Source organism: Cupriavidus sp. FW216-B1, from assembly GCF_058789195.1.
In genome coordinates this window covers 96,292-304,557 of the sequence record NZ_JBYTEL010000005.1, presented here as the reverse complement: position 1 = coordinate 304,557, position 208,266 = coordinate 96,292, and the positions used below count along the sequence as shown (strand labels likewise).

Sequence of the window (208,266 nt, the reverse complement as noted above, 5' to 3'; positions counted from 1 at the left end):
ATGGCCTACCCGATCCGCTACCAGATGCGCACCGAAGTCGGCCAGGGACCGCTGGAGATGCTGGCACTGCGGGGCTTCGTGCTGCCGTCGCGCATCTTCGTGGGCCGGGAGCCGCAGGTGGTGCCGCGTGCCACCTCGGCCCCGCGCATGTAGGGCAAACGGGGCAGGCAACGATGACCCACCAGGAATCACACCGTGTCAATCTATCAGTTCGCCCCGCATGGCTCCACAGGAGCGAGCATCGTCGCGTTATGATGCGCGCCGGTCCAGTCCAGCACCACCTTGCCGCTGTTGCCCGACAGCATGGCCGCGAAGCCGGCCTGGAAGTCGTCCACGCCGAAGCGGTGCGTGATCATGGGCGTCAGGTCGAGCCCGCTTTGCAGCATGGCGACCATCTTGTACCAGGTCTCGAACATCTCGCGGCCGTAGATGCCCTTGATCTCCAGGCCCTTGAAGATGATCTGGTTCCAGTCGATCGCCATCTGCGACGGCGGGATGCCCAGCATGGCGATCTTGCCGCCGTGGTTCATGTGCTCGAGCATGGTGGCGAACGCGCTCGGCACGCCCGACATCTCCATGCCGACGTCGAAACCCTCGGTCATGTGCAGCTCGGCGGCCACGTCCCCGAGGTTTTCATGCTGCACGTTGACCGCGCGCGTGGCGCCCATCCTGCGGGCCAGCGCGAGGCGGTAGTCGTTGACGTCGGTGATGACCACGTTGCGCGCGCCCACGTGGCGGGCGATGGCCGCGGCCATGATGCCGATCGGGCCGGCGCCGGTGATGAGCACGTCCTCGCCCACGAGGTTGAACGACAGCGCGGTGTGGGTGGCGTTGCCGAACGGGTCGAAGATGGCGGCGATCTCGTCCGGGATGTCGTCGGGGATGCGGAAGGCGTTGAAGGCGGGGATCACCAGGTATTCGGCGAAGGCGCCGGGCCGGTTGACGCCGACGCCGACCGAGTTGCGGCACAGGTGGCGGCGCCCGGCGCGGCAATTGCGGCAGAAGCCGCAGGTGATGTGCCCCTCGCCGGAGACGCGGTCGCCGATGGCCAGCCCGCGCACTTCCTGCCCGAGCGCGACGATCTCGCCCACGTATTCGTGCCCGACCTGCATCGGCACCGGGATGGTGTGCTGCGCCCACTCGTCCCATTTCCAGATGTGGATGTCGGTGCCGCAGATGGCGGTCTGGCGGATGCGGATCATCACGTCGTTGTGGCCGACCTCCGGCACCGGCACGTCGGTCATGGCCAGGCCGGGCGCGCGTTCGGTCTTGGCGAGGGCTTTCATGGCTGGGCTCCTTGCTGTGCTGTCCTGTACCGATGCGGCGCGCGGGCTCAGGCGATGGCGCCGAAGCGCCGGCCGACCCTGGCGAACGCGGCGACCGCGCGCTCGATGTGCTCCGCGCTGTGCGCGGCGCTCATCTGCGTGCGGATGCGCGCGCGGCCCTTGGGCACCACCGGGAAGGAGAAGCCGACCACGTACACGTGCTCGGCCAGCAGCGCGTCGGCCATGCCGGTGGCCAGCGCGGCGTCGCCCAGCATGACCGGGATGATCGGGTGCTGGCCCGGCACCAGCGTGAAGCCCAGCGCGCTCATCTCGCGGCGGAAGTGCTCGCCGTTCTCGCGCACGCGCCGGCGCAGCGCGGCGCCTTCGTCGCTGGCCAGCAGCGCCAGCACCTTGAGCGTGGCCGCGGCGATGCTCGGCGCCAGCGAGTTGGAGAACAGGTAGGGGCGCGAGCGCTGCCGCAGCAGGTCCACGATCTCGCGGTGCGCCGCCACGTAGCCGCCGGACGCGCCGCCCAGCGCCTTGCCCAGCGTGCCGGTGATGATGTCCACGCGTCCCTCCACGCCGCACAGCTCGGGCGTGCCGCGCCCGTGCGCGCCGACGAAGCCGACCGCGTGCGAGTCGTCCACCATCACCAGCGCGCCGTACTGGTCCGCCAGGTCGCAGATCGCGCGCAGGTCGGCGACGATGCCGTCCATCGAGAACACGCCGTCGGTGGCGATCAGCTTGAAGCGCGCGCCGGCGGCGTCGGCCTCCCGCAGGCGCGCCTCCAGGTCGGCCATGTCGTTGTTGCGGTAACGGTAGCGCCTGGCCTTGCACAGGCGCACGCCGTCGATGATGCTGGCGTGGTTGAGCTCGTCGCTGATGACCGCGTCCTGGTCGTCGAGCAGCGTCTCGAACAGGCCGCCGTTGGCGTCGAAGCAGCTCGAGTAGAGGATGCTGTCGCCGGTGCCGAGGAAGCGCGCGAGCGCGGCCTCCAGCGTCTTGTGCACCGACTGCGTGCCGCAGATGAAGCGCACCGACGCCATGCCGAAGCCGTCCTCCTCCAGCCCGCGCCGCGCCGCCTCGATCAGGCGCGCGTCGTCGGCCAGGCCGAGGTAGTTGTTGGCGCAGAAATTCAGCACCCGCTCGCCGCCGGCCAGCCGGATGTCGGCCGCCTGCGGGCTGGCGATCACGCGCTCGGCCTTGTGGAAGCCGTCGGCGCGGATGGTGTCGAGGGTGTCGCGGAGATGGGAAAGATAGCGGTCGCGCATGGGATCCCCTGGCGTGGTGGTTTCGTGCAATGCCCAGAATGCCAGTGCCTATGGTATGCCCGATGCCACGTGCGCGCAGGAAAATGTCGTGCCGCCCTCGCCACCCGCGCCGACCTCAGGGCTGCGGCGCTTCCGCCCCGGCCACGCTGGCCGCGACTTGCGGGCAGCCCGGCGCGCCGGCGCGCGCCTCGCCGAAATTGCACAGGTAGCTCATCACCATGTCCGGCACGTGGCGCAGCCGCGAGGCCACGCGCTCGGGCGCGCCGAGGTCCACGCCGAGCACGAAGGACAAGGTGTAGCGGTTCGAGATGAAGTACGAGCCCAGGCCGGAGATCGACACATACAGATCCACCCAGTCCGCGTCGGGGCGGAACACGCCCTGCGCCTTGCCGCGCTCGAGGATTTCCGCCAGCGCGCTCTTGAGCGGGTTGAACATGGCGGGAATGACCTTGGACTGGCGGATGTGCTCGGCCTTGTGCAGGTTCTCGGTGCCCAGCAGCAGGATGAATTCGGGCTGCTCGACGAAATGCTGGATGGTGTGCATCACCAGCGCGCGCATGTCGTCGACCGGGTTGTCGCCGGTCAGGCCGAGCTCGTTCTGGCGCTCGCGCATGGCGGCATAGGCGCGCTCCATGACTTCGATGAACAGCGCTTCCTTGCTGTCGAAGTAGTGGTAGACGAGGTTCTTGCTGATCTTGCTGCGCGCGACGATGCTGTCGACGCGCGCGCCGTCGAAGCCCTTGGCGGCGAATTCCTTCGACGCCATCTGCAGGATTTTTTCGCGCGTGGCCTGGGCATCGCGAGGCTTGGGCTTGCGCGCGGTCTTGGCGGTGGCTGGCATGGCGAGGGGTTCCTTGAAGTTGTGCGGGGCGCTGCGCCGCGATGGTGCGTGCGCTAACCAGATGGTTAGTGTACACCGCCCGCCGTGCACAAAAACCATGCGCAAAGCCTTGCCAGGCAACATTCTTGTGCTCCGTGAAAACCCGGTTGACAAGCAAAAACCGGTCTTCTATTGTACTGACTAGTTAGTTAGCTGATGAATCGGTGCGCGGTCCCGGGCAAGGGCTCGCGCGGCACGGGCAAGTCGCCCGCGCCTCACAAACCTGGAATCTGGAGAGGACATGGTTCAAGCAGGAAGCAAGGCGGGCGTGCGCGTCGGCTGCGACATCGGCGGTACTTTCACGGACATCGTCCTGGCCATGCCGGACGGCCGCCTGTTCGTCAACAAGACCTCGACCACGCCGCACGACCTCGGCGAGGCCATCGTGACCGGCCTGGGGGCGCTGATCGCGCAGGCCGGCATCGCGCCGGGCGACATCACCGAGATCGTGCACGGCACCACCACGGCCTCCAACACCATCCTGCAGAAGGTCGGCGCGCGCACCGGCGTGCTGACCACGGCGGGTTTCCGCGACGTGCTGGAGATCGGCCGCATCCGCACGCCCACCATGTTCGACCTGGGCTGGCAGAAGCCGCTGCCGCTGGCGCCGCGGCGCTACCGCCGCGGCCTCAACGAGCGCATCGACGCGCGCGGCAACATCGTGGTGCCGCTCGACGCCGACGAGGTGCTGCGCGTGGCGCGCGGGCTGGTGGAAGAGGGCGTGGAGGCGCTGGCGATCTGCTTCATCAACAGCTATATCAATCCGGCGCACGAACTCGCGGCCAAGGCGAGCCTGGAGCGGGAGTTCCCGCGCCTGCTGGTGACCGCATCGTGCGACGTGCTGCCGGAGATCAAGGAGTACGAGCGCACCAGCACGACCGTGGTGAACGCCTACATCCTGCCGGCCATGCGCACCTACCTGCGCCGCCTCAAGGACGACCTCGGCCGCATGGGCGTGACCGCGTCGCTGCAGGTGATGGCCTCCAACGGCGGCATGATGGGCGTGGGCAGCGCCAGCGACAAGCCGGTGTTCGCGGTGGCCTCCGGCCCGGCCGGCGGCGTGGCCGGCGCGGCGCGGATCGGCGCGCTCGGCGGCGGCCGCGACCTGATCGTGTTCGACATGGGCGGCACCACCGCCAAGGCTTCCATCATCACCGACGGCGTGCCGTCGCTGACCACCGAATACGAGTTCCGCGACGGCATCAGCGCGCCGAGCCGCTTCGTCAAGGGCGGCGGCTATGTGCTCAAGGTGCCCGCCATCGACATCGCCGAGGTGGGCGCGGGCGGCGGCTCGCTGGCCTGGATCGATGCCGGCGGCCTGCTGTGCGTGGGGCCGGAATCGGCCGGCGCCAACCCGGGTCCGGCCTGCTACGGCCGCGGCAACGACCGCCCCACCGTGACCGACGCCAACATGGTGCTCGGTTATCTCAATCCCGCAGCGCTCGCCGGCGGCAGCCTCAAGGTGGACCCGGCGCAGTCGGCGCGCGCCATCGACACGCACATCGGCGCGCCGCTCGGCCTCGACACGCTCGCCGCCGCGCACGGCATCCGCCACGTGGCCAACGTCAGCATGGCGCGCGCGCTGCGCGCCGTGACGGTGGAGCGCGGGCGCGATCCGCGCGACATGACCATGATCGCCTTCGGCGGCGGCGGCCCGCTGCACGCGGTGGACGTGGCCATGCTGCTGGGCATCCGGCGCGTGATCGCGCCGGTCATGGCGGGCGTGTTCTGCTCGGCCGGCATGCTGTGCGCCGACGCCGAGCACAACTTCGTCAAGGCCATCCTGCGCCCGCTGGCCGAGTGCGACGCGGCCGGCATCGGCGCGGTGATCGCGGAGCTGCGCCAGCAAGGCCAGGAGGTGCTCGCGCTGGAAGGCTACGGACGGGAGGCGGTGGAGATCGCCGTGGGCATCGACCTGCGCTACCTGGGCCAGAGCTCGGAGCTGACCATTCCGCTGGCGGGCGGACGGGACGGCAGCGTGCCCGACGCCGCCGCCATCGCGCAACTGGTGGAAGACTTCGGCGCGCTCTACCAGCAGACCTTCGGCTACCGCAACGACGAGCCGCTCGAGCTGGTCAACATCCGCTTGAGCGCCTACGGCCGCAGCGACCAGCGGCTGGACTTCGACGCCATCCAGGTGGACGCCAGCGCGCTGCACGGCGTGGCCGGCACGCGCCCGGTGAGCTTCGGGCGCGGCCAGGCACCGCGCGAAACGCTGCTGGTGCCGCGCTCGGCCATCACCGCGGCGCCGCGCCAGGGCCCGCTCGTCATCGAGTCCTACGACACCACCATCGTGGTGCCGCCCGGCGCCTCGGCGCGCGCCGACAAGATCGGCAACATCATCATCGACATCGACAGCCCCCAGGAGGCAGCATGAGCACGCAGTTCGACCCGGTGACCTTCGCGGTCGTCAAGAACGCGATGGATTCCATCGTCGACGAAGTGGCCTACACGGTCATCCGCACCGCGCGCTCCGAGATCGTCAAGGACGTGATGGACTACTCCGCCGCCATCTGCGACCGCCACGGCCGCATGGTGGCGCAGGCCAAGACCATCGCGCTGCACCTGGGCGCCATTCCCGAGGCGATGGAAGCGGTGCGGGCGCGCTACGGCGACGCGCTGCGGCCCGGCGACGCGGTCATCGTCAACGACCCGTACCAGGGCGGCATGCACCTGCCGGACATCTTCATGTTCGTGCCGTTCTTCTACCGCGGCGAGCTGGAAGGCTGGTGCGTGGTGATCTGCCACCACACCGACGTGGGCGGCCGCGTGCCGGGCTCCAACGCCAGCGATTCCACCGAGATCTACCAGGAGGGCCTGCGCATCCCGGTGCTCAAGCTGTACGAGGCCGGGCAGGTCAACGACACGCTCGAGCGCATCATCGCGCAGAACGTGCGCGTGCCGGACCGCGTGCTGGGCGACCTCAAGGCGCAGTACGCCGCCACCCAGGTCGGCGTGCGCGAGCTGACCGCGCTGTTCGACCGCTACGGCCGCGCGGACACGCGCGCCTACCTGAACGAGCTGCTGGACTACGCCGAGCGCCTCACGCGCGAGGAAATCCGCAGATGGCCCAAGGGCACCTTCCACTTCACCGACTACATCGACGACGACGGCCTCTCGCCCGAGCCGATCCCGATCCGGGTGGCGCTGACCGTGCACGACGACCACGTCAGCGCGGACTACACCGGCTCGTCGCCGCAGGTGCGCGCGGCCATCAACTCCACGCTGTCGTACACCAGGTCGTGCACCTATCTGAGCGTGCGCTGCGCGCTCAAGGGCGACGTGCCCAACAACGCGGGCGTGTTCCGCTGCATCGAGGTGCGCGTGCCCGAAGGCTCGGTGCTCAACCCGCTGCCGCCCAGCGCGGTGGCGGCGCGCGCGCTGACCGGCTACCGCGTGTTCGACGCCATGCTCGGCGCGCTGGCGCAGATCGTGCCGGACCGCATCCCCGCCGCCGGCGAAGGCGGCAACACCGTGGTGTGCCTGTCCGGCAAGGGCGACAACGGCAAGCCGTACATCATCGTCGACATGATCTGCGGCGCCTGGGGCGGGCGTCCGGCCAGCGACGGCATCGAGGCCATCACCAACGCCTCGCAGAACCTCTCCAACACGCCGGTGGAAACGCTCGAGGCGCAGCATCCGGTGCGCGTGGAAGCCTACGAGCTGGTCGAGGATTCCTGCGGCGCGGGCCAGTTCCGCGGCGGCCTCGGCATCCGCCGCAGCTACCGCGTGCTGGCGCCGGACGCGCTGCTGCAGCTGCGCGCGGACCGCATGAAGTTCTCGCCATACGGCCTGGCCGGCGGCGCGGCGGCGAGCCCGGCACGCAACCTGCTTGAGCACGACGGGGCCACCACCGAGCTGCCGAGCAAGGTCGGCATGACGATCGCGCGCGGCGACCTGGTCACGCACATCCAGCCCGGCGGCGGCGGTTTCGGCGATCCGCTCGCGCGCGACTTCGCGCGCATCCGCGAGGACGTGTGGAACCACAAGCTCAGCGCGGCCTTCGTGCGCGAGCACTACCAGGCGGTGGCGGACCCGGCCACCGGCGAGGTCGACGCCGCGGCCACCGCCGCGCTGCGCGCGCGGCGGCTGGTGAAGGCGGCGTAGGCCGGCGCAGGCCGTCGATACGGCAGCGCTCGCGCAGCAGGATTCACGCTTTCACGGATTCACGGTCACACCGGAGGCGGGTACACATCGAGACCCGCCCACGCCCACAAGGAAACTACGATGCGTTCTTCTGTCATGAAACTGGCCTGGCGCGTCTGCGCGGCCGCCGCGACATCGATGCTGCTGACCGCCGCCTGCGCGGCGCAGGCTGCCGACCAGAAGCTGCTGGTGCGGATGGATTACTCGCCGTGGGGCATGCATGCGGCCATGCACCTCGCCAGGCAAAAAGGCTGGTTCCAGGAGGCCGGGCTCGATGTGGAGGTGCAGGACGGCACCGGCACCATCAACACGCTGCAGCTGCTGGCCGCCGGCCAGGCCGACGTGGGCCAGGTGCAGCTCGGCACGATGGCGGTGGCCAGGGAAAACGGGCTGGAGCTGATGTCCATCGCCGGCTTCGCGCGCAAGGGCGACCTCGCCGTGATGGTGGACGAGAAGCTCGGCGTGAAGTCGGTGCAGGACCTGATCGGCAAGAAGCTGGTGTGCTTCACCACCAGCCCGTGGGCGCCGTTCATCGATCCCTACTTCAAGGCCAACGGCATCGCCAAGGGCAAGGCCAGCATCGTGATGGTGTCGCCGGCGGCGATGATCTCCACCTACGCCTCGGGCAACAGCGACGGCTTCCTCTCGCAAGCGCCGTTCGGCCAGCCGATGGTGTCCAAGGTGCGACCGGCCAAGGCGCTGCTGCTGTCCGACAGCGGCATCAACTTTCCCAGCTACGGCCTGGTGGCGACGCCGCAGCGGCTGGCCGAGAAGGGCGCGGCGATCAGGAAGTTCACCCAGATCCAGGTGCGTGCGTGGGAATACATCTACAACGGCCACATCGACGAAGGCGTGGCGGCGATCCAGGCGCAGCGCCCCAACGTCAAGCTCGACCCGCAGATCCTGCAGGCGCAGATCCAGGCCTACCGCCCGTTCTTCGACAGCCCCACGCAGAAGAGCCTGCCGTTCGGCCGCCAGGACGACGCCGACTGGACCGCCGCGATCCGCTCGATGGAGCAGGCCGGCATGATCAAGCCCGGGCACAAGCCCGCCGACTACTACACCAACGCCATGCTGGCGAACTAGGCGCGGGAGACGGAAAGATGTCGGCATTCCTGCAGATCGGCCAGCTCAACAAGATCTATCACTCGCAGCGCGAGCCGCTCTACGCGCTCAAGGACGTCAGCCTCGACATCGAGGAAGGCGAGTTCGTCAGCATCGTCGGGCCCAGCGGCTGCGGCAAGAGCACGCTGCTCAAGTGCGTGGCCGGGCTGGAGCCCATCTCCAGCGGCCACCTCGCGCTGCAGGGCGACCCCATCGTGGGGCCGCCCGCCAACATGGGCGTGGTGTTCCAGCGCGACCTGCTGCTGGACTGGCGCACCATCCTAGACAACGTGCTGATCGCCGCCGAGTTCCACGACCTCGACCGGCGCGATTTCGAGGAACGCGCGCGCGCCGTGCTCAACCTGTTCGGCCTCGGCGCGTTCGCCAGCCGCTACCCGTGGGAACTCTCCGGCGGCATGCGCCAGCGCGCCTCGATCTGCCGCGCGTTGCTGGTGGACCCGCAACTGCTGCTGATGGACGAGCCGTTCGGCGCGCTCGACCCGTTCACGCGCGACGACCTCAACGAAGAGCTGCAGCGCACCTGGCTGGCCACCGGCAAGACCGTGCTGTTCATCACGCACTCGATCTCCGAGGCCGTCTACCTGAGCGACCGGGTGGTGGTGATGTCGCGCAATCCCGGCGGCGTCGCCGCGGTGATTCCGATCGAGCTGGAGCGCCCGCGCGGGCTGGCGGTGCGGGAAACCGAAGCGTTCGCGGGCTATGTCGCGCAGATCCGCCAGATCTTCCGCGAGCTTGGCATCTACAGGGGATGAGGGGGATGAAGCAATGAAGCGGATCTGGAAACGTTCCGAGAACAGCCGGCTGGCCGTTCTCACCATCGTGGTGCTGCTGCTGGCGTGGGAAGGCGCGGTGCGCGCGTTCGGCGTGCGCGAGTTCCTGCTGCCGCCGCCGAGCAAGATCTTCGCGCAGTTCCTGTCGCAGCCGGGCTTCCTGCTGATGCAGAGCCTGGACACCTTGCTGACCACGCTGGCGGGCTTTGCCATCGCCGTGCTGCTGGGCGTGGGCGCGGCCATCGGCATCGTCTACTCGCGCTTCCTGGAGCGCACGCTGTACTCGCTGATGGTGGCGCTCAACGCCGTGCCCAAGGTCGCGCTGGCGCCGCTGTTCGTGATCTGGCTCGGCACCGGCTCCGCGCCCAAGATCGCCATCGCCATGCTGATCGCGATCTTCCCGATCCTGATCGACACCGTGCTCGGCCTCAAGTCCATCGACCCCGAGATGCTCAACATGGCGCGCGCCAACCAGGCCTCGCGCGGCAAGGTGCTGTGGAAGATCCGCTTTCCCAACGCGCTGCCGGGGATCTTTGCCGGCATGAAGGTGGGCGTGTCGTTCGCGCTGGTGGGCACCATCGTCGGCGAGTTCGTGGCTGGCGAGACCGGCCTCGGCCACGTGATCCTGGTGGCGCAGGGCAGCTTCGACACGCCGACCGTGTTCGTCGCGCTGGCGCTGCTGTGCGCGCTCGGCGTGATCCTGTTCAAGGCGCTCGAGTGGGCGGAGGAAAAGCTGCTGCCGTGGCATGCCTCGCAGCGCGGCAGGCCGGTGGAAGGCAATGCACCGGCCGCCGGCGCGGAGCGCGTGCCGCAACTGGCGCAAGCCAGGCGCTAGCGCCGGGAACGGGGCCGCCCGCGCTCACTGCGCCGCGGGCGCGCCGGCGGTGCCGGCCGCGATCAGCGCCGGCACCACGTCGTGCAGCCGCGCGAGCACGTAGCGCGACGCGCGCGACAGCGGGTGGTGCCGCGTGATGCCGATCGAGATCGTGCGTGGTATTTCCGGCTTGCGGATCTCCAGCGCGCCGAGCTGCCCCGCGCGGATCTCGTCGTCCACGCCGAGCAGCGGCAGGATGGTCATGGCGTGCCCGCCCATGACCACCTGTTTCATGGTCGCCAGCGACTCGACCTCCAGCACCACGTTCAGCGCGATGCCCTGCTGGCGCGCGTGCTGGTCGAGGATCGAGCGCAGGCCGTTGGGCGCGGGCGGCAGCACCAGCGGCAGCCCCGCCAGCTCGCGCAGCGCGATCTCGCGCCGCCGCGCCAGCGCATGCGTGCCGGCGCAGACCAGGTAGGTGGCGACCTGCCCGACGATGTCCTCGTCCTGGCGCGGGCCGTGCCCGTAGCGGTTGACCACCGCCATGTCGAGCCGCCCCGAGGCGAGCTGCTCGTCGAGCTGGCCGCTGAATCCCTCCGAGATGTGAAGCAGCACGCCGGGCGCCTTCGCCTGCGTGTCCTCGAACAGCCGCGTCACCACGCGGCGCGCCATCGACGGCAGCACGCCCACGCGCACCACGCCCGAGGGCACCCCCGCCGCGTCCTTCACCTCGTCCTGCAGCCGCGCCGACTGCGCCAGCAGCAACTGCACCTGCGGAAAGATGCGCCGGCCGAATTCCGACAGCACCACGCCCCGGCCCGTGCGCTCGAACAGCCGGTCGCCCCACTGCGCTTCCAGCTGGCCGATGCTGCGGCTGACCAGCGACTGGGCCACGCCGGTGGCCCGGGCGGCGCGCGACAGCGAGCCGAGCTCGGCCACCAGCACCAGCGTTTCGAGTTGCTTGATGTTCATGTCGTCGCGGGCGGGGACCGTCCTCACCCATGCAAATAGTGGATAACAGGTATATCCGATTCTACGCTTATGCATTTCCTCGGCGGTCTCTACACTGCCGTCATGCCTGGCCATGCAGCACACCGAGCCGGCGCCAAGACAACGATGGAGACAATTCGTGAGACCTTCCGCTTCCTTCCTGCGCTGGATCGCGCCCGCCGTTCTGGCGCTCGCCGGCCTCGCCAGCCCCGGCCTTGCCGCGGCCTATCCCGACAAGCCGCTGCGGCTCGTGGTGCCCTTCCCGGCGGGCGGGCCGACCGACGCGATGGCCCGCCTGATCGGCCAGCACCTGTCGCGGCAGTTGGGCCAGCCGGTGGTGATCGACAACCGCGGCGGCGCCGGCGGCACCATTGCCACCGAAGCCGTCGCCGCGGCCGCGCCGGACGGCTATACGCTGTTCTTCTCGACCACCGGGACGATGGCGATCAACCCCTCGCTGTACAGGACGCTCAAGATCGACCCGGTCAAGGCCTTCGACGCGGTCGGCTCGGTGGCCTCCACGGTCAACGTGCTGGTGGTGCCGCCCGCGTCCGCCGTGGCCAGCGTCAAGGACCTGATCGCGCTGGCGCGCCGGAAACCGGGCACGCTCACGTTCGGCTCGGCCGGCAACGGCAGCTCCAACCACCTGTCCGGCGAGCTGTTCAAGTCGATGGCCGCCATCGACATCGTGCACGTGCCCTACAAGGGATCCGCCGCCGCCTTCACTGATCTGCTGGGCGGGCGCATCTCGATGATGTTCGACACCGTCTCCAGCCAGGCGCAGTACATCGGCGCCGGCAAGGTCCGCGCGCTGGCCGTGACCGGCCCGGCACGCTCGGAGGCGCTGCCCAAGGTGCCCACGGTGGCCGAGTCGGGCCTGCCCGGCTTCGACGTGACGATCTGGTTCGGGCTGTCCGCGCCGAAGGGCACGCCGGGCGCCGTGGTCGCGCGCCTGAACGGCGAGCTGCAGAAGGTGCTGGGCATGCCGGACGTCAAGGCGCAACTGGCCACGCTCGGCGCCAGGCCGATGCCCGGCACCCCGCAGGACTTCGCGCAGATGATCCAGCACGACGCGGGCAAGTGGTCGGCCGTGGTCAAGGCCTCCGGCGCCAGCCTCGACTGAAGGCGCATGGCCATGCATTCCCCTGCCGATCCCCCGCACAGCACGCACGCAAGCACACCGATGAGCCCGCATTTCGACGCCCTGTTCAGCCCCCGCTCCGTCGCCGTCATCGGCGCCTCCGACAACCCCAACAAGGTCGGCGGCAGGCCGATCCACTACCTGAACCGCTTCGGTTTCGCCGGCAAGGTCTACCCGGTCAATCCCGGCCGCGCCGAGATCCAGGGCCACCGCGCCTATGCCAGCGTCGCCGAGATCGGCGCGGTGCCGGACGCGGTGGTGATCGCGGTGGCGGGCGACGCCACGCTGGCGCAGGTGCGCCAGTGCAGCGCGCTCGGCGTCAAGGCCGCCGTGGTGATGGCCTCGGGCTTCGGCGAGACCGGCGCGGCCGGCCGCGAGCGGCAGGCCGCGCTGGTGGCCGCGGCCAACGCCGGCGGCATGCGCCTGGTCGGGCCCAATGCGCAGGGCACCGCCAACTTCGCCAGCGGCGCGGTGCTCAACTTCAGCACCATGTTCATGGAAGTGGCGCCCGCCGACGGCCCCATCGCCATCATCAGCCAGAGCGGCGCGGCCAGCGTGATGCCGTATGCGCTGCTGCGCCAGGCCGGGTTCGGCGTGCGCTACCTGGTGGCCACCGGCAACGACGCCGACCTCGATGCCTGCGCGATGGCCGAGGCGGTGGCGGCCGATCCGGCCATCCGCGTGATCCTGGTCTACCTGGAGACGCTGTCCGACCCCGAGCGTCTCGCCGCCGCGGCGGCCGTGGCGCGCGCGCGCGGCGCGCACGTGGTGGCGCTCAAGAGCGGCAGCAGCCGGCGCGGCGCGGTGGCCGCGGCGTCGCACACGGGCGCGCTGGTCGGCAACGACGCCGCCATCGATGCGTTCCTCGCGCGCCACGGCATCTGGCGCGCGCGCGACATGAACGAGTTCATCCGCGCCACGCCGCTGTACCTGCAAGGCCACGATCCCGCCACCGGCCGCACGGTGGTGATGAGCCACAGCGGCGCGGTGGGCGTGATGGCCGCCGACCTGGCCGAGCGCGCAGCGCTGCCGCTGGCGGAGCTGGCCCCGGCCACCCGGGCCGGGCTGGCCGCGATCCTGCCGGAGTTCGGCAGCGTCAACAACCCGCTCGACATGACCGCCGCGCTGCTCGGCAAGGGCGACATGTTCCCGCGCGTGCTGGACGTGCTGGGCGGCGACCCGCAGGCCGACATGGTCATGATCGGCATCCCGGTGGCCGGGCCGGGCTACGACGTGCCGGCGCTGGCGCGCGACGCCGCCGCTTTTCTCGCGGAGCACGCCAAGCCGCTCGTCGTCAGCGCGCCGCAGCAGGACGTGCGCGCGGCCTTCGCCGCGCACGGCATTCCCGCCTTCACCACCGAGGCCGACGCCATCGGCGCGCTCGCCCAGTACGCCGCGCACCGCCAACTCGGCGGCGCCGGCGAGCGCCTGCTGCCCGCCGCGCGGACGTGGGACGGCAGCGGCCTGCTCGACGAGCACGCCAGCCTCGCCCTGCTGGCCGGCCACGGCGTGCCGGTGGTCGCGCACCGGCAATGCGCCAGCGCCGGCGAGGCGGTGGCGGCGTTCGCGGCGCTGGGCGGCGGCACGGTGGCGGTCAAGGGCTGCGCGGCCGGCGTGCCGCACAAGAGCGAGCACGGCCTGGTGCGGCTGCGCCTGGCCGATGCCGCGGGCGTGCGCGCGGCGGCCGGGGCCTGCCTTGGCAAGCTGGCCGAACTCGGCGAGGCCGCGCCGCGCGTGGTGGTGGCGCGGATGGTCAAGGGCACGCACGAATTCGCGCTCGGCGTGACCGTGGACGCCGCGCTCGGCCCGCTGGTCATGATCGGCGAGGGCGGCACGCTGCTGGAGCTGCGCCAGGACATCGTCACGCTGCTGGCGCCGTTCAGCGCGGACGAGGCGCGCGCGGCCTGCCGGCGCCTGCGTGTCGCGCCGCTGTTCGACGGCTATCGCGACGTGCCGGCCCTCGATCTAGACGCGCTCGCCGCGGCGGCCGTGGCGCTCGGCGATTTCGCGCTGGCCTATCGCACCTCGCTCAAGGCGGTGGACATCAACCCGCTGATGGTGATGCCGGCCGGGCAGGGCGTGGTGGCGGTCGACGCGGTGGTGGAAATGCGCTGAGGCGCGGCGGCAATCCACGCAGACAAACAACGGAGCAAAGACATGCCTGTACAGGAAAACGAAGTCGCGGTCGCGCTGGACGGCGGCGTCGCCGTGGTCACGCTGAACCGCCCCGGCCGCATGAACGCGGTCAACGATGCGCTGCGCGCGCAACTGATCGCCAGCCTCGACGAGCTCAACCGCGCGCCGGCGGTGCGCGCCGTGGTGCTGGCCGGCGCCGGCGCCCGCGCGTTCTGCTCGGGACAGGACCTCGACGAGGCGGCGGCGGTCACGTGGCAGCAGATCGTGCCGTGGCTCAACCGGCAGCGCGCCATGTACCAGGCCGTGCGCGACCTCGACAAGCCGTGCGTGGCCGCCGTGCACGGCGTGGCCGCCGGCGCCGGCTTCCAGGTGGCGCTGTGCGCCGACTGGCGCATCGCCACGCCGGACAGCCGCTGGGGCCAGCCCGAAGTCAAGGCCGGCCTGGCCAGCATCGTGGGGTCTTACCTGATGACGCTGCACGTGGGCCACACCCACAACGCGCAGATGTCGCTGTCGGGCGACCTCGTGAGCGGGCAGCGCGCTTATGAGATCGGGCTGGTGACGGAACTCGCCGCGGCGGACGCGCTGATGGATGCCGCGCTGGCGCGTGCGCGCGTTTTGGCCGCGCTGCCGCCGACGGCGGTGCGGCTGTCCAAGCAGCGCCTGCGCGCGCTGAGCCAGCCCGGCTTCGACGAGGCCTGCGTGGCGGGGATCCGCGCGCAGCTCGAATGCTATGCCGACGGCGAGCCCCAGCGCGTGATGGCGGCCTTCCTGGAAAAACGCAAGAGCAAGGAGCAAGGACAGTGACAGATGCAACGACCACGGTAACGCTCGCGGCCACGGCCGGGATGCGGATCGACCACCACTACATCGGCGGCGCGCGCGTGCCCGCCACGCCGGCCGGCGAGGTCCATGTCGGCGACGCCGCCACCGGCGCGCCGCTGGCCACCGTGACGCTCGGCGGCGCGGCCGACGCGGACGCCGCCGTGCGCGCCGCGCGGCTGGCGCTGCCGGCGTGGCGCGCGCTCGGTGCGCGCGGCCGGGCGCCGTTCCTGCTGGCCATCGCCGATGCGCTGGAGGCCGTGTCCGGCGAACTGGCGCGCGAGATCTCGCGCGAAGTCGGCATGCCGCTCAAGCTGGCCCGGCGCATCCAGGTCGATGCGCCGGTGGCCGCGTGGCGCGCCACCGCGGCGCTGGCGGACAGCTTCGGCTTCGAGCGCACCGTCGGCAATTCGCGCATCGTGCTCGAGCCGGCCGGCGTGGTGGCGGCCATCACGCCGTGGAACTATCCGCTGCACCAGATCACGGCCAAGCTCGCGCCGGCCCTGCTGGCCGGCTGCACGGTGGTGCTCAAGCCTTCGGAGCTGGCCCCGGCCACCACCGCGCGCCTGATCGCGGCCGCCGAGCGCGCGGGCCTGCCGGACGGCGTGCTCAACGTGGTGCTCGGCGCCGCCGCCGTGGGCGAGGCGCTGGTGGCGCATGCCGGCGTCGCCATGCTGTCCTTTACCGGCTCCACCGCGGTCGGCCGCCGGATCGCCGCCATCGCCGCCGGCGACATGAAGCGGCTGTCGATGGAGCTCGGCGGCAAGTCGGCCGCCGTGGTGCTGCCCGGCGCGGATCTCGCGCGCGCGGTCAAGGCCACGCTGGCCTCGTGCATGCTCAACAGCGGCCAGACCTGCAGCGCCACCACGCGCCTGCTGGTGCCGCGCGCCGACTACGCCCAATGCCGCGCGCTGCTGCGCGAGGGCGCGGCGGCGCTGACGCTGGGCGACCCCGAAGACCCCGCCACGCGCGTGGGGCCGCTGCTCTCGGCCGCGCAGAAGGCGCGCGTGCTGGACTTCATCCGCGAGGCCGAGCAGGCCGGCTGCGACCTGGTGGCCGGCGGCAGCGCGGCCGCGGTGCCGGGCAGCGGGCATTTCGTCGCGCCCACGGTGTTCGGCGAGGTGCCGCCCGACAGCCGCCTGGCCAACGAGGAAGTGTTCGGGCCGGTGCTGGCGGTGCTCTGCCACGACTCGCAGGACGACGCCATCGCGCTGGCCAACGCCACGCCCTACGGCCTCGCCGCCACGGTGTGGGCCGCCACGCCGGAGCAGGGCGAGGCGGTCGCGCGCGAGCTGCGCGCCGGGCAGGTCGACGTCAACGGCGGCCGCTTCAACGCGCTGGCGCCGTTCGGCGGCTTCGGCATGTCGGGCGTCGGCCGCGAAGGCGGCGCCTTCGGGCTGGAGGAATTTCTCGAGCCCAGATCCATCCAGCTACCCACTTGAACCGGGACCGACCCATGTACAACGAAATCCAGCTTTCCCGCGCCGGCACCGACGGCCGCATCGCCGTCGTCACCCTCAACCGGCCCGACAAGCTCAACGCGCTGACCAGGGTCATGGAAGCCGAGCTGCGCGAGGTCATGGAGCAAGCCGACCGCGACGCCGCCGTGCGCGTGGTGGTGCTCACCGGCGCCGGCCGCGGCTTCTGCGCCGGCATGGACATCGACGAGCTCGAGATCCTGCCGCCGGGCGACATCCGCGCCGCGCAGTGGATGCGCCCGTTCGACATGAACCGGCGCCCCGACTACCAGACCCGCTACGGCTACTTCCCCGCCATGCGCAAGCCCGTCATCGCCGCCGTCAACGGCGCGGCGGCCGGGCTCGGGCTGGTGTTCGCGCTGTACAGCGACATCCGCTTCGCCAGCGACAAGGCCGCCTTCAGCACCGCGTTCGCCAAGCGTGGCCTGATCGCCGAGCACGGCATCGCCTGGATGCTGCCGCGCGTGGTCGGACCCGGCCACGCGGCCGACCTGCTCTATTCGGCGCGCAAGGTCTCGGCCCAGGAAGCGCTGCGGATGGGGCTGGTGAACCGGCTCTACGAGGCCGACAGCCTGCTGCCCGAGACGCTGCGCTACGCCGAGGATCTCGCGCAGAACGTCTCGCCGCGCTCGCTCGGCGTGATGAAGCGGCAACTGGGCGAGGTGCCGTTCCAAAGCCTGGCCGAAGCCACGCGCGACGCCAACGAGGCGATGTTCGCCAGCATCCAGAGCGCCGACTTCAAGGAGGGCGTGGCGCACTTCATCGAGCGCCGCCCGGCGCGCTTCACCGGCGAGTGAGCGAGAGCGCGGCGGCCCGTCACGCCTGCCCCTCGCGCCCGAGCAGCTCCCGCTTGCGCTCCACGCCCCAGCGGTAGCCCGAGAGCTGGCCGTCGCTGCGCACCACGCGATGGCAGGGAATGGCCACGGCGATGTGGTTGGCGCCGCAGGCCTGCGCCACCGCGCGCACCGCCTTCGGCGCGCCGATGCGCGCGGCGATCTCGGCGTAGCTGGCGGTGGTGCCGGGCGGGATCTCGCGCAGCGCCTGCCACACGCGCTCCTGGAATGCGGTGCCGCGCACGTCGAGCGGCAGGTCCAGGCCCAGCGACGGCGCTTCGATCAGGCCGACCACGCGTGCGACCAGCTGCTCGAAGCCGGCGTCGCCGCCGATCAGGTTGGCGCGCGGGAACTGGTCCTGCAGCTCGCGTGCGAGCGCGTCGGGGTCGTCGCCGAGCAGGATCGCGCAGACGCCGCGCTCGCTCTGGGCGACCAGGATGGCGCCGAGCGAGCATTCGCCCACGGCGAAGCGGATGTCGGTGTCGGCGCCGCCGGCGCGGTAGCGGCTGGCGGTCATGCCGAGCATCTGGCTGGCGGCTTCGTAGAAGCGGCTGTTGGAGTTGAAGCCGGCTTCGTAGATGGCTTCGGTGACGGAGCCGGCGCGGCCCAGGCCGTCGCGCAGGCGGCGCGCGCGGTGCGCGCCGGCGTAGGCCCTGGGCGTGAGGCCGGTAACGGCCTTGAACACGCGGTGGAAATGGAAGGGGCTCAGGCCGGCCTCGCGCGCGAGCGTGTCGAGCGCGGGCGGCTCGGCGGCGTGCTCGATGCGGCGGCAGGCTTCGGCGACCAGCGCGGCGTGCTGCGCCGCGGTGGCGGACTGGTCGGCGGCGGCGCGTTTGCTGGGGCGGTAGCCGGCGGCCTCGGCGGCCTGCGGCGTGTCGAAGAACTCCACGTTCTCCGGGCGCGGCAGGCGCGAGGGGCTGCTCGGGCGGCAATAGACGCCGGTGGTCTTGACGGCATAGACAAAATCGCCGTCCGCCGCCGGGTCGCGCGCCAGCACGCGGGCCCAGCGGGGGTCGTGTTCGGTCGGGGAGGTGGCCGCAGTACGGGCCGAGGTACGGGCCGGGGCGTGGGTCGGTTTGGTCATGTGCTCACTGTATGCCGCCGCCGCGCGCCGCGCACTCCGGCGCTTGCGGTCGAATTCCCGGAGGCCGTCAGGCGGCGTCGTGGAAGATGATGCCCAGCACGTGCCGCCGGCCCGTGCGCAGCCGGCTTACGCCGTGGCGCAGCTTGACGCGGTAGCTGCCGCGCGTGCCCTGCAGCGGGCGCTGGTTCACCGCGAACACCACCGCGTCGCCCTTGCGCAGCGGCACCACCTCGGCGCGCGACTGCATGCGCGGACGCTGCTCGGTCAGCACGAACTCGCCGCCGGTGAAATCCTCGCCCGGCTCGGACAGCAGGACCGCCACCTGGAGCGGGAACACGTGCTCGCCGTACAGGTCCTGGTGCAGGCAATTGTAGTCGCCGGGGCCGTATTGCAGCAGCAGCGGGGTCGGGCGCGCCTGGCCGGCCTCGTGGCAGCGGCGCAGGAAGTCCGCGTGCCGCGCGGGATAGCGCGCGTCGATGCCCATCGCGGCATGCCAGCGGTTGGCCACCGGCGCGAGGTGCGGATAGAGCGCATCGCGCAGGTCCCGGACCGGGCCGGGCAGCGGGTAGCCGAAGTACTTGTACTCGCCGCGGCCGAAGCCGTGTCGGCTCATGACCACGCGCGAGCGGAAGAGGTCGTCGCGCGGATAGAGCGCGGCCAGCGCGTCGCAGGCCGGCGGCGCGAGCAGGCCCGCGATGACGGCGCAGCCGTGCTGGTCGAGTTCCTGCCCGATGGCCTCCCAGGGCAGCCTGTCGACCGCCGCCGCGCCTGCCTGCATGACTGTCACGATGGACTCCCGGCGGTGAACGATGATGGGCAAGGCTACGCCGGCGGCGGCGGCGCGTCACTCCGCATCTTGCCGCCGAATTCGGCCGAATTCCGCGCGCGGCTAGTCCGCCCGCAGCCCGATGCGCGCGGCCAGCTTCTGCCAGCGCGCCATGTCCGCGTCGACCACGCCCTGGAACTCGGCCGGCGTGCTGTAGGTGGCGGCAAAGCCCAGTTGCGCGAGGTTGGCGCGGATCTCCGGCCGGGCGACCGCGCGCGCGATCTCCACGTTGAGCTTGCGCACCACCTCGGGCGGCGTGCGTGCCGGCGCCAGGATGCCGAACCACTGGTCGACGTCGTAGCCGGGCAGGCCCAGCTCGGCCACGGTCGGCACGTCCGGCAGGAAGGGCGAGCGCTGGCGCGAGGTCACGGCCAGCGCGCGCAGCCTGCCGCTCTTGAGGTAGGGCAGGGTGTTGGTGAGCGTGTTGATGCTGACGTCGGCCTGGCCGCCCAGCACGTCGGTGAGCGCGGGCGCGCAGCCCTTGTAGGGAATGTGCAGCAGGTCGATGCGCGCCGAGATCTTGAGCAGCTCGCCGGCCAGGTGCTGCGGCGTGCCGTTGCCGCACGAGGCATAGCTGGGCGGACGCGGCGCGCGGCCCGCGGCCAGCAGGTCGGCGAAGCCGTGGATGGGCGAATGCGCCGGCACCGCGATCACCGACGGCACCGAGGCAAAGGCGACGACCGCGCCGAAGTCCTTGCGCGGCGAGAACGGCAGCTTGCCGAACACGGCCGGGTTGATGGCGAAGCTGCTGTTGACCATCAGCAGCGTATAGCCGTCCGCCCGGCTGTGCGCCACCAGCTCGGCGCCGATGTTGCCGCTGGCGCCGGGCCGGTTGTCCACCACCACGGCCTGGCCCAGGCTGCGGCTGAGCTCGGTGCCGACGATGCGCGCCAGCGTGTCGGTGCCGCCGCCCGGCGGGAACGTCACCACCAGCCGGATCGGCCGCTGCGGGAAGGCGCCGGCGCGGGCGGCGGCCGGGCTGGCGCCGGCGCGCGCGGGCGCCGCCGCCAGCGTTGCGCCCAGCAGCGAGATGGCCGCCAGGCGGGGTACCACGGATAGGAATCTCATGTGATGCGGTCTTCGGATGACCGACATGATAGTGCAGCGAGCCGGCGGCGGCAGGCGGCGTCAGCGCCCGGCCGGGTCCGCGGCCTCGATGCCGGCGCCGCGCACGTCCCACCAGGCTGGCAGCAGCGCCCGCACCTCGGGGCGCGCGAAGCGGTCGTCGATCAGGTGGACCACGCCGCGGTCGGCCTCGGTGCGGATCACGCGGCCGGCGGCCTGCACCACCTTCTGCAGGCCGGGGTAGAGGTAGCCGTACTCGTAGCCGCTGCCGAACTCGGCTTCCATGCGCTGCCGCGTGAGTTCGTTGACCTCGTTGAACTGCGGCAGGCCGAGCGTGGCGATGAAGGCGCCGACCAGGCGGTCGCCGGGCAGGTCGACGCCCTCGGCGAAGGCGCCGCCGAGCACGGCGAAGCCGATGGCGCGGCCGCCCGGCTCGAACGCGGCGAGGAAGCCGGCCTGCTCGGCCTCGCGCATGGCGCGCGCCTGCCGTCGCACCGGAATCTCGGGCCAGCCGAGCTCGAACGCGTCCGCCACCTGGCGCAGGTAGTCGTGGCTGCTGAAGAACGCCAGGTAGTTGCCCGGGCGCTCGCGGTACTGCGCGGCCAGCAGCTCGGCGATCGGGCGCACCGAGCGCGCGCGGTCCCGGTAGCGCGTGGAGATGCCGCCGGCGATGCGCACGGCGAGCTGGCCGGCGTGGAACGGCGACGGCACGTCGAGCCAGGCGGCGTCCGGCGGCAGGCCGAGCGTGTCGCGCACGAAGCGCGCGGGATGGAGCGTGGCCGAGAACAGGATGGCGCTGCGCGCCGCGCCGAAGCGCGGCGCGAGGAACGGCGCGGGAATCAGGTTGCGCACGGCGAGGCGGCCCTTGCCGGGGCGCGCCGGCGCGGCCGCGCCGTCGCGGCGGATGTCGAACACCGAATGCGGACCGAACGATTCGGCCAGGCGGCAGAAGTGCAGCGCGTCGAAGTAGAAGCGCTGCAGCGCGGGGCTCACGCTGGCGGGCGCCTCGGCGAGCTGGTCGAGGATGGCCGCGGCGGCGCGCTCGAGCGCGGCGAGGAACGCGGGCGGAATGTCCGCATGGGCCGCATGGGCCGCGTGGGGCGCATGGGCCGCGCCCGCGGCTTCCCGTGGGCGGGACAGCGCGCCCCATTGCGTGCCGAGGCGGCGCAGCGCGCCGGCCAGCGGCTTCGGCGCGGCGCGGCGCAGCTCGGGCAGCACGGCCGGGTCCAGCTCCGCCGAGTACATCTTGCGCGCGCGCTCGAGCAGGTTGTGGGCTTCGTCCACCAGCACCGCCACGCGCCAGTCGCCGGCGGCGGCCATGCCGTGCAGCATGGCGCCGCGGTCGAAGTAGTAGTTGTAGTCGCCCACCACGAGGTCGGCCCAGCGCGCCATTTCCTGGCCGAGGTAGTAGGGGCACACGCCGTGGGCCAGCGCCGCCTGCCGCAGCGCGGCGCGGTCGAGCACGGGCTGCGCGGCGGCTTCCAGGCGCGCGGCGGGCAGGCGGTCGTAGAAGCCGCGCGCGAGCGGGCAGGCTTCGCCGTGGCAGGCCTGGCCGGGATGCTCGCAGGACTTCTCGCGCGCGGCCAGCTCCAGCACGCGCAGCGGCAGGCCGGGGTTGGCCGCGCGCAGGCCCCGCGCGGCATCGAGCGCCATCTGGCGGCCGGTGGTCTTGGCGGTCAGGTAGAACACCTTGTCGAGCCCGCCCGCCGGCGCGGCCTTGAGCGTGGAGAACAGCGCGGCGCCGGTCTTGCCGATGCCGGTGGGCGCCTGCGCCAGCAGGCAGCGCCCGCCGCGCGCGGCGCGGTAGGCCGCCTCGGCCAGTTCGCGCTGGCCGCGCCGGAACGCCGCGTGCGGAAAGGCCATCGCCGCCAGCGCGGCGTCGCGCGCGGCGCGGTGGGCGGTCTCCTGCTCGGCCCACGCGACGAAGCGCGCGCACTTGTCCTCGAAGAACGCCCGCAGCCAGCCGGCGTCGCGCGCCTCGATGCAGGCCGACTCGCGCTGGCTCGCCATGTCGAAGTACACCACCGCGATGCGCATGGCGGGCAGGCCGAGCTTGCGGCACATCAGCCACGCATAGATCCTGGCCTGGGCCAGGTGCAGTTGCCGGTGGTTCTCCGGCAGCGCGGCCCAGTCGCCGCGCACGGTCTTGATTTCCTCGAGCAGGTTGGCGCCGGCGTCGTAGCCGTCGGCGCGGCCGCGCACCAGCAGGTGCCGGTATTCGCCCTGCAGCGCGATCTCGGCCTGGTAGCCGGCGCCGCGGCGGCCCTGCACCAGCGCGTGCGCGGCCTGCCCCTCGGCGGCGCTCGGCGAGGGCGTGAAGCGGATGTCGAGGTCGCCCTGCTTGGCGGTGAACTCGCACAGCGCGCGCACGGCGACGGTGCAGGTCATCGGGGCGGCGTGCGCTGCGGCGCGCACTGGTCGGCGGAGAACACGGCTGGCGGGGAAGGGCGGATCTGGACTGTATGAATATACAGTATCCGGGCCGCCGCGCGGCAGCCGCGCCGCGCCGCCGCGCGATGGCGGCGCCGGCGCGGGCAGACCGTGCCGCGATTTTTTTGCGTATGCTGCGTATCACGGCGGGCCGCTGCTTCGGGCCGCCGCTTTCCCGAGTCCATGTTCCCCCGAGCTCATGCCGCCCGAGCCCATGCCGCCGCCATGAAAGCGCCTCGCCGCCCGCCCGACTCCGCCGCGCCGCCGCCCGCCGGCGAGGCGTCCGCGCCGTCGCCCGCCGCCCAGCATGGCCAGCCCGACCAGCCCGACCAGCCCGACCAGCCCGACCAGCCCGGAGAGACCGATTACCGCGCGCTGGTCGACGCCATCCAGGACTACGCCATCTACACGCTCGACCGCGGCGGCCATGTCTCGAGCTGGAGCCCCGGCGCGCAGCGCATGAAGGGGTATGCGGCGGCGGAAGTCATCGGCCGGCATTTCTCGTCGTTCTACACGCCGGAGGCCATCGCCCGGGGCTGGCCGGAACACGAGCTGCGGCGCGCGGTCAGCGAAGGCCGTTTCGAGGACGAAGGCTGGCGCGTGCGCAAGGACGGCTCGCAGTTCTGGGCCAACGTGACCATCACGCCCATCTATGGCGAAGACCGCTCGGTGCGCGGCTTCGCCAAGGTCGTGCGCGACATGAGCGAGCGCAAGCGGCTGGAGGAGATCGAGGCCTCGAGCCGCCGCATGAACGAGTTCCTGGCCACGCTGTCGCACGAGCTGCGCAACCCGCTGGCGCCGGTGCGCAACGCCGTCAACCTGCTGCGGCTGGACACCAGCCTGGGCCCCGGCGCGGCGCGCTGCCGCGACATGATCGACCGCCAGATCAGCCACCTCACGCGGCTGGTGGACGACCTGCTCGATGTGGGGCGCATCACCTCGGGCAAGGTCGGGCTGCGCATGCGCAACGTGGAGCTGGGCGACCTGGTGGCGCGCGCCATCGAGTCCGCGCGGCCGGCGCTGGACCTGCGCGGCCAGCAGGTGGACGTGAGCCTGCCGGCGCAGCCGGTGGTGTTCCGCGGCGACCTCACGCGCCTGGTCCAGGTGCTGCAGAACCTGCTGCACAACGCTTCCAAGTTCTCTCCGGCCGGCAGCCGGATCGCGCTCGGCGCCGCGGTCAGCGGCCGGCTGCTGGAGCTGCGCGTGTCGGACCCCGGCTGCGGCATCCCGGCCGCCGCGCTGGACGACATCTTCCGCCTGTTCGTGCAGCGCATGCCCGCCGGGCAGACGCGCAACGGCGGGCTCGGCATCGGCCTGTCGCTGTGCCGCTCGCTGGTGGAGCTGCACGGCGGCACCATCGGCGCGGCCAGCGCGGGCGAGGGCCGCGGCAGCACCTTCACCGTGCGGCTGCCCTGCACGCCGCCGCAAGCGCCGCCGGCGCAGCCCGGGGCGGCGGCGCGCCCGCGCCCGCTGCGCGTGCTGGTGGTGGACGACAACCGCGATTCCGCCGACAGCCTCGGCATGCTGCTGGAGATGCTGGGGCACGAGGTGTGGGTGGCCTACGAGGGCGAGACCGCGCAGGCGCTGGCGGCGCGCTTCCTGCCGCATCTGGCCCTGATCGACATCGCCATGCCGGTGATGGACGGGTACGAACTGCTCAAGCTGCTGCGCGCGCAAGCGGGCTTGTCCGGCACCACGTTCGTGGCGATGACCGGCTTCGGGCAGCCGGCCGACCAGGCGGGCACGCACGGCGCGGGTTTCCACGCGCACATGGTCAAGCCGCTGGAGCTGGCGCAGCTGGAGACGCTGCTGGCCGGCGTCGGGCGGCAGGCCGCGCGCGGCGGATAGCATCCGCCCGCGGCGCGGCCCCGCGCGGCGCGCATCCGGCGCGCATCGTAGAATTGCATCATTGCCACGCTGGCGGCGCGTCCGCGCCGCCGCGCCTTTGCCGGCGCCGGGCCGCCCGCCGCGGCCGGCGCAAGGACGAACGAGATGACCGACAAATTCCTCAATATCTATTCCCACGGCTTCGCCCGCGTGGCGGTGGGCGTGCCCGTCTGCCGCGTCGCCGACCCGGCCTTCAACGCGGCCGGCACGATCGCGCTGGCGCGCCAGGCGGCCAGCCAGGGCGCGGCGCTGGTGGCGTTCCCGGAGCTGGGGCTGTCCGCCTACACCTGCGACGACCTGTTCCACCAGCGCGCGCTGCTCGATGCCTGCGAGGCGGCGCTGGGCGAGATCGTCGAGGCGTCGCGCACGCTCGCCACCACGCTGGTGATCGGGCTGCCGCTGCGGGTGGAGCACCTGCTGTTCAACTGCGCGGCGGTGGTGGCCGGCGGGCGCATCCTGGGCGTGGTGCCCAAGACCTACCTGCCGAACTACTGGGAGTTCTACGAGGCGCGGCAATTCAGTTCGGCCGACAACGCCTCGGTCGACGAGATCCGGCTGCTGGGCCAGAAGGTGCCGTTCGGCGCGGGCCTGCTGTTCGAGGCCGGCGACATCGCCACGTTCCGCTTCCACGTGGAGATCTGCGAGGACCTGTGGGTGCCGGTGCCGCCGTCGTCGTTCGCGGCGCTGGCCGGCGCCACCGTGCTGGTGAACCTGTCGGCGTCCAACATCGTGGTGGGCAAGGCCGGCTACCGCCACCAGCTGGTCGGCCAGCAATCGGCGCGCTGCCTGGCGGCCTATGTGTACAGCTCGGCCGGCAAGGGCGAGTCGTCCACCGACCTGGCCTGGGACGGGCAGGCGCTGATCTACGAGAACGGCGAGCTGCTCGCCGAGTCCGAGCGCTTCGCCGACGACGCGCACCTGACCTTCGCCGACGTCGACCTGGGGCGCCTGTCGCGCGAGCGCATGCACCAGACCACGTTCGGCCACTCGGTGCGGCGCCATGCCGCCGAGGTGGCGAAGTTCCGCGTGATCGGCTATGAAGCCGGCGTGGGCATGCGGGACGCGCTGCCGCTGCGGCGCAAGCTCGAGCGCTTTCCCTACGTGCCGTCCGACGCGCGCCGCCGCGACGAGCGCTGCCACGAGGTCTACAACATCCAGGTGCAGGCGCTGGCGCAGCGCCTGTCGGCCAGCGGCATCCGCAAGGTGGTGATCGGCGTGTCCGGCGGGCTGGACTCCACGCACGCGCTGCTGGTGTGCGCCAAGGCGATGGACCGGCTCGGCCTGCCGCGCACCAACATCATCGGCATCACCATGCCGGGCTTCGCCACCAGCGACCGCACGCTGGTGCAGGCCAGGAAGCTGATGGACGTGGTGGGCTGCGCGGCGAGGGAGATCGACATCCGCCCGAGCTGCCTCGAGATGCTCAAGGACCTGGGCCATCCGTACGCGGCGGGCGAGCCGGTCTACGACGTGACCTTCGAGAACGTGCAGGCCGGCGAGCGCACCAACCACCTGTTCCGCTTCGCCAACCACAACCAGGCCATCGTGATCGGCACCGGCGACCTGAGCGAACTCGCGCTGGGCTGGTGCACCTACGGCGTGGGCGACCACATGTCGCACTACAACGTCAACGCCAGCGTGCCCAAGACGCTGATCTCGCATCTGGTGCGCTGGGTGGCGGAGACCGGCCAGATCGGCGCGGCCGGCTCCGACGTGCTGATCGACGTGCTCGAGACCGAGATCAGCCCGGAACTGGTGCCGGGCGACTCGGCCAGCGCGCCGCAGCAGAAGACCGAGCATTTCATCGGGCCCTACGAGCTGCAGGATTTCAACCTGTACTACACGCTGCGCTTCGGCTTCACGCCGAGCAAGATCGCTTTCCTGGCGCTGAGCGCGTGGGGCGACCGCGAGCAGGGCAACTGGCCGGAGGGCCAGCACGTGGCGCGCAACCAGTACGAGGTGGCCGACATCAAGCGCAACCTGCGCATCTTCCTCGACCGCTTCTTCCGCACCAGCCAGTTCAAGCGCTCGTGCGTGCCGAACGGGCCCAAGGTGGGCTCGGGCGGCTCGCTGTCGCCGCGCGGCGACTGGCGCGCGCCGAGCGATTCGGAATCGGTGGTGTGGCTGGCGGACCTGGAGAAGGTGCCGGATTCGCTCTGAGGCCGGCGGCGGATTTGCCGGTGGCCGGCGCTATCCCCGCGTGGCCCGCGCGGCCCGCGTGGCCGGCCGCCGGGCGATGCGGGTGCCGAACCGGTTGTCGAGCACGGCCTGCTCGTGGCGCCGCCGGCCGCTGTCCGGGTAAGCGATTCGCGGACAGCATGACTTCCTATTCTTCCTGCCCTGCGGCGGCCCCGCCGGTGGCCGCCATCGCGCGCGGCACCGCCTCGCGCATGGTTTCCACGAAGCGCCGCAGCTTGGCCGGATAGAAGCGCGCATACGGATAGATCAGTTGCAGCGGCAGCGGCGACGCCTGCCATTGCGGCACCAGGTGCACCAGGCGGCCCTGCGCGATGTCGTCGGCCACCATCCACGCCGAGGCCACGGCCACGCCGAGCCCCAGGATGGCCGCGCTGCGCAGTGCGTAGAGGCTGTCGGTGCTCACGCGCGGGCGGAACGCCAGTTGCCGGGTCTCGCCGCTGGCCGCGTGCGTGAGCGTGACCTCGGTGCGGTAGAAGGTGCGGATCGACAGCCAGGGCAGCGCGGCCAGCGCATCGGGTTGCATGTCGGGTTGGATATCGGGCTGCGCCAGCAGCGACGGCGCCGCCACCACGATGCGCGGCACCTGCGCCAGGCGGATCGCCACCACGGCCGGGTCGCTGATCTCGCCCACGTGGATGGCGCAGTCGATGCCGTCGGCGATGAAATCGGGGGTGCGGTCGTGCAGCAGCCATTCCACGTTCACGCGCGGGTGGCGCCCCAGGTACGCCGCCAGCGGGCCCACCAGCCGCTGCTGGCCGAACGCGTGCGGCACCACCACGCGCAGCGTGCCTTCGGGCTCGTCGCGGGCGCCGCGCAGGTCGGCCTCGAACGCCTCCCAGCTGCCGACCAGCTCCTTGGCGCGGCCGTAGCAGCGCTCGCCGTCCTCGGTCAGCTTCATCGCGTGCGTGGAGCGCTGCAGCAGGCGCAGGCCCAGCGAGCGCTCCAGCATCTGCAGGCGGCGGCTCACGGTGGGCTGGGTGGTGCCCATCTGCGCGGCGGCGGCGGACAGGCTGCCGGCCTCGACGATGCGCACGAAGGTCTGCATCAGCTCGACGCGGTCGGTGGACGCGGAGGCAGGCTGGGCGGGGGAGCGGGGCGCTTTCATACGCGAAGCGTATATCAGTTGTGCGAAGCGCGGTACTACCGCGCGCGCCGGCGTGCACCCACACTCGGGGCTCTGTCAAAAGCCAAGGGTAGACACCATGACATCCGTCCAAGCCGTGCCAGCCGGCACCGATCCGCATCCGGCCGCCCGGCACCATGAAAGCGAGGCGCCGCGCCTGCCGGCGAGCCTGATCCTGCTGCTGGCCGCGGGCGCCGGCCTGTCGGTGGCGGCGCTTTATTACAGCCAACCGATGCTGGGCGTGCTGGGCGCCGACATCGGCGCCTCCGACGCCACCGTCGGGCTGGTGCCGACCTTCACGCAGCTGGGCTACGCGCTGGGCATCCTGCTGCTGGCGCCGCTGGGCGACCGCTACGACCGCCGCCGCATCATCCTGGTCAAGGCCGCGGCGCTGAGCGTCGCGCTGCTGGTGGGCGGCTCGGCCTCGGGCATCGGCCTGCTGCTGGCCGCCAGCCTGGCCACGGGCCTGGCCGCGACGATGGCGCAGGACATCGTGCCGGCCGCCGCCACGCTGGCGCCCGAGGCGCACCGCGGCAAGGTGGTCGGCACCGTGATGACCGGGCTGCTGCTGGGCATCCTGCTGTCGCGCGTGGCCAGCGGCTTCGTGGCGGAGCACTTCGGCTGGCGCGCCATGTACGTGATCGCGGCGGCCAGCATCGCGCTGATCGGCGCGGCGGCCTGGCGCGGGCTGCCGCGCTTCCGGCCCACCACGCACCTGCCGTACCGCGCGCTGCTGGGCTCGCTCGGCAAGCTGTGGGTGAAGCACGGCGCGCTGCGCCGCGCGGCGCTGGCGCAGGGGCTGCTGTCGGTGGGCTTCAGCGCGTTCTGGTCGACGCTGGCGGTCATGCTGCACGGCGCGCCGTTCCATCTGGGCAGCGCCGCCGCCGGCGCGTTCGGCCTGGCCGGCGCGGCCGGGGCGCTGGCCGCGCCGCTGGCCGGGCGCCTGGCCGACCGGCGCGGGCCGGAACTGGTCACGCGGCTGGGCACCGCGCTGACGGCGCTGTCGTTCGCGGGCATGCTGCTCGCGCCGCTGCTGGCGCCGCATGCGCGCCTGTGGCTGATCGCCGCCAGCGCGCTGGGCTTCGACCTGGGCGTGCAGGTGACGCTGGTGGCGCACCAGACCATCGTCTACGGCATCGAGCCGGGCGCGCGCAGCCGCCTCAACGCGGTGCTGTTCGGCGGCATGTTCATCGGCATGGCCACTGGCGCCGCGCTGGGCAGCGTGCTGCTGGCGCACTGGGGCTGGGTGGCGGTCACGGCGCTGTCCACCGCCACCGCGGGCGCGGCGCTGGCCGTGCGGCTGTGGCCGGGCGCGGCCAGCGCGAGGTAAGCGCGAGGTAAGTGCGGGATTGGCGTGCAGTAGGCGCAGGATGGGCGCAGAATGGCGCCCGAAGCCGAGGGGGAAGGCGGATTCAGGCCAGCGCGAAGGTGTCCTGCTCGAACGCGCACTGGTTGCAGATCCGGCCGTCGGCCTCGTGGATCAGCAGCGCCACCCCGTCGCGGCGCGCGTCGCGCGTGCCGGCGCGGATGGCGGCTGCCTGCGTGGCATGGTGCGAGTTGGCGTAGCGGGCACCGTCCTGGATCACATCCCATCCGTCGCCGTAGGGCCTGACGTGAAGATATTGCGCTGGCATGGCGTTTCCTGTGGCCGTCTGAGGCTCCATTGTGCGCGGACGGCACGGATTTGCCATCGGTGGCTGTCTGACACGCCCGCGCGGCCTAGGCGTCGGCCAGCCGATCGGCGAAGTCGCGCGTGACGAGCTGGACGTCGAGGTCGCGCAGCGCCTGTTCGTCGGTGTCGTCGGCGATCTGCGCCACGCTGACCAGGCGGAACGCCACCGCCGTCATCGAGTATTTCTGCTTGTAGACGTCGCTGTAGCGCTTGAGCAGGCGCAGCGCGTCGCCGAGTTCGAGCCGGGTCGCGTAGGCCGCCAGGCGCGTGCGCGAACTGACGAAGGTGTCGATGTGCGGCTCGGTCCTGGTGGCCAGCCATTCTTCAACGGTCAAGAGCAGCATGGAAATCTCCTGCGGATGCGTGGGTCAGGCGTCCGGCGGGAGCGGCTTTGCCTCCTCGTGCCCGGGGCTTGCGGTGCCGCCGCGCCGGCGCGATGGCCGGCGCGGAATGCGGCGGACCCCGATGATAGCCTCAGCCGGCGCGGCGGCGCACGATTTCCTCTTCCACGTCGCGCAGCCGGTCCTTGCCGAAATAGATCTCGCCGTCCACGAAGAACGTGGGCGAGCCGAACGCGCCGCGCTCGAATGCGTCCTGCGTATTGGCGAGCAGTTGCGCCTTGACCTCGGCGTCGGCGATGCGCGCGAGCATCTGCGCGCCATCGAGCCCCGCGGCGTCCAGCGCGGCCCGGATGACCTCGGGATCGTCCATCTTCCTTTCGCGCTCCCACATGTCGGCGAAGACCGTGTCCACGTATGTCTCGAAGGTGCCGTCGCGCTGCGCCGCCACCGCGCCGCGCATGATCTGCAGCGTGTTGACCGGGAAGTGCGGGTTGCGCCGGTAGCCGGCGATGCGGTGGCGCTGGATGAAGCGCCGCATTTCGAGCATGTCGTATTCGGGTTTGTTCTTGATGCCGCCGAACGCCTCGGCCGGCGAGCGGTTGCCGGTCAGGCGGAACAGCCCGCCCAGCAGCACCGGCACGTATTCGAAGCGCGCGCCGGTGCGTTCTTCGATGGCGGGGATGACCTTGTGGCTGAGATAGGCGTTGGGGCTGCCGAAATCGAAAAGGAACTGTACTTTCACGTCGGGCATTTGTCGGTCTCTGTCTTCGGTTTTCGTTCTGGCCGCGGGAGGCGGGTTGGCGCGGGAAACGGCGGGCCGGGCGCTGGGGGGGCTTGCGGCCCGCGGCGCGATCACCAGCTCTCGATCCAGGGGCGCAGGTCGAGCTCGTGGGTCCAGGCGTCGCGCGGCTGCTGGTGCAGCATCCAGTAGGCGTCGGCGATGTGCTCGGGGTTGAGGATGCCGTCCTGCTCCTTGAGCTTGTAGCGCTCGGGGAAGTTCTCGCGGATGAATTCGGTGTCGATGGCGCCGTCGATGATCGGGTGCGCCACGTGCAGCCCCTTGGGCGCCAGCTCGCGCGCCATCGACTGGGCCAGCGCGCGCAGGCCGTGCTTGGCGCCGGCGAACGCGGAGAAGCCGGCGCGGCCGCGCAGGCTGGCGGTGGCGCCGGTGAAGAAGATCGAGCCGCGCTGGCGCGGCAGCATGACCCTGGCCGCTTCCCGGCCCATCAGGAAGCCGGCGAAGCAGGCCATCTCCCAGACCTTGAAATAGACGCGCGCGGTGGTGTCCACCACGTCGAAGCGCACGTTGGCGCCGATGTTGAACACGGCGACCTCGACCGGCGCGATGTTGGCCTCGATCTCGCGGAACAGCGCGGCCATCTCCTCTTCCTTGCGCGCGTCGGAGCCGAAGGCGTGCGCGCTGCCGCCCTCGGCCTCGATCTGCGCCACCAGCGGCGCCAGCTTGTCGGCGTTCCTGCGCGTGACGCAGGCGATGTAGCCCTCGCGGGCGAAGCGGCGGGCGATCGCGCCGCCGGTGGCGTCGCCGGCGCCGATCACGAGCACGGCCTTTTTCTGGGTCATCTGTCTTCCTCCGGTTCGTCCTGGGCGGACGATTTTTGCGGAATCAAAAACTGCACAGCGGTCCAAAGTATGGGTAGGGGATCGCACCAAGTCAAGCGGGCGCCGCTGCGGGTGCCGGTTGCCGGCGATGCGCGCGGCGCGGGCCGGGTGACGGAGCCGGCATGCAGGACTGCATTGCAGTCCACCGGTCGTTCGTGTTACCTTGCCCGCGCGAGATTGCCGAGGCAGGCACCGCATCATCGAACCGGACAGAGGCAATGGCAAGACACCAGGAAGGCGCGCCGGCGCGGCAGGACATGGAGGACATGGCGGACATGGAAGACGCCGCGGACGCGCAGGCGCCCGCCGAGGCCGGCGCGGACCGCCATTTCGTGACCGCGCTCGCGCGCGGGCTGGAAGTGCTGCGCTGCTTTCCCGGCGGCGACAGCTTCCTCGCCAACCACGAGATCGCCGAGCGCTGCGGCCTGCCCAAGTCGACCGTCACGCGCCTGACCTACACGCTCACGCGGCTGGGCTACCTGCATCTGGTGCCGGAGAGCGGCAAGTACCGGCTCGGCACCGCCACCGCGGCGCTCGGCAGCACCATGCTGGCCGACCTCGACGTGCGGCAGGTGGCGCGGCCGCTGATGCAGCGGCTGGCCACCGAGACCGATGCCGTGGTCGCGCTCGCCACCCGCGACCGGCTCTCCATGCTGTACCTGGAATGCGCGCGCGGCGGCTCGATCGTCACGCTTAGCCTCGGCGTGGGCTCGCGCATCCCGCTGGCCACCACGGCCGCCGGGCGCGCGCACCTCGCGGGCCTGCCGCCGGCCGGGCGCGCCGAGCTGATGGAGCGCGTGCGCGCGCTCGACGAGGCCGCGTGGCCGGCGCTCGAGCGCGGCATCGATCTCGCCGTGGAGGAGTGCCAGGCCACCGGATGCGCGTCGTCGCTGGGCGACTGGATGCAGGAGGTGCACGCGGTCGCCATGCCGTTCAGCCCGGGCCACGGCCTGCCGATGATGGCGCTCAGCGTGGCCGGCGCGGCGCAGTATTTCCCGGCCGCGCGGCTGCTCGGCGAGGTCCGCGCGAAGCTGGTCGAGACCGTGCGCGAGATCGGCCGCGGGCTGGGCCAGCGCGTTTCCGCCTAGCCGCGCGTTTCCGCCTGGCCGGCGGCGCGCGTTCAGGCGGACGGCTGGTCCGCGCCGGGGGCCGCGCGCAGGCGGTACTCGGCCACCAGCCCGGCGGGCCGGTAGATCAGCGCCACGATCAGCCCCAGCCCGATCAGCATCAGCCGCAGCGAGGCGAGCTGGCTGGCGCTGAGCCACGCCACGTAGTCGTTGACGAAGCGCGTGCCTTCGAGCAGCGCCACCACGGTGAACGCCGACAGCAGCACGCCGCGGTTGCTGCCGCGCCCGCCGATGATCACGCCCATGAAGGCATAGGCGGTGAGGATCGGGCCGAACTGGGTCGGGTCGATGTACTGGTAGTAGAACGCATGCATGCCGCCGGCCAGCCCGATGGCGCCGCCGCCCAGCGCGAACAGCCGCAGGCGCAGCCACAGCACCGGCTTGCCCAGCGTGGCGGCCACTAGCGGGTCGTCGCGCAACGCGCGCGCGGTGCGGCCCAGCGGCGCGCGCGCCACCACCTCGAACAGCGCGAAGACCGCCGCCAGCAGCGCCAGCGCGACGGCCAGCAGCGCGCCGTCGCCGGCCACCGGGCGCGGAATGTTGGCGATGCCGAGGCTGCCGCGCGTGAGCCATTCCTCGTGGATCGCGACCAGCTTCAGGCATTCGGCGAACCCCAGCGTGACGATGGCGAGGTAGTCCTCGGACAGCCGCGCGGAGATCAGGCTGGTCAGCGCGCTGGCGAGCATGGCCAGCGCGGCGGCGGCGGCCAGCGCCAGCCACGGGTTCCAGCCCAGGTGCGCGAGCTGCGCGCAGGCGTAGGCGGCCAGCATGTAGAAGCCGAACAGGCCGAAGTTGACCAGTCCGGTCAGGCCCCATTGCAGGTTCAGTCCGAGCGCGGCGATGCCGGTGATGGAGACCAGCATCAGCAGGGAGATCAGGTAGCTGCTCATGGTCCGCTTCCTTATTTCTGCACCGGCGCGCGGCCGAACACGCCCCACGGCCGTACCAGCAGCAGCGCGGCGAGCACGGCGAAGGCCACCAGCGTGCGGTAGTGCGACGGCAGCGCCAGCGTGGAGGCCTCGGCGGCCACGCCCATCACCAGCGCGCCGAACACCGCCGCCATCGGGTTGGCGATGCCGCCGAGGATGGCGGCGGCGAACACCGGCAGCACGTAGTTCCAGCCCATCTGCGGATCGAGCGTGGCGTCCAGCCCGACCAGCAGGCCGGCGGCGCTGGCCAGCGCGCCCGACAGGAACCACGTCAGCGCCACCACGCGCGCGCGCGAGATGCCGCGCACCGCCGCCAGCGCGGGATTGTCCGCCACCGCGCGCATGGCGCGGCCCAGCGGCGTGCAGCGGAACACGAGCCACACCAGCGCCAGGCTGGCCGCGCCGACCAGCACGATCAGCCATTGCTCGTAGTTCACGCGCAGGCCGCCCAGCGGCTCCAGCGCGGCCACGCGGAACGGGCGCGCCGGCTCGGTGTCGTAGCCCAGCGGCGTGCCGCCGGCGACGAAGCGCACCGCGTTCTCCAGCACGAAGGCCACGCCCATGCTGGCCACCAGCAGCGTCACGCCGGAGCGCTCGCGCAGGCGGCGGTAGACCAGCCAGTCCACCGCCACCGCCACCACGCCGCCCAGCGCCACGCCGGCCGCGGCAGCCCACGGCAGCGGCCAGCCCAGCACCGCGTTGAACAGGTAGATCAGGTAGGCGCCCAGCGTCAGCATGGCGCCGATGGCGAAATTGGCGAAGCGCAGCACGCTGAAGCTCAGCGCCAGCGCCAGCGCCGGCAGCGCCACCAGCAGGCCGGAGACCAGGCCGTTGAAGATGAGTTGAAGCATCGGTGTGGCCTTTTATGAAGCGCCGCCGGCGAGGCGGGTGTCGTGCGCGCGCGTGCCCAGGTAGAGCTGGCGCACCGCGTCGTCGTCGGCCAGGCCCGCGGCCGGCGCCACCAGCCGCACCTGGCCGGCGGCCAGCACCAGCCCGGTGTCGGCCGCGGCCAGCCCGAGGCGCACGTTCTGCTCGATCATCAGCAGCGTGATGCCGGTGGCGCGGATGCGCGCGATGACCTCGAACAGCAGCGCCGCGTTGCGCGGCGACAGGCCCGCCGAGGGCTCGTCCAGCACCAGCAGCGACGGCGTCTGCATCAGCGCCGAGGCCATCGCCACCATCTGGCGCTGGCCGCCGCTGAGCAGCCCCGCGCTGCCCGGCAGGCGCGCGCGGACCTCGGGGAACAGGTCCAGCACGTACTCCTGCCGCCGGCGCCGCGCCGCGCTGCCCGCGCCCCGGCCGGCGTGCAGGAATTCCCAGCCCAGCCGCAGGTTGTCGGCCACGCTGAGGTTGGCGAACACGTTGCCTTCCTGCGGCACGTAGGCCAGCCCCAGGCGCGCGCGCGCCGGGGCGTCGAGCGGGCCGAGCTCGCGCCCGCCCAGGCGCACGCTGCCGGCCGACAGCGGCAGCAGGCCGGCCACCGCCTTGAGCAGCGTGGACTTGCCCGAGCCGTTGGGGCCGATCACGGTCAGCGCGCCGCCCGGCGGCACCGTGAAGCTCACGCCGTGCAGGATGTCCTTGCCCCGGTAGCCGGCCGACACGCCCGCCAGCACCAGTTCTTGCGGCGCGTCCATCATGGCTCTCCCAGGTAGGCCTGGCGCACGCGCGTGTCGGCGGTCACGGCGTCGAAGCTGCCCTGCGTGAGCACCCGGCCTTCGGCCAGCACGTAGACGTGGTCGCACAGCGCGGCCACCATGTCCATGTTGTGCTCGACGATGGCGAAGGTCTTGCCCTCGCCGCGCAGCGCCAGGATGAACTGGCACAGTTCCTCGATCAGCGCCGGGTTGACGCCGGCGGCGGGCTCGTCGAGCAGCACGATGTCCGGCTCCAGCATCAGCGCGCGGCACAGCTCCAGCAGCTTCTTCTGGCCGCCGGAGAGCGCGCCGGCGGGCTGGTCGGCCAGCCGCGTCAGGCGCACGCGGGCGAGCAGCGCCAGCGCGCGCTCGATGGCCGCGGCCTCGGCGCGGCGCACGGTGCCGCGGCGCAACAGCAGGTTGCCCAGGCGCTCGCCGGGCTGGCGCGGCGCGGCCAGCAGCAGGTTCTCCAGCACGCTCAGGCTGTCCAGCTCGCGCGCGAGCTGGAAGGTGCGGGCGATGCCGGCGTGCGCGCGCCGGTGCACCGGCATGCGCGTGATGTCGGCGCCGGCCAGCCGCACCGTGCCGCGCCGCGGCCGCTGCGTGCCGGCCAGCACGTTGAACAGGGTCGACTTGCCGGCGCCGTTGGGCCCGACCAGGCCGGTGATGCGGCCCGGCGCCAGGCTGACCGAGGCGCCGTCGAGCGCGCGCACGCCGCCGAAGGACACGCTGACCGCCTCGGCCGCCAGCACGCGCTGCGCGCGCTGGCCGGGCGCGGCGCGGGCCGGCGCGGCGGCGGGGGCGCTGTCCAGGGCTGCCTGCGTCATCACTTGAGCGTGTCGACGAGCTGGTTGGCGCCGTTGCGGATCACGAAGTGGCCATACTCGCGGTTCAGCTGGTCGCCGGTCGGCGTGAACTGGAAGTGCGAGCCGGCGCCGCTGTAGGCGATCGCCTGCCTGGCGCGCAGCGCCTTGAGGCCGTCGACGGGATTCTCCACGGTCTTGCCGGGGCCGTTGACCACCGGCAGGATGGACCTGGCGAACACCTGCGGGTCGGCGCTGCCGGCGCGCTCGATGGCCAGCGCCAGCACCGAGATCTCGTCCCACACGTTGGACGGGAAGATGGCCAGCGTGCCGGCCGGGATGCCGGCGACGCGGGCAAAGGTCTTGTACGCGGTGGAGTCCGCCGGCGGGATCGACTGGATGTGGTGGATGCCCTCGGCCACCGCCTTGCCCACGTTCTTGATGAAGGCGCCCTCGGCATCGGCCGACGACGAGTTGGCGTAGATGCGCGTGTCGCTGAAGCCGCTGCGGTAGACCTCGCGCGCGATGGCCGACAGGTCGGGCAGGTAGCTGGGCAGGAACACCGCGTCCGGCTTCTTGCCGAACACCTTCTCCACCTCGGCGCGATAGGAGGGCTGGTTGGGGTTGTAGAACACCGTGTCGAGCACCTGGCCGCCGCCCTTCCTGAACTCGGCCGCGAACGGCTCGACCATGCTCAGCGTGAACGGCGTCTGCAGCACCAGCAGCGAGGCCTTGCGCGCGCCGTCCTTGAGTGCGGCGCGCGCGAATACCGCGCCCCAGTCGCTGCCGCGCGCCTGGAAGCGCCACACCAGCCCCTTGTTGTCGCCCTGCGTGACCTCGTCGCCGGAGCCGCTGACCAGCAGCGGGATGCCTTTCTCGATGGTCAGCGGCTTGATCGCCATCGCCACCGCGCTGCTCCACAGGCCGACGATGGCCGACACCTTGCCCACGTCCAGCAGCTTGCGCGCCGCGGCCACGCCGGCCGTGGGGTTGCTCTCGCTGTCCTCCACCAGGATTTCCAGCTTGCGCCCGCCGAGCACGCCGCCGGCCTCGGCGTTGATGTAGTCGGCGGCCTTGCGCGCGGCATTGGCCATGCCCTGGCCGTAGGCGCCACCGCCGCCGGACAGCGGCACCAGCACGCCGATGCGGATGGGGCCGCTGCCCTGGGCCAGCGCCAGTTGCGGCGCGGCCAGCGCGGCCAGCGATGCGCCCGCGGCGCGCAGGAAGGCGCGGCGCTCGAACGAGGAAGAATCAGTCATGGCAGGTCGGGATCAGGAGAGGGCGGAAGAGAGCGGAAGAGAAGATGCGGGCGGGCGCCATCAGCGCGGATGGACGGCGGTGGCGTCCTCGCCGATCTGCAGCGCCTGGTTGAAGCGGTTGAAGAAGCCGCACAGCGAGATGCGCAGCGTCAGCTCGACCACCTGCGCCTCGCTGAAATGCGCGCGCAGCCGCGTGAAGACCTGGTCGCGGATGCGCTGCGGCGCCTGCGTGACGGCGACCGCGTATTCCACCACCAGCTTGTCCACCTCGTCGAGCTCGGGATGGCCGGCATAGTCGAGCAGGCGGCGCGCGCCGTCCTCGCTGATGCCTTCCACGGCCAGGCGCGGCGCGTGGCTGCGCACGCAGTAGTCGCAGTCGTTGAGCAGCGACACCACCACGATGGCCAGCTCGATGTAGCGGTACGGCACGCCGTTGCGCGCCTTGAGCTCGAGCAGCATGCGCGGCAGGTGCTCCACGGCCGGCGCCACGTGCGCGAGCACCGAGAACTGGTCGGCGAAATGGGCGCCGTTGCCGGTGAACTGGTCGAACAGCTCGCGGCGGGCCGGGTCGAAGGTGGCGGGGTCGAGTTCGCTGATGCGGGGCATGTGTGGTCCTGCTGGTGAAAGGGGAGGGCGTGCGGAAGGACCGCGCGGGCGGATCAGTCGTCCCCGGCCGGCGCGCGGAAGCCGGCGCCGGGGTGCGGCGCCTGCAGGCGCGGGCCGTGGCCGAGCAGCTTGTCGCGCAGCGTGCCCGGCGCGTAGGCGGTCTTGTAGGCGCCGCGGCGCTGCAGCTCCGGCACCAGGTAGTCGACCACGTCGTGGAAGGTGCGCGGCGATTCCACCCAGGCCAGGTTGAAGCCGTCGATGCCGGTGTCCTCCATCCACGCCTGCAGTTCGTCCGCCACCTGCACCGGATCGCCCACCACTACCGGACCGCGGCCGCCGATGGCGACGAATTCCACGGCGTCGCGCACGGTCCAGGTGCGCTGCGGGTCGAGCTTGCTGAACGAGGCCAGCGCCGACTGGCCGGCCTTGGTGTCGACGTATTCGAGCGTGTCGTCGGGCGCGTAGCGCGACAGGTCGATGCCGGTCCAGCCCGACAGCAGCGCCAGCGCGCCGTCGTAGCTGGCGCGCGCGCGGTAGGCGGCGTAGCGCGCCTGCGCCTTCTCCGCGGTCTCGTCGACGATGACCGTGAACATGGCGAACAGCAGCGCGCTGTCCGGCGCGCGGCCGGCCTCGGCCAGCGCCGCGCGCAGCGATGCCACCGAGCGGCGCAGGCCGTTGCGCGTGGGCGCGCCGACGAAGATGCACTCGGCATGGCGCGCGGCGAAGCGCGTGCCGCGCGCCGAGCCGCCGGCCTGGAACAGCAGCGGCGTGCGCTGCGCGGACGGCTCGCACTGGAAGATGCCGTCGAGGTCGAAGTAGCGGCCTTCGTGCCGCACCGCGTGCACGCGCGCGGGGTCGGCGTAGACGCCGCGCGCCTTGTCGCGCCGCACGGCGCCGTCCTCCCAGCTGCCTTCCCACAGCTTGTAGCAGACTTCCAGGAATTCGTCGGCGCGGTCGTAGCGCTCGTCGTGGGCGCGCAGCTCGCGCTGGCCCAGGCTGCGCGCGCCGCTTTCCAGGTAGGACGTGACCACGTTCCACGCCACGCGGCCGCCGCTCAGATGGTCCAGCGTGGTCAGGCGGCGCGCCAGCAGGTAGGGCGGCTCGTAGGCCACCGAGACCGTGACGCCGAAGCCGAGGTGCCGGGTGGCGTGCGCCATCAGCGGGATCAGCGGCACCGGATCGTTCATCGGCACCTGCGCGGCGGTGCGCAGCGCGGCGTCGGCCGCGCCGCCGAACACGTCGTAGACGCCGGTGATGTCGCCGAGGAACAGGCTGTCGAACAGGCCTTCCTCCAGCTTCCTGGCCAGCGCGACCCAGTAGCCCGGATCGAGGTAGTCGGCCGCGTGGTCGTCCGGCGCGGTCCATTGCCCGGGTGCAAGGTGCACCACGCAATTCATCATGAAGGCGTTGAAACGGATCTGGCGGATCGGGCGAGGCATGGCACGGCGGGCCGCGCGGCCGGCACGGGCGCGCGAGCGGAAACATCGGAACCGGCGATTGTTGCGTGCCGGCGCCGCCGCGCCAAGCGCCCATTTCGCATACGGATATGTGTTTCCTGGTGCGTGCGCGCAGCGGCTATGGATATGCCAAATCGGTCGTTCGGTCTGGCCGCGCCAGCGTCTACGATGAGCGGCGGTTTTTTCATGCCCTCCTCGCCGCCGCCACCGGGCGGCGCACAGGCGGGCCGCCGCCGCTGCCGCGCGCGCGGCGCCCGCGGGATCCCGCCAACGGATTTCCCGCCACGCGCGCGCTCCCCGCTTTCCATTTCCTCCCCCATCGTTCATGTCATCGCTACTGTCCTCCCTCCGGCGCCATGCCCTGGCCTCGCTGCTGCTCGCCTGCGCCGCCGTTCCGGCCCTGGCCGACGCCGCCTATCCGGCCAAGCCGATCACCTACGTGGTGCCCTACACGCCGGGCGGCACCAACGACAACGTCGCGCGCATCCTCACCCGGCGCCTGGCCGAGAAGAGCGGGCAGCCGGTCGTGCTCGACTACAAGCCCGGCGCCGGCGGCACGCTCGGCGCGGGTTTCGTGGCCGGCGCGCCGGCCGACGGCTACACGCTGCTGAACACCTCGATCGGCAACCTCGCCATCGCGCCGCAACTGATGAAGGTGCGGTTCGACCCGTTCTCCGACCTGGTGCCGGTGGCCTACGTCGGCAACTCGCTGGCCACCGTGGCGGTCAATCCCGCGGTGCCGGCGCAGACGCTGCAGCAGCTGATCGCCTACGCGCGCGCCCATCCCGGCCAGCTGACCTATGCCAGCTCCGGCAATGGCACGCCGGGCCATCTGGCCGGCGAGCTGCTCAAGCGCATCGCCGGCATCGACATCCGCCACGTGCCCTACAAGGGCAGCGCGCCGGCGGTGGCCGACGTGGTGGCGGGCCACGTGGACATCGTGTTCGATCCGCTCAGCGCCTCGTTCATCAAGGCCGGCAAGCTGCGCGCGCTGGCCTACTTCGGCGGCAGCCGCGCGCCCGAGCTGCCCGGCGTGCCGTCGATCCAGCAGGCCGGCATCCATGACTGGGAGGACGCGCTGGCTGGCTCGTTCTTCATCACCGCGCCCAAGGGCACGCCGCCCGAGGTGCTGGCGCGGCTGCGCCGGTGGATCGCGGAGATCCTGCACGAGCGCGACACCGTCGAGGCGCTCGCGCGCGTGCAGGTCGAGGTGCAGGCGCTGACGCCCGAGCAGACCGCGCAGAAGATCCGCTCCGTGCACGACCTCGCCCAGCGCGTGGTGCAGGCCGGCGGCGTGCAAAGCAACTGACGACATCATTCAACCCACGTTTTTCCCGGAGATTCCCCCCATGAAGCTGGGACTGTTCCTGCTGGCCGCCGGCCACCATGCCGCCGGCTGGCGCTACCCCGGCGCCGAAGCCGGCACCGAGAACGTCGACCTGGTGGTGCGCATGACGCAGGCCGCCGAGCGCGCCAAGTTCGACATGGTGTTCTTCGGCGACCGCCTGCTGACGACCGCCGACTCGCATCCGTCGATGATCACCCGGCCCGACCCGCTCGCCATGCTGGCCGCGCTGTCGATGGTGACGAGCCACATCGGCCTGGCCGGCACCGCCTCCACCACCTACAGCGAGCCGTTCAACCTGGCGCGCACGCTGGCCACCGTGGACAAGCTCTCGCGCGGCCGGGCGGCGTGGAACATCGTCACCACGTTTGCCGACGGCTCGATCAACTTCAGCCGCGAGCGCCACCCCGACCACGAGCAGCGCTACGAGATCGCCGAGGAGTTCGTCAGCGTGGTCAAGGGCCTGTGGCAGTCGTGGGACCCCGATCCCTACGTGCTCGACAAGCAGGCCGGCGTCTACGTGGACGTGGCCAAGATGCACGCGCTGAACCATCGCGGCCGGCATTTCTCGGTGGCCGGCCCGCTCAACGTCACCAACAGCCCGCAGGGGCATCCGGTGCTGATCCAGGCCGGCTCGTCCGGCCCCGGCCAGGCGCTGGCCGCGCGCCACGCGGAGGTGGTCTTCACCGCGCAGCAGGACCTGGGCGCCGCGCGCGCGTTCGCGCAGGGGCTCAAGGCCCAGGTGGCGGCGCAGGGGCGCGACCCGGCGCACTGCCTGATCATGCCGGGGCTGATGCCGATCATCGGCCGCACCGAGGCCGAGGCGCACGACAAGCTGGCGCTGCTGCAGTCGTTTACCGACCAGTCCAACGCGCTCGCCATCCTGACCGAGCAACTGATGATCGACGTCTCGGGCTATCCGCTCGACGGCCCGCTGCCCGATCTCGCGCTGGAGGCGGGCGTCCACAGCCGCAGCGTGCTGCTGCTCCAGCTCGCGCGCGAGCGCGGCCTGACCCTGCGCCAGCTGTATCACCTGGTGGCCAGCGCGCGCGGCCACCAGATCGTGGTCGGCACCGCGGCGCAGGTGGCGCAGCACATGATCGACTGGGTGGACGGCGGCGGCGCGGACGGCTTCAACATCATGCCGGCCTACTTCCCCGGCGGCCTCGACGACTTCACCGCCGAGGTGGTGCCGATCCTGCAGGAGCGCGGCGTGTTCCGCCGCGAATACGAGGCCGACACGCTGCGCGGGAACCTCGGGCTGCCGCTGCCGGCGCGGGCCTGACATGCCGGCCCGCTACACGGCGCCGTCGGCGCGCAGCGCCTCCACCTGCGCGCCGCTGAAGCCCAGCGCGGCGAGGATCGGCGCGGTGTGCTCGCCGACGTCCGGCACGCCGCCCATGCGCGCCGGCACGCCGCCCAGCGTGGCGGGCGGCAGCAGCGCCCGCACCGGGCCGGCCGGCGTGGCCACTTCGCGCCAGCGGCCGCGCGCGGCGAACTGCGGGTGCGCCCACACTTCATGCATGTCGTTGAGCGGCGCGTTGGCGATGCCGCCGCGGTCGAGCCGCGCGACCAGCTCCGCGCGCGTCATGCGCCGCAGGTGGCGGCCGATCTCCGCGTCCAGCGCGGCCCGGTTGGCCACGCGCTGGTGGTTGGTCGAGAAGCGCGCGTCCGCCGCCAGCGCGGCGTCTTCCAGCACTTCGGCGCAGAAGCGCTGCCATTCGCGGTCGTTCTGCAGGCCGAAGATCACGCGGTTGCCGTCGCCGGTGCCGTACTGCCCGTAGGGCGCGATGGCCGGGTGCGACAGGCCGTTGCGCAGCGGCGGCTCGCCGCCGTAGTGGGCGAAATACAGCGGATAGGACATCCATTCGGCCAGCGCCTCGAGCATCGTCACCTCGACCCGCACGCCGGCGCCGGTGCGCCCGCGATGCAGCAGCGCCGAGAGGATGCCGGTGTAGGCGTACATGCCCGCGGCGATGTCGGCGATCGAGATGCCCGCGCGCGAGGGTTCGTCCGGCGTGCCGGTCACGGAGATCAGGCCGGCCGCGGCCTGGATCAGCAGGTCGTAGGCTTTCTTGTCGCGGTAGGGGCCGTGGTCGCCGTAGCCCGAGATGTCGCACACGATCAGCTTCGGGAAGGCCGCGTGCAGCGTGTCGAAATCGAGCCCCATGCGGCTGGCCGCGCCCGGCGCCAGGTTCTGGATGAAGACGTCGGCCTCGCCGAGCAGCTGCCGGAGGATGCCGGCCGCGCGCGCATCCTTGAGGTCGAGCGTCAGGCTCTCCTTGCCGCGGTTGGCCCAGACGAAGAACGACGACATGCCGTTGACCGTCTGGTCGTAGCCGCGCGCGAAATCGCCGCTGCCGGGCCGCTCGATCTTGACGACGCGCGCGCCCAGGTCGGCCAGCTGGCGGCTGGCGAAGGGCGCGGCCACCGCGTGTTCCAGGGCGAGGACGGTGATCCCGTCCAGTGGGGGAACTGAGAAAGGCAAGGGGGTCTCCAGGCATCGGTGCGGGCGCACGGTCCCGCGGACGACCGAGTATAGGAATGGAGACCGAGGCCGGCCAGTCGAGATTTCCTAACGCCGCTTCAAGGATGTCTAACGGACGGCGCCTGGTCCTCGCCGGTGACGAAGCGGATGAACGCGCGCGCGTAGCCGGGCAGGTCGCCGAGCTGCTGCGCGACGATGCGGTGCTCGCGCCGCGCCCACGGTTCGTGCAGCACGACGCCCTCGACCAGGCCCTGCGCGATCGCGGGCGCGGCCACCGTGCGCGGCACCAGCGAGATGCCCGCGCCTTCCTGCACGCAGCGGATGACGGCCGGGAAGTTCGGCGCGTGCACGCGCACGCGCGGCTCCATGCCGGCTCTCGCCGCCATGTCCTTGAGGAACAGGAAGTTGCTGCTCTTGGCGCCGATCGACACCAGTTCGTACTGCAGCGCGTCGGTCAGCGTGACGCCCTCGCGCAGGCCGAGCGGATGGCGCGGCGGCACGGCGAACATCAGCTCGTCCTCGCCGTAGCGGATCGACTCCAGGCCGAGCAGGTCGATCTCGCCGGCCACCAGGCCGATGTCGGCGCGCTGCTCCAGCACCGCGTGCGCGGTGTCCTGGCTGAGGTGCTCCTCCAGCTCGACGTTGACGTTGGGATACGCCGCGAGAAAGCGGCTGAGCGCCGCCGGCAGGTTGTTCATGGTGCTGCTGTTGGCATGCACGCGGATGTGGCCCTCGGTGCCGTCGGTGTGCCGGCGCATCTCGTGCTGCAGCCGCTCGACGTTGCCCATGATGGTCCTGGCGTGGCGCAGCATGGTCTCGCCGGCGGCGGTCAGCGCCATGCCTTTCTGCGTGCGCCTGAACAGCGGCACGCCGACGGCCTGCTCCAGGTTCTTCAGCCGGTAGCTGGCCGACGGCGCGGTCAGGTGCACGTCGGACGCGCCCGCGGTCAGGCTCTTGGCCTGCGCGATGGCGAGGAACACGCGCAGGTCGGTCAGTTCGAATCGCAATGGTGTCTCCCGCATGGCCGCCTCGGGCGCATGCGGCGCCGGGCCCGTATTAGAAGTTTTCGAAGGACCCCTCGTAGCTTTCGACTGGCCTCCGTGCCGGCCCCGATTCTATATTGTCGGCTCACGCCGGGGCTGCCGATGCCGCGCATGCCGCCCGGATACCGCAAGCACAAGACGGAGACACCAGCATGATTTCCCCGATGGCCAGACTCGCCGCGGCGCTTTGCCTCGGCGCCGCACTCACGGGGCCCGCCGCGGCGCAGCCCGGGTATCCCGCGCGGCCGGTGCGCCTGGTGGTGCCGTATGCCGCCGGCGGCCCCACCGACACGTTCGCGCGCGCGCTGGCGCAGGGCTGGAGCCGGCAACTGAAGACCCAGGTGGTGGTCGAGAACCGCTCCGGCGCGGGCACCATCGTCGGCACGGAGAACGTCGCCAAGGCCGCGCCCGACGGCTACACGCTGCTGCTCACCACGGTCGCGCACGCGGTCAACCCGGCCATCCACGCCACGCTGCCGTACCGCACGCTCGAAGACTTCGCGCCGGTGGGGCTGGCGGCGCGCGCGCCGCTGGTGCTGGTGGTCAACAAGGCGGTGCCGGCGCAGACGCTCGGCGAATTCATCGCCTACCTCAAGGCGCATCCGGGCAAGGTCAACTACGGTTCCGCGGGCGTCGGCAGCGCCCCGCATCTCGGCGGCGAGCTGCTGAACCACATGGCCCACACCGGGGCCGTGCACGTGCCCTATCGCGGCAGCGCGCCGGCGATGGCGGACCTGATCGGCGGCCACGTCGCGTTCATGATCGACAGCGCGCCCACGGGCCTGGCGCAGGTGCGCGCCGGCACCGTGCGCCTGCTGGCCACGTCGATGGCGCGGCGCCTGCCGCAGACGCCCGACACGCCCGCCATCGCGGAAGCGGTGCCCGGCTACGAGGCCTATACGTGGAACGCCGTGTTCGCGCCGGCCAAGACGCCCGCGGAGATCGTGCGCAAGCTCGCCGCCACGCTGGGCAGCACGCTGCAGGAGCCCGCGCTGCAGGCCAAGGCCAGCGAGCTCGGGCTGATCCTCGAGCCGAAGCCGGCGCCGGACGCGCTGGACCAGTTCGTGCGCGCGGAGATCGCCAAGTGGCAGCCGGTGGCGGTGGCCGCCAACATGAAGGCCGACTGAGCGCGGCAGCACGACAAACGCGGCACCAGCCCGCACAGGAGACCGAGCCGATGCAACACGACTACCAGCTATGCCCGCAGCGCTTCTTCGAGGACTTCGCCGTCGGCGAGCGCATGAACCTGCCGTCGCGCACCATGACGGACGCGCTGTTCGCCGCGTTCCAGCTCGCCAGCGGCGACAACCATCCGGTCCACTACGACGTCGAGTATTGCCGCGCCCACGGCATGCCGCACATGCTCGCGCACGGCTTCCAGGTGCTGATCCAGACCGCCGCGGGCGCCGGCCTGTTTCCCCACATGGTGGAGCAGTCGCTCAAGGCCTTCATCGAGCAGAGCAGCCGCTTCCTCGCGCCGGTCTTCGTCGGCGACACGCTCTACGGCAGCCTGACCGTCGCCGAGCTGATCCCGGGCCGCACCACGGGCGTGCTGGTGATGCGCTCCGAAGTGCGCAACCAGCGCGGTGTGTGCGTCATGGAGGGGACGCAGAAGTACCTGCTGCGCAAGCGGGTGCCGCAGGCGGGCTGAGGCGGCATCATCGGCATCCGCCGCCGGCCGGGCCTATCTCGGCCGGCCCGCCTTCGCCGCCGCCGCGTCCAGCGCGCGTGAGAAACGCTCGATGTCCTCCTGCCTGAACTGGGCCAGAAACAACGCGTCGACGGCGGCCTGGTAGACCGTAGACCGCACACATCCTCTTGCGCAGCGCCTTGCCCTGCCGCGTCACCGTCACGAACGCGGCACGGCCGCCCTCAGCCGACCGCGTGCGCGTCACCAGTTCCTCCCGCTCGAGCCGGTCCACCACGCGCGTGAGGTTATAGCGTTCGATCGCGACCACGTCGGCCAGCTCGTGCATGCGGCGGCTGCCGTCCGTTTTGCTTTCGATGCCCCACAGCACGTCGTACCACGCACGCATAGGCCGGAAGCCCTTCTTCCGCAAGGCGCCGGTCGATCTCGCGTCGATTTCGAACTCGAAAGGCCATGCTCGCCACGGTACAGGCAAACGGGGATACTGGATTGTGCTGGCTAGCACGACTGGCCACGGCTACGCATAGGCGAGCTGGCTGACGATTGTAGTCGCCTGCATTCCCGATGCCATAACGCGCGCCAAGGAACTGGCCGCGTCGATCCGAGTAAAGAACTGTGGTGGATGGAATCGGGAGGAGGCGTCTCGAAGCGCATCGAGTGCGACGGGGTCCTGCATTTTCCGTACATCTTTCAGTTCGAGGACAAACGCTGTTTCTAGACCATCTACATAGGCGAAGTACTCAGATTTCTTTAGGCCAGAGCACTGGCCAAAGCGCTGCCAGACTTGGCTTGGCGTCAGAGTATGAGTGGCCGCAACCACGGCGCAACCTACGACGCTACCTACGGGCTGCTTAACATAGAGCCAAACAACGGTTCCGCCAGCTACATGCATAGTTCGTCTTCGCAGTTCCACGCGCTTCGTCCCAGCCAGAATGTTGTTTGCATGCCGTTCGTCGAGCGAAATCAGGACATGATCATTCGATCTCATATCCATAAGCCTTTGCAAGAATACTTAGAAATTGATCGCTATTGATAGCTTGGGTGCTGAGCAGTTTAACGGGAGTGCCACAGTTTAGTTGTCGCAGTGTGTCACCGTAGACAGGGCATGGAAGAACGTTCAGATTGTCAAAAACGGTTACTGTACGGGTATTTGTCTTTCCGATTGATTCGAGTTGATCTGGCTCGAATACAGACGCGTCTAACTCTACATGTCCCATGGCATCTCGATTTTGTAGATAGGAGCGCACTACCCGACCTACGGCGATTATTCCTCCCACGCCTCCTTTGGCCTGAGACTCATAGAAGAAAATCAGATTTCCAGGTAAAAATTTCGAAATTGTCTTTGGGTGGCTGAGATAGTGGCGTTGCTGATACATCTGCACCCGTGGCTGAGGGAGTAGGGATCCTTGAGGCAGATGTTGGAGAAGGTGTTCGGAAAATTTTCTGCGAACAGGTGTAATTACACCTTGGCGTTCACGGAGACAGAACAAGCCCGGCGCAAGCATGCTTTCGAGCCTCAATAGTGGAAGGTGAGTCCTATTGCCATTCGCCGTGTAAACTTCAATATGCTGATTGATGTTTCTAAAGACGGGTGCGTCTTGTGGCAAGCGAACCCCCGAGGCTGCAAGTAACGCTGCCCTCGTTTCATGCCAATTTCTGTCTGTCACTAGCGCCTTAACGATGATTTTTTGTAGCTGAGCTTGGTAGTCGTCGCTGGCTGTGAATCCGAGGGAGTGAGCTTCGGCCCGTATAAGAGATTGCGATGCTGGAAACCCCAAACGGATAAGCACGATTGCATTGGATGGAATCTGCTCATTAAGCTTGCTTAGCATCAAACGCGCGCAGTCAGCTGCGGCGGGGGATTGCTCCTCGATGGCCATCATCGCAACGATAGTTTTTTGGTCTATCGTGTGGCGCCATGTTAGGTAGCCGAGAATGCCGTCGTCGCTTCGTGCAACATAGCGATGGCTTGTCTGCCGGGAGCCATCTACTGTTGCCCATTCCGCTAATTGTTGCGACGGGGGGACGTTCCATTTAGACAGCATAGCTCTGATGTCGGCGTCGTCCGTACGCTGGACTTCGTTAAATGCCAAGACCCGATCAGGTTCCGTTCCATACGCTGTGATTTCGACGGGATGGGGCTCTTGAAGAGTGAACGCTGAAGGTGATAGAACATCAATTCCATACTTGTCTCGTAGGTCAGCGGCGGCGCCCAGGATAGTTGCATCACTTGTTACGAGGCCCTCCAGCCCATGGGATATCGCAGTGGCTAGATGCCTAAGATCGGATCTATCGTTGGGGGTGAGTGCGTTGCGCTGGCTTCTTTCGCGAAATACGAGTACTTCGAGTTCCGTGGTAAGTTTTTTGGATTCGACATCAAGTACCGGATATGCAGGCAAGATAGACGCGAAATCTTGCATAGGGTCGGTTTTCCCCTCAGGGCAGGACCTTGCCAGCTCGTTGCGAATCTCTGAGCTGATCGCCAAGCTACATACTTGCATTCGCTCCGCGCGAAATAGGTTGACGACATCATTTCGTCGTTGTCGTCGAGGTCCTAAATCGAACAAGACGTTCATATCCAAGAGATAAGTGGGCTTGCCAGTCCCCGTGGCAAAGCCGAGGCCAAGTGGATTTATTGAACTGATCCCGCTTGCACCAAAAAGTTGTGGTGAGGCCAGTTCATGGTTCCGTACCACGATCATGCGCCTATGCTTACCGCGGCTGCCTCCTCCCGGCTCAACGCGCTGAACATGAAAGTCTTGTGCTTCCCAAAACAGGTTCGAGTCGGACAAGTCTTCCGCCACGCGCGCTTCAATTGAGATGTATTGGAGATCCGTCAGATGGAGTTTGAGCCTTTCAACAAGCTTTTTACCTAGCCCCATGTCACGAAAGGCCGGGGCAACAAAGACTTGGAGTATCTTTGCCCTTGGCTGTCTAAGATCAAACAGTAGGTGTCCCGCATATTGATGCTCGCCGTCATTTCTATTTGCCGCAACAAAGAGGTTTCCTTTGGTCGCGTACTCCAGATAAACAGAGCTCGGGAAAAATCCGAGTGCATCCTTGTCTGAGTCGGCCGCGCTTCTAACGCTCTCTACGAATGGAACGACATCCTGTCGCTGCGTCAGTATCGATGCACTTCTCTGCAAATCGTCCATGACCTTTGTTGTGTTTGAGTTGTCGGCGCGAGAAGTGTACCGGCGCCTGGAAACTACCAGAAGAGGGCCAGTCGACTGAGTACATTGGACCCTTAGCGGACAACTATCATCTGCCCTTAGACTGTACATTTATACAGTATGAAGGCAGGTCCATTTTATGTCTAGGCGCCATGTGGTGGGAGGGCCGGCGGGTGATGCGACCGAAGTCGAATCAAGTTGAGGCAGGCTGAGTGAACAAGGTTTCGCGTTGAACGAATCTCGGCATCGCCCCCTTCGCATGCCGCCCAATTGTCCTATAATGATTGACTCTACAATCATTGACCGGGCAATAAAATGATGTCGCAGCCTCACCAGGCGCATAGCAGCGGACAGGTGTTGCCGTTCCGCGAGTCCTTGTTGGCGATGCTGGGCATCGCCTTCGTGGTGATGTTGGTGGCGCTCGACCAGACCGTGGTCGGGACCGCGCTGCCCACGGTGGTCGCGGAGCTGCAGGGCTTCGAGTATTACGCCTGGGTGGCCACGGCCTATCTGCTGTTCTCGGTGATCACGGTGCCGATCTTCGGGCGGCTGGGCGACTATTACGGGCGCAAGCCGTTCGTGATGGCGTCGATCGTGGTGTTCACGGCGGCGTCGGTGTTGTGCGGCATGGCGCCGAACATGCCGTTCTTGGTGCTGGCGCGCGGCCTGCAGGGCATTGGCGGCGGCATGCTGGTGGGCACGGCCTTCGCGTGCATTCCCGATCTCTTTCCCGATTCGCACGTGCGGCTGCGCTGGCAGGTGATGATGAGCGCGGCTTTCGGCATCGCCAACGCGGTGGGGCCGTCGCTGGGCGGGCTGTTGACCGAGGCGTATGGCTGGCGCTCGGTGTTCTACGTGAACCTGCCGGTGGGCCTGCTGGGGCTGCTGTTCGCCTGGCGCTACCTGCCGCATCTGCGCCAGCAGACGCACACGGGTTCGATCAAGGTGGACTGGCTGGGCGCGGCGCTGATCGGCGCCGGGCTGGGCGGCCTGCAGTTGTGCGTGGAGCTGATGCCGGAGCGCGGCTTCGGCCTGGTGACGGGCGGGCTGGTGGTGATGTCGGTCTGCGCGCTGGTGGCGCTGTGGCGCTGGGAGCGCCGCGCGCCGAACCCGATCCTGCCGCTGGAGATGTTCCGCAATCCGGGGCTGGCGCCGCTGTTCCTGCTGGCGGTGCTGGTCGGTTTCGTGATGTTCTCGCTGCTGCTGTACGCGCCGCTGCTGTTCCAGGGCGGTTTCGGCTATTCGCCGAAGGAGGCGGGCGTGCTGGTGACGCCGCTGGTGGTGTGCATCACGCTGGGCAGTATCCTGAATGGCCGTATCATCACCCGCATCCGCCAGCCCAACAACATGCTGTATGCGGGCTTCGCGATGCTGGCGCTGGCCTGCCTGGGCCTGTCGCAGGCCACGCGCTCGATGTCGCACCACGTGTTGTTTGGCATCATGCTGCTGGGCGGCTTCGGCCTGGGCTTCATCATGCCGAACCTGACCGTGTTCGCGCAGCAGACCGCGGGCCGGGAGCATCTCGGCATCGCCACGGCCATGCTGCAGTCGCTGCGCATGGTGGGCGGCATGATCGGCACGGCGCTGGTGGGCACGCTGGTCACGCGCAGCTACATCAGCGGCGTGCACGACGCGCTGCAGAGCGCGGGCGCCGGCGAATGGCAGGCGCGCCTGGCCGATCCGCAGATCCTGATCGACCGGGCTTCGCAGTCGAGCCTGCTGTCGCAGTTGCAGGCGGGCGGCCACAATGGCGCCCTGCTGCTCGAGCAGGCCCGGCTGTCGCTGGTCGGCGCGATCCACGTGGGCCTGGCGCTGGCCGCGGTGATCGCCGTGGTGGGCCTGTGGCGCTCGCGCCGCGTGCCGCCGGTGAAGCTGGAGCGCGCGGTCAAGCCGCAGGTCATGGCCGCTGAATGAATTTGTCCTGGGCAGCCCCGGGATCGTCCCGGGGCATGCCGGGACGCCGGGCTGGTCCGTTGATGGTGAGGCCGCCGCGCGCCGCGCGTGCATCGTCCGCGTGGCGCGCGGCGGCCCAAGCAGGAGAATGGATTGGAACTGGAGCGACAAAGCCTGGCTGTGCTACAGCAGTTCGGACGGACCTACCGGGCCTACGCGGCTGCGTTCGAGCAGCGCATCGGCCATCCCCTGCCGCGCTGGCGCATCCTCTACGCCTTGCACGGCCACGCCGGGCCCATCGCGCAGAAGCCACTGGCCGACCGCGTGGGCATGGACCCGGGCGCGCTCACGCGCCAGCTCAAGGCCCTGCAGGAGCTGGGCTGGGTGGAGCGCAACACCAGCGAGCGCGACAACCGCGTGACCAACGTCACGCTGTCCGACCTGGGCCGCGGCATCGTCGAGCAGGCGCTGCCGCTGCGCTCGTCGTTCCTGCGGGACGTGCTGGAAAACGTCTCCGAGACCACCATGCGCAACCTGTCCAAGGGGCTGGAGCAGCTCGAGTCCGGCATTGCCGTGGCGGTGCAGCGCACCCAGCAGCAGGAGAAGGAAGAGAAGGCCGACGCGGCCGATGCCGACGCTGCGTGAGCGTTGCCTGAACCGTCGCCTGAACCGTCGCCTGAGCGCCGGCCTGGCGCTAGCCCGCCCCGGCGCCGAACAGGCGCGCCACCGCCAGCGGGTTGGAGGGGAAATAGAAGTGTGTGTATGACGCGGTCAGCGCGCCGTGCCGGAACACCGCCTCGCCGCGCGAGCCGTCGCGCGGCACCGTGGCGTGGCAGCAGGGCGCCAGCGGCGTGCGCGCGCTGGAGTAGTGGAAGGTATGCCCGCGCAGGGTGCCTTCGGGCAGCGCCACCGACTGGTGGCCGAGCGCCGCCAGGCGCGGCTGCATGGCCACGGTGCCGGGCAGCAGGCCGGCCATGACGTGCGCCTGCCCGCCTTTGTCCACCAGAGATTCGAACAACATCATCATGCCGCCGCATTCGGCCAGCATCGGCAGGCCATTGGCGTGGGCGGCGCGCAGCGCGGCCAGCATGGCGGCGTTGCCGGCCAGACGCGCCGCGTGCAGCTCGGGATAACCGCCGGGCAGCCATAGCGCGTCGCAGGCGGGCAGGGCCGCGTCGTCCAGCGGCGAGAAGAAGGCCAGGCGCGCGCCGAGCGCCTGCAGGGTATCGAGATTGGCCGGATAGAGGAAGCGGAATGCCGCGTCGCGGGCCACGGCGATGGTCTTGCCGGCCAGCAGCGGCGGCAGGGCTGGCAGCGGCGCGGCGGCGGCGATGGCCACGGGCGGCGGCAGGCGGCCGGCCGGCTGCCCGGCGAGCGCGTCGGCCAGCCGGCCGAGGCGCGCGGGCAGGTCGGGCAGCTCGTCGGCGGCGTGCAGGCCGAGGTGGCGCTCGGGCAGCGCGGCATCCTTGTCGCGGGCGAGGCCGCCGGCCCAGCCGATATGCGCCGGCAGGCTCTCGCGCAGCATGTCGGCATGCCGCGCCGAGCCCACGCCGTTGGCCAGCACCTGCATCGACGGCAGCGGTTGGCCGTAGCCGGCCAGGCCGTAGGCCACGGCGCCGAAGGTCTGCGCCATCGCGCCGGCCTGGATCACGCAGAGCACCGGCAGCCCGAAATGGCGCGCGATGTCCGCGCTGCTGGGCGTGCCGTCGTGCAGGCCCATCACCCCTTCCACCAGTATCAGGTCCGCCTCGGCGGCGGCTTGCGCCAGGCGCGCCGCGGCATCGCCGGCGCCGGTCATCCACAGGTCGAGCGAATGCACCGGCGCGCCGCTCGCGGCGGCCAGGATGGACGGGTCGAGGTAGTCGGGGCCGCTCTTGAAGACGCGCACCCGGCGGCCCTGGCGGCGGTGCAGCCACGCCAGCGCGGCGGTGACGGTGGTCTTGCCCTGCCCCGAAGCGGGCGCGGCGACCAGCAGCGCGGGCACGTTGAGGCTGCCGGCGGGGGCAAGTGGCTGGTCCGCGGGCGCGGCGGCGGGGGCGGGCATGATGAGGGCGGCGGGGATGGTCGGGGGTGGAGGAGGGGCGCGCGGTCGGCGGGGCGCCGGCGCGCAGCGATTATAGCCATTCGGTATGGCCGGGCGCGCCGGGTCCGTCGTCGCGCAGCGGCAGCACCAGGCCCTGCTGCGCGGCGAAGTCGAACAGTTCGCGCTCGTTGTTGGCGCCGAGCTTGCGCATGGCGCTGTTCTTCTGGCGGCTGATGGTCTTCACGCTGCGGCAGAGCTGCCCGGCGATGCGGGTGATGGAGTTGCCGCTGAGGTAGAGGCGCAGCACCTCCGACTCGCGCACCGACAGGCTGACGGCGCCGGCGCGGTCCGGCGCGTAGTGCGCGCCTGACTGCTCCAGCACGCGCGCGGCGGACTCGCCGATGAAGCGCAGCCCGCGCTCGACGCGGATGATGGCCGTCACCAGCTCGTCCAGGTGCGAGTCCTTGAGCAGCAGGCCGTGCGCGCCGGCGTTGAGGATGGCGCGCAGCACGAGCGGATTGGTGATCATGGTGAGCACCACGATGCCCAGCGCCGGGTGGTGCCGCCGCAGGCTGGCCAGCAGGCGGATGCCGTCGCTGGCGTCGGCGCAGGGCATGTGATAGTCGGTGACGACGAGGTCGGGGCGGAACACGCGCGTGGCCTGCAGCAATTCGGCGGCGCCGCGCACGTCGGCGCAGATCTCCCAGCCGGTCTGCCCGCGCAACTGGCTCCTGACCGCGAGCGCGATGGCGGGATGGTCATCGGCAATCAGGATTCTCAATGACATGGCAATCTTCCTGGGCAGGCGCGCGGTGTTCGCGCAGCGGATGCCCAGGCAGAATAAGCGCCGTTTTCGGCATATTGCCTGAGACTATTCTCAAACTGCAGGAGAAATATCGGGGACCGGGCTGGCTGCCTGGCCGGCCGCGGGCAGGCCCGCGTGCCGGTTCGGGTGGTGGTTCAGGCGACAGTTCAGGCGGCGTGCGCGGCAGGGATGTCGCGGGCTTCGCGGCGGCGGTCGATGGCGCCGACCGGGTCATGCAGGACCGCGCTGCCGGTCTCCATGATGCCGCGCAGGGCCTCGCCCGCGCCCGCGCGCGCCGGCGCCCAGAAATGCAGGGCGGCCCATTCGGGAAAGCTGGCCGGCGGCGCCAGCAGGCGCGTCTTGTGGCTGCGCGTGAGCAGCGGCACGTTGAAGTCGAGCAGCGGGCAGATGCCGCCCGCGGCCAGCAGCAGCGCCACCTGGGTGTGCCAGGACGGCACCACGGTCTCGCGGTATGCCGGATCGTGGGCGAGCCGGTTCAGGAACGCCTGCAGCGGGCTGCCGGGCTCGGTGTCTTCCTGCAGCAGGATCCATTCGTTCCTGCCCTCCGCGTGCGGCGCGCGGCCGGGACGCGACACGCTGACCAGCCGCCGCGGCGTGGCCATGATGCTGTGCAGCGCGACCTGGTCCGGCACGAAGCGGCTGTCCACCACGAACGCGCAGTCGAGCTCGCCGTCGTGCAACTGGCCGGCCAGCGCGGCATCGGCGAAGACCGGCCGCGTCACGAAGCGGTCGTCGGGAAACCGCTCGCACAGCGCGGTGAGGATCTCGGTGATGACCGGCTCGCCGATCGACGGCGAGAAGCCGATGGAAAGGCGGCGCCGCGGGCGGGCGACGGGCGCCGCCGCGGGCGCCTCGGGCTGCAGCAGGCGCGACCACTTCGCCAGGAACTGCCGCGCGGTCTGCTCCAGCCGCAGCGCGTGCGCCGTCGGCTCGAGCGTGCCGTTGCGCCGGATGAAGAGCGGGTCGCCGGTGATTTCGCGCAGCCGCGCCAGGCTGTAGGCAATGGTGGGAACCCGGCTTTGCGTGCAGGCCGCGACGGCGCTGAGGTCGCGATACTCCATCAGCAGAACGAAGACATGCAAGAGCTTGGTGCTGACGTGCCGCATGGTGGCTTCTCCCGACTTGAAACTTTGGTTTTTCTTTTTCTTTCTTCTTTTCAGTGCGGCCGGGGGCCCGGTTCGACGGGCCCGGCGGCGCGCGGCGCCGCTTCGACATGCCCGCTTCCGGCGCGGGATCATGAAGACGCGATTTCTCGAAAATGGCAGCCCGGTTTTATGGACGCCCACGCTGGAAAAGACAGCCGACCTGGCTTAGCGCGAGAGCCCTGTCGCCAGTCGGACACGGGGCGCGAAGCCCGGTTGCCGGCGCTCGAAATTTAGTTAATGCCAGACAAGATTAATCCATAACCCTGGAACTTGCCAGCGCGCCCGGCGCGGGATTCTCCAGATGCGCCATGCGATTCTTCTTGCCGGAATAGGGCGGCAATGTCCTGCCGCGTGCTTGCCGGCGCCGTGATTTCCCGCATTGCGGCAGCCGGAGACGGGTCGGGAGTCGGCGGAGCGGGCGGCATTTTTTCTCCCTGTTTTTCGGGGGTACCATCCGGCGCTTGCTGGAGTCATCTGGAATGCATTCCACACTGCAGAATCAGTTAACCAATTAACTGCACCTGTCTTTCCCGTTTTTTCTCATGTCCGCGCAGGGGTCTTCAAATTGCTTAACACGCGCCTTGAACACACTGAATTGCCTTTTGCGGCGCGGGTGATAACGTTGGGCAGGGGTAGGACCGGCGCCGCGCGCGCCCGCACGATACATGCGGCACATGCGGCGCCCGCGGCGTTTGCGAGTGGAGGCAGGCAGTGAACAGACGATTCTCGGAGGAACAGATCCGCGGCTATCTCGCGGAAGCGCAGGCCGGCGTGCCGGTGCGCGAGCTGTGCGCGCGCCACGGCTTCAGCGATGCGTCGTTCTATGGCTGGCGCATCAAGTACGCCCGCGGCGCGGGCGCGGATGCGCGCGGGGAAAGCCGCAAGCTGCGCGAGCTGCAGGAGGAGAATACCCGCCTTAAGAGTATGCTTGCGGATGCGTTGCTCAAGCTGGAACTGCTGGGCAACCGCCATCGCAACGGCCGCGGCGGCAACGGCAACGGCAGGGAACGAAGCTAGATCCGGCTCGTCCTTGCCTCGCGGGGTTTGCCTCGCGGGCGGAGCCGCGCCCGCGCGGTTCTCGCGCCGCCGCTGGCCACGGACACATACGGATCATCAGGGATGGCGCGTCGCGCCTCCCGCTGGGGAGAAATGGAAATGAAACGGGCTTCGATCGTCATGGCCGCCTTGCTGGGCTTCGGGTTGTGCGGCGGGCAGGCAGGCATGGCCGCCGACCTGGAGGTGCCCGCGCCGATGATCGCGCCGCCACCGCCGCTGATGCTCGATCCGGCCGCCGACAATGCCGGCCCCGCCGCCGACGGCACGCTCACGCCGGCCCAGCGCACCCATTGCCAGCAATTGCTGGACCGGATCAACGGGCTGCCCGCGGGCACGCAGTGGTCCACCGGCAAATCCACCGTGACCGAGCCTGACGGCAGCACCCATCCGACCATCGAGCGCCAGGCCGACCGCAAGAAACTCAATGAAGCCTACCGGCAGGAGTGCGCCCAGGAGCGGCGCTGAGCCAGGCCGCGCCGCTTACTTCTGCGCGCAGCGCTCCGGCGGGATCGTGACCTCGCCCACGGGCTGGTTGCCGTTGCCCAGGTAGCGGTAGTTCAGGGTGACGCCCAGACGGCCGAGCACCGGCACGTCCGGGTTGCGGCAGATGCCTTTCGCCAGCACCGGCCCGGCGCTCGCCATGAAGGCCACGGTCCCCTCTCGCGAGGCATCGACGCCGACCAGGCTGAGGCGGAACACCACGCGCTTGCCGGGCGAGACGCTGCATCCCTCGAGCCGGGTCGCGTTGTCGAGCGGGAACGGTCCGGCCTGCGTCAGCTCCTGGCATGCCGCCACGAGCTCGGCATCGGGCGTGCCGCCGCCGCCGGTCAGCCGCGTGACGCCGCTCATGCCGGTGCTCTTGCCCTCCACGGTGCCGAGCAGTAGCCGGGCCAGCTTGGAAAGCGAGGCGGGTGCGAGCGCCTGCGCCGCGGCGGCCGGCGCGAATCCGGCGATCACCAGGAAGGCCAGCGGCGCCGCGTGCGCGCGCGCGGCGAAAAGGAAATCCCGCATACGGATACCGGAAGGTAGGTCGGATGCCGCCGGGCGTGCCGGGAACCGGCGGCTGGCGCCGTTCTCCGCAGGCGGCGGCATGACCTGACCATAGCCGCGTTTGCACGGGCGTGCTGTCGGTGTCCGTCCTACGCCGGCAGGATGCGCGCGGTGCCCGCGAGCGGCCGCGCGGGCGTGCGGCCCGGCGAGGGGGCCAGCGCGGGGGCCAGCGAGGCGGCCGGCGCCTCGGCGGGCGGGCGGATCGGCACGCGCTCGGGGTCCGCGTAGACGGAATCGAGCCCCGCCGGGTCGACGATGCGCAACTGCCGCTGCCGCACGGTGATCAGCCCCACGCTGGCGAAGCGCGCCAGCAGGCGCGAGACGGTTTCCAGCGTCAGGCCGAGATAGCTGGCGATGTCGTTGCGCGACATGGCCAGCGTCATGGCCTCGCCGGCCCGGCCGCGGCGGCGCTGCTCGTCGGCCAGGTCCAGCAGCAGCATGGCAAGGCGCTGCGCCGCCTTCATCGAGCCGAGCGCGACCAGCAGCGTGCGCTGGCGCTGCGCATTGCGGCGCAGCGCGCCGAGCATCGGCGCGCGGCACGCGGCGTGGTGCAGGTGCTCGCGCGCGGCTTCGATCGGCACCACGCAGCAGCGGGTGTCCTGCATGGCGACGGCGGCGGTGCAATGGAGCGGGTCGTCGAGGTCCTCCAGGCCCAGGACGTCGCCGGGGTGGGCGAAGGCGGTGACCTGGCGCCAGCCCAGCGGCGACTCGAACACCGACTTGACGCTGCCCTGGCGGATGGGAAATACCGCCTGTACCGGCCGCGCCTGGCGGTACACGGTCTCGCCGGCGCGCCACAGCGTGCTGGCCGGCATCAGCGGACGTTCCCGCGGGCTCTGGCCGGGTGCGGATTCCGCCTGGCGGCACACTGACTGGAACAAACACAGCGAACAGCTCGAAATATTCGCTTCGGGCATGGCCTGGCCTCTCCATTTGCCTGCGACAAATGCAAATGCAGTATAACCGGCCCGCTTCTGCCGCTAACTTCGGCGGATCTGCATTATTTCAAACGCAGAATTCAATTTTTTCGACGGCATGACGTTAACCTGCATGGGGCCGCTGCGCCACGTGGCGTCCGGTAATGTCTGTTTTTCATAACATGTTGCCGGAAAGCGACGCCGACCTCGCCTTGATGGCTGTGCTATGCTGCATCGCAACAATGCAGACAGCAGGAGTCTTCATGGCCAAGAGCCTTTCGGCGGACTGGCATGCGCAACTCCGGCAGATCAGCCGGGCGCAGCCGCAGTCCGCGCGCCAACTCCAAACATGGTTCGAGCGTATCGCTACCCTTAATCCCGCCTCCCCGCGCCTGCGGGCGCGCACCCCCGCTCCCTTGCTCCTGCCGCCGCGGCGGCCGTTGCCGGGCGACTGGTCGGCCCATCACCATCATCTGGCGCCGCTGCCGGGCGAACTGGTGCCGCGCCTGTCCTACTGGCTGTACGTGCCGTCGCGCGCGGCGCACCGCCCCATGCCGCTGGTCGTCATGCTGCACGGCTGCCGGCAGACGCCGGAAGACCTGGCCGCCGGCACGCGCATGAACGCGCTGGCCGAGCGCGAGGGTTTCATGGTGGCCTATCCGCAACAGCCGCTGCGGCGCCAGATGCAGCGTTGCTGGCAATGGTTCGACCTGGGCGCGACCGAGGGCGGGCGCGAGGCGCAGGCGCTGTCGGTGCTGATCGACGCGCTGATGGCGCGGCCCGACGTGCGCGCCGACCAGGTCTACCTGGCCGGCCTGTCCGCGGGCGCCAGCATGGCCGCGGTGGTGGCGCTGCGCTATCCCGGCAAGATCGCCGCGGTGGGGCTGCACTCCGGCGTGGTGGTCGGCGCCGGGCACACGCCGCGCGACGGCCTGCGCGCCATGCAGCACGGCACCAGCGCCGATCCGGCCGTGCTGCTGGACGCCGCCGGCGCCATGCCGGGCGGAGCGAAGATGCCCGCCATCATCCTGCACGGCATGGACGACGAGGCGGTGCACCCGGTCAACGCGCGCCTGCTGGCGCGGCAGTTCCTGGCCTACAACGGCATGGCCGACCGCGTCGACGAGCGCATGAGCGGCCGCGCCGCGCGCCGCGCCGCCCACGCCGCGCCCGCGCTGGCCGGGACGGCCGGGGAGGGCGAGGACGCCGGGGAGGCCCGCATGGCCGCCCCGCCCGCGGCGAGCCTGCCCGCCGGCGACTACCTCGAGGCCAGCTTCGGCGTATGGAACCGCGACATGGTGGAAGTGTGCGAGATCGCCGGCCTGGGCCATGCCTGGAGCGGCGGCGACGGCGACTATGCCTACCACTCGGCCATCGGCCCCGACGCCAGCGCGCTGATGTGGCAGTTCTTCAGGCAGCATCGGCGCTGAAGCCGCGCCGCACGACGAAAAAGGGCCGCACTCGTGCGGCCCTTTCCTTTCCGGCACAGCCTTTCCGGCACAGCCCGCCGCGCTCAGGCGTGCGAGCGGTCCTTGACGAACAGCGCCGTCACCATGCCCAGCACGCACAGCGCCACCACGTAATAGGCGGGCGCGAGCGGGTCGTTCTTGAGCATCAGCGTGACGATCATCGGCGTCAGGCCGCCGAAGATCGCATACGACACGTTGTACGAGAACGACAGCCCCGAGAAGCGCACCTGGGCCGGGAAGGCCTTGACCAGCACGAACGGCACCGCGCCGATGGTGCCGACCAGGAAGCCGGTCACGGCATACAGTGGGACCAGCAGGTCCGGGCGCGCATGCAGCGTGCTGTAGAACACGTAGACGCTGATCGCCAGCAGCAGGCCGCCGACGAACAGCGTGACGCGCGCGCCGATCTTGTCCGCCAGCAGCCCCGCCACCACGCAGCCCGCGGTCAGGCACAGCGTGGCCACGCTGTTGGCCATCAGCGCGGTGCGGCCGTCGAAGCCGTAGATCTTCTGCAGGAAGGTCGGCGTCATCAGGATCACCACCACGATGCCGGCCGACAGCATCCACGTCAGCAGCATCGACACCGCCACCGCGCCGCGGTGGTCGCGCACCACCGCCTTGAGCGGCATCTCGGCGGCCAGCGCCTTGCGCTGCTGCAGCTCGGCGAACACCGGCGTCTCGTGCAGCCAGCGGCGCAGGTACATCGAGCCGATGCCGAACACGCCGCCGAGCAGGAACGGCACGCGCCAGCCCCAGTCGGTCAGCTCGGCCGGGGTGAAGATGCTGTTGATGCCGGTGGCCACCAGCGAGCCCAGCAGGATGCCGGCGGTCAGCCCCGCGGTCAGCGTGCCGCAGGCGTAGCCGGTGCGGCGCGCCGGCACGTGCTCGGAGACGAACACCCAGGCGCCGGGCACTTCGCCGCCCACGGCGGCGCCCTGCATCACGCGCAGGATCAGCAGCGCCAGCGGCGCCAGCAGGCCGATCGCGTGGTAGGTCGGCAGCAGGCCCATCAGCAGCGTCGGCACCGACATCAGCAGGATGGACAGCGTGAACATCTTCTTGCGCCCGAGCAGGTCGCCGAAGTGCGCCATGATGATGCCGCCCAGCGGGCGGGCCAGGTAGCCGGCGGCGAAAATGCCGAAGGTCTGCATCTGGCGCAGCCAGTCCGGCACCGACGGCGGGAAGAACAGCTGCCCGATGACGGTGGCGAAGAAGACGAAGATGATGAAGTCGTAGAATTCAAGCGCGCCGCCGAGGGCCGCCAGGGCAAGCGTCTTGTAATCCTGCCTGGTCAGGGGGCGCGGCTGCGCGCTGTTGCGCGTGCCGTCTGCGCCGGCAGTACTGCTGGTGATCGACATGAGAAGACTCGCATGGAAAAAGTTCGCATGCGAAGCGCGCAACACGGTTGACGTGGAGGGTTCTGGCCGGAGGGTTACAGCGCGGGGGAAGCAGGCACTAAGTGGCGGATAAGCCGCTGGCTTGCGACGTGACGCTTCGCAAAAGCGGAACAATACCAGATCGGCGGGATGCGGGTCCGGACAAGTCCGGTTGAATGGATTTTTTGCAGTCTTGAAATCGCTTTCTGATTAGTTTGAATGCCTTTGCATTGCCCCAATCCGTTGCCATAATGTGGATAAAAAGTGAAATCCGGGCCACAAAGTGGCCGACTCGCCGAATATCCGCGTGGCAGGGCCTGCGCGCGGCCCGGCGGGTTCCGTACAAGATGGTGCCGCACGGCAGCGGCGGCCCGGCATGCAGGGTTGCCGGCATGACGGAGCGCCGCAGTATCGGGCGATATCGGGCGGGTATCGGGATACTCGGGATATTCGGGGTAGCGGGGTAGTGGGGTCGAACTCTCTAGGATCACATGGCAATCAAGTTCTCCATGCAGGCGGTGACCGCCACGCCCCGGCGCAGGGCCGGCGTGCGGGTGGCCGGCGGCATCGTGGCGGCGCTCGCGGTATTCGGGCTGGCCGGTTATTTCGGCGGGCCGCCGCTGATCAGGTCCATCGCGGCAAAGCAGGCCAGCGAGGCGCTCGGGCGCAAGGTCACGATCGGCGGCGCCCAGGTGCGGCCGTTCTCGCTGGCGGTCACCGTGTCCGACCTCACCATTTACGAGCCGGACGGCACCACGCCCATGCTGACGCTGGGCGAGGCGCAGATCGACGGCGCCATCGCCTCGCTGTGGCACATGGCCCCGGTGGTGGACGCGGTGCACATCGACCGGCCGGCGCTGCGCCTGGCGCGCGACGCCAGCGGCCGCATGAGCTATGCCGACATCGAGGAGCGCTTCGCCGCGCAGCCGCCCGCGCCCAAGTCCGAGCCGGCGCGCTTCTCGATCAACAACATCGCCCTGACCGGCGGCAGCGTGGTGTTCGACGACAAGCTGCTCGGGCAGACCCAGCGCGTCGACAACCTCACCGTCACGCTGCCGTTCCTGTCCAACCTGCCGCATGACGTGGAGATCGTCACGCGGCCCTCGCTGAGCGCGCGCATCAACGGCTCCGCGCTGGCGCTCGACGGCACCATGCTGCCGTTCGCCGCCTCGCGCGAGACGCACCTGAACCTCAATCTCGACGGGCTGGACCTGCCGCGCTACATGGCGTTCGCGCCCGCGCTCAAGGACGCCGAGGTCAAGGGCGGCCTGCTGGACACGCGCCTGACGCTCGGCTTCATCCAGTCCAAGGACAAGCAGGACGTCTTCCTGGCCGGCACGGCGGCGCTGCGCGAGGCCGACATCCGCAAGCACGACGGCTCGCCGCTGGTGAAGGCCGGCCGCGTGGCGCTCGACATCGACCGCATCGAGCCACTGGCGCAGAAGGCGCACCTGCGCAACGTGACGGTGGAAGGGCTGGCCGTGAACGCCACGCGCCGCGCCGACGGCACGCTCGACCTCGCCCAGGCCTTCCTGCCGCAGGCCCCGGCGGCCACGCCGGCAACATCCGCGCCGGCCGCGCCCGCTGCAGCACCTGCGGTGGTGCCGGCTTCCGCGCCGGCCGCCAAGGCGGGCCCGGCCTCGGCACCCGCCGCGGCCGGCATCGCGCCGCCGCAGCCGGCACCGAAGCCGTGGTCCTACGCGGTCGACCAGATCAGCATCAAGCAGGCCAGCCTCGCGCTGCGCGACGAGCTGGCCCCCTCCGGGCCCGGCACGCTGGCGCTCGGGCCGCTGGACGCCGAGGTCGCGGGCCTGTCGGGCGACAGCGACAAGCCGGCCAAAGTGCAGGCCAAGCTGGGCCTGGGCGAAGGCCAGAGCCTCAGCCACGAAGGCGAGCTGACCCTGCGCGGCGGCACCATGACCGGCACGCTGCAGGCCAGCGGCGTGAAGCCGCAGGGGTTTGCCGCGTGGTGGCCGGCCGAGCTGCGCACGCAGCTGGGCGACACCGCGGTCAACGCCGAGCTGCACTACAAGATGGCATGGGGCGGCCCGGAATTCGCGTTCTCGCTGGACAAGTCGCGCGTGGAACTGGCGCCGCTGTATGTCGCCACGCGCGAGCCGGTGGCGGTGCCCGCCGCGGGCGCCGGCAACGCCGGCAGCGCGCGCCGCGCGCGCGCGCGCACGGACAACGACGACGACACCGCCAGCCTGCCGGTCATGCGCGCCGAGCGCGTGGCGCTCGACGACATCGGCTTCGACCTCGCCGGGCATACTTTCAGCGCCGGCGAGCTGGTGGTGGCCAAGCCGCAGGTCGCGCTCACGCGCGACCACCGCGGCGAGCTGCTGGAGAGCGCGCGTCTGTGGGCGGCGCAGTCCGGGCAGAAGGCCAGCCAGCGCTCGGCCACGGTCGTGGCCAAGGCGGCCCGGGCCGAGAGCCCGGCGGCCGCCAGGCCGCTGCCGTGGAACGCCCGGTTGGGCAAGTTCGCGCTCGACGGCGGCAGCGTGCGGCTGACCGACTACGCGCCGGCCGCCGCCAACCGCGACCGCCCGGTGATCCACCAGTACCGCAACATCAGCCTCGGCACCGGCGCGCTGCAATGGCCGCTGGCGCCCGGCGCGATCCCGCTCAAGTTCAAGGCCGAGAGCGGACGGCGCGGCGTGATGGCGCTGGACGGCACGGTGCAGCCCACGGCGCCGGCGGCGCAGATGCAGGTGGACCTGCGCGAGATCGACCTGGCGCCGCTGCAGCCCTACCTGGCCGACCGCTTCAACGCCGCGCTGCGCGGCGGCACGGCCACCGTCAAGGGCCGCCTGGGCGTGGACGCGCCCAGCGGCAAGCCGATCGCCGCGCGCTTCGCCGGCAATGCGCAGCTTGGCAACGTGCGCACCGTGGACCGCGTCACCGGCGACGATTTCCTGCGCTGGCGCTCGCTGGCCGTCAACGGCATCGACTTCGTCATGGACGAGTCGAAGGGGCCGATGAAGGTGGGCGTGGGCAGCGTGGCGCTGTCCGATTTCTACGCGCGCGTGATCCTCAACGCCAACGGCCGGCTGAACCTGCAGGACGTGATGGCGGGCGGCGCCGCCAAGGGCGAGGCCGCGCCGAGCACCAGCCTGACGCAGGCCAACCCGGCCTCGGCGCCGCCGGCCAGCGCGCCGTCTGCCGCGCCCGCGCCGGCCCCGGCGCCCGCCGCCACGGCGGCGGCCAAGCCGCAGATCCGCCTGGGCGGCGTGACGGTGAGCAAGGGCAACATCAATTTCTCGGACTTCTTCGTCCGGCCCAACTACACCGCCAACCTGACCGACATGAAGGGCTCGGTCTCCAAGGTGTCCTCGACCGATCCAGCGCCGGCCGACCTCACGCTGGCGGGCCGCATCGACGACGACGCGCCGGTCAACATCGACGGCAAGCTCAACCCGCTGGCCGACCCGCTCTACCTCGACATCGCCGCCAAGGCCGCCGGCGTGGAGCTCACGCGCCTGACCCCCTACGCGGCCAAGTACGCCGGTTATCCGATCACCAAGGGCAAGCTCACGGTGGACGTGGCGTACAAGATCGAGAACGGCAAGCTCGATGCGAGCAACCACCTCTACCTGGACCAGCTCACCTTCGGTGACAAGGTCGACAGCCCCACGGCGACCAAGCTGCCGGTGCTGCTGGCGGTGTCGCTGCTCAAGGATCGCAACGGCGTGATCGACATCAACCTGCCGGTCTCGGGCTCGCTGTCGGACCCCGAGTTCAGCATCGGCGGCGTGATCGTGCGCGTGATCGTCAACCTGCTGACCAAGGCCATCACCTCGCCGTTCTCGCTGATCGCCTCGGCCTTCGGCGGCGGCGGCGACGAGCTGGGCTACGTCGAGTTCCCGCCCGGCACCGCCACGCTCACGCCGGCGGCCAGGCAGAAGATCGACACGCTGGGCAAGGCGCTGGCGGACCGCCCGTCGCTGCGGCTGGAGATCAGCGGGCGCATCGATCCGGCCACCGACATGGCCGGCGCGCAGCGCGCCTGGCTCGACGCGCGCGTGGCCGAGCAGAAGTCGCGCGACCTGCGCTCCAGCGCCCGCCAGGGCGGCGTGGCGGACGACAGCGAGGAAGGCGAGCAGGGCGCCAAGGTGACGGTGTCGCAGCAGGAATATCCGAAGTACCTGGAGGCGGTCTACAAGCGCGCTTCGTTCAAGAAGCCGCGCAACGTGATCGGCCTGGCCAAGTCGCTGCCGACGCAGGAGATGGAAAAGCTGCTGCTGGAAAACGCGCCGGTGACCAACGTCGAGCTGCGCCAGCTTGCCGAGCAGCGCGCGCTGGCGGTGAAGCAGTCGCTGGAGCGCGACGGCAAGGTGCCGGAAAACCGCCTGTTCCTGACCGCGCCGAAGCTCGACACCGAGGGCATCAAGGACAAGGGCGCGCCCAACCGGGTGGACTTCGCCATCCGCGACTGAGAGCGGCTAACCGAATATGCTATCGCCGGACGCCGCAGTGATGTCTTGTGCTGCATAGGGGAGCAACAACATGAAAACTAGCCCGGCGCTGTCGTAAAAGATCAAGGTGGAAATTCAAGGATGGGCGACTCCGCGTAGTAGAAGTCCGCCCATTGCGATATAGACCATTGCCTCGGATACGTCGGGACGTCGCTCGTAGTCCCTGACCAGGCGACGCCAGCGAATCATCCAGCCGAAGGGACGTTCCACTACCCAACGCCGGGGCAGAACTGCGAAGCCAACCTGATCCTCGTGGCGACGCACCACCTCGACGACAAAGTCGAGCGTCGCGGCTTTATCCATCAGCGCGCGACGATCGTACGCGCCATCAGCAAACAGATGTTTCAGGCCCGGCCAACGCCTTTTCAAGGCCTCCAGTACCGTCACTGCCCCTGTACTGTCGGCAATGTCTGCGGGCGTCAGGTTCACCATCAGCCGCCGCCCATTTGTATCCACGGCAATATGCCGCTTGCGCCCGACGATCTTCTTCGCAGCATCGCAGCCGCGCTCTTTCGCCGCTGGCGCCTTCACCGATCGGCTATCCACGACACCAGCGCTGGGGCAAAGCTGGCGGCCTTAGAACTCCCTGTCGAGCGTCAGTACAACATCGTGGAGCGTGCGAAACAGGAACCTGCGCATCAGTCGGCGCAACCGCCAATACACCGTTTGCCGGGCCGGGAGGTCCTTGGGCAGCATGCGCCAGCCGCAGCCCGAACGCACCAGGTATCGCAGCGCATTGATGACTTCACGCAGGTCGGTCTTCCTGCGTCGCCCACGCTGGGCTGGCTTTGGCAGCAATCCTTCCATCGCGGCCCATTCCACGTCTGTCATGTCGCTCGGATATCGCTTTGTCTTGGCCGCCATACTTGCCTGCCGTTCTCGATGTTCTTTCTTCCACATCCGAACGTTAGATCACATCTGCGGCGAATTTTCAAACAGGCTCCAAGGAAGTTTGCGCAGGTGAGAAATGCCGTCAAGCAGCGGCGCAGTCTCCATCCGTCAAGACGGTCCTCCAGTGTGGGCGGAAGGCTTCGGGGCAGCGAGTGTGGGCGGTTTTAGCATGCACTCTTGACGACGTGCAATACGAACGATTCGAGTGTGAGCCGTTGATGCGCTAGCTTGATGAGCTGACTGCCCCCGACGGCGATTGCGACGAAAACCACTGCATGGTTCTATGGCCACAATTCCCGGATAGCCTCGGTAGAGGCTGATTCCCGCGGAATCCCTGGAAATATCTCACATTAGTTTGCTTTGCCTCGGTGAGTCATCGGCTGATTCTGATGATTGGTCAACAGATCTAGAAGTCTCTAAGTTTAGGGTAAATCCTATTACCTTCTCTTTCTGGGTTTGTTCGCTTGTGCGTCATATGAGAATTCTCCGATATTTTCGGAAAAATCCCATTTACCAACGCGGAGACGTGTGAGCGATATTTCTGACATAAAACCTGTTTTAATGAGAAATTAAATTTCTTGAATGAGATTGATTCTTGTTTGTGTTGACGGCAGGAAAAAAATAAAAGACACTGCCAACGTCAATGTAACGGCATGTATCAAAATGTCACAAGAATCGCACTATCCCTTGATTGGCTTGGGTGTCTCACGGCAAGAGTTCTATCAAAACTATTTCGAAAAGAAATTTTTGTTCGCACAGAATGCAATCCAAAAGCACGCCGTCACATGGGAAGGGTTGAATGAAGTTGTATTTCGCGAAAGCGATCTCACTGCTATCCGTCTATTTAAGGATGGATTGCTGCCGGACCACCAATACACTTCGAAGTACCAAGACATACGGGAAGTCTGCACTCAGCTTTCGCGTGAAAAGGTGGAGAGCTACCTTGCCGCGGGTGCGACCCTCGTTGTCAATCGTCTCGACCACAAAGATAAGGCGATTGCGATGCTCTGCCAGGCTCTCTCGACGCAGTTGGGTCTGAAGGTTGCAGCGAATGGATACATAGCGTTTGGCGGCGACGGCACGTTCGGAAAACATTGGGACACGCACGATGTCTTTGCCATGCAACTTCTCGGAAGGAAGCGATGGTTGGTTTATGAGCCCACTTTCGAACTTCCTTTGGAACATCAAAAGAGCCGGGCTTTCAAGGCTGACTGCCCGGCAATGCCGGTGTTTGATCAGGTGCTTGAACCAGGCGACATTCTGTACATTCCGCGTGGCTGGTGGCATGAGGCACTTCCGATAACGGGGTGCGAAACCTTCCATATTGCCGCAGGGGCTTACACGGGCACATTGATCGATTATTTGACTTGGATCGCAAACAAGCACTTGGTCGGCAATTCTCTAGCGCGGCGCTCAGCTATACCTGGACATATCAGTTCCGAGGAGTTGCAGCACTTTGCTGATACCGTGCAGAAGTCGATTGTCGAGCAGGAAATTTTTTATGAATTCAATAATGAAATGGGAGCGCTTGTGAACAGGCTGGATCTGATTGATCTAACGAAGTCTGAGCTAAGAAGTTTCGCTCATTTATAAAACGTCCGCAATTTTTTTCCACATTATGGAGAAATGCTAGATGCGTCCTCTAACGATGCATGAAATCGAACTGGTATCTGGGGCGGAAACCATTACGTATAATCTGCCCGCGGGGTCGTCGGTGACCACCCGCTTGGAGGGAAATCAGTCCACAACGATCTTCGTGTCCATTCCGGGTGTGCCAACTTACACGTGGAATAGCGGAACCTACATGGCTTGTACTCTCATCGGGACAGGCTTTGCGATCACAGCCGGCACCTTGACGGGTAATGTGGCCATTGGACTGCTCACGGGCAAGCTGGCGTCTTATGGTTGCACATCGTATATGAACAGCACTCTGCCCCCGCCTCCCGGGGAAGATGGCGACTAATACAGAGCTAAGGAGAACGCATGCGCAGATACTCAACAAGGATAGCTTGGTACTTTGCATTGGCGCTTATTTCTATAGGCATGTTTTATCTCAGGCATCCTAAGATCACCGGGCCCTTTTTTTCAGCCTTGGGATACTACTTACCAATGTCGCTGCTGTGGCTATTTATGGGCCGCGTCTTGGTTAGCTTCCAAGGCTATCCTGCGAAGACCCTTGGCATAGAAACTGAGGTGTTCGGCAAAGTCCTGGTGACCCTTGGGTTGGCTATCTGTGCTGCTGGATTTGCGATGAACCATGTACAAGTGACCGTTGTCGGGATGATGTTCTCAATGGCTGGAATGGACGGTGTTGCATGGTCGCGTGAAAACAAGAGGCGAAAACTTTAGCAAGATCGACCGATGTCAAGTGATGGAGCCACAATGCGCGGCTCGGAAATATCTTTATTAAATGAGCCATTTCGAACCTAACAAAGGGAATTTGTTCAGGCTCGAAGCGCTTAATGCCACCCGGTCAAATTTTGCGGGTAGCGTCATTTTGAGCTATCCCATATCGGTATGGATAATTAGTGGCTTTGCCATACTGTGTCTGATATCGATCCTCGTTTTTTCTTGTGTCGGAGAATATACGGCGCGCGTCACGGTACAGGGACAACTCATCCCGACATCTGGAATTTTGCGCGTGTATTCTCCTCAACCGGCAGTAGTGCTGGAGAGGGCGATTGCGGAAGGGCAATTTGTACGAAAAGGGGACAAGCTCTTCGTATTATCCAGCGACAGAAAGAACCGTGATTCCTCTGGTGTTCAGGCTGAGATCGGGAAACATATATCGAGCAGACGGACGTCTTTGACGGTTCAGTACAGCAAGACAATCAGTACTCAGCAGACGGAGCTTGAATCAGCACGTGCAAAGGTTGGAAGTCTTCGGGCGCAAGCATCGGCCATGCGGAGCCAAATTGAAGGGCAGCAACAGCGCGTTGACATTTCCGGCGACGCAATGAGGCGATATGCGGAACTGCGTCATGGCGAGTTCATTTCGACTGACCAGATGCAGCAGAAGGAATCGGATTACCTTGATCAGAGATCCCGAATTGACGCGCTACGCCGTGAGATGTCGGCAATTCAACAGGAACTGAGGATAGCGATGGCGGATTTAGACAGTCTTCCGGCAAAACACCAGGCAGCACTGGGTCAAATTGAGCGATCGATCAGCGAGGCCGATCAACAACGAATCGAGAATGAGGCTCGTACTGAATTGACCATTACCGCGCCGGTGTCCGGTACAGTCACCTCGGTCGTCGTTGCGAATGGCCAGTTTGTTGACTCCAGTAGAGCGCTCGTGGGAATTTTGCCAGAAAAAGCAGTCTTGCAGGCGGATCTATATGCACCAAGCCGCGCCATCGGATTCGTGAAGGAAAATGACGCGGTTCTACTGAGATATAACGCCTATCCCTATCAGAAATTCGGCCATTATCGAGGGCGCGTCCTTTCGATTACCGCGACTCCAATGACAGCCACCGAGCTCTCGGGAATCGCTGGTGGCATCCCGGCCATGGATGCCACAAAGCCAACAGAACTTTACTACAGGCTAACAGTGAGCCTAGAGAAACAAACCGTCGGCGCCTACGGTCGCTCCATTCCGCTTAAGAGCGGGATGACACTCGAAGCAGACATCATGCAGGAGACCCGACGCCTCTATGAGTGGGTGCTTGAGCCCGTGTATAGCGCAAAGGGCATGCTCTCCAATTAATGACGATTCAAAGCCAAGTCTCAATGTCTTCAACTGACTCTGTCCGTACTGGTTTCGGGAGGCGATTGTCGATCATCCTGCAAACCGAGGCAACCGAGTGTGGCCTAGCATGCTTGGCAATGGTCGCTTCGTATCATGGCTTGCATCAGGACCTGAGGACGTTGCGCCAACAGTTCCCGACGTCGTTAAAGGGCGCAAATCTGTCCCAGCTCATGAAGGTGACAGAACGACTGGCCATGGCTAGTCGGGCTGTGCGGGTTGATCTGGAGGAACTAGGCCAGTTGAGACTGCCTTGCATTCTCCATTGGAACTTCAATCACTTTGTGGTTCTGAAGGAGGTGAGTGCAAGCAAAGCTGTTATTCACGATCCGGCTCAAGGACCTCGGGTGCTAAGTCTGGAAGAGGTATCAGCGCAGTTCACCGGGGTCGCCATGGAAGTGTGGCCGTCCTTGGATTTCAAACCCAGTGATCCTTTACCAAGGCTTCAGCTCAGAACGCTTCTCGGGCGTGTCACCGGCCTTCACTGGGCACTGGTACAACTCTTGTGTCTTGCCCTCGCCCTGGAGATATTCGGGCTGATTACACCGCTGTCCATGCAGTGGATCACCGATCATGTCTTGATCAACTCAGATCGAAAGCTCCTAACTACGCTTATATTGGGCTTTTCAATTGTCTTTGCTATACAGCAGGGTATCTCCGCCATGCGTGCATGGTGCATGATGCACCTCGGCGCGACCCTGGGTATACAGTGGAAGGCGAATGTTTTCTCCCATCTACTAAGATTGCCCACCCAATATTTTGAGAGACGTCATATTGGAGATATTGTATCTCGCTTCGGAAGCGTCGATGCGATTCACCAGACGCTCACGAATTCGATTCTGGCCGCTGCGTTGGACGGACTCGTCTCGTTGGTCACGCTGGGGCTGATGCTTTCTTACAGCGCGAAACTTGCGCTAATACCGGTCTGTGCGATGGTCGTCTACTGCGCGGGTCGTGCGCTGACATATAAGGCATTTCGGCTTGCATCTCAGGAGTACCTTGTCAAGGCTGCGAAAACCCAATCACACTTTCTTGAAACCGTTCGAGGAATTAGGGCAATTCAGATATTCCAGAAGCAGGACGAGAGGCGTTCTTCTTGGGTGACGCTAATGGTGAACCAAGTGAATGCAAGTCTGAAATCACAGCGGATGCAGCTTGTCTACCAACAGGCAAATGGCGTTCTTTTCGGATTTGAAGGAATTGTGGTTCTTTATTTGGGGGCGACGCTAGTCATTGACGGAGATTTCACAATTGGGATGCTTATCGCTTTCAATTCATATAAGGGACAATTCAATTCTCGGGTAGGTGGTCTCATCGATAATTACTTTTCGATGAAATTGTTGCAGCTTCAGGGGGAGCGCCTAGCGGATATAGTGCTACAACCGGCCGAATTAACTTCGCAGCGAGCAGAGAATGATGAGCGTAGCTTCTCGGGAGAAATTACCGTTCGCAATATCCAATACCGGTACGCTCATGGTGAGCCCACTGTTCTTGCTGGCGTAGATTTCCACGTGCATGCGGGCGAGGCGGTATCCATCGTGGGACCTACCGGCTGCGGAAAAACGACGCTACTTAATATTCTGCTCGGCACGCTTAAACCGACTCGCGGCGAAGTGTTGCTGGATGGAATCGAAATGTCCGAGGTTGGCGCGTCTGCCTTCAGACGTTTCGTCGCGACAGTCATGCAGGACGACACACTATTTGCCGGATCTATTGCGGATAACATTTGCTTCTTCGAGAACGGCATGGATCAGGAGAAAATCGTCCGCTGCGCAACTGCAGCGGGAATTCACGATGAAATCGCCGCGATGCCGATGGGGTATAACACGCTGGTCGGTGACATGGGAAGTGTATTGTCTGGGGGGCAGAAGCAGCGCATTTTGCTGGCTCGAGCACTCCATAAGGAGCCGGTACTTCTCATTCTGGATGAGGCGACTTGTCATCTCAATGCAGAGAAAGAGCAGGAAATTCTCTCTGCCATTCGTGCGCTGAAGATTACCCGCATCACAGTAGCGCATCGCGCTGAAACGATTTTGTCCGCGGATCGAATCATTGCGCTTTCAAATGGCCGTGTAGGATGGATTGGAACACCGGCAGAGTTTTCCATTCTAGAAGACGCTTAGGTTGCGAAGGTGGCACGGTGGTGAACGTTGTTTCTGTGTGGATGAATCTGAGGCTAGATCTAACGCTTTCGGTTGTCTTTTTTGCATTATATTGCAGCCCGGGCATGGGGAAGACAGATATTGAGGCGCCGCCCCTAAATCGGACGATTGTTGCACTTGAAGAAGCGCCGATCTCGTGTGAGGGAGGGGTGGCTGACGGAGCAATGGAGTTGACCGAGGTCCTCTTCAAGGCCGTGTGCGAAAGCGCATTGGTGAAGCGTAGTGATGCCGCAGCGGTGAGCGCCACAGCAGAGCGAGGAAAGGCCCGAGCGCCGTATTACCCAACAGTCTCTGCGGCCGTTTCTGGGAGCTCTTTTGAAAAGGCCGTTACGTATCCAAATTTTTCAGCAGGAAATTACTCGCTTTCAGGACAGAGTGGGCTAGCGGAGGTGTCGGTGAATTGGCTGCTTTTTGACTTTGGCAAGCGCTCTGCAAACCTGGTGGCGGCAGAGAATTTAGTTCTCTCCGCTTTGGCAGAGCGGCAAAAGAGCGCACGCGACGTTATTCTCCTAGCTTCCGAGGCGTTTTATCGTCTGCAGGCTGCAGAGCTAGGACTCTCCGCCGCTCTCGACGCAGAGCGCAATGCGCAGGAGAGCGCGGACTACGCCGAAGCATTGCGTAAATATGGGGCTGGCGGCATCAGTGACAGGCTGCTTGCGGAGAATTCGCACAACCAAGCCAGGCTGCGTAGAATTGATGCCGCAAGCGAACGCGAGCTTGCAAGAGGCGATCTCGCAAGGATTCTGGGGCGTCCGAGTTCAGATGTGATTTCTATCGCGTCACCGATAATGGAGTCGAATTTTTCGACTATGAGCACAGGAGAGAATCTCTCGGTGTTGATGGATAACGCTGTCTTCAGAAGTCCGCGCCTTATATCCCTTGCAAGACAGGTCAACATCGCCGAAGCCCGCCTGGAGGCCGCCAAAGCGGAACTGTTGCCCTCCATTTCAATGTCGGGTTCCGCATACAAGAGCTTGACACCCCAGGCGGAATCCGTGATGACGCAATCGGTTAGGGGGTGGTCGATTGGACTCCAAGCCAGGATACCGATTTTCGACGGACTCCTGCAGCGTAGCAATATTGACTCGATTCGGGCAGAAGTGGACATCAAACGCATGGAGCTCGCCGAGGCGACCCACGATGTCCAAAGTTCACTATGGACGAACCTGGAAGGGCTGCGGCGCGAGACAGATAAGTTTTCGTTAGCCCAGACGATTGTGCGTACCTCAGCTGAGGCCTACGGTGCAGCGAGAGTACGCTACAAGGCGGGTGTCGGACCATTGTTGGAGCTTCTTAGAGCGCAGTCGGATGAGGCTGACGCGAGGCGTCAATCTATCGAGTCGTTCAGGCGCTGGCAGGTTGAGCGGGTCAAATTTGTCGTGAACTTTGGCTCGGATTCCTAGAATGGGAAGGCGCGGCTCCCCGGGGCCACCGTTTTGTGATAGGTACCCAGCTTTAGAACCACCCCTTTCAAGGTGACTAAACGACACGTCCAGCCTTGATGACGCGAGCGGTAGAAACATGCCGCCGTGCCACGCATTCGGCAACATAGCCTTTCTTCTTCAACGCTTTCGGTCCCCGCACATGTTTGCGAATCGCGCGGGATCAACGTGCGTGGCGATCTTGATTAGTATGCGGCCGAGTTGGACCGGGTGAGCAGGGTTATAGGCGTGCCACACCCCGACCGGCACAGCGATCATCATGCCAGCATACGTCGCCCGAATTTCGCTGGCGAGGTAGCACGGTGAGAGCTCGATATCACTGGTATCGAGTCCGTCCTGAACAACCCGCAAGCCGTTGATCGGGTTCGCAGTTCATCGGATTGATGGGCGTTGGATTTGCAGGGTATTGTTTTGCCAGTACCTGTTTTCTTGCAAATTCCTCCGAGGAGTCTGGTGTCTGATGGGTCCGAAGCCTTCGCAGCCGCAAACGGCAGAGTTGTTCCGTCCGCGTCTGGACGAGCAGATCAACATGAAGCACTCGCTGGTGAGGCTGGCGGCGCTGATCGACTGGGCCGAGATCGAGCGCACGTTCGCGGTGTCATTCACTTCCGGCCGTGGCCGGCCAGCCTTGCCGCCGCGTCTGGTCGCCGGGCTGCTGTACCTGCGGCACACCTTCGATGCCTCTGATGAAGCCGTGGTCAACACCTGGGTGGAGAACCCGTACTGGCAGTTCTTCTGTGGCGAGACTTACCTGCAAACCAAACTGCCCATCGACCCGTCCAGCCTGACGCGCTGGAGAAAGCGCATTGGGGAAGAAGGCGTGGAGCTACTACTGGCGGCCAGCATCGACGCCGCCCGGCGTGGCGGCGTGATACAGAAGGCCAGCGCGCAGCAGGTGATCGTGGACACGACCGTCATGCCCAAGTCCATCGCCTATCCGACCGACAGCCGCTTGCTGGACAAGAGCCGCCAGCACTTGGTCAAGGCAGTCGAGGACAACGGGCTGCGGCTGCGCCAGAACTACAACCGGGTGGCACCGCGGTTGGCCGCGCAGATCGGGCGCTACGCACACGCCAAGCAGTTCAAGCGCATGCGCAAGGCCGTGCGCACGCTGCGCACCCGTGTCGGCCGCGTGCACCGCGAGGTGCAGCGCCAACTGCGCATGCTGCCCGAAGCGGCTAAGGCCAAGGTCCAGGACCCGCTACAGCGCACCGGCCGCATCCTGACCCAGCGCACGAAGGACAAGAACAAGCTGTACGCCTTGCACGCGCCCGAGGTCGAATGCATCAGTAAGGGAAAAGCCAGGACACCGTACGAGTTCGGCGTGAAGGTCAGCATCGCCACTACGTTGAAGGAAGGCCTGGTGGTGGGCATGCGCTCCATGACGGGCAACCCCTACGACGGGCACACGCTGGCCGAGACGCTGGAACAGATGGGCATTCTCACCGGCACGGACAAACCACCCGCCACGGCCATCGTCGACAAGGGCTACCGCGGCGTGGAGATCGAAGGCGTGCGTATCCTGCGCTCGGGACAACGGCGCGGCGTTACCAGGACGCTCAAGGCCATGATCAAACGGCGCAGCGCCATCGAGCCCGCCATCGGGCACATGAAGATGGATGGACGACTGGGCCGCAATCCGCTCAAGGGCGCGCTGGGCGATACGCTGCACGCGGTGATGTGCGGCGCAGGGCATAATCTGCGCCCGATCCTGGTCGCGCTGCGGTTTTATTGCGCCCGGTTCGGGCTGTCGATGCAGGCGCTTATCGCGGCACTGCTTGCCTCTCCAAGCAATCACCGACTGGCCCGCGGCTGAGAGTCGAATTGTTCAAGACGGACTACTTCGTCGCAGACGAAAGGACACGGACGTAACGGATCGAAATCACGCTAGCGTCGCTTCGTTTTGAGACAACTTTCCAAAGCGGATCAACTGGCGGCGGACGCCGCCGCGGGCCGAAAAGCTTGTATGATCTGGCCCGGAATCGAAAACAGGAGTGCGTTTTGCAGCAGGAAGTCGTTGCCTACAAGACCTGGGTCTGCCTGATCTGCGGCTGGGTCTATGACGAAGAACAAGGCTGGCCGGAAGACGGCATCGCCCCCGGCACGCGCTGGGAGGATATTCCGGAAGACTGGCGCTGCCCCGAATGCGACGTGGGCAAGGGCGAGTTCGCCATGATCGAGATCTGACCGCCGGCACGGCGGCGACAACGATCAAGCAACCAGGCGATCAGGCGATTAGGCGACCTAGCGGCTACAGCGCTACGTTGACTACGGCCGGCGCGTTCAGGTCAGGCCCGGCGGCTGGCGCCGCCGCATCTCCCGGCAGATACCGGCGCGGCGCCGGTGCTGCGCGCAGCGCCGGTAGCGCATGCGATAGGGATGGCTGCAGCGCCAGATCGCCGCGACCACGGTGAGCAGCAGCAGCGCCGCCATCATGGCGGCCAACAGGCCAAGCGTCATCGCGGCCTCCTTCCCCTCGGCCATCTCCCGAGCCGGCTGGCGCGCGATACGTCCGCCGGCGCTCAGATCAGCAACGGCAACGCTTCGAGCAGGGCCACCGCCAGCAGGGCTCCGAAGATGGCGCCCGCCGCGCGGCAACTGATGCGCAAGGCCCGGGCCGTAAACGGAATCCCGCCGAAAGCGATCATGCCAACCAGCGCCATCGGGATCAGAAAAACAAGATCATGTGACGTGAAGTGCAGCATGGCTGTCTCCTGTCTCTCTACTTGTGTTTCCAGTATAGAAAGTGTCGCGGGGACGCCAAGCTCGATTAAGTGGGGGTTGTCACCTAAGCGGCACGCACCCGCTTCGCCGCGGTCCGCACGCTGCGCCGCAACATCGCCGGCGGACGCCGCCGGGCCTGCCTTGCGTCGCCGGAAAGGCCGGGCGCCGCCGCGGCCGCGGCAAGTACCGCGGCTGCCACACGCACCGCCGGCAATGCGCGGCATGCCACGCGCCGCGCGCATATTTGCATGCGGCCGGACCGACGGACCGGCCCGCCTGTCCTATGCTGACCAGTATGCAGGCCGGACCCGCAAGCGGGCCGCGGCGCCCGTGATGGCGCCACTGCAGCAACCAGCGTATCGGAGGTGGCTATGGAACTTCACATGCAATCGCACCATTACGTGCGTCGCCTGCCCGACTGGATGGCGGCGGCCGTGTCCGGCCTCGCGGCCGGCGCGCTGCTGATGGTGGTCGAGCTGTTCTGGTCCACCATGGTGGCCGGCGTCAATCCGTGGGGCACCACGCGCATGATCGCCGCCATCGTGATGGGGCCGGACGTGCTGCAGACCTCCCTGTTCAGCGTGGGCACGGTGGCGGTGGCGCTGGTCATCCACTTCGTGCTGGGCGCGGTGCTCGGCATGATCCTGGCGGTCATCATCGCGCCGTTCCACTTCGACTCCAGCGCCGGCATGGTGCTGCTGACCGGCGCGGTGTTCGGGCTGGCGGTCTACCTGATCGACTTCTATGGCATGACGCGCTTCTTCTCGTGGTTCGCCGACGCGCGCGGCTGGCACACGCTGGCGGGCCACCTGATCTTCGGCATGACCGCGGCCATCGCGTACTGGAAGCTCGAAAGCAAGGATGTATCGCACTGAGCACGGGCCACGCGGCGCGTTTTCGGCCTTGCGCATTGCCACTACACGGGCGGCGCGGCCCACCGGCGGCGAAGGAAGGTCCAGGCCTTCCTTCGCCGCTTTTTATGCGGCGCCCGGCGCGCCTGCGCGCCGCGCGTTTGTGTGGCAGTGCACCCAAAGCGATGCGGGCGGCGCCTTGCACCGGGCGGACCACATGCACTAGGCTTATCTCAACCTTGCGCTGAGTTCGCGGTCAGCCATGCGCGGGGGGGAGGGTCGGTATGGCGCTCGCCATTGCACTCGTCGTCATTGTCGTCGCTTCGGTGCTCTTTCATTTCCTGAGCCCGTGGTGGGCGACCCCGCTTGCTTCGAACTGGAAGCAGATGGACGACACGCTGACCATCACGCTGGTCGTCACCGGCATCTTCTTCATCGTCATCAACCTGTTCGTCGGCTACATCGTCTGGCGCTACCGCCATCGCCAGGGCGCGCGCGCCGCCTACCAGCCGGAAAACCGCAAGCTCGAACTGTGGCTGACCGCCGGCACCACGCTCGGCGTGATCGTGCTGCTGGCGCCGGGCCTGTTCGTCTACGCCGAATACGTGCGCCCGCCCGCCAACGCGATGGTGCTCGAGGTGGTGGGCCAGCAATGGCAATGGGGTTTCCGCTTTCCCGGCCAGGGCGGCCAGCTCGGTACTTCGGACGCGCGCTTCGTCTCGGCGGACAATCCGCTCGGCGTGAACCCCGACGATCCGCGCGGGCAGGACGACATCATCGTGGCCGCGCCCGAGGTGCACCTCCCGCTGAACCGCCCGGTCAAGGTGCTGCTGCGCTCCAAGGACGTGCTGCACGACTTCTACGTGCCGCCGTTCCGCGCCCGCATGAACATGGTGCCGGGCATGGTGACTTCGTTCTGGTTCACGCCGACCAGGGCCGGCACCTTCGAGATCCTGTGCGCGCAGCTTTGCGGCGTGGGCCACTACAACATGCGCGGCAAGGTGGTGGTGGAGGACGACGCCGCGTTCCAGGCCTGGCTGGCGCGCCAGCCGACCTTCGCCCTGACCATGCTCAAGACGCCCGCGCCGGGCGCGGTGGCGGCCGGCGGCGGCGCGCCCGCCGACACGCTCGCGGCGCAGGGCCGCGCGCTGGCGCAGAGCAAGGGCTGCATCGGCTGCCACAGCATCGACGGCAGCGTCGGCGTGGGGCCGAGCTGGAAGGGCCTGTACGGGCGCAGCGAGACCTTCGCCGACGGCAGCAGCGCGAGGGTGGACGACGGCTACCTCAAGACCGAGATCACCGAGCCGCAGCAGCGGCTGGTCAAGGGCTTCGGCCCGGTGATGCCGAAGATTCCCCTGAGCGAAGAGGAAGTGAGCGCGCTGGTCGCCTACATCCGCGCCAACGGCGCGCAGGGTGGCGCCACGCAGGCGGGCGCCGGTTCGGGCACCGCATCGGGCGCGGCAGCCCGGTAAGCCGACAGGAGCAGCCAATGGCCTACGCCGACCACGACATCCACGGCCCCACCAGTTTCTTCACCCGCTACATCTGGAGCCAGGACCACAAGGTGATCGCGGTGCAGTACACGCTGGTCGCCATCTTCGTTGGGCTGATCGGCGTGCTGCTGTCCAACCTGATGCGGCTGCAGCTCGGCTTCCCGGGGCATTTCGCCTTCATCGACGCCAACCGCTACTACCAGTTCGTCACCATGCACGGCATGATCATGGTGATCTACCTGCTCACCGCGCTGTTCCTCGGCGGCTTCGGCAACTACCTGATCCCGCTCATGGTGGGCGCGCGCGACATGGTGTTCCCGTTCCTCAACATGCTGAGCTTCTGGGTCTACCTGGTGTCCGTGCTGGTGCTGCTGGCGAGCTTCTTCGTGCCGGGCGGGCCCACCGGCGCGGGCTGGACGCTCTATCCGCCGCAGGCCATCCTGCCGGGCACGCCCGGCTACCAGTGGGGCATCATCCTGATGCTGGTGTCGCTGCTGATCTTCATCGCGGCGGCCACGATGGGCGGGCTCAACTACGTCACCACCGTGCTGCAGGCGCGCACCGAGGGCATGACGCTGATGCGCATGCCGCTGGCGGTGTGGGGCATCTTCATGGCCACCATCCTGGCGCTGCTGGCGTTCCCGGCGCTGTTCGTCTCGGGCGTGATGATGCTGCTCGACCGCACGCTGGGCACCAGCTTCTTCATGCCGGCGATGGTGTCGATGGGCCAGCATCTCGACTACAAGGGCGGCAGCCCGCTGCTGTTCCAGCACCTGTTCTGGTTCTTCGGCCACCCCGAGGTGTACATCGTCGCGCTGCCGGCCTTCGGCATCGTCTCCGACCTGGTGAGCGTGCATTCGCGCAAGAGCATCTTCGGCTACCGCACGATGGTGTGGGCGATCCTGGCCATCGGCGTGCTGTCGGTGGTGGTGTGGGCGCACCACATGTTCGTCAGCGGCATGAACCCGTACTTCGGCTTCTTCTTCGCCACCACCACGCTGATTATCGCCATTCCCACCGCGATCAAGGTCTACAACTGGGTGCTCACGCTGTGGCGCGCCGACATCCACTTCACGGTGCCGATGCTGTTCGCCATCGCCTTCATCAGCACCTTCGTCATCGGCGGGCTGACCGGGCTGTTCCTCGGCAACGTCAGCGTGGACATCCCGCTGTCCAACACGTATTTCGTGGTCGCGCACTTCCACATGGTGATGGGCGTGTCGCCGATCCTGGTGGTGTTCGGCGGCATCTACCACTGGTACCCCAAGGTGACGGGGCGCATGCTCAACGATACGCTGGGCCGCGTGCATTTCTGGATTACCTTCGTCGGCACCTATGCGATCTTCTTCCCGATGCACTACCTCGGCGTGCTCGGCATGCCGCGGCGCTACTACGCCTACGACAACTACGCCTTCATTCCCGAGTCGGCGCACGTGATGAACGCCTACATCTCGGTCGCGGCCTTCATCGTGGCCGCGGCGCAGCTGGTGTTCATCTTCAACCTGGCCTGGAGCGCGCGGCATGGCCGGCCGGCCGGCGCCAACCCGTGGCGCGCCGCCTCGCTGGAATGGCAGACGCCGCAGACCCCGCCCGCGCACGGCAACTGGGGGCCCGAGCTGCCGGTGGCGTACCGCTGGGCCTATGCCTACAGCGTGCCCGGCGCGAGCGAGGATTTCATCGCGCAGAACGCGCCGCCCGAAGCCGGCGGCGCCGAGCCCGAACCGCACCCCAGCCGAGGAGCCGTGGCATGAGCGTGAACCTGATCTACCGCGCCGACGGCGGCGGCGAGCGCCGCGGCGGCCCCGGCCCCGGCGACGTGGGCCGGCAGCGCGCCGGCCCGGCGCCGGCCAGCATCGGCCTGTGGGTGTTCATGGGCGTGATGTGCTCGCTGTTCGCGCTGTTCATCACCGCCTACGCCATGCGCATGGATTCGCCGGACTGGCACGCGGTGGCGCTGCCGTGGCAGGTGTGGCTGTCCACCGCGCTGCTGGCGGCGGGCAGCGCGCTCATGCTGGCGGCGGCGCGCGCCGCGCGCGCGGGCCGGCTGTCGCGCGCGCGCCGCGCGCTGCGCTGGGGCGGGCTGGCGGCGGCGGCCTTCGTCGGCTCGCAGTTGTGGGCGTGGCAGGCCCTGTTCGCCATCCACGTGGTGCCGGCCAACAACCCGGCCGGCAGCTTCTTTTTCCTGCTGACCGCGATGCACGGCCTGCACGTGCTGGGCGGCCTCGCCGGCTGGGCGCTCGCCATGCGCGCGCCGCCGGGCACGTTCATGGCGCGGCGCACCGCGCTGCGCATCACGCTGTGCGCGCGCTACTGGCATTTCCTGCTGGCCGTGTGGCTGGTGCTGCTGGCCGCGCTCGGTTGGCTGACGCCGGAATTCGTGCGCTTCATCTGCGGCCGCGGCTGAGCGCCGGGGCCAACGCCGAGGGAGGTAAGCCGATGTCATCGCAACCCGTTTCTTCCGCCGCCGCCGCGGGCGCGCCGGCGGCGGCCGGCTGGCGCGGGCTGGTGGCCGACTGGGGTTCCGACCAGCAGGCCTTCCGGGTGTCGTGGGGCAAGGCCATGATGTGGATCTTCCTGCTGTCCGACACCTTCATCTTCAGTTGCTTCCTGACCGGCTACATGACGGTGCGCATCGCCAACACCGTGCCGTGGCCGAATCCAAGCGAGGTCTTCGCGCTGCACGTCGGCAACGCCGAGGTGCCGCTGCTGCTGATCGCCATCATGACCTTCGTGCTGATCAGCAGCAGCGGCACGATGGCGATGGCGGTGAATTTCGCCTACCGGCGCGACCGCGCGAAATGCGCCGCGCTGATGTTCGCCACCGCGCTGTTCGGCGTGGCCTTCGTCTCCATGCAGGCCTTCGAATGGACCAAGCTGATCATGGAGGGCGTGCGCCCGTGGGGCAACCCGATGGGCGCGGCGCAGTTCGGCTCCGCCTTCTTCATGATCACCGGCTTCCACGGCCTGCACGTGAGCTGCGGCGTGGTCTACCTGCTGGTGGTGGCGACCAAGGTGCTGCGCGGGCGCTACGAGGCCGGCGGCAACTACCAGATCGTGGAGATCGCCGGGCTGTACTGGCACTTCGTGGACCTGGTGTGGGTCTTCATCTTCGCGCTGTTCTATCTCTGGTGAGGCTCGTCATGGCCACCTCGACGTCTTCCGCCGCGCCCGCCGGCCCCGAGGCCGGGCACGGCGCCCAGCACGGCCAGCAGCATCCCATCGGCCTGTACCTGAAGATCTGGGCGCTGCTGTTCGTGCTCTCCACGCTGTCCTACCTGGTGGACTACTTCCATTTCGAGGGCTACCTGCGCTGGACGCTGATCCTGCTGTTCATGGTGATGAAGGCCGGGCTGATCGTCGCCGTGTTCATGCACATGGCGTGGGAGCGGCTGGCGCTGATCTGCGCGATCCTGCTACCGCCGCTGTGCCTGCTGGTGCTGGTCGGGCTGATGGCGGCCGAGGCCGACTACACGTTCCTGCTGCGCGGCACGTTCTTCCACTAGGGCGCGGAGGTACACTTGGCGGGTTGCCGGTCCACCAGAGGAAGCCATGCACCCTGCCACGGAAGCCATCCTGATCTACAACCAAGGCCGCGATCCCGAGCGGCTCACGCGCAAGCTGGCCGCCATCGCGGCCGATCCGTTCGCCTTCCTGCGCGGCACCAACCATCTCTACGCCGCGGCCGTGGGCGGCGAGGCGGCACTGATCGAAGCGCCCGTGACCTACGTCTGCGGCGACCTCCACCTGGAAAACCTGGGCAGCTTCAAGGGCGACAACGGCCTGGTCTACTTCGACCTCAACGACTTCGACGACGCCCTGGTCGCGCCGCTCACGGTGGACCTGGTGCGCCTGCTCTCCAGCCTGATGATCGCCGCGCCCCAGCTCGGGCTGTCGGACGCCGACGCGCGCGCCGGCGCCGAGCGCATGCTCGACACCTACGCCGCCGTGCTGGCCTCCGGCAAGCCGCGCTGGGTGGAGCGCGCCACCGCCACCGGCATGGTCGCCACGCTGCTGCGCCGGGTCAAGCGCCGGCGCCGCGGCGAGCTGCTGGCCGAGCGCACCGTGCGCGGCGGCGGCAAGCGCCGCCTGCTGGTCGACGGCAAGCACGCGCTGGCGCCGCTCAAGGGCCAGCGCAAGCGCGCCGCCGCCATCCTGCGCGAGTTCGGGCAGCAGTCGAGCCACGGGCGTTTGGTCTCCGACGATGCCGCGCGCCGCATCGCCGGCGTGGGCAGCCTCGGGCTCGAGCGCTACGTGGTGCTGGCCCACAATGGCGACGACCGCGCGGCCCAGCGCCTGGTCGACATCAAGCGCGCCGCGCCCAGCGCCTGGAAGAGCATCCCGCTGCGCGCGCAGCCGCGCTGGCAGAGCGAGGCCGCGCGCGTGGTGCAGATCCAGCACGCCATGCAGGCGGCCTCGCCGGCGCTGCTGTCGGCGGTGACGATGGATGCTTCATCCTACGTGGTCAAGGGACTGCAGCCGACCGCCGACCGCATCAACATCGGCCCGCACACCGGGCGCACGCAATTGCGCGAGGTGTTGCTGACGATGGCGCGTGTTGCCGCGTGGGCGCACCTGCGCGGCTGCGGGCATGAGGCGGCGGACCGGATCGAGCAATTGCAGGAATTCGCGGCCGGCAGGCACTGGCGTGCGCCGGTGCTGCGGCTGGCGCGGCATGGGTGTGAGATGGCGCAGAAGCAGTGGCGGGATTTTGCGGAGGATTATCGGGTGGCCAGGGGGAGGGAGGGGAGTGGCTTAAGGTCGAAGTCGAAGGCTTGACGTCAGTTGCTTGACTTCAAAGTCAACTTCAAAGACGAAGTCAAAGTCAAAGGCTTTCGCGCCCCCGGCGCGACCTACTTTCTTTTGTCCGAAAAGAAAGTAGGTCGCTCCGCGGACTGCCTGGCCGGCAGGGGCAGAAACGTTGGGGTTTCTGGTTGTTGGTGGTTTCGTGGTGGGGTTTGTGGTTCTGCTGGCATCCTGCCGTTACCGGTGCGGGCGGCCACGACTTTGCTGGCGGTGTTGGTTTCGCGGTCAGACCTATGATGGCGAGTGCACTGCCTGTTCAGGCATCTGCCGTTACCGGTTTTGGCCGCCGCTACATAGCACCCTCATGGTTTCGTGGTGGGCGTGGTGGGCCGGGGTGCTGGGGCAGGGCGGGAAGCTAGCCCAGAAAAGACAAGGCCCGCAGGTTGGCTGCTTGCAGCCAACCTGCGGGCCCACTTTCACATGCGCTGTCAGACCTGCGTGATGAACTTGGTCACGAGGTAGCCATCGAAGGTTTCCTGGCCGCCTTCGCTGCCGATGCCGGAGTCCTTGATGCCGCCGAACGGCGTTTCGGCCAGCGCCATGCCGAAGTGGTTGATGTTGACCATGCCGGCTTCGAGGCCGTTGGACACCAGCGTCGCGGTCTTGAGCGAGTTGGTGAACACGTAGGAGGCCAGGCCGAACGGCAGGCTGTTGGCGCGGCGCAGCACTTCCTCGGCGTCCTTGAAGCGCGTCACCGGCGCGACCGGGCCGAACGGTTCGTCGACCATCAGCTTGGCGTCGTCGGGCAGTTCCGTGACCACGGTGGGCGCGAAGAAGAAGCCCTTGTCGCCGATGCGCGAGCCGCCGGCGACCACCTTGCCGCCGCGGTGGCTGGCGTCGTCCAGGAACTGTTCCATCGAGGCGATGCGGCGCTCATGCGCGAGCGGGCCCATCTGGGTGCCGTCTTCCAGGCCGTCGCCGACCTTGACCGAGCCGATCACTTCGGTGAAGCGCGCGAGGAACTTGTCGTAGGCCTTTTCCTGGACGTAGAAGCGCGTCGGCGAGACGCACACCTGGCCGGCGTTGCGCAGCTTGAAGCGGGCCAGCATCTCGGCGGCCGGCTCGATGTCGGCGTCGTCGAACACCAGCACCGGCGAGTGGCCGCCGAGCTCCATCGTCACGCGCTTCATGTGCGCGCCGGCCAGCGCGGCCAGCTGCTTGCCCACCGGCACCGAGCCGGTGAACGAGATCTTGCGCACGATCGGCGATTCGATCAGGTAGGTGGAGATCTCGCCCGGCACGCCCCACACGATGTTCAGCACGCCCGGGGGCAGGCCGGCGTCGTGGAACAGCTGGGCCAGCGCCACCACGGCGCTGGGCGAATCTTCCGGGCCCTTCAGGATCAGCGTGCAGCCCGCGCCCACGGCCGCGACGATCTTGCGGATGGCCTGGTTGAACGGGAAGTTCCAAGGCGTGAAGGCGGCGCACACGCCGATCGGCTCGCGCACCACGAGCTGGCGCACGTTGGGCTGGCGCGGCGGGATCACGCGGCCGTAGATGCGGCGGCATTCCTCGGCGTGCCATTCGGCGTGCTCGGCGCAGACCATGACTTCGCCCACGGCCTCGGCCAGCGGCTTGCCCTGGTCCAGCGTGATGTTGCGGCCGATGTCCTTGGCGCGCTCGCGGCTCAGCTCGGCCACGCGGCGCAGGATCTTGGAGCGCTCCAGCGGCGAGGTCTTCTTCCAGCTTTCGAAGGCGCGCTGCGCCGCGGCCAGGGCGCGGTCCAGGTCGGCGCGGCTGGCGTGCGGCAGCTTGCCGAGCACTTCCTGGGTGGCCGGGTTGATGACGTCCTGCTCGCGCCGGTCCCCTCCCTTGATGAATTCTCCATCGATGTAGAGGGCGAGATCCTGGTACATGCCTTTTCTCCTGATTGTTGTGAGTGCGGCACTCCGGGGCGGTGGTGCCGCAGGTTGGCCGGGGCGATGACCGCCCGGGCCGGGAATTCCTGGCCGAAGCCGCAAGCTTAGCGCGTCGGGCCGATATCTGCAGCCCCCGGGCGCCGCCCGGCCGCTCAGCCGCGCCGCAGCGTGGCCATGCCGCGCGCGGCCAGCGCCAGCGCGCCGTGGCGCGCGCCGCCGCCGAGGCTGTCGGAGATCTCCGCCGCGGCGCCGCGCACCAGCTCGGCGAAGGCCTTGATCCGCTGCGGGCGGAAGCGCTCGGCGGGGCCGGACAGGCCGACCGCGGCGATCACCTGCCCATTGCCGTCGCCGATCGGCGCGGCCACGCCGCAGACGGTCTCGCGCCACTCGCCGCGGTTGACCGCGTAGCCCTGCTTGCGCACCCTGGCCATCTCCAGCAGGAACTGCGCGGGGTCGACGATGCTGTTGGGCGTGGACGGCACCAGCGCGGCCGACATCCGCTGCAGCGCGGCCTCGGGCTGGAACGCCAGCATGGCCTTGCCGGTGGCCACGCAGTGCGCCAGCGCGCGGCCGCCGATCTGCGTATAGGCGCGCACCGGGTTGGCGCTGTCGATCTTGTGCACGTAGACCACCTCGCCGCGGTCGAGCACGGACAGGTGGACGCTTTCGCCGCTGGCGTGCATCAGCTTGTCCATCCACGCCTCGGCATGGCGGCGCAGGTCCAGCCGCGCCAGCACCGCCGAGCCCAGCTCCCACAGCTTGATGGACGCGCTGTAGCCGGTGCCGGAGGCATCGCGGATCACGTAGTTCATATCGGTGAGTGCTTGCAGCAGGCGGTGCACGTTGCTCTTGGCCAGGCCCATGTGGGCGGCGATCTCGGTCAGGCCGAGCGGGCGCTCGCTGTGCGCGAGCAGCTCGACCACGCCGAGCCCCTTGATCAAGGTGTTGTTCATGGGCGCGATGCCTCCGGCGGCGGTGGTGAGGGACCGGACAATGTCCGCGCATATGCGGGCAGCGCATATGCGTTCTCAAATGTGGAACGATAGTACCGTATTTGGCAACGTCCCTATAATCCTCGCATCTTCCATGCATATCTTCCCGGTACTTTCCCGATGAGCGATCTCCCGCAACACGACCTGCCGCTGCTGGGCGTCAAGGTGGTGGAATTCTGTACCGTCGCAGCCGGCCCGTTCTGCGGCATGCTGCTGTCCGACATGGGCGCCGAGGTGGTCAAGGTCGAGCCGCCCGACGGCGACACCCTGCGCCAGTGGCCGCCGCTGTCGGACGGCTACTCCGAGAATTTCGCCTCGCTCAACCGCAACAAGCAGTCGGTGGCGCTGAACCTCAAGGACCCGGCCGACCTCGCGCTGGCGCGCAGCCTGATCCTCGACGCCGACGTGGTGATCGAGAACAACCGCCCCGGCGTGATGGACCGGCTGGGCCTGGGCTACGCCAGCTTCCGCGAGGACAAGCCCGGGCTGGTGTACTGCTCGGTGTCGGCCTACGGGCAGAGCGGCCCGCGCGCCGGCGAGGGCGGCTTCGACCTGACTATCCAGGCCGCCGCCGGCGTGATGAGCGTGACCGGCGAGCCCGGCGGCGCGCCGGTCAAGTGCGGCGTGCCGCTCGCTGACTTCGCCTCGGGCCTGTACGGCGCGTTCGCCATCGCCAGCGCGCTGGCGCGCGTGCGCGCCGGCGGCGCCGGGGCCCACATCGACGTGCCGATGTACGGCTGCACGCTCGGCATCGCCGCGCTGCAGACCAGCGAGTATTTCGGCAACGGCCGCAGTCCGGCCAAGCTCGGCTCGGCCCATCCGCGCAACGCGCCCTACCAGGCCTTCCAGGCGGCCGACGGCTATTTCGCCATCGCCGCCGGCAACCAGAAGCTGTGGCTGGAAGTGGTGCGCGTGGTGGACCTGCCGGCGCTGGCGCAGGACGCGCGCTTCGCCACCACGCGCGACCGCGCCGCCAACCAGGCCGCGCTCAAGGTCCTGCTGGAGGAGCGCTTCGCCACGGCGGGCGTGGACCACTGGATCGCCGCCTTCAACGCGGCCGGCGTGCCGCATGCGCGCATCAACGACTACGCCGCCGCGCTGGACGATCCGCAGGTCGAGCACATGGACTGGGTGCGACCGCTGACGCTGCCGGGCGGCCACCGCACGCGCACCTTCGCCTCGCCGCTGCGCTTCGACGGGCAGGGCCTGCCGATCCGCCGCGACCCGCCCGCGCTGGGCGAGCACAATGCGGCGATCCGCGCGCACTACGAGAGCGGCGCCGCCGGCGCCGACGCCTGACCTGCCTGGAGACACGGACATGAGCAACAACATCGAGCGGCTGCGCGAATTCGTCGCCACCGTCAGCCGCGTGGTGACGCAGGCCGAGCGCGACGGCAGCGGCGAGGCGGACGTGCTGGCGCAGGCCACGGCGGCGCTGTCGGCGCTGGTGGCGCACGACGACTGGCTGCCCGAGGAAATGGCGCGCCCGCATCCGGTCTACTACCAGCAGCACCTGCTCTACGGCGATCCGCTCGACCGCTTCTCGCTGGTCAGCTTCGTGTGGGGGCCGGGCCAGCAGACGCCGGTGCACGACCACACCGTGTGGGGCCTGATCGGCATGCTGCGCGGCGCGGAGATCGACCAGCGCTACCGCGTCGACGGCGGGCGCCTGGTCGCCGACGGCGAGCCGGCGCTGCTGTCGCCGGGGCAGGTGGCGGCGGTTTCTCCCACGCTCGGCGACGTGCATCGCGTGCGCAATGCGTTCGACGACCGCGTCTCGGTCAGCGTGCATCTCTACGGCGGCAACATCGGCCGCATCCGCCGCCATGTCTATGCCGACGACAGCGGCGCCACCAAGCCGTTCGTGTCCGGCTATTCCAACGCGCTCGTGCCGAACCTGTGGGCGCCGGAGCCGAAGGCATGAGCGAAGGCCAGGACATCCTGCTGATTGCCCGTGAAGACGGCGTCACGCGCCTGACGCTCAACCGCCCCGCGCGCGGCAACGCGCTCTCGCGCGAACTGGTGGCGGCGCTGTCGGCGGCGGTGGAGACCTGCCACCGCGACGGCACGCGCCTGCTGGTGCTGGAGGGCGCGGGCCGGCATTTCTGCACCGGCTTCGACCTCGGCGACCTCGACGCCGAGAGCGACGATTCCCTGCTCGCGCGCTTCGTGCGCGTGGAACTGCTGCTGCAAAGCGTGCATGCCGCGCCGTTCGCCACGCTGGCGCTGGTGCAGGGCCGGGCGATGGGCGCGGGCGCCGATCTCGTGGCCGCCTGCGAGCAGCGCCGCGTGGAGGCGGGCAGCAGCTTCGCGTTTCCTGGCGCGGCGTTCGGGCTGGTGCTGGGCAGCGCGCGGCTGGCGCAGCTGGTCGGCGCGGCGCGCGCGCGCGAGTGGATCACCGGCGGCGGCGCGTTCGCCGCCGAGGCGGCGCTGGCCAGCGGCTTCGCCACCGGCGCGCTGGAGACCGGCGCAGCGGCGCGCGCCGCGGTGGTGGCCGAGCTCGCGCAGCGCGCGCGGCGGCTGGACCCCGCCACGCAGGCGGCCATCCATGCCGCCACGCGCGACGGCGCGGACAGTGCGGCGCGGCAGCTTGCCGACCTCGTGCATTCCGCCGCGCGGCCCGGCATCAAGGCGCGCATCGCGGCCTATCGCGCCGCGTCCGCCGGCTGAGGCGCGCGGCGTTCGGGCTGGCACATGAATGCCCCGGGGTGTCCCCGGGGCATTTTTCATGGGCCGGATGCAGTGCGGTCAGTTCCGCGTCGAGCCGCCCGACAGTTCCTGCCTGGCCGCCGCGTCGTTGGCCTTCTTTTCCGCGCTCCTGACCTGCTTCGCGGATTTCACGTCCTGCTTGTACTCGCGCTTCGCGGCCTTCCTGGTGGCGTTGTATTCGTCCGACGCCTGCTTGTTGGCCTCGCGGCGCTGCACCAGCGGGTCCTTGGGCGGCTCGACCTGGGTCATGCCGGGCGGCACGGCGGCGTTGGCATTGTCCGCGGGCATGGCCGGGGCCTGCGCGAAGGCGGCGGCGCACAGCAGGCCGGCGGAGGCGGCGGTGGCAACTTGCAGGAAGCGGATGGGCTGGTTCTTCGACATGGCGGGTCCTCGCTGTTGGTGGATCGGTACAGATGCTGGCCGGGGACGGCGGTCCGAGGCATTCCCCCGGCTTGCGCATTTCACCCCTGTTTGACCGGCGTTTTTCGCCGCGCGTGCCCCGATCCGGACATCTGCTTACAATTGGCCTGCCGTCCGACAGACGGCCACCGACAAGACCTGTCGGCGGAGTGTGAGATAGTGGCCAGCGGGGGCGCACGGCCTCCGCCCGCGCACCTCGCGCGGGCACAAGAAACCACCAAGAACAGCACGAGACAGGCCGCGACATGCCGACCAGACACAAAGCGCAACTACTGACCACCGGCCCGATCGGGCGCACCCTGCTGCTGTTCTCGCTGCCCGTGCTGGGCAGCAACATCCTGCAGTCGCTCAACGCGTCGATCAACTCGGTGTGGGTGGGGCACTTCCTCGGCGAGGCGGCGCTGACCGCCACCTCCAACGCCAACATCATCCTGTTCTTCCTGCTCGGCGTGGTGTTCGGCATCAGCATGGCCAACACCATCATGATCGGGCAGGCGGTGGGCGCGCGCGACCTCGACGAGGCGCGCCGCGTGGTGGGCACCAGCACCGGCTTCTTCGTCGGGCTCTCGGTGCTGGCATCGGCGCTGGGCTACATCTTCACGCCGGCCATCCTCGCGGCGATGGACACGCCGGCCGACGCCAGGCCGCTGGCCGAGAGCTACCTGCGCATCATCTTCCTGGCGCTGCCGTTCATGTATTTCTACAACTTCGTGATGATGACGCTGCGCGGCGCGGGGGATTCGCGCACGCCGTTCTACTTCATGCTGTTGTCGGTCGGGCTGGACGTGGCGCTCAACCCGCTGCTGATCTTCGGCATCGGGCCGCTGCCCGGGCTTGGCATCGCCGGCTCCGCGCTGGCGACGCTGATCGCGCAGCTGGTCAGCCTCGCGGCGATGCTGGCGGTGCTGTACCGCCGCGGCCATTTCCTCGCGCTGCGCCGGCACCAGCTGGGCTACCTGCGCCCGGACTTCGCCATCCTGCGCGCGCTGGTGGCCAAGGGCCTGCCGATGGGCCTGCAGATGGTGGTGATCTCGTCGTCGGCGATCGTGATGATGTCGCTGGTCAACCGCTACGGCTCGCAGACCACGGCCGCCTATGGCGTGGCGTCGCAGTTGTGGACCTACGTGCAGATGCCGGCGCTGGCGGTGGGCGCGAGCGTGTCGTCGATGGTGGCGCAGAACGTGGGCGCCGGCCTGTGGGAGCGGGTGGCGCGCATCACGCGCGTGGGGCTGCTGTTCAACCTGCTGATGACCGGCGCGCTGGTGGGCCTGATCTACCTGTTCAACCGCCATTCGCTGGGCCTGTTCCTGCCCGACGACGGCACCGCGATCGGCATCGCGCAGCATATCAACGCGATCGTGCTGTGGTCCTTCATCCTGTTCGGCTTCACCATCGTGCTGTTCGGCACCGTGCGCGCCACCGGCGCGGTGATGGCGCCGCTGGTGATCCTGTTCGTCTCCATGTGGGTGGTGCGCCTGCCGTTCGCCTCGCTGCTGGCGAGCGACTATGGCGCCGACGCGGTGTGGTGGAGCTTTCCGCTGGGCTCGGTGGTGTCGGTGACGCTGGCGGTGGCTTACTACCGCTTCGGCAACTGGCGCGCCAGCCATATCCTGCCGGTGACGCCGGCGGCGCCGGCCCCGCGGCAGGAGTTCGCGCCGCAGGCGCCGGACACCAGCATGGGCACGCCGTGCGAAGAGGCCCTGAGCACGGCGGGCGCCGGCGAGGATGCCGGCGAGGTGGCGGCGCTGGCGCAGGCCGCCGCCGGCGCGTCCGCCCGGCAGCACCCGCGCTGAGCGCCGGCGCCGGCTCAGTCGCCGGCCGTTTCCGTTTCCGCGGCGCCGTCCACGTCGGTGCCGCGCGCCAGTCCCGCCAGCCAGCGCCGCACCACTTCTTCCTCCTGTGCCGACAGCCCCGCGCGCAGGCGCGCCTCGTTGTGCAGCGCGCGTTCGCGGCAGCCTGCCAGCAGCGTCTCGCCGGCCGGCGTCAGCACGATGTTCTGGATCCGGCCGTGCACCGGATGCGGCTGGCGCCGGATCGAGCCGGCCTTCTCCAGGTTGGCGACGATCACGCTGACGGTCTGCGGCGTGAGCAGCGCCAGCCGGGCGAGGTCGGCATTGGACAAGCCGGGATAGGCGCCCAGCATGGTCAGCACCACGAACTGCGGCGGGGTGGCGCCCAGGTCGGCCAGCGCGCGCTCCAGGCGCAGGCGGTTGGCGGCGCCGGCCTGGCGCAGCAGGTAGCCGAGATAACCGGCCTCGCCGCGCTTGCCCTCGCCGGGGCGGGGAATCGCCGGGGCGGCGGCGGCCGGGTCGGTGGCGGCGCCCGCGTGGGCTGGCCGTGCGGTCTTGCTCATGGTCGTCCGGGTTTGCGTGAAAGGCGAGGAAGGGGGAAAGCCGTGGCGCCGGCTGGCGCGCGTATTCGTGCTCTGAGATTATCGCAGAGCCGGCGCGCCGCCGGCCTGCCGCCGCATATTGCCGTCTGCCGCCACCTGAAAGGCAATCGAAAGCTCTGTCTGTCATCGTGCGCCCGTGGTCGGGGCGGCAGCGCCGTGCGCCGCCTTTCAACCAGCTTTCAACGCGGCCGCCGCGCGGCTTCTGGCGCATGCCGGCGCCGCGTCGTTCCCCGCGCCACGTCCCGCGCAGGCGCGCTTCGCCTGCGCGTCGCCGGCATGGCCGCCAGCCACGCGCCCGCATCCGGCGCGCGCGCGATTTCTCCCTGTTTTCCCGCCGATTTCGCCCGATTCGTGAAAATGGATCACGTCGTGATATTTGTCGTTTGTGGCGAAGTTCCTCATGCATCGGTGATTACCCCTAAGTCAAGACAAATGAAAGCAAGCTGAAAGATCGCCTCTCTAAGGTTGCATCCATCCTGCAGGAGAGCCTTCACACCTGCCGATCAAACCGTCTGCGCATGCAAGAGCCTGCGCGCGCAGCCGGATGCTTTCACGTACTTTGAGGAGAATCGTTTTGCGCATACGCAGCCAAAAGGACTTTGCCTCCGGCCTGATGTTCGTCCTGGTCGGTCTGGGCTTTTCCTGGGTCGCTCGCGGCTATTCCATGGGAACTGCCGCAAAGATGGGCCCCGGATATTTTCCGTTCCTGCTCGGGCTGGTACTGGCCGTGCTGGGCGCACTCGTGTTGATCGGCTCGCTGTCGAGCAAGGGCGAGGAAGACCAGCTCGCGCGCTGGGACCTGAAGACCCTGCTGTGGATCCTCGGTTCGGTGGTGCTGTTCGGCCTGCTGCTCAAGCCGCTCGGCATGGTGCTGTCGGTGTTCGTGCTGGTGCTGGTGTCGTCGATGGCCAGCCATGAATTCAGCTGGAAGGGCGCCCTGGCCAACGCCGTGGTGCTGGTGCTGATCAGCATGGGCGCGTTCGTCTACGGCATCAACCTGCAGATGCCGGTGTGGCCTGCTTTCATTACCGGTTAAGGAGTCGGCCTCAATGGAATTGTTCGATCACCTTGCCCTGGGTTTTTCCACGGCACTGTCACTGCAAAACCTCGCATACGCCTTCCTGGGCTGCGTGCTGGGTACCCTGATCGGCGTGCTGCCGGGCCTGGGGCCGCTGGCCACCATCGCCATGCTGCTGCCGGTGACCTACACGCTGCCCCCGGTGGCGGCGCTCATCATGCTGGCCGGCATCTATTACGGCGCGCAGTACGGCGGCTCCACCACCGCCATCCTGGTCAACCTGCCTGGTGAATCGTCGTCGGTGGTGACCACCATCGACGGCTACCAGATGGCGCGGCGCGGACGGGCAGGGGTGGCGCTGGCCACTTCCGGCCTGGGCTCGTTCTTCGCCGGCTGCGTGGCTACCCTGATCCTGGCCGCGTTCGCCACGCCGCTGTCGGAACTGGCGTTCAAGTTCGGTCCCGCCGAGTACTTCTCGCTGATGGTGCTGGGCCTGATCGGCGCCGTGGTGCTGGCCTCGGGCTCGCTGCCCAAGGCCGTGGCGATGATCGTGCTGGGCCTGCTGCTGGGCCTGATCGGCACCGACGTGAACTCGGGCGCCGCGCGCTTCTCCTTCGACATCCCCGAACTGACCGACGGCATCGACTTCGTCGCGCTGGCGATGGGCATGTTCGGTTTCGCCGAAATCGTGGCGAACCTGGAACAGAAGGAAGACCGCGAGACCTTCACCGACCGCGTGACCAACCTGTGGCCGACCAAGGAAGACTTCAAGCGCATGGCGCCGGCGGTGCTGCGCGGCACGCTGCTGGGTTCGGCGCTGGGGATCCTGCCCGGCGGCGGCGCGGCGCTGGCCTCGTTCGCGGCCTACTCGCTGGAAAAGAAGACCTCCAAGTACTCGCATGAGTTCGGCAAGGGCGCCATCGAAGGCGTGGCCGGTCCGGAATCGGCCAACAACGCGGCCGCGCAGACCTCCTTCATCCCGCTGCTGACGCTGGGCATTCCGCCCAACGCCGTGATGGCGCTGATGGTGGGCGCGATGACCATCCACAACATCCAGCCGGGCCCGCAGGTCATGACCAGCAACCCCGCGCTGTTCTGGGGCCTGATCGCCTCGATGTGGATCGGCAACCTGATGCTGATCATCCTGAACCTGCCGATGATCGGGATCTGGGTGAAGCTGCTGACCGTGCCTTACCGCTACCTGTACCCGGCCATCCTGGTGTTCTGCGGCATCGGCGTGTACTCGGTCAACAACCAGACCTTCGACGTGTTCATGGCGGCCGGCTTCGGCATCATCGGCTACCTGTTCCTGAAGCTCAAGTGCGAACCGGCGCCGCTGCTGCTCGGTTTCGTGCTCGGACCGATGATGGAAGAAAACTTCCGCCGCTCCCTGCTGCTGTCGCGCGGCGAGTTCACGGTGTTCGTGACGCGCCCGCTGTCGATGGGCCTGCTGATCGCCGCCGCCGCGCTGGTTGCCGTTGTGGCGCTGCCGTCGATCAAGGCCAAGCGCGAAGAAGCGTTCCAGGAAGAATAGTTTTCGAAGCCCCCGTACCGGTGCCGCCATACGCCGGTACGAACAACGCAAGATTCGGGGTGCCTCGCGCACCCCGCTTTTTTTTTGCAGGGCGCGTTCCGGCTCCCGCCGGCACGCTCGCAGTGAACCTGCCCGGCTGCGCTTGGCAGTGCCGGGCCTGCGCAAGATGATCCGCTCCATTCAGCTCTATCGCGTCACTGGCTGGCGCGCCGCGGGCGCCGCATGAAGACGCCGGCGCTGGACCGCCTGGTTTCGCGGTTGTACATCCTCAAGCTTGTCCAGGCGAGTCCGTCCACCGTACTGACCCTGGTCGAGCGCCTGCGCGAGCACGGCATCGACAACAACATCCGCTCGCTGCGCCCGATCCTGCGCAGCCTGCTGATCGCGCGCGCGATCACGGCGGAACTGGTCGAGGGCAGCGGCCGCGTCTACTGCATCACGGACAGCGGCAAGGACGAACTGGACAAGTACCTGTCGCACCTGGACGTGCTGCAAGGCGACCTCGAGCCCGCCCCGGAGCGCTAGGCCCCCGGGGCACCGGCGCGCCGCGCGCGCGGCCGGCAAGAAAAAGCGGGAAGATCCGCCTGCCGGATCTTCCCGCCTGGCACGCCCCGGCGACGGCGATCGCGCCGGCCGGGCTGCCGCTTTCCCTTTCCTTTCTCTTCCCTTTTCCTTCCCTACTGCGAGACCAGTTCCTGCGCGTCGCCGGCGCCGGTGCTCGACTGCGCGACCAGCACCTTGATCCGGTTCGGCACCAGCGCGCCGATGCCGTCGACTGGGATGGTGGTGATCAGCCAGTCGGCGTTGTTGCCCAGCGTGAGCGCGCCGGAATCGAAGATCACGGTCTTGGTGCCGGCGGTGGTGATGCGCAGGCGATAGGTGCCGCCGTCCAGATAGAGCGAGTCCTGGCCCGTGGCGGGGTTGGCCGTCTTGTAGCCGACCGCCGCCATGTTCGGCGAGACCGCGTTGAGGTCGGCCGCCGGCGTGGTGACGTAGACGTCGATGTTCTGCGCGTTGAACGAGGCGTTCAGGGTGCGCACGCGGGCCTTGTCCGACAGCAGGCTCTTGTCGTAGGGGTCGTCGATGGTGAGCACCTCGGCGGCGGTGGCGCCGGGCAGCGCGACCACGGTGTACTTGTGGCCGGTGTGGGCATCCACGGCGGCGCTGCCGAGCTGCGTGCTGGTGTTGGTGACGTTGAACGCGATCAGCTGCGATCCGGTGTCGACGTCGAAGTAGTTCGACACGAATTTGTAGGGCTCGTTGAGGAACGAGGTCTTGGTGCCGTTCTGCAGCACGTCGAGGTTCGGGCCGCCGGTGATGGCGTGGATCACGCGCACCGACGGCTTGCTGATGCCGAGGCGGTCGTCGATGCCATCGTCGCCGCCGCCGCCGCATGCCGACAACACCGCGCTTGCCGCCAGTGCAAGGCCCACTAGCAGGCCGGATTTGGAAAGCTTCATGAATGCCCTCTTCTTGCAGGTGAGTGAGAGAACCCGTGGCGGTCGCGGCCCATTGCCGCAGGCGGATGTTCCCGCGCGCCACGCTGCTTGTTCAGGCGTGTTGCCGCGGCGTTCGCCGCCCGCTGGAGAGGATGCGAAACCGCGCCTGCCGTGATGCAACGATAGCCAGCGCGCGCGGGCCGGCACATTGGCGGGGCTCCGAAACGCTTGTCGGACGATTCCCACAGGACGCGGCCGCCATGTATGGCGGGCGGCGCGAAGGGAGCCGCGGGAGGAGGGGAAGAAGCAGGGGAAGAAGGAGGAGACGGCGGCGCGCGCCGCGGTCGGCGGCGCACGCCCCCGGGCGCGGCGCTCAGGCGGTCATGACGACCTGGTTGCGGCCGTTGCGCTTGGCCTGGTAGAGCCCGGCGTCGGCGATCTCGATCAGGCGGCTGAACGGCTCGTCCTGGCCCGGCACGATGGCGGTGCCGCCGATGCTGACCGTCACGCAGGGCCCGACCTGGGAGCCGCTGTGCGGCACCTGCATGGACTCGATGGCGCGGCGGACCTTCTCGGCCAGCAGGCGCGCGCCGCCGGGCGAGGTGGCGGGCAGGATCATGGCGAACTCCTCGCCGCCGAAGCGCGCGGGCAGGTCGGCCGGGCGCGTGCAGTTCTCGCGGATCACGCCGGCCACGCGGCGCAGCACCTCGTCGCCGGCCACGTGGCCGTAGGTGTCGTTGTAGGCCTTGAACGAATCCACGTCGATCATCAGCAGCGCGAGCTGGCTCTGCTCGCGCGCCGCGCGCCGCCATTCGGCGCCGAGGTATTCGTCGAAGTAGCGCCGGTTGGACAGGCCCGTGAGGCCGTCCGAGTTGGTCAGCCGCTGCAGCTCCAGGTTGGTCTCCAGCAGCTGCTGCTGGCTCTGGCGCAGCGCGCGGTAGGCCTCGTCGCGCTGCTGCAGGTTGATGTAGGAGCGCGAGTGATAGCGGATGCGCGCCACCAGCTCGATGGTGTCGGGCAGCTTGACCAGGTAGTCGTTGGCGCCGGCGGCGAAGGCCGCGCTCTTCATGATCGGCTCTTCCTTGGTGGACAGCACGATGATGGGGATGTCGCGCGTGGCCGGGTTGGCGCGGTAGCGGCGCACCAGCGTCAGGCCGTCGATGCCGGGCATCACCAGGTCCTGCAGGATCACCGTGGGCCGCGTGCGCTCGGCCACCGCGACGGCCTCGTCGGGCTTGGAGCAGTAGTGGAAGTCGATGTCCTTCTCGGGCTCGAGCTCGCGCCGCACCGCTTCGCCGATCATGGCCTGGTCGTCCACCAGCAGCACCATCGCCAGGTATTCCTCCGGGCGCTGTGCGTAGTTGCGTTCTATCTGTATCGACATTGTGTTCCTCTTGCTGCCGGTTCCCTACCGCTGGTTGGCATTGGTGCTGGTGCCGCAGGCCCGTGCGATGCGCGCGGCGATCTGCGGCAACGGCAGGATCTCGCTGGCCGCGCCGATGGCGGCGGCGGCTTTCGGCATGCCATAGACGGCGCTCGTGGCCTGGTCCTGGGCGATGGTCAGGTAGCCACGCTCGCGCATGGCCTTGAGGCCCAGCGCGCCGTCGCGGCCCATGCCGGTGAGCAGCACGCCCACCGCATCGCCGCGCCAGTGCCGGGCCACGCTTTCGAAGAAGACGTCGATCGACGGCCGGTAGAGGTAGTCGCTCGGCTCTTCGGTGTAGGCCATGCGCGCCGGCCCGAGCAGGCGCAGGTGGTCGTTGGTGCCGGCCAGCAGCACGGTGCCGGGCTGCGGCGCCTCGCCTTCGCGGGCCAGCCGCACGGGCAGCTTGCATTGCGCGTCGAGCCACTGCGCCATGCCTGCGGCGAAGGCTTCGTCGACGTGCTGGACGGCGATCACGGCGGCGTTGAAGCCGGGCGGCAGCGCGCCCAGCAGCGTGGCCAGCGCGGCCGGGCCGCCGGCCGAGGCGCCCAGCGCCACCAGCCATTCGGCGCGGGCCTTGCGCGCGGGCGGCGCCGGCGCGCGCGCGGGCACGCCGCGGCCTTCGATCAGGCGGCCGATGTTGCGGATCTTGCGCAGCAGCGGCCCGCTGGCCAGTTGCGAGTCGGGCTGCGCCAGCGAGGGCGTGTCGACCGCGTCGATGGCGCCGTGGCCCATCGCGTCGAACACCTGGCTGGCGTTGCGGCCCAGGTCCATCGTCACCACCACGATGGCGCACGGGCTCGCGGCCATGATGCGGCGGGTGGCCTCGACGCCGTCCATCACCGGCATCAGCAGGTCCATCAGGATCAGGTCGGGGGTGCGCGCGGCGGCCAGGTGCACGGCGCTCTCGCCGTTCTCGGCCACCCACGTGACTTCCAGCTCGGGGTCCAGCGCGAGCACGCGCCGCAGGGCGACCACGGCCAGCGGTGAATCGTTGACGATGCCGATCTTCATGCGCGCGCCTCCCCAATCAGGTCCTGTACCGCGTCGAGCAGCGCGGCGTCCTGGAAGCTGCCCTTGGCCAGGTAGTAGTCCGCGCCGGCCTGCAGGCCGCGCTGGCGGTCCTGCTCGCGGTCCTTGTACGACACCACCATCACCGGCACCTGCTGCAGGCGCGCCTCGCGCTTGATGCGCGTCACCAGCTCGATGCCGTCCATGCGCGGCATGTCGATGTCGGTGATGACCAGGTCGAAGCTCTCCGCGCGCAGCACGTTCCAGGCGTCCATGCCGTCCACCGCCACCGCGACCTCGTAGCCGCGGTTGGCCAGCAGCTTGCGCTCGAGCTCGCGCACCGTGAGCGAATCGTCCACCACCAGCACGCGCTTGCGGCGCACCGGCGCGGCTTCCGCGCCGCCGCGCCGGATGCGGTCGATCTTGCCTTCGGAGAGCAGCTTCTCCACCGAGCGGATCATATCCTCGGCGTCGAAGATCAGCACCGGCGTGCCGTCCTCGGTGATGCTGCCGGCGGCGATGTCCTTGATCTTGCCGAGGCTGGCCGCGAGCGGCTGCACCACCAGTATGCGCTCGCCGAGCAGGCGGTCCACCGCCACGCCGTAGGTGCGCTCGTGGTCGCCCAGCACCACCACCGGCACGGTGTCCTCGTCGGGGCGGGCCTCGGCCTGCTGCAGCACCTGGGCCGCGCTGACCAGGCCCACGTGGCGCTCGCCGAAGCGGAAATGCTGGTGGTTCTCCAACTGCTCGATCGCGCCGCGCTCCAGGCGCAGCACCTGCATCACGTAGGCCAGCGGGAAGGCGTAGGCCTCGCCCGAGACTTCCACCAGCAGCGCGCGCACCACCGACAGCGTGAGCGGCAGCTCCAGGTGGAACTGCATGCCGCGCCCGCTTTCCTGCGCCAGGCGGATGCTGCCGCGCACCTGGCGGATCATGTCCTGCACGGCGTCCAGCCCGACGCCGCGCCCGGACACCTCGCTGACGGTCTCGCGCAGGCTGAAGCCGGGCAGCAGCAGGAAGTCGAGCAGCTCCGCCTGCGACAGGCGGGCGACGGTCTCGGCGGGCGCCAGGCCGCGCCGCACGATGGCCTGGCGCAGGGCGTCGAGGTCCACCCCCGCGCCGTCGTCGGCGATCACGATCACCAGCCGGCCGGCGTTGTGGCGCGCGTTGAGCGTGATGCGGCCCTCGGCGGGCTTGCCGGCGGCGCGGCGCGCCTCGGGCGTCTCGATGCCGTGGTCCACGGCGTTGCGCAGCAGGTGCGCCAGCGGCGCCTCGAGCTGCTCGAGGATGTCGCGGTCCACCTTGGTGCTCTCGCCGACCAGTTCGAGATGCACGGACTTGCCGAGCGCGCGCCCGAGGTCGCGCACCATGCGCGAGTAGCCGGCCAGGCCGTCGGCCAGCGGCCGCATGCGGCTGGCCAGCGCGCGGTCGTAGAGCTGGCGCGACAGGCGGCCGGTGCGGTGGTCGTACTGCTCCAGCTCGCTGGTGCGCTGCGAGAGCTGCCGGTGGCTCTCGGCCAGCAGCTGCTGCGCGTCCGCCAGCCGCGCCTGCGCGGTGCCGTCGGCGGTGCCGCCGCCGGCCAGCGCCACCTGCGCGGCGTCGAGCGCCTGCAGCGCGCGCATCTGCAGGCGGCGCGTCTGCTGCAGCGCGTTGCCGAACGGCTTGAGCCAGTTGGCCTCGATCATGGCCGCGCCGGACAGCGCGAGCAGCTGGTCGAGCGTGTCGGCGCTCACGCGCAGCATGCGCTCCTGCGCCTCGGGCAGGCCGCCGGGCTCGCCTGGCCGGGGCTCCGCGGCCCGTGCCGGTTCCGCGGGCGCGATCATGGGCGCGATCATGGGCGCAATCACGGGCGCGATCATGGGAGCAATCGGGGGCTCGGGCGCGGCATCCGGCCCGGCCTGCGGCGTGGCCGGCATGGCTTGCGGCGTGACTTGCGCTGGTGCCGGCGGCGCGGCCGGGGCCGGCGCCCACGGCGCGTCGTCGACTGCCTTGCCGGCCAGCAGCGCGCCCAGGCGCGTCACCAGCGCGTCGATCTCGTCCTTGCCGGCGTGGCCGGCCCAGTCGAGGTCGCCGTCGGGCGGGTTGCCCAGCCGCAGCAGCAGGTCGGTGCCGTGCAGCAGGGTGTCGATGTGCACGGGCCGCAGCGCCAGTTCGCCGCGCTGGGCGGCGACCAGGCAGTCTTCCATCACGTGGGCCACGCGCACGCCGCCGTCGAGGCCGACGATGCGCGCCGCGCCCTTGAGCGAATGGGCGGCGCGCATGCAGGCCTCGAGCTGGTCGGCGGCGGCCGGGTTGCGCTCCAGCGCGAGCAGGCCGGCGTTGAGGACTTCCGCCTGCGACTGCGCCTCGAGCGCGAACAGCTCGAGCAGGGAAGCGTCGCGCAACTGGTCCGGATTCATGCCAGGCTCCGCGTCAGGGCCTGCTGCAGCAGGCCGGCGTCGAGCAGGCCGACGCTGCGCCCGCCGCTTTGCAGCAGCGCGCGCGCATAGCGCGCGGAGGCGCGCGACAGCGTGGTCGGCAGCGCCTGCAGCGCGGATTCGGCCACGCGCTCGATGCCCGTGACCTCGTCGACCGGCAGCGCGATGGCGCCGCGGCCCTGGCCCAGCACCAGCAGGCGGGCGCCGCGCCCGGCGCCGCCGGCCACGCCATTGGCCGCGCCGGCGTCCGCCGGCGGGTCCTGGCCGAGCAGCCGCGCCAGCGAGATGCACACCAACAGGTTGCCGCGCACGCTGGCCAGGCCCAGCACGGCGGCGTGGCGGCGGTGCGGCAGCGTGTGCACCGGGCATGGCGCGGTGACTTCGGCCAGCGCGGCGGCCGGCAGCGCCAGCCATTCCTCGCCGACGCGGAACACCAGGCAGGACACGGCGGGGCCGCGCGCGGCGCCGTCGGCGGGCGTGGCCTCGTCGGGCAGGCCGGCTTCGCCGGCGGGCAGGTTGTCGAGCAGCTCCAGCGCCGCGCGCGAGTAGGCCGGGCAGTTGCGGCAGCGGATGTATACGGCGAGCTGCGGGCAACTGCTGTCGCCGAGCACGCCGATGCGGCGCCAGCAGTTGTCGATGACGGTGCGCGCCGCGCCGGCCGGCAGGCCGTGGCCCGGCGGCGGCGATGCGGTCAATGCGGGCGAGGCGGTCGAAGCAGGCTCAGTCATGGCGGCTCGGCTGGTTGCGCTGGGCGCGCTGCCTCAGGCGGGCGGCCGCCGCGCTGTCGCCGTCGGCTTCGAGAATGGCGGCCATGTGATAAAGCGACTCCTGGTGGGCCGGGTCGAGGTAGAGCGCGCGGCGGTACGCTTCGCGCGCCTCGGCGGGCCGGCTGGTGGCATCGTGCAGCACGCCCAGCAGGCAGTAGCCGGCGGCGGATGGCGGCTGCGCGTCGAGGTGCGCCAGGCAGGCCGAGACCGCCGCGGCGAGGTCGCCGCGGTCGGCGAGCCGGGAGATCCGGGCCAGCGCGTCGGCGCCGGCGTCCGCCGCCGGGGCATGCGGCTGCGGCGGCGCCGATGCCGCCGGCCGCGGCGCGGCGGGCGCGCGGTGCGACGGCTGCGCCGGCGGCGGCGCATGCGGGCGGCGCGGCGCCGGCGCGGCGGCCCATGCCGCATGCGGCGCGTGCCGGGCGGGCGGCACGTGTGTCGCGTGCGGCGCATGTGGCGCGCCCGCCTCGCGCGGGCCGCGCCGGGTGAAGGCGAAGGCGAGCGGCACGCCGGCCGAGACGAAGCCGTGCCGGGTCAGCAGACTGGCCTCGGCCGGCCCCACGAACAGCGTGGCGTCGGGCCGGCTCAGCCGCTCCAGCGCGCGCAGCGAGCGCTGCTGCGTGGGCGGGTCGAAATAGATCAGCAGGTTGCGGCAGAACACGAAATGGTAGGGGGCTTCGGCCGCCATCAGGGCCGGGTCGAGCAGGTTGCCGCGCAGCAGCCGCACCTTGGCCAGCACATTGGGCTTGAGCGCGTAGCCGCCCGGCGCGGCGGTGAAATGCCGGTCGCGGAAGTCGAGCTGCCCGCCGCGGAACGAGTTGCTGCCGTAGTGGCCCAGGCGCGCGCGTTCGAGCGCGCGCGCGCTGATGTCGATGGCGTCGACCTGGAAGCGCTGCTCCGGCACGCCGGCGTCGAGCAGCGCCATCACGATCGAGTAGGGCTCCTCGCCGGTCGAGCACGGCACGCTGAGGATGCGCAGCGGCCCCTCGCCGGCATGCCCGCGGGCGTCGCCGAACACGCGCATGGCGGCGAAGCGGCCGAGCGCCATCAGCGCCTCGCGGTGGCGGAAGAACCAGGTCTCGGGCACCACCACCGCCTCGATCAGCGCCTGGAGCTCGTCCGGGTGCGAGTGCAGCAGGTTCCAGTAGGCATGGTGGTCGGGCGCGGCGGACGTGGCCAGGCGCTCGCGCACCGCGCGCTCGATCATGCCGGTGCCCACCGTGCTGGCGTCCAGGCCGATGCGCTCCTTGAGCAGCGCCTCGATGTGGCTGGCCGTGGTCATGGCGCCGCCCCGGGGAACAGGCGGGCGTGCACGTCATCGGGCAGCAGCGCGCCGATCCTGACCCACTGCACCAGCCCTTGCGGGCCGTTGCGCACGGGGCCCAGGTAGCGCGCCGGCGCGGCGTCCAGGCCGCTGTCGGCGAACTCGGCGGGCTCGCAGCGCAAGGTCTCGGTGGCGTATTCGAGGCGCAGGCCGAGCAGGCGCGCCGGCGCGTCCGCGTGGCGGCGGTAGCGCACCAGCACCGTGCGCGTGCTGGTGCGGCTGGCCGCCGGGATGCCGGTGGCCAGCGCGTTGACGTCGATCACGGGCACCACCTCGCCGCGGCGCGCCAGCAGCCCGCTGACCCACGGCGGCGCCTCGGGCAGCTGCTTGAGCCGGGTCAGCGGCAGCACTTCCTCGATTTCGCTGGCGTCGAGCGCGTAGTGGTCGGGGCCGATGCGGAACAGCAGGAAGAGTTTCATGGCAGATGGCCGGCGCCCGCGCGCCTCAGACCTTGAAGCGCGACACGCCGGCGCGCAGGTCGTTGGCCACCAGCGTCAGCTCGTCGATGGCCTGGCTCGACTGGCGCAGCGACTCCACGGTCTGCTGGGCCGCCTCGGAGAGCTGCATCAGCGCCTGGTTGATCTGCTCGGCGCCGCCGGCCTGGGCCTGCATGCCCTCGTTGACCATCTGCACGCGCGGCGCCAGCGTCTGCACCTGGCCGATGATCTGCGAAAGCTGGTCGCCCACCTGCGTCACCTCGGACATGCCGCGCCGCACTTCCTCGGCGAACTTGTCCATGCCCATCACGCCGGCGGCCACCGCGGACTGGATCTCGCGCACCATCTGCTCGATGTCGTAGGTGGCCACGGCGGTCTGGTCGGCCAGGCGGCGGATCTCGGTGGCCACCACCGAGAAGCCGCGGCCGTACTCGCCGGCCTTCTCGGCTTCGATGGCGGCGTTGAGCGAAAGCAGGTTGGTCTGGTCGGCCACCTTGGCGATGGTCGTGACCACCTGGTTGATGTTGCCGGCCTTCTCGTTCAGGGTGGCCAGCTTGGCGTTGACCGAGCCGGCGGCCTCCATCACGTGATGCATGGTCGTCTCCATGCGCGACAGGCTGACCTGGCCGGTGCCGGCCAGCCCGGCGGTCTGCTCGGCGGCGCTGGAGACCTCGATCATGGTGCGCACCAGGTCGCGCGAGGTGGCGGAGATCTCGCGCGAGGTGGCGCCGATCTCGGTGGTGGTGGCCGCGGTCTCGGTGGCGGTGGCCTGCTGCTGGCGCGCGGTGGCGGCGATCTCGTTGACCGAGGTGGTGACCTGGATGGCCGAGCGCTGGGCCTGCCCGACCAGCCCGGTCAGCTCGCCGGTCATCTGGTTGAAGCCCTGCTCGATCTCCAGGAACTCGTCCTTGCGGCGGAGCGACAGGCGCTGGCGCAGGTCGCCGCCGCGCATGCCGGCCAGCAGCTGCACGATCGAGCGCATCGGCACGGTGATCGAGCGGAACAGCAGGTAGCCGGCCACCAGCGACCCCGCCAGGGCGGCGATCAGCGAGATCTCGATGCTGATCTTGGCGGTCTCGACCGCGCTGTTGATGGTGGTGGCGCCCTCGGCGGCGACCTTGTCGTTGTCGTCGAGCAGGGTCTGCAGGGCGGCCCGGCCTTCGTTCCAGGCGGCATGGACGGGGCCGCTCAGGCGGGCCTCCATCGCGGCCGCGTCCGTGGCGCGGGCGGCGAACACCGGCGCCGACAGCTCGTCGTACTGGCGGCGGATCACCTTGTACCTGTCGAAGCGCTGGCGGTCGTCGGCGCGGCGGATCGAATTGGCGTAGCGCTGCTCGAGCTCGTCGAGGCGCGTGCGCAGGGCCGCGTTGGCCTCGTCGTACTGGCGGCGCTCCGCTTCGCTGGTGGCGGTGACGCTCTGCCACGCCAGCACGTAGCGCTCGCCCCACGCGCCGCGCATGGCGGTGCTGGCGTACAGCCCCGGCAGCGCGTCGTCGCGCATCGCGGTGGCGTGGGCCTCGATGGCCGACAGGCGGCCGTAGGCGACCACGAAGGTCAGCAAGATGACCGCCAGGATCATGGCAAAGCTGGCCAGGATGCGCGTGCGGATGGTCCAGAGGGTCGCGGAGCTTTTTCCCATTTGATGTTTTTTGTATTTTCTTTGCCGGAAGGGCGGCGGGCAGCGTCAGGGCGGGTGGCACCGGCGCGCATGGCGCGAATCAGCAGGTCTGGCGGGTCATGAGATGAGAGCGGGCACTAACGGAGCGGGTGCCGGGGTGGCACGGGGTGGCACGCGGGGAGGCACGCCTTTGCCGGCGTAGGGTACTGGAAGGGTGCGGCCATTTCAATGGCGCCAGCGGGGGGTAGCGTTTTGCGATTATGCTATTTGTCGTCCCGCAACATATCGCAATATCATGGTTTGACGCGGCTTGATTTTTTCCTGGTTTTAGTCACACTTGCCAAATAGACAGATCGGACCGATGTCGACAATCACGAACAGGGCAGGGATGGTGGCCAGGTCAGAGGCGAAGGCCGGCGCCTCGCCGAGCGCGGACATCGATCCGTTGACCGGCGTAGCCGCGCGCCAGGCATTCTTGAATACGCTGGAAGACCGCCTGCGCACGGAGGCTGCCCCCCGCTGCGCGCTTTTGCTGCTCGGCATCGACGATTTCCGCGCCTTCAACGACATGCACGGCCATGCCGAGGGCGACGAGATCCTGCGCCGGGTGGCCCGCCGCCTGCGCGACGCCTCGCCGCGCGACGCCGTGCTCGGGCGGGTCGGCGGCGACGAGTTCGCCGTGCTGCTGCCGTCCATCGCCGATCCCACCCTGGTGCGCCACGTCAGCGCCGCCATCCTGTCCCTGCAGTCCGAGCCCCACGAGTACGGCAACCGCCGCCACCACGTGCTGGCCAGCCTGGGCGCCTGCGTGATGCCGGGCGGCGGCGACAACGCCTCCGACGCGCTGGCCTCGGCCAGCCTGGCGCTGGGCCGGGCCAAGCGTGACGGCGGGCGCACCATCCGCTTCTTCAAGCCGCAGATGCGCACCGACGTGACCACCCGCCTGTCGCTGGTGCAGGCGCTGCGCGACGCCTACGCGCAACGCCAGTTCGAACTCCTGTACCAGCCGCAGATCGACCTGCGCGACGGCCGCGTGGTCGGCGCCGAGGCCCTGATGCGCTGGCGCCATCCCACCCAGGGCCTGCTCACGCCGGCCAGCTTCATCGACGCGCTGGCCGCCAGCAGCGTGGCGGCCGACGTCGGCGTGTGGCTGCTCCATACCGCCTGCGCGCAGGCGCGCATGTGGTCGCTGGAGTTCGCCGACGCGCCGCGCGTGGCCATCAACCTGTTCGCTGCGCAACTGAGCGAAAGCCGCCTGCTGACCGAGGTGCGCCACGTGCTGCGCGAGCTGGCGCTGGCGCCCGAGCGGCTGGAGCTGGAGATCACCGAGACCATCGCGCTGCAGCAGGGCGACGAGTTCTCCGGCCAGCTGCAGACGCTGCGCCGCGACGGCGTGACCCTGACCTGCGACGACTTCGGCACCGGCTATGCGTCGCTGAGCTTCCTCAAGACCTTCCCGGTCGACCGCATCAAGATCGACCAGTCCTTCATCCGCAACGTCACCCAGAGCCCGGTCGACGCGGCCATCGTGCGCGCCGTGGTCAACGTGGGCACCACGCTCGGCATCGGCGTGGTGGCCGAGGGCGTGGAAACCGTGGAGCAGCGCGACTTCCTGCGCGACAACGGCTGCCACGAGGTGCAGGGCTACCTGTACGGCCGCCCGATGTCGGCCGACAAGTTCACCGAGTTCCTGCAGGCGCGCTGAACCGGCGCCGGACCGCGCCGCGTCCCGTCCCGTCCTTTCTCCCCTTCCGTTCGCCCGCCCCGCCACCCTGCGATAATTTGTTTCCGGCTTTGTCCGGCCGCCGCCCGTCCCGGCGGCGCCGGTCCGCTCCCCGCGCCCGCCGCCGGGCCGCGCGCGCGGCGCGTTGGCCGCCGCGGGGAAATACGTGCTTACAAAGTCAGATGCGCCGCGCCGGCGGGTTGCCGCCAGGCGCAGTATCGTGACAACAGGGACAGCCGGCACCGGCCCGCCGCCCTTCGCATCGACGAGGTAATTCCATGTTTCCTGCCCGCAGGCTTGGCCCCGGCGCCCGGGCCCTGCTCCTGGCCATCGGTATCGCTTGCGCCACCTGGCTGGCGCCGGCGCTGGCGCAGTCCGCCGATCCCTCCGACCGCATCGCCACCATCACCGACGCCGCCGGCAGCCTGAGCCTGGCGCCCGCCGGCTCCGACGACTGGGCCCAGGCCGCGCTCAACCGGCCCATCACCACCGGCGACCGCCTGTGGGTCGACAACGGCGGGCGCGCCGAACTGCATGCCGGCTCCACCGCGATCCGGCTCGGCGGCGCCACCGCGGCGACGGTGCTCAACCTCGACGACAGCGCCACCCAGGTCAAGCTGACCCAGGGCACGCTGCAACTGCGGGTGCGCGCGCTGCCGCCCGACCAGCCGGTCGAGATCGACACGCCCAACCTCGCCTTCGTGCCGCGCGAGCCCGGCGACTACCGCCTCGACGTGGCCGCCGACGGCAGCGCCACCGTGGTCACGATGCACCACGGCTCGGCCGTGGTGTACGGCGAGAGCCGCTCGCGCGAGATGCGCCGCGGCGAGCAGATCCGCTTCGCCGGCAGCGACCTGGCCGAGGCCGGCACCGCCTTCAATCCGCCCGAGGACGAGTTCGACCGCTGGACCACGGCGCGCGACGCGCGCGAGGATGCCTCGCCCTCGGCCATGTACGTGCCGCCCGAGATGACCGGCTACGCCGCGCTGGACGGCTACGGCGACTGGCAGGAAGACCCCGGCTACGGCGCGGTGTGGTTCCCGCGCGTGGTGGCGGCCGACTGGGCGCCGTACAGCACCGGCTCGTGGGCCTGGGTGGCGCCGTGGGGCTGGACCTGGTGCGACGAGGCGCCGTGGGGCTTCGCGCCGTTCCACTATGGCCGCTGGGCCCGCATCGGCAGCCGCTGGGGCTGGATGCCGGGGCCGCGCGCGGTGCGCCCGGTGTACGCGCCCGCGCTGGTGGGCTTCGTCGGCGGCGGCCGCGGCGGCCCCGGCGTGGCCTGGTATCCGCTCGGCCCGCATGAAAGCTACCGGCCGGCCTACGGCGCCAGCGCCGCCTACCTCGGCCGCGTCAACCGCTTCACCGTCGACCGCGAGTTCGCCAACGACCGCGCGCGCGGCGCCTATGCCAACCGCGACGTGCCGGGCGCCATCACCGGCATGCCGTCGCGCGCCTTCGTGCAGGGCCAGCGCGTGCCGCCCGGCGCCCGCCACGAGGCCTGGCGCGACCTGCCGCGCGGCGAGGCCAACGGCGCGCCGCCGCTGGCGCCGGTCAAGGCCAGCCTGCTGGGCACCCGCCCGGGCCGGCCGGCGCCGCCGGCGGTCGTGCAGGGCTTCGCCCGTCCCGCCATCGCGGTGCGCGCGCCCGGCCGCCCCGCCGGCGACGAGCTGGCGCAGCGCCTTGCGCGCGGCGGCGGCACCGTGCCCGGCGCGGGCCCGGCCTGGCGCGGCGGCAACGCCCAGCCCGCCGGCCCGGCCGGCGGCCAGGTCCGGCTGAGCCAGGCCGCGCCGGCCTGGCGCGGGCGCGGCGAAGGCGGCCAGGGCAACTCGGCCAGCTTCGCCAATCCCGCCAACCCCGCCTTCAATCCGCAACGTACCGAAGGCGGCCCGCGCGGCGCCATGCCGCAGGGCTTCGTGGGCGCGGCCCCCGGCGGCCAGCCGCCGGCGCCGGGCGGCGACCCGCGCGCGCGCGGCTGGACCACCCGCCCCGACCAGGCGCGCGAGCAACAGGCCATGCAGCAACAGCAGGCCATCCGGCAGCAGCAGGACATGCAGCGCGAGCAACTGGATCGCCAGCGCGGCGACCAGTTCCATGCCCAGCAGGCGCTCCAGCAACAGCAGGACATGCAGCGCCAGCAACAGGCGCGCCAGTTCGGCGACCAGCAGCGCGCGCAGCAGGCGCTCCAGCAGCAACAGGAGATGCAGCGCCAGCAGCAGGCGCGCCAGTTCGGCGATCAGCAGCGCGCGCAGCAGGCGATCCAGCAACAGCAGGAAATGCAGCGCCAGCAGCAGGCGCGCCAGCTCGGCGACCAGCAGCGCGCGCAGCAGGCGCTCCAGCAACAGCAGGAGATGCAGCGCCAGCAGCAGGCGCGCCAGCTCGGCGATCAGCAGCGCGCGCAGCAGGCGCTTCAGCAACAGCAGGAGATGCAGCGCCAGCAACTGGAACGCCAGCGCGGCGAGCAGCAGCGCGCCCAGCAGGCCTTGCAGCAACAGCAGGCCATGCAGCGGCAGCAGCAGGAAACGCAGCGCCAGCAGATGGAGCAGCAGCGCATGCAGATGCGCCAGCAGCAGGAGCGCCAGGTCCAGGAGCAGCAGCGCCAGCAGCAGGTGATGGAGCGCCAGCAGCAAGAGCAGATGCAGCGGCAGCAGCAGGAAATGCAACGCCAGCAGCAGAACATGCAGCGCCAGCAACAGGAGCAGCAGCGCCGCCAGCAGGAGCTGCAGCGCCAGCAGCAGCACACCTAGGCGCCGCCGCCGGATGACCGGACGCGGGAGACACGAAGCGCGCGCTGGCCGCCGGCCGGCGCGCGCGGTCCGGCGCAGCGTTACCTGGCCAGTTCCGACAGCCGCACCTGGGCGATCTTGCCGCCCTGCACCCAGCCCACCACGGTATCGGCCACGGTGCCGCCCCTGGCATCGATGCTCTCGATCTCGTTGGGGTTGGCGTCCCTGGCCAGCGTCTTCACCGCTTCCGGCATCCTGGCCCGGATCGCGGCCACGTCGCTGGTGGTGCCGGCCAGCTTCATCGCATTGGCCAGCACGTACACCATCGTGTAGTTGAGCGACATCTCGGTGGTGGCGTCGCGCCCCTCGTGCAGCTTCTTGTACTTGGCGTTGTAGGTCTGCGCGGCCGGACGGCTGTCGTTGGCCAGCGGCATCACGCCGATCGCGCCTTCGAGCATGCCCAGGCCGCCCGTGACCTTGGCCATCTCGTCGAGCTTGGCCTGGTCCATCACGATGAAGCCGCCCTTGAAGCCCAGCTCGCGCGCCTGCTTGACCACCAGCGCGGTCGGCTCGGACGGGCCGCCCACGAACATCACGTCGGGTTTGTCGGCCAGCACGCGCGACACGCCGCTGTAGAAGTCGGTGGCCTTGGTGTAGGACATCGGGTTGTTGGCCACCACCTTGCCGCCCGCGCCTTCCCATGCCGGCACGAAGGCCTGCACCCAGGCCTTGGCGTAGTCGTGGTCGGCCGGCGCCAGCGCCACGTTCTTGCCGTAGCGCTTCATCTGCGCCTTGACGAACGGCTCGATGTAGCCGGTATAGGCCGGCGGGATGCGGATGGTCAGCTTGTTGCCCGCATCGGTGATGCGCGGCACGCTGGAGTACGCCATCACCAGGAACTTCTCCTGCTCGTTGAACGCCTGCAGTGCGAAGATGCCGCCCGAGTGCGGCACGAACACGGCCGGCGTCTTGTACTGCTGCACCAGGCGGCGCGCGTTGATGGCGGCCTCGGCCGGCGCGTACTTGTCGTCGAGCGCGGCCACTTCCAGCTTGACCTTCTTGCCCTTGACCTCCAGGCCGGCGGCGTTGATCTCGTCCACCGCCATCTGGATGCCGGACAGCACGTTCTTGCCGTACAGCGCGGCGCCGCCCGACAGCGGCCCGGTGTAGCCCAGCTTGACCACCTCCTGGGCGAAGGCGGCGCCCGATGCCAGCAGCGCGGCCACGGCGGTGGCGGCAAGCGGGAAGAAGCGGCGGATCGTCTTGGTTTGCATCTGGCTGTCTCCTGTTGTGTTGGTACTGCCTGTTGTTGTTCTTGTTTTCTTCCCTCTCCCGCAAGCGGGAGAGGGAAGAAAACATGCAACACGCGGCGGCGTCAGCCCCCGATATACGCCCGCCTGACCCCCTCGTCCCCGAGCAGCGCGTCGCGGTCGCCCTCCATCACGATGCGCCCGCTCTCGATCACGTAGGCGCGGTGCGCGATGCCCAGCGCCGCGTAGGCGTTCTGCTCGGCCAGCAGCACCGTGGTGCCGGCGCGGTTGATGCGCTGGATCACCTCGAACATCTGCTTGACCACCAGCGGGGCCAGCCCCAGCGACGGCTCGTCGAGCAGCAGCGCGCGCGGGCGGCTCATCAGCGCGCGGCCGAGCGCGACCATCTGCTGCTGGCCGCCCGAGAGCGAGCCGGCGGGGTCGTCCTTCTTCTGCCGCAGGATCGGGAACATCTCGAACACCTCTTCCAGCGAGCGCCGGATGCCGGCCGTGTCGCGCCGGTGCACGTAGGCGCCCAGCGTCAGGTTCTTCTGCACGCTCATGGCCGGGAACAGCTTGCGTCCCTCGGGGCAGTGCACCAGCCCGGCCTGCACGATCTGCGACGGCTTCATGCCGGACAGCTCGCGGCCGTCGAAGCGCATGGTGCCGCCGCTGGCGCGGTGGATGCCGCTCATGGCCAGGAAGATCGAGCTCTTGCCGGCGCCGTTGGCGCCGAGCAGCACCACCAGCTCGCCGGCGCCGGCGTGCAGCGTGATGTTGTCCAGCGCGCGGAAGCTGCCGTAGGACAGCGAGACGCGTTCAAGCTGCAACATGGTCGGCTCCCAGGTAGGCTTCGATGACGTGCGGGTCCTGCTGGATCTGCGCCGGCGTGCCCTCGGCGATCTTCTCGCCGTAGTTGAGCACCATGATCTTGTCGGCCAGCCGCATGATCATGTCCATCTTGTGCTCGATCAGGCAGACCGTCTTGCCGTGGCCGACCATCTTGCGGATCAGCCCGGCCAGGCCCACGGTCTCTTCCGGGTTGACGCCGCCGGCCGGCTCGTCGAGCAGCAGCAGTTCGGCGCCGGTGGCCAGCGCCAGCGCGAAGGCCACGCGCTTGCGCTCTTCCTGCGTGATGTCGGCGGCGACCTCGTGCGCGAGGTGCGCGAGGCCGACGAACTCCAGCGCTTCCTCGGCCTTGTCGCGGCACAGGCGCTCTTCCTCGCGCAGCCGGCGCGTGTTGAACAGCACGTCGGCCAGGCCCGAGTGCGTGCGCAGGCGGTGGCCCACGATCAGGTTGTCGAGCACCGTGGCGCGGTCGAACAGATGCGTGGCCTGGAACGTGCGCGCCACGCCCAGGCGCGCGATCTGGTCGGCGCGCAGGCCGGCCACGTCCCGGCCCTTGAGCCGGATCTGCCCGGAGGTGGGCGCGTGCGTGCCGGCGATCAGGTTGAAGAAGGTGGTCTTGCCGGCGCCGTTGGGGCCGATGATGGCGTTGATGTGGCCGGTCTCGAACGTGACCGAGACCTCGTTCACCGCGGTCAGGCCGCCGAACTTGCGGGTCAGGTTGCGGATCTCAAGCATGGTCGGCTCCTGCGTTGGCTGCGGTTGCGCTGGCCGGCGTGGCGGCCGGCGCGCGGTCCTTGCCGCCGCGCCGCGCGGCGGCGGCGCGGCGCGCCTGGCGCTTGAGCCACGAACCGACGATGCCGTCCGGCACGAAGATGATGAGCAGCACCAGCACCGGTCCGAACACCAGCATGCGGTAGTCCTGCAGGAACTGCAGCGTCTGCGTGACCCACGGCACCAGCACCGCGCCCAGCAGCGGCCCGAGCAGCGTGCCGGTGCCGCCCACCAGCATCGCCATCACCATGTCGAAGGTCAGGTCGGTGCGCGCGATGTCGGGGCCGAGAAAGCGCACCTGGCCCGCGTACAGCGCGCCGGCGAAACCCGCGTAGCCCACCGACAGCACGAAGGACAGCACCTTGGTGCGCATCAGGTTGATGCCCAGCGCCTCGGCCAGCGCGTCGCTGTTGCGCACGGCCATGAAGCTGCGGCCCAGCAGCGAGGTGACGATGCGGTGCATGAGGAAGGTGCCCGCCGCCAGGAAGAACAGCACCAGGTAGTACTGCGCCTGCACGTTGTCGAACGCGAGCGGGCCCACCGCGGCCGGCACCGGGATGCCGATCAGGCCCACCGTACCGTGCGTGAGGCTTTCCCATTTCTCGATCAGCAGGTAGATGATGTAGCCGATGCACAGCGTGAAGATCGAGAAGTAATGGCCCTTGAGGCGCAGCGACACCACGCCCACGAAGTAGCCCACCGCCATGCACACCACGCCCGACAGCGCGAACGCCCACCAGAACGGCACCTGGTGGTCCACCGTGAGGATGCCCAGCGTGTACGCGCCGATCGCCATGAAGCCGCCGTGCGCGAGGTTGAGCTGGCCGGTATAGCCGGTGATCAGGTTCAGCCCGAGCGTAGCGATGGCGTAGATGAAGGCCAGCGTCATCACCGTCAGGTAGTAGCTGTTGGGCGTGATGAGCGGAAACGCGACGGCGAGCGCCAGCAGCAGCGCCCAGCCGGTCTTGCCTTGCAGTGTCTTGGTCATGCTGCGCTCCTCAGGCGGTCTTGCCGGCAAACAGGCCCTGCGGCCGGACCGACAGGATGGCCACCAGCAGCACGAAGGCGATGATGTCCTTGTAGTCGGTGGAGACGTAGAAGCCGCCGAAGCTCTCCGCCATGCCGATGATCAGCCCGCCCACGATGGCGCCCGGGATGCTGCCCATGCCGCCGAGGATGATGATGACGAAGGCCTTGGTGATGACCAGGTTGCCCATGCTCGGGTAGACCAGGTTGATCGGCGCGTACAGCGTGGCGGCGATGGCCGCCAGCGCGCCCGAGATGGCGAACACCAGCAGCGTGACGCGCGTGGCGTCGATGCCGACCAGCGCGGCGCCCTCGCGGTTCTGCGCCATCGCCACGATGGTCGAGCCGGTCACGGTGCGCGTGAGGAACAGGTGCAGCAGCACCATCAGGCCGAACGCGGCGGCGATGATGAGCAGGCGCTGCGCCGGCGCGGTCAGGCCGAACAGTTCCACCATCTGGCCGTAGGGCGTGGGCATGCGCAGGAAGTCCGCGCCCCACAGCGCCTGCGCGCCGGCTTCGAGGAACAGCATGATGCCGATGGCGGCGATCATGTCGTGCAGCTCCGGCGCGTTGCGCAGCGGATGGAACACCAGGCGCTCGGCCAGCATCGACAGCGCCGCCACCGCGAGCGCCGCCGCGCCCATCGCCAGCCAGTAGTTCAGGCCGAGCGCGGCCATCATGTAGTACGAGACGTAGGCGCCGGCCATGTAGAACGCGCCGTGCGCGAAATTGGGCACGTGCAGGATGCCGTAGACCAGCGTCAGGCCCAGCGCCACCAGGCTGTACACGCCGCCCAGCGTGAGGCCGTTCAGGACTTGTTGGAGAAACAACATCTCGGCTTACCTCTTTGCGGATCACGAACGAAGACACGCAATCCGCGGCGCGGATGGCGTGGAACGTGCGGCGCCGCGCGAAGGCGGCGCCGCTCATGAGGCGAGGGCGGGATCAGCCGGGCGGTGACGCGGCTTGGCGGGTCGTGCGGTGCATGTTCTGTCTCCTGTGCAATGCCTGTGCAGTGCGGATTGGCGGGGCGAGGGCGATGCCTCGCTGCCGGTGTCGTCGGCCGGTGAAAGCGCGATGCGTTTGCATGCATATGCACTTTCCAGCACGATCGTTCGTTTTCATTGACTGTTGCATACGGCCTGAGGCACAGTCAAGGAATACGGAATAGTCTTCCGCAGAGCGAAATAGCCGGCGCAACCCGTTTTCTTCGGCATGCCGGCGCGGTGCGGAATGCGTCCTCCCGCGGCCCGCGGTCCGCAGTTCACGGCCCGCGGTTTGCAGCCCGTCTCCAGCGTCGCCGCCATCCATGAAGCGCACCTCGTCGATCCCGCTGTCGCCCGTGTCCGTGCCTGTGCCGGCATCCGTGCCCGCGTCCGTGCCCGACGCCGATGCCGATACGCTGCCGCCGTGCGCCGGCGCGCTCGCCGACGCCGCGCGCGACGACCGCAACTTCGTCACCGCGCTGGCGCGCGGACTGGACCTGCTGCGCGCGTTCGGCCCGCACGACGACTACCTCGGCAATGCCGAGCTCGCGCGGCGCGCGGGCATTCCGCGCCCGACCGTCTCGCGCCTGACCTACACGCTCACCAGCCTGGGCTACCTGATCTATTCCGAATCGCTCGAGAAATACCGCCTCGGGCAAGGCGCGATGGTGCTCGGCCAGCGCTACCTCGCCGGCTCGCGCATCCGCGAGATCGCGCGGCCGCTGATGCAGTCGCTCGCGTTCGCCACCGACTGCACCGTGGCGCTGGCCACCGCCGACCGCCACGAGATGGTCTACCTCGAGGTCTGCCAGCCGCGCGGCGCGCTGGTGATGCGGCTGGCGCCGGGCTCGCGCCTGCCCACCGCCACCTCCGCCATCGGCCGCGCGTGGCTGGCCGGGCTGGAAGCGCCGCGGCGCGCCGCCGCCATCGCCGACCTCGAACAGTTCTACGGCAGCCGCTGGGCGCCGCTGCGCGCCAAGCTAGAGCGCGCGCTGCGCGACTACGGCCGGCGCGGCTTCTGCGTGGCGCACGCGGAATGGGACCGCACCGTGAGCGGCGCGGCCGCGCCGGTGGTGCTCGAAGGCGGCGCCGAAGTGCTGGCCATCAACATCGGCGGCGCGGCCACGCGGCTCGCGCCCGAGATCCTCGACGGCAATCTCGGCCCGCGCATCCGCGAACTCGCCGACGCGCTGCAGGGGCGCCTGTGGCAGGGGCACGGATAAGCGGATAACGGGCATCATCGCGCATCGACACGGCCCGGCGGACATGCGCCGCAAGGGCCAGACATCCAGCAGGCAATACAGACAAAGAAAACAAAGGAGACAACGATGGACATCCGCAACAAGACCGTGATCGTGACGGGCGCCGCCACCGGCATCGGGCGCGCGCTGGCGCTGGCCTTCGCCGCCGGCGGCGCGCGCGGCGTGGCGGTGGCCGACCTCGACGAGGCCGGCGCGCGCACGGTGGCCGCGGAACTGGCGCAGGCCAGTCCCGCCTGCCAGGTCTTCGCGCAGCGCACCGACGTGGCCGATGCCGCCGCGGTGCAGGCGCTGGCCGACGCCGCCACCGAGCGCTTCGGCCAGGTCGACGTGTTCTGCTCCAACGCCGGCATCATCCTGCGCAAGGGCCTCGACGCCAGCGCGCAGGAATGGCAGCGCATCTGGGAGATCAACGTGATGGCCCACATCCACGCCGCGCGCGCGGTGCTGCCGCAGATGCTGGCGCGCGGCGAGGGTTATTTCGTCAACACCGTGTCGGCCGCCGGGCTGCTGTCGCAGATCGGCTCGGCGCCCTACGCCGTGACCAAGCACGCGGCCATCGGCTTCGCCGAATGGCTGTCGATCACCTACGGCGAGCGCGGCATCAAGGTAAGCTGCATCTGCCCGCAGGGCGTGCAGACCAACATGCTGTTCGGCGAGGACGGCTCGCGCAAGGGCTTCCTGCAGGCCGGCTCGGTCACGCCGGAGCACGTGGCGCAGGTCACGCTCGCCGGCGTGAAGGACGAGCGCTTCCTGATCCTGCCGCACCCCGAAGTGCTGGAGTACTACCAGCGCAAGGGCCAGGACTACGACCGCTGGCTCAAGGGAATGCGCCGCCTGCACGATAAAGTGATGGCGGAGTTCGGCGGCAGCGTGGTGTAAGCAGTGAGCAAGGCCGCGCGCCGCGCGGCACCCGCAGCATCGGCAGTACCGGTATTACCCAAAAAGCAAAAAAACACCTGGAGACAACCATGCGCAGCAAACCTCTCGCGGCGGCCATGCTGGCCGCCTGCACCGCCTTGTCCGTCCTGTCGGCGCCGCCGGCGCGCGCGGACACCTATCCGTCCAAGCCGATCCGGCTCGTGGTCGGCTTTCCCAGCGGCGGCGCGCCGGACATCCTGGCGCGCATCTTCTCGGAGAAGATCTCGCTGGGCCAGCCGGTGGTGGTCGACAACAAGCCCGGCGCCGGCGGCAACATCGGCGCCGAGGCCGTGGCCCACGCCGCGCCCGACGGCTACACGCTGGCGATGGGCACGGTGGGCACGCACTCGATCAACGGCGCGCTCTACGCGCACATGCCATACGACATGGTCAAGGACTTCACGCCGGTGATCCTGGTCGCGTCCACGCCCAACGTGCTGGTGGTCAACCCTTCCGTGCCGGCCAGGAACGTGCAGGAACTGATCGCGCTGGCCAAGGCCAAGCCGGGCGGCCTCACGTTCGGCACGCCGGGCGTCGGCACCTCGCTGCACGTGGCGGGCGAGCTGTTCAACTCGATGGCGGGCGTCAAGATCACGCACGTGCCGTACAAAGGCCGCGCGATGGCCATCCCCGACCTGCTCGGCGGCCACATCACGATGATGTTCGACAACCTGCCATCGGCGCTGCCGGTGGTCAAGGAAGGCAAGCTGCGCGCGCTCGGCGTGACCAGCGCCAAGCGCACCGCCTCGGCGCCGGACATCCCCACGCTGGCCGAGCAGGGCCTGCCCGGCTTCGAGGCCGATTCGTGGTTCGCCATCTTCGCGCCGGCCAACACGCCCAAGGACGTGATCGCCAGGCTCAACGCCGAGCTCAACCGTATCTATACGCTGCCCGACGTGCAGGCCAAGCTCAAGACGCTGGGCCTGGACCCGGTGCTCGGCACGCCGGAGAAGCTGGCCAGCTACCAGCGCAGCGAGATCGCGAAGTGGGCCAAGGTGGTGAAGGAGTCGGGCGCGAAGGCGGAGTAGCGCGAGCCTTCCGGCATTCGGCGCCCGGCGCGGGTGCCGGCTTCCCGTGTTCGCCTGCCGCGTCAGCCGACATGGGGAAGCGGCCGCGCCATCGCTGGCTATCCCTGACGTTGCCGCGGACATTGAGCGCCGTGTCCGGGCGTGCTGGCGGCGCCGGCGAGCTTCCCCGGCGGCGCCGCGCCACGCGCCCTTCGCTCAGATGTCCGCCTCGGCCGCGCCCTGCGCCTGCGAGCCGCTGCCGCTGCGCAGCCGGCTGAAGCTCACCACCGCGCCCGCCGCGGCCACCGCGGCCGCGACGAACAGCGCCAGCCGGGCCGCGCCGGACGGCTCGATGCTGAACAGCAGCGCGACGATGGCGGTGCCGGTGGTCTGCCCGAGCAGCCGCGTGGTCGCCTGCGCGCCGCTGGCGCCGCCGCTGCGCGCGGGCGGCGTGGCGCCGATCATGGCGCGGTTGTTGGGCGACTGGAACAGGCCGAAGCCGAGCCCGCACATCGCCATGCGCCAGCCGATGCCGAAGCTCGACGCCTCCGGGCCGAGCATGGCCAGGCCGACCAGCCCGCTGCCGAGCAGCGCCAGGCCGATGCCGGCCAGGATGCTGGCCGGATAGCGGTCCGACAGCCGGCCCGACAGCGGCGCCATGACCGCCACCATCAGCGGCCACGGCGTGATCAGCAGGCCGGTTTCGTGCAGCGAGCGGCCAAGCTGGTATTCCAGGTAGAACGGCAGCGCCACGAAGGACAGCATCTGCGCCATGAACGAGCAGAACGAGGTGCCCACCGCCAGCGTGAAGGCGCGGCTGCGGAACAGGTCCACCGGCACCAGCGGCGCGGGCTTGCCGTGCTGCATGCGCACCAGCCACCAGCCCAGCAGCGCCGCCGCCGCCAGCCCGGCGGCCGCGGCGGCGCGCAGGCCGGCGTGCCCGGCGGCGTCCACGCTGAGGATGAACAGCGCGAACACCACCGTCGACAGCAGCGCGCTGCGGTAGTCGAAGCCGTGCGGCTGCGGCGGCGTGGCCGGCAGCGCGCTGCGCGCGAGCAGCAGCGCGAACACCGCGACCGGCACGTTGATGGCGAACAGCCATTGCCAGCTTGCCACCGACAGGATCAGCGCGCCCACCGACGGCCCCACGGCGATGGTGATGCCGACCACCAGCGCGTTGAGGCCGATGCCGCGGCCGAGCTTGGTGGGCGGGTAGATGAAGCGCACCAGCGCCGTGTTCACGCTCATGATGCCGGCGCCGCCGATGCCCTGCAGCACGCGCGCGGCCACCAGCACCGGCAGCGTGGGCGAGAGCGCGCACAGCAGCGAGCCGAGCAGGAAGATCGCCAGCCCGGTGCGGTACACGCGCTTGTAGCCGAGGATGTCGCCCAGCGAGGACAGCGGCAGCAGGCACACCGTGACGGTGAGCTGGTAGGCGTTGACCACCCAGATGGTGCTGCTCGGGTCGGAGGCGAGCTTGCGCGAGATCGACGGCAGCGCGATGTTGGCGATCGAGCCGTCGAGCACGGCCATGATGAGGCCGCAGAACACGGTGAGGATGGCCCAGGTGCGTTGGGGACGGGGTAGGCCTTGGTGTGGCTGCATGGAGGCGAGGAAGAGAACCGGCGAGGACAGCGCCGCGCGGCTTGCGCGGCCGCGCAATTATCGTCTGCCGCGGCGGTGTCCGCAAATGGCGGCTTCACGGCAGGCCCGCACGCCATGCCGGCCGATGATCTATATTGCAGGCTGGCGCGGCGCCCCGGGCCGCCCCGCCGGCCCGGACCTGAAGCGAAACCATGAAGACTACCTCACGATATCTCGGCGGCTGGCTGCTGTGCGCGGCCGTCGCCATGCTGCCGGCCTGCACGCTGCTGCAGCCGGTGGAAACGGCGCAGAAGATGATCGGCGCGCCCGAAGACGCGGTCAAGACCACCTTCGGCAACCCGACCGACGTCTACCACCTGGCCGACGGCACGACCCGCTGGATCTACTCGCGGCAGCCGCTCGGCTACCAGGCCTACGCGGCCGATTTCGACGCCGCCGGCAAGCTGACCAGCTTCCGCCAGATGCTGACCAACGCGGAAATCTACAAGGCCCGCGTCGACGTCTGGACCCAGCGCGACGTGGAAGAGCATTTCGGCAAGCCGCGCGAGCCGGTGCAGTATTTCCCGCTGATGCGGCGCCTGGTGTGGTCCTACCGCTTCCGCCAGGACGGCATGCTGTCCTCGCTGTTCAACTGCTACTTCGACGACCAGGGCGTGCTGCGCCAGGTGCAGATCACGCTCGACCCGCTCGGCGGCGACAGCAGCCGCTCGAAGTAGGCGCGCGCATCCCGTCCGGCCTTCTCGCTCCCATCATGGAACGCTTCACCATTTCGCTGGACAACCAGCTTGCCGAGGAATTCGACCGGCTGATCGCCGAGCGCGGCTACGACAACCGCTCCGAGGCGGTGCGCGACATCCTGCGCAGCCACCTCGACCGCTGGCGCGAGGCCTGCGATGCCGACGGCCCCTGCGTGGCCAACCTGTCCTACGTCTACAACCACCACGAGCGCGAGCTGGCCGAGCGGCTCACGCGCATCCAGCACGCCCATCACAGCCTCACGGTCTCGACCATGCATGCCCACCTCGACAGCGACAACTGCATCGAGACGGTGATCCTGAAAGGCCCGGCCAGCGCCGTGCGGCAGCTTGCCGACGCCATCGGCAGCGAGCGCGGCGTGCGCCAGGCGACGCTGAACGTGGTCATGGCCGAGGCCGACGACTTCCACTCGCACTCCCACCCGCATCCGCATCCCGATCCGCATCCTCACCCGCACGAGTGAAAGACGCCGGACATCCGCACCGTGATGGTGCTTGCCCGGTGGTATGAAGTTTGCTAAAAATTTCATACATTTTCATATTGCAAAAAAATAACGATGCGGGACTACCTCCGGCGCCTGCCGCGCGCGTTGCGCCGCCGCCCGCTGCGGCTGGCGCTGTGGGCCGCGGCAAGCTGCGGCGCGGGGCTGCACGGCGTCGCCGGCGCGGGCGGCCTGCAGCAGGCCGGGCCCGATGCGCAGTTGCAGGCGGTGACGGTCCGCGGCGCGCCGGCCGAAGCGCTGGCAGGCGACAGCGCCAGCGAGGGCTACGTCACGCGCGAGCAGCTCGAGACCCGGCCGCTGCTGCGGCCCGGCGAGCTGCTCGAGACCGTGCCCGGCCTGATCGTCACGCAGCACAGCGGCGACGGCAAGGCCAACCAGTATTTCCTGCGCGGCTTCAATCTCGACCACGGCACCGACCTCGCCACCACGGTGGCCGGCATGCCGGTCAACATGCGCACCCACGCGCATGGCCAGGGTTATACCGACCTCAATTTCGTCATCCCCGAGCTGGTCGGCGGCATCGCCTACAAGAAGGGCACCTACCATGCCGAAGAGGGCGATTTCTCCGCCGCTGGCGCGGTGCGCATGGACTACGTGCAGAGCCTGCCGCGGGGCATCGCCCAGGGCGAGATCGGCCAGCACGGCTACCGCCGCGGGCTGCTGGCCGACTCGCTCCAGGCGGGGCCCGGCACGCTGCTGTACGGGCTGGAATGGATGGGCGAGAACGGGCCGTGGGTGCTGCCCGAGGGCGTGCACAAGCTTAACGGCGTGCTGCGCTACAGCCTGCCGCTGGGCGGTGGCGAGCGCGTGGCAGTCACGGCGATGGCCTACAAGAACCGCTGGCAGTCCACCGACCAGGTACCGCAGCGCGCCATCGACCAGGGTTTGATCTCGCGCTTCAGCTACATCGACCCGAGCGACGGCGGCGCGTCCTCGCGCTACAGCCTGTCGGCGGACTGGCAGCGGCCGCTGCCGGACGGGCTGGTCAAGGCCAATGCCTACGTCATCAAGAGCCGCCTGCAACTGTTCTCCGACTTCACCTACGCGCTCGACAACCCCGGGCGCGGCGACCAGTTCGAGCAGTTCGAGAACCGCGTGACCACTGGCGCCAATGCCGCGCGCACGTGGTTCGGCAAGCTGGCCGGGCGCGACGCGGAGACCGAGCTCGGCACGCAACTGCGCTACGACCGGCTCGACCCCATCGCGCTCTACGGCACCGAGGCGCGGCAGGTCTACCAGCAGGTGCGCAGCGACCGCGTCAACGAGACCAGCGCCGCGCTCTATGCGCGCAACGCCGTGCAGTGGCTGCCGTGGCTGCGCACCGTGGCCGGCCTGCGCGCGGACCAGTTCTGGTACGGCGTGGCCAGCGACAACCCGGCCAATTCCGGCAACGGCGGCGACCACATCGTCAGCCCCAAGCTGGGCCTGGTGCTGTCGCCGGGCGCGCATACCGACATGTTCCTCAACTGGGGCCGCGGCTATCACAGCAACGACGTGCGCGGCGCCACCACCACGGTGGACCCGGCCAGCGGCGCGCCCGCGCGGAAGGTCAGCGTGCTGGTGCCGGCCACCGGCTACGAGCTGGGCGTGCGCAGCGCCGACGTGCTGCCGGGCCTGCAGTTGTCGGCCTCGCTGTGGCGGCTCGACATCGGCTCCGAGCTGGTGTTCTCGGGCGACAGCGGCACCACCGAGCCGAGCCGGCCGAGCCGCCGCACCGGCGTCGAGCTGGCGGCGTACTACGTGCCGGCGCCGGGCATCATCGTCGATGCCGACGCGGCCTTCTCCCGCGCGCGCTACCGCGACCACGACAGCGTGGGCGACGACATTCCCGAAGCGATCCAGGCCACCGCGTCGATGGGCGTGTCGGCCGAGCGCGGGCGCTGGTCGTTCGGCGCGCGCATGCGCTACTTCGGCTCGCGCCCGCTGGTCGAGGACGACAGCGTGCGCTCGGCGTCGTCGTTCCTGGTCAACCTCAAGCTCGGCTACCGCGTGCTGAAGAACGTGCGGGTCTTCGCCGAAGTGCTGAACGCGCTGGGCCGGCGCGCCAACGATATCGATTATTACTACGCCTCGCTGCTCAAGGGCGAGGCCTCGCCGCCCGGCGCCGGCGGCGCGCCCGCGGGCATCGACGACCACCATGTCCATCCGGCCGAGCCGCGCACCCTGCGCATTGGCGCGACCTGGAATTTTTGACGGGTTTCCGGGCATTTTTGCGATGTTGGCGCGGGTTGGGCGCGGGTCGGGAAGGTCGGCGCCGGCCGGCGTTTCATCATCCTTACGAAGTAGAAACGCCGCATCACTCCCCTGCAATCGATCTAATTGCACCGCCACGCCGAGTGCCTAGAGTGGTTGAGCCGCGCCAGCCGCGCCTTGCCCGGCGGGCGGCCGCATCCGGGGGAACCGGTCACGTCCAATCTCCAGCAAGGAGGAAATATGGACCTCGATCTCAGCCAGACCTTGTCATGGAAGAAAAGCCTCGCCGCCGCCACGCCGAGCGCGGCCGCGGAGCTTGCCATGCTCAGCGACCTGCAGGGGAACATCCTCAAAGGCCACGGCCGGCACAGCACGGCCAATCTGTTCCTGGTGTTCGATCCGGCCCGGCAGGCCGCGAGCCGGCACTTCCTGTCTTCGCTTGCCGTGCAGATCGGCTCGGCGCTGGACCAGTTGACCGGCGCGCTGGTGTTCAAGGCCTCGGGGCTGGACGCGGGCACCTTCGTTTCGCTGCTGCTCACCGCCAAAGGCTACGACGCGCTGGGCCGCGCCGACGCCAGGCCCGGCGATGCCGCCTTCCTCGCCGGCATGAAGACACGCCAACTCGGCGACCCGGCGCCGTCTACCTGGGGCGGCGCATTCGCCGGCGACGTGCACGCCATGATGCTGATCGCCAGCAGCACCGCCGCGCAGCGCGACCGCGACGCGGCGCAGTTCCGCCAGCTCGTGGCCGCCACGCTGGGCGCGGTGCGCATCGCCGGCGAGGAGATGGGCAACGCGCTGTTCAACAGCGACCAGCAGGGCATCGAGCATTTCGGTTATGTCGATGGCCGCAGCCAGCCGCTGCCGCTGCAGGAAGACGTGGACAACGAGCAGCAGAACACGGACGGCATCGACAAGTGGAACCCCGCCATTCCGCTGAGCCAGGTGCTGGCCAAAGACCCGGGCGGCAAGCTCGCGGTGAGCTTCGGCAGCTATTTCGTGTTCCGCAAGCTGGAGCAGGACGTGAAGGCCTTCAAGGCGCGGGAGGACGCGCTGGCCGACACGCTCGGCGGCATCGGCGAGCGTGCCGGCGCCAGCGTGGTGGGCCGCTTCGAGAACGGCACGCCCGTGGTCGCGTCCGCGGACGAGCTGCCGTTCGCGGCGCCGGGCGTGCCCAACAACTTCAGCTACGCGGGCGATCCCGATGGCCTGAAATGCCCGTTCGCCGGGCATATCCGCAAGAGCAACCCGCGCGACGGCATCGCCAACTCGAAAAGCCACCTGATGGCGCGACGGGGCATTCCCTACGGCGCGCGCAGCGACGATCCCAACGACGGCCGCATCGACAACAAGCCGTCCGGCGGCGTGGGGCTGCTGTTCATGGCCTACCAGAGCGACATCGCCGGGCAGTTCGAATTCACGCAGGTCAAGTGGGTCAACAACGTCGGCTTCCCCGGCAGCGGCACCGGCATCGATCCCGTCATCGGGCAGCCGGCCGGCGGCGGCAAGCAGCGCTGGCCGGTGGTCTACGGCCAGACGCTGAGCGATCCGCTGGATTTCTCCGGGCACGTCACGATGAAGGGCGGCGAGTATTTCTTCGCGCCGAGCCTGTCGTTCCTGCGCGGGCTGGGCGCGTAGGCGGCGCGCGCCGCCGGCGTTTCAGAAGCCGGCCTTGTGCAGCGGGCCGTCCCAGTCGTCGAGGTACTTGGGCAGGTCGTCTGCCACGTCCACCACGCGGTGGCGGTAGAACAGGTGCATGGCCGGCTGCAGCGCCTCGGGCAGCGTGCCGCCGGCGGCGCGCGCGAACAGGCTGTTGGGCACCACCGACATGCCCAGGCGGTTGATGCCGAACAGGGTCTCGCCGCAATGGCGGCAGAACTGGCGCTGCAGCGCGCGGGTGGCGTGGTGATAGGTGGCCACGTGCCCCGCGCCGTGCGCGACCGTCACCTGCGCGGGCTCCCAGGCGGTGGCGGCGAATACCGGGGTCGCGTAGAAGTCGCGGCAGGCCTGGCAGTGGCAATTGGCTCTCGCCACCGGCTCGCCGGCGATGCGCAACTGGACCTGGCCGCAAAGGCACGCCAGCGTGGCGGGAATCGGCATGGCTGTCTCCTGTCTTGGTATGGCGAGGTGCATTCTACTTGCGGCCGGGCGCGGCCGCTCGCGGGCTGCCGGGCTGCGTATCGGCCATCGTGCGCCCGGCGCATTACAATGCCGGGTCGCCGCGCATCTGCGCGCGCCGCTTTCCGTCTTCCGCGCTCCTCGCCCCTCGCCCCTCATGTCCTCGCTTTCGTCTTCCTCTCCCGACAACACGCTCTGGTTCGACGGCGCCGCCGGCCGCGTCGAGGCCCTGGCCGACACGCCGCCGGGCGCTCTCAAGGGTATCGCCGTGATCGCCCATCCGCATCCGCTGCTCGGCGGCAGCGCCACGCACAAGATCCCGGTGGCGCTGGCGCGGCTGTTCGAGGCGCGTGGCTGGCTCGCCGTGCGCCCCAATTTCCGCGGCGTGGGCGGCACGCAGGGCCAGCACGACGCGGGCGAGGGCGAGACCGAGGACACCCTGGCGGTGGTCGGGCAGCTCATGCGCGCGCATCCGGGCCTGCCGCTGGCGCTGGCCGGGTTCTCGTTCGGGGCTTATGTGCAGACGCGCGTGGCGCAGCGGCTCACGGCCGGCGGCGAGCGCGTGGCGAGCCTGGTGCTGGCCGGCATGCCGGCCGGGCCGGTGCCGGCCGGGCGCAGCTACGACACCCCGGCGGTGCCGGCCGGCGCCCTGGTCGTCCACGGCGAGCAGGACGCCAACGCGCCGCTGCAGGGGGTGTTCGACTGGGCGCGCCCGCAGGAGCTGCCGGTGGTGGTGGTGCCGGGCGCCAACCATTTCTTCACCGGCAAGCTGCCGGTGTTCCAGCGCGCGGTGGCGCGGTACCTCGACCAGCAGGCGCGCGCGGCCGGCGCGGCCTGAGCGCGCGGCTTCAGTCCATCGCCGCGTGGGCGACCGCCTCGTCGGCGTGGTGGCTGGGCCGGATCAGCAGGATCAGCGGCACCACCAGCAGCGTGGCCACGAACATGACCTTGAAGTCGTTGAGGTAGGCGATCATCGCCGCCTGCTGGTTGATCGACTGGTTGAGCACGGCGAGGTCGTAGCGCGAGCCGCCGGCCAGCATCGACTGCATGGCCGGGTTGAAGATGCTGACGTTGGCGGCGAGGTCGGCGTGCGCGACCTGGGTGTTGCGCGTCATCAGCGTCTGGATCACCGAGATGCCGATGCTGCTGCCGATATTGCGCATCAGGCTGTAGGTGGCGGTGCCGTCCGCGCGCAGCTCGGGCGTCAGCGTGGAGAAGGTCAGCGCGCTCAGCGGCACGAACACCAGCCCCAGCCCGAAGCCCTGGATGATGCCGGGCCACACGATGTCCGACACCGACAGCACGATGGTGTACTGCATCATCTGCCACAGCGCGAAGGCCGAGATCAGGAAGCCGCAGAGCAGCAGCAGGCGCGCGTCGATGCGCCTGAGCAGGCGCCCGGCCAGCAGCATGGCCAGCATGGTGCCGGCGCCGCTCGGGGCCGTCACCAGCCCGGTGGTGGCGACCGGGTAGCCCATCAGGTTCTGCAGCATCGGCGGCAGCAGCGCGCGCGTGGCGTACATCACCGCGCCGATCACGAAGATGAAGCAGGCGCCGGTGGTGAAGTTGCGGTCCCTGAGCAACTGGTAGCGGAAGAAGGAGCCGGGGCCGGCCGTGGCCGTGTGCGCGATGAAATACAGGAAGGCCAGCACCGCCAGGATGGCCTCGCCGCGGATCTCGAGCGAGCCGAACCAGTCGAGCTGCTCGCCGCGGTCCAGCATGGCCTGCAGCGCGCCGATGGCCAGCCCCAGCGTGACGAAGCCGAAGGCGTCGAACTTCACGCTGCGCCGCGGCGCCCGGCTCGGCAGGAACGACAGCACGCCGGACAGCGCGAAGGCGCCGATCGGCACGTTGATGAAGAACACCCAGCGCCAGTTGTAGCTGTCGGTCAGCCAGCCGCCCAGCGTGGGGCCCAGGATCGGCCCCACCATCACGCCCATGCCCCACACCGCCATCGCCTGGCCCTGCTTCTCGCGCGGGTTGATGTCGAGCAGGATCGACTGCGACAGCGGCACCAGCGCGGCGCCGAAGAGCCCCTGCAGCAGCCGCGAGGCGACGATCTGCGCGAGCGTCTCGGACAGCCCGCAGAAGGCCGACGCCACCGTGAAGCCGGCGATGGAGATGGCCAGCAGCCGCTTGACGCTGAGCCGGTCGGACAGCCAGCCGGTCAGCGGCGTGGCGATCGCCGCGGCCACGATGTAGGAGGTCAGCACCCAGGTGATCTCGTCCTGCGAGGCGGACAGGCTGCCCTGCATGTGCGGCAGCGCAACATTGGCAATCGTGCTGTCGAGCGTCTGGATCAGAGTCGCGGCCATGACCGCGATGGTGATCATGGGCCGGTTGAGCGGCGTCTCGGCGCGCGCGGGCACCGCTAGGGAGGACATGTCGGGGGACGGCCTGGCAGGATTATAAGCATGCTTATTATACGGCGGCGGCGCCCATGCGTGGCATGCGCGGGGCGCCGCCCGGATCTTTGTACAATCGCTGCATGGAAACGAAACTCGAAAAGCGCTTTGGCTTCCTGGTCTCGGATGTCGGGCGCCTGTGCGGCAAGCGCTTCGACGACCTCGCCAAGTCCTCGCTCGACCTGACCCGCGCGCAGTGCCGCGCGCTGGCCTACCTGAGCCACTACGGCGAGGTCAACCAGGCGCGGCTGGCCGACCTGCTGGAGGTGGCGCCGATCTCCGCCGGCCGCCTGCTCGACCGCATGGAGGAGGGCGGCTGGATCGAGCGCCAGCCCAACCCGGACGACCGCCGCGAGCGCGTGGTGCGCATGACGGACAAGGCGGAGATGGCGCTGGACAAGGCGCGCCGCGTCGGCGACGAGGTGGCCGCGGAAGCGCTGGCCGGCCTGAGCGCGCCCGAGCGCGACCAGCTGATCGGCCTGCTGCGGCGCGTGCGGGTCAACCTCGGCACCATCGTCGACAAATAAACGGGTGCGCGGGTTCTGTTCGCCCTAAAGTTTCGCGGGATCGTGCCGATGATGTGGTCATCCCCAACGTAACGGACAACCCGACATGTCGAGCATCAGCGTAGTCAACCCGCAGGTGACGCTGCCCGGATCGAGCACCCCCGTCAACGCCGCCCAGGCCGACAAGCAGGGCAATCAGGACAGCCAGGCCGCGTCCGCGTCGTCGGCATCGTCCGGTGCTGCCGCGGGCGGCCGCGTTGCCGGCCCGTCGCTGTCGGGCGCCGCGCCTGCCGGCGGCGCCAGCAGCTCCAGCAGCGACAGCAGCAGCGCCGAGTCCGACACCGTCAAGCAGCTGAAGAAACAGATCGCCGACCTGCAGAAGCAACTGGCCGAAGAACAGCGCCAGCTCCAGTCCATCCAGGCCAGCAAGATGGACGACGAGTCCAAGGCGGCCGCGATGGGCGCGATCCAGTCCCAGGTCGCCTCCACCTCGGCATCGCTGCAGACGGCCATGGGCGCGCTGACCCAGGCCCTGCTGGCCGAGAGCGGCAGCGCCTCGGGTTCGATGGTCAACACCACGGCCTGAACCGCCGGGGCCCGCGCCGGCCCCCGGTTTCCCGGTCCTTGTCCTTGCCGCTTCCTTGCTGCTTCCCGGCCGCCGCCGCGTGGTAGCGGCGCGCGCCCGGCTCAGAGCACCTGCCGCAACTGTCCCGTTGCCTTGTCGAGCTGCTGCTTGAGCAGCTTCAGCAGGCAGTACATGCCGTAGGCATCCTCCGATCTCTCGCTTTGCATGTCCGCCAGCGTCAGCACGCTGTCCAGCCCCGCGCCGACGTTCTCGAGCTCGGCGCAGCCGCTGGTCACGCGCTGGCGGATTTCCTCGCCCAGCACCTCGATCAGGCCGGCAAGCTCGGGCACGCGGGAATCGGGTTTGGGGCCGGCGGCGACGGCCAGGTCGATCAGTTCGGTGATGAGCTCGCCGTGCTGGCTGAGGACGGAGCCGGACGGCAGCGGCGCGCTGGCGGCGGTGCCGGCGGTTGCGGCGGCGGGCTTGGTGCTGTTGCGGGCGTTCTGGCGCAAGGGAGCCTCCCTGGAATTGGCGGCCCGCTTGCGCTTGTTCCCATGCAAGGGAAGCGGACCCGGAAAGATCGCCTGGCGGTTCTGCGCTGCTTCCCCGGCGCCATGCGTGTTGCCTGTGCGCGTGGCACGTTGGCGGTAGCGTGCGGCCTGTTGCCCGTGGGGCCAGACCGTCGGTGTTTGCGGTGCTGCTGTGCTTGTGATGCTGCGGTACTTGCGGTGCCTGCCGTGTCCGCGGTGCCTGCCGGTGCGACTGCCGCCGCCGGCATCAATCAATGCCGGCACGGTTGCCAGCACCGCTGCCGACACCAATGCCGCAGCCCCGGCGCGGCGCATGCGGTGCGCCTGGCACGCAGGCAACCCGATCAGCGATTCTTGACGATCGGGGTCGGGGGTGTCAAGCCGGCGCGCGGCGTGGATTTGTGAACTTTGTGTTTCGGCGTGGTGCGTTCCGGCCGCCGCCGGGACTGGTGTCACGCGGCACTGGCGTACTGGCGCGGCCCCATCGCGCACGCCGCCGCGCGCCGCGGCGCGCCCGATCACCTATCCTTGTAAACCTGATTTCAACCACAGGACGCCCAAATGGCCACCGAAACACCCAAACAGATCCCCGCCACCCTGATTCCCGGCGACGGCATCGGCCCCGAAGTCGTGGAAGCCACCGTCAAGCTGCTGGACGCGCTGGGCGCGCCGTTCTCCTGGGACGTGCAGCAAGCCGGCATGGCCGGCATCGCGCAGGGCGGCGACCCGCTGCCCGAGGCGACGCTGGAGAGCATCCGCCGCACCGGCCTGGCGCTCAAGGGGCCGCTCACCACGCCGGTGGGCGGGGGCTTCCGTTCGGTCAACGTGCGCCTGCGCGAAGCGTTCAACCTCTACGCCAACGTGCGGCCCGCGCGCACGCTGGTGCCGGGCCGCTTCGAGAACATCGACCTGGTGCTGGTGCGCGAGAACGTGGGCGGCTTCTACGTGGCGCACGACTACTACATCGCCGTGGGCGACGACCCGCACGCGGTGGCGGTCTCCACCGGCACCAACACGCGCGACGCCTGCCGGCGCATCGCGCGCTTCGCCTTCGAGTACGCGGTGAAGAACGGCCGCAAGAAGATCACGGTGGTGCACAAGGCCAACATCCTCAAGGCGCTGACCGGGATCTTCCTCGATGCCGCGCGCGAGGTGGCGCAGGACTACGCGGGCCGCGTGGAGATGGACGACCGCATCGTCGACGCCTGCGCCATGCAACTCGTGCTCAATCCGTGGCAGTTCGACATGCTGCTGTGTACCAACCTGTTCGGCGACATCCTCTCGGACCAGATCGCCGGGCTGGTGGGCGGCCTGGGCATGGCGCCGGGCGCCAACATCGGCGAGAGCGCCGCCATCTTCGAGGCCGTGCACGGCTCGGCGCCGGACATTGCCGGCAAGGGCATCGCCAACCCGATCTCGCTGATGCTGGCCGCGGGCCTGATGCTCGAGCACGTGGGCCGGCAGGACCTCGCCACGCGGCTGCGCGGCGCCATCGACGCCGCGCTCAACCAGGACCAGGTGCGCACCGGCGACCTCAAGGGTTCGGCCACCACCCAGCAGTTCACCGATGCCGTGGTGAAGCGCCTGGCCTGATGCGTCTCAGGCCAGCAGCGGCGCCTCGGTCAGCGCCTGCAGGCGCGCCAGCGTCATGCCTTCGGCCATCGCCTCGACCTGCAGGCCGGCGGGCGTGACGCGCAGCACCGCGAGGTCCGTGTAGATGCGCCCGACCACGCCGCGCGCGGTCAGCGGCAGGCGGCAGCGCTCCAGCAGGCGCGGGCGGCCGTCGCGCGTGGTGTGTTCCATCAGCACCCACACCGCGCGCGCGCCGTAGGCCAGCTCCATCGCGCCGCCCACCGCGGGCGGCGTGCCGGGGTCGCCGCGGGTCCAGTTGGCGAGGTCGCCGTTGGCGGCCACTTCATAGGCGCCGAGGATGGCCAGGTCGAGATGGCCGCCGCGCATCATGGCGAAGCTCAGCGCCGAGTCGAAGATCGCCGCGCCCGCGCGCAGCGTGACCGGCTGCTTGCTGGCGTTGATGAGGTCGGGGTGTTCCTCGCCGGCCGGCGGGCGCGGGCCGAGGTGGAGAATGCCGTTCTCGCTGTGCAGGAAGACCTCGCGCCCGGCCGGGATCAGGTCGCCGACCAGGGTCGGCAGGCCGATGCCGAGGTTGACGTAGGCGCCGGCGGGAATGTCCAGCGCCGCGCGCCGCGCGATCTGCTCGCGGGTCCATCCGGTCATGGCCGTCGTCGTCATCGCCCGCCTCCATATCGCTGGTCTGCCACCACCACCCGGTGCACGAAGATGCCCGGCGTCACGACCTGTTCCGGGTCGAGCGCGCCGGCCTCGACCATGCCGTCCACTTCGGCCGCCACCACGCGCGCGGCCGTCGCCATGACGGGATTGAAATTGCGCCCGGCGAGGTGATAGTCGAGATTGCCGAGGCGGTCCGCGTGGCGGCCGCGGATCAGCGCGAAGTCCGCGCGCAGCGGCAGCTCCAGCACGTGCCGCACGCCGCCGATCTCGCGCACGGGCTTGCCCTCGCCGAGGATGGTGCCGGCCGTGATCGGGCAGTAGAAACCGCCCAGCCCGGCGCCCGCGCAGCGGATGCGCTCCACCAGCGTGCCCTGCGGCACCAGTTCGAGCTCGATCTCGCCGCGCCGGTAGGCGTCGCGGAACGCCGTGGCGCCGGCGGTCAGCGGGTAGGAGCAGACCAGTTTGCGCACGCGGCCCGCCGCGATCAGACTGGCCACGCCCTCGCCGTCGTAGCCGGCGTTGTTGGAGATCACCGTGAGGCCGCGCGCGCCGTGCGCCAGCACCGCGCCGATCAGGCCGCCGGGCAGCCCCGAGCTGCCGAAGCCGCCCACCATCACGGTGGCGCCGTCGTGCAGGCCGGCCACGGCCTCGCCGCAGTCGGCCACCTGCTTGTTCACCAGTTCCATGCCGGGCACGCTCCCGCTCCGCGCGCGGCGCCGCGCGCCGCCAAGGCAAGCATCATGCGGCCTGCGCGGCCATAGGTGCAAGTATCGCTGGCTTAATCTTTGATAAGCTCGCCTTATCGACATGGCAAAGACCGGGAACCCGGAGGAGACGCGCGCGATGAACCTGGAACTGCGCCATTACCGCTATTTCGTGGCGCTGGCGGAAGAACTGCATTTCGGCCGCGCGGCGGAGCGGCTCGGCATCTCGCAGCCGGCGCTGAGCCAGCAGTTCCGCTGGATCGAGCAGCAGGCGGGCGCGCCGCTGCTCGCGCGCGACAAGCGCCGCCTGGCGCTGACCGAGGTCGGCCGCGTGTTCCACGGGGAAGCCGCCGGCATCCTGCGGCAGGTGCGCCAGGCGGAGCTGGCCACGGCCAGCGCCAGCCGCGGCGACGTCGGCAGCGTGTCGATCGGCTACGTGGCCTCGGCCGCGCTGTCGGGCCTGCTGCCGGGGCTGGTGCACCGCTTCCGGCAGGAGCATCCGGCGGTCGTCATGGCCATGCGCGAGACCGACGTGCCGGCGCAGCTGGAAGCCGTGGCGCGCGGCGAGCTCGACATCGGCTTCGTGCGCCCGCCGCTGCGCGCGCTGCCCGAAGGCGTGGCGCTGTTCGACATCGACGCGGAGCCCGTGGTGGTGGCCCTGCATGCCACGCACGCGCTGGCGCGCCGCGCGCGCGTCGACGTGGCGCTGCTGCGCGACGAGACCTTCATCTGCACGCACACCGAGCACGGCACCGGCTTCTATGCCATCACGCAGGCCATCTGTGGCCATGCCGGCTTCCAGCCGCGCGTGGAGGCGCTGTCGCGGCAGATGGCCACCATCATCAGCATGGTGGCGGCCGGCTTCGGGGTGGCGTTCGTGCCGGCCTCGATGCGCGCGTTCGCGCCGCCGGACGTGGTATTCAAGCCGCTCGCGCGCAACGACGTGCTGTCCCACCTGGCGGTGATCCATCGCCGCAACGAGCGCTCGCCGGCGGTGCTGCAACTGCTGGCGCGGTGCCGCGAACGGAAGGGCCCACGCCGTAAATAGAAAAAGGGCCGGGCGCGGCGGAGGTCCCGCCAGGCCCGGCCCTGCGCGGCGCCGGGGCTTGCACCCTGGCGCCCGCCGCGGCGTCGTTATGTCGTTACGTCGTTATGTCGTTACGCCTTCAGCTGCTCGCGGATCGGCAGCGCGCGGATGCGCTTGCCGGTGGCCGCGAAGATGGCGTTGCACAGCGCCGGCGCGATCACCGGCACCGCCGGCTCGCCCACGCCGCCGAGCGGCGCGTCGAAGCTGCCCGGCACCAGGTGCACGTGGATCGCGCGCGGCGCGGACGGCGCGCGCATCACCTCGTACTGGTGGAAGTTGTCCTGCTGGACACGTCCGTCCTTGAAGGTGATCTCGCCCGTGGTGGCCAGGCTGATGCCCATGATGCAGGCGCCTTCGACCTGGGAGCGGATGCGGTCCGGGTTGACCTGCGCGCCGCAGTCCACCGCGATGTCGATGCGCGGCACGCGGATGCCGCCATCCTTGTCCACCGCCACCTCGATCACCGCCGCCACGTAGGTCACGAAGCTGTAGCACACCGCCAGCCCGAGGCCGCGGCCCTTCGGCAGCTTCCGGCCCCAGCCGGCTTCGCGCGTGGCCACCTCGATCACGTTGCGCATGCGCGCGATGTCGAGCGGATATTGCTGCGGCGATTCGCCGTAGTTCCATGAGTCGGACAACTGCGCCGGATCGATCTTGCGGTCGGGGCCCAGCAGCGCCAGCAGGTAGTCGCGGTGGTCGCGCCCGGCCGCGGCGGCCAGCTCGGCCGCGAACGACTGCACGGCGAATGCGTGCGGGACGTTGGACACCGAGCGGAACCAGCCGATGCGCGTGTGCGCGGGCACGTCCGGGTTCTCCACGCGCACGTTGGGGATGTCGAACGGCACGTTGACCGCCGACATGCCCAGCTCGAACGGCGCCTCGTTCTTCGAGCCCGCCACGAAGATCGAGCTGATGCTCGACGCCGCGGTGCGGTGCAGCCACGCCTGCGCGCGGCCGTCGGGCGACAGCAGCGCCTCCATGTGCTCGACCGAGACGGTGTGGAAATAGTCGTGGTGCAGGTCGTCGTCGCGCGTCCATGTGACCTTGACCGGCTTGCCGTCCATCGCCCTGGACAGCAGCGCGGCCTCGGCGGCGAAGTCCGGCTTGGACTTGCGCCCGAAGCCGCCGCCCAGCAGCGTCACGTGCACGGTGACGTCGGCGGGCTTGAGGCCGAGGTGCCCGGCCACGGTCTCGCAGGTGGCCTGCGGCGCCTGCACCGAGGTCCACACCTCGCACTTGCCGCCGGCCGCGCGCGCGGTGGCCACCGGCGGCTCCATCGTCGCGTGCGCGATGTGCGGCAGGTAGTACTGCGCGGTGACGCGCTTGCCGGGGCCGGCCAGCGCGGTCATCGCGTCGCCCTGGTTGCGCACCACCTTGCCGGGCTGGCTCGCGGCCTTTTCCATGCTGGCGCGGAACGCGGCGGACTCGTAGCTGGCGTTGGGGCCGTCGTTCCACTGGATCTTGAGCGCCTCGCGGCCCTTGATGGCCGACCAGGTATTGGTGGCGATCACCGCCACGCCGCCGAGCGGGTGGAACATGGCCGGCTCGGGGCTGCCGGCGATCTCCACCACCTTGACCACGCCGGGCACCTTCATGGTCTCGGCGGCATCGAAGCTGGCCACCTTGCCGCCGTACACCGGCGGGCGCGCCACCACGGCGTACAGCATGCCGTCCAGGCGCACGTCGATGCCGTACTGCGCGCGGCCGGTGGCGATGTCGTGGCCGTCGATGCTGCGCGTGCTGTCCTTGCCGATGTAGCGGAACTGCGCCGGGTCCTTGAGCTTGAGGCTGGCGGGTGCCGGCACGGGCAGGCGCGCGGCGTCCTGCGCCAGCGCGCCGTAGCCGAGGCTGCGGCCGCTGGGGGTGTGCACCACCGCGTGGTTGCGCGCCTGCACCTCGCTCACCGGCACGCCCCAGCGCGCCGCGGCGGCGCTCTCCAGCATGCTGCGCGCGCTGGCGCCGACGCGCCGCATCGGCTCGAAGAAATGCCGCACGCTGCGCGAGCCGTCGGTGTTCTGGTTGCCGTAGCGGGTTTCGTCGGCCGGGGCCTGCACCACGCGCACCTGCGCCCAGTCCGCCTCGAGCTCGTCGGCCACCACCATCGGCAGGCTGGTGCGCACGCCCTGGCCCATCTCCGAGCGGTGGCAGACGATGGCGACCTTGCCGTCCTCGCCGATCGAGAGGAACACCAGCGGGCTGTCCACCGCGCCGCCCGGCATGCCGTCGCGCCCGTATTTCTTGGCTTCCTCGGCGGCCAGCACGATGCCGTCCAGGCCCACCGTGAGCGTCAGGCCGGCGGCCGCGCCGATGCCCTTGAGCCAGCGGCGGCGCGCGGCCGATTGCGGGCCGGCGGCCGCGCCCGTGAGGTTGTCGCGCGCGTTCATTGGGCGCTCCGCTTGGCGGCGGCCTTGCCGGAGCCCGGTTTCGCACCCGGTTTGGCGCCCGCTGCGCCCGACTTGGCCACGTGCTGGATCGCCGCGCGGATGCGCGTATAGGTGCCGCAGCGGCAGATGTTGCCGCTCATGGCGCCGTCGATGTCGGCCTCGGTCGGATGCGGGTTCGAATGCAGCAGCGCCGTGGCGGACATCAACTGGCCCGCCTGGCAGTAGCCGCACTGCGGCACGCCGAATTCCTCCCACGCGGCCTGCAGCGCCTGGCCGGTCTTGTCCGCGGACAGGCCTTCGATGGTGGTGATCTTCTTGCCGTCCGCGGCCGAGATCGGCGTCACGCACGAGCGGATGGGCTGCCCGTCGAGGTGCATGGTGCAGGCGCCGCACAGCGCCATGCCGCAGCCGAACTTGGTGCCGGTCAGGCCGAGGTGGTCGCGCACCGCCCACAACAGGGGGGCGTCGTCGGGCAGGTCGATCGAATGCGGCTGACCGTTGATCGTGATTGTTCTCATGATTTTGCGGGGGATTGGTCGAGCGGGGAGGGATGGCCGGCATCGGGGCCGGCCGCCTGCGCTGCGGCGCGCCAGCATGAAGGCTGTAGCGGCAACGTTGCGCTACGCGCATTGTGATGCCGCCACCCGGGGCGCGGGAATGGCAGGATCGGGATTTCTGAATTCCGGAAAATGGAATCGAGAGGCCGGCGCGCGCGCGTCGCGCCGGGAAAGGCCCCCCGCCGGGTGCTCGCGTGCCGGGCTACGCCTCGGGCAATGCGCGCGCCGCCGCCAGGTACAGGCGCACCAGTTCGCGCGTTTCCTTCGCCACCGCGCGGCGCAGCGCCGGCTTGTCCGGGTCGGCGCCGCGCGCGCCCAGCACGCCCTTGAGCAGGAGCAGCAGGACCGCCGCCATCGCCTCGGCGCGCGCCGCCGGCACGTTGGGCGCGGCGTTCTTCAGGATGGCCAGCATGCCCTGCCGCATCGCCGCGCGGAACTGGGCGCGCCTGTCGTCGCTGCCGGCGCCCGCGTCGAGCAGCGCGATGGCGAAGCTGCGCTCGGCCTTGAGCGCCAGCATCGAGTCCACCAGCGCCGCCGCCAGTGCCTCGGTCGACAGCGCCGCGGCGCGCCGCTCCACTTCCGCCAGGCCGTCGATGGCCAGCCGGGCGTAGCGCATCAGCAGGGTGTCGGCCAGCGCCTCCTTCGACGGAAAGAAGCGGTAGAGCGAGCCGATGGCCGTGTCCGAGCGCGCCGCGATCTCGGTCATGGTGGCGGCCTCGTAGCCTTTTTCCAGGAAGAGCTCGGCGCCCGCCGCCAGGATCGCCGCGACGCGGATGCGGCCGCGCTCGCGCTTTGGTTCGGTGGCGCCGGCGCCGGGCTGGCTGCTGGGTTCGGAAGACATGTCGGCGGAGTGTGCGATGGGACGATAGGCGAGCCAGGCATGCTAGCACGCGGCCCGCGCCGCCCGCGTTCAGCGCCGTCCGCGCTGGACCTTGCCGAAATGCAGCGACAGGTAGATGCCCATCGCCAGCGCGCCCGCCAGCAGCACCGCGAGGTCCGCGCCGGGCGCCAGCCCGACCGGATGGCGCGACAGCAGCAACAGGCCGGCCACCAGGTTGAGGAAGCCCCACAGGCTGTTGACCACGGGCGGGGAATCGCCGACGCCGCGCGGGCGGCCGAACGGCGTGGGAAACGGCATGCCGCGCAGGCCCGAGCTCAGGTGCGGAATGCTGTTGCAGAGCAGCGCCCCGCACAAGAAGGTGGCGAAGTGGATCATGGCAAAGACAGGGGAAACGAAGGTCAGGGAAGCGCGGCCGGCCCGCGGGCGCGCCCGGCGAGAAACCTCGCCAGCGGCGGCCCCAGCAGCAGCACCGTCATGAAGCGCAGCATCTGCATGGCCATGACGAACGGCACGTCGACATGGCTGGACGCCGCGATGATGGCCACCGTGTCCGCGCCGCCCGGGCTCATGGCTAGGTAGGCGCTGAGCGGATCGATGCCGGTGGCCGCCACCAGCAGCGCGGCGAGCGCGCCGCACACGCCGACCAGCGCGAGCGTGCAGGCCAGCAGCCGCGGCAGCGCCCTGGCCGCGTGCGCGAGCAGCGGCCGGGTGAAGCGAAAGCCGATGCGCCAGCCGATCACGGCGTAGGCCAGCATCAGCAGCCACGGCGGCAGCTCGAGCCGGAGCCAGCCCTGGTGGCCGAGGTACATGCCGGCGAACAGCGGCAGCAGGAAGGCGCCGGCGCGTATCCGCAGGCGGTGCGCCGCCAGCGGGCCCAGCACCGCCAGCGCGAGCGTGCCGAGCAGCGGCAGCCAGGCGACCGGCGGGAACCAGCCGGTGGCGAGGTGCGCATGGTGCTCGCCCACGCCCCACACCCTGGCCACCACCGCGGCGACCGTGGCCACCACGACCACGCGCAGGTACTGCATGAAGGCCACCAGCGCGGCGTCGCCGCCATACGCCTCGGCCATCACGATCATGGCGGTGGCGGCACCCGGACTCAGCCCCCACAGCGCGGTGGCGCCGGGCAGCACGCGCCGGCGCGTCAGCCACCAGCCCAGCGCGACGCTCGCCGCGATCACCGACGCCGCGCCGGCGGCAAACACCGGCCAGCGCCCGGCCACGGTGCCGTAGAACCACGACGGCAGCATCCTCGCGATCATGCAGCCGATCAGCCCCTGCGACACGAGAAATGCCGCCGGCGCCACGCGCAGGCGCGCCCCGGCGGCGGTCATCACGACGCCGGCCAGCAACGGCCCGAAGAGCCGCGCCGCCGGCAGGCCCAGCCATTCCAGCAGGGCGGCGAGCGCCACGGAAGACCCGGCCAGGGCGGTCCAGCGAAGCGCGTGTCCGGCTTTGCGGGCCGGCGCTCCGGGCGGTCCGGACTTGCCGGGCAGTTCCTGCGTGATGGCGTCGGGCATGTTGGCGCGCTGCTTGCGGGGTGGCGATATGCGAGGATGGATTCGCAAAAGATAGTAGAGGGTGGCCTCGCATAAGTCAATGCGGCCCGCGCCGGCATTGCAGGCCGGTATGCCCTTGGATAGAATTGAAAATAATTCTTATTTGCAATTGATCGGGGGCTCGAGCCCTGCCTGGGAAACCACGATGCCGGCCGCCGCACCTCTCCCGCACCATCGCATCCACGCGCTCTACAGCGACCACCACCGCTGGCTGCAAGGCTGGCTCGGCCGCAAGCTCGGCAATGCCTTCGATGCCGCCGACGTGGCGCAGGACGTATTCATGCGCCTGCTGTCGCGCCCGGCCGCCGACGAATTGCGCGAGCCGCGCGCCTACCTGAGCACCATCGCTCACGGCCTCGTGGTCGAGCGCTGGCGGCGGCGCGAGCTGGAGCAGGCCTGGCTGGAGACGCTGGCCGCGCTGCCCGAGCCCGAGGCGCCGTCGCCCGAGAGCCGGCTGCTGTTCCTGGAAGCGCTGATCGCGGTGGACGCCATGCTCGACAGCCTCAAGCCCAAGGTCCGCACCGCCTTCCTGCTGGCCCAGCTCGACGGGCTGACCTGCCCGCAGATCGCCACGCGCCTGGGCGTGTCGCTGGCGACGGTGGAGCGCTACGTCGCCAGCGCGCTGCGCCACTGCTACCAGCTGCGCTTCCACGCATGAGCGCGGCACGCAGCGCGTCCGCCGGCCTGGCCGCGGCGGCGGAGGCCGCGGAGATTCCCGGCAAGATCGTCGACGAGGCCATCGCCTGGGCGGTGCGCCTCGACTTCAACGTGCCCACGCCGCAGAGCCGCGCCGCTTTCGCCCGCTGGCTGGCGGCCAGCCCGCTGCATGCCGCCGCGTGGGCGCGGGTGCAGTCGCTCAACGCCGATTTCGCGCGGCTGCCGGCGCGGCTCGCGCACGACACGCTGGACGCCGCCGATGCCCTGCGCGGCGCGCGCGCGCGCCGGCGCCGCGACGCCCTGCGCGCGCTGGCCTTCGGCGGCGTGGCGCTGGCGGCGGGATGGTCCGGCTACCGCCACGCGCCGTGGCAGCGCCTGGTGGCCGACTACGCCACCGCCACCGGCGAGCGCCGCACCGTCGCGCTGGCCGACGGCACCGTGATCGTGCTCAACACCGACAGCGCCATCGACGTGCGCATGGACAGCGTGCAGCGCCGCATCGCGCTGCGCCGCGGCGAGATGCTGGTCACTACCGGCCACGACGCGCAGGCGCGCGCGCGGCGGCCGTTCTGGGTCGGCACGCCGTTCGGCGCCATGCAGGCGCTGGGCACGCGCTTCACGGTCCGGCTGTACGAGACCGACGCGCGCATCAGCGTGCAGGAAGGCGCGGTGCAACTGCATCCGGCCAGCGGCGCGCCGGCCGATCCCGGCGCGCCCGTCGTGCATGCGGGGCAGAGCGGCCGGCTCGCCGCCGACGGCGCCTCGCTGGTGCCGGCGCCGGCGGCCGATCCGGCCGGCTGGGTGGATGGCGTGATCGCCGCGCGCGGCATGCGGCTGGACGCGCTGCTGGCCGAGCTGGGGCGCTACCGCGTCGGCCATATCGCCTGCGACGCGCGCGTGGCCGCGCTGCCCGTGTCGGGCGTGTTCCAGCTGGGCGATACCGGCGCCACGCTGCAGTTCCTGGTGCAGACGCTGCCGGTCAGGGTGCGCTTCCTGACGCGCTTCTGGGTCATGGTCGGGCCGGACGGCGCGGCCTGAGGCACGGCCTGAAGCGCGGCGCGCGGGCAGCGGCGGCGCGCGCCCGAAAAAAATCGGAAAAAAACTGAGGGGATTGGCGTTCTCGCTCGGCAGACAAGTAGAAGCCCTCTTGCAACCTGCCGTATCCGATCCGCCCGAATCCTGCCGATGACCGCTCCCGCCTCCCGTTTTCCGCGCCTGTCCCGCCGTGTCCGCTCCAACGATGCCACCTTCGCCGCCGGCCGCGCCTCTACCTTGGCGCCGGCCCCGCGCCCGCTGACGCTGGCCCTGCGCGCCGCGCTGCTGGGCCTGGCGCTGGGGAGCGTCGCCGTGCCGCGCATCGCATCCGCGCAGACGGCCACGGCCCAGGCCAATGCCCACGCCTACGGCATCGCTGCCGGCCCGCTGGAGCCCGCGCTGAACCAGTTCGCGCGCGCCGCCGGCATCAACCTCTCGTATGACGCGGCCGCCGTCAGCGGCCTGGCCACGCAAGGCCTGTCGGGCAGCTACGGCATCGAGGCCGGCCTGCGCCGGCTGCTGGACGGCACCGGGCTCGAGGCCGTGCCGCAGGCCGGCAGCGGCTACAGCCTGCGCAAGGCCGTCGCCACCACCGCGGCACCCGCCGCCGTCGGGCCCACGCTGCCCGCCGTGGAGGTGCGCGGCCAGCGCGAGCCGAGCGCGGCCACCGAGGGCAGCGGCAGCTATGGCGCGCGCGCCGTGACGATGTTCGGCAAGGCGCCCGTCGCGCGCAAGGACATTCCCAGCTCGGTCTCGGTGCTGACCCGCCAGCAACTGGACGACCAGGACATCCGCACGCTGCAGGACGCGCTGCTGTACACGCCCGGCCTGACCTCGGTGAACTACGGCGACGGCTCGGCCTATTTCAACGCGCGCGGCTTTCCCGTGAACGTGCAGTACGACGGCATCTCGCTGCTCAACGGCATCCAGTACCAGTCCCAGTTCGACCTCGCCATGTACGACCGCCTCGAAGTCTTCCGCGGCCCCTCCGGCCTGATGGACGGGCAGGGCGCGCTTGGCGGCAGCGTCAACCTGGTGCGCAAGCAGCCCGGCGACAAGTTCCGCTTCGTCAGCGAAACCTCGGTCGGCTCCTGGGCCGCGCTGCGCGAGATGGTGGACGTGACCGGGCCGCTCAACGAGGCCGGCACGCTGCGCGGCCGCGCGGTGGCGGTGGGCAGCAAGAGCAACGGCTTCGTCGACGGCCAGGGCAGCAAGCTCGGGCTGGCCTACGGCGTCATCGAGTACGACCTCACGCCGCGCACCACGGTGTCGCTGTCGGCCGCCTACCAGGTCAACCCGCTCGACGATTTCGACTACGGCGTGGGCGTCGACACCAGCGGCACGCCCGTGGCCGGCCCGCGCGGCCGCTCGCAGAACTACGGGCCGGGCTGGAACACTTCCTACCAGTCGATGCAGGAAGTCAACGGCACCGTGACGCACCGCTTCGACAACGACTGGAAGTCGCAGACCACGCTGTACTACCGCCATGCGCTGAGCCGCGGCACGTATGCCTACGCCGCCACGCCGCAGGCGGGCACCGGCCTGGCGGACTATTTCGGGCAGGGGCAGCGCAACACCAACGAGTGGCTGGGCTTCGACTCCAGCGTGTCGGGCACCGTGAAGCTGTTCGGCCGCGAGCATCATCTGCTGTTCGGCGCCAACTATTCGTCGCTGTGGCAGGACAGCCTCAACACCTATGCCGACCTCGGCACGCACGACATCTTCAACCCGGTCATCCCCGCGCCCGACCTGAGCCATTTCGACGACGGCACCGACACCCGCACCATCCAGTACGGCATGTACGGCCAGGCCCGGCTGCAGGTGCTCGAGCCGCTGTCGCTGGTGCTGGGCGGGCGCGAGGTCTGGTTCCAGCAGAAGACCCGCGCCGTGCTGCCGGCGCCGGGCGGCGACTGGAGCGTGGCCGCGTCGGAGGAGCACAAGTTCATTCCGTATGCCGGGCTGGTCTACAGCATCACGCCGCAACTGTCGGCCTACACCAGCTACGCCAAGATCTTCTCGCCGCAGACCCAGACCACCTTCAGCGGCGGCGCGCTGCCGCCGTTCTCCGGCGAGCAGTACGAGGCGGGGCTGAAAGCCGCCTTCCTCGACGGCCGCCTGAACGCGTCGGTGGCGGCCTTCCGCATCAACGGCAGCGACCTCGCGGTGGCCGACCAGGACCACCCGACCGGCTCGGTCGCCAGCGGCGCGGTGCGCAGCCAGGGCTGGGAGGCCGAGCTTGCCGGCACGCCGCTGCCCAACTGGAACCTCTCGGCCGGCTACACGCTGCTGAACACGCGCTATACCTCCAGCCCCACGCTGCAGGGCAGCGCCTACGACGCCGAGGAGCCGCGCCACCTGTTCAAGCTGGCCACCAGCTACCGGCTTTCGTCCGGGCCGCTGGCCGGCACCTTCCTCGGCGCCAGCATGCTGGCGCAAAGCGGCACCACGCGCGGCTACTGGGCGCAGGGCGGCTACGCGCTGTTCAACGCGCGCGTGGGCTATCGCTTCAACCGCCACGTGGAGGCTTTCCTGGCGCTCAACAACATCGCCGACCGCCACTACTACGCGCGCGTGCCCAACTCCTTCTTCGGCGAGTTCGGCGCGCCGCGCAACGTCACCGCGACGCTGCGCCTGACGTACTGAAGCGCGGCGTTTCAGTCCGCCCGGCTCGCCGCCGCCGCTGCCACTACCGCCGGCGTGGCCATCTGCGCCAGCATGCGCAGCGTCGCCACCTCGCCCGGCGCCCACGCGGCGCGCGCCGCCAGGAAATTGAAGGTGCCCACGCATTGCCCGCGCTCGCACACCGGCACGTTGACCACGGCGGACAGGCCCAGCGCGCGGATCACCGCGATGTCGTCGAACACGGCGGCCAGCGCGTGGTCGCCCTCGCCGACGAAGACCTCGCCCTGGCCCAGCAACTGGCGCGACCACGGGGAGTCGGGCTTGTGCTTGCGGCCGCCGACGGGATAGGCGGCGGGGTCGGAGGACCACAGCCGCTCCACCTCGGCGCTGTCGCGCCGCCATGCGTTGATGGTCAGCAGGCCCGGGCCGAGCAGCGCCGCGGTGGCGCTGCCGATCGCATCGAAGGCGGCGGCGGGCGCGTCCGCGCGCGCCAGCTGGCCACACAGCGCGTCCAGCACGGCGGCCGGCAGCGTCACGCGGGCCGCGTCGGAAATGAGGCCGCTCACGTCCTTATTCCGCCTTGATGCCCAGCTCGCGGATCAGCTTGCCGTAGCGGTCCGCGTCGCGGCGCAGGATGGTGGCGAACTGCTGCGGCGTGGAGGTGGCGGTTTCCACGCCGATGGCGTTCATCTTTTCCTTCACCTCGGGCAGCGACATGATCCGGTTGATTTCCTGGTTCAGGCGCGTCACCAGCGCGGGCGGCATGCCGGCCGGGCCGAAGGCGCCGTACCAGACCGACAGTTCATAGCCGGGCACGGTCTCGGCCACGGTCGGCACGTTGGGCAGCAGCGGCGAGCGCTTGCTCTCGGTGACGGCGAGCAGGCGCAGCTTGCCGGCCTTCACGTGGGTCAGCGTCTGCGTGCCCGCGGAGAACAGCAGCTGGGTCTGCCCGGCCACGGTGTCCACCACCGCCGGCGCGCCGCCCTTGTAGGGCACGTGCAGCATCTGCACGCCGGCCATCTTCTCGAACAGCACGGCGCTCAGGTGGTTGGTGGAGCCGGAGCCGGCGCTGGCGTAGGCCAGCTTGCCCGGATTGGCGCGCGCGTAGGCGATCAGTTCCTTGACGTTGTGCGCCGGCACCGAGGGATGGATCACCATCGTGTTGGTGACGTAGGCGAGCAGGCCCAGCGGCGTGAAGTCTTCCACGCCGCGGAACGGCATGTTGGGCATCAGCGCCGGGTTCATCGCGTGCGTGCTCATGGAGCCGACCAGCAGCGTGTAGCCGTCGGGCTTGGCGCGCGCCACCGCGGCGGAGCCGATGTTGCCCGAGGCGCCCGGCTTGTTGTCGACGATCACCGGCTGGCCCAGCGAGCGCGTCAACTGCTCGGACAGCACGCGCGCCAGGATGTCGGTGGAGCCGCCGGCGGCCCACGGCACGATCAGCGTGATGGGTTTCTGCGGATAGGCATCCGCCGCGCCCGCGCCCGACGCGGCACACAATAGCGAGAACGCGGCAAGGCCCAGCAGGCAGCGCTTGAGTACGGCTTTCATGTCTTCAACTCTCCGATGGCGATGCGGGCCGCGCGGGGCGGCCCGGTTTTGATTGGTGTGGTCCGGCGGCGGCTGCACGCCGGCTTGCGTCTCCTTGTCCTGCTTCTTGCCGCTGCGCCTAGCGTCCCACCGCGTATCCCTGCATGCCGCGCGCGTTGGCGCCGGCGCGCAGTACCAGCCGCCCCTGCGCGTCGCGCTCGCGCGTGCAGGCGGACATGCGGCCTTCCGACCACGGCTCGCCGACCTTCACCTCGTGGCCGCGCGCGCGCAGTTCGGCGATGGTTTCTTCGGGCAGGCGCGACTCCACGCTCAGGCGGTTGAGCACCACCGAGCGCGGCCAGAACGAGCCGGGGAAATGGTCGATGTGCCAGGCCGGCGCGTCGATGGCTTCCTGCAGGTTCATGCCGTGCACCGCGTGGCGCAGGAAGAACGCCACCGACCACTGATCCTGCTGGTCGCCGCCGGGCGTGCCGAACACCATGTAGGGCTCGCCGTCGCGCAGCGCCAGCGACGGCGACAGCGTGGTGCAGGGGCGCTTGCCCGGCGCCAGCGTGTTGGGCAGGCCCGGTTCCAGCCAGGTCATCTGCAGGCGCGTGTTGAGCGCGAAGCCGAGCGCCGGGATCACCGGGCTGGACGACAGCCAGCCGCCCGACGGCGTGGCCGCGACCATGTTGCCGTGGCGGTCGATCACGTCGATGTGGCAGGTGTCGCCGACGAAGATCTCGCGCTCGGCCCATTCCGTTACCGGCGGCATCGCCGCGAAGGTGGGCTCGCCCACGCCGAAGCGCACGTCGGCATCGCGCAGCGTGCGCTCGGCCGCGCCCAGGTCGGGCAGGCGCGGCGCGCGGCCGTCCACCGTGCCGGCGCGGATCTCCAGCGAGGCCTGCTGGCCGATCAGCTGCGCGCGCGCGGCCAGGTAGCCGGCTTCGAGCAGGCCGGGCAGCGGCGCGTCGCCGAAGCGCGGGTCGCCGTACCAGGCCAGGCGGTCGGCCATCGCGAGCTTGGCCGCCTCCGCGATGCGGTGCACGAACTCCGGCGAGGTGGGCGCGTGGGCCGCCAGGTCGGCGTGCCGCAGCATGCCGAGCTGTTGCAGGAAGGCCGGACCCTGGCTCCAGATGCCGCACTTGGCCACCGTGTAGCGGCCGAAGTCCAGCGTGGCCGGGGCTTCCACGGTCGGCGCCCAGTTGGCCATGTCGTCGAGGCGCAGCAGGCCCTTGTGGCGCTCGCCGGTGGTGTCGCGCACCGCCTGCGTGCGGCAGAATTCGTCGATCTCCCGGGCCACGAAGCCGCGGTACCAGCACGCCATCGCGGCGTCGATCTGCTGCTCGCGCGTGCCGCCGGCGGCCGCGGCCGTCTCCAGGATGCGCGTGTAGGTGCGCGCCACGCCCGGCGTGGCATGCAGGGTGCCGGGGCGCGGCACGCGGGCGCCCGGCAGCCACACCTCGGCCGAGCTGTGCCACTCCTGCTGGAACAGCTCGCGCACCGCCAGGATCGCCTGCGAGATGCGCGGCACCAGCGGGAAACCGTGGCGCGCGTAGGCGATGGCGGGGGCCAGCACGTCGGCCAGCTCCCAGGTGCCGTAGTCGCGCAGCATGGTCAGCCAGGCGCCGAAGGCACCCGGCACCGTGGCCGGCAGCAGGCCGATGCCGGGCACCAGGTCCAGCCCCCTGGCGCGCATCGCGGCGGGGTCCGCCAGCGCCGGCGCCGGGCCCTGCCCGCAGATCGAGCGCACCGCGCGCTCGCGCTCGCTCCACAGCAGGATCGGCACCTCACCGCCGGGGCCGTTCAGGTGCGGCTCCACCACCTGCAGCACGAAGCCGCCCGCCACCGCCGCGTCGAAGGCGTTGCCGCCGCGCTCCAGCACGCTCATGGCGGTCTGCGAGGCCAGCCAGTGGGTGGACGAGGCCACGCCGAAGGTGCCGACGATTTCCGGGCGGGTGGTGAACATGGGGACTCCGTGAAGGATCGGTGACAAGGAAGGGCTGAACGCCAGTATAAGAGTCCTGAATAACCGTTTGCAGCCGAATAATTATTGTTGTATGAAGGTTTGGTTATACAAAGAACGACCCGCGGAACACCCCGCAGAACGCATCGGACCCGCCATGCCATCCGCCGACAAGCTCCAGCACAACCTGATTTCCCGCCTGCGGCTCAAGCACCTCGCGCTGCTGCTGGCGCTGGACCGGCAGCGCTCGGTCTCGCGCGTGGCGGCCGAGATGGGGCTGTCCCAGCCCGCCGTGACCAAGGCGCTGCGCGAGATCGAGGAGATCTTCATGGTGCCGCTGTTCGCGCGCTCGCGGCGCGGGCTGGAGCCCACCGACACGGGCGCGGCGGTGCTGGTCCACGCGCGCCTGGCGATGGCCGACACCGAGGCGCTGGGCCGCGAGCTGGCCGTGATCGGCGCCGGGCTGCACGGGCGGCTGCGCATCGGCGTGATTCCCTACGTGGCGCCGGTGGTGCTGGACGCGGCCTGCTCGCACGGCCTGCGCCAGCAGCCGCGCGCGGCGGTGGTGGTGCGCGAGGGCACCACCGACGAACTGGTGGCGGCGCTGCGCGCGCACGAGCTGGATTGCGTGATCGCGCGCTCCTTTTATGCGCCCGGCGACGACATCGTGCAGGCGCCGCTGTACCGGGAGGAGCCGGCGCTGGTGGTGCCGACCGCGGCGGCGGCGCGGCTGGCGCGCGGCAAGCTGGACTGGCAGCGCCTGGCCGCGCTGGACTGGATCCTGCCGCCCGGGCACACGCCGATCCGGCGCACCGTCAACACGCTGTTCGCCACCGCCGGCGCGGTGCCGCCCACGCCGATGGTGGAGACCTACTCGATCAAGACCATCGCCACGCTGCTGCGCACCCAGCCGCGCGCCATCACCATCGTGCCGCGCGGGGTGGCGGCCGAGCTGGCCGCCACCGGCGCCGCCGCGGTGCTGCCGCACACGCTGACCTGGGACCTGCCGGCGGTCGGCGCGATGTGGCTGCGCCGCGCCGGGCAGAGCGAGCCGCTGCTGGCGCTGGTGCGCGCGCTGCAGCTGGCGGTCCCGCAGCGGGAGTGAATCCGGCCCGCCAAAAGAAAAACGGCGCCGGGATCAGCCGGCGCCGCGGGCGCGGTGGAAGCGGCGGGTGGTCCGCATCAGGCGTTGGCGCCTTCGGTGTACGGGTCGAAGCCGCGGGCCGGCGTGGCCGAGACGCCGATGCGGTCGAGGCCGGCGATGCGGGCACCGTCGGTGAACGGATCGGCCTTGCCGCTGCGGGCGCCTTCGGTGTACGGGTCGAAGCCGCGGGCCGGCGTGGCCGAGACGCCGCTGCGGTCGAGGCCGGCGATGCGGGCGCCGTCGGTGAACGGATCGGCCTTGCCGCTGCGGGCGCCGTCGGTGAAGGTGTCGTGCGTGCGGAAGTCGTAGCCGTACCGGTCGGCCGGGACGGTGCTGCGGAAGTTGTAGCCGTACTTGTCGCCGGCCTGCAGGTCACGGGCGGAGGCGGCCTGGGCGGCGCCGATGGCGGCCAGCGAGAGCACGAGGGCGGAAGCGAGCTTGAGGGCGAAGGTCTTGGTCATGATGGGCTCCAGTATCTGAAAATTCATTGAATTTCGTTGATTGTTCGTCTGCATCTGCCAGGACGCCGTCGCTGCGCTACTGCTTGTTGCTGCTTGTTTGCGCGCCGTCCATGTGACGAACTATAGAAGAGCCACCAAAGCCCGGGACCGTGCTTATCCGAATTTATCGTTCAGAATTTTTGAATATAAATTTGCGGGGGCAGGACACCGGGCGCGGCGTCAGTGCCCGGCATCGTCCTTGCCCGCCGGTTCCTTCTCCTTGTCGCCGCGCGGCGGGTAGAGCGGATGCCGCAAGGCCGCGTAGACCAGCACCACGGCGGCGATGGCGGTGATCCAGTCGAGCAGGTCTTTCATGGCGCGCCGCGCTTGCCGCCGGCGCGCGGCGCCGGGCGTACGAGGGCGAGCAGCGCGTGGCTGCCGTCCTGCGCGGCGGTCGGCGCGCGCCCCTTGCCCCAGCCCACCGCCGCGCGGTAGCTGCCGGCGTGGCGCGGCGGCTCCGCCGCGGCGTGGTCGGGCGGCTGGCAGGCATCGGCCAGCGGCGCCACGTAGAGCGCGTCCTCGGGGCAATACAGCTCGCACATGAAGCAGGTCTGGCAGTCCTGCTGCCGCGCGATCGCGGGGATCTTGCCGGGCACGATGGCGAACACGTTGGTCGGGCAGACCCGCACGCAGATATTGCAGCCCGTGCAGCGCGCGCCGTTGAGCAGCTCGATCATGCCGCAGCTCTCCATGCTGGCTTCGGGCCTTCCTGCCGCTCCTGCGGCGGCGCGTCGCGCACGGCCTCGCGCGCGGTCCACACTTCGTCGAGGCCGCCGCTGACGAGGCGGTAGCGCTGGCCCGCGTCGAGCCCCGGATGGTCGGTGCGCCGGTGCATGCCGCGCGTTTCCGTGCGTGCCAGCGCGCTGCGGTACATCCAGCGCGCGGTGGCCAGCATGGCGGTGGCTTCGCGCGCGCGCAGCGCCTGCGCGTCGTCGCGCGGTGGCGCGTAGCGGCTCCACGTGCGCCAGAGCGCGTCGAGGCGCGCGAGCGACGCGGTGAGCGTGCCGCCGTCGCGGAACCAGTTGCGCGCGTAGGGAAAGACTTCGGCCTGCACGGCGTCCACCAGCGCCTGGGGATCGGGCGCGGCCTGCGCGCCCTCGTCGGGGCTGCCGCCGGCGCCGCGCAGGTCTTCCGCGCCGTGCGTGCCCGCGCCTTGCGCGAAGGCCGCCGCGCCTTCGCCGGCCCACCAGCCGGACGACAGCGCCCAGGCCGCGTTGTGGCTGCCGCCGCCGGTGAAGCCGCCGCAGATCAGCTCGCGCGTGGCCGCGTCGCCGGCCGCGTACAGGCCGGGCACGCCGGTGGCGCACTGCGCGTCGGCGATGCGCAGGCCGCCGGTGCCGCGCACGGTGCCTTCCAGGCGCAGCGTGACCGGGAAGCGCTGCGTGAAGGGATCGATGCCGAGCCGGTCGAACGGCAGGAAGAAGTTGGGCTGCGCGCTGCGCATCCAGGCGCGCACGCGGGCGTCGGCGCGGTCCAGGCGCGCATGCACGGCCTGCGTCTGCAAGGCGCGCGCGATCACGCCGCGGCCATGCGCGGAGCCGGCGCCTTCCAGCACCTGGCCCTGCGCGTCGTAGAACGTGGCCCACTGGTAGAACAGCGACTTGGTGACGGAGGCGAACGCGGGGCCGAGCCCGTAGGCGTTGGAGAACTCCATGCCCGACAGCTCGGCGCCGGCCTCGGCGGCCATCAGGTGGCCTTCGCCGGTGAGCACGTTGCAGCCCAGCGCGCGGCTCAGGAACGCGCAGCCGCCGGTGGCGATCACCACCGCGCCGGCGCGCACGCGCCATTGCGCGGCCTGGCCGGCGCGCGGCTGGCGGCGCAGGCCGCGCGCGCCGCTCACCCGGCCGCCGTCGTCCACCAGCAGTTCCAGCGCGGGGCTGTGGTCGAGGATGCGCCCGCCCGCGGCCTTCACGCGCCGGCGCATCAGCCGCATGTATTCGGGCCCCTGCAGCGAGATGCGCTGGCTTTGCCCGTGCTCGTCCTGCGGGAACGGGTAGCCCCATTCGGCCAGCCGTTCCAGCCCGGCGTGGGTGCGGTCCAGCACGCGGTCCATCCAGGCCGGCTCCGCCAGCTCGCCGCCCAGCGTGTAGCGGCTGGCCCTGGCCGCCGCGCGCGCGGCCGGGTCGGGCGCGACGTGCCAGATCGCCGTGCCGGCCGCCGCGGTGGCGCCGGAAGCGCCGCAATAGCCCTTGTCGGCCAGCACCACGCGCGCGCCGCGCTCGGCCGCGGCCACGGCCGCCCAGGTGCCGGCGGGGCCGCCGCCGATGACCAGCACGTCGGTGTCCAGCCAATCGGCGTTCGGCGGGGCGGTGTCCAGCGGGGCGGGTGCGGCGCGCGGCTCGCGCGGGCGGGATGGCATGCGGCGGTCCTCCGGGGCGGTGGCATAGCGGATGTATCGGATGACAGTAGCCACGGCACGCCGCGCGCACAACGAAGGATTGGTGAAAACCTTATACGGTTGGCGGCGCGCTCAGTCGTCGCGCGTCAGCACCTCCAGCAGCGCGATCTCGAACACCAGGTTCGAATTCGGCTTGATGTGCTCGCCCACCTGCCGCTCGCCGTAGGCGAGGTGCGCGGGAACGGACAGCCGGCGCCTGCCGCCGGTCCGCATGCCCATCAGGCCGATGTCCCAGCCCTTGATGACGCGGCCGGTGCCGATCACGCACTGGAACGGCTTGCCGCGCTCGTGGGAGGAATCGAACATGGTGCCGTCCTCCAGGTAGCCGGTGTACTCGGTGGTGATGAGGGCGCCCTTGACGACCGCCTTGCCGGTGCCGGGTTCGATGTCTTCGATCTTCAGTTCGGTGCTCATTGCGTTGTCTGGTTGGGTTGCGCTTTGCGTGTCTGGCGTGTGGTGCGCGATGGTACCCGCTCAGTGGCCGGACGCGAACAGCAGCCACGCGCCGCAGGCCAGCAGCGCGGCGGTCCATACGCGGTCGAGGTTGAGCCAGCCGGTGCGCAGGAAGGCCACGCCGAGGCGGTCGTACACCAGCAGCGCCACGGTGCCGATGGCCAGCAGCATGGCCAGCGTGTGCAGGCCCAGCGCCAGCAGCGCCGGCACCAGCGCGCCGCCGCCGGGCGCCGCGGCGGCGCACAGCGGCAGCATCACCGGCACCAGCATCAGCCCGGCGCCGTGCGCGCCGGCCATCAGGAACGACCACAGCGCCAGCCCCGCCATGCCGGCCTGCATGCCCACGCGCGGGTGGCGGCGGTGGCCGCGCAGCGCGTGCCACGCGGCCCAGCCGATCAGCGCGGCGCCGCCGATGCGCGCCATCCACGCCGGGTCCAGCAGGCTGCCGAGCGTGAGCGCGGCGGCCAGCACCAGCGCGACCGCCAGCGCATGTCCCAGCGCGATCGGCAGCAGCGCCAGCAGCACCACCTTGCGCCGTCCGCGATGCAGCCCGAGCGCGACCGCGAACAGCCAGCCCATCGCCGGGTTGATGCCGTGGAACAGGCCCAGCGCGGCAATCGCCAGCCACGGCCACCAGAGCGGCCACAGCGCCGCCCATTGCGCGGCGAGATGGGTATCCGGCGCGGCTCCGGGCATGGCGCGCCGCTACGGGTAGCAGTACGAGTCGGACGAGCAGTCGCCACCCTGCAGCCGCACCTGGTGCGGCCGGTGGCCGGCCGGCCAGCGCAGGAAGAAGCGCGGGTCGAAGGCGATGCCGCCCTCGGGCGCGGCGTCGAGCTTGACCATCCAGCCGTCGATGCCTTCCGGGTAGAACTGCGCGTCCACCGCGCCGTACAGCGAGTTGGTGAAATAGACGCGGCGGCCGTCGCGGCTCACCTCCACCATCTGCGGGCCGCCGTTGAGCGCGGCGCCGCCCGCGCCCGGGTGCGTGGCGCGCGAGACGATGCCGCCGATGCGCACGCGCCCGGTCTGCTGCGGCGCGAACGGGTCGGAGACGTCGTATTGCAGCAGGTCGCCGGTGCCCCAGCACGAGACGTAGAGGAAGCGGTCGTCCATCGACAGATCGATGTCGCTCACCAGCGGCGGCACCGCCTTGAAGCCCTTGAGGATGGGCGGCAGCAGGTCCGGGTCGGCGGGTTCGGCCGGGATCTCGATGATCTTGCGCACGGCCCATTTGTCGCCGTCGCGGTACCAGGTCCAGATCGACGAGGACAGGTCCTTGAGGCTGATGACGCAGTTGACGAAGCCGTAGGCGCGGGTCGGGTCGTGCGCGGGGCGCAGCTCGAACACCAGCTGGTGCTCCTCGCCGAAGTCGATCTCCTGCAGGTGCCGGCGCTTGTTGAGGTCCCAGAAATGCAGGCGCCGGCCGTAGCGCGAGCCGAGCAGGATCTCGGGCACCAGGCCGTCCTCGAACATGTCCGGCGTGCCCCATTCGCTGGTCACCAGCGTGTCGTAGCCGAGATGCCACCAGCCGTCATAGGCGAACTGCTGCGGGCCGCGCTCCACTTCCCACTGGCCGAGCGGCTCGAAGCTTTCCTGGTCCAGCAGCATGATGCCGCCCGGCCCCTTGCCCGCGCCGTTGCCGAGCGCCGTGATGTAGATGCCGGCGGGGCCGCAGTGCACGGTGTGCGGGCGCGTGTAGCCGGTGCGCTCGGCCAGCTCGCCGGGCTCGATCACCTTGACGATGACGGGGTGCAGCGGATCGGGTTTGGTGTCGAGGATGTAGACGCGCGAGGAGCGCAGGCCCGGCACCACCAGGTAGCGCCGCTCCATGTGCGGGTGCGGCGCGTTCGGGCACAGGCAGGAGGAACAGGCGTTCCAGCCGAAGTGATGCAGCTCGTCGCCGGTGTGCGGCATGGCCACCCGGCCGACGATGGTGGCGTAGGCGGGCGAGGCCGGGTCCGTGTTCACCACGGCGATGCCGTCGGGCTGGCTGCGCGTGGGATCGAACATCGCCACGTAGGCGAGGGATTCGGGGGGTGCCTTCGCCGCCAGGCGCGGCGACGGGTAAAAGCTCGGATCGGGCTTCCAGGTTGCCATGATGTGCCTCCTTGTATGCCTTGTACGGCTCGCATGCCTTGCCCCACCGGCTATCGCGGCTTTGTACTATAGGACACATCGGCGGGATCGGCCGGCCCCCCGGCGGGGCGGCCCGGCACCGCTCAGAAGGCCGGGATCAGCGAGCCCTTGAACTCGGTCTCGATGAACCGGCGCACTTCCTCCGACTGGTAGGCCTTCACCAGCTTCTTGACCCACGGCTTGTCCTTGTCCTCGGCGCGCGTGGCGATCAGGTTGGCGTAGGGGCCGCGCGCGTCTTCCACCGCGATGGTGTCGCGCTGCAGCGAGAGGCCGGCGCGATAGGCATAGTCGTTGTTGATCGAGGCGGCGGCGAGGTCGTCGAGCGCGCGCGGCAGTTGCGCGGCGTCGAGCTCGATCAGCCTGAGCTTCTTCGGGTTCTCCACCACGTCGAGCGGGGTGGCGTTGACGCCGTTCTCGCCCACGCCGGGCCTGAGCTTGATGAGCCCGGCCTTCTGCAGCAGCAGCAGCGCGCGGTTGCCGTTGGACGGATCGTTCTGGATGCCGATGCGCGCGCCCTGCGGCAGTTGCGCGACCGACTTGTAGGCCCTGGAGTAGATGCCCAGCGGCGCGGTCAGCGTCAGGCCCACCGGCACGATCTTGTAGCCGCGCGCCTTGATCTGGCTGTCGAGGAAGGGCTTGTGCTGGAAGGCGTTGGCGTCGAGGTCGCCGGCGGCGAGCGCCTCGTTGGGCTGCAGGTAGTCGCTGAAGGTGATGACCTGGATGTCCAGGCCGTCGCGCGCGGCGACCTTGCGCACCACCTCGAAGGTCTGCTCGGCATTGCCGACCGAGACGCCGACCTTGATCTTCGTTTTTTCCTGCGCCTGCGCTTGTGCCTGCGTTTGTGCCTGCGCGGCGCCGGCGCCGAATGCCATCACCAGAGCCGCCAGCGCGGCCGCGTGCCATCGTTTCATGGTCCCGTTCCCAGGCTGTTGCGTGGCCGCCAAGTATAGGAACGGCACGACGCCGCGCGAACTGATGGTTTCGTCTTAGCTTAGAACGGGGCGGGGCAATAGCTTGTTCGGTTGTCGCGGGCGGCTCGCGCGGGATGCGTTTGGACACGTTGGGATGCGCGCGGCCAGGAAGCACCCGGCCGCCGCCGCTCACACCGTCACGCGCGCCGGCCCCGCCGTGGTCTCGCCGATCACGGCGGCATGCGCGAAGCCTTCGTCGCGGAACACGGCGAGCACGTCGTCCACCGCCGCCGGCGCGCATGCCACCAGCAGGCCGCCGCTGGTCTGCGGATCGGTCAGCAGGGCTTTCTGCGCCGGCGTGATGCCTGCCGCCAGCGCCACCTCGGCGCCGTAGCTGGCCCAGTTGCGCCCCGACGCGCCAGTGACCACGCCCGCGCCGGCCAGCGCCGCCACGCCGGGCAGCAGCGGGATGCGGTCCATCGCCAGCCGCGCGCCCACGCCGCTGCCGCGGCAGACTTCCAGCAGATGGCCGAGCAGGCCGAAGCCGGTCACGTCGGTGAGCGCGTGCACGCCCGCCAGGGCCGCCAGCCGTCGGCCCGGCGTGTTGAGCCGCGTGGTGCTGGCGATCATCTCGCGGTAGCCGTCGGCGTCCAGCTTGTCCTTCTTGATGGCGGCCGACATGATGCCCACGCCGAGCGGCTTGCCGAGGATCAGCACGTCGCCGGGCCGCGCGGCGCTGTTGCGCTTGACGTGGTCGGGGTGCACCAGCCCCATCACCACCAGCCCGTAGATCGGCTCGACCGAGTCGATGGTGTGGCCGCCCGCGACGGGAATGCCCGCCTGCGCGCAGACCGCCTCGCCGCCGGCCAGGATGGTGCCGATGACCTCCGGCGGCAGCTTGTCCACCGGCATGCCGACCAGCGCCAGCGCCATGATCGGCGTGCCGCCCATCGCGTAGACGTCGGAGATGGCGTTGGCCGCGGCGATGCGGCCGAAGTCGTAGGGGTCGTCCACCACCGGCATGAAGAAGTCCGTGGTGGCGACCAGCGCCTGGGTGTCGTTGAGCCTGTAGACGGCGGCGTCGTCGCTGGTCTCGATGCCGACCATCAGCGCGGGCGGCGCCGGGAAGCCGCGCGTGTTCCTGAGGATCTCGGAGAGCACGCCGGGCGCGATCTTGCAGCCGCAGCCGCCGCCGTGGGAAAAGGCCGTCAGCCTGATTGCGCCGGCGGCCGGCCGGTCGGCCATCGTGTTGTTTGCCGTCATGGGTCTCCCTATGCGATGCGGCGCGAGGCGATGCGGTAGCCGAACGCGGCGGGATCGACGCTGTCGAGCGTGCCGGCGACGGTCTCGCCGTTCGGGTACATCAGGAACGGCACCGGCGCCGCCTTGCTGCCCGGCAGCGCCACGTCGTGGCCGTGGTTGTAGGCCACCCAGTTCATCTCCCAGGCGCCGAACAGCATCGCGCGCGCCGAGCGCACCTTCCAGTGCGTCATCGGCAGCCCGCCGGGCACCTCCTCGAGCGCCACCTTGCGCACGTCGGCCGGGTCCACCGGCACCCAGCCGTAGCCGGCGTTGTAGAACTCGGCGCGGCAGTGCTGCGCCTTGGAGATGTCGCCGGCCTTGCCCATCGCCTTGAAGCCGTATGCGGAATTGTCCACGCGCACGCCGTAGGCATCGCGCGCCGGAATGCCCGAGGCGCGCGCCAGCGCCACGAACAGCGCGTTGATGTCCGCGCACTTGCCGCCCATGATGCCGCCCGCGCGCAGCATGGCCGCCACGTCGCCCACGCCGCAGCCGCGCACGCTGGCCTCGCGGCAAGTATGGTCGACCACCCATTCGTAGAGCGCGCGGGCGCGCGTCATGTCGTCCGGCGCGCCGGCGGTGATCTGCTGCGCGGTGGCCTTGACGATGCCGTCGGTCGGCAGCAGTTGCGTGGGCCGCAGGTATTCGCGCAGGGTCTCGGCCGATTCGCGCGGCCCGCGCGACGACGGCGGCTGGCCGAGATCCGCCTTGCGGTCGCGCAGCGCCACCACGTTGGTCAGCGTGGCATGCAGCGGCTGGCCTTCGGCGGCGGCGGGCCAGTTCAGCGCCAGCATGCGCACGTCGTAGCCGGGCGCGCGGGCGTCTTCCGCGCGTGCGCCGGGCGCGGCCCAGGTGGTGGACAGCGTGCGCTGGTAGTCGCCGATCCGCCCGGCGGTGATCGGCACCCACACGCTGGCCGGCGCGGCCGTGGGCGGCAGCGTCACCTCCGTGGTGACTTCATAGACACGCCAGCCCTCGGCGGCCGGCAACGCCTCGGCGCCTGGCGCGCCGGCGCGGGCCAGTCCGGGAATCCCGGCTGCGCCCGCCAGCACGGGCGCGGCGGCGCCCGCTTTCAGGAAAGAACGACGGTCCATTTGCATTCCTCCGGTTCGGTGGCCTGGGCGGCGCGCGGCAGTCGCGGTAGTCGCGGCGGTTCGCCTGACCAATGCATAGTAGGCCGCCGGGGCGGAAGGGGGGAGCAAAAAAGTGCCGGGCAGGGGGCTGGGAGCGGCGGGAGGGTGCGGGAGGACCGATGGGCGAAACATCGGTCGGCGGGCTGGCCGGCTAGCCGATGCTACGGGCCGATGACATTGACGGCCTGTTCCAGGCGGGCAGCGGCATCGAGCACCGCATCGAATGCCGGCGCGTTGCCAAAGACCATGCCCGCCATCGCCGCGTAGTCCCTCGCCAGCGCATCGCGCATGGCTCCTGCCGGGACCAGGGTGAACGCGCCGGGCCGCGCGGCGTCGAGTCCCAGGTCCGCGCTGCCGAAGAAGAGTCTTGCGTGTCGCGCGCAGTCCAGGGCAAGCAGGCCATCGCCGGTCCAGCCTTGCGCCGTGGCAATCTGCAAGAGCTGGTGCAGGTCGTAGTAATGGCGGGAAACCCGCTGGCCGCCATGCCGGAGTTCGGCGCGGCGGTCGTGCCATTGCCGCAGTCCGTGCACGATGATGATCTTGTCCCAGAACGTGCGTTTCGCTTCTACGGTGGTGATGTCCGGCACGGTCAGGTCCAGCCCCGGCACGTCGCCGGCAACGTAGGGCGTGACACTGGCGGGGACGTGCGGATCGAGGGCCGACTTGGCTCCCGACTCGATCTTGACGGCCGAGCGGACGTAGCCTCCCGCCTCCTGCGTGACGGCGGGGTACCAGAAAAGCAGGCTCTGGCGATCCGCATCGCCCGGGTCCGGCTCGAGCAGGAAACGCCCTTCGCCGATTGCCGCGAGAGCGCACGCGCTTATCCGAGTTCTCAGGGCGCCGGCGACATAGGCCTGGCAGGCTTCCTTGATCGCGTTGAGCCGCTCGCGGCGCTTCTTCCCGCTCAGCGCATCAAGTTCGGCGGCGCTCGCCTGCTGGCCAAGATCGTCGCGAAAGACCGTGACGTCGATGTCTTCCGAAAAGCGGGTAATCAGGCCGAATGCCTTGGACAGGGAAGTGCCGCCCTTGAACAGCAATCGCGGCCCGCCGTCGGGCAGCCGGTTGAACAGTACGTCCAGGGTCCAGCACACCCAGAAATCCTTCTCGACGTTCTGCACGGCCGTGCCCAGGCGCGTGGCGGTGCGCAGGAACAGGTCGCGCCGGTCGGCATCGGAAGCCGCGAGGATTTGCCGGTAGGCCTGGTTCAACCTTTTACCCCGGCATGTCCGCGGCGGCGGCGGCCGGCGCCGGCGCCGGTGTCGGCCTGCGGTGCGCGGGCGGGGCGTCCGCGTGGAGCAGATCCCGCGTGATGTCCTGCATCCAGGCCGGCATCATCGACAGCCCGCCCGCAAGATCCTCGCGGATCGCATCGCCGTTCGCCGAGCCGGCGAGGACATCCCGCAACCGGCCGAGGATGTGGGCGCGGTCGGATGCCAGCATGTCCTTCAGCCAGTAAAGGGCCTGCACCACGCGCATGGCGGGGCGGCCTGCCCAGTACAGGCGGCTTGGCGCGGTGTGCTTGAACTGGATATCCAGGTTGCCGAGCCGCACGCCACGGCGCCGGGCATCCGTATGGACGACGACGCGGGCGGGAACGGCATCGGTCAGCCCCAGGTCGTTCGCCGCCGTCAGGCCGTCCACCAGCATCCGCAACTGGTCCCGCCGCGCGATTGCCGCTATCACGGCGCGATAGTCCGGCGTGGTGGGACTGTCCGTCAGCTGGTTCATCGAGGGCCGGTCGTAGAGGCCTCGTTCGATTCGCCGCAGTTCTCCTGCCGCGACCATGCGCTGCAATACCTTGTCGATCGCATCCCGGTTTCCGAGATCGGCGAAATCGGACGGCACCCAAACCTGGCTGCATGCGGCGGCATCGATCAATGCGGAGATTCTGGACTTGAGGGCGGACATGTGGGGCTCCTTGTCCGATATTTGTATATTTTTTCCAGACAACTGGCAAGCCATCTGTCCGTAAAAAAGTATCAAATTTCGGACAACATTGAGCGGATCATGGTGCACTTTGTCGTGACCGACTGAAGAACGGAGACTGGCGCCGGCAACAGTTGCCGCGAATGACCAGTTCCTTCTTCCGAGCACGAAAGGTCGGACCGCGTTCGCCGTCTCGAAAGGCCGCAAATGAGGTCTCTTGAGATTCCGATCAGAAGAAGATTCAGGCTGCCCGCCTGATCTGCCCGAAGCGGTGCGGGCTCTGCAGCCACGCCCTCGTCCGCATACCCCCTCTTGCCTCACTCGCCAAGCGCCGGAATGCTCCCCTCCTGCACCAGGATGCGCGGCGACCCCATCTCGCCCGTTTCCTCGTCCACCAGCACTTCGTAGGCGGCGACGCCGGCGAAGCTGGACGCCATTGCGCTGGCGATGCGGATGGCGCCGACCTCGCTGGAGGCCTGGCGGATCTCGCCGGGCTGGAGCGAGTCGCCTTTGCCCTGACGGTATGGCACGACGATGTACTTGATGGCGCGGGTATCGGACATGACGGCGACTCTCCGGATGGTGGCTGCGTTAATCAGGTAATGCAGCGGTTTGGATACTGTACGAATATACAGTGTATGGGCCATCCTGGGCCGAGTGCATATAGTTGAGTTTACTGTATGGATATACAGTAATCGGATCGGGGCCTCGTCCCCGCGCCGGGGCAGGGATTCGCTGACGATCTGGAGGGCGAGGCGTGGCGCGTGGCGGACGATCTCCGGCCGGAGGCCGGGCATCATTTCGCCAGTCTGGCGCAGCCGGGCGCCATCCAATCTCGAAAACCCGCGGGAAAGGCAAGAAAGCGCGCCCTGTGCAAATCCTTGCCTGTTGCCGTGTCCGGCAAGAAACCGGAAAACCTCGTGGCGGAAAGCAGCAGGAGTCGAACCTACCTGGGAACGGCTGACGCCCCCAACCGGGTTTGAAGCCCGGCCGCATCACCGGATACGCATGCCTTCCTTCGCGGACTACATGGACTTGCGGGTGCTACAGGACTGCACGGACTGCACGGACTACACGCGGCCGGCACCGGCCTGCCACGCATTGCCGGGCCGCAGCACGCGGCCGTTGCCGACGCGCCGAGTGTAGCCGACGCGGTCGAAGAACTCCAGAATCTGGATGGCGCGCTTGCGGCCCAGCGCGGTGGCGTCGCGAAAGCGCACCGCGTCGGCGCTGCCATGTTGCGCGATCAGCGTGGCGACCAGCGCGGCCAGTTCGCGCACGCGGCCGTCGTCGTAGAACAGGTCGGGCACGATCTGGTGCAGCGTGCCCTGGCGCGCCATCCGGCGCAATAGCTGGCGCATCCTGTCTTCCGGCACGTTGCGGGCCGCGGCGAGTTCGCGCACCCAGGGCGGGTCGTAGCCGCCGGCCGCCAGCATCGGCGCGATGCGCTGCGCCAGCGCGAGGTCTTCGTCCGACAGCGTGACGGCGTGCGACGGCAGTTGCAGCCACGCGCCGTTGCGGCGCAGGGCGCCTTGTCCGACCAGCGTGTCGAGCAGCGCGCCCCAGGCCGCGTCCGGCAGCGCCGGCGCGCCGGCGAGGGCCGCGCGGCGCAGGGCGCCGGCGTCGAGGCCGGGTTCGTCGGGCAGGCGCGCGTGGAACGCGGCCAGCGTGTCGAGCACGGTGCGCTGCAGCGCCTGCCAGTGCGCGGCGAGGATGACGCAGGCATCGGCATGTCCCGCCGCGGGCACGGTCAGCGCGTCGGCCGGCAGCCGCCAGCCGGCCGGGCCGCTGCCGGTCAGGCAGGCCAGGCGCGCGGTGGCGATGCCGTGGGTGGCCTGCGCCAGCAGCGGCGCCAGCCCGGCGCCTTCGGTCATTTCCCGCAGCGCCCGCAGCCACGCCAGGCGCCGCGCGGTGCGGCGGCGTCGCTCGGGCGCGAACGGGTCGAGCACGGTGCCGCCGCCCACGGTCTGGCTGGCCTGCGCGTTGCGCACGATGAAGCGGTCGCCGGGCAGCGCGCAGACCGGCGCGGCGAACACCAGCTGGGCCAGCGCGGTGCCGCCCGGTTCCAGCGCTTCGGTGTCGAGCAGCACGGCGTTGGCCAACTGGTGCGTGGTGCCGAGGTGGACGTGCAGCGGCGTCCAGTGCGCGAGCCGCAGGTCCGCCTGCGGCAGCAGGGCGAGCGAGACGTCGATGCGGACCGAGGGCGCGACCAGCGCGGGATCGGCTATCCAGTCGCCGCGGTTGACCGCGTCCTTGTCGATGCCGGCCAGGTTGAGCGCGCAGCGCTGCCCGGCGCGGCCGGTGTCGGCGGGGCGCTGCTGCGCGTGGATGCTGCGCACACGCGCCGGCTTGCCGGACGGCGCGACCTGCATGGTGTCGCCAACGCGGACCTGGCCGCCGAGGACCGTGCCGGTGACGACCGTGCCGTGGCCGGGCAGCGTGAACACGCGGTCCACCGCCAGCCGGAACAGGCCGTCCGCGCCGCGCGGCGGCACCTGCTGCGCGGCTTCGTGCAGCCAGGCGCGCAGCGCGGCCACGCCGGCGTCGCCGGCGCGCGTGGCGTCGAGCGCGAACACCGGCGCGCCGGCGAACGGCGTGCCGGCCAGCAGCGCCGCGATCTCGCCGCGCACCGCGTCGAGGCGCGCGGCGCCGGCGCGGTCGGCCTTGGTCAGCGCCACCGCGGCGCGCGCGATGCCGAGCCGCTCGACGATGGCCACGTGCTCGCGCGTCTGCGGCATCACGCCGTCGTCGGCGGCGACCACCAGCAGCGCCAGGTCGATGCCGCTGGCGCCGGCGGCCATCGTGTGGATCAGGCGCTCGTGGCCGGGCACGTCGACATAACCGAGCACGTCGCCGTTGGGCAGCGGCGTGTAGGCATAACCGAGCGCGATGGAGATGCCGCGCGCCTTCTCTTCCTTGAGGCGGTCGGTGTCGACGCCGGTCAGCGCATGCACCAGGGTGGTCTTGCCGTGGTCGATGTGCCCGGCGGTGCCGACGATCATGGGCGCAGCGCCTGCCACTGGGCGGTGAAGGCGGCCTCGTCGGCCTGTTCCAGGCAGCGCAGGTCCAGCCACAGAGTCTGGTCGGCGACGCGGCCGATGACGGGGCGGGGCAGCGCGCGCAGCGCCGCTTCGAGCCGCTGCAGCTGGCGCCCGGCGCCGGCGCGGCGCCCGCCTGCCGCCGTGATGGCCAGGCCGTGGCTCGGCAACTGGCTGCCCGGCTGCGCGCCGCTGCCGACCTGGCTGAACATCGGCGCGTCCGCGACGAGGTAGGCGTCGCCGAGCGCCGGCTGCAGCAGCGGGCGCAGGCGCAGCGCCTGCGCGTGCAGGTCCGGCGCCGCGCGCGTGAGCAGGCGCAGCGTGGGCAGGCTGTCGGCCAGCAGCTCGGGCGCGCGGTAGAGTCGCAGCACGGGCTCGAGCGCGGCCAGCGTCAGCTTGCCCACGCGCAGCGCGCGCTTGAGCGGATTCTTCTTGATCTTGCGGATCAGCTCGGCGCGCCCGACGATCAGCCCGGCCTGCGGCCCGCCGAGCAGCTTGTCGCCGCTGAAGGTCACGAGGCTGGCGCCGGCCTCGATGGTCTCGCGCACCGTGGTCTCGGGCGGCAGGCCCCAGCGCGTGAGGTCCACCAGCGTGCCGCTGCCGAGGTCCACCACCACCGGCAGGCCGTGCGGCGCGGCTAGCGCCGCCACCTCGGCCACCTCCACGCTGCGCGTGAAGCCGGTCACCTGGTAGTTGCTGCAATGGACCTTCATCAGCAGCGCGGTGCGCGGGCCGATGGCGTCGGCGTAGTCGTGCGGATGGGTGCGGTTGGTGGTGCCCACCTCGACCAGCCGCGCGCCGGCGCGCTGCATGATGTCGGGGATGCGGAAGGCGCCGCCGATCTCGACCAGCTCGCCGCGCGAGACCACCACCTCGCGCCGCTGCGCCAGCGCGTTGAGCATCAGCAGCACGGCCGCGGCGTTGTTGTTGACCACGGTCGCGGCCTCGGCGCCGGTGAGCTCGCACAGCAGGTCCTCGACGAGGTCGTCGCGGTCGCCGCGCGCGCCGCTGGCGAGGTCGAATTCCAGGTTGGCCGGCGCGGTCAGCGCGCGCGCCACCGCCTGCACCGCGCTGTCGGGCAGCAGGGCGCGGCCGAGGTTGGTATGCAGCACGGTGCCGGTGAGGTTGAACACCGCGCGCAGGCGCGGCTCGGCGGCGCGTGCCAGCGCCGCGCCCAGCGCGTCGGCCAGCGCCCGGGGCGCCACCGCGCCGGCCGCCAGCCGCCCGGCGAGCGCCTGCGCGCGGCAGCCGTCGAGCAGGCCGCGCAGCGTGGCCGTGACCTGGGTGCGGCCGTGGCTGGCCAGCAGCGGCTGCAGCTCGGGCGCGTTGAGCAGGCGGTCGAGCGAGGGAATGTCCGCCGGCCCGGCGAGGGCGGGCGCGGTGGGCATGGCGGGGATGGCGGGCGTGCCGTCGTCGAGCGCGCTCAAGACTGCGCTCCCTGCCACAGCAGCGGGTTGCCGCTGGCGCGCGCGTAGCCGGCCTCGCCCATCAGCACGTCCAGCGCCAGCGTGGCGAGGTCGTCGGCGACGGGCTCGACCTCCATGTCCTTTTCCATGTAGCAGATCTTGCGGTAGGTATGGCAGTGCTCGCAGGACTCGGCCTTGACCGCGTGCAGGCCGTCGCTTTTTTCCGTGGCCTCGCGCCGGGCCGTCTCGTTCTCGGCGACGTGGTAGGCGATGCCCTCGGTGGATTCGCAATGGCTGCACTTGATGCGCACCATGTGCCATTCGGTGGCGCACAGCGCGCAATGGAGATAGCGCAGGCCCTGGTAGCGCCCGCCGATGCGCACGATGCTGGCCACCGGCAGCGTGCCGCATGCCGGGCACACGGTGTGCACGTCGAGCGCCGGCACGTCGGCCTCGGCGAGCTGGCTGGCCCGGCTGGTCCAGCCGACCTGGAGCGCGGCCATCAGGAACGGCGCGATGGCGGGGTCGGCTTCGTCGTCGCGCCCGCCCAGCAGGGCCTGTGCCTGGGCGGCCAGCGCATGCGGCGGTAGCGCGGCCAGCCGCGCGAGCGCCGCGGTGGCCGCCGCCGGCAGGCCGGGCGCGACCTGCAAGGCGGCCAGCAGCGCCACCAGCGCGGCGTGCCACGCGCCGTCGCCGTGGCCGCCGGCGGCGGCCAGCGGCGGCATGCGGTGCTCGCGCGCCAGCGCGATGGCGTGCGCGTCGGGCGGCGGCACGTCCAGGCTGGCGGCGGCCGCTTCCTGGGCCTCGGCCACGGTGGCCATCAGGGCGAGATAGGCGCCGATCGGATTGCCGCCGGCAAGCTGGCGCAGGCGCCGCGCGCGCGCGGCGAAGATGCCGGCGCGCGGCGGCAGGCGCAGGCGCGCCAGCGCGACGTGGTCGAGCGACTCGATTTCGTGGGGTTGGAGAATGCGCTGCACCATGATCGTCCCGGTTCCGTGGAACGGCATCCCGGCGGGGACGCCGCAGGCGCCGCCGGTGCGGGCGGCAGCCTGCGTCCGGCGCTGTTTGTGGCGCTACTTGTTGCCTTGCCTGAAGACTTCCCGGAACCACGCGCGGTGGTGCTTCCAGGCCCATCCGTAAGTCACCGTGCCGCGCGTCATGGCCGCGACCGAGCCCTTGACCCACAACGCCGCATAGATGTGGACAATGATGCCGCAAATCAGCGCGAAGGCGCAAATGGCGTGCACCACCGCCGAGACGCGGATGACCTCGATGGGGAAATACGCGGAGAAGTAGACGCGCCAGATCACGATGCCTGACAGCAGCAGCAACGGCATGCACAGCACCATCAGGAAGAACAGCAGCTTCTGGCCGGCGTTGTAGCGCCCGACCTCGGGCAGCGCTTCCTCGTGGTTGGCGAGCACGTCGCCGGCGTGGCGCAGCCACACGCGGTCGTTGGCGTTGAGCATGTTGTGGCGCCAGAAGCGCAGCACCAGCAGCACGAACGAGACGAACATCAGCACGCCCAGGAACGGGTGCAGGATGCGCGTCCAGGTGCCGCCGCCGAGCACGTTGCTCAGCCAGAACATCGACGGGTGGAACAGCGCCAGCCCAGACAGCGCCAGCAGGACGAAGCTGATGGCGACGATCCAGTGGTTGGTGCGCTCGCCGGCGGTGTAGCGCAGGATCAGGCCGGGCCTGTCAGCGGGTTTCATGGCGTCCCTCCTCGTCGGCCGCGCGCGGCTCGCGGGCCAGTTCCGCGCGCGCGGCTTCCTCGTCTTCCTCGCTGGTCTCGTTGGGGCCGACGCGGATGTAGTGGAAGAAGCCCGCCAGCGCGGTGACGGCGATGCCGGCCACCGCGAGCGGCTTGGCCAGGCCCTTCCACAGGCCCACCAGCGGGCTGATGCGCGGCGTGTCGGGCAGGCCGTGGTAGAGCGAAGGCTGGTCGGCGTGGTGCAGCACGTACATCACGTGCGTGCCGCCCACGCCGGCCGGGTCGTACAGGCCGGCCTTGTCGAAGCCGCGCGATTTGAGGTCGACGATGCGCTCCTCGGCATGCTGCTTCATGTCTTCCTTGGTGCCGAAGACGATGGCGCCGGTCGGGCAGGTCTTCACGCAGGCGGGTTCCTGGCCCACCCCGACGCGGTCCGAGCACAGCGTGCACTTGTAGGCCTTGTGGTCCTGCTTCGAGATGCGCGGAATGTTGAACGGGCAGCCGGTGATGCAGTAGCCGCAGCCGATGCAGTTCTCTTCCTGGAAGTCGACGATGCCGTTGGTGTACTGCACGATGGCGCCCGGCGAGGGGCAGGCCTTGAGGCAGCCGGGATCGTCGCAGTGCATGCAGCCGTCCTTGCGGATCAGCCATTCGAGGTTGCCGTTGGGGTTCTCGTATTCGGAGAAGCGCATCACGGTCCAGGAATGGTCGCTCAGGTCGGCCGGGTTGTCGTAGACGCCCACGTTGTGGCCGATTTCGTCGCGCAGGTCGTTCCATTCCATGCACGCCGCCTGGCAGGCCTTGCAGCCGATGCACTTGGTGGTGTCGATCAGCTTGGCCACGGTGCCGGTCGCCGGCGCGCGCACCTGCGTCGACGGCGTGGTGGTGGCCGAGCGCCGGCGGATGTCGAGAGACTGCAGTGCCATGACGTTCCCCTGTGCCCCTTATGTCCTCTATGTTCCCGCGTCTTCGCTAGGCCTTCTCGACCTTCACCAGGAAGGACTTGAACTCCGGCGTCTGCGTATTGCCGTCGCCCACCGACGGGGTCAGCGTGTTGGTGATGAAGCCCGGCCGCGCCAGCCCGGTGAAGCCCCAGTGGATCGGGATGCCCACCGTGTGCAGCGTCTTGCCGTCCACCTGCAGCGCCCTGAGCCGCTTGGTGACCACCGCCACCGCCTTGATGAAGCCGCGGTTGGACGACACCTTGACGCGGTCGCCCGCGACGATGCCGAGCTCCTTCGCCAGCGCCTCGCCGATCTCCACGAACTGCTCGGGCTGGAGGATGGCGTTGATGCGCGCGTGCTTGGTCCAGCCGTGGAAATGCTCGGTGAGCCGGTAGGTGGTGGCGATGTGCGGGAACTGCGCGACCTTGCCCATCGCCGCGAGGTCGTCCTTGAACACGCGCGCGGCCGGGTTGCTGGTGGCCTGCGGCTGCTTGTCGTTGAGCGGGTTGTAGCCCAGCGGCGTCTCGAACGGCTCGTAGTGTTCCGGGAACGGCCCCTCGGCCATGCCGGCGCGGGCGAAGAAGCGCGCCACGCCTTCCGGGTTCATGATGAACGGCCCCATGCCGCCGGCCGGGTCCTCGTCGGCCTTGAAGTCCGCCACGTCGGCGCCGCCCCACGCGGTGCCGTTCCAGCCGATCAGCTTGCGCGCCGGGTTGAACGGCTTGCCGGCCGGATCGCACGAGGCGCGGTTGTACAGCACGCGGCGGTTGGCCGGCCACGCCCAGGCCCAGTTCAGGGTCTGGCCGATGCCGGTGGGGTCCGTATTGTCGCGCCGCGCCATCTGGTTGCCGGCGCTGGTCCAGGCGCCGCAGAAGATCCAGCAGCCGCTGGCGGTGCTGCCGTCGTCGCGCAGCTCGGCGAAGCCGCTCAACTGCTCGCCCGCGCGCCGCGTCACCTTGGCGGGGTCCTTGGGATCCTTGAGCTCGGCGATGGCGCGGCCGGAGTATTCGCGGGCCAGTTCTTCCGGGTTCGGGCTGTACGGGTCCGCGTAGGGCCAGGTCAGGTTGAGGATCGGGTCGGGGAACTTGCCGCCGTCGGCCTGGTACATCTTGCGCATGCGCAGGAACAGCCCGGCCATGATCTCCAGGTCGCTGCGCGCCTCGCCCGGCGGCTCGGCGCCTTTCCAGTGCCATTGCAGCCAGCGCCCGGAGTTGACCAGCGCGCCGTTTTCCTCGGCGAAGCAGGTGGTGGGCAGGCGGAACACCTCGGTCTGGATCCGCGCGGGGTCGACGTCGTTCATCTCGCCGGCGTGGCGCCAGAACTCGGAGGTCTCGGTGGCCAGCGGGTCCATCACGATCAGGAACTTGAGCCTGGCCAGCCCGGCCGCGAGCTTGGCCTTGTTGGGCGCGGCCACCAGCGGGTTGAAGCCCTGCGCGATGTAGCCGTTCATCTTGCCCTGGTTCATCAGCTCGACCACCTGCAGCAGGTCGTACAGCTTGTCGAGCTTGGGCAGGTAGTCGTAGGCCCAGTGGTTGTCCGCGGTGGCGGCGTCGCCCCACCACGCCTTCATCAGGCTGACGTGGAACTTGGGGTAGTTCTGCCAGTAGCTGAGCTGGTTGGGCCGCAGCGGCTTGAGCGCGCGCGCGGCGATGTACTTGTCGTAGTCCTGCTCGGGCTCGCTCGGCAGCGTCATGTAGCCGGGCAACTGGTTGGACAGCAGCCCCAGGTCGGTCAGGCCCTGGATGTTGGAGTGGCCGCGCAGCGCGTTCATGCCGCCGCCGGACACGCCGATGTTGCCCAGCAGCAGCTGCACCATCGCGCCGGTGCGGATGATCTGCGAGCCGATCGAGTGCTGCGTCCAGCCCAGCGCGTACATGATGGTCATGGCGCGCGTGGGCGTGGCGGTGGACGCCATCATCTCGCATACGGCGAGGAACTTGTCCTTTGGCGTGCCGCACACGCGCTCCACCATCTCGGGCGTGTAGCGCGCGTAGTGCTGCTTGAGCAGGTTGAAGACGCAGCGCGGGTGCGCCAGCGTGGGATCGGTCCTGACGAAGCCGTCGTCGCCGCGCTCGTAGTCCCAGGTGGTCTTGTCGTAGCTGCGCTTGCCGGCGTCATAGCCGGAGAAGATGCCCTGGTCGAAGGCGAAGTCCTCGCGCACGATGAAGGTGAAGTCCGTGTAGTGCTTCACGTACTCGTGCTGGATCTTGTCGTTGGCCAGCAGGTAGCGGATCACGCCGCCCAGGAACACGATGTCGCTGCCCGTGCGGATCGGCACGTACAGGTCCGCCACCGAGGCCGAGCGCGTGAAGCGCGGGTCCACCACGATCAGCCGGGCCTTGTTGTGCGCCTTGGCCTCCGTCACCCACTTGAAGCCGCACGGGTGCGCCTCGGCCGCGTTGCCGCCCATCACCAGCACCACATCCGCGTTCTTGATGTCGACCCAATGGTTCGTCATCGCACCGCGGCCAAACGTCGGGGCAAGACCTGCCACCGTCGGGCCGTGTCAGACGCGCGCCTGGTTGTCGAAGCCCAGCATCCCCATGCTGCGGATGGTCTTCTGCGTGAGGTAGCCCACCTCGTTGCTGCTGGCCGAGGCCGCCAGCATGCCGGTGGTCAGCCAGCGGTTGACCGTCTTGCCGTCGGCGGTCTTGTCGACGAAGTTGGCGTCGCGGTCTTCCTTGAGGCGCTTGGCGATGCGGTCCAGCGCATCGTCCCACGACAGCCGCACCCACTTGTCCGAGCCGGGCGCGCGGTATTCCGGGTATTTCAGCCGGCTGGGGCTGTGGATGAAGTCGATCAGCCCGGCGCCCTTCGGGCACAGCGTGCCGCGATTGACCGGATGATCGGCGTCGCCCTCGATGTGGATCACGCTGGCGGTGGCGTTCTTGGCGCCGTCCCCCAGGCTGTACATCAGCAGGCCGCAGGCCACGGAGCAATACGGGCAGGTGTTGCGCGTCTCGGTGGCGCGGGCCAGCTTGTAGGCCCGCACCTCCGCCAGCGCCTCGCCCGGCGAGAATCCCATCAAGGCCAGGCTGGAGCCCGCCAGGGATGCGCCGGTTATCTTCAGAAACTGGCGCCTGTTCATCGTAACCATGAGAACTCTCCTGGACATGGCGACAACGGTGGGGTTTTTGCGTCTTGTTCCAGAGAGTATAGGCAGGGAAATGCACAAGCGGGAGCCTCGATTTCCCCATTGCGTTGCGCGCGTGACATTCTTGATGTCGGCAAGGGGGCATACGCCGCCGGGAAGCAGGGCGCGCCGTGGGCGCCGCCGGCCATCGGCCTGCGCTATGGGGCGTATCTGGAGGCCGGCGGGACGAGCGGGCGGGGCGGGCGATGCGGGCCCTCTTCGAGCACGCGATCCGGCCTCAGGCGGCCGCCGGCGCGTCCAGGCCGGCTCCGGCATCCAGGGGATACACCGGCCGCGCCAGGCGCCGGAACGGGAACTGCGCGTAGCGCGAACTCGTGACGCCGCCGCCGTCGCACTCGACCACCGCGCGGGCGATGGGCACGAACACCGGCCGGCAATACATGCGCGATTTCAGCAACAGGAAGCGCTGTGCGCGGGGATCCACGCCGATATGGGTGAAGATGCCGATATCCCAGTGTTCCTGCGGGGTTTCGGTTACCAGTACCTGCGCCGCGCCGATGTCGAGCAGCACGGTGCGGCCCATGCGGACGCGCAGGCCGTTGTACGTGGGGCCGCCGATCACGTATTCGCCGTCGCTGACGGCAGTCACGCGGCCGCTCAGCGGCAGTGGCTCGGGATGGAGGCCGAGTTGGGCGAGCGGCACCTTGTTGCCCACCGGCAGCGCCACGCTGGCGCCCACGCCGGCGTCGACCAGCGCGGCCACTGCCTGCGGATCGCACACCGGGCCCGCCGCGATGCCGGACAGCCCCTGGCGCAACGCTTCCCGCAGTACCGCCATATCGTCGCAGGTACCGCCGGACATGCAATTGTCGCCGTGGTCCAGCAGCAACACCGGGCCAGTGCCGTCCGTTGCCGCCAGTCGGGCGGCGCGCGCGATGGAATCCGGCAGCGGCTCGGATGCATAGACGAAACCGGCACGCTCATCCCAGATCTGCGCCGCGAGCTGGTCGGCCGCCGCCTGGGCCGCCCCGACATCGCCGTCGCCCACCACCAGCATGCTCAGGCAGGGTGCCGCGATGTCGGCCAGGCCGAAACCGGCCAGCACCGACACGGCCAGCATGCCATCGGCCTCCGCTTGCCGGGCCGCCGCCACCGCGCGCCGCATGGCCCCTTCGCCGGTGTTGCTGCGCAGCGTGTGGGTCACCATCGGCAAGCGTCGCCACGCCAGCGCCGGCCGGATTTCCCGCCGCAGCATGCGCAACAGCAGGCGGCCCGCATGTTCGCCGGTTTCGTACATGTCCACATGCGGGTAGGTTTTGAAGCTGACGGCGATGTCGGCGTGGGCCACCATGGTCGGCGTGATGTTGCCGTGCAGGTCCAGCGCGATGGCGATTGGCGCATTCGGCAATACCTTGCGCAGGCGTGCCAGCAGTTCGCCCTCGCCGTCGTCGCTGTTCTCTGCCACCATGGCGCCGTGCAGGTCCAGCATCGCCGCGTCGCAGCCGGGCGCGGCGGCGAGAATGGCATCGCACAAGGCATCGTAGGCGGCGGCCGCGACGCGGCCACTCGGGTTGGCGCTGGCGGCCACCGGCACCACCAGCGCCGCGCCGGCTGCCTCCGCCAGATCGATGAAGGCACCGATGGCAGTGCGCGTGCCCTTGCTGGCCCGGTAGGCGTCTTCGCCGTAGCGGGGCTGGAAGGACGACAACGGCGTCGGCACCGGAGAGAACGTGTTGGTTTCGTGGTTCAGCCGTGCGATCAGGATCTTCATGGATGGTTCCAGGGCGGCAGGTTTCGGGGCAGGCCTCAGGGCTGGCTTCAGGGCAGGTTCGCGGCTTCGAGCATGACTTGCAACAGGACGTTGCAGCCGGCTTCCAGGTGTTCAGGCCTGGCGTCTTCGATCTCGTTGTGGCTGATGCCGTCCTTGCAGGGCACGAAGATCATGGCGGCGGGGGCCACGCACGCGAGATGGACGGCGTCGTGTCCGGCGCCGCTGATGACGTCCATCTCGGACAGGCCCAGCCGCCGTGCGGCGGCCCGCACGGATGCCACCATCCGCGCGTCGAATGGCTGTGGCGTGTTCGATCTCGATGCGCACGCCGGTGCGCGTCGCCACTTGTGCCGCGCCTTCGCGCAAGGCGTGGTCCATCCCGGACAGCGCGGCATCGGTGTCCGAGCGCATATCCACCGTCATGGCGACGCGGCCGGGGATGACGTTGCGGGAATTGGGGGCACCTCCATGTGGCCCACCGTGGCGCGTCCATGCGGCTGCAGTGTCATCGCGATGCGGTTGACCATGCCCACCAATTCGGCGCCCGCCAGCATGGCGTCCCGGCGCATGGCCATCGGCGTAGGGCTGGCATGCGCCTCCATGCCCGTGACGACCACGTCGTACCAGCGCTGCCCCAAGGCGCCGTTGTTGCGCCCGGCCCTGCGCGCGAACAGGTTGCCCACGGTATCGACGCGTACTTCGCAGCCGATGGCTCTAGCCTGCGCCACGAAAAAATGGCGGCCGCGGCGATCCTGCTCCGTCAGCGCCAGCCGGCATACGCCGCCCTTTGGCGTGGCGCCGATCGCGGCGAGTCGCATCAGTGACGCCCACAGGCGCACGCCGTCGATGCGAAGGCTCGCCAGGGCGGGATCATGCTGTGTCGACATAATGCATCCTCCTGCTGCCTGGGCTGGTGGACGAAGGGCTGCGCATGCGGCTCATGCCGTTCATGTCGCGACACCCACGCCAAGGTAGCGGTCCTTGACCGCCTCGTCGTCTCTGAACGCGGCGTCGCCGCCACTGTATACTGTCACCCCCTGCTCCAGGATGAAATGCCGGTCCGCCAGTTGCATGCAGACCTCAAGATTCTGCTCCACCAGCAGGATCGTACGCCGGCCGCCTTGATCGCCTTGAGTTGTGCCACGATCTCCTCGACGATGACAGGCGCAAGACCTTCCACGGGCTCGTCCAGCATCAGCAGCCGTGGATGGTTCATCAGCGCGCGTCCGATGGCGAGCATTTGCTGTTCGCCGCCCGACAATTGCGCCCCGCCGTTGTGGCGCCGCTCCCGCAAGCGCGGGAAGATGCGGTAAATGTCATTCAGTTGCCAGGGAGATTCCCGGCGGACGCCGAGCCTGAGATTCTCTTCCACGGTCAGCGGGTGGAAGATGCCGCGGTGCTCGGGTACCAGGCAAAGGCCACTCGCGGCGATCTGGTGGGGCACGATGCCGGCGATGTCAAGAGCACGATCCGGGAGGCGCTCAAATCGCTGGAGGTGCAGGGCCCGATCAGTGTCAGCACGGGACCGTCTGGCGGTGGCACCATCGTCGAAGTGCAGATGGACCGCACCTTTCAACTGATGCAGAACTACCTGTTCTTCAAGGACATCGGCATTGCCGACATCTATACCGTGCGCAAGCTGTTGGAGCCCGAACTCGCCGCCGGCGCGGTGCGGCACCTGACGGACGAGGATTTCATCGCGCTGGAGCGCACAATCGACCAGTGTGACCCGGCTTCCGCGGCCGCGATCGACCCGCTGAATCAGCGTCAGGAAGATCTCAGCTTCGACGACATCCTGGCGGCGGCCAATCCCAACCCGATGCTGCGGTTCTGCTGCGAACTGATCAACGAGATGATCCGGCACCTGGTGGTGTTCGATAATGACACGCCGACGTGCGAGCACGAGCGCTTCGGCGCGGCCAACGTCAGGTTCCACAAGAAGATCCTGAGCGCGGCGCGAGACCGCGACGTGGAGAAAGTACGGACGCTGATGTTGTCGCACATGGAGGAATGCACGCGTTATGTCACGCGCATGAACGGCAAGATCAATGGGCGGCTGGTGCTCGATTCGGAGATGCCGCGGCGGGCCCGCGGTGTGCGCGGGTCCGGGCGCGCCTGACATCTCCGACATTGCCGTGAGACTGGTCCGTGACGGCGGATCGGCCCCATCTTCAGTGCCACCCATGCCACCAGCGGACCGCTACGGTGGTGAACGATGTAAGCGGTCGACCGCACTTCGCGCACGATCAACCGAATCTCCAATAGCATCGGCGGCGCCTATGCCAGTGGTTTTACTGCGACGCGGGCTTTCAGGGGCGGCATGACCTGAAGTGCACTTGTCCATGCCTTCGACTCTGTGGCTGCGGCATTGGCCGTCGACTACACGGCGTGATCGGATCTTGGCAAGGGCAATCCGGCTTCACCTGATCCATCCTCCGGTTCACTGGCTTGGCGGCGGCGTCTTTTTCTCCAGTGCGTTGTCAGTAACGCTTCCTGGCGCCGACTGAGCAATGCAGAGACAGGCGATCTCGTCCCTTTTTCTTGGTATCGAGAGATGTAATAAATTGCGACATATGAGTTTGGTTGGGGGTATTCTTAAAAATGGTTTTCACCAAATCGATGAATTAAGTATCTCTAAATTCTGATCTTTAGTCATCGACTGTCAAATTGGGAAACGACTGATATCACTGTGACCAAGATGTCGGTATGCTACTTCGATGTGCATGATCGGATTGTGCCTCAGTGTGTTTGGGTGCGCTATTCCAGAGCTTATCATTGATCCAAAAAACACTAGACTCGATAGTCAATCTTCGAAATAAACTACCCGCATGCTGATGTCATGAGCAAATTTTCCAAAGGAAAACTCACTGTCTTTGTTCTATTTGGATTGCTGCTGATTTTGGGGATTTTCTGCCTGAGGTGGATGTACGCATGGGCGCAACTCAGTCAAGGGCAAGGAAATCCCTTGTTCCCGCCTGAAATGAACGCGGCGCGTGACACGCGGACGGAGTTCGTAATTGGTGATTTGGGTGGCGTGCCGGTGAGGATTCCACATTATTTTGCCAACTACGTGGAGTACGATGGCGACCCCGGTTTTGGGGAAAAGCGTAGAGGACCGGTACCGCTACGCACCTATCAATCTCGGCTGGCGAGCTTTGGCTTCAAGGTGCGCTTTCCGGACATGGCTGGACTTTCCAGTTCTGAGTTGTGGAGAGACTTGGAGAAGTACAGTGATCCATATTGGAAAGGTTACTACGACTCAATTTCGCCTTGGATCGATGTTGGTGTAAGTAGCGGTTGGATATATCCAGGTGGAGATTTTCTGGAAAGTACGGTTAATGCCACGCTGAATTTTAACGCCGAAAGAGATGGATATCCGAATTTAGCCTATAGGAATTATGAGGGCCTGCCAAGGGTGGAGTATGGACTGATGATGTATGCACCACCAGGTATTGATCCGGTAACTGGAAAACCATATCGCGAAGATGATTATGCAAAGGATCTGTTTGTCCATCGCGGTAGGGATGGGAAGGTCGATACTTATATTGAATGTGCAAACCGGAATTTGCCAAATATGAAGCGTACGACCTGCGATCAGTATATTAGTCTTGAGCCGGCCATGCATGCAAAAGTTTATATCCAGTATCCGCGCTACTGGTTACCCCAATGGCAGAAAATACAGCGAAATGTGAGCGATCTTGTCCAGAGTTTCAAGATCGAAGTAGTGTTGAGGGGACCTGCTTCGGCAGCCGCCCAGCCGAGTACACCGTGACCTCTCCATTTTCTGTTGTTTCTCGTCATCAACTAAAAAATAAGGAGAAATTCTCATGCCAGCGACCCTGTCACTAGTGCAATTGAGCCGCTACGAATCCCGGATCAGGAGTGGCGGAATTCCCGAAGTCATAAAGGTATATAGCGAGCTCTATGATCAAGGCTACAATTATGCGGGATGGGCTAGGGGTGTAGCGATTGGCAATACGGTTACAGGCGTATCAGCCTTGGACTTTCTCTCCAGTACGGCACTATTGGGTATCGGCATAGATGCTTGTAGAAATCTTTCAACTGCCCAGATCGATACAATTCGCGTCGGTATGGCTATCGGCTATGTTACGACCTTGACTAGTATTGCGAAGGGAGCGGGTGGTATCGTAAGTCGAGATATTAATTTCAATGAAACAAAATCATTTCATACCCAAGTTTTTCAGTCCAATGGTCTGAGCATCGACAATTGGACTCTAGAAACCCCGATGGCATTGATACGCAAGACGCAAGGGGATGCGGCCGTCGAGCAAATCTGGCAATCCCTGCGAGACACAGGCGGTGATGGGGCGGATAGCATTATTGCCAGCACTATGCTTTCCACCCGTGTCGGCCAGCTCGCGTTTTCAAGTGATCAGACCATCGCTCGTGCCGCACAGGATTGGATGGATAAGACCCCCGGTCTTGCCAATATCGAACAGGTTAAGAGATCCCTCTGGGCACTCAAGGAAGCGGTATTTGGTGGGGCGGCGGGCCCCGTGAGTCCGGATCTCGACAATGCCTTCATGAGTTCGGTGAGTTCACTTTCCCTGCAGCAGGCTCCGAATGGTGGTGTAACCGCAGTTGCCACCGTCAAGGCGCCAAATGGTACGTCGCCCTCCTACCGTATTACCACCAGTCCCATCAGCAGTGGTGCAATGGCAGGATTCAGCTTTGTCACTACGACAAACACACGAACGGGCCAAGCCAGCTATCAACTGCAAAGCGCCAACGGCACCCTCTCCCAGGGCAACGTTGCCGCCAACGGCAATGTCTCATTCGTGGCCGATCGCAGGATGCACGTTTATCAGGATGGCACCTATGTGGGAAGCTTCGATGCCTCCGGTGGCGCTGGCACGCTGGTGAACGGGGGGAGCCGCAATTTCCGCTATGACCCCACCTCGGGCGTGATCAGCCGTACCGTCAACAGCATCGGTGGCGCTTATGTCAACGGCCTCACGGTGACGCAGACTTCTGCGGACGGCATAAACTGGAGCGCGCCTGTCTATGCCTTCGACAACCTGGCCTCGGCGCTGGCCGCCGACTATACGGTGTGGTCGGGTTTTGGCAAGGGGGTGATCGACACGATTACCTTTCAGAGCCTGTTCAATGCGTCGACCAACTACTACGTGAACAGCACGGTCACACGCCCGCAGGTCTGCAATGCGTTGGATCTGGGTCCGTTCGGCGCGTTCTACGAGAGCAAGTCCGTTGGCATCGATGCTGCCGCGTCCATTGCGAACCGGACTTTCCGTATCGTGACCAGTGCCGGCGGCAATGTGTCCGGCGCGCAGCTTTCGGCCAGGGACGTCGATGGCGACGGCAAGCTCACCGGCGCCGAGTTGAATGACCTGTATGCCTGGAGCGACCTCAATGAAGACGGCGTCCTGAACAAGTCGGAGACCGCCGCCAACGAGTTCACGACATTGAGCGCGGCGCTGGCTGCCCTGGGCTTGAGCAGCTTGCGCGGCAGCGACTATGCCTTTCATACCGCGGGCAACGCAAGTTCTCGCACCGTGGCGCAAAGTACCGCGGCCGCGCCGCTGAATTCGCGCGTCGCGCCCGGCATGCCGGCGGCGCTTGTCAGCAACTATGCCACGCTGCGGGCAACGGATCAGCGCTTCCAGATCAACAACGCACTGTGGATCGACTGGTTGCCCACACAGATCAAGCTGTCCAGCAACCAGCAGAACATGGTGGGCACCGACGGCAACGATTCGTTCGACATCGGCTATTTCGCCGCCTACGACGGGAAGTTCTTCAACCTCGGCCTTGTACAGAATTTCTATGCCGGCGGCGGCAACGACCTGATGGGCGGCAGCACCCGCAACGACAACCTGTGGGGAGGCACCGGCAACGACACGCTGCTGGGCTACGCGGGCGACGACAAGCTTTACGGCGAAGAGGGCGACGATCAGATCGACGGCGGCGCCGGCAATGACGTCCTGAACGGCGGCGCGGGCAACGACGTGTTGTTCGGCGGGGATGGACAGGACATCCTAGTCGGCGGCGACGGGCGCGACGAACTCCAGGGCGGCGCGGGCAACGACCAGCTCGACGGCGGCACCGGCGACGACAAGCTCTTCGGCGGCGCGGGCAACGACACCATGAACGGCGGCGAAGGCAACGATGTCATGCTGGGATTCACGCCGAGCAACGATGCCAAGCAGACGCTGGACGCGGGGGAAACCGACGACGACGTCATGTTCGGCGGCAACGGGGCCGATCAGATGTATGGCGGCTTTGGCAACGACTACATGGACGGCGGCGCCGGCAATGACCTAGTGGTCGGTGGCGACGGTGACGATACCCTGTTCGGCGCCGCCGCCGATGACGAACTCGGCGGCGATGCGGGCAACGACACCATGGATGGCGGCGCCGGCGCCGACAAGATGTTCGGCGGTGTCGGCAACGACCGCATGTGGGGCGGCGACGGCAACGACATCATGCAGGGCTTTACCGCGAGCAACGACGGCAAGCAGACCCTGGCTGCCGGCGAGACCGACAACGACGTGATGTACGGCGGCGCGGGCGATGACCTCATGCTCGGCGGCCTGGGCAGCGACCAGCTCTGGGGCGGGGTCGGCAACGACGAGATGCAGGGTGGCGACGGCAATGACGTGATATACGGCGAGGCTGGCAACGACAGGATGTTCGGCCAGGTCGGTAATGACGTCATTTATGGCGGGGCCGGCGATGACATCCTGTACGGTTTTACCGCCAACAACGAAGCCAAGCAGACGCTGGCTGCGGGCGAGACCGACAATGATTTCCTGTATGGCGGCGCCGGTAATGACACCCTGGTCGGCGGCCTCGGCAATGACTATCTCGATGGCGGCGCCGGCGCCGACTACATGGAGGGGGGACTTGGCAACGACACCTATGTCGTCAACAGCGTCAACGACGTGATCCTGGAGCAACGCGACGAGGGCTACGACATTGTTGTCAGCAGCGCCAACTACATCCTGAACGCCAACATCGAGGAATTGCGCCTGGTCGAGGGCTACGACATCCACGGCACGGGCAACCGCCTGAACAATCGTATCGTCGGCAATAGCCGCGATAACATCCTGGACGGTGTCACTGGCGCGGACACCATGATCGGGGGTCTGGGCAACGACACCTACTATGTCGACAACGCCGGCGACAAGGCCACCGAAATGGCCGGCGAGGGCACCGACACCGTGAACGCCAGCATCAGCTACAAGCTGGGCGCGAATCTGGAAAACCTGACCTTGCTGGATTTCTCCAAAGCGGAGCGCGGCGTGGCCGACGGGGTTCCCATCCTGGTCTATGGCTACCCCAAGGCATTCGAACTGGATTACATGCAGGGTGACGCCGTGGCGGGCTACAAGGGCACTTGCGCGCTGACGGCCATTGCCAACCTGAGCACGCAGGCCAATCAGGCGCGCTCGGAAGCCGACGTGGTGCGCACGGCGATCGACAACAAATGGTGCGTCACCGATGCCACCAAGACGGACTACCAGCGCGGCGGCTCCAACTATGTAGGTCAGCAAGCCTTGCTCGACAGTTACGGCATCCGCAACGGCATCATCGCGGGTTACAACGAGCAGGGCATCGCCAACCTCATCAAGGGCGGGCGCGGCGTGATCATCGGCGTCAACGCCGGCAAGCTTTGGGGGGACGGCGCGTACCTGGACAATGGCGGCGTCAACCACGTGGTGACCGTGACGGGTGTGGCCTGCAATGAGACCACCGGGGAGATCAACGGTTTCTACATCGCCGACTCCGGGCGCGGCAAGGTCAGCGACATGACCCGCTACGTCGCCATTGCCGATTTCCGCGCCGACGCCAATGTGGCCAATGCCTACACCATTTACACCATCGATCCCATCAAGCTGTGGGAAGAGAACATCAACGGCACGGGCAACGAACTGGACAACGTCATCACCGGCAACCGGGGCAACAACATCCTCACGGGCGGCAAGGGCAACGATACGCTGATCGGCGGCGCGGGGAACGACACCTACGTGTTCACCAAAGGCGACGGGCAGGACACCATCGTGGAAAGCGATGCGACGAAGAGCAACGCCGACACGTTGCGACTGGAAAACGTCAAGCAGACCAATCTGTGGTTCAAGCACGTCGGCAACGACCTGCAGATCGAGGTTCTGGGAACGGCGGACCAGATTTCCATCAAGGACTGGTATGTGGGGGGCACCTCGGGCAGGGACAACCAGGTGGAGCGCATCAAGACCGCCGATGGCCTGACCATGTACAACACGGACGTGGAGAAGTTCGTGCAGGCCATGGCCGCATTTGCGCCGCCCAGTGCCACGCAGACTTCCTGGACCAGCGGACAGGCCAGCAACGGGCAGGTGTTGTTGACCGTCACGCACTAGGCGGCTCGAAGTACTGGCTCCGGCCGGGCGAGACGGCGAAGAACCGCCTCGCCCGGCCTTCATGCATCCGGACGGCTCGTTTTGCTGAGCCGTATGACGAATATCTTCTTGCCTTCCACCCTTCCGTGACGGGAACAAGCGCTTCTTCCACGACCGACTCCGGCGGACATCCCGCCATGGATACCGGATTGCAGTGCCTGATGCTCATGGCCAGGCTCCACGGCATAGCCGCCGACGCGGCGCAATTGCAGCATCAGTATGGACGCGAGAAATTCACGACACAGACGATCCTGCTGGCAGCCAGGAAGCTGGGGCTGACGTCCAGGCGGGTGCGCCAGGAACTCGCGCGTCTCGATCGCGCGCCGCTGCCCGCTATCGGCATCGGCCCGGCGGGGGACTATTTCCTGGTGGGCAAGGTGGATACCGCGCAAGATCCGGTTCGCGTATTGATTCAGCGCCCCGGGTGCTCCCCCGAGATTCTCGGCCTGGACAGCTTCGCGGCGCAATGGGCCGGGGAACTGATTTTCTTCACCAGCAAGGCCAGCTTTGCGGGGGAGATGGCGAAGTTCGATTTCACGTGGTTCATCCCCGCAGTGATCAAGCATCGCAAGACCTTGGGCGAAGTGTTGCTGATCTCGCTGGTATTGCAGATCGTAGCCCTGATCACGCCGATGTTCTTCCAGGTGGTAATGGACAAGGTGCTGGTCAACCATGCCATGAAGACGCTCAACGTCATTGCCATCGGCTTGATCGCAGCCATCCTGTTTGACGCCGTATTGACGGGCATTCGCACGGCGGTGTTCGCCAGCACCAGCAGCAAGATCGATGTGGAACTGGGTACCTGGCTGTTCGGGCATCTCATGAGCTTGCCGATCAGCTACTTTCAAGCACGGAGGGTGGGAGACTCGGTTGCCCGCATCAGGGAACTGGAGAACATCCGCTCGTTCTTGACCGGCAACGCCATGACCCTGGTGCTCGATATCGTCTTTTCGTTCGTGTTCCTTGGAGTCATGGTGTGGTATAGCCCGACGCTCACCCTGATCGTGGTTGCCTCCATTCCGGTATACCTGCTCCTGTCGCTGCTCTTCACGCCGATTCTGCGCGCCAGACTCAACGACAAGTTCAACAAGAGCGCGGAAAGCCAGTCTTTCCTGGTGGAGACCCTGAATGGCATGGATACCGTCAAGGCGATGGCCGTGGAGCCGCGCTGGCAGCAGCGGTGGGACAAGCACCTCGCGGCCTACGTGTCCGCCGGGCTATCCACCACCAACATCGCGCTGGTGGCCAGTGGCGGCGTGAGTCTGGTAAGCAAGCTGGTCACGGCAGGCATCATGTGGCTGGGCGCCTTGCTGGTGGTGGACAACAAGATGACGGTGGGCGAACTGGTCGCCTTCAACATGCTGGCCGGCCAGGTATCTTCGCCGATCCTGCGGCTGGCCCAACTGTGGAATGATTTCCAGCAGGTGGGCATTTCCATGAGCCGCCTGGGCGATATCCTGAATACCCGCACCGAAGTGGCCGGCAACAAGACGCGCATCCCGCGTGTGTCGGGCACGATCGAGTTCGATCAGGTCTCGTTCCGCTACCGGCCCGACGCGGCGGACGTGATCCGTTCCGTCGCGTTGAAGATCGAACCGGGCGAGGTCATCGGCATCGTGGGCCGTTCGGGTTCCGGCAAGAGCACGCTGACCAAGCTGGTCCAGCGCCTGTATGTCCCGGATCGCGGGCGGATAACCATCGATGGACAGGACATTGCCATCATCGACACGGCATCGCTGCGCCAGCAGGTCGGCGTGGTGCTGCAGGAAAACATGCTTTTTTCGCGCTCGATTCGGGACAATATCGCGCTAACCGACCCGTCGCTGCCGATCGAGTCCATCATCGAAGCGGCAAAACTGGCGGGCGCGCACGCATTTATCTGCGAATTGCCCGAAGGGTATGACACGCTGGTGGGAGAACATGGCACGGGCCTGTCGGGGGGACAACGCCAGCGCATTGCCATTGCCCGTGCCTTGATTTCCGACCCGCGCATCCTGATTCTCGACGAGGCCACCAGTGCCCTGGACTACGAATCGGAGAAGATCATCCAGGACAATATGCTGAAGATCTGCGCGGGACGCACCGTGCTCATCATCGCGCACCGGCTGAGCGCGGTACGCCACGCCAACCGGATCGTGGTGATGGAACGGGGACAGATCGCCGAGGTCGGCAGCCATGAGGAACTGCTGCGGGTTCCGCAGGGCATCTACGGACACCTGTATGGCTTGCAGAATGCCCATGCCCGTGTTGTCCCGGGCACAGCCGGGATGTCGCCGCAGGCATCGGCATGAGTGTGCGCCACCGCCTGCAAGCCTGGCGCGACCTGGTCCGGCGCTATGGCGCTGTTTTCGCGCACTGCTGGAAAATGCGCCATGCCGTGCGGACCGATTTTTTCAACAAGCAGGAAGCGGAATTCCTGCCCGCGGGGCTGTCGCTGCAGGAAGTGCCGGGGTCTCCGACCCTGCGCTGGACCGGGCGGATCCTGATGGCGATGGTGGTGTTCGCCGTGCTTTGGTCTATCGTCGGGCAGGTGGACATCATCGTGAACGCCACCGGCAAGATCATCCCGTCGGCGCGCACCAAGACGATCGGGTCCGTGGACGTTGCCAGTGTGCGGACCCTGTATGTCACCGAAGGCCAGGAGGTGCGCGCTGGCGATGTGCTGATTGAACTGGACTCCAGCAGCAGCGATGCCGAACGTGACAAGGCCGCGGATGCCGTGGTCCAGGCCAAGTTGCAGGTGGCGCGCTCTCTGGCCATGATTGGCGCGCTGGATCGGCGCGGAGCGCCGCGGCTGGACGGGGTGGAGGGGGCAACGGATGCCCAATGGCGGTCGGCCAGATCGCAGCTCGATGGCCAGTACCGCGACTTTTGCGCCAGGCTCAGGCGGATCGATGGCGAAATCTCTCGTTATGCCGCTGCGCTGCCGCTGGCAGCGCAGCGTGCCGAGGACTTCAAGGCCTTGCTGCCGGATCATACGGTGTCGCGCCATGCGTGGCTGGAGAAGGAGCAGGCCAGGCTGGACCTGGAAGGCCAGTTGCTTGACGCAAGGAACCAGCGCGCCACGCTGATCGCCCAGATCCGCAAGGAAGCGCACGAGGCCATGGCCGAGGCCAACAGGATCATGTCCGCAGGGGCGCAGGACAAGCGCCGCGCGGGAGAGCACAGCAAGCTGTTGAGACTGACCGCGCCGGTGGACGGCACCGTGCAGCAACTGACGGTGCATACGGTTGGCGGCGTGGTGCCTGCCGCGCAGCCGCTGATGCAGATCGTTCCCAAGGAAAGTGTCATCGAGGTGGAGGCATTCCTGGAAAACAAGGACGTGGGTTTTGTGCACGTCGGCCAGGATGCGCAGGTGAAGATCGATGCCTTCGACTACACAAGGTATGGAACCGTCGCAGCCAAGGTCAGGCATGTTTCGCAGGACGCCATTCAAGATGACGAGCAGCGCTTGATTTACGCCGCCAGGATCGCGCTGGATCGCAGCGGCATTCTCGTGGCCGGCAAGACATTGCCGCTTTCGGCCGGCATGTCGGTCAATGTGGAGATCAAGACGGGTACGCGGCGGGTGATCGAGTATGTACTGTCGCCCCTGATGCGGCACCAGCGGGAGGCACTGCATGAGCGTTAGCGCGGTCATTCGGCGAAGCGTGGCCGCGGCAATGCTTGCATTCGCGATCTCGGCAACGGAAGGCGCCCATGCGCTGGATTGGGCTGACCTGGCGACAACTCCCTTTGCCGATCCGCTGCTGGCCGGGCCGCCCCGGCTCGATGCCGGCCGATTGTTGCCTGGGGATATGCAGGCGCATGTTTGCGAAGGCGGCCATGACGGCGCGGCGCCGTTGACGTTGTCGCAGGCGGTGGACCTGGCCTTGTGCCACAACCCTCGGGTGCAAAGCGCGTGGGCGGCCATCAAGGTACAGGCCGCGCAATTGGGGGAGGCGCGGTCCGCGTATCTGCCGACCGTCACCGTCGGCGTGAGTGAATTGAGGCAGAAGACCCGCTATCCCGATTCCCGGGTGCTGGCGGATACGGAACGCAAGAGCAGGACGCAGTACGCCACACTCACCTGGCGATTGCTTGACTTCGGGGGGCGTGGCGCGAATCGCCGTTCGGCCGGCGCCTTGCTTGACGCCGCGCTGGCTAGCCACGACGCAGTGCTGCAAGAGACGCTCTCCAATGTGATCGGCGCGTATTTCGACGCGCAGACGGCCAAGGCCAACCGGGAAGCCAAGGAAAAGGGCATGGCTCTGGCGCAACAAACGTGGGAAACGGCCAGGAAACGCGAGGCACGGGGCGCAGGCGCGCAGTCCGATACGCTGCAGGCCAAGATGGCGCTGGCCAAGGCGGAATTGGAGAGCGGCCGTGCCCTTGGCGGCTACGAGAGAGCCCTGGCCGTATTGGGGGTCGCACTGGGGCTGCCGGCGGAAATGCTGGGGGCACCGGACAGCCTGACCCTGGCGCAGGATTACCTCGATACGGAAGACACCTTGCGGCAGGACCTGGCAGACTGGCTTGCACTGGCGCAGGACCAGCATCCCGCATTAGTGGCCGCCGGCGCTCAGGTCGAGTCGGCCAGAGAGCGGCTGACGGTAACGCGGTCCGAGGGGTTGCCCACGTTGGACTTCACGCAAAGCCGATACCTCAATGGACGGCCCAGCCAAGGTCTGTCGGCGACGAGAACGGAAGAATCGGTCATCGGCTTTACCGTGAATTTTCCGCTGTTCGAAGGTTTCGGACGAACCTACAAGGTGCGTGGTGCGCAAGCGCAGATCGAAGTCAAAGAGGCGGAACTGCGCGATACCCGGAATCGGGTGCTGGGCGAGGTGGTCAAGGCCCATGCGGATGCTGTGGCGGCATTGAGGAATCTGGGCGCCTCCGCGCGGCTGATCGATGCGTCTCAGGACGCGTTGGATAACGTTCAGCGCAAATATGACCGGGGTATCGTCGATATTCTGGAAATGCTGAGTGTTCAGAGGGCCCAGGCGGATGCGGTGCAAGAGCGGGTGCGAGCACTATCGGAGTGGCGCTCCGCGCGGCTCAGGCTACTGGCAAGTGCGGGAACGGTCAGCCTCGAGCATCTGCACGCCCGGCGTTGACGGGAGGGATTGCAGCGGCGGGTAAGCGCGCGGCTGGCCTTGTCGCCGTGAGCGGCTGCGTAGAGACTGCGCGAGTCGCAGGCTGTCGGCGATGCGGGGCCATTGTCTGTGCAAAGCCGCATTGCCAGGCGTGTCCGGATCCCCAAACCCAATAAAAAAGGCCACTCCGAAGAATGGCCCTTTACACCCCGCGACATCCACACCCCGTCGTTCCAACCCTGCACGCTCTATGGCCTGCATCGGGTACCCTGGAACCCCGCTGCGAAGATCGGTAACGATGCCGTCCACGCGGACAATTCGCCGGTGGCCCAGTTCTCAGACTTATGCATACATTTACTGCGGCTCGTTACGTGGGAAATCATAAGTATCGTCTATAAGACATGATGTCGAGAATAACCCATATTTTTGGGCTCTGTTCCGGCACTCGGACCGGGCCGCCTCGTGGCTGATCTGGTCGTTATGTGATTTTTAAATCATAAGGCGGGCATCACTGCTCCATCCTGCGCTCGCGCAACTGCTGTTCCAGCCGGGAGATGCACAGGTCCACGCGCGAGCGCTTGCGCAGATAGCGGATGCCGAGCGCGGCGAACAACACTGCAGTAACGGCGCACAGCGCCGCCAGGAGGGTCAGGTCGGATTGCATGGGGGTCTGCGTGGGGTTCGGGCGTGCCCCGCGGGCGCGCGGTGATACCCGGGCGCCTGCGCCGGGCATGCGGCAGGCCACTCCCGGCCGCTCCCGCAATAACGTCAGCCACCGGGCAGTCTGAAGGGATACCCAACCTCTGGGTGGATTGGAAAAATCCGGCGGCCGCTGGTGGTCTGCCGGTGGCCCGCGGACCGGACCGTCGCCTTCCGCCAATCGTTCGCTTGTGGCAGCGCGCGGTGCGCTAGCCCACGTTATGATCGCGCGGACGCGGTTAGGCTCGGAACGTCGCGCTCAGGTCTGACCCACTTGCGCGCGTTTTGCGCCTCGCCTATCCCCCGGTGGGCGGGGCGCCTTTCTGCGCCGGCGAGGGTGCGTCGACGGTTCCCGGTCATTCCCCCTTTCGCCGGCGCCGTCCCGCGTTTCGCCGGCTGCCGCGCCGCTGCCGCGCCGCTGCTGCTTTTTCCACTGCCATCATTTTTCCAGGAGCCGCCATCCATGCTCGGTGCTATGGATTTCCTCGCCGTGGTGCGCCACACCCCGCTGGTGTCGATCGACCTGATCGTCACCGATGCCCGGGGCCGCGCGCTGCTCGGCCGCCGCCGCAACCGTCCCGCGCGCGACACGTGGTTCGTGCCGGGCGGGCGCATCCGCAAGGACGAAAGCCTCGATGCGGCATTCCGGCGCATCGTCGCGGACGAGCTCGGCATTGCCGGCGCCGAGCGCGCCGGCGCGGTGGCGCGCGGCGTGTTCGAGCATCACTACCCGGACAACTTCGCCGGGGAGCCGGGCGTCACCACGCACTACGTCGTGCTGGCCTACGCCTGGACGATGCCGGACGAGGCGCAGGGCAGCGGGGAGGCGGCGGGCATGCCGGAACAGCACAGCGCCTACCGCTGGATGACGCCCGGGGAACTGCTCGGCCGCGACGACGTGCACGAGAACACCAAGGCCTACTTCCGCTGAAGCCGGCCCGGCGCCGTTCAGGCGGCCTCGGGCACCAGCCCGGCGCGCTGCGCGGCGCGGGCGGCGGCCGTGCTGGCCGCGGCCTGCGTGGCTTGCGTGGCTTCCGTGGGTTGAGTGGCTTGCGCGGCTTCGCCGGCTTTCGCGGGCGCCGGCTGCGCGAACACGGCGCATTCGTCGCGCAGGTATTCGGCGAACGGCGCCGCCACCTCGGGATGGCGCAGCGCGAACTCCACCGTGGCCTTCAGGTAGCCGAGCTTGCTGCCGCAGTCGAAGCGCCGGCCTTCGTAGCGGTAGGCCAGCGCCTGCTCGTGGGCGAGCAGCGCCTGGATCGCGTCGGTCAGTTGCAGCTCGCCGCCCGCGCCCGGCGCGAGCGCGCCGAGGTGGGCGAAGATGCTGGGCATCAGCACGTAGCGGCCCACCACGCCGAGGTTGGACGGCGCCGCCTCGGGCGCGGGCTTCTCCACGATGCCGGACATCTTGAACACGCGCTCGTCCCACGGCTTGCCGTCGATCACGCCATAGGAGCGGGAGTCCTGCGGCGCGATCGCCTCCACGCCGATGACGCTGCTGTGATAGTGGTCGAAGACCTCGATCATCTGCTTGAGCACGGGCGTGCGCGCGTCGAGCAGGTCGTCGGCCAGGATCACCGCGAACGGCTCGTCGCCGATCAGCTTGCTGGCGCAGCGCACCGCGTGGCCGAGCCCGAGCGGCTCGGCCTGCCGCACGTAGAAGCAGTCGACGTGGGCGGGCTTGATGCCGCGCACCAGGTCCAGCAGCGCCTGTTTGCCGCGCGCCAACAGTTCGGCCTCCACCTCGTAGGATTTGTCGAAGTGGTCCTCGATGGCGCGCTTGCTGCGCCCGGTGACGAAGATCAGCTCGGTGATGCCGGCCGCGATGGCTTCCTCCACGGCGTACTGGACCAGCGGCTTGTCGACCACCGGCAGCATCTCCTTCGGGCTTGCCTTGGTGGCGGGAAGGAAGCGCGTGCCTAGGCCGGCCACCGGAAATACGGCTTTCCTGATCTTGAGCATGGATCTACCCCCGTCGTGTGGTTGCCCGGCCGAGGCGGCCGCGGCGCGGCTTGCCCAGGTGCAGCCAGCGTATCGCCGTGGCCAGACGGGCATCTGCCAACAGTTCGCCATATTCAGACAGTGCGCGCGCGCGGGCGCCACGGCGCGGCGCGGCGGCCTTAGAGTCGGGCCATCAGGTCGGGCCATGAGGTCGGGCCATCAGGTCGGATCGTCAGTCGGACCATCAAGCCGGACCGCCGCACGACGGGCAAGCACAACGAACAAGCACGATGAACTGGTATCGCATCACAGACCTTGGCGATGCTGCCGTGACGCTGCCGCTGGCGTTCGCCACGGCCTTGTGGCTGCTGCGCGCGGACGGGTGGCGCGCCGCGCTGCGCTGGGTCGCGTGCCTGGCGGCGGGCTCGGCGGTGGTGCTGGCCAGCAAGCTGCTGCACGCGGGCTGCGGCCTGGCGCTGGAGCGCTTCGACATGCGCGTGATCAGCGGCCACGCGATGCTCTCGGCGGCGGTGTGGTCGGTGTTCCTGGCGCTGCTGCTGCGCGGCGCGCGGCCGGGCTGGCGCGCCGCCGGCCCGGCACGGGGACTGCTGCCGGGGCTGACACTGGGCCTGGCGCTGGCGGCCCTGATCTGCCTGAGCCGCGTGCTGCTCGGCGCGCACACGCCGGCCGAGGTGGTGGCCGGCTGGCTGCTCGGCGCCGCCATCGCGGGCTGGGTGCTGCGCGCCTGCGCGCCCGCGCCGCGCCGGCCCGGCAGCAGCGTGATCGCCGGGGCGGCGCTGCTCGGCCTGTGCACGGTCGCCACGGTCGCCTACGGGCGCCATGCGCCGCTGCAGCAGATCATCTGGCACTACTCTCCGTACTACGCGCAGGTGATCTGCTACCAGGGAGACTAGCGCGATGCGTCTGCTTTGTCCCGCCGCCCCCCGCCCGCCGCACCGCGCCGCGCGCCATACCCTGCCCGCCGCGCTGCTCGCCTGCCTGTGCCTGTTCGCCGCCACCGCGTGCGGCGGCGACCACGGCGCGGACAAGCCCAGGCCGGCCGGCAGCGCGCCGCCGCCGGCCGCGGCCGGGCTGGCGGACAGCGGCACCATCACCTGCGCCGCACCCGCCGCCGGCGCCGACGCCCCGCCCGACGGCGACACCATCGAGGCCGACACGCCCGGCAGCGACGGCTCGCGCATGTTCGCGCCGGGCAGCACCTTCGAGGTGAGCATCACCACGCGCGCGGCCGGCGCCGACGTCGCCAACTGGTCCATCGCCGACACCTGGGGCCGGGTCCGCGCGAACGGGCAGTTCCCGGTGGATGCCGGCCCGCGCGTGTCGACGATGGATTGCAGGGCGAGCGCCGCCGGCTACTTCGCCGTGTCGGTGAGCCTGGCCTCGGCCGGCGGCGGCCTGCGCTCGCGCGGCACGCGCCCCAACGGCATCGCCACCTTCGGCGTGCTGCCCGACGTCTCCGCGGTGCTGCCGGCGGCCAGCTACGCGCGCCAGGACCTGCACCGCTTCGGCGGGCAGGGCACGGCGTTCGTCGCGCCCGGCCAGACCTGCTGCGACGGCGATGGCTATCGCCCGATCTATCCGGCGCTGGGCCTGTCGTGGGCCAACGACAACCGCAACTGGTCCGTCACCGAGCCGAGCGGCCCCAACACCTTCAACCCGGCCACCTATCCGCTGGCTTCCTACTTCCAGCCCGGCGACCTGATGCGGCTGATCCAGCTCGACGGCATCCCCGGCTGGGCCAGCCCGACCGGCCAGCTCACCTACGGCTACGCGCCCAAGTCCATGCCGGCGTACCAGGACTACATGACGCGCGTGGGGCTGGAGTCGGCCGCCACGCGCGCGCGCTATTTCCCGGCGCAGTCGGCCAACTACTACCAGGTGACGTGGGAGCCCGACTACGACGGCGGCCGGCCGTGGAAGGACACCGACGCGAACTTCGTGGCGATGTACAAGGCGACGTGGCAGGGCATCCACGCCAACGATCCCAACGCGGTGGTGATGGGCACCACCAATGCCTTCCTGCGGCAGAACTCGGTGTGGATCGAGCGCCTGGCGCCGCTGGGCATCGCGCAGTATCTCGACGGCCTGAGCGCGCACGGCTACTACGACGCCGGCACCTCGCCGTCGCACCCGCCCGAGCGCCTGGTCGGCGCGCCCAGCGCCGCGGACGCCGCCAACGCGCTGCCGGCGGCCATGCGCGAGCTGCGCCACGTGGTCGCCACGCGGCTCAAGCGCGGCGCCCGCCTGTTCGTCACCGAGACCGGCATCAGCTACGACCTCGGCGCGACCTACGGCCCCGACTACCCGACCCAGAACATCCTCTACGCGCACGGCGCGGTGGTCGCGCGCGCGCACCTGATCCTGCTCGGCGAGGGCGCCGACGTGAGTTTCGTGTTCTATGCCGCCGACCCGCCCGACGAGCCCGGCTACGGCATCTTCTTCAACCTGGACAACCCGAAAGGCAGCCACGGCCCGGCGCGCGTCAGCCCCAAGCCGGCGGCGATGGCGGTGGCGGCGATGACGCGGCTGGTCGACGGCACCAACACGCTGGGTCCGCTCAAGGGCCTGCCGCAGGGCGTCTACGGTTATGCGTTCCAGCGCCTGGGCAGCAACAGCATCGTGACCGCGCTGTGGACCCACGACAATGCCAGCTGGAGCGCCGCGAGCGGCTTCAGCGCGACCTACAGCGTGCCCTATACGCTGACCGTGGACGCGCCCGGCACCAGCGGCAGCGTGACGGTGCTGGACATGATGGGCAACGCGGCCACGGTGCCGTACGCCAATGGCGCGCTCACGCTCGCGCTGACCGAGGCGCCGCTGTACGTGATCTCGGCCAACGCGACGGTGGCGCAGGCCGGCGTGACCACGCCCGAAGGCTACGTGGCGCAGTAGGGCCTGCCTATTTGTTGCCCGAGGTCTCGAACAGCGCGGTGACGTTCTTGGTCAGCACCAGCAGCGTGGCGGCCTCGGCCAGCGCCTGCTCCTTGCGGCGCAGCTCGCGCTCCAGCTCGCGGATGCGGCGCTGGTCCTGCTCGTGCAGGCGCCGCACCGCGCCCATGCCGCGGCTGTCGGACAGCGCCGCGGCGGCGCTGCGGCGCCAGTATTCCAGCTCGAGCGGGTCGACGGCGTTGTCGCGGCACCACTGCGACTTCTGCTGCTCGCCCATCGTGCCGGTGGCGAGCACGGCCTCGAGACGGGCCTCGCCGGCGGCGGCGGGGTCGGCCGGCGGCATGGCCAGCGCGTCGGCGCGCCAGCGCCCGAGCGCGGCCATCGAGATGCGCATCTCGGCGGAGACCTGCTCGACGCTGGCGCTCTCGGGTGGCAGCATCCGCGCCACGGCGCGGTCTTTGATGGACTGAGCGTACCTAGCCACAGTGGTTCACCCTGTTTTCTCCGTGCGCGGCGCGGGCCCGGCGCGCTCAAGCGGCGGGGCGCTCGCTTGGCTGCAGCGCCGGCTCGCCGCTGCGCTTGTTGGCCGGGAACAGCGCATCGCGCATGCGCAGGAACGGGAATTCGATCGCGCGCGTGGCGGCGTAGCCCACCACGATGGCCACCGCGAACTGCAGCGCCAGCGCCAGGCCCCACAGCGGCACCGCCGGCACGCCCAGCGCGGTCGCCTTGCGGATGAACAGGTCGCCGGGGGCCAGCGCCACCGAATGCCACAGGTAGATGCCGTACGAGTACACGCCGGTCCACGCCACCGCGCGGTACAGCCACGCGGTGCGCAGCTTGCCCGAGTATTCGAGCACCAGCACGATCAGCGCGGCGAAGCCGATCGACTGGATGGTGTAGCCGATGGTCTCCTCCAGCACCAGGTTCCGCTGCAGCAGCACCAGCCACGCCGCCGTGGCCGCCACGATGGCCACCAGCAGCATCTTGCGGCGCGCGATGCGGTGGTACAGCTCGGGCTTCATCCAGTACAGGGTGGCCAGCATGACGCCGTACAGCAGGCTGTCGATGCGGTACTGCGTGTAGGCCGAGGCGCCTTCGAGGTCGCCGCTGGCCACCGCGAAGCAGCGCGCGGCCAGCACCACCACGCACAGCGCCGCCGTCATCCACAGGATGGTGCCGGCGCGCAGCGACAGGCGCGCCACCAGCAGCAGCACCGCGGGCAGGAACAGGTAGAAGTGCTCCTCGACGGCGAGGCTCCAGGTCTGCGTGATGGAGCTGCCCAGGTAGTTCTGCAGGTGCGTGAGGTTCTGGTACAGGAAGGTGCTGGTCGGGTGCCGCCCGGCCAGCACGTGGAACAGGATCAGCGCGTAGTAGGCCGGCCAGATCTTGAAGATGCGGCGGATGATGAAGCGGCGCGCGTCCACGTGGCCGTTCTGCGCGTACTGGCGCAGCAGCAGCCCGCCGACCAGGAAGCCGCTCAGCGTGAAGAACAGGTTGACGCCCTCGCGGCCGAAGTTCTTGAGCGGATACTCGATCAGCGCGATGAGCGGGTTGCCGGTGCTCACGGCATGGAAGTGCATGCCCATCACGGCGATGATGGCCAGCCCGCGCACGAAGTCGAGTTCGATCGAGCGGCTGCCGATGTGCTTGCCGCGGGTTGCCGGGTTTTCCATGCTGTTCTCCTCCAAGCGCGCTGTCGGGATGGTCTTGCTCCTGGCGCGGCCGGCGCGGGTCGTGCGCGCGCCGCCTACCGCATGCCGGGCGCGTCCGCTTCGCTCATGTCCGCGGGCGCGCCGAAGCGCTTGCGGATGAAGCGGCACGGATTGCCGCCGTAGATGCCTTCCGGCTCCAGCGAGCGGTGCACCACCGACAGCGGCGTGACCACCGCCGAGCGCCCGATGGTGATGCCCTTCTGCACCACGCAGCCGGCGGTGATCCACACGCCGTCCTCGATCACGATGGGCGCGACCTGCAGGTCCATGTTGCCGTCCAGCGCGTGCGAGCCGGCCGTCAGGAAGCTGCCCTGCGAGATGCACACGTTCGAGCCGATGCGCACCGGCGCCTGGTTGTAGATCCACACGTCCATGCCGAACCAGCAACTGTCGCCGACCTCCAGGTTCCACGGCGACTTGACCCGGATCGGGTGCAGCAGCCGGCAGCGGCGCCCGATGCGCGCGCCGAACAGCCGCAGCAGGCCCGCGCGCAGGCCGGAGAACGGGATCAGCTTGTTGCTGATGATGGCGGCCTCGATCACGAACCACATCGCCTCGATCAGCACGCCGCGGCGGCGCACGTAGTTGCCGGGCCCGGCCAGGTCGAGGTCGACCACGCGGCCGGCGGGCGCGGCCCGGGTGCCGTCGCGCGCATTGCGCGTGTCGCGCATGTCGCGCGCATCACGCACATCACGCGCTTCCGGCGTGGCCGCCTCGCGCGGGCCGGCCGCGCGTTCCAGGTAGTCTGCGTATGCTTCGGTCTTCATGTCCGGTCCTTCGCCCCTCGCGCACCGTTCGCGATTTCATTCATTTCGTTCCTGTCGGGAAAATTATCGAACGTGAAACAGCGGGCGAATCGCTATTTGCCGGGAATGGCCTTTCGCAAGGGGCGTTTTGGCGGCTTGGCACTACGGCGCCAGGCCGGCCGCGGCCTAGGCCGCGGCGCGGCGCAGCGTCTGCTTGAATTCGCTGAGCGTGTTGCGCGCGAGCAGGTGCGCGCGCGGCGCGGCGGCGGCGGGCGCCGCCGGCGCCGGCCACGCGGACTGCCCGAGCTGGTCGAGCGCGCGCCCGATCGCGGCGGGGGAGAGATCGTCCAGCACCGGCCCCAGCTCGCGCCCGCGGCAGAACCAGCCGATCAGCCCGTCGGCGGTGGCGATCACGGGCTTGCCGGCGCGGTAGGCCTGCACCAGCACGCCGCTCATGCCGTAGTGGCCCTTGTAGCCGAGCCATACCGCGTCGCAGGCGCAGAACAGGGCGGCCTCGTCCTCGTCGGAGATGAAGCGGTCCAGCATCACCATCGGCGGCGACAGCGCGCGGCTGGCCTCGCGCAGGAACGCGCGCACGTCGGCGTCCTGCTGGCCCGCCACCACCAGCGCGGGCGCGCGCGGATGCGCCGCCAGCGCCGCCACCAGCTCGCGGATGCCCTTGCGCTCGCTGATGGCGCCATACACCAGCAGGTGCCGGCCCGGACCCAGCCCGAGCCGCGCGCGCGCCGCCGCGGGATCGGCCGGCAGCGCCTCGGGGCAGGGGTCGGCGAGGTAGGCGACGGCCTGGGCGCGGCCGCTGGCCGAGGCCACCCACTGCGGCAGCGTCGGGTCGATCGACAGCAGCGTCTTCATGCCGCCGGTGTCGAGCGCGCGCCGGAACAGCCAGGTCTTGACCGCGTTGACCAGCGGCTGGCGCGGCGCCTTCACGCCCACCTTGCTGTGATGGAAGCTCGCGCGCATGGTGATGCCGACCCACGGCACCGCGCCGAACGGCGAGCCCAGCAGCGGCAGCGCGTAGAGGAAGTAATCGACATACGGCACCACCACCAGCGAGGCGGGCCGCTCCGCGCCGGCGATGCGGAACGCGTGGCGGAACATGCGCCAGAAGCGCACATAGGCCACGCGGCCGGCGCCCGCGCCCGCGCCGGCCGGGGCCGGCACGAACAGCAGCGTGGTGTGCGGCTGCTGCCCGGCCAGCAGCCGGCGCGCCAGCGGGTGCTCGCGGTTGGCCGGATCGGTGGCTACCATGCAGTGGTAGCCGGCCTCGCGGTAGGCCTGCATCGCCCACTCGACGTAGCGCCAGCGGTGGCCGGTGAAGTCGTGCTCGATGATCAGTGCGGTCGGGTCGGGCATGGCGGGTCCGGACGCAGCGGGCCCGGCGCGGGCCGCCGTGCAGCGGGTTGCGGAGAATCCTCCGTTTCACATTAGCACCGCGCCTGCCGCGCCAGCCGCCAATCTGCGCCCCGCTGGCGGAAAAGCACTGGCCCGCGCGCGGCGCCGCGGGGTGACGGATTAAAGCTATGCCCTGGCGATTGCCGCCCGCGCGGCTGCGGTAGATTGGGCCGCATGGCTCGCAAACGTTGGCCGCGTCACCGGCATCCCCGGCGCCGGCCGCCGCCGCGCGCCGCCCGAGCGCCTGTCCACGACGTCACCGAGGGGCACAGCAACATGGCCAGATCCCTGCGCGGCGCAGCCGCCTTCCTGCCGCGGTCCGGGCTGCATGCCAGCTCGGCCGCGTGGGTGCTGGGCCAGCAGGTGATGGTGCGCGGGCTGGTGGCGGTCAAGTTCCTGGTGGTCGGCCGTATCCTCGGCCCCTCCGCGGTCGGCATCGCCGCGGTGGCGCTGCTGGCCGTGGCCATCGCCGAGGCGCTCAGCGACACCGGCCTGCCGCAGGCCGTGGTGCAGGGCCAGCAGCCGCCCTCGCCGGACCAGCTCGGCGCGCTGTGGACCGTGCTGACCTGCCGCGGCGCCCTGGTGGCGCTGCTGCTGGCGGCGCTGGCGCCGGTGCTGCAGGCGCAGTTCCATCTCGACGGCGCGCTGCTGCCGCTGCTGATGGCCGCCGCGCTGCCGCTGGTGCGCGGGCTGGCCTCGCCGGCCTATTTTGTGGTCACGCGCGAGCGCGGCTTCCAGCAGATCGCCGGCATCGAGGTGGCCGCCGCCGCCACCGACTGCGTGGTCGGCGTGGCCTGCGCGCTGGCCGGCGCGGGCGCGGGCGCCATCCTGATCGGCCTGCTGGCCGGCGAATCGCTCAAGAGCGCGCTCACGTGGCTGGGCATGAAGCCGCGCCCGCCGCTGCGCCCGCGCTGGACCGGCATCGGCCACTACATGGGCTTCAGCCGCTGGATCTGGGCCGGCAGCGTGGTCAACCTGCTGCTCAACCAGTTCGACAAGGTCATCGTCGGCAAGCTGCTCGGGCCGGCGCAGCTCGGCGTGTACCAGATGTCGTCCAAGTTCGCGCAGATGCTGCTGGCCGATGCCGGCATCGCCATGTCGCAGTACCTGTTCCCCACTTTCGCCGCGCGCTTTCGCAAGCAGGACGGCTCCGACGCCACGCTGCTGCGGCGCTTCGTGCTGCTCGGCGGGCTGGGGCTGGCCGCGGTGGTGGTGGCGCTGCGGCTGGCCGCGGAGCCGCTGTTCCTGCTGGTGCTGGGGCCGGCGTGGCTGGGCGCGGTGCCGCTGTTCCGCATCTTCGCCATCTACATGGCCATCGGCGCGCTGATCGCGGTGCTGGTGGCGTACCTGCGCGCGGTGGGCCTGCCGCGCGCGGCCACCGAGGCCTCGGTGATCCAGATCTGCGTGCTGCTCGCCGCGGTGCCGCCGGCCACGCACTACCGCGGCGCGGCCGGCCTCGCGTGGGCGATGACGCTGGGCCTGTCGTGCGCCGCGGCCTGGATGCTCTACCGCATCCACCGGATACGCGGCGCGCGCACGCACAAGGAGGCATGATGCGGATTCTTCATCTGGTGCTGACCCCGCGCCTGTCGGGCGCGGAGATGCTGGCCAAGGACCTGGCGATCCACCAGCAGTCCCACGGCGACACCGTGTGCGTGTCGGCGCTGATGCCGCAGCAGGACGACTTCGCGCCGCTGCGCGCCCAGCTCGACGCCGCCGGCGTGCGCTGCCTGTTCCCCGCCCGGCCGCACAAGCTGCCCGGGCGGCTGTGGCACCTGCGCGGCGTGCTGCGCGCGTGCCGGCCCGACATCCTGTTCGCCCACGCCACCATCCCGGCGTTCTACGCGCGCGCGCTGCCGTCGCGCGTGCCGGTGGTGTACGTGATGCACTCGGCCGCCAACGACTTCGAGCGCAAGCTGTTCCGCAACGTCGAGCGGCTGCTGTCCACGCGCGCGCGCGCCGTGATCGGCGTGTCGCAGGGGAACCTCCGCGACTACATCGGCGCGGTGGGCGAGCATCCGCTCATGGCGGTCATCCCCAACGGCGTGGACACCGGCCGCTTCTTCATCCGCCCGGCCGTGCCGGCGCGCGCGCCGCTGGTGGTGCAGGTGGGCCGCTACGCGGCCATCAAGAATCAGCTGCAGACCGTGCTGGCGTTCCGCGAGGCGCTGCGCGACGTGCCCGACGCGCGGCTGGAGATGTACGGCGTGATCGAGGACCCGGCCTACTACGCCGAGGTCTGCGCGCAGGTATCCGGTCTTGGCCTGGGCGACAAGGTGTGGGTCAACGGCCCGCAGAACAACGTGCCGGAGCTGCTGGCCTCGGCGACGGTGTTCGCCATGCCGTCGGCGTCGGAGGCGCACAGCATCGCCTTTCTCGAGGCGCTGGCCGCCGGCGTGCCGGTGGTCGCCAGCGCGATTCCCGCCTTCGCCTTCGCGCGCGACTACCCGGGCGTGCAACTGCTCGATACCGGCGACGCCGCCGCCTACGGCGCGGCGCTCACGCGCGCGCTGGCCCAGCCGCGCATGGCGCGCTCGCTCGACGGCCTCACGCTGAACGACACCGCCGGCCAGTACCGCGCGCTGGCGCGCCGGCTGGTGAGCTCGGCCTGAGCGCCGCCGCGGCGGGACATGAAAACAGGAGGAGGCAGAGATGGAACGCAAGCGTGTACTTGTCCTGAGCCCGCACGCCGACGACGCCGAGCTGGGCGTGGGCGGCTACCTCGCGCGCGTGGTCGACGCCGGCGGCGAGGTCATGGTGGTGCTGGCCACGGCCGGCACCAGCCGCTCGCTGAACCTGGGCCGGGTGGTCGGCGAGCGCGAGCGCCTCAACGAGTTCCTGGAGTCGATGAACGTGCTGGGCGTGCAGGCCACCGAGGTCCTGACCACCGGCTTCGACGGCGCGCTCGACACCGTGCCGCGCGCGCAGATGATCCACCGGCTGGACATGCTGCAGAACCGCTTCGAGCCGGACGAGGTGCTGATCCCGCTGGCGTCCTCGCACCAGGACCACCGCTACTGCTGGGAGGTCGGGCTGGCCGCCACGCGGCCGAGCCGCGCCAAGCACGCGCCGGGACTGGTGGCCGCCTACGAGTACCCGGCCACGTGCTGGGGCGGCGGCGGCATCGTCGACGTCGCCGGCGGCACCTTGTACATCGACGTGAGCGCGACCTGGCAGCGCAAGATCGACGCGCTGCGCAGGCATGTCTCGCAGATCCACGAAGGCGCCGGCCACCTCGTCGGCGTGGCCGGCGTCACCGCGCTGGCGCAGTGGCGCGGCGCCGAATCCGGCTTCGCGCTGGCCGAGGTGCTGCACGTCCTGCGCATGCGCTGGGGCGACTGAACGCCTGCCGCGCGGCCGCGATCGCCCGCCCGCCGCCTGGCTTTGCCGGCCAGCCGGGCGGGCCTGCCTCTCACGTTCCCGCCGTTTCTTTCCATGTCGGCGCCCGCCGCGCGGGCGGCGCGCACGGCACCTGCGCGCTGAAAGACGCGGTAACAGTGGAAGAATCACGCGAACTGCGCGCCGCCTCCGGCCATATCGAATGGAGCATATTAATTATTTTTTCCGAATTTTTTTATTTGTAAATAACCAGACAACGCCATGCGCCCGCCTAGTGAAAAATTGTAAGCAAAAGTTAATGGCTTGCCTATATGCCGGCATGCACTTTAATTGGTCACTATGTTCGCTGGCGCGCACTGGTTTTTACGCCATATTTGCTGCTTCGCAGCATGCTGCACTACAGTGCAAGAGCGTTGTCCAAAGCCGCCCCGGAGCCGGGCTGGCACCGTCGAGCAGGCCTAAATCCTGCTGGTGGAGTGGGAGTCGCACGGACTTTTCAGGGATTATTCTGATAGACGGACGCCTTCCGCCAACACTTCGCTACTTTCCGACACCGCCGTATTCCTACGGTTTCGGGATGTCTACGATGCAACGCAACACCAATTAAAAAATTCTCGAAGGAAACGGTCAATTCAATGGGGGGAAAACCATGCCCTATGCGCAGCTCGAACCGGCGACGGTTAGTTGGCTCAGTTCCTCGTTTAGTACTTCCATTAATCGTTCCAAGTGCGCCGCGCGACGCGTCGGTATTCTCCTGTTCGACGGATTTTCACTACTAGGTGCCGGTCTGGTGGCAGAGCTGTTCCAGACTGCCAATGAATGCTCCGCGTCCGGCGCGGGCAAGGAAGCCGCCTACGACGTCCAGCTGCTGTCCGTGGATGGCGGCAGCGTGGCCTGCTCGTCGGCGCTGCGGGTCTGGACCGACGGGCTCGACCCGCGCGAGTTCGCCGGTTTCGACGTGCTGTTCATCGCCGGCGGCGCCGGCGCGCGCAATGCCGCGGCCGACGAGCGGCTGCTGCGCTGGCTGCGCGTGGTGACGCCGCGGACCGCGACGGTGCGCCCGATCGCGGAAGGGCGCGCGGTGCTGGCCGCCGCGGGCATCCTCAAGTCGCAGGGCGGCGAGCACGGCAATGTGGTCTACGGGCTGCACAGCGCCGACGAATCGGGCGAGCAGTACGAGCTGGTGCGCAGCGCGCTCACGCTCATCAAGCGCGATCTCGGCCTGGACGTGGCGCGCGCGGTGGGCAGCCGTGTGATGCCGGCCTGGACCGCGCGCCTGATGCCGCGCCTGGCCGACACCGGCACCACCAGCGTGGGCGACAAGATCCGCGCCGCCGCGCGGTGGCTGCACGAGCACTGCGAGCAGCAGATCTCCGTGTCCGACGCGGCCCAGGTGGCGACCATGAGCGAGCGCAACTTCCTGCGCCGCTTCAAGCTCGAGATGGGCGTGACGCCGTCCGACTACCTGCTGCATGCGCGGCTCGACACCGCCTGCAGCTTCCTCGCCGAGACCGAGCTGCCGGTCGACAAGGTGGCGCGCCGCTGCGGCATGGGCAATGGCGACCGGCTGGCCAAGATCTTCCGCAAGCGCATGTCGATCTCGCCGACCGAGTACCGCCAGCGCAGCAAGGCCGGCATCGCCTGCGCGGGGTGAGCGCCATGCGCGCACCGCGGCAGCTGCACAGGGCGCAGCGCAGGCGGCATCGCCGCGCATGCGCGATGCCGCATCGGACAACGGGCGCCGCGCTGCGCGGCACGCCGGGAGCGCGGCTCCCGATCGAGGAGGGCAGGGAAATGTCGAAGACGCTCGTGGAAGCCGTGGCCGGGACGTTGCCGATGCAGTCGGCGCCATCCATGCAAGCGCCGGCAGCGGCGCCCGCGCAGGCGCAGGACCTGGCCGCGCGCCTGCGCATCACGCCGGTGGTGCTGGCCGGCGGCGCCGGCACGCGGCTGTGGCCGTTGTCGCGGGAGCACTTTCCCAAGCAGCTGATCGACCTGGTCGGCCCGGACTCGCTGCTGCAGGCCACCGTGCGGCGCATGCAGGGCTTCTCCGGCCGGCACCCGGTGGACGCCACCGCCATCATCGTGTGCGGCGACGAGCATCGCTTCGTCACCGCCGAGCAGCTGCAGGCCGGCGGCATGCAGGGCCGGCTGGTGGTGGAGCCGGCGCGCCGCAACACCGCGCCCGCGCTGACGCTGGCCGCCACGCTGGCGCGCGCCGACGGCGCCGACGCGATCCTGGTGGTGATGCCCGCCGATCACGCCATCCCCGACACCGGCGCCTTCCACCGCGCGCTGGCGCTGGCCGCCAGCCACGCGGAGCAGGGCGCCATCGTCACGCTCGGCGTGCCGCCCACGCGGCCCGACACCGGCTACGGCTACATCAAGCTCGGCGAGCCGATGGCCGACGGCGTGCGCCACATGGAGCGCTTCGTCGAAAAGCCGGCGCTGGAGCTGGCCGCGCAGTACGTGGCCAGCGGCAACTACTGGTGGAACAGCGGCATCTTCGTGGTGCGCGCCTCGGTCTGGCTCAAGGCCATCGAATCGCTGCACCCGGCCATCCACGAAATGTGCGTCGCCGCGGCCGCCGAGGGCGAGCAGGACGGCCAGTTCTTCCGGCCGTGCGCGCGGCAGTTCCTGCTGAGCCCCTCGGACTCGATCGACTACGCCGTGATGGAGCGGCTCGACTGCGGCGACGCACCCTGCCGCGGCGTGGTGGTGCCGCTCGAGGCGGGCTGGTCCGACCTCGGCTCGTGGGACGCGGTGTGGGACGCGATGGACAAGGACACCGCCGGCAACGCCGCGCGCGGGCGCGTGGTGTTCGAGGGCGCGCACTCCAGCTACGTGCATTCCGACGGCCGCCTGGTGGCCTGCGTGGGCACCAGCAACATCGTGGTGGTCGAGACCGCCGACGCGGTGCTGGTGGTGGACCGCTCGCACGTGCAGGACGTCAAGGACGTGGTGGCGCGCATGAAGATCCAGCACGCGCCGGAAGCCGACGCCCACCGCAAGGTGCGGCGCCCGTGGGGCTTCTACGACTCCATCGAGCACGGCGACCGCTTCCAGGTCAAGCGCATCGTGGTGCAGCCCGGCGCGCGCCTGTCGCTGCAGCTGCATCACCACCGCGCCGAGCACTGGGTGGTGGTCAGCGGCACCGCGCTGGTGGTGCGCGGCGAGGAGAAGTTCCTGCTCAGCGAAAACCAGTCCACCTTCATCCCGCTGGGCGTGCTCCACCGGCTGGAAAACCCCGGGAAGCTGCCGCTGGAGATCATCGAGGTGCAGTCCGGCGGCTATCTCGGCGAGGACGACATCGTGCGCGTGGACGACACCTACGGGCGCTGCGCCTGACGCGGCGCGCACGGGCGGGGGCGCCGCGGGGAGGCGGCGGAAGAACGGGCGGCAAGACGTGGCGCGGGCGTGGTCCCGAGCCGTGGCGGGAAGGCATCGGGAGAGGGGAAATGCTGAAGATCGAAGGCTTGCTGGCGCGCCTGCTGGACGTCGCGCTGGTGTTCGCGGGCGCCGCCATCGCTTCGCACATCCGCTTCGACGAGATGGCGCAGCGCACCTTCTACGACGTTTTCCTCGCCTTGTCGGTGGCCTTCACGCTGGCGCTGTTCCCGGCCTTCGGCATCTACGAGTCGTGGCGCGGGCGCTCCAAGTTCGGGCTGGCCGGCCACCTCGCGCTGGCGTGGCTGCTGGTGCAGCTGTGCGGCATCATGGTGCTGTTCTCGCTGCACCACGCCGCCACCGTGTCGCGGTTGTGGTTCGTCTACTGGACGGCTGCCACCGGCGCGCTGCTGATCCTCTCGCGCCTGCTCACGCACGGCGTGCTGGGGCAGATGCGCAGCGCCGGCATGAACCTGCACAAGGTCGCGGTGGTGGGCTGCGGCGCGCACTGCAGCGCGGTGATCCGCCGCAGCGCGGCGGCGCCGGCCTCGGGCTTTCGCGTGGTGGCGGCGTTCAACGTGGCGCCGGCGGTGGGCAGCCTCAACGTGAAGGTGCCCACCTTCGAGGACCGCGCCGCGTTCCACCGCTACATCCGCTCGCAGGACATCCATGAAGTGTGGCTGGCGCTGCCGCTGTCGGAGGAGCGCACCATCCTGGAGTTCGTGGCGGAGTTCCGCGAGGAACTGGTCAACGTGCGCTTCATGCCGGACCTGCGCAGCCTGGCGCTGTTCGACAGCGGCACCATCAGCCTGATCGGCATGCCCGCCATCAACCTGGTGGCCTCGCCGCTGTCCGACAGCGCGCTGCGGCAGAAGGACGTGTTCGACCGCCTGTTCGCCGCCGCCGCGCTGGTCGGGCTGTCGCCGCTGCTGCTGGCCATCGCCATCGCGGTCAAGCTCTCGTCGCCGGGGCCGGTGCTGTTCAAGCAGAAGCGCAAGAGCACCGACGGCCGCATCTTCACCATCTACAAGTTCCGCTCGATGCGCGCGCACGTGGAGGCCACGGGCGTGGTCACGCAGGCCACCCGCGACGACCCGCGCATCACGCGCGTGGGCGCCTTCCTGCGCCGCACCAGCCTGGACGAGCTGCCGCAGTTCTTCAACGTGCTGCGCGGCGACATGTCGGTGGTGGGCCCGCGCCCGCACGCCATCGAGCACGACGACCAGTACCAGAAGCTGGTGAGCGGCTATATCCACCGCTACCGCGTCAAGCCCGGCATCACCGGCTGGGCCCAGGTCAACGGCTTTCGCGGCGAGACCGACCGCATCGAGAAGATGGAAGGCCGCATCGCCTGCGACCTGTACTACCTCGGCAACTGGTCGTTCGCGCTGGACATGCGCATCATCGCGGCCACCGTGGCCAAGGGGCTGATCCACCGCAACGCGTACTGACACAGAGGGGACCGGGGACTGCGCTGGCGCAGCCCCCGGCGGGAAGCAATCGCCATCAGGGAGTCGCTTGTTATGGCTGCCAAGTTCGATACCCAGTACACCGACGTCTCCAGCGCCACGGAGCTTCGCCTGTCCGACTACCTCGTCACGCTGCTGGAGAACTGGCGCATGATCGCGGCGGTCACGCTGGTCGCGCTGCTGGCGGGCACCGCCTTCGCGCTGCTGCAAAGCCCGGTCTACCGCGCCGACGCGCTGATCCAGGTCGAGGACAGCAAGGGCAACCCCAACAACCAGAACCAGAATTCGCTGCAGACGCTGTCGTCGATCTTCGACTCCAAGTCCACCGCGGCGGCCGAGACCGAGCTGCTGCGCTCGCGGCTGGTGGTGGAAGAGGCGGTGCGCAAGCTGCATCTGGACATCGCCGCCGGGCCGCGCTACTTCCCGGTGGTCGGGCGCTGGCTGGCGTCGCTCAACGACGGCATGGCGGCGCCCACCACGCTGCTGGGCCTGTCCGACTACGCCTGGGGCGCCGAGTCGATCACGGTGTCGTCGTTCGAGACGCCGCAGAAGTTCTACGGCAAGCGCTTCGTGCTGGTGTCCGACGGCGAGCGCAGCTTCACCGTGCGCGACCCCGAGGGCAAGGCCGTGCTGCAGGGGCGCGTGGGCGAGGAAGCCAGCGCCGCCACGCCGCTGGGCCCGGTCAGCGTGCGCGTGGACGAGCTGGCCGGGCGCAAGGGCTCGCAGTTCGAGCTGGTGCGCTATTCCACCGTGGGCACCGTGGAGCGCGTGCAGCGCGCGCTTTCGGTGGGCGAGCTGGCGCTGCAGTCCGGCATCATCCGCGCCAGCATCGAAGGGCCCAGCGCCAAGCTCACCGCCGACATCATCAACACCATCGCGCGCCAGTTCGTGCAGCAGGACATCGGCCGCCGCTCGGCCGAGGCCGAGCACACGCTGGCCTTCCTCGACCAGCAGTTGCCGGCGCTGCGCAAGCAGGTGGACCAGGCCGAGGAGCGCTACAACGCCTTCCGCAACCGCCAGGGCACCGTCAACCTGGGCGAGGAAAGCCGGCTGCTGCTGCAGCAGATCGTCGACAACAAGGCCTCGCTCGACAAGCTGACCACGCGCCTGGCCGAGGTGCGCACGCTCTATACCGACGAGAACCCGGCGGTGAGCGCGATCACCGCGCAGATCGCCACGCTGACCGCGCAGCAGGGCGCGCTCAAGCGCCGCGTCTCGGTGCTGCCCGACACCGAGCAGACCGCGGTGCGGCTCGAGCGCGACGTGCGCGTCAACACCGAGCTGTACACCAACCTGCTCAACAACGCCCAGCAACTGCGCGTGATCAAGGCCGGGCAGGTGGGCAACGTGCGCGTGGTGGACTTCGCCGAGCCGGCCGACGAGCCGGTGCGCCCGCAGCGCGCCGTGCTGGTGCTCATCAGCGGCGGCGTGGGGCTGGTGCTGGGCGCGCTGCTGGCGCTCCTGCGCAAGGGGCTGTGGGGCGGCGTGGAGAACCCGCAGGAGCTCGAGCGGATGCTGGGCGTGCCGGTGTGCGCGGTGGTGCCGCGCAGCCGCACCCAGTTGCGCCTGCAGCGCGAGCTGCGCCTGGGCCGCAGCCGCCAGAGCGTGCTGGCCGCGCGCGCGCCGGACGACATCGCGGTGGAAGGCGTGCGCAGCCTGCGCACCAGCCTGCAGGGCGCGCTGGCCAGCGCCAGGAACAACGTGGTGATGCTCACCGGCGCCAGCCAGGACGCGGGCAAGTCGTTCATGTCGGTCAACCTGGCCGCGCTGGTGGCCACCGGACGCAAGCGCGTGCTGCTGATCGACGGCGACATGCGCCGCGGCGAGGTCCACTCGCATTTCGGCCTGCCGCAGGTGCCGGGCCTGTCGGACGCGCTGATGGGCACCGACATCGAATCGGCGGTCACGCATGACGTGCTGCCGGGGCTGGACGTGCTGCCGCGCGGCACGCTGCCGGGCGACCCGGCCGAGCTGCTGATGGGCGACCGCCTGGACTCCCTGCTCGACTGCTTCAAGCAGCGCTACGACATGGTCATCATCGACACGCCGCCCGTGCTCGCCGTGACCGACGCCGCGCTGCTGGGCCGGCACGCCGGCACCACGCTGCTGGTGGTGCGGCACGGCCGCCATTCCGCCAACGAGGTGGCCGAGACCGCGCGGCGCCTGAACAACGGCAGCGTGCTGCTGCAGGGCGTGCTGCTGACCGACGTGCCCAAGCCGCCGCTGCAGCTGCGCTCGAGCTACGGCGGCTACTACGGCTACCAGGGCGGCGCGCGCTAGCCGGCCGCCTCTCCCTCGCACCCGCCCCACCAACACCAACGCACGGCAGGAGAAACGCAATGTCGCACAAGGTTGCTCTGATCACAGGCATCACCGGACAGGATGGCTCCTATCTCGCGGAGCTGCTGCTGGAAAAGGGATACGAGGTGCACGGCGTGAAGCGCCGCACGTCGCTGTTCAACACCGACCGCATCGACCATCTCTACCGCGAGCCGCACGACCCCGACCGGCGCCTGTTCCTGCATCACGGCGACCTGACCGACGCGGCCAGCATGCTGCGCGTGATCCAGCAGGTGCTGCCCGACGAGATCTACAACCTGGCGGCGCAGAGCCACGTGGCGGTGTCGTTCGAGGAACCCGAGTACACCGCCAACGCCGACGGCCTCGGCACGCTGCGCCTGCTCGAGGCCATCCGCATCCTCGGGCTGGAGAAGAAGACGCGCTTCTACCAGGCCTCCACCTCCGAGCTGTACGGCCTGGTGCAGGAGATTCCGCAGAAGGAGACCACGCCGTTCTATCCGCGCAGCCCCTACGCGGTGGCCAAGCTCTACGCCTACTGGATCACGGTCAACTACCGCGAGGCCTACGGCATGTACGCCTGCAACGGCATCCTGTTCAACCACGAAAGCCCGGTGCGCGGCGAGACCTTCGTCACGCGCAAGATCACGCGCGCGATCTCGCGCATCGCCGTCGGGCTGCAGGACGAGTTCTACCTGGGCAACCTGTCGGCGCTGCGCGACTGGGGCCACGCGCGCGACTACGTCGAGATGCAGTGGCTGATGCTGCAGCAGGAAAAGCCCGAGGACTTCGTCATCGCCACCGGCGTGCAGTACAGCGTGCGCGAGTTCGTGCAGTGCGCCGCGGCCGAGCTCGGCGTGACGGTGCGTTTCGAAGGCACGGGCGTGGACGAGGTGGGCGTGGTCGAGCGCGTGCAGGGCAAGGAGACCCGCCTGTCGCCGGGCAAGGTGATCGTGCGCGTGGATCCCAAGTACTTCCGCCCGACCGAGGTGGAGACGCTGCTCGGCGATCCGTCCAAGGCCCACGACAAGCTCGGCTGGTCGCCCGCCACGCCGTTCTCCAGGCTGGTCAAGGAGATGGTGCGGGCCGACTTCCAGATCGCCCGGCGCGACGCGCTGGTGACGCTGGCCGGCTTCCAGGCGCTGGAACACCACGAGTAGGGCCGATCCGCAAGCGAAACGACCATCGAGCATCGAGAGCCATGAAAAAAGACGCCGTCATCTATATCGCCGGGCACAACGGCATGGTGGGCTCCGCGCTGCTGCGCCGGCTGCGCGCCGCGGGATACCGCAACCTCGTCACGCGCAGCCGCGCCGAGCTGGACCTGACCGACCAGGGCGCGGTGCACCGCTTCTTCGCCGACGAGGGCATCGACGTGGTGCTGCTGGCCGCGGCGCGCGTCGGCGGCATCCTCGCCAACGCGCTGCGGCCGGTCAACTTCCTCTACGAGAACCTGGCGATCGAGACCAACGTGATCCACGCCGCCTACCAGGCCGGCGTGGGCCGGCTGGTGTTCTTCGGCTCGTCGTGCATCTATCCGCGCGACTGCCCGCAGCCGATCCGCGAGGAATACCTGCTGAGCGGGCCGCTGGAGCGCACCAACGAGGCCTACGCCATCGCCAAGATCGCCGGGCTGAAGCTGTGCGAGGCCTACAACCGGCAGTACGGCACGCGCTACGTCTCGCTGATGCCGACCAACCTGTACGGCCCCAACGACAACTACGACCTGGCCACCAGCCACGTGCTGCCGGCGCTGGTCAGCAAGGCCTACACCGCGGTCAAGGAGGGCGCGCCGAGCCTGCAGGTCTGGGGCACCGGCACGCCGCGGCGCGAATTCCTCCACGTCGACGACCTCGCCGCGGCGACGCTGTTCGTGCTCGAGCGCGGCGTGGCCGAAGGCGTGTTCAACGTGGGCACCGGCGCCGACCTGCCGATCCGCGAGCTGGCCGAGCGCATCTGCCGCGTGGCGGGTTTTCGCGGCGGCCTGGTGTTCGACGCCGCGAAGCCGGACGGCACGCCGAGCAAGCGGCTCGACGTGTCGCGCCTCGCGCAGCTTGGCTGGCAGCCCGCGATCGGCCTCGACCAAGGCCTCGAAGCCGTCTACCGGGAGTACGCGGCGCGCAGGGATGGCGTGATGCCCGGGGGTGCGCCGGCCGAGGCCGGCGCACAGGCAAGCGCCGTCATCGAGTGACGAGATAAAGGAGCGAATCATGGCAGCTTCAGTGACCATATTCCACAACGTCGTCTGGTCGCGCCACAAGGGCGCCGTGCTGTCGGCGCTGTACAGCCAGTCGGCGGCCAGCCCGATCCGCTACACGATGGTGCAGATCGCGGAGACCGAGTACTACCGCGTGGGCTTCTCCGACGTCGACTACTCGTTCCACAAGTACCCGATGCACCAGCTCTACGCCGGCTGCTACGAGGACGTGCCGCGCTGGAAGATGACCGCGCGCCTGACCTGGGAGGTGATCAAGGCCAGGAGCGAGCTGGTGGTGCTGCCCGGCTACCACCGGCCCGAATACTGGGCCATGCTGCTGGCCTGCATCGTCACCGGCAAGCGGCGCGCGGTGTTCTGCGACTCCACCGGGCACGACCGGCCGCGGCGCATGGTGACGTCGATTCCCAAGCGGCTGTTCTTCTCGCTGTGCCACGGCTATTTCGGCTTCGGCGAGCGCAGCCGCGAATACCTGATGTCGCTCGGCGCGCGGCCCGAGCGCATCTTCACGCCATGCCAGGCGGCCGCCATGCCGGCCACGTACCAGCCCGAGCAGGTGGTGCGCCAGCGGCTGAGCCACCGCGCCGACGGCAAGCCGGTGTTCCTCTACGTGGGCCGGCTGTCCGAGGAAAAGGGGCTCGATACCCTGCTGGTCGCCTTCGCCGGGCTGCGCGGGCAGCTGCCCGCGGCGACGCTGCGCATGGTCGGCACCGGCCCGCTGGCCGGCACGCTGCGCCAGATGGCGGCCAGCCTCGGCATCGAGGACGCGGTGGAGCTGGTCGGCAGCAAGCAGGACGAGGAGCTGTCGCAGGAGTACTACCGCGCGCTGTGCATGGTGCTGCCGAGCTACAGCGAGCCGTGGGGCCTGGTGGTCAACGAGGCGCTCAGCCACGGCTGTCCGACGGTGGCCAGCGACATCTGCGGCTGCGTGCCCGAGCTGGTGCTGGAAGGCGAGACCGGCTTCGCGGTGCCGGTGCGCGACGCCGCCGCGCTGCAGGCCGGCATGGCGCGCGCGGTGGCGGCCTTCGCCGATACCCAGGCCACCGCCGAGCGCTGCCTGGCCGTGATCCGGCGCTTCGATCCCGCCAGCGCGGCATCGAACATCGCGCGCGGCTGCGCGGCGATGCTCAGCGAGCCGGACCTGCGCCAGCACGCCGGCGGCGTGCAGACCTGAAGCGCCGGCGGCATCCCGGCCCCAGGGCCACGCGCGCAAATTCGATGGAGCGACCCGTGAGAATCCTCGTCTGCGGACAGAACTACGCACCGGAGCTGACCGGAACCGGCAAGTACACGGCCGAGATGGCCGAGGCGCTGGCGGCCGCCGGCCACGAGGTCCGCGTGGTCTGCGCGCCGCCCTACTACCCGGACTGGCGCGTCGGCGAAGGCTATTCGGCCACGCGCTACAGCCGCGAGTGGCGCGGCGGGGTGCGGGTCTACCGCGCCCCGCTGTGGGTGCCGCGCCGGCCCACCGGCGCCACGCGCCTGCTGCACCTGGCCAGCTTCGCGCTGGGCGCGCTGCCCGCGCTGGCGGCGCAGGCCGCGTGGCGCCCGCACGCCGTCATCGCGGTGGCGCCCAGCCTGATGAGCGTGCCGGCGGCGCTGGCGCTGGCGCGCCTGGCCGGCGCCAGGAGCTGGCTGCACGTGCAGGACTACGAGGTCGACGCCGCCTTCGGACTGGGCCTGCTGCGGCGCCCGTGGCTGCGGCGCGCGGCGCTGGCAGTGGAGCGCTTCCTGATGCGCCGCTTCGACGTGGTGTCCACCATCTCGGAAAAGATGGCCGAGCACGCCGCGCGCAAGGGCGTGAGCGCCGCGCGCGTGTTCCGCCTGCCGAACTGGGTCGACACCGCGGCGATCTTTCCGCTCGGGCGGCCCAGCGCCTATCGCGGGGAGCTCGGCATCGCGCCCGGGCAGATCGTGGTGCTGTACGCCGGCAACATGGGCGAGAAGCAGGGCCTGGAAGTGCTGGTGTGCGCGGTGGCGGCGCTGGCCGGCCATGCCGGCATCACCTTCGTGTTCTGCGGCACCGGCCCGGCGCGCCCCATGCTCGAGACCTACTGCGCGGGCCTGGAGAACTGCCGCTTCCTGCCGCTGCAGCCGGCCGACCGCCTCAACGAGCTGCTCAACCTCGCGGATATCCACGTGCTGCCGCAGCGCGGCGACGCGGCCGACCTCGTGATGCCGTCCAAGCTCACCGGCATGCTGGCCAGCGGCCGACCGACCGTGGCGATGGCCAATGCCGGCACCGAGCTGTTCGCCGCGGTGGCGGGGCGCGGCGTGGCGGTGCCGCCCGACGACATCGATGCGCTCGCCACCGCCATCAAGACGCTGGCCGCGGACGCCGCGCGCCGCGCCGGGCTGGGCGCGGCGGCGCGCGCCTATGCCGAGGCCACGCTGTCCTCCGGCGCCGTGCTCGCGCGCCTCGACGCGCGGCTGCGCGCGCTGTGCGGCGAGGGCCCGGAGCAGCCGCAGGCGGCGGACGCGCGCGGCGCGGAAGACCTGGCGGCGCACGCGCTGCGGCCGGGCAAGACGGAGTAGCGCCGCAACACACGTAGGGAACGGGCAAAGGACAAGGGGAGAGCGGAGGAACAGGCAAGCCGGGCTGGACGGGTACAAGAACAGTTGGGGGAAAAGCAAGATGTCCGCTACACAACAGGCAGCGCTGCCCGCGGGCAGCGGCATGGCCGCGCCATGCGCGGGCCGGCCGGCGCCCCGGCGCCCGCCCCCCCCCCCGGCCCCCCCCCGCGG

174 protein-coding genes, 1 tRNA gene and 4 pseudogenes are annotated in these 208,266 nt (G+C 69.3%); 83 read left to right on the top strand and 96 right to left on the bottom strand.

Annotated elements, in window-relative coordinates; genetic code table 11:
* Window positions 1–206 precede the first annotated feature (206 nt).
* The 3 genes from tdh to AC3WXD_RS14450 form a co-directional block, all read right to left on the bottom strand.
* On the bottom strand, window positions 207–1,286 hold the full coding sequence (tdh, locus tag AC3WXD_RS14460; protein ID WP_059414914.1) for an L-threonine 3-dehydrogenase: 1,080 nt from the start codon (window positions 1,284–1,286) through the stop codon (window positions 207–209).
* Between the two features lie 47 nt (window positions 1,287–1,333).
* The gene (locus AC3WXD_RS14455; protein ID WP_492324012.1) at window positions 1,334–2,536 is read right to left on the bottom strand and encodes a glycine C-acetyltransferase; all 1,203 of its coding nucleotides are present in this window, start codon (window positions 2,534–2,536) and stop codon (window positions 1,334–1,336) included.
* A 115-nt stretch (window positions 2,537–2,651) separates the two neighbouring features.
* The gene (locus tag AC3WXD_RS14450) at window positions 2,652–3,377 is read right to left on the bottom strand and encodes a TetR/AcrR family transcriptional regulator (RefSeq protein ID WP_020203036.1); all 726 of its coding nucleotides are present in this window, start codon (window positions 3,375–3,377) and stop codon (window positions 2,652–2,654) included.
* 280 nt (window positions 3,378–3,657) lie between these two features.
* On the opposite strand from AC3WXD_RS14450, the gene AC3WXD_RS14445 reads away from it, so the two are divergent.
* The 5 genes from AC3WXD_RS14445 (at window position 3,658) to AC3WXD_RS14425 (ending at window position 10,292) form a co-directional block, all read left to right on the top strand.
* Window positions 3,658–5,793: a hydantoinase/oxoprolinase family protein gene (locus AC3WXD_RS14445; RefSeq protein ID WP_029043616.1), complete on the top strand. Its 2,136-nt coding sequence runs from the start codon at window positions 3,658–3,660 to the stop codon at window positions 5,791–5,793.
* A complete protein-coding gene (locus AC3WXD_RS14440; protein ID WP_492324011.1) occupies window positions 5,790–7,523 on the top strand; it encodes a hydantoinase B/oxoprolinase family protein in 1,734 nt (577 codons plus the stop codon). The genes AC3WXD_RS14445 and AC3WXD_RS14440 overlap by 4 nt, the downstream gene beginning before the upstream one ends.
* Window positions 7,524–7,643: 120 nt before the next feature.
* Window positions 7,644–8,648, top strand: a complete 1,005-nt coding sequence (locus tag AC3WXD_RS14435; protein WP_492324010.1) for an ABC transporter substrate-binding protein — start codon at window positions 7,644–7,646, stop codon at window positions 8,646–8,648.
* A 17-nt stretch (window positions 8,649–8,665) separates the two neighbouring features.
* On the top strand, window positions 8,666–9,439 hold the full coding sequence (locus AC3WXD_RS14430) for an ABC transporter ATP-binding protein (RefSeq protein WP_059414926.1): 774 nt from the start codon (window positions 8,666–8,668) through the stop codon (window positions 9,437–9,439).
* Between the two features lie 13 nt (window positions 9,440–9,452).
* Window positions 9,453–10,292, top strand: a complete 840-nt coding sequence (locus AC3WXD_RS14425; protein ID WP_020203041.1) for an ABC transporter permease — start codon at window positions 9,453–9,455, stop codon at window positions 10,290–10,292.
* A gap of 24 nt (window positions 10,293–10,316) precedes the next feature.
* Here the strand turns inward: AC3WXD_RS14425 and AC3WXD_RS14420 are convergent, their stop codons facing one another.
* Window positions 10,317–11,243, bottom strand: a complete 927-nt coding sequence (locus AC3WXD_RS14420) for a LysR family transcriptional regulator (protein WP_020203042.1) — start codon at window positions 11,241–11,243, stop codon at window positions 10,317–10,319.
* Window positions 11,244–11,400: 157 nt separating this feature from the next.
* On the opposite strand from AC3WXD_RS14420, the gene AC3WXD_RS14415 reads away from it, so the two are divergent.
* The 5 genes from AC3WXD_RS14415 to AC3WXD_RS14395 are packed head-to-tail and all read left to right on the top strand — an operon-like array spanning window position 11,401 to window position 17,635.
* Window positions 11,401–12,384: a Bug family tripartite tricarboxylate transporter substrate binding protein gene (locus tag AC3WXD_RS14415; RefSeq protein WP_492324009.1), complete on the top strand. Its 984-nt coding sequence runs from the start codon at window positions 11,401–11,403 to the stop codon at window positions 12,382–12,384.
* 60 nt (window positions 12,385–12,444) lie between these two features.
* Entirely contained in the window at window positions 12,445–14,517 is a 2,073-nt protein-coding gene (locus tag AC3WXD_RS14410; RefSeq protein WP_492324008.1) for an acetate--CoA ligase family protein, read from the top strand.
* A 42-nt stretch (window positions 14,518–14,559) separates the two neighbouring features.
* Window positions 14,560–15,345, top strand: coding sequence for an enoyl-CoA hydratase/isomerase family protein (locus tag AC3WXD_RS14405; RefSeq protein ID WP_020203045.1), 786 nt, complete (start codon window positions 14,560–14,562; stop codon window positions 15,343–15,345).
* A gap of 41 nt (window positions 15,346–15,386) precedes the next feature.
* Window positions 15,387–16,802 (top strand): aldehyde dehydrogenase family protein, encoded by a 1,416-nt coding sequence (locus tag AC3WXD_RS14400; protein WP_492324020.1) that lies wholly within the window; start codon window positions 15,387–15,389, stop codon window positions 16,800–16,802.
* A 14-nt stretch (window positions 16,803–16,816) separates the two neighbouring features.
* Window positions 16,817–17,635: an enoyl-CoA hydratase gene (locus tag AC3WXD_RS14395; RefSeq protein WP_059414942.1), complete on the top strand. Its 819-nt coding sequence runs from the start codon at window positions 16,817–16,819 to the stop codon at window positions 17,633–17,635.
* 19 nt (window positions 17,636–17,654) lie between these two features.
* On the opposite strand, the gene ada is transcribed toward AC3WXD_RS14395, so the two are convergent.
* The 4 genes from ada to AC3WXD_RS14375 all read right to left on the bottom strand — a co-directional run bounded on the left by ada (window position 17,655) and on the right by AC3WXD_RS14375 (window position 23,034).
* Window positions 17,655–18,755: a bifunctional DNA-binding transcriptional regulator/O6-methylguanine-DNA methyltransferase Ada gene (gene ada, locus AC3WXD_RS14390; protein ID WP_492324007.1), complete on the bottom strand. Its 1,101-nt coding sequence runs from the start codon at window positions 18,753–18,755 to the stop codon at window positions 17,655–17,657.
* A gap of 67 nt (window positions 18,756–18,822) precedes the next feature.
* On the bottom strand, window positions 18,823–19,533 hold the full coding sequence (locus AC3WXD_RS14385; protein WP_492324019.1) for a 2OG-Fe(II) oxygenase: 711 nt from the start codon (window positions 19,531–19,533) through the stop codon (window positions 18,823–18,825).
* Between the two features lie 111 nt (window positions 19,534–19,644).
* Complete coding sequence (locus tag AC3WXD_RS14380; RefSeq protein ID WP_059414951.1) at window positions 19,645–20,649, bottom strand: tripartite tricarboxylate transporter substrate binding protein; 1,005 nt, start codon at window positions 20,647–20,649, stop codon at window positions 19,645–19,647.
* Between the two features lie 60 nt (window positions 20,650–20,709).
* Window positions 20,710–23,034 carry an ATP-dependent DNA helicase gene (locus AC3WXD_RS14375; protein ID WP_492324006.1) on the bottom strand — a complete coding sequence of 775 codons (2,325 nt, stop codon included), beginning with the start codon at window positions 23,032–23,034 and terminating at the stop codon, window positions 20,710–20,712.
* Between the two features lie 267 nt (window positions 23,035–23,301).
* Between AC3WXD_RS14375 and AC3WXD_RS14370 the strand changes: the two genes are divergently transcribed.
* Complete coding sequence (locus tag AC3WXD_RS14370) at window positions 23,302–24,924, top strand: hybrid sensor histidine kinase/response regulator (protein ID WP_492324005.1); 1,623 nt, start codon at window positions 23,302–23,304, stop codon at window positions 24,922–24,924.
* Between the two features lie 144 nt (window positions 24,925–25,068).
* On the top strand, window positions 25,069–27,123 hold the full coding sequence (locus AC3WXD_RS14365) for an NAD(+) synthase (protein WP_454732697.1): 2,055 nt from the start codon (window positions 25,069–25,071) through the stop codon (window positions 27,121–27,123).
* Between the two features lie 166 nt (window positions 27,124–27,289).
* Here AC3WXD_RS14365 and AC3WXD_RS14360 read toward each other — a convergent pair whose 3' ends face one another.
* Window positions 27,290–28,267: a LysR family transcriptional regulator gene (locus AC3WXD_RS14360; protein WP_492324004.1), complete on the bottom strand. Its 978-nt coding sequence runs from the start codon at window positions 28,265–28,267 to the stop codon at window positions 27,290–27,292.
* Between the two features lie 97 nt (window positions 28,268–28,364).
* On the opposite strand from AC3WXD_RS14360, the gene AC3WXD_RS14355 reads away from it, so the two are divergent.
* Complete coding sequence (locus tag AC3WXD_RS14355; RefSeq protein WP_020203055.1) at window positions 28,365–29,615, top strand: MFS transporter; 1,251 nt, start codon at window positions 28,365–28,367, stop codon at window positions 29,613–29,615.
* Window positions 29,616–29,697: 82 nt separating this feature from the next.
* Here AC3WXD_RS14355 and AC3WXD_RS14350 read toward each other — a convergent pair whose 3' ends face one another.
* From AC3WXD_RS14350 to AC3WXD_RS14335, 4 genes are all read right to left on the bottom strand, one after another.
* The gene (locus AC3WXD_RS14350; protein ID WP_020423779.1) at window positions 29,698–29,919 is read right to left on the bottom strand and encodes a DUF2188 domain-containing protein; all 222 of its coding nucleotides are present in this window, start codon (window positions 29,917–29,919) and stop codon (window positions 29,698–29,700) included.
* 85 nt (window positions 29,920–30,004) lie between these two features.
* On the bottom strand, window positions 30,005–30,301 hold the full coding sequence (locus tag AC3WXD_RS14345) for a hypothetical protein (protein WP_020203057.1): 297 nt from the start codon (window positions 30,299–30,301) through the stop codon (window positions 30,005–30,007).
* Window positions 30,302–30,431: 130 nt separating this feature from the next.
* Window positions 30,432–31,049, bottom strand: a complete 618-nt coding sequence (locus AC3WXD_RS14340) for a 2-hydroxychromene-2-carboxylate isomerase (RefSeq protein WP_492324003.1) — start codon at window positions 31,047–31,049, stop codon at window positions 30,432–30,434.
* A gap of 101 nt (window positions 31,050–31,150) precedes the next feature.
* Complete coding sequence (locus AC3WXD_RS14335; protein ID WP_454732701.1) at window positions 31,151–31,879, bottom strand: SDR family oxidoreductase; 729 nt, start codon at window positions 31,877–31,879, stop codon at window positions 31,151–31,153.
* A gap of 296 nt (window positions 31,880–32,175) precedes the next feature.
* Between AC3WXD_RS14335 and AC3WXD_RS14330 the strand changes: the two genes are divergently transcribed.
* Entirely contained in the window at window positions 32,176–33,006 is an 831-nt protein-coding gene (locus AC3WXD_RS14330; protein ID WP_020203060.1) for an IclR family transcriptional regulator, read from the top strand.
* A gap of 32 nt (window positions 33,007–33,038) precedes the next feature.
* On the opposite strand, the gene AC3WXD_RS14325 is transcribed toward AC3WXD_RS14330, so the two are convergent.
* The 7 genes from AC3WXD_RS14325 to AC3WXD_RS14295 are packed head-to-tail and all read right to left on the bottom strand — an operon-like array spanning window position 33,039 to window position 39,715.
* Window positions 33,039–33,935, bottom strand: coding sequence for a branched-chain amino acid ABC transporter permease (locus AC3WXD_RS14325; RefSeq protein ID WP_492324002.1), 897 nt, complete (start codon window positions 33,933–33,935; stop codon window positions 33,039–33,041).
* An 11-nt stretch (window positions 33,936–33,946) separates the two neighbouring features.
* The gene (locus tag AC3WXD_RS14320; RefSeq protein ID WP_020203062.1) at window positions 33,947–34,825 is read right to left on the bottom strand and encodes a branched-chain amino acid ABC transporter permease; all 879 of its coding nucleotides are present in this window, start codon (window positions 34,823–34,825) and stop codon (window positions 33,947–33,949) included.
* Window positions 34,826–34,837: 12 nt separating this feature from the next.
* Window positions 34,838–35,611: an ABC transporter ATP-binding protein gene (locus tag AC3WXD_RS14315; protein WP_492324001.1), complete on the bottom strand. Its 774-nt coding sequence runs from the start codon at window positions 35,609–35,611 to the stop codon at window positions 34,838–34,840.
* On the bottom strand, window positions 35,608–36,435 hold the full coding sequence (locus AC3WXD_RS14310) for an ABC transporter ATP-binding protein (RefSeq protein ID WP_492324000.1): 828 nt from the start codon (window positions 36,433–36,435) through the stop codon (window positions 35,608–35,610). Before AC3WXD_RS14310 ends, AC3WXD_RS14315 begins: the two co-directional genes overlap by 4 nt.
* Window positions 36,435–37,670: an ABC transporter substrate-binding protein gene (locus tag AC3WXD_RS14305; protein ID WP_492323999.1), complete on the bottom strand. Its 1,236-nt coding sequence runs from the start codon at window positions 37,668–37,670 to the stop codon at window positions 36,435–36,437. The genes AC3WXD_RS14310 and AC3WXD_RS14305 overlap by 1 nt, the downstream gene beginning before the upstream one ends.
* Window positions 37,671–37,730: 60 nt before the next feature.
* Entirely contained in the window at window positions 37,731–38,276 is a 546-nt protein-coding gene (locus AC3WXD_RS14300; RefSeq protein WP_059414975.1) for a carboxymuconolactone decarboxylase family protein, read from the bottom strand.
* 53 nt (window positions 38,277–38,329) lie between these two features.
* Complete coding sequence (locus tag AC3WXD_RS14295) at window positions 38,330–39,715, bottom strand: LLM class flavin-dependent oxidoreductase (protein ID WP_020203067.1); 1,386 nt, start codon at window positions 39,713–39,715, stop codon at window positions 38,330–38,332.
* 343 nt (window positions 39,716–40,058) lie between these two features.
* On the opposite strand from AC3WXD_RS14295, the gene AC3WXD_RS14290 reads away from it, so the two are divergent.
* Window positions 40,059–41,042, top strand: a complete 984-nt coding sequence (locus tag AC3WXD_RS14290) for a Bug family tripartite tricarboxylate transporter substrate binding protein (RefSeq protein WP_020203068.1) — start codon at window positions 40,059–40,061, stop codon at window positions 41,040–41,042.
* Window positions 41,043–41,082: 40 nt separating this feature from the next.
* A complete protein-coding gene (locus AC3WXD_RS14285) occupies window positions 41,083–42,363 on the top strand; it encodes an LLM class flavin-dependent oxidoreductase (RefSeq protein ID WP_059414979.1) in 1,281 nt (426 codons plus the stop codon).
* 12 nt (window positions 42,364–42,375) lie between these two features.
* On the opposite strand, the gene AC3WXD_RS14280 is transcribed toward AC3WXD_RS14285, so the two are convergent.
* Both AC3WXD_RS14280 and AC3WXD_RS14275 read right to left on the bottom strand, forming a co-directional pair.
* Window positions 42,376–43,566: a CaiB/BaiF CoA transferase family protein gene (locus tag AC3WXD_RS14280; protein ID WP_492323998.1), complete on the bottom strand. Its 1,191-nt coding sequence runs from the start codon at window positions 43,564–43,566 to the stop codon at window positions 42,376–42,378.
* A 98-nt stretch (window positions 43,567–43,664) separates the two neighbouring features.
* A complete protein-coding gene (locus AC3WXD_RS14275; RefSeq protein WP_492323997.1) occupies window positions 43,665–44,573 on the bottom strand; it encodes a LysR family transcriptional regulator in 909 nt (302 codons plus the stop codon).
* Window positions 44,574–44,761: 188 nt separating this feature from the next.
* On the opposite strand from AC3WXD_RS14275, the gene AC3WXD_RS14270 reads away from it, so the two are divergent.
* Complete coding sequence (locus AC3WXD_RS14270) at window positions 44,762–45,736, top strand: tripartite tricarboxylate transporter substrate binding protein (RefSeq protein WP_029043623.1); 975 nt, start codon at window positions 44,762–44,764, stop codon at window positions 45,734–45,736.
* Window positions 45,737–45,786: 50 nt separating this feature from the next.
* Window positions 45,787–46,260 (top strand): MaoC family dehydratase, encoded by a 474-nt coding sequence (locus tag AC3WXD_RS14265; RefSeq protein WP_020203073.1) that lies wholly within the window; start codon window positions 45,787–45,789, stop codon window positions 46,258–46,260.
* Window positions 46,261–46,293: 33 nt separating this feature from the next.
* Here the strand turns inward: AC3WXD_RS14265 and AC3WXD_RS14260 are convergent.
* From AC3WXD_RS14260 to AC3WXD_RS14250, 3 genes and pseudogenes are all read right to left on the bottom strand, one after another.
* Window positions 46,294–46,712 (bottom strand): annotated as a pseudogene (locus AC3WXD_RS14260) (MarR family winged helix-turn-helix transcriptional regulator).
* A 62-nt stretch (window positions 46,713–46,774) separates the two neighbouring features.
* Window positions 46,775–47,245, bottom strand: a complete 471-nt coding sequence (locus AC3WXD_RS14255) for an ASCH domain-containing protein (protein WP_492323996.1) — start codon at window positions 47,243–47,245, stop codon at window positions 46,775–46,777.
* Window positions 47,232–49,412 (bottom strand): GNAT family N-acetyltransferase, encoded by a 2,181-nt coding sequence (locus AC3WXD_RS14250; protein WP_492323995.1) that lies wholly within the window; start codon window positions 49,410–49,412, stop codon window positions 47,232–47,234. Before AC3WXD_RS14250 ends, AC3WXD_RS14255 begins: the two co-directional genes overlap by 14 nt.
* Window positions 49,413–49,745: 333 nt before the next feature.
* On the opposite strand from AC3WXD_RS14250, the gene AC3WXD_RS14245 reads away from it, so the two are divergent.
* Entirely contained in the window at window positions 49,746–51,344 is a 1,599-nt protein-coding gene (locus tag AC3WXD_RS14245; RefSeq protein WP_059415026.1) for an MFS transporter, read from the top strand.
* A 132-nt stretch (window positions 51,345–51,476) separates the two neighbouring features.
* Window positions 51,477–51,968 carry a MarR family winged helix-turn-helix transcriptional regulator gene (locus tag AC3WXD_RS14240; RefSeq protein ID WP_020203090.1) on the top strand — a complete coding sequence of 164 codons (492 nt, stop codon included), beginning with the start codon at window positions 51,477–51,479 and terminating at the stop codon, window positions 51,966–51,968.
* A 49-nt stretch (window positions 51,969–52,017) separates the two neighbouring features.
* Here AC3WXD_RS14240 and AC3WXD_RS14235 read toward each other — a convergent pair whose 3' ends face one another.
* The 3 genes from AC3WXD_RS14235 to AC3WXD_RS14225 form a co-directional block, all read right to left on the bottom strand.
* Window positions 52,018–53,367, bottom strand: coding sequence for a cobyrinic acid a,c-diamide synthase CobB (locus tag AC3WXD_RS14235; protein WP_492323994.1), 1,350 nt, complete (start codon window positions 53,365–53,367; stop codon window positions 52,018–52,020).
* 70 nt (window positions 53,368–53,437) lie between these two features.
* On the bottom strand, window positions 53,438–54,133 hold the full coding sequence (locus tag AC3WXD_RS14230; RefSeq protein WP_029044297.1) for a response regulator: 696 nt from the start codon (window positions 54,131–54,133) through the stop codon (window positions 53,438–53,440).
* Window positions 54,134–54,318: 185 nt separating this feature from the next.
* The gene (locus AC3WXD_RS14225; protein ID WP_029044298.1) at window positions 54,319–55,278 is read right to left on the bottom strand and encodes a LysR family transcriptional regulator; all 960 of its coding nucleotides are present in this window, start codon (window positions 55,276–55,278) and stop codon (window positions 54,319–54,321) included.
* Window positions 55,279–56,028: 750 nt separating this feature from the next.
* On the opposite strand from AC3WXD_RS14225, the gene AC3WXD_RS14220 reads away from it, so the two are divergent.
* Together AC3WXD_RS14220 and AC3WXD_RS14215 are read left to right on the top strand one after the other, a co-directional pair.
* The gene (locus AC3WXD_RS14220; protein ID WP_020206287.1) at window positions 56,029–56,334 is read left to right on the top strand and encodes an IS3 family transposase; all 306 of its coding nucleotides are present in this window, start codon (window positions 56,029–56,031) and stop codon (window positions 56,332–56,334) included.
* 138 nt (window positions 56,335–56,472) lie between these two features.
* Window positions 56,473–56,838 (top strand): hypothetical protein, encoded by a 366-nt coding sequence (locus AC3WXD_RS14215; RefSeq protein ID WP_231401712.1) that lies wholly within the window; start codon window positions 56,473–56,475, stop codon window positions 56,836–56,838.
* Between the two features lie 15 nt (window positions 56,839–56,853).
* Here the strand turns inward: AC3WXD_RS14215 and AC3WXD_RS14210 are convergent, their stop codons facing one another.
* Window positions 56,854–57,384, bottom strand: a complete 531-nt coding sequence (locus AC3WXD_RS14210; RefSeq protein WP_020206289.1) for a hypothetical protein — start codon at window positions 57,382–57,384, stop codon at window positions 56,854–56,856.
* Between the two features lie 128 nt (window positions 57,385–57,512).
* On the bottom strand, window positions 57,513–58,238 hold the full coding sequence (locus AC3WXD_RS14205; RefSeq protein ID WP_492323993.1) for a Crp/Fnr family transcriptional regulator: 726 nt from the start codon (window positions 58,236–58,238) through the stop codon (window positions 57,513–57,515).
* Between the two features lie 365 nt (window positions 58,239–58,603).
* On the opposite strand from AC3WXD_RS14205, the gene AC3WXD_RS14200 reads away from it, so the two are divergent.
* Complete coding sequence (locus tag AC3WXD_RS14200; RefSeq protein ID WP_029044299.1) at window positions 58,604–59,770, top strand: extracellular catalytic domain type 1 short-chain-length polyhydroxyalkanoate depolymerase; 1,167 nt, start codon at window positions 58,604–58,606, stop codon at window positions 59,768–59,770.
* Window positions 59,771–59,853: 83 nt separating this feature from the next.
* Here the strand turns inward: AC3WXD_RS14200 and AC3WXD_RS14195 are convergent, their stop codons facing one another.
* On the bottom strand, window positions 59,854–61,167 hold the full coding sequence (locus AC3WXD_RS14195) for an MFS transporter (protein ID WP_020206292.1): 1,314 nt from the start codon (window positions 61,165–61,167) through the stop codon (window positions 59,854–59,856).
* A gap of 509 nt (window positions 61,168–61,676) precedes the next feature.
* On the opposite strand from AC3WXD_RS14195, the gene AC3WXD_RS14190 reads away from it, so the two are divergent.
* The gene (locus tag AC3WXD_RS14190) at window positions 61,677–65,621 is read left to right on the top strand and encodes a DUF748 domain-containing protein (RefSeq protein ID WP_492323992.1); all 3,945 of its coding nucleotides are present in this window, start codon (window positions 61,677–61,679) and stop codon (window positions 65,619–65,621) included.
* Window positions 65,622–65,735: 114 nt separating this feature from the next.
* On the opposite strand, the pseudogene AC3WXD_RS14185 reads toward AC3WXD_RS14190, so the two are convergent.
* A pseudogene (locus AC3WXD_RS14185) lies at window positions 65,736–66,560 on the bottom strand (IS5 family transposase).
* A gap of 573 nt (window positions 66,561–67,133) precedes the next feature.
* On the opposite strand from AC3WXD_RS14185, the gene AC3WXD_RS14180 reads away from it, so the two are divergent.
* From AC3WXD_RS14180 to AC3WXD_RS14150, 7 genes are all read left to right on the top strand, one after another.
* On the top strand, window positions 67,134–68,144 hold the full coding sequence (locus AC3WXD_RS14180) for a cupin domain-containing protein (protein WP_492323991.1): 1,011 nt from the start codon (window positions 67,134–67,136) through the stop codon (window positions 68,142–68,144).
* A 390-nt stretch (window positions 68,145–68,534) separates the two neighbouring features.
* Window positions 68,535–68,900, top strand: a complete 366-nt coding sequence (locus AC3WXD_RS14175) for a hypothetical protein (protein ID WP_492323990.1) — start codon at window positions 68,535–68,537, stop codon at window positions 68,898–68,900.
* 61 nt (window positions 68,901–68,961) lie between these two features.
* Window positions 68,962–70,260, top strand: a complete 1,299-nt coding sequence (locus tag AC3WXD_RS14170) for an HlyD family secretion protein (RefSeq protein WP_492323989.1) — start codon at window positions 68,962–68,964, stop codon at window positions 70,258–70,260.
* The gene (locus AC3WXD_RS14165; protein WP_492323988.1) at window positions 70,260–72,422 is read left to right on the top strand and encodes a peptidase domain-containing ABC transporter; all 2,163 of its coding nucleotides are present in this window, start codon (window positions 70,260–70,262) and stop codon (window positions 72,420–72,422) included. Before AC3WXD_RS14170 ends, AC3WXD_RS14165 begins: the two co-directional genes overlap by 1 nt.
* A gap of 20 nt (window positions 72,423–72,442) precedes the next feature.
* Window positions 72,443–73,864, top strand: coding sequence for a TolC family protein (locus AC3WXD_RS14160; protein ID WP_492323987.1), 1,422 nt, complete (start codon window positions 72,443–72,445; stop codon window positions 73,862–73,864).
* Window positions 73,865–74,363: 499 nt separating this feature from the next.
* Window positions 74,364–75,719, top strand: coding sequence for an IS5 family transposase (locus AC3WXD_RS14155; protein WP_492323986.1), 1,356 nt, complete (start codon window positions 74,364–74,366; stop codon window positions 75,717–75,719).
* Window positions 75,720–75,904: 185 nt separating this feature from the next.
* On the top strand, window positions 75,905–76,090 hold the full coding sequence (locus tag AC3WXD_RS14150) for a rubredoxin (protein ID WP_020206294.1): 186 nt from the start codon (window positions 75,905–75,907) through the stop codon (window positions 76,088–76,090).
* Between the two features lie 96 nt (window positions 76,091–76,186).
* On the opposite strand, the gene AC3WXD_RS14145 is transcribed toward AC3WXD_RS14150, so the two are convergent.
* Together AC3WXD_RS14145 and AC3WXD_RS14140 are read right to left on the bottom strand one after the other, a co-directional pair.
* Window positions 76,187–76,363, bottom strand: coding sequence for a hypothetical protein (locus AC3WXD_RS14145; protein WP_020206295.1), 177 nt, complete (start codon window positions 76,361–76,363; stop codon window positions 76,187–76,189).
* A gap of 62 nt (window positions 76,364–76,425) precedes the next feature.
* Window positions 76,426–76,608, bottom strand: a complete 183-nt coding sequence (locus AC3WXD_RS14140) for a hypothetical protein (RefSeq protein WP_006163669.1) — start codon at window positions 76,606–76,608, stop codon at window positions 76,426–76,428.
* A gap of 390 nt (window positions 76,609–76,998) precedes the next feature.
* Between AC3WXD_RS14140 and AC3WXD_RS14135 the strand changes: the two genes are divergently transcribed.
* The 7 genes from AC3WXD_RS14135 (at window position 76,999) to AC3WXD_RS14105 (ending at window position 83,747) form a co-directional block, all read left to right on the top strand.
* Complete coding sequence (locus AC3WXD_RS14135) at window positions 76,999–77,502, top strand: hypothetical protein (RefSeq protein ID WP_029044300.1); 504 nt, start codon at window positions 76,999–77,001, stop codon at window positions 77,500–77,502.
* A 260-nt stretch (window positions 77,503–77,762) separates the two neighbouring features.
* Window positions 77,763–78,950, top strand: coding sequence for a c-type cytochrome (locus tag AC3WXD_RS14130; RefSeq protein WP_492323985.1), 1,188 nt, complete (start codon window positions 77,763–77,765; stop codon window positions 78,948–78,950).
* Window positions 78,951–78,967: 17 nt separating this feature from the next.
* Complete coding sequence (ctaD, locus tag AC3WXD_RS14125; RefSeq protein WP_492323984.1) at window positions 78,968–80,722, top strand: cytochrome c oxidase subunit I; 1,755 nt, start codon at window positions 78,968–78,970, stop codon at window positions 80,720–80,722.
* Complete coding sequence (locus AC3WXD_RS14120) at window positions 80,719–81,375, top strand: cytochrome c oxidase subunit 3 (RefSeq protein WP_492323983.1); 657 nt, start codon at window positions 80,719–80,721, stop codon at window positions 81,373–81,375. Before ctaD ends, AC3WXD_RS14120 begins: the two co-directional genes overlap by 4 nt.
* A gap of 32 nt (window positions 81,376–81,407) precedes the next feature.
* Window positions 81,408–82,103 (top strand): heme-copper oxidase subunit III family protein, encoded by a 696-nt coding sequence (locus AC3WXD_RS14115; protein WP_020206301.1) that lies wholly within the window; start codon window positions 81,408–81,410, stop codon window positions 82,101–82,103.
* An 8-nt stretch (window positions 82,104–82,111) separates the two neighbouring features.
* Window positions 82,112–82,474: a cytochrome C oxidase subunit IV family protein gene (locus tag AC3WXD_RS14110; protein ID WP_492323982.1), complete on the top strand. Its 363-nt coding sequence runs from the start codon at window positions 82,112–82,114 to the stop codon at window positions 82,472–82,474.
* A 46-nt stretch (window positions 82,475–82,520) separates the two neighbouring features.
* On the top strand, window positions 82,521–83,747 hold the full coding sequence (locus AC3WXD_RS14105; protein WP_454732730.1) for a DUF2252 domain-containing protein: 1,227 nt from the start codon (window positions 82,521–82,523) through the stop codon (window positions 83,745–83,747).
* 455 nt (window positions 83,748–84,202) lie between these two features.
* Here AC3WXD_RS14105 and AC3WXD_RS14100 read toward each other — a convergent pair whose 3' ends face one another.
* Window positions 84,203–85,630: an NAD-dependent succinate-semialdehyde dehydrogenase gene (locus AC3WXD_RS14100; protein ID WP_020206846.1), complete on the bottom strand. Its 1,428-nt coding sequence runs from the start codon at window positions 85,628–85,630 to the stop codon at window positions 84,203–84,205.
* 155 nt (window positions 85,631–85,785) lie between these two features.
* A complete protein-coding gene (locus AC3WXD_RS14095; RefSeq protein ID WP_059415058.1) occupies window positions 85,786–86,586 on the bottom strand; it encodes an IclR family transcriptional regulator in 801 nt (266 codons plus the stop codon).
* 159 nt (window positions 86,587–86,745) lie between these two features.
* Between AC3WXD_RS14095 and AC3WXD_RS14090 the strand changes: the two genes are divergently transcribed.
* The 3 genes from AC3WXD_RS14090 to AC3WXD_RS14080 are packed head-to-tail and all read left to right on the top strand — an operon-like array spanning window position 86,746 to window position 89,295.
* Window positions 86,746–87,924, top strand: a complete 1,179-nt coding sequence (locus AC3WXD_RS14090; RefSeq protein ID WP_020206844.1) for a CaiB/BaiF CoA transferase family protein — start codon at window positions 86,746–86,748, stop codon at window positions 87,922–87,924.
* A 19-nt stretch (window positions 87,925–87,943) separates the two neighbouring features.
* Window positions 87,944–88,549 carry a cysteine dioxygenase family protein gene (locus AC3WXD_RS14085; RefSeq protein ID WP_454732731.1) on the top strand — a complete coding sequence of 202 codons (606 nt, stop codon included), beginning with the start codon at window positions 87,944–87,946 and terminating at the stop codon, window positions 88,547–88,549.
* A complete protein-coding gene (locus tag AC3WXD_RS14080) occupies window positions 88,546–89,295 on the top strand; it encodes an enoyl-CoA hydratase/isomerase family protein (protein WP_492323981.1) in 750 nt (249 codons plus the stop codon). The genes AC3WXD_RS14085 and AC3WXD_RS14080 overlap by 4 nt, the downstream gene beginning before the upstream one ends.
* Before the next feature lie 78 nt (window positions 89,296–89,373).
* Here the strand turns inward: AC3WXD_RS14080 and AC3WXD_RS14075 are convergent, their stop codons facing one another.
* Window positions 89,374–89,715: a hypothetical protein gene (locus AC3WXD_RS14075; protein ID WP_020206841.1), complete on the bottom strand. Its 342-nt coding sequence runs from the start codon at window positions 89,713–89,715 to the stop codon at window positions 89,374–89,376.
* 284 nt (window positions 89,716–89,999) lie between these two features.
* Between AC3WXD_RS14075 and AC3WXD_RS14070 the strand changes: the two genes are divergently transcribed.
* Complete coding sequence (locus AC3WXD_RS14070) at window positions 90,000–91,547, top strand: MATE family efflux transporter (RefSeq protein WP_492323980.1); 1,548 nt, start codon at window positions 90,000–90,002, stop codon at window positions 91,545–91,547.
* A gap of 14 nt (window positions 91,548–91,561) precedes the next feature.
* On the opposite strand, the gene AC3WXD_RS14065 is transcribed toward AC3WXD_RS14070, so the two are convergent.
* Window positions 91,562–92,107, bottom strand: coding sequence for a MarR family winged helix-turn-helix transcriptional regulator (locus tag AC3WXD_RS14065; protein WP_020206839.1), 546 nt, complete (start codon window positions 92,105–92,107; stop codon window positions 91,562–91,564).
* Window positions 92,108–92,314: 207 nt separating this feature from the next.
* Window positions 92,315–92,548, bottom strand: coding sequence for a hypothetical protein (locus AC3WXD_RS14060; RefSeq protein WP_492323979.1), 234 nt, complete (start codon window positions 92,546–92,548; stop codon window positions 92,315–92,317).
* A 172-nt stretch (window positions 92,549–92,720) separates the two neighbouring features.
* On the opposite strand from AC3WXD_RS14060, the gene AC3WXD_RS14055 reads away from it, so the two are divergent.
* The 3 genes from AC3WXD_RS14055 (at window position 92,721) to AC3WXD_RS14045 (ending at window position 95,223) form a co-directional block, all read left to right on the top strand.
* Entirely contained in the window at window positions 92,721–93,182 is a 462-nt protein-coding gene (locus AC3WXD_RS14055; protein ID WP_020206838.1) for a tripartite tricarboxylate transporter TctB family protein, read from the top strand.
* Window positions 93,183–93,195: 13 nt separating this feature from the next.
* Entirely contained in the window at window positions 93,196–94,698 is a 1,503-nt protein-coding gene (locus AC3WXD_RS14050; protein WP_059415066.1) for a tripartite tricarboxylate transporter permease, read from the top strand.
* 222 nt (window positions 94,699–94,920) lie between these two features.
* Window positions 94,921–95,223: a helix-turn-helix transcriptional regulator gene (locus AC3WXD_RS14045; protein WP_020206914.1), complete on the top strand. Its 303-nt coding sequence runs from the start codon at window positions 94,921–94,923 to the stop codon at window positions 95,221–95,223.
* Window positions 95,224–95,375: 152 nt separating this feature from the next.
* On the opposite strand, the gene AC3WXD_RS14040 is transcribed toward AC3WXD_RS14045, so the two are convergent.
* The 8 genes from AC3WXD_RS14040 to AC3WXD_RS14005 form a co-directional block, all read right to left on the bottom strand.
* Window positions 95,376–96,158: a DUF4397 domain-containing protein gene (locus tag AC3WXD_RS14040; RefSeq protein ID WP_020206915.1), complete on the bottom strand. Its 783-nt coding sequence runs from the start codon at window positions 96,156–96,158 to the stop codon at window positions 95,376–95,378.
* Between the two features lie 352 nt (window positions 96,159–96,510).
* A complete protein-coding gene (locus tag AC3WXD_RS14035) occupies window positions 96,511–97,521 on the bottom strand; it encodes a response regulator (RefSeq protein WP_059415070.1) in 1,011 nt (336 codons plus the stop codon).
* A 24-nt stretch (window positions 97,522–97,545) separates the two neighbouring features.
* Window positions 97,546–98,574: a chemotaxis response regulator protein-glutamate methylesterase gene (locus AC3WXD_RS14030; protein ID WP_059415073.1), complete on the bottom strand. Its 1,029-nt coding sequence runs from the start codon at window positions 98,572–98,574 to the stop codon at window positions 97,546–97,548.
* Entirely contained in the window at window positions 98,571–100,970 is a 2,400-nt protein-coding gene (locus tag AC3WXD_RS14025; RefSeq protein WP_492323978.1) for a hybrid sensor histidine kinase/response regulator, read from the bottom strand. Before AC3WXD_RS14025 ends, AC3WXD_RS14030 begins: the two co-directional genes overlap by 4 nt.
* On the bottom strand, window positions 100,967–101,716 hold the full coding sequence (locus tag AC3WXD_RS14020) for a chemotaxis protein CheW (RefSeq protein ID WP_492323977.1): 750 nt from the start codon (window positions 101,714–101,716) through the stop codon (window positions 100,967–100,969). The genes AC3WXD_RS14025 and AC3WXD_RS14020 overlap by 4 nt, the downstream gene beginning before the upstream one ends.
* Window positions 101,709–103,034: a CheR family methyltransferase gene (locus AC3WXD_RS14015; protein ID WP_492323976.1), complete on the bottom strand. Its 1,326-nt coding sequence runs from the start codon at window positions 103,032–103,034 to the stop codon at window positions 101,709–101,711. The genes AC3WXD_RS14020 and AC3WXD_RS14015 overlap by 8 nt, the downstream gene beginning before the upstream one ends.
* Window positions 103,031–103,495, bottom strand: coding sequence for a chemotaxis protein CheW (locus tag AC3WXD_RS14010; protein WP_020206957.1), 465 nt, complete (start codon window positions 103,493–103,495; stop codon window positions 103,031–103,033). Before AC3WXD_RS14010 ends, AC3WXD_RS14015 begins: the two co-directional genes overlap by 4 nt.
* A gap of 25 nt (window positions 103,496–103,520) precedes the next feature.
* A complete protein-coding gene (locus tag AC3WXD_RS14005) occupies window positions 103,521–105,152 on the bottom strand; it encodes a methyl-accepting chemotaxis protein (RefSeq protein WP_492323975.1) in 1,632 nt (543 codons plus the stop codon).
* 367 nt (window positions 105,153–105,519) lie between these two features.
* On the opposite strand from AC3WXD_RS14005, the gene AC3WXD_RS14000 reads away from it, so the two are divergent.
* Both AC3WXD_RS14000 and AC3WXD_RS13995 read left to right on the top strand, forming a co-directional pair.
* Window positions 105,520–106,836, top strand: coding sequence for a putative bifunctional diguanylate cyclase/phosphodiesterase (locus AC3WXD_RS14000; RefSeq protein WP_059415085.1), 1,317 nt, complete (start codon window positions 105,520–105,522; stop codon window positions 106,834–106,836).
* A gap of 296 nt (window positions 106,837–107,132) precedes the next feature.
* The gene (locus AC3WXD_RS13995; RefSeq protein WP_492323974.1) at window positions 107,133–109,598 is read left to right on the top strand and encodes a DUF6600 domain-containing protein; all 2,466 of its coding nucleotides are present in this window, start codon (window positions 107,133–107,135) and stop codon (window positions 109,596–109,598) included.
* A gap of 80 nt (window positions 109,599–109,678) precedes the next feature.
* Here AC3WXD_RS13995 and AC3WXD_RS13990 read toward each other — a convergent pair whose 3' ends face one another.
* From AC3WXD_RS13990 to AC3WXD_RS13970, 5 genes are all read right to left on the bottom strand, one after another.
* Window positions 109,679–110,851, bottom strand: a complete 1,173-nt coding sequence (locus tag AC3WXD_RS13990) for an ABC transporter substrate-binding protein (protein ID WP_492323973.1) — start codon at window positions 110,849–110,851, stop codon at window positions 109,679–109,681.
* A gap of 101 nt (window positions 110,852–110,952) precedes the next feature.
* Entirely contained in the window at window positions 110,953–111,660 is a 708-nt protein-coding gene (locus tag AC3WXD_RS13985) for an ABC transporter ATP-binding protein (protein ID WP_020204047.1), read from the bottom strand.
* Window positions 111,647–112,411 carry an ABC transporter ATP-binding protein gene (locus AC3WXD_RS13980; RefSeq protein ID WP_059415091.1) on the bottom strand — a complete coding sequence of 255 codons (765 nt, stop codon included), beginning with the start codon at window positions 112,409–112,411 and terminating at the stop codon, window positions 111,647–111,649. Before AC3WXD_RS13980 ends, AC3WXD_RS13985 begins: the two co-directional genes overlap by 14 nt.
* Entirely contained in the window at window positions 112,404–113,435 is a 1,032-nt protein-coding gene (locus tag AC3WXD_RS13975) for a branched-chain amino acid ABC transporter permease (RefSeq protein ID WP_020204045.1), read from the bottom strand. The genes AC3WXD_RS13980 and AC3WXD_RS13975 overlap by 8 nt, the downstream gene beginning before the upstream one ends.
* A gap of 10 nt (window positions 113,436–113,445) precedes the next feature.
* Window positions 113,446–114,306: a branched-chain amino acid ABC transporter permease gene (locus AC3WXD_RS13970; protein ID WP_020204044.1), complete on the bottom strand. Its 861-nt coding sequence runs from the start codon at window positions 114,304–114,306 to the stop codon at window positions 113,446–113,448.
* A 476-nt stretch (window positions 114,307–114,782) separates the two neighbouring features.
* On the opposite strand from AC3WXD_RS13970, the gene AC3WXD_RS13965 reads away from it, so the two are divergent.
* The 3 genes from AC3WXD_RS13965 (at window position 114,783) to AC3WXD_RS13955 (ending at window position 117,667) form a co-directional block, all read left to right on the top strand.
* The gene (locus tag AC3WXD_RS13965) at window positions 114,783–115,682 is read left to right on the top strand and encodes an IclR family transcriptional regulator (protein ID WP_059415099.1); all 900 of its coding nucleotides are present in this window, start codon (window positions 114,783–114,785) and stop codon (window positions 115,680–115,682) included.
* 105 nt (window positions 115,683–115,787) lie between these two features.
* On the top strand, window positions 115,788–116,600 hold the full coding sequence (locus tag AC3WXD_RS13960) for an SDR family oxidoreductase (RefSeq protein WP_059415106.1): 813 nt from the start codon (window positions 115,788–115,790) through the stop codon (window positions 116,598–116,600).
* Between the two features lie 89 nt (window positions 116,601–116,689).
* A complete protein-coding gene (locus AC3WXD_RS13955) occupies window positions 116,690–117,667 on the top strand; it encodes a Bug family tripartite tricarboxylate transporter substrate binding protein (RefSeq protein WP_020204041.1) in 978 nt (325 codons plus the stop codon).
* Window positions 117,668–117,862: 195 nt separating this feature from the next.
* On the opposite strand, the gene AC3WXD_RS13950 is transcribed toward AC3WXD_RS13955, so the two are convergent.
* On the bottom strand, window positions 117,863–119,251 hold the full coding sequence (locus AC3WXD_RS13950; RefSeq protein ID WP_492323972.1) for an MFS transporter: 1,389 nt from the start codon (window positions 119,249–119,251) through the stop codon (window positions 117,863–117,865).
* 191 nt (window positions 119,252–119,442) lie between these two features.
* On the opposite strand from AC3WXD_RS13950, the gene AC3WXD_RS13945 reads away from it, so the two are divergent.
* The 4 genes from AC3WXD_RS13945 (at window position 119,443) to AC3WXD_RS13930 (ending at window position 124,340) form a co-directional block, all read left to right on the top strand.
* Window positions 119,443–119,967: a hypothetical protein gene (locus AC3WXD_RS13945; RefSeq protein WP_492323971.1), complete on the top strand. Its 525-nt coding sequence runs from the start codon at window positions 119,443–119,445 to the stop codon at window positions 119,965–119,967.
* Between the two features lie 35 nt (window positions 119,968–120,002).
* Window positions 120,003–120,470, top strand: coding sequence for a nickel-responsive transcriptional regulator NikR (nikR, locus tag AC3WXD_RS13940; RefSeq protein ID WP_020204038.1), 468 nt, complete (start codon window positions 120,003–120,005; stop codon window positions 120,468–120,470).
* 93 nt (window positions 120,471–120,563) lie between these two features.
* Entirely contained in the window at window positions 120,564–122,702 is a 2,139-nt protein-coding gene (locus tag AC3WXD_RS13935) for a TonB-dependent receptor (protein ID WP_492323970.1), read from the top strand.
* 240 nt (window positions 122,703–122,942) lie between these two features.
* Window positions 122,943–124,340, top strand: a complete 1,398-nt coding sequence (locus AC3WXD_RS13930) for a Dyp-type peroxidase (RefSeq protein WP_492323969.1) — start codon at window positions 122,943–122,945, stop codon at window positions 124,338–124,340.
* A gap of 21 nt (window positions 124,341–124,361) precedes the next feature.
* Here AC3WXD_RS13930 and AC3WXD_RS13925 read toward each other — a convergent pair whose 3' ends face one another.
* Window positions 124,362–124,802: a GFA family protein gene (locus AC3WXD_RS13925; protein WP_492323968.1), complete on the bottom strand. Its 441-nt coding sequence runs from the start codon at window positions 124,800–124,802 to the stop codon at window positions 124,362–124,364.
* A 175-nt stretch (window positions 124,803–124,977) separates the two neighbouring features.
* Between AC3WXD_RS13925 and AC3WXD_RS13920 the strand changes: the two genes are divergently transcribed.
* Window positions 124,978–125,658, top strand: coding sequence for an alpha/beta hydrolase (locus AC3WXD_RS13920; protein ID WP_059415114.1), 681 nt, complete (start codon window positions 124,978–124,980; stop codon window positions 125,656–125,658).
* A gap of 10 nt (window positions 125,659–125,668) precedes the next feature.
* Here the strand turns inward: AC3WXD_RS13920 and AC3WXD_RS13915 are convergent, their stop codons facing one another.
* The gene (locus tag AC3WXD_RS13915; RefSeq protein WP_492323967.1) at window positions 125,669–127,204 is read right to left on the bottom strand and encodes a DHA2 family efflux MFS transporter permease subunit; all 1,536 of its coding nucleotides are present in this window, start codon (window positions 127,202–127,204) and stop codon (window positions 125,669–125,671) included.
* A gap of 104 nt (window positions 127,205–127,308) precedes the next feature.
* Between AC3WXD_RS13915 and AC3WXD_RS13910 the strand changes: the two genes are divergently transcribed.
* Together AC3WXD_RS13910 and AC3WXD_RS13905 are read left to right on the top strand one after the other, a co-directional pair.
* Window positions 127,309–127,752, top strand: coding sequence for a MarR family winged helix-turn-helix transcriptional regulator (locus AC3WXD_RS13910; RefSeq protein WP_020204032.1), 444 nt, complete (start codon window positions 127,309–127,311; stop codon window positions 127,750–127,752).
* An 85-nt stretch (window positions 127,753–127,837) separates the two neighbouring features.
* Window positions 127,838–128,317, top strand: a complete 480-nt coding sequence (locus tag AC3WXD_RS13905) for a hypothetical protein (protein ID WP_492323966.1) — start codon at window positions 127,838–127,840, stop codon at window positions 128,315–128,317.
* A gap of 101 nt (window positions 128,318–128,418) precedes the next feature.
* On the opposite strand, the gene AC3WXD_RS13900 is transcribed toward AC3WXD_RS13905, so the two are convergent.
* Window positions 128,419–128,808, bottom strand: a complete 390-nt coding sequence (locus AC3WXD_RS13900) for a DUF1484 family protein (RefSeq protein ID WP_020204030.1) — start codon at window positions 128,806–128,808, stop codon at window positions 128,419–128,421.
* Window positions 128,809–129,387: 579 nt separating this feature from the next.
* Between AC3WXD_RS13900 and AC3WXD_RS13895 the strand changes: the two genes are divergently transcribed.
* The gene (locus AC3WXD_RS13895) at window positions 129,388–130,419 is read left to right on the top strand and encodes an isocitrate/isopropylmalate dehydrogenase family protein (protein WP_059415124.1); all 1,032 of its coding nucleotides are present in this window, start codon (window positions 129,388–129,390) and stop codon (window positions 130,417–130,419) included.
* A 6-nt stretch (window positions 130,420–130,425) separates the two neighbouring features.
* On the opposite strand, the gene AC3WXD_RS13890 is transcribed toward AC3WXD_RS13895, so the two are convergent.
* Together AC3WXD_RS13890 and AC3WXD_RS13885 are read right to left on the bottom strand one after the other, a co-directional pair.
* Window positions 130,426–131,076 carry a 3-oxoacid CoA-transferase subunit B gene (locus AC3WXD_RS13890; protein WP_370552877.1) on the bottom strand — a complete coding sequence of 217 codons (651 nt, stop codon included), beginning with the start codon at window positions 131,074–131,076 and terminating at the stop codon, window positions 130,426–130,428.
* Window positions 131,073–131,756, bottom strand: coding sequence for a CoA transferase subunit A (locus AC3WXD_RS13885; RefSeq protein WP_454733991.1), 684 nt, complete (start codon window positions 131,754–131,756; stop codon window positions 131,073–131,075). Before AC3WXD_RS13885 ends, AC3WXD_RS13890 begins: the two co-directional genes overlap by 4 nt.
* A gap of 163 nt (window positions 131,757–131,919) precedes the next feature.
* Between AC3WXD_RS13885 and AC3WXD_RS13880 the strand changes: the two genes are divergently transcribed.
* Window positions 131,920–132,828 (top strand): LysR family transcriptional regulator, encoded by a 909-nt coding sequence (locus tag AC3WXD_RS13880; RefSeq protein ID WP_492323965.1) that lies wholly within the window; start codon window positions 131,920–131,922, stop codon window positions 132,826–132,828.
* Window positions 132,829–132,938: 110 nt separating this feature from the next.
* Here AC3WXD_RS13880 and AC3WXD_RS13875 read toward each other — a convergent pair whose 3' ends face one another.
* From AC3WXD_RS13875 to AC3WXD_RS13855, 5 genes are all read right to left on the bottom strand, one after another.
* Window positions 132,939–135,251, bottom strand: coding sequence for a xanthine dehydrogenase family protein molybdopterin-binding subunit (locus AC3WXD_RS13875; RefSeq protein WP_492323964.1), 2,313 nt, complete (start codon window positions 135,249–135,251; stop codon window positions 132,939–132,941).
* A complete protein-coding gene (locus AC3WXD_RS13870) occupies window positions 135,248–135,769 on the bottom strand; it encodes a (2Fe-2S)-binding protein (protein ID WP_492323963.1) in 522 nt (173 codons plus the stop codon). The genes AC3WXD_RS13875 and AC3WXD_RS13870 overlap by 4 nt, the downstream gene beginning before the upstream one ends.
* Before the next feature lie 241 nt (window positions 135,770–136,010).
* Window positions 136,011–136,649, bottom strand: coding sequence for a TetR/AcrR family transcriptional regulator (locus AC3WXD_RS13865; protein ID WP_059415131.1), 639 nt, complete (start codon window positions 136,647–136,649; stop codon window positions 136,011–136,013).
* A 69-nt stretch (window positions 136,650–136,718) separates the two neighbouring features.
* Window positions 136,719–137,024, bottom strand: a complete 306-nt coding sequence (locus tag AC3WXD_RS13860; protein WP_454732751.1) for a hypothetical protein — start codon at window positions 137,022–137,024, stop codon at window positions 136,719–136,721.
* 23 nt (window positions 137,025–137,047) lie between these two features.
* The gene (locus tag AC3WXD_RS13855) at window positions 137,048–138,169 is read right to left on the bottom strand and encodes an AbrB family transcriptional regulator (protein WP_492323962.1); all 1,122 of its coding nucleotides are present in this window, start codon (window positions 138,167–138,169) and stop codon (window positions 137,048–137,050) included.
* Between the two features lie 184 nt (window positions 138,170–138,353).
* Here AC3WXD_RS13855 and AC3WXD_RS13850 point away from each other — a divergent pair, with 184 nt between their 5' ends.
* From AC3WXD_RS13850 to AC3WXD_RS13840, 3 genes are all read left to right on the top strand, one after another.
* A complete protein-coding gene (locus AC3WXD_RS13850; RefSeq protein WP_020204020.1) occupies window positions 138,354–138,866 on the top strand; it encodes a sigma-70 family RNA polymerase sigma factor in 513 nt (170 codons plus the stop codon).
* Window positions 138,863–139,903 (top strand): FecR domain-containing protein, encoded by a 1,041-nt coding sequence (locus AC3WXD_RS13845; protein ID WP_492323961.1) that lies wholly within the window; start codon window positions 138,863–138,865, stop codon window positions 139,901–139,903. Before AC3WXD_RS13850 ends, AC3WXD_RS13845 begins: the two co-directional genes overlap by 4 nt.
* 147 nt (window positions 139,904–140,050) lie before the next feature.
* Window positions 140,051–142,543 (top strand): TonB-dependent siderophore receptor, encoded by a 2,493-nt coding sequence (locus tag AC3WXD_RS13840; RefSeq protein ID WP_492323960.1) that lies wholly within the window; start codon window positions 140,051–140,053, stop codon window positions 142,541–142,543.
* A gap of 11 nt (window positions 142,544–142,554) precedes the next feature.
* Here the strand turns inward: AC3WXD_RS13840 and AC3WXD_RS13835 are convergent, their stop codons facing one another.
* From AC3WXD_RS13835 to AC3WXD_RS13825, 3 genes are all read right to left on the bottom strand, one after another.
* Window positions 142,555–143,088 carry a GAF domain-containing protein gene (locus AC3WXD_RS13835; protein ID WP_059415139.1) on the bottom strand — a complete coding sequence of 178 codons (534 nt, stop codon included), beginning with the start codon at window positions 143,086–143,088 and terminating at the stop codon, window positions 142,555–142,557.
* Window positions 143,089–143,092: 4 nt separating this feature from the next.
* Window positions 143,093–144,073: a Bug family tripartite tricarboxylate transporter substrate binding protein gene (locus tag AC3WXD_RS13830; RefSeq protein WP_492323959.1), complete on the bottom strand. Its 981-nt coding sequence runs from the start codon at window positions 144,071–144,073 to the stop codon at window positions 143,093–143,095.
* A gap of 118 nt (window positions 144,074–144,191) precedes the next feature.
* The gene (locus AC3WXD_RS13825) at window positions 144,192–146,021 is read right to left on the bottom strand and encodes a gamma-glutamyltransferase family protein (RefSeq protein ID WP_492323958.1); all 1,830 of its coding nucleotides are present in this window, start codon (window positions 146,019–146,021) and stop codon (window positions 144,192–144,194) included.
* Between the two features lie 154 nt (window positions 146,022–146,175).
* Here AC3WXD_RS13825 and AC3WXD_RS13820 point away from each other — a divergent pair, with 154 nt between their 5' ends.
* Entirely contained in the window at window positions 146,176–147,123 is a 948-nt protein-coding gene (locus tag AC3WXD_RS13820; RefSeq protein ID WP_020204014.1) for a LysR family transcriptional regulator, read from the top strand.
* 77 nt (window positions 147,124–147,200) lie between these two features.
* Here AC3WXD_RS13820 and AC3WXD_RS13815 read toward each other — a convergent pair whose 3' ends face one another.
* The 24 genes and pseudogenes from AC3WXD_RS13815 to AC3WXD_RS13700 form a co-directional block, all read right to left on the bottom strand.
* Window positions 147,201–147,650, bottom strand: coding sequence for a hypothetical protein (locus tag AC3WXD_RS13815; protein WP_492323957.1), 450 nt, complete (start codon window positions 147,648–147,650; stop codon window positions 147,201–147,203).
* Between the two features lie 192 nt (window positions 147,651–147,842).
* Entirely contained in the window at window positions 147,843–147,977 is a 135-nt protein-coding gene (locus AC3WXD_RS13810) for a hypothetical protein (RefSeq protein WP_020204012.1), read from the bottom strand.
* The gene (locus AC3WXD_RS13805) at window positions 147,974–148,339 is read right to left on the bottom strand and encodes a 4Fe-4S dicluster domain-containing protein (protein WP_492323956.1); all 366 of its coding nucleotides are present in this window, start codon (window positions 148,337–148,339) and stop codon (window positions 147,974–147,976) included. The genes AC3WXD_RS13810 and AC3WXD_RS13805 overlap by 4 nt, the downstream gene beginning before the upstream one ends.
* Entirely contained in the window at window positions 148,336–150,021 is a 1,686-nt protein-coding gene (locus AC3WXD_RS13800) for an FAD-dependent oxidoreductase (protein ID WP_492323955.1), read from the bottom strand. The genes AC3WXD_RS13805 and AC3WXD_RS13800 overlap by 4 nt, the downstream gene beginning before the upstream one ends.
* Before the next feature lie 111 nt (window positions 150,022–150,132).
* Window positions 150,133–150,474, bottom strand: a complete 342-nt coding sequence (locus AC3WXD_RS13795; RefSeq protein ID WP_020204009.1) for an FKBP-type peptidyl-prolyl cis-trans isomerase — start codon at window positions 150,472–150,474, stop codon at window positions 150,133–150,135.
* 60 nt (window positions 150,475–150,534) lie between these two features.
* A complete protein-coding gene (locus AC3WXD_RS13790) occupies window positions 150,535–151,209 on the bottom strand; it encodes a hypothetical protein (protein ID WP_020204008.1) in 675 nt (224 codons plus the stop codon).
* Between the two features lie 9 nt (window positions 151,210–151,218).
* Complete coding sequence (locus tag AC3WXD_RS13785) at window positions 151,219–152,613, bottom strand: selenium-binding protein SBP56-related protein (protein ID WP_492323954.1); 1,395 nt, start codon at window positions 152,611–152,613, stop codon at window positions 151,219–151,221.
* A gap of 122 nt (window positions 152,614–152,735) precedes the next feature.
* A complete protein-coding gene (locus tag AC3WXD_RS13780; RefSeq protein ID WP_082080105.1) occupies window positions 152,736–153,524 on the bottom strand; it encodes a MetQ/NlpA family ABC transporter substrate-binding protein in 789 nt (262 codons plus the stop codon).
* Window positions 153,525–153,752: 228 nt separating this feature from the next.
* Window positions 153,753–154,808, bottom strand: a complete 1,056-nt coding sequence (gene selD / locus AC3WXD_RS13775) for a selenide, water dikinase SelD (protein ID WP_492324018.1) — start codon at window positions 154,806–154,808, stop codon at window positions 153,753–153,755.
* Window positions 154,809–154,834: 26 nt separating this feature from the next.
* A complete protein-coding gene (locus AC3WXD_RS13770) occupies window positions 154,835–155,959 on the bottom strand; it encodes a transglutaminase-like domain-containing protein (RefSeq protein WP_492323953.1) in 1,125 nt (374 codons plus the stop codon).
* Window positions 155,960–156,159: 200 nt separating this feature from the next.
* Entirely contained in the window at window positions 156,160–157,206 is a 1,047-nt protein-coding gene (locus tag AC3WXD_RS13765; protein WP_492323952.1) for a nucleotidyl transferase AbiEii/AbiGii toxin family protein, read from the bottom strand.
* A 4-nt stretch (window positions 157,207–157,210) separates the two neighbouring features.
* Entirely contained in the window at window positions 157,211–157,906 is a 696-nt protein-coding gene (locus tag AC3WXD_RS13760) for a DUF6088 family protein (protein ID WP_492323951.1), read from the bottom strand.
* Window positions 157,907–158,241: 335 nt separating this feature from the next.
* Window positions 158,242–158,487: a hypothetical protein gene (locus AC3WXD_RS13755; RefSeq protein ID WP_020204001.1), complete on the bottom strand. Its 246-nt coding sequence runs from the start codon at window positions 158,485–158,487 to the stop codon at window positions 158,242–158,244.
* A gap of 358 nt (window positions 158,488–158,845) precedes the next feature.
* A tRNA-Sec gene (locus AC3WXD_RS13750) sits at window positions 158,846–158,941 on the bottom strand.
* A 53-nt stretch (window positions 158,942–158,994) separates the two neighbouring features.
* Window positions 158,995–160,926 (bottom strand): selenocysteine-specific translation elongation factor, encoded by a 1,932-nt coding sequence (gene selB / locus AC3WXD_RS13745; protein ID WP_454732763.1) that lies wholly within the window; start codon window positions 160,924–160,926, stop codon window positions 158,995–158,997.
* Window positions 160,923–162,350: an L-seryl-tRNA(Sec) selenium transferase gene (gene selA / locus AC3WXD_RS13740; protein ID WP_492324017.1), complete on the bottom strand. Its 1,428-nt coding sequence runs from the start codon at window positions 162,348–162,350 to the stop codon at window positions 160,923–160,925. The genes selB and selA overlap by 4 nt, the downstream gene beginning before the upstream one ends.
* Window positions 162,351–162,385: 35 nt before the next feature.
* A complete protein-coding gene (fdhE, locus tag AC3WXD_RS13735; protein WP_492323950.1) occupies window positions 162,386–163,348 on the bottom strand; it encodes a formate dehydrogenase accessory protein FdhE in 963 nt (320 codons plus the stop codon).
* A 93-nt stretch (window positions 163,349–163,441) separates the two neighbouring features.
* Window positions 163,442–164,083 carry a formate dehydrogenase subunit gamma gene (locus tag AC3WXD_RS13730; protein WP_020203092.1) on the bottom strand — a complete coding sequence of 214 codons (642 nt, stop codon included), beginning with the start codon at window positions 164,081–164,083 and terminating at the stop codon, window positions 163,442–163,444.
* Window positions 164,070–165,008: a formate dehydrogenase subunit beta gene (gene fdxH, locus AC3WXD_RS13725; RefSeq protein WP_020203093.1), complete on the bottom strand. Its 939-nt coding sequence runs from the start codon at window positions 165,006–165,008 to the stop codon at window positions 164,070–164,072. The genes AC3WXD_RS13730 and fdxH overlap by 14 nt, the downstream gene beginning before the upstream one ends.
* Before the next feature lie 46 nt (window positions 165,009–165,054).
* Window positions 165,055–168,123, bottom strand: a complete 3,069-nt coding sequence (gene fdnG, locus AC3WXD_RS13720; RefSeq protein ID WP_492323949.1) for a formate dehydrogenase-N subunit alpha — start codon at window positions 168,121–168,123, stop codon at window positions 165,055–165,057.
* A gap of 274 nt (window positions 168,124–168,397) precedes the next feature.
* Window positions 168,398–169,891: a M81 family metallopeptidase gene (locus AC3WXD_RS13715; RefSeq protein ID WP_492323948.1), complete on the bottom strand. Its 1,494-nt coding sequence runs from the start codon at window positions 169,889–169,891 to the stop codon at window positions 168,398–168,400.
* A gap of 47 nt (window positions 169,892–169,938) precedes the next feature.
* Window positions 169,939–170,778, bottom strand: a pseudogene (locus AC3WXD_RS13710) (M20/M25/M40 family metallo-hydrolase).
* A 60-nt stretch (window positions 170,779–170,838) separates the two neighbouring features.
* Complete coding sequence (locus tag AC3WXD_RS13705; RefSeq protein WP_492324021.1) at window positions 170,839–170,988, bottom strand: hypothetical protein; 150 nt, start codon at window positions 170,986–170,988, stop codon at window positions 170,839–170,841.
* Entirely contained in the window at window positions 170,922–171,263 is a 342-nt protein-coding gene (locus AC3WXD_RS13700) for an ATP-binding cassette domain-containing protein (RefSeq protein ID WP_492323947.1), read from the bottom strand. Before AC3WXD_RS13700 ends, AC3WXD_RS13705 begins: the two co-directional genes overlap by 67 nt.
* Between AC3WXD_RS13700 and AC3WXD_RS13695 the strand changes: the two genes are divergently transcribed.
* The 6 genes from AC3WXD_RS13695 to AC3WXD_RS13670 all read left to right on the top strand — a co-directional run bounded on the left by AC3WXD_RS13695 (window position 171,168) and on the right by AC3WXD_RS13670 (window position 183,410).
* Entirely contained in the window at window positions 171,168–172,010 is an 843-nt protein-coding gene (locus tag AC3WXD_RS13695; protein ID WP_492323946.1) for a FadR/GntR family transcriptional regulator, read from the top strand. The genes AC3WXD_RS13700 and AC3WXD_RS13695 overlap by 96 nt on opposite strands.
* Window positions 172,011–172,730: 720 nt before the next feature.
* Window positions 172,731–173,663 carry a hypothetical protein gene (locus AC3WXD_RS13690; protein ID WP_155888071.1) on the top strand — a complete coding sequence of 311 codons (933 nt, stop codon included), beginning with the start codon at window positions 172,731–172,733 and terminating at the stop codon, window positions 173,661–173,663.
* A 475-nt stretch (window positions 173,664–174,138) separates the two neighbouring features.
* Window positions 174,139–178,272, top strand: coding sequence for a calcium-binding protein (locus tag AC3WXD_RS13685; RefSeq protein ID WP_492323945.1), 4,134 nt, complete (start codon window positions 174,139–174,141; stop codon window positions 178,270–178,272).
* 176 nt (window positions 178,273–178,448) lie between these two features.
* Entirely contained in the window at window positions 178,449–180,602 is a 2,154-nt protein-coding gene (locus tag AC3WXD_RS13680) for a type I secretion system permease/ATPase (RefSeq protein WP_492323944.1), read from the top strand.
* Window positions 180,599–181,942, top strand: coding sequence for an HlyD family type I secretion periplasmic adaptor subunit (locus tag AC3WXD_RS13675; protein ID WP_492323943.1), 1,344 nt, complete (start codon window positions 180,599–180,601; stop codon window positions 181,940–181,942). The genes AC3WXD_RS13680 and AC3WXD_RS13675 overlap by 4 nt, the downstream gene beginning before the upstream one ends.
* Window positions 181,932–183,410 (top strand): TolC family protein, encoded by a 1,479-nt coding sequence (locus AC3WXD_RS13670; RefSeq protein ID WP_492323942.1) that lies wholly within the window; start codon window positions 181,932–181,934, stop codon window positions 183,408–183,410. The genes AC3WXD_RS13675 and AC3WXD_RS13670 overlap by 11 nt, the downstream gene beginning before the upstream one ends.
* 487 nt (window positions 183,411–183,897) lie before the next feature.
* Here the strand turns inward: AC3WXD_RS13670 and AC3WXD_RS13665 are convergent, their stop codons facing one another.
* The gene (locus tag AC3WXD_RS13665; RefSeq protein ID WP_492323941.1) at window positions 183,898–184,053 is read right to left on the bottom strand and encodes a hypothetical protein; all 156 of its coding nucleotides are present in this window, start codon (window positions 184,051–184,053) and stop codon (window positions 183,898–183,900) included.
* A 498-nt stretch (window positions 184,054–184,551) separates the two neighbouring features.
* On the opposite strand from AC3WXD_RS13665, the gene AC3WXD_RS13660 reads away from it, so the two are divergent.
* Window positions 184,552–185,019 (top strand): GDP-mannose mannosyl hydrolase, encoded by a 468-nt coding sequence (locus AC3WXD_RS13660; protein ID WP_492323940.1) that lies wholly within the window; start codon window positions 184,552–184,554, stop codon window positions 185,017–185,019.
* Between the two features lie 17 nt (window positions 185,020–185,036).
* Here the strand turns inward: AC3WXD_RS13660 and galU are convergent, their stop codons facing one another.
* A complete protein-coding gene (gene galU, locus AC3WXD_RS13655; protein WP_492323939.1) occupies window positions 185,037–186,050 on the bottom strand; it encodes a UTP--glucose-1-phosphate uridylyltransferase GalU in 1,014 nt (337 codons plus the stop codon).
* Window positions 186,051–186,319: 269 nt separating this feature from the next.
* Between galU and AC3WXD_RS13650 the strand changes: the two genes are divergently transcribed.
* Entirely contained in the window at window positions 186,320–186,943 is a 624-nt protein-coding gene (locus tag AC3WXD_RS13650; RefSeq protein WP_492323938.1) for a phosphatase PAP2 family protein, read from the top strand.
* Window positions 186,944–186,947: 4 nt separating this feature from the next.
* Complete coding sequence (locus AC3WXD_RS13645) at window positions 186,948–188,942, top strand: hypothetical protein (RefSeq protein WP_492323937.1); 1,995 nt, start codon at window positions 186,948–186,950, stop codon at window positions 188,940–188,942.
* Window positions 188,943–188,988: 46 nt separating this feature from the next.
* Here the strand turns inward: AC3WXD_RS13645 and AC3WXD_RS13640 are convergent.
* The 4 genes and pseudogenes from AC3WXD_RS13640 to AC3WXD_RS13625 form a co-directional block, all read right to left on the bottom strand.
* Window positions 188,989–189,423, bottom strand: a pseudogene (locus AC3WXD_RS13640) (IS3-like element ISAzo10 family transposase); the annotation flags it as partial.
* Between the two features lie 46 nt (window positions 189,424–189,469).
* Complete coding sequence (locus tag AC3WXD_RS13635) at window positions 189,470–190,615, bottom strand: acyltransferase family protein (protein WP_020423976.1); 1,146 nt, start codon at window positions 190,613–190,615, stop codon at window positions 189,470–189,472.
* Window positions 190,616–190,689: 74 nt separating this feature from the next.
* On the bottom strand, window positions 190,690–191,325 hold the full coding sequence (locus AC3WXD_RS13630; protein ID WP_492324016.1) for a DapH/DapD/GlmU-related protein: 636 nt from the start codon (window positions 191,323–191,325) through the stop codon (window positions 190,690–190,692).
* A 261-nt stretch (window positions 191,326–191,586) separates the two neighbouring features.
* Complete coding sequence (locus AC3WXD_RS13625) at window positions 191,587–192,774, bottom strand: glycosyltransferase (RefSeq protein ID WP_492323936.1); 1,188 nt, start codon at window positions 192,772–192,774, stop codon at window positions 191,587–191,589.
* Window positions 192,775–193,089: 315 nt separating this feature from the next.
* Here AC3WXD_RS13625 and AC3WXD_RS13620 point away from each other — a divergent pair, with 315 nt between their 5' ends.
* The 11 genes from AC3WXD_RS13620 to AC3WXD_RS13570 all read left to right on the top strand — a co-directional run bounded on the left by AC3WXD_RS13620 (window position 193,090) and on the right by AC3WXD_RS13570 (window position 208,056).
* On the top strand, window positions 193,090–194,367 hold the full coding sequence (locus AC3WXD_RS13620) for an oligosaccharide flippase family protein (protein ID WP_059413862.1): 1,278 nt from the start codon (window positions 193,090–193,092) through the stop codon (window positions 194,365–194,367).
* Window positions 194,367–195,425: a glycosyltransferase family 4 protein gene (locus tag AC3WXD_RS13615; protein ID WP_454733995.1), complete on the top strand. Its 1,059-nt coding sequence runs from the start codon at window positions 194,367–194,369 to the stop codon at window positions 195,423–195,425. The genes AC3WXD_RS13620 and AC3WXD_RS13615 overlap by 1 nt, the downstream gene beginning before the upstream one ends.
* Window positions 195,426–195,465: 40 nt before the next feature.
* Entirely contained in the window at window positions 195,466–196,155 is a 690-nt protein-coding gene (locus AC3WXD_RS13610) for a PIG-L deacetylase family protein (protein WP_020206126.1), read from the top strand.
* A gap of 646 nt (window positions 196,156–196,801) precedes the next feature.
* Complete coding sequence (locus AC3WXD_RS13605; RefSeq protein WP_029044265.1) at window positions 196,802–197,806, top strand: GlxA family transcriptional regulator; 1,005 nt, start codon at window positions 196,802–196,804, stop codon at window positions 197,804–197,806.
* A 200-nt stretch (window positions 197,807–198,006) separates the two neighbouring features.
* Window positions 198,007–199,500, top strand: a complete 1,494-nt coding sequence (locus AC3WXD_RS13600; protein WP_492324015.1) for a mannose-1-phosphate guanylyltransferase/mannose-6-phosphate isomerase — start codon at window positions 198,007–198,009, stop codon at window positions 199,498–199,500.
* 110 nt (window positions 199,501–199,610) lie between these two features.
* Complete coding sequence (locus AC3WXD_RS13595; protein WP_492323935.1) at window positions 199,611–200,990, top strand: undecaprenyl-phosphate glucose phosphotransferase; 1,380 nt, start codon at window positions 199,611–199,613, stop codon at window positions 200,988–200,990.
* 72 nt (window positions 200,991–201,062) lie between these two features.
* Window positions 201,063–203,288 (top strand): polysaccharide biosynthesis tyrosine autokinase, encoded by a 2,226-nt coding sequence (locus AC3WXD_RS13590; protein WP_492323934.1) that lies wholly within the window; start codon window positions 201,063–201,065, stop codon window positions 203,286–203,288.
* 59 nt (window positions 203,289–203,347) lie between these two features.
* Window positions 203,348–204,466, top strand: a complete 1,119-nt coding sequence (gmd, locus tag AC3WXD_RS13585; RefSeq protein ID WP_059413854.1) for a GDP-mannose 4,6-dehydratase — start codon at window positions 203,348–203,350, stop codon at window positions 204,464–204,466.
* Between the two features lie 41 nt (window positions 204,467–204,507).
* Window positions 204,508–205,497, top strand: a complete 990-nt coding sequence (locus AC3WXD_RS13580) for a GDP-L-fucose synthase family protein (RefSeq protein ID WP_059413852.1) — start codon at window positions 204,508–204,510, stop codon at window positions 205,495–205,497.
* Window positions 205,498–205,516: 19 nt separating this feature from the next.
* Window positions 205,517–206,695 carry a glycosyltransferase family 4 protein gene (locus AC3WXD_RS13575; RefSeq protein WP_454732770.1) on the top strand — a complete coding sequence of 393 codons (1,179 nt, stop codon included), beginning with the start codon at window positions 205,517–205,519 and terminating at the stop codon, window positions 206,693–206,695.
* Between the two features lie 56 nt (window positions 206,696–206,751).
* A complete protein-coding gene (locus tag AC3WXD_RS13570) occupies window positions 206,752–208,056 on the top strand; it encodes a glycosyltransferase WbuB (protein WP_454732771.1) in 1,305 nt (434 codons plus the stop codon).
* Window positions 208,057–208,266 lie beyond the last annotated feature (210 nt).

Bases quoted from the DNA above. Each gene is read 5' to 3' on its own strand.
- AC3WXD_RS14165 (WP_492323988.1), top strand. From the start codon at position 70,260: ATGACGATTCAAAGCCAAGTCTCAATGTCTTCAACTGACTCTGTCCGT.
- AC3WXD_RS13755 (WP_020204001.1), bottom strand. From the start codon at position 158,487: ATGTCCGATACCCGCGCCATCAAGTACATCGTCGTGCCATACCGTCAG.
- AC3WXD_RS13890 (WP_370552877.1), bottom strand. From the start codon at position 131,076: ATGACGACGACGGCCATGACCGGATGGACCCGCGAGCAGATCGCGCGG.
- AC3WXD_RS13790 (WP_020204008.1), bottom strand. From the start codon at position 151,209: ATGCCCGGAGCCGCGCCGGATACCCATCTCGCCGCGCAATGGGCGGCG.
- nikR (WP_020204038.1), top strand. From the start codon at position 120,003: ATGGAACGCTTCACCATTTCGCTGGACAACCAGCTTGCCGAGGAATTC.
- AC3WXD_RS14245 (WP_059415026.1), top strand. From the start codon at position 49,746: ATGATGTCGCAGCCTCACCAGGCGCATAGCAGCGGACAGGTGTTGCCG.
- AC3WXD_RS14175 (WP_492323990.1), top strand. From the start codon at position 68,535: ATGCGCAGATACTCAACAAGGATAGCTTGGTACTTTGCATTGGCGCTT.
- AC3WXD_RS14445 (WP_029043616.1), top strand. From the start codon at position 3,658: ATGGTTCAAGCAGGAAGCAAGGCGGGCGTGCGCGTCGGCTGCGACATC.
- AC3WXD_RS13995 (WP_492323974.1), top strand. From the start codon at position 107,133: ATGTTTCCTGCCCGCAGGCTTGGCCCCGGCGCCCGGGCCCTGCTCCTG.
- AC3WXD_RS13780 (WP_082080105.1), bottom strand. From the start codon at position 153,524: ATGGCATTCGGCGCCGGCGCCGCGCAGGCACAAACGCAGGCACAAGCG.
- AC3WXD_RS13620 (WP_059413862.1), top strand. From the start codon at position 193,090: ATGGCCAGATCCCTGCGCGGCGCAGCCGCCTTCCTGCCGCGGTCCGGG.
- AC3WXD_RS14155 (WP_492323986.1), top strand. From the start codon at position 74,364: ATGGGTCCGAAGCCTTCGCAGCCGCAAACGGCAGAGTTGTTCCGTCCG.
- AC3WXD_RS14145 (WP_020206295.1), bottom strand. From the start codon at position 76,363: ATGACGCTTGGCCTGTTGGCCGCCATGATGGCGGCGCTGCTGCTGCTC.
- AC3WXD_RS13800 (WP_492323955.1), bottom strand. From the start codon at position 150,021: ATGCCATCCCGCCCGCGCGAGCCGCGCGCCGCACCCGCCCCGCTGGAC.
- AC3WXD_RS14120 (WP_492323983.1), top strand. From the start codon at position 80,719: ATGAGCGTGAACCTGATCTACCGCGCCGACGGCGGCGGCGAGCGCCGC.
- AC3WXD_RS14140 (WP_006163669.1), bottom strand. From the start codon at position 76,608: ATGCTGCACTTCACGTCACATGATCTTGTTTTTCTGATCCCGATGGCG.
- selB (WP_454732763.1), bottom strand. From the start codon at position 160,926: ATGATCGTCGGCACCGCCGGGCACATCGACCACGGCAAGACCACCCTG.
- AC3WXD_RS13575 (WP_454732770.1), top strand. From the start codon at position 205,517: ATGGCAGCTTCAGTGACCATATTCCACAACGTCGTCTGGTCGCGCCAC.
- AC3WXD_RS14180 (WP_492323991.1), top strand. From the start codon at position 67,134: ATGAGATTGATTCTTGTTTGTGTTGACGGCAGGAAAAAAATAAAAGAC.
- AC3WXD_RS13815 (WP_492323957.1), bottom strand. From the start codon at position 147,650: ATGAATTTTCAGATACTGGAGCCCATCATGACCAAGACCTTCGCCCTC.
- ada (WP_492324007.1), bottom strand. From the start codon at position 18,755: ATGACCAAACCGACCCACGCCCCGGCCCGTACCTCGGCCCGTACTGCG.
- AC3WXD_RS13600 (WP_492324015.1), top strand. From the start codon at position 198,007: ATGCAAGCGCCGGCAGCGGCGCCCGCGCAGGCGCAGGACCTGGCCGCG.
- AC3WXD_RS14030 (WP_059415073.1), bottom strand. From the start codon at position 98,574: ATGAAGATCGGCATCGTCAACGATTCACCGCTGGCCGTGGTCGCCCTG.
- AC3WXD_RS14105 (WP_454732730.1), top strand. From the start codon at position 82,521: ATGCACCCTGCCACGGAAGCCATCCTGATCTACAACCAAGGCCGCGAT.
- AC3WXD_RS14025 (WP_492323978.1), bottom strand. From the start codon at position 100,970: ATGAATCCGGACCAGTTGCGCGACGCTTCCCTGCTCGAGCTGTTCGCG.
- AC3WXD_RS14225 (WP_029044298.1), bottom strand. From the start codon at position 55,278: ATGCGGCACGTCAGCACCAAGCTCTTGCATGTCTTCGTTCTGCTGATG.
- AC3WXD_RS13625 (WP_492323936.1), bottom strand. From the start codon at position 192,774: ATGCCCGACCCGACCGCACTGATCATCGAGCACGACTTCACCGGCCAC.
- AC3WXD_RS14290 (WP_020203068.1), top strand. From the start codon at position 40,059: ATGTCATCGCTACTGTCCTCCCTCCGGCGCCATGCCCTGGCCTCGCTG.
- AC3WXD_RS13875 (WP_492323964.1), bottom strand. From the start codon at position 135,251: ATGAACGCGCGCGACAACCTCACGGGCGCGGCCGCCGGCCCGCAATCG.
- AC3WXD_RS14315 (WP_492324001.1), bottom strand. From the start codon at position 35,611: ATGATGGACGCGCCGCAAGAACTGGTGCTGGCGGGCGTGTCGGCCGGC.
- AC3WXD_RS13920 (WP_059415114.1), top strand. From the start codon at position 124,978: ATGTCCTCGCTTTCGTCTTCCTCTCCCGACAACACGCTCTGGTTCGAC.
- AC3WXD_RS13680 (WP_492323944.1), top strand. From the start codon at position 178,449: ATGGATACCGGATTGCAGTGCCTGATGCTCATGGCCAGGCTCCACGGC.
- AC3WXD_RS13830 (WP_492323959.1), bottom strand. From the start codon at position 144,073: ATGAAAGCCGTACTCAAGCGCTGCCTGCTGGGCCTTGCCGCGTTCTCG.
- AC3WXD_RS14285 (WP_059414979.1), top strand. From the start codon at position 41,083: ATGAAGCTGGGACTGTTCCTGCTGGCCGCCGGCCACCATGCCGCCGGC.
- AC3WXD_RS14310 (WP_492324000.1), bottom strand. From the start codon at position 36,435: ATGACGCAGGCAGCCCTGGACAGCGCCCCCGCCGCCGCGCCGGCCCGC.
- AC3WXD_RS14075 (WP_020206841.1), bottom strand. From the start codon at position 89,715: ATGTCGAAGAACCAGCCCATCCGCTTCCTGCAAGTTGCCACCGCCGCC.
- AC3WXD_RS13840 (WP_492323960.1), top strand. From the start codon at position 140,051: ATGACCGCTCCCGCCTCCCGTTTTCCGCGCCTGTCCCGCCGTGTCCGC.
- AC3WXD_RS13860 (WP_454732751.1), bottom strand. From the start codon at position 137,024: ATGATCCACTTCGCCACCTTCTTGTGCGGGGCGCTGCTCTGCAACAGC.
- AC3WXD_RS14095 (WP_059415058.1), bottom strand. From the start codon at position 86,586: ATGAACAACACCTTGATCAAGGGGCTCGGCGTGGTCGAGCTGCTCGCG.
- AC3WXD_RS13590 (WP_492323934.1), top strand. From the start codon at position 201,063: ATGGCTGCCAAGTTCGATACCCAGTACACCGACGTCTCCAGCGCCACG.
- AC3WXD_RS13930 (WP_492323969.1), top strand. From the start codon at position 122,943: ATGGACCTCGATCTCAGCCAGACCTTGTCATGGAAGAAAAGCCTCGCC.
- AC3WXD_RS14010 (WP_020206957.1), bottom strand. From the start codon at position 103,495: ATGAAACTCTTCCTGCTGTTCCGCATCGGCCCCGACCACTACGCGCTC.
- AC3WXD_RS13610 (WP_020206126.1), top strand. From the start codon at position 195,466: ATGGAACGCAAGCGTGTACTTGTCCTGAGCCCGCACGCCGACGACGCC.
- AC3WXD_RS14085 (WP_454732731.1), top strand. From the start codon at position 87,944: ATGAGCAACAACATCGAGCGGCTGCGCGAATTCGTCGCCACCGTCAGC.
- AC3WXD_RS13865 (WP_059415131.1), bottom strand. From the start codon at position 136,649: ATGTCTTCCGAACCCAGCAGCCAGCCCGGCGCCGGCGCCACCGAACCA.
- selD (WP_492324018.1), bottom strand. From the start codon at position 154,808: ATGGCCGACCGGCCGGCCGCCGGCGCAATCAGGCTGACGGCCTTTTCC.
- AC3WXD_RS14330 (WP_020203060.1), top strand. From the start codon at position 32,176: ATGGAGGACATGGCGGACATGGAAGACGCCGCGGACGCGCAGGCGCCC.
- AC3WXD_RS13580 (WP_059413852.1), top strand. From the start codon at position 204,508: ATGAAAAAAGACGCCGTCATCTATATCGCCGGGCACAACGGCATGGTG.
- AC3WXD_RS13855 (WP_492323962.1), bottom strand. From the start codon at position 138,169: ATGCCCGACGCCATCACGCAGGAACTGCCCGGCAAGTCCGGACCGCCC.
- AC3WXD_RS14405 (WP_020203045.1), top strand. From the start codon at position 14,560: ATGCCTGTACAGGAAAACGAAGTCGCGGTCGCGCTGGACGGCGGCGTC.
- AC3WXD_RS13785 (WP_492323954.1), bottom strand. From the start codon at position 152,613: ATGGCAACCTGGAAGCCCGATCCGAGCTTTTACCCGTCGCCGCGCCTG.
- AC3WXD_RS14250 (WP_492323995.1), bottom strand. From the start codon at position 49,412: ATGGACGATTTGCAGAGAAGTGCATCGATACTGACGCAGCGACAGGAT.
- AC3WXD_RS14190 (WP_492323992.1), top strand. From the start codon at position 61,677: ATGGCAATCAAGTTCTCCATGCAGGCGGTGACCGCCACGCCCCGGCGC.
- tdh (WP_059414914.1), bottom strand. From the start codon at position 1,286: ATGAAAGCCCTCGCCAAGACCGAACGCGCGCCCGGCCTGGCCATGACC.
- AC3WXD_RS14355 (WP_020203055.1), top strand. From the start codon at position 28,365: ATGACATCCGTCCAAGCCGTGCCAGCCGGCACCGATCCGCATCCGGCC.
- AC3WXD_RS13660 (WP_492323940.1), top strand. From the start codon at position 184,552: ATGCTCGGTGCTATGGATTTCCTCGCCGTGGTGCGCCACACCCCGCTG.
- AC3WXD_RS13715 (WP_492323948.1), bottom strand. From the start codon at position 169,891: ATGAAGATCCTGATCGCACGGCTGAACCACGAAACCAACACGTTCTCT.
- AC3WXD_RS14430 (WP_059414926.1), top strand. From the start codon at position 8,666: ATGTCGGCATTCCTGCAGATCGGCCAGCTCAACAAGATCTATCACTCG.
- AC3WXD_RS14200 (WP_029044299.1), top strand. From the start codon at position 58,604: ATGGCCAAGAGCCTTTCGGCGGACTGGCATGCGCAACTCCGGCAGATC.
- AC3WXD_RS13595 (WP_492323935.1), top strand. From the start codon at position 199,611: ATGCTGAAGATCGAAGGCTTGCTGGCGCGCCTGCTGGACGTCGCGCTG.
- AC3WXD_RS14385 (WP_492324019.1), bottom strand. From the start codon at position 19,533: ATGCAGGCAGGCGCGGCGGCGGTCGACAGGCTGCCCTGGGAGGCCATC.
- AC3WXD_RS14205 (WP_492323993.1), bottom strand. From the start codon at position 58,238: ATGCCGGCCAGCACGCTGTGGCGCGCCGGCGAGACCGTGTACCGCCAG.
- AC3WXD_RS13730 (WP_020203092.1), bottom strand. From the start codon at position 164,083: ATGAAACCCGCTGACAGGCCCGGCCTGATCCTGCGCTACACCGCCGGC.
- fdhE (WP_492323950.1), bottom strand. From the start codon at position 163,348: ATGGTGCAGCGCATTCTCCAACCCCACGAAATCGAGTCGCTCGACCAC.
- AC3WXD_RS14295 (WP_020203067.1), bottom strand. From the start codon at position 39,715: ATGCCTCGCCCGATCCGCCAGATCCGTTTCAACGCCTTCATGATGAAT.
- AC3WXD_RS13925 (WP_492323968.1), bottom strand. From the start codon at position 124,802: ATGCCGATTCCCGCCACGCTGGCGTGCCTTTGCGGCCAGGTCCAGTTG.
- AC3WXD_RS14335 (WP_454732701.1), bottom strand. From the start codon at position 31,879: ATGACCCAGAAAAAGGCCGTGCTCGTGATCGGCGCCGGCGACGCCACC.
- fdxH (WP_020203093.1), bottom strand. From the start codon at position 165,008: ATGGCACTGCAGTCTCTCGACATCCGCCGGCGCTCGGCCACCACCACG.
- AC3WXD_RS14135 (WP_029044300.1), top strand. From the start codon at position 76,999: ATGGAACTTCACATGCAATCGCACCATTACGTGCGTCGCCTGCCCGAC.
- AC3WXD_RS14215 (WP_231401712.1), top strand. From the start codon at position 56,473: ATGAAACGGGCTTCGATCGTCATGGCCGCCTTGCTGGGCTTCGGGTTG.
- AC3WXD_RS13980 (WP_059415091.1), bottom strand. From the start codon at position 112,411: ATGCTTGAGATCCGCAACCTGACCCGCAAGTTCGGCGGCCTGACCGCG.
- AC3WXD_RS14340 (WP_492324003.1), bottom strand. From the start codon at position 31,049: ATGCCCGACGTGAAAGTACAGTTCCTTTTCGATTTCGGCAGCCCCAAC.
- AC3WXD_RS13945 (WP_492323971.1), top strand. From the start codon at position 119,443: ATGAAGACTACCTCACGATATCTCGGCGGCTGGCTGCTGTGCGCGGCC.
- AC3WXD_RS14255 (WP_492323996.1), bottom strand. From the start codon at position 47,245: ATGAGATCGAATGATCATGTCCTGATTTCGCTCGACGAACGGCATGCA.
- AC3WXD_RS14440 (WP_492324011.1), top strand. From the start codon at position 5,790: ATGAGCACGCAGTTCGACCCGGTGACCTTCGCGGTCGTCAAGAACGCG.
- AC3WXD_RS14045 (WP_020206914.1), top strand. From the start codon at position 94,921: ATGAAGACGCCGGCGCTGGACCGCCTGGTTTCGCGGTTGTACATCCTC.
- AC3WXD_RS13895 (WP_059415124.1), top strand. From the start codon at position 129,388: ATGGCCACCGAAACACCCAAACAGATCCCCGCCACCCTGATTCCCGGC.
- AC3WXD_RS14305 (WP_492323999.1), bottom strand. From the start codon at position 37,670: ATGACTGATTCTTCCTCGTTCGAGCGCCGCGCCTTCCTGCGCGCCGCG.
- AC3WXD_RS14130 (WP_492323985.1), top strand. From the start codon at position 77,763: ATGGCGCTCGCCATTGCACTCGTCGTCATTGTCGTCGCTTCGGTGCTC.
- AC3WXD_RS14410 (WP_492324008.1), top strand. From the start codon at position 12,445: ATGAGCCCGCATTTCGACGCCCTGTTCAGCCCCCGCTCCGTCGCCGTC.
- AC3WXD_RS14265 (WP_020203073.1), top strand. From the start codon at position 45,787: ATGCAACACGACTACCAGCTATGCCCGCAGCGCTTCTTCGAGGACTTC.
- AC3WXD_RS14020 (WP_492323977.1), bottom strand. From the start codon at position 101,716: ATGACTGAGCCTGCTTCGACCGCCTCGCCCGCATTGACCGCATCGCCG.
- AC3WXD_RS13645 (WP_492323937.1), top strand. From the start codon at position 186,948: ATGCGTCTGCTTTGTCCCGCCGCCCCCCGCCCGCCGCACCGCGCCGCG.
- selA (WP_492324017.1), bottom strand. From the start codon at position 162,350: ATGCCCACCGCGCCCGCCCTCGCCGGGCCGGCGGACATTCCCTCGCTC.
- AC3WXD_RS13650 (WP_492323938.1), top strand. From the start codon at position 186,320: ATGAACTGGTATCGCATCACAGACCTTGGCGATGCTGCCGTGACGCTG.
- AC3WXD_RS13970 (WP_020204044.1), bottom strand. From the start codon at position 114,306: ATGTTGTTTCTCCAACAAGTCCTGAACGGCCTCACGCTGGGCGGCGTG.
- AC3WXD_RS14115 (WP_020206301.1), top strand. From the start codon at position 81,408: ATGTCATCGCAACCCGTTTCTTCCGCCGCCGCCGCGGGCGCGCCGGCG.
- AC3WXD_RS14400 (WP_492324020.1), top strand. From the start codon at position 15,387: ATGCGGATCGACCACCACTACATCGGCGGCGCGCGCGTGCCCGCCACG.
- AC3WXD_RS13675 (WP_492323943.1), top strand. From the start codon at position 180,599: ATGAGTGTGCGCCACCGCCTGCAAGCCTGGCGCGACCTGGTCCGGCGC.
- AC3WXD_RS14435 (WP_492324010.1), top strand. From the start codon at position 7,644: ATGCGTTCTTCTGTCATGAAACTGGCCTGGCGCGTCTGCGCGGCCGCC.
- AC3WXD_RS13880 (WP_492323965.1), top strand. From the start codon at position 131,920: ATGAACCTGGAACTGCGCCATTACCGCTATTTCGTGGCGCTGGCGGAA.
- AC3WXD_RS14420 (WP_020203042.1), bottom strand. From the start codon at position 11,243: ATGAACATCAAGCAACTCGAAACGCTGGTGCTGGTGGCCGAGCTCGGC.
- AC3WXD_RS14450 (WP_020203036.1), bottom strand. From the start codon at position 3,377: ATGCCAGCCACCGCCAAGACCGCGCGCAAGCCCAAGCCTCGCGATGCC.
- galU (WP_492323939.1), bottom strand. From the start codon at position 186,050: ATGCTCAAGATCAGGAAAGCCGTATTTCCGGTGGCCGGCCTAGGCACG.
- AC3WXD_RS14110 (WP_492323982.1), top strand. From the start codon at position 82,112: ATGGCCACCTCGACGTCTTCCGCCGCGCCCGCCGGCCCCGAGGCCGGG.
- AC3WXD_RS13915 (WP_492323967.1), bottom strand. From the start codon at position 127,204: ATGTCCTCCCTAGCGGTGCCCGCGCGCGCCGAGACGCCGCTCAACCGG.
- AC3WXD_RS14080 (WP_492323981.1), top strand. From the start codon at position 88,546: ATGAGCGAAGGCCAGGACATCCTGCTGATTGCCCGTGAAGACGGCGTC.
- AC3WXD_RS13905 (WP_492323966.1), top strand. From the start codon at position 127,838: ATGTCGAGCATCAGCGTAGTCAACCCGCAGGTGACGCTGCCCGGATCG.
- AC3WXD_RS13770 (WP_492323953.1), bottom strand. From the start codon at position 155,959: ATGGACCGTCGTTCTTTCCTGAAAGCGGGCGCCGCCGCGCCCGTGCTG.
- AC3WXD_RS13845 (WP_492323961.1), top strand. From the start codon at position 138,863: ATGAGCGCGGCACGCAGCGCGTCCGCCGGCCTGGCCGCGGCGGCGGAG.
- AC3WXD_RS14365 (WP_454732697.1), top strand. From the start codon at position 25,069: ATGACCGACAAATTCCTCAATATCTATTCCCACGGCTTCGCCCGCGTG.
- AC3WXD_RS14100 (WP_020206846.1), bottom strand. From the start codon at position 85,630: ATGTACCAGGATCTCGCCCTCTACATCGATGGAGAATTCATCAAGGGA.
- AC3WXD_RS13810 (WP_020204012.1), bottom strand. From the start codon at position 147,977: ATGAAAGACCTGCTCGACTGGATCACCGCCATCGCCGCCGTGGTGCTG.
- AC3WXD_RS14000 (WP_059415085.1), top strand. From the start codon at position 105,520: ATGGTGGCCAGGTCAGAGGCGAAGGCCGGCGCCTCGCCGAGCGCGGAC.
- AC3WXD_RS13635 (WP_020423976.1), bottom strand. From the start codon at position 190,615: ATGGAAAACCCGGCAACCCGCGGCAAGCACATCGGCAGCCGCTCGATC.
- AC3WXD_RS13630 (WP_492324016.1), bottom strand. From the start codon at position 191,325: ATGCGCGACACGCGCAATGCGCGCGACGGCACCCGGGCCGCGCCCGCC.
- AC3WXD_RS13685 (WP_492323945.1), top strand. From the start codon at position 174,139: ATGGCATTGATACGCAAGACGCAAGGGGATGCGGCCGTCGAGCAAATC.
- AC3WXD_RS13950 (WP_492323972.1), bottom strand. From the start codon at position 119,251: ATGCAGCCACACCAAGGCCTACCCCGTCCCCAACGCACCTGGGCCATC.
- AC3WXD_RS14015 (WP_492323976.1), bottom strand. From the start codon at position 103,034: ATGACCACGGCCAGCCACATCGAGGCGCTGCTCAAGGAGCGCATCGGC.
- gmd (WP_059413854.1), top strand. From the start codon at position 203,348: ATGTCGCACAAGGTTGCTCTGATCACAGGCATCACCGGACAGGATGGC.
- AC3WXD_RS14370 (WP_492324005.1), top strand. From the start codon at position 23,302: ATGAAAGCGCCTCGCCGCCCGCCCGACTCCGCCGCGCCGCCGCCCGCC.
- AC3WXD_RS14375 (WP_492324006.1), bottom strand. From the start codon at position 23,034: ATGACCTGCACCGTCGCCGTGCGCGCGCTGTGCGAGTTCACCGCCAAG.
- AC3WXD_RS14090 (WP_020206844.1), top strand. From the start codon at position 86,746: ATGAGCGATCTCCCGCAACACGACCTGCCGCTGCTGGGCGTCAAGGTG.
- AC3WXD_RS14235 (WP_492323994.1), bottom strand. From the start codon at position 53,367: ATGCCCGCCCCCGCCGCCGCGCCCGCGGACCAGCCACTTGCCCCCGCC.
- AC3WXD_RS13615 (WP_454733995.1), top strand. From the start codon at position 194,367: ATGCGGATTCTTCATCTGGTGCTGACCCCGCGCCTGTCGGGCGCGGAG.
- AC3WXD_RS14325 (WP_492324002.1), bottom strand. From the start codon at position 33,935: ATGAGCAGCTACCTGATCTCCCTGCTGATGCTGGTCTCCATCACCGGC.
- AC3WXD_RS13795 (WP_020204009.1), bottom strand. From the start codon at position 150,474: ATGAGCACCGAACTGAAGATCGAAGACATCGAACCCGGCACCGGCAAG.
- AC3WXD_RS13975 (WP_020204045.1), bottom strand. From the start codon at position 113,435: ATGACCAAGACACTGCAAGGCAAGACCGGCTGGGCGCTGCTGCTGGCG.
- AC3WXD_RS13665 (WP_492323941.1), bottom strand. From the start codon at position 184,053: ATGCAATCCGACCTGACCCTCCTGGCGGCGCTGTGCGCCGTTACTGCA.
- AC3WXD_RS14230 (WP_029044297.1), bottom strand. From the start codon at position 54,133: ATGTCATTGAGAATCCTGATTGCCGATGACCATCCCGCCATCGCGCTC.
- AC3WXD_RS14050 (WP_059415066.1), top strand. From the start codon at position 93,196: ATGGAATTGTTCGATCACCTTGCCCTGGGTTTTTCCACGGCACTGTCA.
- AC3WXD_RS13760 (WP_492323951.1), bottom strand. From the start codon at position 157,906: ATGTCCGCCCTCAAGTCCAGAATCTCCGCATTGATCGATGCCGCCGCA.
- AC3WXD_RS14210 (WP_020206289.1), bottom strand. From the start codon at position 57,384: ATGCGGGATTTCCTTTTCGCCGCGCGCGCGCACGCGGCGCCGCTGGCC.
- AC3WXD_RS13670 (WP_492323942.1), top strand. From the start codon at position 181,932: ATGAGCGTTAGCGCGGTCATTCGGCGAAGCGTGGCCGCGGCAATGCTT.
- AC3WXD_RS14005 (WP_492323975.1), bottom strand. From the start codon at position 105,152: ATGGGAAAAAGCTCCGCGACCCTCTGGACCATCCGCACGCGCATCCTG.
- AC3WXD_RS14065 (WP_020206839.1), bottom strand. From the start codon at position 92,107: ATGAGCAAGACCGCACGGCCAGCCCACGCGGGCGCCGCCACCGACCCG.
- AC3WXD_RS13690 (WP_155888071.1), top strand. From the start codon at position 172,731: ATGAGCAAATTTTCCAAAGGAAAACTCACTGTCTTTGTTCTATTTGGA.
- AC3WXD_RS14350 (WP_020423779.1), bottom strand. From the start codon at position 29,919: ATGCCAGCGCAATATCTTCACGTCAGGCCCTACGGCGACGGATGGGAT.
- AC3WXD_RS13985 (WP_020204047.1), bottom strand. From the start codon at position 111,660: ATGTTGCAGCTTGAACGCGTCTCGCTGTCCTACGGCAGCTTCCGCGCG.
- AC3WXD_RS14060 (WP_492323979.1), bottom strand. From the start codon at position 92,548: ATGAGGAACTTCGCCACAAACGACAAATATCACGACGTGATCCATTTT.
- AC3WXD_RS14380 (WP_059414951.1), bottom strand. From the start codon at position 20,649: ATGAGATTCCTATCCGTGGTACCCCGCCTGGCGGCCATCTCGCTGCTG.
- AC3WXD_RS14300 (WP_059414975.1), bottom strand. From the start codon at position 38,276: ATGCCCCGCATCAGCGAACTCGACCCCGCCACCTTCGACCCGGCCCGC.
- AC3WXD_RS13820 (WP_020204014.1), top strand. From the start codon at position 146,176: ATGCCATCCGCCGACAAGCTCCAGCACAACCTGATTTCCCGCCTGCGG.
- AC3WXD_RS13990 (WP_492323973.1), bottom strand. From the start codon at position 110,851: ATGCAAACCAAGACGATCCGCCGCTTCTTCCCGCTTGCCGCCACCGCC.
- AC3WXD_RS14040 (WP_020206915.1), bottom strand. From the start codon at position 96,158: ATGAAGCTTTCCAAATCCGGCCTGCTAGTGGGCCTTGCACTGGCGGCA.
- AC3WXD_RS14360 (WP_492324004.1), bottom strand. From the start codon at position 28,267: ATGAAAGCGCCCCGCTCCCCCGCCCAGCCTGCCTCCGCGTCCACCGAC.
- AC3WXD_RS13805 (WP_492323956.1), bottom strand. From the start codon at position 148,339: ATGATCGAGCTGCTCAACGGCGCGCGCTGCACGGGCTGCAATATCTGC.
- AC3WXD_RS14270 (WP_029043623.1), top strand. From the start codon at position 44,762: ATGATTTCCCCGATGGCCAGACTCGCCGCGGCGCTTTGCCTCGGCGCC.
- AC3WXD_RS14345 (WP_020203057.1), bottom strand. From the start codon at position 30,301: ATGCTGCTCTTGACCGTTGAAGAATGGCTGGCCACCAGGACCGAGCCG.
- AC3WXD_RS14170 (WP_492323989.1), top strand. From the start codon at position 68,962: ATGAGCCATTTCGAACCTAACAAAGGGAATTTGTTCAGGCTCGAAGCG.
- AC3WXD_RS13965 (WP_059415099.1), top strand. From the start codon at position 114,783: ATGAAGCGCACCTCGTCGATCCCGCTGTCGCCCGTGTCCGTGCCTGTG.
- AC3WXD_RS13825 (WP_492323958.1), bottom strand. From the start codon at position 146,021: ATGTTCACCACCCGCCCGGAAATCGTCGGCACCTTCGGCGTGGCCTCG.
- AC3WXD_RS14455 (WP_492324012.1), bottom strand. From the start codon at position 2,536: ATGCGCGACCGCTATCTTTCCCATCTCCGCGACACCCTCGACACCATC.
- ctaD (WP_492323984.1), top strand. From the start codon at position 78,968: ATGGCCTACGCCGACCACGACATCCACGGCCCCACCAGTTTCTTCACC.
- AC3WXD_RS13605 (WP_029044265.1), top strand. From the start codon at position 196,802: ATGCCCTATGCGCAGCTCGAACCGGCGACGGTTAGTTGGCTCAGTTCC.
- AC3WXD_RS13960 (WP_059415106.1), top strand. From the start codon at position 115,788: ATGGACATCCGCAACAAGACCGTGATCGTGACGGGCGCCGCCACCGGC.
- AC3WXD_RS14395 (WP_059414942.1), top strand. From the start codon at position 16,817: ATGTACAACGAAATCCAGCTTTCCCGCGCCGGCACCGACGGCCGCATC.
- AC3WXD_RS14425 (WP_020203041.1), top strand. From the start codon at position 9,453: ATGAAGCGGATCTGGAAACGTTCCGAGAACAGCCGGCTGGCCGTTCTC.
- AC3WXD_RS14070 (WP_492323980.1), top strand. From the start codon at position 90,000: ATGCCGACCAGACACAAAGCGCAACTACTGACCACCGGCCCGATCGGG.
- AC3WXD_RS13935 (WP_492323970.1), top strand. From the start codon at position 120,564: ATGCGGGACTACCTCCGGCGCCTGCCGCGCGCGTTGCGCCGCCGCCCG.
- AC3WXD_RS14195 (WP_020206292.1), bottom strand. From the start codon at position 61,167: ATGTCGATCACCAGCAGTACTGCCGGCGCAGACGGCACGCGCAACAGC.
- AC3WXD_RS13910 (WP_020204032.1), top strand. From the start codon at position 127,309: ATGGAAACGAAACTCGAAAAGCGCTTTGGCTTCCTGGTCTCGGATGTC.
- AC3WXD_RS13850 (WP_020204020.1), top strand. From the start codon at position 138,354: ATGCCGGCCGCCGCACCTCTCCCGCACCATCGCATCCACGCGCTCTAC.
- AC3WXD_RS14320 (WP_020203062.1), bottom strand. From the start codon at position 34,825: ATGCTTCAACTCATCTTCAACGGCCTGGTCTCCGGCCTGCTGGTGGCG.
- AC3WXD_RS13955 (WP_020204041.1), top strand. From the start codon at position 116,690: ATGCGCAGCAAACCTCTCGCGGCGGCCATGCTGGCCGCCTGCACCGCC.
- AC3WXD_RS14035 (WP_059415070.1), bottom strand. From the start codon at position 97,521: ATGTCGATACAGATAGAACGCAACTACGCACAGCGCCCGGAGGAATAC.
- AC3WXD_RS13870 (WP_492323963.1), bottom strand. From the start codon at position 135,769: ATGAGAACAATCACGATCAACGGTCAGCCGCATTCGATCGACCTGCCC.